This is a genomic window from Rhodococcus sp. PML026, assembly GCF_000963615.1.
GTDB lineage: Bacteria > Actinomycetota > Actinomycetes > Mycobacteriales > Mycobacteriaceae > Rhodococcoides > Rhodococcoides fascians.
In genome coordinates, this window is the sequence record NZ_KQ031367.1 from 1 (window position 1) to 230,686 (window position 230,686).

General features: G+C 63.9%; 204 protein-coding genes and 7 pseudogenes (1 of these 211 cut by a window edge). 137 read left to right on the forward strand and 74 right to left on the reverse strand.

Features of this window, described 5'->3' with window-relative positions; translation table 11 throughout:
* The 3 genes and pseudogenes from VF34_RS25155 to VF34_RS01510 all read left to right on the forward strand — a co-directional run.
* Positions 1 to 343: pseudogene (locus tag VF34_RS25155) on the forward strand (TniQ family protein); the annotation flags it as partial.
* Positions 344 to 550: 207 nt separating this feature from the next.
* Entirely contained in the window at positions 551 to 1,717 is a 1,167-nt protein-coding gene (locus VF34_RS01505; protein WP_027498272.1) for a site-specific integrase, read from the forward strand.
* Positions 1,718 to 2,085: 368 nt separating this feature from the next.
* Positions 2,086 to 2,829, forward strand: a complete 744-nt coding sequence (locus VF34_RS01510) for a recombinase (protein ID WP_228139277.1) — start codon at positions 2,086 to 2,088, stop codon at positions 2,827 to 2,829.
* Between the two features lie 135 nt (positions 2,830 to 2,964).
* On the opposite strand, the gene VF34_RS01515 is transcribed toward VF34_RS01510, so the two are convergent.
* The 3 genes from VF34_RS01515 to VF34_RS01525 all read right to left on the reverse strand — a co-directional run bounded on the left by VF34_RS01515 (position 2,965) and on the right by VF34_RS01525 (position 7,239).
* Positions 2,965 to 3,990, reverse strand: a complete 1,026-nt coding sequence (locus tag VF34_RS01515) for a helix-turn-helix domain-containing protein (protein WP_027498270.1) — start codon at positions 3,988 to 3,990, stop codon at positions 2,965 to 2,967.
* 219 nt (positions 3,991 to 4,209) lie between these two features.
* A complete protein-coding gene (locus VF34_RS01520; protein ID WP_045840684.1) occupies positions 4,210 to 4,872 on the reverse strand; it encodes a TetR family transcriptional regulator in 663 nt (220 codons plus the stop codon).
* 1,113 nt (positions 4,873 to 5,985) lie between these two features.
* Positions 5,986 to 7,239 carry a PucR family transcriptional regulator gene (locus VF34_RS01525; protein WP_032375589.1) on the reverse strand — a complete coding sequence of 418 codons (1,254 nt, stop codon included), beginning with the start codon at positions 7,237 to 7,239 and terminating at the stop codon, positions 5,986 to 5,988.
* Positions 7,240 to 7,669: 430 nt separating this feature from the next.
* On the opposite strand from VF34_RS01525, the gene VF34_RS01530 reads away from it, so the two are divergent.
* The 8 genes and pseudogenes from VF34_RS01530 to VF34_RS24460 all read left to right on the forward strand — a co-directional run bounded on the left by VF34_RS01530 (position 7,670) and on the right by VF34_RS24460 (position 17,370).
* Positions 7,670 to 9,421: an FAD-dependent oxidoreductase gene (locus tag VF34_RS01530; RefSeq protein WP_032375590.1), complete on the forward strand. Its 1,752-nt coding sequence runs from the start codon at positions 7,670 to 7,672 to the stop codon at positions 9,419 to 9,421.
* Between the two features lie 225 nt (positions 9,422 to 9,646).
* Positions 9,647 to 9,967, forward strand: a complete 321-nt coding sequence (locus VF34_RS01535; protein WP_027498266.1) for a 2Fe-2S iron-sulfur cluster-binding protein — start codon at positions 9,647 to 9,649, stop codon at positions 9,965 to 9,967.
* A gap of 24 nt (positions 9,968 to 9,991) precedes the next feature.
* Positions 9,992 to 11,380 carry a cytochrome P450 gene (locus VF34_RS01540; protein ID WP_027498265.1) on the forward strand — a complete coding sequence of 463 codons (1,389 nt, stop codon included), beginning with the start codon at positions 9,992 to 9,994 and terminating at the stop codon, positions 11,378 to 11,380.
* A complete protein-coding gene (locus VF34_RS01545; protein WP_027498264.1) occupies positions 11,377 to 12,585 on the forward strand; it encodes an NAD(P)/FAD-dependent oxidoreductase in 1,209 nt (402 codons plus the stop codon). Before VF34_RS01540 ends, VF34_RS01545 begins: the two co-directional genes overlap by 4 nt.
* A 69-nt stretch (positions 12,586 to 12,654) precedes the next feature.
* A complete protein-coding gene (locus tag VF34_RS01550) occupies positions 12,655 to 13,395 on the forward strand; it encodes a transglutaminase-like domain-containing protein (RefSeq protein ID WP_027498263.1) in 741 nt (246 codons plus the stop codon).
* A 394-nt stretch (positions 13,396 to 13,789) separates the two neighbouring features.
* The gene (locus VF34_RS01555; RefSeq protein WP_027498262.1) at positions 13,790 to 14,626 is read left to right on the forward strand and encodes an SDR family oxidoreductase; all 837 of its coding nucleotides are present in this window, start codon (positions 13,790 to 13,792) and stop codon (positions 14,624 to 14,626) included.
* A 46-nt stretch (positions 14,627 to 14,672) separates the two neighbouring features.
* On the forward strand, positions 14,673 to 15,737 hold the full coding sequence (locus VF34_RS01560; protein ID WP_027498261.1) for a BtrH N-terminal domain-containing protein: 1,065 nt from the start codon (positions 14,673 to 14,675) through the stop codon (positions 15,735 to 15,737).
* Positions 15,738 to 16,174: 437 nt separating this feature from the next.
* A pseudogene (locus VF34_RS24460) lies at positions 16,175 to 17,370 on the forward strand (IS110 family transposase).
* Positions 17,371 to 17,516: 146 nt separating this feature from the next.
* Here the strand turns inward: VF34_RS24460 and VF34_RS25805 are convergent.
* Positions 17,517 to 17,720 carry an integrase core domain-containing protein gene (locus tag VF34_RS25805; RefSeq protein ID WP_141214819.1) on the reverse strand — a complete coding sequence of 68 codons (204 nt, stop codon included), beginning with the start codon at positions 17,718 to 17,720 and terminating at the stop codon, positions 17,517 to 17,519.
* 387 nt (positions 17,721 to 18,107) lie between these two features.
* Here VF34_RS25805 and VF34_RS01580 point away from each other — a divergent pair, with 387 nt between their 5' ends.
* The 11 genes and pseudogenes from VF34_RS01580 (at position 18,108) to VF34_RS01630 (ending at position 27,992) form a co-directional block, all read left to right on the forward strand.
* A complete protein-coding gene (locus tag VF34_RS01580) occupies positions 18,108 to 18,815 on the forward strand; it encodes an MlaE family ABC transporter permease (RefSeq protein ID WP_228139276.1) in 708 nt (235 codons plus the stop codon).
* A gap of 10 nt (positions 18,816 to 18,825) precedes the next feature.
* Positions 18,826 to 19,689: an ABC transporter permease gene (locus tag VF34_RS01585; RefSeq protein WP_027498257.1), complete on the forward strand. Its 864-nt coding sequence runs from the start codon at positions 18,826 to 18,828 to the stop codon at positions 19,687 to 19,689.
* Positions 19,690 to 19,697: 8 nt separating this feature from the next.
* On the forward strand, positions 19,698 to 20,735 hold the full coding sequence (locus VF34_RS01590) for an MlaD family protein (protein WP_032375374.1): 1,038 nt from the start codon (positions 19,698 to 19,700) through the stop codon (positions 20,733 to 20,735).
* Complete coding sequence (locus tag VF34_RS01595; protein WP_027498255.1) at positions 20,732 to 21,739, forward strand: MlaD family protein; 1,008 nt, start codon at positions 20,732 to 20,734, stop codon at positions 21,737 to 21,739. Before VF34_RS01590 ends, VF34_RS01595 begins: the two co-directional genes overlap by 4 nt.
* Positions 21,736 to 22,731, forward strand: a complete 996-nt coding sequence (locus tag VF34_RS01600) for an MlaD family protein (RefSeq protein ID WP_027498254.1) — start codon at positions 21,736 to 21,738, stop codon at positions 22,729 to 22,731. The genes VF34_RS01595 and VF34_RS01600 overlap by 4 nt, the downstream gene beginning before the upstream one ends.
* Positions 22,725 to 23,774: an MlaD family protein gene (locus VF34_RS01605; RefSeq protein ID WP_027498253.1), complete on the forward strand. Its 1,050-nt coding sequence runs from the start codon at positions 22,725 to 22,727 to the stop codon at positions 23,772 to 23,774. Before VF34_RS01600 ends, VF34_RS01605 begins: the two co-directional genes overlap by 7 nt.
* The gene (locus tag VF34_RS01610) at positions 23,774 to 24,811 is read left to right on the forward strand and encodes an MlaD family protein (RefSeq protein WP_032375375.1); all 1,038 of its coding nucleotides are present in this window, start codon (positions 23,774 to 23,776) and stop codon (positions 24,809 to 24,811) included. Before VF34_RS01605 ends, VF34_RS01610 begins: the two co-directional genes overlap by 1 nt.
* A complete protein-coding gene (locus VF34_RS01615) occupies positions 24,808 to 25,767 on the forward strand; it encodes an MlaD family protein (RefSeq protein ID WP_027498251.1) in 960 nt (319 codons plus the stop codon). The genes VF34_RS01610 and VF34_RS01615 overlap by 4 nt, the downstream gene beginning before the upstream one ends.
* 48 nt (positions 25,768 to 25,815) lie before the next feature.
* Positions 25,816 to 26,511 (forward strand): hypothetical protein, encoded by a 696-nt coding sequence (locus VF34_RS01620; RefSeq protein WP_027498250.1) that lies wholly within the window; start codon positions 25,816 to 25,818, stop codon positions 26,509 to 26,511.
* Positions 26,495 to 26,662: a hypothetical protein gene (locus VF34_RS24830; protein WP_155288583.1), complete on the forward strand. Its 168-nt coding sequence runs from the start codon at positions 26,495 to 26,497 to the stop codon at positions 26,660 to 26,662. The genes VF34_RS01620 and VF34_RS24830 overlap by 17 nt, the downstream gene beginning before the upstream one ends.
* Before the next feature lie 49 nt (positions 26,663 to 26,711).
* Positions 26,712 to 27,992, forward strand: a pseudogene (locus tag VF34_RS01630) (IS3 family transposase).
* A gap of 221 nt (positions 27,993 to 28,213) precedes the next feature.
* Here VF34_RS01630 and VF34_RS24840 read toward each other — a convergent pair.
* The 3 genes and pseudogenes from VF34_RS24840 to VF34_RS25810 form a co-directional block, all read right to left on the reverse strand.
* Positions 28,214 to 28,568, reverse strand: a pseudogene (locus VF34_RS24840) (IS30 family transposase); the annotation flags it as partial.
* Between the two features lie 63 nt (positions 28,569 to 28,631).
* Entirely contained in the window at positions 28,632 to 30,407 is a 1,776-nt protein-coding gene (locus VF34_RS01635; protein WP_045840685.1) for an IS481 family transposase, read from the reverse strand.
* Between the two features lie 82 nt (positions 30,408 to 30,489).
* Positions 30,490 to 30,951 carry an IS30 family transposase gene (locus VF34_RS25810; RefSeq protein WP_027498247.1) on the reverse strand — a complete coding sequence of 154 codons (462 nt, stop codon included), beginning with the start codon at positions 30,949 to 30,951 and terminating at the stop codon, positions 30,490 to 30,492.
* Between the two features lie 722 nt (positions 30,952 to 31,673).
* Here VF34_RS25810 and VF34_RS25420 point away from each other — a divergent pair.
* Positions 31,674 to 31,823, forward strand: a pseudogene (locus VF34_RS25420) (IS3-like element ISMyma10 family transposase); the annotation flags it as partial.
* 215 nt (positions 31,824 to 32,038) lie between these two features.
* Here VF34_RS25420 and VF34_RS01650 read toward each other — a convergent pair.
* A complete protein-coding gene (locus tag VF34_RS01650) occupies positions 32,039 to 32,380 on the reverse strand; it encodes a DUF4873 domain-containing protein (protein ID WP_027498244.1) in 342 nt (113 codons plus the stop codon).
* A gap of 132 nt (positions 32,381 to 32,512) precedes the next feature.
* On the opposite strand from VF34_RS01650, the gene VF34_RS01655 reads away from it, so the two are divergent.
* The 5 genes from VF34_RS01655 (at position 32,513) to VF34_RS01675 (ending at position 38,043) form a co-directional block, all read left to right on the forward strand.
* Positions 32,513 to 33,481, forward strand: coding sequence for an AurF N-oxygenase family protein (locus VF34_RS01655; RefSeq protein WP_027498243.1), 969 nt, complete (start codon positions 32,513 to 32,515; stop codon positions 33,479 to 33,481).
* Between the two features lie 158 nt (positions 33,482 to 33,639).
* Positions 33,640 to 35,154 carry a flavin-containing monooxygenase gene (locus VF34_RS01660; RefSeq protein WP_027498242.1) on the forward strand — a complete coding sequence of 505 codons (1,515 nt, stop codon included), beginning with the start codon at positions 33,640 to 33,642 and terminating at the stop codon, positions 35,152 to 35,154.
* A gap of 39 nt (positions 35,155 to 35,193) precedes the next feature.
* Entirely contained in the window at positions 35,194 to 36,063 is an 870-nt protein-coding gene (locus tag VF34_RS01665; RefSeq protein ID WP_027498241.1) for an SDR family NAD(P)-dependent oxidoreductase, read from the forward strand.
* Entirely contained in the window at positions 36,060 to 37,130 is a 1,071-nt protein-coding gene (locus VF34_RS01670) for a ferredoxin--NADP reductase (RefSeq protein WP_027498240.1), read from the forward strand. Before VF34_RS01665 ends, VF34_RS01670 begins: the two co-directional genes overlap by 4 nt.
* Positions 37,120 to 38,043, forward strand: a complete 924-nt coding sequence (locus VF34_RS01675) for an alpha/beta fold hydrolase (protein WP_027498239.1) — start codon at positions 37,120 to 37,122, stop codon at positions 38,041 to 38,043. Before VF34_RS01670 ends, VF34_RS01675 begins: the two co-directional genes overlap by 11 nt.
* 30 nt (positions 38,044 to 38,073) lie before the next feature.
* Here VF34_RS01675 and VF34_RS25425 read toward each other — a convergent pair.
* Positions 38,074 to 38,440 (reverse strand): annotated as a pseudogene (locus tag VF34_RS25425) (AMP-binding protein); the annotation flags it as partial.
* Between the two features lie 106 nt (positions 38,441 to 38,546).
* Between VF34_RS25425 and VF34_RS01680 the strand changes: the two are divergent.
* Positions 38,547 to 39,299 carry a TetR/AcrR family transcriptional regulator gene (locus VF34_RS01680; RefSeq protein ID WP_027498238.1) on the forward strand — a complete coding sequence of 251 codons (753 nt, stop codon included), beginning with the start codon at positions 38,547 to 38,549 and terminating at the stop codon, positions 39,297 to 39,299.
* Between the two features lie 31 nt (positions 39,300 to 39,330).
* On the opposite strand, the pseudogene VF34_RS01685 reads toward VF34_RS01680, so the two are convergent.
* Positions 39,331 to 39,846 (reverse strand): annotated as a pseudogene (locus VF34_RS01685) (transposase); the annotation flags it as partial.
* Between the two features lie 572 nt (positions 39,847 to 40,418).
* Here VF34_RS01685 and VF34_RS01690 point away from each other — a divergent pair.
* Entirely contained in the window at positions 40,419 to 40,973 is a 555-nt protein-coding gene (locus VF34_RS01690; RefSeq protein WP_027498237.1) for a PaaI family thioesterase, read from the forward strand.
* A 16-nt stretch (positions 40,974 to 40,989) separates the two neighbouring features.
* Here the strand turns inward: VF34_RS01690 and VF34_RS01695 are convergent, their stop codons facing one another.
* Positions 40,990 to 42,465: an MFS transporter gene (locus VF34_RS01695; RefSeq protein ID WP_371827903.1), complete on the reverse strand. Its 1,476-nt coding sequence runs from the start codon at positions 42,463 to 42,465 to the stop codon at positions 40,990 to 40,992.
* Between the two features lie 204 nt (positions 42,466 to 42,669).
* On the opposite strand from VF34_RS01695, the gene VF34_RS01700 reads away from it, so the two are divergent.
* The 4 genes from VF34_RS01700 (at position 42,670) to VF34_RS01715 (ending at position 45,896) form a co-directional block, all read left to right on the forward strand.
* The gene (locus tag VF34_RS01700) at positions 42,670 to 43,374 is read left to right on the forward strand and encodes a TetR/AcrR family transcriptional regulator (RefSeq protein ID WP_027498235.1); all 705 of its coding nucleotides are present in this window, start codon (positions 42,670 to 42,672) and stop codon (positions 43,372 to 43,374) included.
* A gap of 344 nt (positions 43,375 to 43,718) precedes the next feature.
* Positions 43,719 to 44,957, forward strand: coding sequence for an SDR family oxidoreductase (locus VF34_RS01705; RefSeq protein WP_027498234.1), 1,239 nt, complete (start codon positions 43,719 to 43,721; stop codon positions 44,955 to 44,957).
* 1 nt (position 44,958) lies between these two features.
* On the forward strand, positions 44,959 to 45,156 hold the full coding sequence (locus tag VF34_RS01710; protein WP_027498233.1) for a hypothetical protein: 198 nt from the start codon (positions 44,959 to 44,961) through the stop codon (positions 45,154 to 45,156).
* 35 nt (positions 45,157 to 45,191) lie between these two features.
* Entirely contained in the window at positions 45,192 to 45,896 is a 705-nt protein-coding gene (locus VF34_RS01715) for a phosphatidylserine decarboxylase (protein WP_228139274.1), read from the forward strand.
* A gap of 86 nt (positions 45,897 to 45,982) precedes the next feature.
* Here VF34_RS01715 and VF34_RS25430 read toward each other — a convergent pair whose 3' ends face one another.
* Positions 45,983 to 46,540 (reverse strand): hypothetical protein, encoded by a 558-nt coding sequence (locus VF34_RS25430; RefSeq protein ID WP_228139273.1) that lies wholly within the window; start codon positions 46,538 to 46,540, stop codon positions 45,983 to 45,985.
* A 1-nt stretch (position 46,541) separates the two neighbouring features.
* On the opposite strand from VF34_RS25430, the gene VF34_RS25435 reads away from it, so the two are divergent.
* Both VF34_RS25435 and VF34_RS01730 read left to right on the forward strand, forming a co-directional pair.
* A complete protein-coding gene (locus VF34_RS25435; RefSeq protein ID WP_027498230.1) occupies positions 46,542 to 47,042 on the forward strand; it encodes a hypothetical protein in 501 nt (166 codons plus the stop codon).
* A complete protein-coding gene (locus VF34_RS01730; protein WP_045840686.1) occupies positions 47,043 to 49,262 on the forward strand; it encodes an MMPL family transporter in 2,220 nt (739 codons plus the stop codon).
* Here VF34_RS01730 and VF34_RS24175 read toward each other — a convergent pair.
* Together VF34_RS24175 and VF34_RS01740 are read right to left on the reverse strand one after the other, a co-directional pair.
* Positions 49,244 to 49,960 carry a hypothetical protein gene (locus tag VF34_RS24175; RefSeq protein WP_027498229.1) on the reverse strand — a complete coding sequence of 239 codons (717 nt, stop codon included), beginning with the start codon at positions 49,958 to 49,960 and terminating at the stop codon, positions 49,244 to 49,246. The two genes, VF34_RS01730 and VF34_RS24175, sit on opposite strands and share 19 nt — an antisense overlap.
* Complete coding sequence (locus VF34_RS01740) at positions 49,957 to 50,490, reverse strand: RNA polymerase sigma factor (protein WP_045840763.1); 534 nt, start codon at positions 50,488 to 50,490, stop codon at positions 49,957 to 49,959. Before VF34_RS01740 ends, VF34_RS24175 begins: the two co-directional genes overlap by 4 nt.
* 144 nt (positions 50,491 to 50,634) lie before the next feature.
* On the opposite strand from VF34_RS01740, the gene VF34_RS01745 reads away from it, so the two are divergent.
* From VF34_RS01745 to VF34_RS01820, 16 genes are all read left to right on the forward strand, one after another.
* The gene (locus tag VF34_RS01745) at positions 50,635 to 51,411 is read left to right on the forward strand and encodes a CHRD domain-containing protein (protein WP_027498227.1); all 777 of its coding nucleotides are present in this window, start codon (positions 50,635 to 50,637) and stop codon (positions 51,409 to 51,411) included.
* Positions 51,412 to 51,566: 155 nt separating this feature from the next.
* Complete coding sequence (locus VF34_RS01750) at positions 51,567 to 52,043, forward strand: class F sortase (protein WP_228139272.1); 477 nt, start codon at positions 51,567 to 51,569, stop codon at positions 52,041 to 52,043.
* Between the two features lie 328 nt (positions 52,044 to 52,371).
* Positions 52,372 to 52,953: a 50S ribosomal protein L10 gene (gene rplJ, locus VF34_RS01755; protein ID WP_008713855.1), complete on the forward strand. Its 582-nt coding sequence runs from the start codon at positions 52,372 to 52,374 to the stop codon at positions 52,951 to 52,953.
* Positions 52,954 to 53,043: 90 nt separating this feature from the next.
* Complete coding sequence (gene rplL, locus VF34_RS01760) at positions 53,044 to 53,430, forward strand: 50S ribosomal protein L7/L12 (protein WP_008713856.1); 387 nt, start codon at positions 53,044 to 53,046, stop codon at positions 53,428 to 53,430.
* A gap of 443 nt (positions 53,431 to 53,873) precedes the next feature.
* The gene (locus VF34_RS01765; RefSeq protein ID WP_094718929.1) at positions 53,874 to 55,049 is read left to right on the forward strand and encodes an ABC transporter ATP-binding protein; all 1,176 of its coding nucleotides are present in this window, start codon (positions 53,874 to 53,876) and stop codon (positions 55,047 to 55,049) included.
* Between the two features lie 5 nt (positions 55,050 to 55,054).
* Entirely contained in the window at positions 55,055 to 55,849 is a 795-nt protein-coding gene (locus VF34_RS01770; RefSeq protein ID WP_027498224.1) for an MlaE family ABC transporter permease, read from the forward strand.
* Positions 55,850 to 55,854: 5 nt separating this feature from the next.
* Complete coding sequence (locus VF34_RS01775) at positions 55,855 to 56,715, forward strand: MlaE family ABC transporter permease (protein WP_027498223.1); 861 nt, start codon at positions 55,855 to 55,857, stop codon at positions 56,713 to 56,715.
* The gene (locus VF34_RS01780; RefSeq protein ID WP_008713865.1) at positions 56,712 to 58,067 is read left to right on the forward strand and encodes an MCE family protein; all 1,356 of its coding nucleotides are present in this window, start codon (positions 56,712 to 56,714) and stop codon (positions 58,065 to 58,067) included. Before VF34_RS01775 ends, VF34_RS01780 begins: the two co-directional genes overlap by 4 nt.
* Positions 58,064 to 59,131: an MCE family protein gene (locus tag VF34_RS01785; protein WP_027498222.1), complete on the forward strand. Its 1,068-nt coding sequence runs from the start codon at positions 58,064 to 58,066 to the stop codon at positions 59,129 to 59,131. The genes VF34_RS01780 and VF34_RS01785 overlap by 4 nt, the downstream gene beginning before the upstream one ends.
* Positions 59,128 to 60,126: an MCE family protein gene (locus VF34_RS01790; protein ID WP_008713869.1), complete on the forward strand. Its 999-nt coding sequence runs from the start codon at positions 59,128 to 59,130 to the stop codon at positions 60,124 to 60,126. Before VF34_RS01785 ends, VF34_RS01790 begins: the two co-directional genes overlap by 4 nt.
* Entirely contained in the window at positions 60,126 to 61,409 is a 1,284-nt protein-coding gene (locus VF34_RS01795; RefSeq protein WP_027498221.1) for an MCE family protein, read from the forward strand. The genes VF34_RS01790 and VF34_RS01795 overlap by 1 nt, the downstream gene beginning before the upstream one ends.
* A gap of 29 nt (positions 61,410 to 61,438) precedes the next feature.
* A complete protein-coding gene (locus VF34_RS01800) occupies positions 61,439 to 62,707 on the forward strand; it encodes an MCE family protein (RefSeq protein ID WP_027498220.1) in 1,269 nt (422 codons plus the stop codon).
* Positions 62,704 to 63,951 carry an MCE family protein gene (locus VF34_RS01805; protein WP_027498219.1) on the forward strand — a complete coding sequence of 416 codons (1,248 nt, stop codon included), beginning with the start codon at positions 62,704 to 62,706 and terminating at the stop codon, positions 63,949 to 63,951. The genes VF34_RS01800 and VF34_RS01805 overlap by 4 nt, the downstream gene beginning before the upstream one ends.
* 84 nt (positions 63,952 to 64,035) lie before the next feature.
* Positions 64,036 to 64,785 carry a hypothetical protein gene (locus VF34_RS01810; RefSeq protein WP_027498218.1) on the forward strand — a complete coding sequence of 250 codons (750 nt, stop codon included), beginning with the start codon at positions 64,036 to 64,038 and terminating at the stop codon, positions 64,783 to 64,785.
* 58 nt (positions 64,786 to 64,843) lie between these two features.
* Entirely contained in the window at positions 64,844 to 65,773 is a 930-nt protein-coding gene (locus tag VF34_RS01815) for a hypothetical protein (protein ID WP_027498217.1), read from the forward strand.
* Positions 65,774 to 65,996: 223 nt separating this feature from the next.
* On the forward strand, positions 65,997 to 68,573 hold the full coding sequence (locus VF34_RS01820; RefSeq protein WP_027498216.1) for an aminotransferase class III-fold pyridoxal phosphate-dependent enzyme: 2,577 nt from the start codon (positions 65,997 to 65,999) through the stop codon (positions 68,571 to 68,573).
* Here the strand turns inward: VF34_RS01820 and VF34_RS01825 are convergent.
* Positions 68,567 to 70,738, reverse strand: coding sequence for an MMPL family transporter (locus VF34_RS01825; protein WP_027498215.1), 2,172 nt, complete (start codon positions 70,736 to 70,738; stop codon positions 68,567 to 68,569). The two genes, VF34_RS01820 and VF34_RS01825, sit on opposite strands and share 7 nt — an antisense overlap.
* 656 nt (positions 70,739 to 71,394) lie before the next feature.
* On the opposite strand from VF34_RS01825, the gene rpoB reads away from it, so the two are divergent.
* The 3 genes from rpoB to VF34_RS01840 all read left to right on the forward strand — a co-directional run bounded on the left by rpoB (position 71,395) and on the right by VF34_RS01840 (position 79,527).
* Positions 71,395 to 74,901 carry a DNA-directed RNA polymerase subunit beta gene (gene rpoB, locus VF34_RS01830; protein WP_045840688.1) on the forward strand — a complete coding sequence of 1,169 codons (3,507 nt, stop codon included), beginning with the start codon at positions 71,395 to 71,397 and terminating at the stop codon, positions 74,899 to 74,901.
* A 95-nt stretch (positions 74,902 to 74,996) separates the two neighbouring features.
* The gene (locus VF34_RS01835; protein WP_027498213.1) at positions 74,997 to 78,953 is read left to right on the forward strand and encodes a DNA-directed RNA polymerase subunit beta'; all 3,957 of its coding nucleotides are present in this window, start codon (positions 74,997 to 74,999) and stop codon (positions 78,951 to 78,953) included.
* A gap of 184 nt (positions 78,954 to 79,137) precedes the next feature.
* Positions 79,138 to 79,527: a VOC family protein gene (locus VF34_RS01840; protein WP_045840689.1), complete on the forward strand. Its 390-nt coding sequence runs from the start codon at positions 79,138 to 79,140 to the stop codon at positions 79,525 to 79,527.
* A gap of 17 nt (positions 79,528 to 79,544) precedes the next feature.
* Here VF34_RS01840 and VF34_RS01845 read toward each other — a convergent pair whose 3' ends face one another.
* Positions 79,545 to 80,930 (reverse strand): MFS transporter, encoded by a 1,386-nt coding sequence (locus tag VF34_RS01845; RefSeq protein ID WP_032375381.1) that lies wholly within the window; start codon positions 80,928 to 80,930, stop codon positions 79,545 to 79,547.
* 67 nt (positions 80,931 to 80,997) lie between these two features.
* Between VF34_RS01845 and soxR the strand changes: the two genes are divergently transcribed.
* The gene (soxR, locus tag VF34_RS01850; protein ID WP_174557295.1) at positions 80,998 to 81,435 is read left to right on the forward strand and encodes a redox-sensitive transcriptional activator SoxR; all 438 of its coding nucleotides are present in this window, start codon (positions 80,998 to 81,000) and stop codon (positions 81,433 to 81,435) included.
* Between the two features lie 38 nt (positions 81,436 to 81,473).
* Here the strand turns inward: soxR and VF34_RS01855 are convergent, their stop codons facing one another.
* Positions 81,474 to 81,836: a nuclear transport factor 2 family protein gene (locus VF34_RS01855; RefSeq protein ID WP_032375382.1), complete on the reverse strand. Its 363-nt coding sequence runs from the start codon at positions 81,834 to 81,836 to the stop codon at positions 81,474 to 81,476.
* A gap of 76 nt (positions 81,837 to 81,912) precedes the next feature.
* Between VF34_RS01855 and VF34_RS01860 the strand changes: the two genes are divergently transcribed.
* The gene (locus tag VF34_RS01860; RefSeq protein WP_032375383.1) at positions 81,913 to 82,407 is read left to right on the forward strand and encodes a MarR family winged helix-turn-helix transcriptional regulator; all 495 of its coding nucleotides are present in this window, start codon (positions 81,913 to 81,915) and stop codon (positions 82,405 to 82,407) included.
* 31 nt (positions 82,408 to 82,438) lie between these two features.
* On the opposite strand, the gene VF34_RS01865 is transcribed toward VF34_RS01860, so the two are convergent.
* Positions 82,439 to 82,861, reverse strand: a complete 423-nt coding sequence (locus VF34_RS01865; protein ID WP_032375384.1) for a VOC family protein — start codon at positions 82,859 to 82,861, stop codon at positions 82,439 to 82,441.
* Between the two features lie 120 nt (positions 82,862 to 82,981).
* Between VF34_RS01865 and VF34_RS01870 the strand changes: the two genes are divergently transcribed.
* Positions 82,982 to 84,637, forward strand: coding sequence for an alkaline phosphatase D family protein (locus VF34_RS01870; RefSeq protein WP_032375385.1), 1,656 nt, complete (start codon positions 82,982 to 82,984; stop codon positions 84,635 to 84,637).
* 17 nt (positions 84,638 to 84,654) lie between these two features.
* Here VF34_RS01870 and VF34_RS01875 read toward each other — a convergent pair whose 3' ends face one another.
* On the reverse strand, positions 84,655 to 85,221 hold the full coding sequence (locus VF34_RS01875; RefSeq protein WP_032375386.1) for a GNAT family N-acetyltransferase: 567 nt from the start codon (positions 85,219 to 85,221) through the stop codon (positions 84,655 to 84,657).
* 23 nt (positions 85,222 to 85,244) lie between these two features.
* On the reverse strand, positions 85,245 to 86,885 hold the full coding sequence (locus VF34_RS01880) for a GMC oxidoreductase (protein ID WP_032375387.1): 1,641 nt from the start codon (positions 86,883 to 86,885) through the stop codon (positions 85,245 to 85,247).
* Between the two features lie 136 nt (positions 86,886 to 87,021).
* Here VF34_RS01880 and VF34_RS01885 point away from each other — a divergent pair, with 136 nt between their 5' ends.
* Positions 87,022 to 87,972 carry an endonuclease/exonuclease/phosphatase family protein gene (locus VF34_RS01885; RefSeq protein ID WP_032375388.1) on the forward strand — a complete coding sequence of 317 codons (951 nt, stop codon included), beginning with the start codon at positions 87,022 to 87,024 and terminating at the stop codon, positions 87,970 to 87,972.
* On the opposite strand, the gene VF34_RS01890 is transcribed toward VF34_RS01885, so the two are convergent.
* Positions 87,969 to 88,343, reverse strand: coding sequence for a VOC family protein (locus VF34_RS01890; RefSeq protein WP_032375389.1), 375 nt, complete (start codon positions 88,341 to 88,343; stop codon positions 87,969 to 87,971). The genes VF34_RS01885 and VF34_RS01890 overlap by 4 nt on opposite strands.
* A gap of 64 nt (positions 88,344 to 88,407) precedes the next feature.
* On the opposite strand from VF34_RS01890, the gene VF34_RS01895 reads away from it, so the two are divergent.
* Positions 88,408 to 89,406, forward strand: a complete 999-nt coding sequence (locus tag VF34_RS01895) for an MsnO8 family LLM class oxidoreductase (protein ID WP_032375390.1) — start codon at positions 88,408 to 88,410, stop codon at positions 89,404 to 89,406.
* Here VF34_RS01895 and VF34_RS01900 read toward each other — a convergent pair.
* A complete protein-coding gene (locus tag VF34_RS01900; RefSeq protein ID WP_032375510.1) occupies positions 89,382 to 90,335 on the reverse strand; it encodes a LysR family transcriptional regulator in 954 nt (317 codons plus the stop codon). The two genes, VF34_RS01895 and VF34_RS01900, sit on opposite strands and share 25 nt — an antisense overlap.
* Positions 90,336 to 90,466: 131 nt before the next feature.
* Here VF34_RS01900 and VF34_RS01905 point away from each other — a divergent pair, with 131 nt between their 5' ends.
* The 4 genes from VF34_RS01905 (at position 90,467) to VF34_RS01920 (ending at position 94,902) form a co-directional block, all read left to right on the forward strand.
* Positions 90,467 to 91,804 (forward strand): NAD(P)/FAD-dependent oxidoreductase, encoded by a 1,338-nt coding sequence (locus VF34_RS01905; RefSeq protein WP_032375511.1) that lies wholly within the window; start codon positions 90,467 to 90,469, stop codon positions 91,802 to 91,804.
* A 137-nt stretch (positions 91,805 to 91,941) separates the two neighbouring features.
* Complete coding sequence (locus VF34_RS01910; protein WP_155289651.1) at positions 91,942 to 93,237, forward strand: hypothetical protein; 1,296 nt, start codon at positions 91,942 to 91,944, stop codon at positions 93,235 to 93,237.
* Positions 93,234 to 94,637 carry an outer membrane protein assembly factor BamB family protein gene (locus tag VF34_RS01915; protein WP_032375392.1) on the forward strand — a complete coding sequence of 468 codons (1,404 nt, stop codon included), beginning with the start codon at positions 93,234 to 93,236 and terminating at the stop codon, positions 94,635 to 94,637. Before VF34_RS01910 ends, VF34_RS01915 begins: the two co-directional genes overlap by 4 nt.
* A gap of 64 nt (positions 94,638 to 94,701) precedes the next feature.
* Positions 94,702 to 94,902, forward strand: a complete 201-nt coding sequence (locus VF34_RS01920) for a membrane protein (protein WP_027498199.1) — start codon at positions 94,702 to 94,704, stop codon at positions 94,900 to 94,902.
* Between the two features lie 6 nt (positions 94,903 to 94,908).
* Here the strand turns inward: VF34_RS01920 and VF34_RS01925 are convergent, their stop codons facing one another.
* Both VF34_RS01925 and VF34_RS01930 read right to left on the reverse strand, forming a co-directional pair.
* Positions 94,909 to 95,442, reverse strand: a complete 534-nt coding sequence (locus VF34_RS01925; RefSeq protein WP_032375512.1) for a SixA phosphatase family protein — start codon at positions 95,440 to 95,442, stop codon at positions 94,909 to 94,911.
* The gene (locus VF34_RS01930; protein ID WP_027498197.1) at positions 95,429 to 95,971 is read right to left on the reverse strand and encodes a GtrA family protein; all 543 of its coding nucleotides are present in this window, start codon (positions 95,969 to 95,971) and stop codon (positions 95,429 to 95,431) included. Before VF34_RS01930 ends, VF34_RS01925 begins: the two co-directional genes overlap by 14 nt.
* An 89-nt stretch (positions 95,972 to 96,060) precedes the next feature.
* Between VF34_RS01930 and VF34_RS01935 the strand changes: the two genes are divergently transcribed.
* A complete protein-coding gene (locus tag VF34_RS01935) occupies positions 96,061 to 97,239 on the forward strand; it encodes an MFS transporter (RefSeq protein WP_196249602.1) in 1,179 nt (392 codons plus the stop codon).
* 191 nt (positions 97,240 to 97,430) lie between these two features.
* Positions 97,431 to 98,378, forward strand: coding sequence for a CPBP family intramembrane glutamic endopeptidase (locus VF34_RS01940; protein WP_052063172.1), 948 nt, complete (start codon positions 97,431 to 97,433; stop codon positions 98,376 to 98,378).
* Here the strand turns inward: VF34_RS01940 and VF34_RS01945 are convergent.
* Positions 98,368 to 98,880 carry a GNAT family N-acetyltransferase gene (locus tag VF34_RS01945; protein ID WP_032375393.1) on the reverse strand — a complete coding sequence of 171 codons (513 nt, stop codon included), beginning with the start codon at positions 98,878 to 98,880 and terminating at the stop codon, positions 98,368 to 98,370. The two genes, VF34_RS01940 and VF34_RS01945, sit on opposite strands and share 11 nt — an antisense overlap.
* Before the next feature lie 332 nt (positions 98,881 to 99,212).
* On the opposite strand from VF34_RS01945, the gene VF34_RS24185 reads away from it, so the two are divergent.
* From VF34_RS24185 to VF34_RS01980, 7 genes are all read left to right on the forward strand, one after another.
* Positions 99,213 to 101,138, forward strand: a complete 1,926-nt coding sequence (locus tag VF34_RS24185) for an HNH endonuclease signature motif containing protein (protein WP_080733424.1) — start codon at positions 99,213 to 99,215, stop codon at positions 101,136 to 101,138.
* 158 nt (positions 101,139 to 101,296) lie between these two features.
* Positions 101,297 to 101,848, forward strand: coding sequence for a biotin transporter BioY (locus VF34_RS01955; RefSeq protein ID WP_371828234.1), 552 nt, complete (start codon positions 101,297 to 101,299; stop codon positions 101,846 to 101,848).
* Between the two features lie 5 nt (positions 101,849 to 101,853).
* Positions 101,854 to 102,978: an AMP-binding protein gene (locus VF34_RS01960; RefSeq protein ID WP_032375517.1), complete on the forward strand. Its 1,125-nt coding sequence runs from the start codon at positions 101,854 to 101,856 to the stop codon at positions 102,976 to 102,978.
* Entirely contained in the window at positions 102,975 to 104,096 is a 1,122-nt protein-coding gene (locus VF34_RS01965; RefSeq protein ID WP_045840691.1) for a thiolase family protein, read from the forward strand. The genes VF34_RS01960 and VF34_RS01965 overlap by 4 nt, the downstream gene beginning before the upstream one ends.
* Positions 104,093 to 104,773, forward strand: coding sequence for an energy-coupling factor ABC transporter ATP-binding protein (locus VF34_RS01970; RefSeq protein WP_027498187.1), 681 nt, complete (start codon positions 104,093 to 104,095; stop codon positions 104,771 to 104,773). The genes VF34_RS01965 and VF34_RS01970 overlap by 4 nt, the downstream gene beginning before the upstream one ends.
* On the forward strand, positions 104,770 to 105,417 hold the full coding sequence (locus tag VF34_RS01975; protein ID WP_045840692.1) for an energy-coupling factor transporter transmembrane component T family protein: 648 nt from the start codon (positions 104,770 to 104,772) through the stop codon (positions 105,415 to 105,417). The genes VF34_RS01970 and VF34_RS01975 overlap by 4 nt, the downstream gene beginning before the upstream one ends.
* Positions 105,308 to 106,870 carry an AMP-binding protein gene (locus tag VF34_RS01980; RefSeq protein ID WP_231578164.1) on the forward strand — a complete coding sequence of 521 codons (1,563 nt, stop codon included), beginning with the start codon at positions 105,308 to 105,310 and terminating at the stop codon, positions 106,868 to 106,870. The genes VF34_RS01975 and VF34_RS01980 overlap by 110 nt, the downstream gene beginning before the upstream one ends.
* On the opposite strand, the gene VF34_RS01985 is transcribed toward VF34_RS01980, so the two are convergent.
* The 5 genes from VF34_RS01985 to aroQ form a co-directional block, all read right to left on the reverse strand.
* Complete coding sequence (locus VF34_RS01985; protein ID WP_230073260.1) at positions 106,774 to 107,565, reverse strand: acyl-[acyl-carrier-protein] thioesterase; 792 nt, start codon at positions 107,563 to 107,565, stop codon at positions 106,774 to 106,776. The two genes, VF34_RS01980 and VF34_RS01985, sit on opposite strands and share 97 nt — an antisense overlap.
* 37 nt (positions 107,566 to 107,602) lie before the next feature.
* On the reverse strand, positions 107,603 to 109,096 hold the full coding sequence (locus VF34_RS01990) for a C40 family peptidase (protein ID WP_045840694.1): 1,494 nt from the start codon (positions 109,094 to 109,096) through the stop codon (positions 107,603 to 107,605).
* A gap of 119 nt (positions 109,097 to 109,215) precedes the next feature.
* Positions 109,216 to 109,800 (reverse strand): vitamin K epoxide reductase family protein, encoded by a 585-nt coding sequence (locus tag VF34_RS01995; protein ID WP_045840695.1) that lies wholly within the window; start codon positions 109,798 to 109,800, stop codon positions 109,216 to 109,218.
* Between the two features lie 20 nt (positions 109,801 to 109,820).
* On the reverse strand, positions 109,821 to 110,591 hold the full coding sequence (locus tag VF34_RS02000) for a DsbA family protein (protein ID WP_032390677.1): 771 nt from the start codon (positions 110,589 to 110,591) through the stop codon (positions 109,821 to 109,823).
* 79 nt (positions 110,592 to 110,670) lie between these two features.
* Positions 110,671 to 111,105 (reverse strand): type II 3-dehydroquinate dehydratase, encoded by a 435-nt coding sequence (aroQ, locus tag VF34_RS02005; RefSeq protein ID WP_045840697.1) that lies wholly within the window; start codon positions 111,103 to 111,105, stop codon positions 110,671 to 110,673.
* Between the two features lie 79 nt (positions 111,106 to 111,184).
* On the opposite strand from aroQ, the gene VF34_RS02010 reads away from it, so the two are divergent.
* The 3 genes from VF34_RS02010 to VF34_RS02020 all read left to right on the forward strand — a co-directional run bounded on the left by VF34_RS02010 (position 111,185) and on the right by VF34_RS02020 (position 115,021).
* Complete coding sequence (locus VF34_RS02010) at positions 111,185 to 112,486, forward strand: MFS transporter (protein ID WP_371828235.1); 1,302 nt, start codon at positions 111,185 to 111,187, stop codon at positions 112,484 to 112,486.
* 92 nt (positions 112,487 to 112,578) lie between these two features.
* Complete coding sequence (locus tag VF34_RS02015; protein WP_045840698.1) at positions 112,579 to 114,291, forward strand: MDR family MFS transporter; 1,713 nt, start codon at positions 112,579 to 112,581, stop codon at positions 114,289 to 114,291.
* Between the two features lie 4 nt (positions 114,292 to 114,295).
* A complete protein-coding gene (locus VF34_RS02020; RefSeq protein WP_052073669.1) occupies positions 114,296 to 115,021 on the forward strand; it encodes an alpha/beta fold hydrolase in 726 nt (241 codons plus the stop codon).
* A gap of 7 nt (positions 115,022 to 115,028) precedes the next feature.
* On the opposite strand, the gene VF34_RS02025 is transcribed toward VF34_RS02020, so the two are convergent.
* Complete coding sequence (locus tag VF34_RS02025; RefSeq protein WP_032365304.1) at positions 115,029 to 115,706, reverse strand: TetR/AcrR family transcriptional regulator C-terminal domain-containing protein; 678 nt, start codon at positions 115,704 to 115,706, stop codon at positions 115,029 to 115,031.
* Positions 115,707 to 116,112: 406 nt separating this feature from the next.
* Here VF34_RS02025 and VF34_RS25675 point away from each other — a divergent pair, with 406 nt between their 5' ends.
* Both VF34_RS25675 and VF34_RS02035 read left to right on the forward strand, forming a co-directional pair.
* Entirely contained in the window at positions 116,113 to 117,519 is a 1,407-nt protein-coding gene (locus VF34_RS25675) for an ice-binding family protein (protein ID WP_052718547.1), read from the forward strand.
* Positions 117,520 to 117,526: 7 nt separating this feature from the next.
* On the forward strand, positions 117,527 to 118,198 hold the full coding sequence (locus VF34_RS02035) for a class F sortase (protein WP_052718549.1): 672 nt from the start codon (positions 117,527 to 117,529) through the stop codon (positions 118,196 to 118,198).
* 241 nt (positions 118,199 to 118,439) lie between these two features.
* Here VF34_RS02035 and VF34_RS02040 read toward each other — a convergent pair whose 3' ends face one another.
* Both VF34_RS02040 and VF34_RS02045 read right to left on the reverse strand, forming a co-directional pair.
* The gene (locus VF34_RS02040; protein WP_027498173.1) at positions 118,440 to 118,838 is read right to left on the reverse strand and encodes an ASCH domain-containing protein; all 399 of its coding nucleotides are present in this window, start codon (positions 118,836 to 118,838) and stop codon (positions 118,440 to 118,442) included.
* A gap of 7 nt (positions 118,839 to 118,845) precedes the next feature.
* Positions 118,846 to 119,919 carry an endonuclease/exonuclease/phosphatase family protein gene (locus VF34_RS02045; RefSeq protein WP_045840699.1) on the reverse strand — a complete coding sequence of 358 codons (1,074 nt, stop codon included), beginning with the start codon at positions 119,917 to 119,919 and terminating at the stop codon, positions 118,846 to 118,848.
* A gap of 94 nt (positions 119,920 to 120,013) precedes the next feature.
* On the opposite strand from VF34_RS02045, the gene VF34_RS02050 reads away from it, so the two are divergent.
* The 17 genes from VF34_RS02050 to VF34_RS02130 all read left to right on the forward strand — a co-directional run bounded on the left by VF34_RS02050 (position 120,014) and on the right by VF34_RS02130 (position 141,134).
* A complete protein-coding gene (locus VF34_RS02050) occupies positions 120,014 to 120,826 on the forward strand; it encodes a TIGR03084 family metal-binding protein (RefSeq protein WP_032369698.1) in 813 nt (270 codons plus the stop codon).
* A complete protein-coding gene (locus VF34_RS02055; RefSeq protein ID WP_045840700.1) occupies positions 120,823 to 122,550 on the forward strand; it encodes an acyclic terpene utilization AtuA family protein in 1,728 nt (575 codons plus the stop codon). The genes VF34_RS02050 and VF34_RS02055 overlap by 4 nt, the downstream gene beginning before the upstream one ends.
* Positions 122,547 to 123,695: an acyl-CoA dehydrogenase family protein gene (locus VF34_RS02060; RefSeq protein WP_027498169.1), complete on the forward strand. Its 1,149-nt coding sequence runs from the start codon at positions 122,547 to 122,549 to the stop codon at positions 123,693 to 123,695. The genes VF34_RS02055 and VF34_RS02060 overlap by 4 nt, the downstream gene beginning before the upstream one ends.
* Positions 123,692 to 125,290 carry an acyl-CoA carboxylase subunit beta gene (locus tag VF34_RS02065; protein WP_045840701.1) on the forward strand — a complete coding sequence of 533 codons (1,599 nt, stop codon included), beginning with the start codon at positions 123,692 to 123,694 and terminating at the stop codon, positions 125,288 to 125,290. Before VF34_RS02060 ends, VF34_RS02065 begins: the two co-directional genes overlap by 4 nt.
* Positions 125,291 to 125,297: 7 nt before the next feature.
* Positions 125,298 to 127,274, forward strand: a complete 1,977-nt coding sequence (locus tag VF34_RS02070) for an acetyl/propionyl/methylcrotonyl-CoA carboxylase subunit alpha (protein WP_045840702.1) — start codon at positions 125,298 to 125,300, stop codon at positions 127,272 to 127,274.
* Positions 127,271 to 128,431 carry an acyl-CoA dehydrogenase family protein gene (locus VF34_RS02075; protein ID WP_027498166.1) on the forward strand — a complete coding sequence of 387 codons (1,161 nt, stop codon included), beginning with the start codon at positions 127,271 to 127,273 and terminating at the stop codon, positions 128,429 to 128,431. Before VF34_RS02070 ends, VF34_RS02075 begins: the two co-directional genes overlap by 4 nt.
* On the forward strand, positions 128,431 to 129,183 hold the full coding sequence (locus VF34_RS02080; RefSeq protein ID WP_045840703.1) for an enoyl-CoA hydratase family protein: 753 nt from the start codon (positions 128,431 to 128,433) through the stop codon (positions 129,181 to 129,183). The genes VF34_RS02075 and VF34_RS02080 overlap by 1 nt, the downstream gene beginning before the upstream one ends.
* 10 nt (positions 129,184 to 129,193) lie before the next feature.
* The gene (locus tag VF34_RS02085; RefSeq protein ID WP_045840768.1) at positions 129,194 to 129,817 is read left to right on the forward strand and encodes a TetR/AcrR family transcriptional regulator; all 624 of its coding nucleotides are present in this window, start codon (positions 129,194 to 129,196) and stop codon (positions 129,815 to 129,817) included.
* Between the two features lie 46 nt (positions 129,818 to 129,863).
* The gene (locus VF34_RS02090; protein ID WP_045840704.1) at positions 129,864 to 131,279 is read left to right on the forward strand and encodes a guanine deaminase; all 1,416 of its coding nucleotides are present in this window, start codon (positions 129,864 to 129,866) and stop codon (positions 131,277 to 131,279) included.
* Between the two features lie 72 nt (positions 131,280 to 131,351).
* The gene (locus tag VF34_RS02095; protein WP_045840705.1) at positions 131,352 to 131,870 is read left to right on the forward strand and encodes a DUF3558 domain-containing protein; all 519 of its coding nucleotides are present in this window, start codon (positions 131,352 to 131,354) and stop codon (positions 131,868 to 131,870) included.
* Positions 131,867 to 132,409, forward strand: a complete 543-nt coding sequence (locus VF34_RS02100) for a DUF3558 domain-containing protein (protein WP_027498161.1) — start codon at positions 131,867 to 131,869, stop codon at positions 132,407 to 132,409. The genes VF34_RS02095 and VF34_RS02100 overlap by 4 nt, the downstream gene beginning before the upstream one ends.
* A 276-nt stretch (positions 132,410 to 132,685) precedes the next feature.
* Positions 132,686 to 133,060, forward strand: a complete 375-nt coding sequence (gene rpsL, locus VF34_RS02105) for a 30S ribosomal protein S12 (RefSeq protein ID WP_027498160.1) — start codon at positions 132,686 to 132,688, stop codon at positions 133,058 to 133,060.
* Between the two features lies 1 nt (position 133,061).
* Positions 133,062 to 133,532: a 30S ribosomal protein S7 gene (rpsG, locus tag VF34_RS02110; protein WP_003941856.1), complete on the forward strand. Its 471-nt coding sequence runs from the start codon at positions 133,062 to 133,064 to the stop codon at positions 133,530 to 133,532.
* Between the two features lie 95 nt (positions 133,533 to 133,627).
* Positions 133,628 to 135,730, forward strand: a complete 2,103-nt coding sequence (fusA, locus tag VF34_RS02115) for an elongation factor G (RefSeq protein WP_027498159.1) — start codon at positions 133,628 to 133,630, stop codon at positions 135,728 to 135,730.
* Between the two features lie 102 nt (positions 135,731 to 135,832).
* Positions 135,833 to 137,023 carry an elongation factor Tu gene (gene tuf, locus VF34_RS02120; RefSeq protein ID WP_032365471.1) on the forward strand — a complete coding sequence of 397 codons (1,191 nt, stop codon included), beginning with the start codon at positions 135,833 to 135,835 and terminating at the stop codon, positions 137,021 to 137,023.
* A gap of 278 nt (positions 137,024 to 137,301) precedes the next feature.
* On the forward strand, positions 137,302 to 138,612 hold the full coding sequence (locus VF34_RS02125; RefSeq protein ID WP_231578165.1) for a 3' terminal RNA ribose 2'-O-methyltransferase Hen1: 1,311 nt from the start codon (positions 137,302 to 137,304) through the stop codon (positions 138,610 to 138,612).
* On the forward strand, positions 138,609 to 141,134 hold the full coding sequence (locus tag VF34_RS02130) for a polynucleotide kinase-phosphatase (RefSeq protein WP_045840707.1): 2,526 nt from the start codon (positions 138,609 to 138,611) through the stop codon (positions 141,132 to 141,134). The genes VF34_RS02125 and VF34_RS02130 overlap by 4 nt, the downstream gene beginning before the upstream one ends.
* A 70-nt stretch (positions 141,135 to 141,204) precedes the next feature.
* Here VF34_RS02130 and VF34_RS02135 read toward each other — a convergent pair whose 3' ends face one another.
* From VF34_RS02135 to VF34_RS02145, 3 genes are read right to left on the reverse strand one after another with little or no spacing between them, the layout of a single operon-like run.
* Positions 141,205 to 141,594, reverse strand: coding sequence for a hypothetical protein (locus VF34_RS02135; protein WP_045840708.1), 390 nt, complete (start codon positions 141,592 to 141,594; stop codon positions 141,205 to 141,207).
* 20 nt (positions 141,595 to 141,614) lie between these two features.
* On the reverse strand, positions 141,615 to 142,166 hold the full coding sequence (locus tag VF34_RS02140) for a hypothetical protein (RefSeq protein WP_045840709.1): 552 nt from the start codon (positions 142,164 to 142,166) through the stop codon (positions 141,615 to 141,617).
* Complete coding sequence (locus VF34_RS02145) at positions 142,166 to 143,104, reverse strand: DUF6286 domain-containing Asp23/Gls24 family envelope stress response protein (protein ID WP_045840710.1); 939 nt, start codon at positions 143,102 to 143,104, stop codon at positions 142,166 to 142,168. Before VF34_RS02145 ends, VF34_RS02140 begins: the two co-directional genes overlap by 1 nt.
* A gap of 136 nt (positions 143,105 to 143,240) precedes the next feature.
* Between VF34_RS02145 and ilvA the strand changes: the two genes are divergently transcribed.
* The 4 genes from ilvA (at position 143,241) to VF34_RS02165 (ending at position 149,425) form a co-directional block, all read left to right on the forward strand.
* Complete coding sequence (ilvA, locus tag VF34_RS02150) at positions 143,241 to 144,404, forward strand: threonine ammonia-lyase (RefSeq protein ID WP_231578169.1); 1,164 nt, start codon at positions 143,241 to 143,243, stop codon at positions 144,402 to 144,404.
* 74 nt (positions 144,405 to 144,478) lie between these two features.
* A complete protein-coding gene (locus VF34_RS02155; RefSeq protein ID WP_052718553.1) occupies positions 144,479 to 147,610 on the forward strand; it encodes an arabinosyltransferase domain-containing protein in 3,132 nt (1,043 codons plus the stop codon).
* 55 nt (positions 147,611 to 147,665) lie between these two features.
* Positions 147,666 to 148,634, forward strand: coding sequence for a daunorubicin resistance protein DrrA family ABC transporter ATP-binding protein (locus VF34_RS02160; protein WP_032381330.1), 969 nt, complete (start codon positions 147,666 to 147,668; stop codon positions 148,632 to 148,634).
* The gene (locus VF34_RS02165) at positions 148,631 to 149,425 is read left to right on the forward strand and encodes an ABC transporter permease (protein WP_027498151.1); all 795 of its coding nucleotides are present in this window, start codon (positions 148,631 to 148,633) and stop codon (positions 149,423 to 149,425) included. The genes VF34_RS02160 and VF34_RS02165 overlap by 4 nt, the downstream gene beginning before the upstream one ends.
* 68 nt (positions 149,426 to 149,493) lie before the next feature.
* On the opposite strand, the gene greA is transcribed toward VF34_RS02165, so the two are convergent.
* Both greA and VF34_RS02175 read right to left on the reverse strand, forming a co-directional pair.
* On the reverse strand, positions 149,494 to 149,988 hold the full coding sequence (gene greA / locus VF34_RS02170) for a transcription elongation factor GreA (RefSeq protein ID WP_027498150.1): 495 nt from the start codon (positions 149,986 to 149,988) through the stop codon (positions 149,494 to 149,496).
* Between the two features lie 223 nt (positions 149,989 to 150,211).
* Positions 150,212 to 150,652: a DUF4307 domain-containing protein gene (locus tag VF34_RS02175; RefSeq protein WP_027498149.1), complete on the reverse strand. Its 441-nt coding sequence runs from the start codon at positions 150,650 to 150,652 to the stop codon at positions 150,212 to 150,214.
* Between the two features lie 103 nt (positions 150,653 to 150,755).
* Between VF34_RS02175 and mca the strand changes: the two genes are divergently transcribed.
* Genes mca through VF34_RS02190 form a run of 3 tightly spaced genes read left to right on the forward strand, consistent with a single transcriptional unit; the run spans position 150,756 to position 153,927 of the window.
* Complete coding sequence (mca, locus tag VF34_RS02180; RefSeq protein WP_197077421.1) at positions 150,756 to 151,631, forward strand: mycothiol conjugate amidase Mca; 876 nt, start codon at positions 150,756 to 150,758, stop codon at positions 151,629 to 151,631.
* Positions 151,628 to 151,918, forward strand: a complete 291-nt coding sequence (locus VF34_RS02185; RefSeq protein ID WP_045840712.1) for a hypothetical protein — start codon at positions 151,628 to 151,630, stop codon at positions 151,916 to 151,918. The genes mca and VF34_RS02185 overlap by 4 nt, the downstream gene beginning before the upstream one ends.
* Complete coding sequence (locus VF34_RS02190; protein WP_045840713.1) at positions 151,918 to 153,927, forward strand: thioredoxin domain-containing protein; 2,010 nt, start codon at positions 151,918 to 151,920, stop codon at positions 153,925 to 153,927. Before VF34_RS02185 ends, VF34_RS02190 begins: the two co-directional genes overlap by 1 nt.
* A gap of 38 nt (positions 153,928 to 153,965) precedes the next feature.
* Here the strand turns inward: VF34_RS02190 and trhA are convergent, their stop codons facing one another.
* Positions 153,966 to 154,631 (reverse strand): PAQR family membrane homeostasis protein TrhA, encoded by a 666-nt coding sequence (gene trhA, locus VF34_RS02195; protein WP_045840714.1) that lies wholly within the window; start codon positions 154,629 to 154,631, stop codon positions 153,966 to 153,968.
* 133 nt (positions 154,632 to 154,764) lie between these two features.
* Here trhA and VF34_RS02200 point away from each other — a divergent pair, with 133 nt between their 5' ends.
* Entirely contained in the window at positions 154,765 to 155,547 is a 783-nt protein-coding gene (locus VF34_RS02200; RefSeq protein WP_027498144.1) for an isoprenyl transferase, read from the forward strand.
* An 83-nt stretch (positions 155,548 to 155,630) separates the two neighbouring features.
* On the opposite strand, the gene coaA is transcribed toward VF34_RS02200, so the two are convergent.
* On the reverse strand, positions 155,631 to 156,563 hold the full coding sequence (coaA, locus tag VF34_RS02205) for a type I pantothenate kinase (RefSeq protein WP_027498143.1): 933 nt from the start codon (positions 156,561 to 156,563) through the stop codon (positions 155,631 to 155,633).
* A gap of 126 nt (positions 156,564 to 156,689) precedes the next feature.
* Between coaA and VF34_RS02210 the strand changes: the two genes are divergently transcribed.
* The 3 genes from VF34_RS02210 to VF34_RS02220 all read left to right on the forward strand — a co-directional run bounded on the left by VF34_RS02210 (position 156,690) and on the right by VF34_RS02220 (position 160,988).
* Positions 156,690 to 157,886, forward strand: a complete 1,197-nt coding sequence (locus VF34_RS02210; RefSeq protein WP_045840715.1) for a hypothetical protein — start codon at positions 156,690 to 156,692, stop codon at positions 157,884 to 157,886.
* A 63-nt stretch (positions 157,887 to 157,949) separates the two neighbouring features.
* A complete protein-coding gene (gene glyA, locus VF34_RS02215) occupies positions 157,950 to 159,233 on the forward strand; it encodes a serine hydroxymethyltransferase (protein ID WP_027498141.1) in 1,284 nt (427 codons plus the stop codon).
* Positions 159,234 to 159,662: 429 nt separating this feature from the next.
* Positions 159,663 to 160,988: an RNA 5'-3' helicase PhoH2 gene (locus VF34_RS02220; protein ID WP_196249605.1), complete on the forward strand. Its 1,326-nt coding sequence runs from the start codon at positions 159,663 to 159,665 to the stop codon at positions 160,986 to 160,988.
* A 53-nt stretch (positions 160,989 to 161,041) separates the two neighbouring features.
* Here VF34_RS02220 and VF34_RS02225 read toward each other — a convergent pair whose 3' ends face one another.
* Positions 161,042 to 161,449, reverse strand: a complete 408-nt coding sequence (locus VF34_RS02225; RefSeq protein ID WP_032375424.1) for a limonene-1,2-epoxide hydrolase family protein — start codon at positions 161,447 to 161,449, stop codon at positions 161,042 to 161,044.
* A complete protein-coding gene (locus VF34_RS02230; protein WP_230595420.1) occupies positions 161,446 to 163,002 on the reverse strand; it encodes a serine hydrolase in 1,557 nt (518 codons plus the stop codon). Before VF34_RS02230 ends, VF34_RS02225 begins: the two co-directional genes overlap by 4 nt.
* Positions 163,003 to 163,166: 164 nt before the next feature.
* Here VF34_RS02230 and VF34_RS02235 point away from each other — a divergent pair, with 164 nt between their 5' ends.
* Complete coding sequence (locus tag VF34_RS02235) at positions 163,167 to 164,024, forward strand: acyl-ACP desaturase (protein ID WP_032365327.1); 858 nt, start codon at positions 163,167 to 163,169, stop codon at positions 164,022 to 164,024.
* A 153-nt stretch (positions 164,025 to 164,177) separates the two neighbouring features.
* Here the strand turns inward: VF34_RS02235 and VF34_RS02240 are convergent, their stop codons facing one another.
* Positions 164,178 to 165,581, reverse strand: coding sequence for a class II fumarate hydratase (locus VF34_RS02240; RefSeq protein WP_027498136.1), 1,404 nt, complete (start codon positions 165,579 to 165,581; stop codon positions 164,178 to 164,180).
* A 32-nt stretch (positions 165,582 to 165,613) separates the two neighbouring features.
* Entirely contained in the window at positions 165,614 to 166,654 is a 1,041-nt protein-coding gene (gene glpX, locus VF34_RS02245; RefSeq protein ID WP_027498135.1) for a class II fructose-bisphosphatase, read from the reverse strand.
* Positions 166,655 to 166,789: 135 nt separating this feature from the next.
* Here glpX and VF34_RS02250 point away from each other — a divergent pair, with 135 nt between their 5' ends.
* Positions 166,790 to 167,359: a DUF4245 domain-containing protein gene (locus VF34_RS02250; protein ID WP_027498134.1), complete on the forward strand. Its 570-nt coding sequence runs from the start codon at positions 166,790 to 166,792 to the stop codon at positions 167,357 to 167,359.
* Here VF34_RS02250 and VF34_RS02255 read toward each other — a convergent pair.
* The 3 genes from VF34_RS02255 to VF34_RS02265 are packed head-to-tail and all read right to left on the reverse strand — an operon-like array spanning position 167,356 to position 169,486.
* Positions 167,356 to 167,580 carry an exodeoxyribonuclease VII small subunit gene (locus tag VF34_RS02255; RefSeq protein WP_027498133.1) on the reverse strand — a complete coding sequence of 75 codons (225 nt, stop codon included), beginning with the start codon at positions 167,578 to 167,580 and terminating at the stop codon, positions 167,356 to 167,358. The two genes, VF34_RS02250 and VF34_RS02255, sit on opposite strands and share 4 nt — an antisense overlap.
* Positions 167,581 to 167,609: 29 nt before the next feature.
* Positions 167,610 to 168,872 carry an exodeoxyribonuclease VII large subunit gene (xseA, locus tag VF34_RS02260; RefSeq protein WP_027498132.1) on the reverse strand — a complete coding sequence of 421 codons (1,263 nt, stop codon included), beginning with the start codon at positions 168,870 to 168,872 and terminating at the stop codon, positions 167,610 to 167,612.
* Positions 168,869 to 169,486: a lipid droplet-associated protein gene (locus VF34_RS02265; RefSeq protein ID WP_032375425.1), complete on the reverse strand. Its 618-nt coding sequence runs from the start codon at positions 169,484 to 169,486 to the stop codon at positions 168,869 to 168,871. Before VF34_RS02265 ends, xseA begins: the two co-directional genes overlap by 4 nt.
* Positions 169,487 to 169,582: 96 nt before the next feature.
* On the opposite strand from VF34_RS02265, the gene VF34_RS02270 reads away from it, so the two are divergent.
* A complete protein-coding gene (locus VF34_RS02270) occupies positions 169,583 to 170,590 on the forward strand; it encodes a 4-hydroxy-3-methylbut-2-enyl diphosphate reductase (protein ID WP_032375426.1) in 1,008 nt (335 codons plus the stop codon).
* Between the two features lie 30 nt (positions 170,591 to 170,620).
* Here VF34_RS02270 and VF34_RS02275 read toward each other — a convergent pair whose 3' ends face one another.
* Both VF34_RS02275 and VF34_RS02280 read right to left on the reverse strand, forming a co-directional pair.
* On the reverse strand, positions 170,621 to 171,727 hold the full coding sequence (locus VF34_RS02275) for a DUF6542 domain-containing protein (RefSeq protein ID WP_027498129.1): 1,107 nt from the start codon (positions 171,725 to 171,727) through the stop codon (positions 170,621 to 170,623).
* A 20-nt stretch (positions 171,728 to 171,747) separates the two neighbouring features.
* Positions 171,748 to 172,914: a DNA recombination protein RmuC gene (locus tag VF34_RS02280; protein WP_032375526.1), complete on the reverse strand. Its 1,167-nt coding sequence runs from the start codon at positions 172,912 to 172,914 to the stop codon at positions 171,748 to 171,750.
* 123 nt (positions 172,915 to 173,037) lie between these two features.
* On the opposite strand from VF34_RS02280, the gene VF34_RS02285 reads away from it, so the two are divergent.
* Both VF34_RS02285 and VF34_RS02290 read left to right on the forward strand, forming a co-directional pair.
* Positions 173,038 to 174,228 carry an exonuclease SbcCD subunit D gene (locus tag VF34_RS02285; RefSeq protein ID WP_032375527.1) on the forward strand — a complete coding sequence of 397 codons (1,191 nt, stop codon included), beginning with the start codon at positions 173,038 to 173,040 and terminating at the stop codon, positions 174,226 to 174,228.
* Positions 174,225 to 177,245 carry an AAA family ATPase gene (locus VF34_RS02290; protein ID WP_032375427.1) on the forward strand — a complete coding sequence of 1,007 codons (3,021 nt, stop codon included), beginning with the start codon at positions 174,225 to 174,227 and terminating at the stop codon, positions 177,243 to 177,245. Before VF34_RS02285 ends, VF34_RS02290 begins: the two co-directional genes overlap by 4 nt.
* Before the next feature lie 6 nt (positions 177,246 to 177,251).
* Here VF34_RS02290 and VF34_RS02295 read toward each other — a convergent pair whose 3' ends face one another.
* From VF34_RS02295 to VF34_RS02310, 5 genes are all read right to left on the reverse strand, one after another.
* Positions 177,252 to 178,484: an AI-2E family transporter gene (locus tag VF34_RS02295; protein WP_032369674.1), complete on the reverse strand. Its 1,233-nt coding sequence runs from the start codon at positions 178,482 to 178,484 to the stop codon at positions 177,252 to 177,254.
* 70 nt (positions 178,485 to 178,554) lie between these two features.
* The gene (locus VF34_RS02300; RefSeq protein ID WP_196249611.1) at positions 178,555 to 179,049 is read right to left on the reverse strand and encodes a methylated-DNA--[protein]-cysteine S-methyltransferase; all 495 of its coding nucleotides are present in this window, start codon (positions 179,047 to 179,049) and stop codon (positions 178,555 to 178,557) included.
* The gene (locus VF34_RS02305; RefSeq protein ID WP_032375428.1) at positions 179,049 to 180,515 is read right to left on the reverse strand and encodes an AlkA N-terminal domain-containing protein; all 1,467 of its coding nucleotides are present in this window, start codon (positions 180,513 to 180,515) and stop codon (positions 179,049 to 179,051) included. The genes VF34_RS02300 and VF34_RS02305 overlap by 1 nt, the downstream gene beginning before the upstream one ends.
* 57 nt (positions 180,516 to 180,572) lie before the next feature.
* Entirely contained in the window at positions 180,573 to 180,743 is a 171-nt protein-coding gene (locus tag VF34_RS24480; RefSeq protein WP_072692145.1) for a YbdD/YjiX family protein, read from the reverse strand.
* A complete protein-coding gene (locus VF34_RS02310) occupies positions 180,744 to 183,017 on the reverse strand; it encodes a carbon starvation CstA family protein (protein WP_032375529.1) in 2,274 nt (757 codons plus the stop codon). It abuts the gene before it with no gap.
* A gap of 194 nt (positions 183,018 to 183,211) precedes the next feature.
* Here VF34_RS02310 and VF34_RS02315 point away from each other — a divergent pair, with 194 nt between their 5' ends.
* Entirely contained in the window at positions 183,212 to 183,514 is a 303-nt protein-coding gene (locus VF34_RS02315; protein WP_196249606.1) for a CD225/dispanin family protein, read from the forward strand.
* Positions 183,515 to 183,536: 22 nt separating this feature from the next.
* Here the strand turns inward: VF34_RS02315 and VF34_RS02320 are convergent, their stop codons facing one another.
* Positions 183,537 to 184,295 carry an SDR family NAD(P)-dependent oxidoreductase gene (locus VF34_RS02320; RefSeq protein WP_032375429.1) on the reverse strand — a complete coding sequence of 253 codons (759 nt, stop codon included), beginning with the start codon at positions 184,293 to 184,295 and terminating at the stop codon, positions 183,537 to 183,539.
* Between the two features lie 102 nt (positions 184,296 to 184,397).
* On the opposite strand from VF34_RS02320, the gene VF34_RS02325 reads away from it, so the two are divergent.
* Both VF34_RS02325 and ychF read left to right on the forward strand, forming a co-directional pair.
* Positions 184,398 to 185,234, forward strand: coding sequence for a helix-turn-helix transcriptional regulator (locus VF34_RS02325; RefSeq protein WP_032375531.1), 837 nt, complete (start codon positions 184,398 to 184,400; stop codon positions 185,232 to 185,234).
* Between the two features lie 85 nt (positions 185,235 to 185,319).
* Positions 185,320 to 186,399 (forward strand): redox-regulated ATPase YchF, encoded by a 1,080-nt coding sequence (ychF, locus tag VF34_RS02330; protein WP_027498119.1) that lies wholly within the window; start codon positions 185,320 to 185,322, stop codon positions 186,397 to 186,399.
* 734 nt (positions 186,400 to 187,133) lie between these two features.
* Here the strand turns inward: ychF and VF34_RS02335 are convergent.
* Positions 187,134 to 188,090: a GTP pyrophosphokinase gene (locus tag VF34_RS02335; RefSeq protein WP_032375430.1), complete on the reverse strand. Its 957-nt coding sequence runs from the start codon at positions 188,088 to 188,090 to the stop codon at positions 187,134 to 187,136.
* Entirely contained in the window at positions 188,087 to 189,118 is a 1,032-nt protein-coding gene (locus VF34_RS02340) for a nucleoid-associated protein (protein ID WP_080733428.1), read from the reverse strand. Before VF34_RS02340 ends, VF34_RS02335 begins: the two co-directional genes overlap by 4 nt.
* Positions 189,119 to 190,125: 1,007 nt before the next feature.
* Between VF34_RS02340 and VF34_RS02345 the strand changes: the two genes are divergently transcribed.
* Positions 190,126 to 190,401, forward strand: coding sequence for a hypothetical protein (locus tag VF34_RS02345; RefSeq protein ID WP_032375432.1), 276 nt, complete (start codon positions 190,126 to 190,128; stop codon positions 190,399 to 190,401).
* 655 nt (positions 190,402 to 191,056) lie between these two features.
* Positions 191,057 to 191,674: an O-methyltransferase gene (locus VF34_RS02350; protein ID WP_032375433.1), complete on the forward strand. Its 618-nt coding sequence runs from the start codon at positions 191,057 to 191,059 to the stop codon at positions 191,672 to 191,674.
* A 25-nt stretch (positions 191,675 to 191,699) separates the two neighbouring features.
* Here VF34_RS02350 and VF34_RS02355 read toward each other — a convergent pair whose 3' ends face one another.
* From VF34_RS02355 to VF34_RS02370, 4 genes are all read right to left on the reverse strand, one after another.
* Positions 191,700 to 192,707, reverse strand: a complete 1,008-nt coding sequence (locus VF34_RS02355; protein ID WP_045840717.1) for a polysaccharide pyruvyl transferase family protein — start codon at positions 192,705 to 192,707, stop codon at positions 191,700 to 191,702.
* The gene (locus VF34_RS02360; RefSeq protein WP_045840718.1) at positions 192,704 to 193,606 is read right to left on the reverse strand and encodes a glycosyltransferase family 2 protein; all 903 of its coding nucleotides are present in this window, start codon (positions 193,604 to 193,606) and stop codon (positions 192,704 to 192,706) included. Before VF34_RS02360 ends, VF34_RS02355 begins: the two co-directional genes overlap by 4 nt.
* A gap of 137 nt (positions 193,607 to 193,743) precedes the next feature.
* The gene (locus tag VF34_RS02365) at positions 193,744 to 194,913 is read right to left on the reverse strand and encodes a winged helix DNA-binding domain-containing protein (protein ID WP_045840719.1); all 1,170 of its coding nucleotides are present in this window, start codon (positions 194,911 to 194,913) and stop codon (positions 193,744 to 193,746) included.
* A gap of 4 nt (positions 194,914 to 194,917) precedes the next feature.
* The gene (locus VF34_RS02370) at positions 194,918 to 195,685 is read right to left on the reverse strand and encodes a metallophosphoesterase family protein (protein ID WP_045840720.1); all 768 of its coding nucleotides are present in this window, start codon (positions 195,683 to 195,685) and stop codon (positions 194,918 to 194,920) included.
* 170 nt (positions 195,686 to 195,855) lie between these two features.
* On the opposite strand from VF34_RS02370, the gene VF34_RS02375 reads away from it, so the two are divergent.
* A complete protein-coding gene (locus VF34_RS02375; protein ID WP_045840721.1) occupies positions 195,856 to 197,202 on the forward strand; it encodes an MFS transporter in 1,347 nt (448 codons plus the stop codon).
* Positions 197,203 to 197,252: 50 nt separating this feature from the next.
* Here VF34_RS02375 and VF34_RS02380 read toward each other — a convergent pair whose 3' ends face one another.
* Complete coding sequence (locus tag VF34_RS02380) at positions 197,253 to 197,813, reverse strand: DUF2716 domain-containing protein (protein ID WP_045840722.1); 561 nt, start codon at positions 197,811 to 197,813, stop codon at positions 197,253 to 197,255.
* Positions 197,814 to 197,848: 35 nt separating this feature from the next.
* Complete coding sequence (locus VF34_RS02385) at positions 197,849 to 199,222, reverse strand: FAD-binding oxidoreductase (protein WP_045840723.1); 1,374 nt, start codon at positions 199,220 to 199,222, stop codon at positions 197,849 to 197,851.
* Between the two features lie 71 nt (positions 199,223 to 199,293).
* On the opposite strand from VF34_RS02385, the gene VF34_RS02390 reads away from it, so the two are divergent.
* Positions 199,294 to 201,033: a helix-turn-helix domain-containing protein gene (locus VF34_RS02390; protein WP_045840773.1), complete on the forward strand. Its 1,740-nt coding sequence runs from the start codon at positions 199,294 to 199,296 to the stop codon at positions 201,031 to 201,033.
* A gap of 68 nt (positions 201,034 to 201,101) precedes the next feature.
* Here the strand turns inward: VF34_RS02390 and VF34_RS02395 are convergent, their stop codons facing one another.
* Positions 201,102 to 202,061 (reverse strand): SDR family NAD(P)-dependent oxidoreductase, encoded by a 960-nt coding sequence (locus VF34_RS02395; RefSeq protein WP_045840724.1) that lies wholly within the window; start codon positions 202,059 to 202,061, stop codon positions 201,102 to 201,104.
* A 71-nt stretch (positions 202,062 to 202,132) separates the two neighbouring features.
* Here VF34_RS02395 and VF34_RS02400 point away from each other — a divergent pair, with 71 nt between their 5' ends.
* From VF34_RS02400 to VF34_RS02410, 3 genes are all read left to right on the forward strand, one after another.
* The gene (locus tag VF34_RS02400; protein WP_045840725.1) at positions 202,133 to 204,046 is read left to right on the forward strand and encodes an alpha-amylase family protein; all 1,914 of its coding nucleotides are present in this window, start codon (positions 202,133 to 202,135) and stop codon (positions 204,044 to 204,046) included.
* 75 nt (positions 204,047 to 204,121) lie between these two features.
* Positions 204,122 to 205,075 (forward strand): alpha/beta hydrolase, encoded by a 954-nt coding sequence (locus VF34_RS02405; RefSeq protein WP_045840726.1) that lies wholly within the window; start codon positions 204,122 to 204,124, stop codon positions 205,073 to 205,075.
* 54 nt (positions 205,076 to 205,129) lie between these two features.
* Positions 205,130 to 205,489: a VOC family protein gene (locus VF34_RS02410; protein ID WP_027498102.1), complete on the forward strand. Its 360-nt coding sequence runs from the start codon at positions 205,130 to 205,132 to the stop codon at positions 205,487 to 205,489.
* 6 nt (positions 205,490 to 205,495) lie between these two features.
* Here VF34_RS02410 and VF34_RS02415 read toward each other — a convergent pair whose 3' ends face one another.
* The gene (locus VF34_RS02415) at positions 205,496 to 206,368 is read right to left on the reverse strand and encodes a PE-PPE domain-containing protein (RefSeq protein WP_045840727.1); all 873 of its coding nucleotides are present in this window, start codon (positions 206,366 to 206,368) and stop codon (positions 205,496 to 205,498) included.
* Between the two features lie 73 nt (positions 206,369 to 206,441).
* Complete coding sequence (locus VF34_RS02420) at positions 206,442 to 207,821, reverse strand: WS/DGAT domain-containing protein (RefSeq protein ID WP_052718557.1); 1,380 nt, start codon at positions 207,819 to 207,821, stop codon at positions 206,442 to 206,444.
* Positions 207,822 to 208,014: 193 nt separating this feature from the next.
* On the opposite strand from VF34_RS02420, the gene VF34_RS02425 reads away from it, so the two are divergent.
* On the forward strand, positions 208,015 to 209,388 hold the full coding sequence (locus tag VF34_RS02425) for a sialidase family protein (RefSeq protein WP_045840728.1): 1,374 nt from the start codon (positions 208,015 to 208,017) through the stop codon (positions 209,386 to 209,388).
* A 62-nt stretch (positions 209,389 to 209,450) separates the two neighbouring features.
* On the opposite strand, the gene VF34_RS02430 is transcribed toward VF34_RS02425, so the two are convergent.
* Positions 209,451 to 210,272: a hypothetical protein gene (locus VF34_RS02430; protein ID WP_045840729.1), complete on the reverse strand. Its 822-nt coding sequence runs from the start codon at positions 210,270 to 210,272 to the stop codon at positions 209,451 to 209,453.
* A gap of 123 nt (positions 210,273 to 210,395) precedes the next feature.
* Complete coding sequence (locus VF34_RS02435; RefSeq protein WP_032365486.1) at positions 210,396 to 210,974, reverse strand: TerD family protein; 579 nt, start codon at positions 210,972 to 210,974, stop codon at positions 210,396 to 210,398.
* A 226-nt stretch (positions 210,975 to 211,200) separates the two neighbouring features.
* Here VF34_RS02435 and VF34_RS02440 point away from each other — a divergent pair, with 226 nt between their 5' ends.
* Complete coding sequence (locus VF34_RS02440) at positions 211,201 to 211,950, forward strand: DUF1906 domain-containing protein (RefSeq protein ID WP_032369659.1); 750 nt, start codon at positions 211,201 to 211,203, stop codon at positions 211,948 to 211,950.
* A 105-nt stretch (positions 211,951 to 212,055) separates the two neighbouring features.
* Here VF34_RS02440 and VF34_RS02445 read toward each other — a convergent pair whose 3' ends face one another.
* Positions 212,056 to 212,916: an Rv1157c family protein gene (locus VF34_RS02445; RefSeq protein ID WP_045840775.1), complete on the reverse strand. Its 861-nt coding sequence runs from the start codon at positions 212,914 to 212,916 to the stop codon at positions 212,056 to 212,058.
* 301 nt (positions 212,917 to 213,217) lie between these two features.
* On the opposite strand from VF34_RS02445, the gene VF34_RS02450 reads away from it, so the two are divergent.
* Positions 213,218 to 214,435 (forward strand): mannosyltransferase, encoded by a 1,218-nt coding sequence (locus VF34_RS02450; protein WP_045840730.1) that lies wholly within the window; start codon positions 213,218 to 213,220, stop codon positions 214,433 to 214,435.
* Here VF34_RS02450 and VF34_RS02455 read toward each other — a convergent pair.
* Positions 214,380 to 214,661 (reverse strand): 4a-hydroxytetrahydrobiopterin dehydratase, encoded by a 282-nt coding sequence (locus tag VF34_RS02455; protein ID WP_045840731.1) that lies wholly within the window; start codon positions 214,659 to 214,661, stop codon positions 214,380 to 214,382. The two genes, VF34_RS02450 and VF34_RS02455, sit on opposite strands and share 56 nt — an antisense overlap.
* Before the next feature lie 14 nt (positions 214,662 to 214,675).
* On the opposite strand from VF34_RS02455, the gene VF34_RS02460 reads away from it, so the two are divergent.
* The 7 genes from VF34_RS02460 (at position 214,676) to VF34_RS02490 (ending at position 221,632) form a co-directional block, all read left to right on the forward strand.
* Positions 214,676 to 215,101, forward strand: a complete 426-nt coding sequence (locus tag VF34_RS02460; RefSeq protein WP_032375450.1) for a (deoxy)nucleoside triphosphate pyrophosphohydrolase — start codon at positions 214,676 to 214,678, stop codon at positions 215,099 to 215,101.
* A gap of 317 nt (positions 215,102 to 215,418) precedes the next feature.
* Positions 215,419 to 217,356: a translational GTPase TypA gene (gene typA / locus VF34_RS02470; RefSeq protein ID WP_032365354.1), complete on the forward strand. Its 1,938-nt coding sequence runs from the start codon at positions 215,419 to 215,421 to the stop codon at positions 217,354 to 217,356.
* Positions 217,357 to 217,459: 103 nt separating this feature from the next.
* Positions 217,460 to 219,226 carry an ABC transporter family substrate-binding protein gene (locus VF34_RS02475; RefSeq protein WP_045840732.1) on the forward strand — a complete coding sequence of 589 codons (1,767 nt, stop codon included), beginning with the start codon at positions 217,460 to 217,462 and terminating at the stop codon, positions 219,224 to 219,226.
* Positions 219,223 to 219,906: a haloacid dehalogenase type II gene (locus VF34_RS02480; RefSeq protein ID WP_052718559.1), complete on the forward strand. Its 684-nt coding sequence runs from the start codon at positions 219,223 to 219,225 to the stop codon at positions 219,904 to 219,906. The genes VF34_RS02475 and VF34_RS02480 overlap by 4 nt, the downstream gene beginning before the upstream one ends.
* A 107-nt stretch (positions 219,907 to 220,013) precedes the next feature.
* A complete protein-coding gene (mshB, locus tag VF34_RS02485) occupies positions 220,014 to 220,907 on the forward strand; it encodes an N-acetyl-1-D-myo-inositol-2-amino-2-deoxy-alpha-D-glucopyranoside deacetylase (RefSeq protein ID WP_045840777.1) in 894 nt (297 codons plus the stop codon).
* A gap of 27 nt (positions 220,908 to 220,934) precedes the next feature.
* Positions 220,935 to 221,093 (forward strand): hypothetical protein, encoded by a 159-nt coding sequence (locus VF34_RS25160; RefSeq protein WP_008714214.1) that lies wholly within the window; start codon positions 220,935 to 220,937, stop codon positions 221,091 to 221,093.
* Between the two features lie 86 nt (positions 221,094 to 221,179).
* On the forward strand, positions 221,180 to 221,632 hold the full coding sequence (locus tag VF34_RS02490; protein WP_032386296.1) for a hypothetical protein: 453 nt from the start codon (positions 221,180 to 221,182) through the stop codon (positions 221,630 to 221,632).
* On the opposite strand, the gene VF34_RS02495 is transcribed toward VF34_RS02490, so the two are convergent.
* From VF34_RS02495 to VF34_RS02505, 3 genes are read right to left on the reverse strand one after another with little or no spacing between them, the layout of a single operon-like run.
* Positions 221,559 to 222,260: a uracil-DNA glycosylase gene (locus VF34_RS02495; protein WP_045840733.1), complete on the reverse strand. Its 702-nt coding sequence runs from the start codon at positions 222,258 to 222,260 to the stop codon at positions 221,559 to 221,561. The two genes, VF34_RS02490 and VF34_RS02495, sit on opposite strands and share 74 nt — an antisense overlap.
* Positions 222,261 to 222,286: 26 nt before the next feature.
* Entirely contained in the window at positions 222,287 to 223,804 is a 1,518-nt protein-coding gene (locus tag VF34_RS02500; RefSeq protein WP_045840734.1) for a PH domain-containing protein, read from the reverse strand.
* Positions 223,801 to 224,280 carry a PH domain-containing protein gene (locus tag VF34_RS02505; RefSeq protein WP_045840735.1) on the reverse strand — a complete coding sequence of 160 codons (480 nt, stop codon included), beginning with the start codon at positions 224,278 to 224,280 and terminating at the stop codon, positions 223,801 to 223,803. Before VF34_RS02505 ends, VF34_RS02500 begins: the two co-directional genes overlap by 4 nt.
* 134 nt (positions 224,281 to 224,414) lie before the next feature.
* Here VF34_RS02505 and VF34_RS02510 point away from each other — a divergent pair, with 134 nt between their 5' ends.
* The 5 genes from VF34_RS02510 (at position 224,415) to VF34_RS02530 (ending at position 230,189) form a co-directional block, all read left to right on the forward strand.
* Positions 224,415 to 226,955 carry a bifunctional FO biosynthesis protein CofGH gene (locus VF34_RS02510; RefSeq protein ID WP_269431364.1) on the forward strand — a complete coding sequence of 847 codons (2,541 nt, stop codon included), beginning with the start codon at positions 224,415 to 224,417 and terminating at the stop codon, positions 226,953 to 226,955.
* 36 nt (positions 226,956 to 226,991) lie between these two features.
* Positions 226,992 to 227,747 (forward strand): hypothetical protein, encoded by a 756-nt coding sequence (locus VF34_RS02515; RefSeq protein ID WP_027498081.1) that lies wholly within the window; start codon positions 226,992 to 226,994, stop codon positions 227,745 to 227,747.
* 114 nt (positions 227,748 to 227,861) lie between these two features.
* Positions 227,862 to 228,185, forward strand: a complete 324-nt coding sequence (fdxA, locus tag VF34_RS02520; protein WP_027498080.1) for a ferredoxin — start codon at positions 227,862 to 227,864, stop codon at positions 228,183 to 228,185.
* Between the two features lie 4 nt (positions 228,186 to 228,189).
* Positions 228,190 to 229,293 (forward strand): succinyldiaminopimelate transaminase, encoded by a 1,104-nt coding sequence (dapC, locus tag VF34_RS02525; protein ID WP_032390522.1) that lies wholly within the window; start codon positions 228,190 to 228,192, stop codon positions 229,291 to 229,293.
* A gap of 278 nt (positions 229,294 to 229,571) precedes the next feature.
* Positions 229,572 to 230,189, forward strand: coding sequence for a LysE family translocator (locus VF34_RS02530; RefSeq protein WP_045840737.1), 618 nt, complete (start codon positions 229,572 to 229,574; stop codon positions 230,187 to 230,189).
* A 13-nt stretch (positions 230,190 to 230,202) separates the two neighbouring features.
* On the opposite strand, the gene VF34_RS02535 is transcribed toward VF34_RS02530, so the two are convergent.
* Complete coding sequence (locus VF34_RS02535) at positions 230,203 to 230,625, reverse strand: hypothetical protein (protein ID WP_032375457.1); 423 nt, start codon at positions 230,623 to 230,625, stop codon at positions 230,203 to 230,205.
* A 17-nt stretch (positions 230,626 to 230,642) separates the two neighbouring features.
* Between VF34_RS02535 and VF34_RS02540 the strand changes: the two genes are divergently transcribed.
* Positions 230,643 to 230,686, forward strand: the beginning of a protein-coding gene (locus VF34_RS02540) for an acyl-CoA synthetase (protein ID WP_197077417.1). The gene runs 1,357 nt beyond the window's last position; the window shows 44 of its 1,401 coding nt (coding positions 1–44); its start codon is at positions 230,643 to 230,645; the stop codon falls past the right edge of the window.

The following is a 230,686-nucleotide window of genomic DNA, read 5'->3' on the forward strand; positions in this document are numbered from 1 at the left end:
GAAAGTTCTCGAGGCTGCAGCGATCGGCATTGCGATGGTCGAGAGCGGTGAGATCGATGCCGGCGGTGCGCACGCATCTCTGCTGCGCCCACGACCCTACGAGCCGGTCGATCCCGGGACAGCTCCGACGCGCTCGTCTTATCCCGCACCCGAGGGCGATCTGTGGGCTGACGCGCACGCTGCGGCCGAGGCCGCCATCGCGGCGGCGCGCGTCGATCCTGCATCCGCCAGTTCGTTGTACAACTTCCTGCGCTGGGGGTGGTGCCGCACCGCGGCGGAGCTGGATGAGACGGTGCAACTGTTCCTCGACCACGGGATCCCGCTGCGCCATCCGCCGACGTAGTTCTCGCCCGATGGAGGGGGGTCGTCCGCGATGCACGCGCGGCGACAGCCGAGAAGCGCCGTTTTCGCGGCGGGGTCATAGTCACCAACGTTATTTGTGCGGTGACCGACGAGAATTTTCCTTCCCGCACCGTAGACCCGCAAACCGCCAGCTGAGCGTGGTTTCGAATCCAGAAATGTGTCGGAGCTGCCCGATACAGTCCACCCCATGACAGAACGCCAGCCAGCAGCCGGCTCGAACGCTGTCCCAGCTGTCGTGTCGGGTGGCGCTGCGGTGTTTCCGGACCTGACACCCGAGGTTGCCGCTCGGATCGAGCGGTCGATGGCTGCATCGCGGTCCGCCGGTACCCGCCGGGCTTACAGCTCGGCGTGGCGACGCTTCGAAACCTGGTGCATCGTCCTCGGGCACCAGGCTTTGCCGGCGCATCCCGCAACGGTGGCGGCGTACCTCGTCGGCGCCGCCGACACGCTCACCGTCGACGGGACGCGGGCGTATGCGCCGTCGACGTTCGACAAATGGATCGCGGCGGTCGCGGACCGCCACCGCGCTACTGGACACGACAACCCGTGCGGGCACGAGATGGTCCGCGCCACCCTCTCGGGTATCCGGCGGGATTACGCGTCTGCGGGGGAGCGGCCCCGCAGACCCCGTGCCCCGCTCCTCACCGCTGACATCACTACGATCGTCGACCACGCCCGACGCACTGCAGCGGGCTGGGCGTCGGAGGTCCTCGAACGCCGCGACACCGCGCTACTGCTGATGGGCTACACCGGCGCATTCCGCCGCAGCGAACTCGTAGCGCTCGAATGCCGCGATGTCCACCGCGACCGCCTCGATGGTGCGCATGTACGTATCCGGAAGTCGAAGACCGACCAGGACGGCACCGGAACCGTGAAAGCACTCCCGTTCACCGCCCGCCACGAGTCATGCCCGGTCTGCGCGTGGGTGCGATGGCTGCAGATCGTCGCAGCGTTCGACACCGGCGGCAGAGTTGCCGTCATCCGAATACTCTCCCGCGCAGTGGAATTCGACTCCCATATTTGTCGCGGCACCCTTCCTGTGGTCGAGAAACGGTCCCCTCTGTTTCGGTCCGTCCGCAAGAACGGCAACCTCTCCGACACAGCCCTGTCCGGAGCCGCGGTGCACGCGGCGATCCGCCGCCGCGCTACTCGAGCTGGATACGACCCCGTCACCGTCGCTCAGCTCGGCGGGCATTCCCTCCGTTCCGGCTTCGTCATGCAAGCCTTCCGCAACGGAGCTGACGCGCACGCCATCATGCGCCAAACCGGGCACACCACACCCGCAATGGTCGAAACATACGCTCACGAGAATGCGCCACTGATCGGCAACGCCGTCACCGAGCTCGGCTTATGACCAGGCACCCGACCGAGCCAGTGACCGGCGACGGGACGACCGGGGCAGATGCTGACCACGACGACCGCCCTTGTCCGATACGACCAGCGGACATCACGAACACGTCGATACCGAGGCGGGATCGGCACACGTGGTCACTGTTCGAGGACTGGTGCACCGCCCATGGCGAACCCTCACTGGCGGCCTCTCCGGAGTCGCTTGCTCGGTTTCTTCACGCGCACCCCGCCGCGCCGACGACCCAACGCCGTCGGATCGCGGTGATCGACATCGCTCATCATCGGCATCTATTACCTCCTCCGGGGTGTGCTGAGATCGTTCGGGCTGCGCTGGACGTGGCGCGTACGTCGCGCCTGCAAGAGGTGGCAGCCGTGATCGGCGGAATCATCGCGCGGCTTCCCGAATACGGTTGGCCGTCAGCGTTGTTCGCACGCAGAGACGTACTGATCCTCACGCTCGCTACGACAGGTCTGCCGTACACGCAGATCGCGGCCCTGCGGGCATGCGATGTCACCGCCGATGCCTGTCTCGACGCCCTTCGCGTCGAGGCAGGCCGCGGCGTCCGCACTGTCACTTCCCTCGCGCTGGCGGGGACGGGCATTTCTCCGCGCACGGTGTACCAGCGCTGGTGTGAGGTACTCGGCCATCGGACCCGGTATCCGAGCACCCGAATGCTCGCCGACGCTCTCGATGCCGTGGACGGCACCGGGCTCGGCGGATACGACCGGTATTTCGACCCGGCCGGGAAACAGCCGCTGTCGATTCCTATCGACCGGTGGGGCCACACCCCGTTGGCTGCGACCCCGCTGACCGCCCGTGCGGTCGCGGGCATCGTGCGAATGCACCTGGACGGACGGGCACCCACCCACCTGCAGCCCACTGCGCGGTCACAACATCCGGAGCAGATCGCGGCACCGGATCCAGTACCGCGGGTCCTGCTCGACCCCGGCTACTACGAACGCGGAACGCTTGCGCGTAGACACGCCCACGGTCTTCTCGACGGCGTGGACTCCGTCCTCGCCGATGTCGAAACCCGCGCGGACAGCCTGTTGGAAGCACTCGTCGACTTTCTCGAATCGGAGACCGCACGCGTACCGGCCGACACCGTCGAGTGACAAGTGGTTCGTACTCGGGTCTGCACACACTCTTCTTCTCACGGCAGGGAGGCGGTGACGTCTCCGAAATCTCCGAGACGAAGATCGACCAGGCCGCGAACGAACGATGCATCGATCTGACCCCGTCTGTGTGGTCTACGTCGAATCCGGGTCGTCCGAGAGTCGTGGGTTTCGGAAATCTCTCGGAGAGCGCCCGGTCCAGCGTTTGAAGGCATGAGAGAAGTTGGCGAGGTCGCTGTATCCGAGTTCAGAAGCGATCTCGCTGACCGAAACCGAGCGATCGAGGAGCCGTAGCATCGCGCGTTCGTACAGCAGCGATTGGCGCACCTTTCTGTAGGTGGTTCCTTCTTCGGCAAGCCGCCGTTTCAACGTGCTGCTGGACATCGACAATGCTTGTGCAACATCATGGTTGGTTCGCTGTCCGAGGTCCTTTTCCAACAGTTGCCTCACCTTCTCGGCGGATGACATGGACCCACTCCGATGGGCGAGTGTCCGCTGCAGATCAGCGATAGCGAGACGATATGCGAGAGGGTCCGAGAACCGACAAGCCTTGTTTAGTGTGTCCTCGGGTACGTGGACGAAGGAAATCGGAGCGTCGAAGAACCGGCGATTCGCCGGACCTTTGTCGTGGCTCACCTCGGTCGGCTCCGGCCAGCTCAGATGGAGTGTCACCGGCGATATGTCACCGGCGAGCATGTCCAGCAGTCGTAACAACGCCGACCCGCCGTAGGTGATGACCAAGCAGTCCAGTGCGGAATCGCCTGTGTGCGCAGTGAGCCCGACGATCAGACCGTAGTCGCCAGTGTGGAACTGCGATTTCAACGCCGTGGAGATCAATGGCAGGTATGTCAGGAGATCGACGATCTCGGCGACCGAACCAGCGCTGATCAAAGGTGAACTCAGGGGCCCGAACGATGTCAACTGGGCCTGCTCGGCAAACGCAAATCCGAGTCGAGTGGCCTGGGCGATATCGAGTTCGGGATAGACCTCCCGAAACCACCGTATCGGCGCCTGGACGTCATGCTGAATGAGCGTCGCTTCACTGGTTCCTTCGCGGTGCATGATCGCGCGAAGGCGCGCGGCGGCGTCAGGGTCGAGTGCGCGGCGTTCGAGCAGCTGCACGAACGCAAGCGGTGGCACGCCCTCATCGCTCAGCTTCACGGTGATTCCTTTGACCCGAATTCACAAGTTTATGACTCCACCGAACATAGCCGTCACCCGCGTTTGCGACGACACTTTCGTCAATCACGCCGGAAAACGAGGTGGTGGCAAGCTGGACGGATTCTTGTCCGGAAGTTCGTTTGTCTTGAGAATGGGAATATTGCGTGACACCGACGCTAGCGGCGCTACACCGACGCTAGCGGCGCTACACCGCTGTCGCTACGGTCGACCGAATCGAGTCGTCTTGCTCAACTCTGGATTGGCTTGAAAATCTTGGAACCCCTCGATGTACGGAGCGAGTAGGTCTGCGATATCGGTGGCGGTCTGGGCTGCGTCAGTCGGGGGCCGTGAGACATACGCCAAGGCCATCTGAACGATGGACGTGCTCAGGATATCGGCTTGGCGTTTCGGGGCTTGCACCCAGCATCGCTGAAATGTGGCAGAGAGGTGATCTGCGGCTCGCTCGACAAGCTGGGTGCTGTGAACAGTAATGAGCCGCAGGAGGTCTGCGGATGCGTCTTCTTCTCGTAGCGATCTGACCAATGGGTCACGTTCGGAGACGGCGAAAAACGCAGCCAAACCTCGGCCGAGCGCCAATCTGATATCACCAACGCAAGTGTAGAGTCCATCGTCCACCACACTGACCAGCTGATCGGTCAGTCGTATCGCGTAGCTCTCCGCCACACCGCGCCGGGACCCGAACTCGTTATAGATGGTCTGTCGAGACAAACCGGCTTCCTTCGCGACCTCGGACATGGTCACGGACTTCCAGCTCTGCCGCAGCAGGAGAGCGCTCAATGCGTCTAACGCGGTCGCACGAAGGAGAGTGCTTGCCGCTGTCCGGTAGCCACCATCAGGGCGCGCAGTGTGGACGGAACTCATGAATAGAAGTCTAGGCGCGTTCGGACATTGGTGGTGGGGGATGATGTCGCTGTCGCCAGCGCGTCGATGCTGCCAGAGATGCGACCAGTGGCGTTATCGGCGGGCGAACGAACCAGGCGCAGCGGTGAGCCGAACACCTACGAAGAACTCATCTGTTCTTTCGGTAGGTTTCCCGAGCGGCGTACAGCGAACGCAGAGCATGCAACTCGGCACAACTGCCGGCGTGTGGCGTCAGAAAAGCTCTCCATTGCAGAGGTCGGCTACGCACACCCCTCGTCTGCGTAGCTCGACCTACATCTGGCTGGTTTTCACGTCGCGAATATTTCGGCGTTCGATCAGACTCGCGCACCCATGGTAAGTCAACGAAATCCACGCGGGTGCCAACATGAACAGTAGGAGCGGTGTCAATGTGAAGAATACAAAATCCAGCACGATACCTCGATTCCCACTGCATTCATGGAGGCCTGAAGAAGCCGTCGTCGTGGTGTCGATCGTACTGGATCGGCACCGTTCTGTGATATGTCCAAGTTGGCCAAAGTCGCAAGGAGTCCTTGTTCTTTATGCACAACTCATCCTTCCCTCTTTGACACATGAGGAATGGCTATCGTACAACTAGGTCGTATCGAGTTCGCTCCCGTACTTAAAGGAATCAACCTTGAATCGAGCATTGGACCGTCTCGCAGTTCGTGGTCGGGTGCTGGTCACACCCTGCCAGGGGGAGCCCGAACTGTGGGACTACGAATCCGATCCACCCTACGAGACGGTTGCTCAGCGAGCTGCGCGTCATAAAACTGCAGCGGACTCTTGCATGAAATGTCATATACTGACCGACTGCGAGCAGTATCTTGCTACTGATCCTTCGCCAGTCGGAGTGTGGGCCGGTCGAATCTTGGAGACGTCCGAAGGATCTGTCGAATCAAATGCGGCGAACATTGCGACAAGTGAAGGAATCGAGGGCAAAGAAATGGATATCAATGACCGAATCAAGTCGCTTTCACCGAATGCGGCATTCGATATTCTGATAGCAACAATCGTGAATCAGCATGGCAATGGAGTCTGACGAACGTGGCGCTGGAAACCTGGAAGGTTTGAGCCGGGTCGCAGCCACCCTGCTCAAACCGTCAACCGTGCGTCTACTGAGCCGAGCGGTATGGGTAATTTGAGTACTGTGCTGGGTGTCCACCACGCGGCATCCAGCGCAATCCTGAGGTTCATGAGGATGCTGGCATCGTCCAGCTTGCAACCGCACTCTTTCGCTGCTTGTCGGATGCGGTATTTGACCGTGTTGCGATGGATCGTCATGTCGTGAGCGGTCGCGGTAACGCTACAGTTGTTTGCCAGGTAGACTCGCAAGGTCTCGCGGAGCCAGCGGTTCCGCGCACTGTCCAGAAGCAAGCCTCCGAGTGAGTCTTCCGCTAGATCCCTTAGGCTTTCCGGATCTTCGAGCAGAAGAGTGATGGCTGCAACTTCCTCGAAAGTTACCACCGGACTGATATCGACCTTGCCGTCCGAAACCACGCGGGCCGCGCGCTCTGCCTGCCTGGCTGTCTTCCGAAAACCATTTTCACCACTCTGCACGGTTCCAATTGCTGCTCGAATTCGGCCGTACTTCTGAAGAACGTCTGTAACGCTTTCAAGGCAAATCCTTCCGGCGTGAATTATCGGAAACCAAACCAGGGATCGGGCATCGCCTTTACTGTTGACTTGCGGTCGACCGATCGTACCGAGTCTGACGTTAACGGTATCTACGAGCTGGTGCCAGGACTTGCTCGGGAATGGTTCCCGGTCATTCGTCCAAAACTCAATGGCAATATGGTTTCCTGTGAGATTGTAATATGAATCGATTTTGTATGCGTCCAAAGGATCTGTGCATGATGGCGACATTGCGCGTTCGAGTTCCGTGTTTACAGAACTATTTTCTTCACGTATCTTCGATTTCTCCGCTTCGTATTCTGAACATGCGTCCTGACACACGCGGTCTATGAAGACGGCAGACCTGCTGACCAGATGCGCAAGTTGATTCGCGGCCAACGTGTGCGTAGCTCGCGAGAGCGAGAACAGGACATGCTCAAGAAATCTCGATTGGCCCAGGTGATAAGCGCGGGCGAGCGCCGTCAGCGGGACATGCGTGTGTGCGAGAACGCGAGCATGGCACAGGGCGGCATGCGGAGCTCGCAAGTTGTCGTGCTCAGTCCTGTCGGCCAGGAAGTCGATAGCCGCATTGATGTTGGCTTTCACGCTGGTGTGTAGAAGTCCGGTTGCGTCTGCATTGCCGTTCATTTCATGGATTGATGCACTTATGAATGAAGAGATATTCTCGGTCAACTCTGCCTTCCTGTCCTCCATCTCGTCCACAAGTGTTTCCATCAAATGAGTCGATACCATTTTAGTGTCATACCTACCCTGGTAGTTCAATTCTGGAGCGGCACGCCATTTCGGTGACGATCGCTGCGGATCTAGCTTGTCGATCTCGGGGCTTGCCCCGCCGCCTGTGCACCTCGGCTTCTCGTCAGAGCCCTCCTTGCTGGCTTCTGACGCACCGGCTCCTTTCGGTTCGGCTCGCCGGTGACGGAAGCGTCAGCGGCTTGTGGTTGATGAGCTGCATCACTAGTATCTGTACACGCAGGCTGCATCTGTCAATTAATTGGACAAAAAGCCATCGTCTGTATAGTAGTGTGCCTGTGTAGGCAGGCGGTCGGCTTTGGTCTCACCGTCGAGGGGGCGCACTCTTGCGCTGGGGTCCAGGCCCCTGGGGCGAGGAGCAGTTATCCGGTTTGAAGAACCAGAAGGAGACGCCATGGCGACGCCACCGAGCAGTTCAATCGATTACGACGTTCTGATCGTCGGTTCGGGCTTCGGCGGAAGTGTCACCGCGCTGAGGCTGGTGGAGAAGGGGTACCGCGTTGGGATCCTGGAAGCCGGGCAACGCTTCGAGGACAAGGACTTCGCGAAGAACAGTTGGGATCTCAAGCGTTTCCTGTGGGCACCGAAACTCGGTCTGTACGGCATCCAGCGCGTACACCTGCTGCGCGATTGCCTCATCCTCGCCGGTGCCGGAGTGGGCGGTGGATCGCTGAACTACGCGAACACCCTCTACAAGCCGCAGACACCGTTCTTCGAGGACAAGCAGTGGGCGCACATCACCGACTGGAGCAGTGAGCTCTCGCCGTTCTACGACCAGGCCACCCGCATGCTGGGCGTGGTGCGCAATCCGCACATGACCCCTGCCGACGAGGTGATGAAGTCGGTCGCCGAGGACATGGGCGTCGCCGACACTTTCATTCAGACACCGGTGGGCGTGTTTTTCGGTGACGAGCCCGGCAAGACCGTCCCGGACCCGTACTTCGGCGGCGCAGGCCCCGAGCGCACCGGTTGCATCGAATGTGGTGAGTGCATGACCGGTTGCCGCCACGGAGCCAAGAACACCCTGCTCAAGAACTACCTCGGTCTCGCCGAGCGCGCAGGAGCCGAGATCGTGCCGATGACGACGGTGTCCGGCCTGCGCCCCCGATCCGACGGCACCTGGGATGTCGACACCGAGCGCACCGGCGCTCGGCTCCGCAAGGGCAAGAAGACGTACAGCGCGGCAAATGTCGTTCTGGCAGCCGGTACCTGGGGCACCCAGAATCTGCTGCACAAGATGAAAGACACGGGCGCTCTGCCCAAGCTGTCGGACACACTCGGCGAACTGACGCGTACCAACTCCGAGTCGATCGTCGGAGCGACCAAATACGAGGTGGACCCGTCGATGAATCTCACGCGTGGCGTTGCCATCACGTCCTCGTTCCACCCCAGTCCCAACACCCACATCGAGCCGTGCCGCTACGGCAAGGGTTCGAACGCGATGGGCATGCTGCAGGCCCTGATGACCGACGGCGGAGGAAAGATTCCGCGTTGGCTCAAATTCGTGTTCGCGATGATCGCGCATCCGATTCAGTTCGTCCGCGTCGTCAATGTCCGGCACTGGAGCGAGCGCACCATCATCGCGCTGGTGATGCAGAACCTGGACAACTCGATCACCACGTTCACCAAGCGTGGGCCGTTCGGCCGCACGATCTCCAGCAGGCAGGGCCACGGGGAGCCGAATCCGACGTGGATCCCCGAAGGCAACGACGCCACCCGGCGGATCGCCAAGAAGATCGGCGGCCTCGCGGCCGGTACCTGGGGAGAGCTGTTCAACATTCCGCTCACCGCCCACTTCCTCGGCGGCTGCGCCATCGCCTCGGATTCGGCGCACGGCGTCATCGATCCGTACCACCGCGTCCACGGCTACCCGACGCTGAGCGTGGTGGACGGGGCGGCCGTGTCGGCAAACCTCGGGGTCAATCCGTCGCTGACCATCAGTGCGCAGGCCGAGCGGTCCGCCGCACTGTGGCCGAACAAGGGCGAGCTGGATCTTCGTCCGGCACAGGGGCTTCCGTATCAGCGGCTCGATCCCATCGCCCCCAACTCGCCCGTTGTTCCGGTGGACGCTCCGGGTGGACTGAGATTGCCTATCGTCGAGATCCGAAATGGCCATCTGGTCGCCGGTGAGACGGCTTCGCGGTGAAAGAAGTACTTGGTGAGCGCGCATTTCGAAACAGGAGCCCATCCGCTCGATGCCTTCGTGCGGAGCGCAGAGTTGTCGCACTCCACATCTGGAGTGGACTCAGGTCGGATCTCTGGGGCGAACCGTCTGACCCGAATTCACAAGTTTTTGACTCTACGTAACATGGCCGCCATTCACGTTTGCGGCGACACTGTTATCAATCGCGAAGAAAATTGAGGAGTTGACATGGCAGTTGTAACTTTCGTCGCCCACGATGGTGGGAAGCACGAGGCGGGCTTGGTCGAAGGTCGATCGTTGATGCAGATTGCAACCGACAATGCTGTGCCGGGGATCGATGGAGACTGTGGGGGCGAAACGGCCTGTGGCACCTGCCATGTGATCGTCGACCCGCAGTGGTCAGGAGAGGTGGGTCTGTCCGGTGCCAACGAGGAGGAGATGCTGGCTATGAACCCCGAGCGTGAACCCACGTCTCGGTTGTCGTGCCAGATGGTGGCCTCGGAAGCGTGGGATGGCCTGATCGTTCGAACACCTGAATTCCAATTGTGATGTGTGAAAGGCAGGCACGACAGCATGAAAGTTTCTGAGTCGATCACCGACAAGGTCCAGTCGACCATCCCTATAGGGCTGCAGATCCAGGGCGCTCATCTGTACGACAAGACCCGACGGTGGGTGACTGGCACGAATGGCAAGAAGATCTTCGTCGAAAGTCCCATTCCACCGGTCGAGGATGTCGAGCTCGCCGACATCGACCTCAGTAACCCCTTTCTTTACAGACAAGGGCGGTGGCAGTCGTACTTCGAGCGCGTGCGGAACGAGGCACCGGTTCATTACCAACCCAACAGTCCGTTCGGCCCGTTCTGGTCGGTCACGCGCCATGCCGATATCGTGGCCGTCGACAAGAACCACGCTGTGTTCTCGGCCGAACCGTTCATCGTCATCGGCGTCCCGCCCCGGTTTCTCGATATCGAGATGTTCATCGCGATGGACCCGCCACGCCACGACAAGCAGCGCGCTGCCGTCCAGGGGGTTGTCGCACCGAAGAACCTCCGGGAGATGGAGGGACTGATCCGATCGCGGGTACGGGAGGTATTGGACGACCTCCCCCTGAACGAGCCGTTCGACTGGGTGCAGAATGTCTCGATCGAGTTGACAGCTCGGATGCTCGCAACTCTTCTGGATTTCCCCTACGAACAACGCCGCAAACTCGTGTACTGGTCCGATTTGGCAACCTCGATGGAGCAAGCCAACGGTGGGCCCTCGGACAACGACGAGGTGTTCGAGGGCATGCGTGACATGGCCCGTGGCCTCAGCGCTCTCTGGCATGACAAAGCAGCCAGGAGGTCTGCAGGGGAAGAGTCCGGTTTCGATCTGATCACCATGTTGCAGAGCAACGAGGACACCAAGGATCTGATCGATCGTCCGATGGAATTTCTGGGCAACCTCGTCCTGCTGATCGTCGGTGGGAACGACACGACGCGTAACTCGATGAGCGGTGGCGTTCTTGCGTTGAACCAATTCCCCGACCAGTTCGAGAAATTGAAGGCCAATCCCGATTTGATCCCCAACATGAACTCGGAAATCATCCGATGGCAAACACCCTTGGCGTACATGCGCCGAATTGCCAAAGCCGACACCGTTCTGAACGGACAATTCATCCGCAAGGGTGACAAATTGGTGATGTGGTATGCCTCGGGTAACCGCGACGAACGCGTTTTCGAGAATCCTGATGATTTCATCATCGATCGTGCCAATGCGCGCAATCACATCGCGTTCGGATTCGGTGTACACCGGTGTATGGGCAATCGGCTGGCCGAAATGCAGCTGCGGATTCTGTGGGAGGAGTTGCTTCCCCGCTTCGAGAACATCGAGGTCGTCGGCGACCCCGAGTATGTTCAGTCGAATTTCGTGCGGGGCATCAGCAAGATGATGGTGCGCCTGACGCCTACTTCCAGCGCATGACATCGCAACGGGCGATCATCGTCGGCGCAAGCCATGCTGGGGCACAACTGGCAGCTAGTTTGCGCCAAGAAGGTTGGGCAGGCGAGATCGTCCTCATCGGTAACGAGTCTGCCGCTCCCTATCAACGCCCCCCGCTGTCGAAGGCATACCTGGCGGGCAAATGCGTACTCGACGATATCGCCATTCGCAGCACGGACTTCTACTCCAAGCAAGGTATTCAGCTCCTGAACGCGCAGGTGGAGGCCATCGTTCGGTCGGAAGGCAACGTCGTTCTCGACACCGGGGAGAAGCTGGCCTACGACAAGCTCGCGCTGTGCACGGGAGCCCGCCCTCGTCGGCTCACCGTTCCCGGGGCCGATCTCCACGGGGTCTACTACCTGCGCACCGCAGCGGACGTCGAGAGGATCCGTATGGCCACCGGCCCTGGCCGGCGGGTGGTGATCGTCGGAGGCGGCTACATCGGACTCGAGACAGCGGCATCGCTGCGCGCACTGGGCGTACAGGTCACAGTCCTCGAGGCAACTGGGCGTGTGCTCGAGCGGGTCACTGCTCCCGAGGTATCGACGTTCTTCGAGCGGATACATCGCGAGCAGGGAGTCGACATCAGAACGAACGCGATGGTCGAAGGCCTGTCCGGTGACCGTGAGGTTCGTGAAGTCAGTTTGGCCAGCGGGGAATCGATCCCCGCAGATCTGGTCATCGTCGGTGTCGGCGTCGAGCCGAACACCGACCTCGCCGCCGATGCGGGTCTTGTCATCGACAACGGCATCGTGATCGACGATCACACTCGGACCAACGACCCCGACATCATGGCGGCGGGGGACTGCGCGAGCCACGACATGGCCCGTTACGGCCGTCGACTACGGTTGGAGTCCGTCTCGAGCGCAGGAGAGCAGGCCAAAGTCGCGGCCTCGACCGCCTGCGGGAAGTCCAGAAAAATCGAAGCGTTGCCGTGGTTCTGGTCAGATCAGTATCATTTCAAGCTGCAGATCGCCGGCCTCAACACTGGATACGACGAAGTGGTTCTCAGTGGTGACCCCAGCCGCGACAGTGATTTCAGTTGCTTCTATCTCCAGGCCGGTGAGCTCATTGCCGCCGACTGCATAGGTCGCCCGCGCGAGTTCATGTACAGCAAACGGGTGATCGCCCAGCGACTCCCCGTCCAACGCGAAGACCTGATGCTCGGCGGACTCGCGCGCAACTGACCGATCCTTCGGTCGTTGTGCACACAACAGCAACCGGTTTGCTCAGAATAGGGAACATCAGCGATGACCATGACAGACCGCCCGCCCGGGGCACATACTACGCAGACACCACACGCGTACCTGGGAGCAACGGACTTCCTCGACATCGAGCACGAATCCGTGCGGGCGTTCACCGCCGCGGCAATCGGGGATGCGAGCAGCGACCGTGACAAGGCCAGACGCCTCTTTGCCGCCGTCCGCGACCGGATCTGGTACGACCCGTACACCGTGTCGGACGATCCGGCCCACTATCGGGCGAGCTTCGTCCTCGAGACTGGGCGCGCTTACTGCGTCCCGAAGGCGGTGCTGTTGACCGCAGTGTGCCGGGCGGCGGGTATCCCGGCACTGCTCGGCTTCGCCGACGTCCGAAATCACCTGCAGACCGAGACGTTGCGCGCGCTGATGGGCGGCACCGATCTGTTCGTCTACCACGGCTACAGTCGCCTCTACATCGAGGGCCGGTGGTTGAAGGCCACGCCGGCATTCAATGTCGAGTTGTGCGCTCGTTTCGGCGTGCCGCCAGTGGAATTCGACGGCGATCGCGATGCTCTCATGCATGCCTTCACCGCAGACGGAGCTCAGCACATGGAGTATGTCCGCGAGCGAGGAGTCTTCGACGACCTACCCTTGAACGCGATCTTGACGGTGCTTCGGCACGCCTACGGCCCCACGATCTTCACGGGCGCTCACCCACTCGATGATGTTTTCACCGGCCGCACCCGGCCGGACGAAACTCCCGGGGATCGAAACTCGCCGCGGGAGTCTCGATGAACACAAGCGGTGAGAACATACGCGCCGAACCCCGTATCGCGGCCGACTGCCGATCGGTCGGAGCTCTCTCCGCGAACAATCGCGATCGTGAACACTCGGACCGCCTCGGACACCTTCGAATCGGGTGAGCCGATACCTGCTGGCAGAGCTGTGCCACATGACTGTCTCGTCGCCGCGGCCGTGGTAAGGCCGACACCGGAAGTTGCACCGAACAGACGAGACCCGTTCTGCCGCTGGGGTTGCGGCTGCGGGCGATGAACGACCGATCCGAACGCCTCCCCGGGCACGAGACGACGCGCGATACCCATATCCCTCTCCCGTGTGCGCAGCCGCTACCGCGAGAGCGGGCCGACAGGCGTCTACCGACGTCTCTCATCTATGCAAGGAGCGCAGCATGACGAACAACGCACCTCACACCCCCGCCAGGACCGTGGCGATCACAGGTGGAGCTCGCGGCATCGGCTATCAGACAGCGAAGGAGTTGATTCGACGAGGCCACCGGGTCGCCATCGGCGACATCGACGAGGCACGTGCGAAGGAGGCCGCCGCCGAACTCGGGGTGAAGGTCGTCACCCGACTCGACGTCACCGAACCTGACTCGTTCACAACGTTTCTGGACCTGGTCGAACGTGAACTCGGACCCCTCGACATCCTGATCAACAACGCGGGCATCATGCCTACCGGCCACGCCCACGAAGAGGACGATGCAGTAACCCGGCGGCAAGTCGAGATCAACGTCCTGGGGGTCATCTTCGGGACCAAACTGGCTCTTCAGCGCATGCTGCCGCGCCGCACCGGACACATCATCAACACTGCGTCATTGGCCGGCGAGCTCGCGGTACCTGGTTTGGCGACCTACTGCGCTACCAAGTTCGCAGTCATCGGATTCACAGAGGCCGCACGACTGGAGTACCGCAAGTCAGGGGTTCGACTGTCCACAGTCCGCCCGACGTTCACCAACACCGAACTCGTCGCCGGAACCGCCGGCGCAAAGGGATTACGCAACGCCGAGCCGGAGGAGATCGCCCGCGCGACAGCAGATCTGATCGAGAATCCACGCCCCTTCGTCCGCGTCACCCGTCTCGCCGGCGCAATGGTCGCGGCGGTGAAATTCGTCCCCCGGCGTCTGGCGACCGGACTGGGTGCGGCCCTGAACACAGATTCGGTGTTCCTCGCGGACGTCGACATGGCTGCTCGCCGAACGTATCTCGACAGAATCCGGAACAGCTGAGCGTGCCGACAAGCGCGCTCGACCAACCACCCGAAAGGCAGCCACAGTGACCCACACGACTCTGATCGAGAACTATCCCCACCGGATGGGAGGGCACTGCGGGTCAGGTGCAATGCGAGACCTTCTCCAGTGGCACGGTCTGGGATGGGACGGACCACCCGACGAGGGGTTGGTGTTCGCACTGGGTGGTGATCTGGGTTTGTCCTACCTGCGATCGGACGACCTGGTCCCACCGATGTACCTGGTCGGCCGCGGTGCCGACTTCGAGATCGACTTACCGCGCAGGCTCGGCGGACAAGTCGAGGTTCTCACGACCGACGATCCCGCTGAGGGATGGTCATGGGTTCGCGACGACATCGATGCGGGACGACCCAGTCTGGTCTGGGCCGATATCGCTGAGCTGCCCTACCTACGGGTGAAACTGCAGATGAGTCGTCACGACATCGTGGTGATCGGCTACGACGAGATCGGGGGGACTGCCTCGGTCGTCGACAACGATCGGGCCGATGTGCAGGAGATCCCGCTCGACGCGCTCGCTCGGGCGCGATCTTCCACCTCGTTCCCGCAACCGACACGTCACTGCACGTACCGAATCACATGGCCGCAGACACTGCCGCCCGTGTCGACTGCCGCGGCCGCGGCCTTCGCCCGATCCGCCGCCAGCATGCGCGCCCCATCGACACCGGGAATAGCCGACCACGTACCAGCGGCCGGTGCCGAAGGATTGGCCGCGGTCGACCAGCTGGCAACCGACGTCAAGAGCTGGGTCGACCTTCCGCCCGATGACCTCGAGACGCTGCTGTTCAGTCTCGGTATCTTCATCGAAAAGGCCGGAACCGGAGGCGGGCTCTTTCGTCGGCTTCTCGCCGACGGCTGTACCGAGATTGCACGTCTGACCGGTGATCCCGCTACCGCAGACCTCGCGGTGGCCGCCGATCACTGCGCCCAGGCCTGGACCGAAACTGCCCGCGCCGGAACACAACGCGGTCTCGATGTGCGAACACGCGCAGCTGCGGTGGCCGTGTCGGCTGCCGAACTGCCTGCACTCGAGCTGATCCTGGTGGAGTCCCTGGAGTCTGCTTCACGCTCGCTGTCCGCCATCACGAGATGATGCCCATCGTCGTTCGACGGCGCGCGGTAGACGGTGCATCGCACTGTGCTGCAGCCGCTCGTGCCGGATCGCCGCAGGCGTGCGGAGGCACCGAACGACCGAAGAGTTGCCGGACGGAACGGTCGAACGCCTCTCGGTGGACGCTGCATCGATGCCGTGTCGTTGCTCGGCAACAGACCCTGATCCCTGCCCCGCGCCGACAACAATTCAGCCGCCAACGGAAGCCTTCGATGTTCGCGGTCACCGTTTTCGGCTCGACGGCCGCGTCGTGTGCGCTATCGGGCCAGGCCCGTTATCTTCTAGCTGATACTTGAAACCGAGGGCTACGGTAGCCAGACCCGGTATGACTTCTCGCCCCTGTCATCGATGATCCGGGGGGTGGGGGGGCTGTCGCCGGGTGTTGACGTCGGATCGGTGACCGGACGAAGGACTGCTTCATGGCCACGAGCTACGCCGTGTTTTGCGGCATCGACGTGGGAAAATCCGAACATCACGCCGTCGGTCTCGCCTTCGACGGAACCCGTCTGTACGGCAAAGCCCTACCCAATGACGAGGCCCGCCTGCGCACAGTGTTCGACCGCCTCGCCACGCGCGGGCCGCTGTTGATCGTCGTCGATCAGCCTAATACGATCGGCGACGCCCTGCCGGTCACCGTCTCCCGATCCTGCGAGCACCAGTTCGCGTCCCTACCGGGTCTGTCGATGCGCCGCATCGCAGATCTGTATCCAAGGCAAGCCAAAACTGATGCGCGGGCCTGCGTTCATCATCGCCGACACGGCCCGGACCATGCCCCACACGCTGCGACGAGTCGATACCGGTGATGACACACTCGCCGAGCTCGGTGTGCTGATCGGTTTTGATGACGATCTCGCCGGTGAAGCAACCCGCGTCAGCAACCGAATCCGCGGACTGCTGACCGGCATTCACCCCGCGCTCGAACGAGTCCTCGGACCGCGTGTGACACACCCGGCAGTGCTCGAGATCCTGTCCCGCTGCGGTAGCCCCGGCGGCATCCGCGCTGCTGGTAAGCGGAAACTGACCGCTTCGCCGCCAAAAACGCGCTCAGGATGGGGCAAGACTGGTTGCGGAGATCTACGCCGCACTCGAGGCTCAGACGGTAGTAGTGCCCGGGTCTGCGGCTGCCGAGACTGTTCTACCCAAACTGGCGGACTCGCTCAAAGAGACACTGCAGCAACGCAACACAGTTGGCTCGGACGTCGAGAGGATGCTCGGTGCCCACCCTCTTTCCTCGCTCCTGATCTCGATGCCAGGCGTCGGAGTCAGGACTGCCGCACGCATCCTTCTCGAAGTCGGTGACGGATCGGCATTCAAATCAGCAGGACACCTGGCCGCCTACGCCGGCATCGCACCCGTGACCCACCGATCCGGCACCTCGATCCGAGGTGAGCATTTAGCGTGATCAGGAAACCGCAAACTCAAACGCGCGTTGTTCCTTTCGGCCTTCGCCGCGCTGCACGACCCCACCAGTCGCGCCTACTACGACCGCAAGCGAGCCGAAGGCAGGAAACACAACGCCGCGCTCATCTGCCTCGCTCGACGCCGATGCGACGTCCTGTACGCCATGCTCAAGAACAAGACCCTGTACCAACCGCCCGCAGCTCACGCAGCTTGACAGAAACCATAGGGACACGTTATTGAGGCGTGAGGTTCACCCCAACGGTACCAACGGCAGCGGTTGTACCCGCGTTCGCCGACGATCACGGTCGGATGCCGTGCGTGGGGTTGATCTGCCGCGAGGATTTCCGACACTGGAGATGACTATTCTGAAGCCGCGTTTGCGGACTGCCCGTAACTGTAGTGGACAGCGTTCGGGGTTCGGTACCCGAGCGCCGAATGGCGGTGTTGTGAACTGTAGAAGCCGTCGATGTATCTGACGATGTCTTGTCGTGCTTTGCTTTTGGTGGAGTAGATCGTTCGGTAGACGCATTCGTTCTTGAAATCAGCGAAGAAACTTTCGGCCATACTGTTGCCCCACAACACCCCGCGAAGACCGCATCCGCGGAGAGCTCACGAGAGCCCGGTAAGCCCGGTAAGCCCGCGAGGTACATACGGCAAGTTCGGAGTGGAAGATCGCTCCCGGCTCGATCCGGGTCAAGGCTCTAAATCGAGATGGCTCCGTTCACTTGGGGACACGCCAACCTCTCAGGTGATTAATCCGACGGGGATTACCCGAAACCATGTACCAGGTACTGCACGTACCTGATACTGTGCGAACACCTTATCGCGACGAGCTGCGCAGACAGAAGAGGAGAGACCGGTATCTATACAGAAATTGCTGGTCGAGCGACAGCCAGTCTTGTGACCTTTGGAAATTCGATTGCCCTCGCCGGCCAGGCATTGCGGTGGGCCGTGCGCGATATTGTCACCGGACGGTTTCCGTTTCGGGAGTTTGTCACACAGACGTGGTTCGTCATCACCGTAACGACGTTGCCAGCGATCCTGGTCGCGATCCCGTTCGGCGTTATCGTCTCGGTGCAGGTCGGAAGTCTAACCCAGCAGGTCGGGGCCACATCTATCGCCGGAGCCGCCGGTGGACTCGGGATCATTCAGCAGGGGGCACCGATCGTCACCGCGCTCCTGCTCGGTGGTGCGGCAGGGTCGGCCATCGCCTCTGACCTTGGCGCACGCACCGTCCGTGAAGAAATCGATGCCATGGAGACGCTCGGACTAAATTCGACACGTCGACTCGTCGCACCTCGATTCGTCGCGGTTCTCATCGTCGCTCCGATGTTATGCATGCTCATCGTGTTTACCGGTCTCGTGGCCGGCTACATCCTTAGCGTCAACGTCCAGGGCATCACGCCGGGGAGCTACGTCGCATCGTTCGCATCGTTCGCATCATCGGCGGACATCCTTGTAGCGCTGATCAAGTCAGTGGTGTTCGGTCTCGTGGTCGTGACAATCGCGTGTCATCGGGGCCTGTCCACGAAAGGTGGCCCCAAAGGTGTGGCCACATCTGTCAACGCCACCGTGGTCCTAGGGGTAGTGGCGTGCTTCGTCATCAACGTGTTCATCACCCAACTGACCATCATGTTCGTCCCGCAGACCATCGGATGACGGAGAACACGTGACCGCAGTACCATCCACCCGTTATAGTTTTGTTACTCGTCCGATCGTGCGTGCTGTGACACCCCTCGCTGAGGTCCCCGCGCAGCTCGGGCACATTACAACATTCACCATCGACACCGTCGCCGGAATTCGGCACGTCGCAACCACCTATCGACGACAGACGTTTTTATTCATACAGGAGTTTGCCTGGGGACGAGGCGCTGTACTGGTCGGCGGGGGTACCGCGATCGTGCTTGTGATTCTCGGAATGGCTGTCGGGGCGTCCATCGGCATCCAGGGCTACGCCTCGCTAGACCTGGTCGGGATGGGGTCTCTTACGGGATTCATTTCGTCATACGCCAACACTCGAGAGTTGGCACCGATGATCGCCGCGATCGGTTTCGCAGCCCAGGCCGGCTGTCGCCTCACTGCGGAAATAGGTTCGATGCGTATCGCCGAAGAGATCGATGCGCTCGAGTCGATGGCGGTGCGGCCGATTCCGTACATCGTCAGCACGCGTGTGGTCGCGGCGATCACTACCATCATCCCCCTCTACATCGTAACGCTGATACTCAGTTTCGGCGCGGCCAAGCTGGTCGTCATCCTTTTACACGGCCAGTCGGGTGGCACCTATGACTTCTATTTCGATGCGTTCCTCAAACCGCAGGATTTGGCGTTCTCAGTAATCAAGGTCCTCGTTTTCGTGGTGTCGGTCGTCATCATCCACAGCTACCAGGGTTACTACGCCAGCGGCGGAGCAGAAGGCGTCGGCCGCGCGTCTGGTCGAGCGATCCGCAGCAGTCTCATCATCATCGTCGTGGAGGACATGATCTTAACCCTGTTGATGTGGGGTTTCGATTCGGGCGTCAAGATTTCGGGCTAGGAGTTCAAGTGGCTGTATTTCAAGATCCATCAGGACGCGCGCCCTCACTGGCGAACTTGACCCTGCGCGGGATCGGGGTTCTCGTCGTAGTGACGGTTGCCGGCTATCTTCTGGCGGGCAACGCGACCGGAAAATATGAAGACATCACGACAGTGACGATCACCACCGACGCGGTTGGTGACGGGTTGAAGGGCGGATCGGAGGTGAAGTATCGGGGCTTCACGGTGGGCAAGGTGTCCTCGGTGTCGGGGCGCGACCAAAGTGTAAATGTGAAAATCGAGCTCACCGGAGTGAACGACGACATCCGGTTGCGTCAGGGCATGGCCGTGAATTACACGTCCGCCAGCGCGCTGGGGCCGACGGCACTGGAGATTGTCGACCCCGGGCGGGGAGTCCTCATCCGTGATGGCGGCAGCGTCTATGTGAGCAAGCTGCAGTCCGAACACACTTCGGTATCGACCCTGATTCGAAAACTCTCGAAGCTGGTCGATGCTCTCGATCAGCCGGCGTTCAATTCTGTGGTGAAGTTTGTCGTCGATGATTCCCAAACGTTTGCCGATGCCGGCCAGCTCATGTTCCAGATCGCGCAGCTCACTCGGGACGTTCAACAGCGGCCAGTGGGCCAGGATTTGGCGATCGCGGCAGACCTGTCCCAGGGCGTTGCCGACTTCATGACGCCGTTCGTTCCGGGCATCCTCATAAACGTCGACGTCGCTGACTTCTTCGCCACCGACGAGGCCATCAATCAGGCCACAGGCAACCTCAACAGCACCGGCGAGGTTCTGTTCGGGGGACTGGGAGGACTGTTGAGCGAAAACTACCCGGCGTTGAGTTCGGTACTGGACGTCGGCCTCGATCTGGCGAGGCCGGTCGCCAGATCGGCATCGGGACTCGCGCAGACCATTTACACCATCCCGCAGATCCTGGACAGCATCGACAACGCCACGCCGCAAGTCGGCGAGCGAGTACAACTTCAGGTCGCCCTGGTAGTGCAGACGTCACCTGCGCTGCAGAGCGCGCTTGCAGCAGGAGGACCAAGAAGATGAAGCTCAAGTCGTTAATTCCCACCATCGTCAAGATCGTCGCGTTCGCCGCAGTCATCGGCGTTCTCACCTACGTGATCATCGCCATCCTCGAACCCAGCTCGGACGGAGCGAGTTCTGAACGGTCTGCGGTCTTCTCCGATGCATCTGGGCTCAAGCCTCGCGACGGTGTGCGTTTGGCGGGAGTAAAGGTCGGTTATGTGACGGCGATCGGCCTGAAAGGGCCCACCGCGGTCGTTCATTTCCAACTGAACAACGACGTCGCGATCACGTCGAGCACCACCGCCGCCGTGCGTTATCAGAATCTTCTCGGACAGCGATATGTCGAATTGATCGGTGCGGCACAGGGAAAGACACAGGGGGCGGCGCTCACACAGGTGGCACTCGACAAGACCGTTCCCTCATTTGATGTGTCCACCTTGTTCAACGGGTTCAAGCCGGTGTTCGACACGCTTAACGCCGACGAGATCAATGAACTGCAGTCCAACTTGTTGCGCGTTGCTCAAGGTGATGGGAGGGGTATATCGCCTGTTCTGGAGCAGGTCGCCAACATCACCGCCTACGGGGACCAGCGGTCTGAGATCATCACGAATATCGTGACGAGTCTCGGCCAGGTCTCCGACCAACTCGAAGGCCGCTCGGCGCAGCTGGTCGAACTCGTCGACCAGCTGGGATCGATCGTCGACGCCTTCAGCCGCGTGAGTGACCGGTTGCGGGAGTCGCTGGGCGAGGTCAACCGGTCCATGGAGAAAACTGTCATCGCCGGGGAGCAACTTGACTCAACGTACGACCAGAGTTTCGCGACGATCTATCAGCGTCTGGCGCGAGAACCCGGGGAGTTGGAGGGGCTGCTGAATGGCGCGGTACTGCTCAAGCCCCTTATGGACTCGCTGAACGCTTCGACGAATTCCACGCCGAGTGAGGCACGATGTTCGAAAGGCCTTCTGCCCCTGCCGGATACAGCCACGATTGCGCTTATGGGGCAACGATTGGTGGTGTGTAAGTGAGGTTGTTCAGTCGAAATCGACCGCATCACCAGTCCGAACGCAGACGCGACCTCATCGTCGCCGCTGTGGTGGTGGTGACCGTGGTGGTCGGTCTGGTAATCGCCGGGACCGTGTATATCGCACCGCCCGGCCAAAAGGTGTACTCGGCTCAACTGGTCAACACCGGAGGGCTGGAGTCGGGTGATCAGGTGCGTATAGCGGGGATAAGACAGGGAACGGTGTCGTCGGTGGACCTCGCGGGAACGTTTATCACAGTCGAATTTCGACTCGACGACTCAGTGCCAGTCCGTTCGGATGCCACCGCAGCGGTTCGCCTGATCACGCCGATCGGCGGGCGAGTTCTCGATCTGGACCCAGGGTCAGGACCGACCTCGCTGTCGGGGGCGATCCCCCTTGTTCAGACATCGAGTACTTACGACATTTCGGACACGCTCGAGACGACGACGCCGGTGTTCCGCGATGTAAAGGGCGTCGATCTCCGTCAGACTGCGTCGCTGCTGCAGAATGCGTTCTCCGACGGCAACACAAACATTCCCGACGCACTGAGGAACACCAGCAGTTTGATGGAACTCTTAGAGCGACAGTACGGTCAGCTCGACAAAGCGGTCGCTCTATCCGATGAATACGTCAACGCTTTCGCCGATCAAAAACAGGTGCTGGTCGACTTTCTCCGTCAACTCAGCTTCCTTGCCAGTACGCTGGGACCTGATATCGATAACGTCCGCGGCGGGTTCGACCTTCTCAGTCGTCTGTTCAAACTTCTCACGAGGCCGCTCGTGGCTTACAGCGATGGAATCGAACCGTCTGTCCAACAATACAAGACGCTCCTCGACAAGGTGTCGTCAGAGCTGCCAGGCTACTCCGATGCCCTGGCCCAGGTTGATCAGATCACTCAGCGCCTCGGCGTCCTCCTCCAGGCGCCGGTCGGTGCGTCGACTACCACAGAACCAGAGGTTCGTGTGTGCATTCCGAGTGGTGACGACAAATGTTGACTACATGGATCCGAAGACTGTTGCTCCTGATCGCCGTGGTGGTTGTGGTGGTCGCTAGTGTGGAAATAGGGGGGAGGGTGTCCGACGACACGCGCTCCCTGTGTGCCGAGTTCACCGACGCATCGGGCCTCTTCGAAGGCAACACAGTAGCCATGCTCGGCAAGAAGATAGGCAGCGTCGTCGGGGTGCACCAGAATAGTGATCAGTCCGGTGTAAGGATCGACATGCGGATCGACAAGAGCGTTCCGCTGCCCGCCGACGTCGGCGCGACTCTGGTGTCGACATCCATCGTGACCGAACGTCAAATCGAGTTCACCAAGCCGTACTCTGATGGAGCCCGATACGAGACGGATCAGTGCATTCCGTTGAGTAAGACGAGAACCCCGCTGGGAATCAGTCAGACGCTCGACTCGATCAGCAACTTGTCCGAGGACCTGGTCAAGGACAACGGCAGGAACACCGACGCGATCTTGCAGTCCCTCGAGCTCGTCTCCCGCAATCTAGAAGGAACGCAGGGTGACGTGGCCGGGATCATCAAGGACTCAGCCACGCTCATCGACGACCCGGCAAAGCGGGATATGCAGATTCGCAGCATCGTCGGGAACCTCGCCGCACTGACGGGGGTGGCAACCGAGAACGACAAAGAGGTGACCGCCCTCTTCGACAACTTCGTAGGTGCCATCGAGGTCATCATCGCGTTCGGCCAGACCTTCGGCTCGGCAGTCGAGTACGCGGGGACGTTCGTTCCGATCCTCTCGAGGTTCGCAACAGATTTCGGTCCCCCGATATTCGCGATCGGTGATGCTGCCGTTCCGCTCATCGCCGACATGGGAGAGCAGCCGGACATGGTGGTAGCGATCGCAGCCCGCACGGCAGACCTCATCGTGAAACACCCCGATGCCAAGTCAATTGTGCAGGCGTTCGCAGTGTCGCTGCCTTTGCGAAGCCTGGTCGGTGGCTGCGCCGCGCCGGTGGCAAACGGAGTCTGCGGGTCCAGCGATGTATCGAGGACGATCGCAGGGATGATGGGGGGAGGGGCCTGATGATCTCGGTCAATCGCGCATGCCTCGGACCCATGGTGGTCGCACTGATGGCAACGATAGTTTTCGTGACATCGTGTGGGATCAACGCCGACAATCCGCCGACGATAGCGACCTCCGACGCGGACGGTTACGACATCCAGATGGAGTTCACCAGCGCACTCAACTTGCCTGCCCTCGCAAAAGTTCTCTCGGGGGGAATCAGCGTCGGGTTCGTCGAAGATGTCACGTACGAGAACGGGCATGCGGTCGTGAAAGCTCGCATCGACAACACGACTCAGCTGCCGGGGGAATCGCGGGCTGAGCTGCGTCAGGACACTCTCCTTGGTGAGATCTACGTTGCCATCCTTCCCCCAGCCGAGCCGTCGACGGGTGCCTTGCTGCGGTCGGGTTCGGTGATCCCGTTGGCACGGACCGAGCCGGCAGCAAATGTCGAGGACGTCATGCGCGGGATGTCGAATGTCCTCGGGGGCGGTGAGCTCGACAAGATCCACACCGCGATCTCGACATTGAACACCACGTTCCCCAAGGACTTGCAGCAATTCGACGCCCTATACCAGACAACGCTGGAGACCGTCTCGGAGGTCTCCTCGAATACCGACAAACTCGACGTAGTGTTGAGGTCGGCGGATCAGACTCTGAAAGTGATCTTGGACGATCCGTCGGGAATCGACCGGATGCTGACCAAGGGCGGACGCAACTTTTCTGGCCTCGGCTACTCCCTGATCGAGGTCGCGTTACTCATCGCCAACTTGCGTGATTTCGCAGTGTCCGCGGGCAGGATCGTGGATCCGGAGTACTTACGGATAAAGGAGTCAGTGGCCGGGATCGCCCCGGTGATCGATTCGATCGCCAACTCCGACATCTACTCGAAGTCCGTCACGGAGCAGGCAACGAGCGTCATCCGCGACAAACTCATTCCATTCGTGCGGTCGCCCGACATTAACCTCTCGGACATCTCCATCGATGGTCGGGACCTAGCGCGGCGTGACGCCGAATCCTTCGTAACCGTGTTGAGATCAATCGGAATGATGCCGTGAACCGCAGCAGCACGCTCATATCGATACTGGCTCTCGCCGTCGTGTTCGTCGTAGGGCTCGGCTACCTCGTCGTCGGCGTGGCACACATCAACCCCACCCGCTCCGAGTACTCCTTAACCGCCATCATCGACAGCTCAGGCGGTCTGCTGGACACATCGCCGGTGATGGTGCGGGGGGTACCCGTCGGAAAGGTGTCCTCGATCAACGTCGCGGATTCGGCAATTAAGGTCGAGATGACGATTGATTCCGACCACAAGATCCCCCAGGACAGCGAGATGTCTATCCAGAATCTGTCGCTCGCGGGGGAACAGTACATCAACTTCGTGCCCGCGGGCACGGCAACCGGTGGGTACTTCGATAACGGAGACGTGGTGCCCGCGGACGCGGTGCACGTGTCGCAATCGGTTCCCCAGGTGTTGCCAAAGTTGGCTGCAGTGGCAGATGGGCTCGACCCGGAATCGATCGAGTCCATCAACAAGACCGTCGCCGAGGCCGTCGCCGGACGGCAGGACGACCTCGACACGATCGGCGACATGATGCACCGTGTAGTCGATTTCGTCGGCAAAGATGGGTCCGTCCGGGTGACCGCAGACAACGCCGAGTTCCTGCTCGGCCTCTTGGCCGATGCCGGGGACGTCCTCAGTACGGCATCTGTACGCACCCCTGACGCCGTGAACGGGCTGGCGCGGATTCAACGGGCGTTCATCAGGTTCACAACCACCTCGTACGACAAGTGGCCTCCCGTGTTGAAGCTTGTGGAAAAGCTCAACGGCTATATTCAGATCCTGCAGCCGGATCTGCTGACGATCACCCGGGCGGTGAAACCGGCGACCGAGAAAGTTGCCGACACATACGTCGACTTCGGGTCGATCGGCGACCTCCTCGGCCGGACTTTCCCGGCGTCGCGACCAGGTCGCGCCGAGGTCCCCGTCACCGTGTCGCCGCCACTACGGTGACGCCCCGTCCGCAAGCGACTGTCACCGTTATTACACAGAAGGTCCCACATGACAAATGACGACCGAACGAAACCGCACCCCGAGCCCACTGAAGTCGAGGACAGCGCGGCCGCAGCGACGCCGGATGGCGATCTACTGATGGACGAAAACGCCCCAGCCGCGTCCGCCGTAGCCACGGCTGGGGCTGGAGACAGCGACGTCGACCCCCCCTCGCCAGGTGGGCACCGCTGGTCAGCATCGCCGCGATCACGTGCCGTGGTGGTTTCGGCCGTGATCGTGGTGCTCGCTGTGCTGGCCGGCGTGTTCGCCTACCTCTACCTCGAGGCCGACGAAGCGAAGTCGGTATTGGAAAACGACGCCGCGCAACGGGCCGCCGCGGCGAAGGCCGCCTCGGATTACACGACCAGATCCCTGACCTACAGCTACCAGAACACCGACGCCTTTTTCGCGGCAGTCAAAGAGGACGCGGGTGAGGCTCTAGTCAAGCGGTACGACGAGGTTCGGCCGACGCTAACCCAGATTATCCAGCAGGCCCAGGTGCAGGCGTCGGGACGCGTTCTGGCCACCAGCGTCACCGGTGAAACCGGTGACGCCGACGGAGAATACACGGTGATGGTCTTCGCGAGCCAGAAGACGCAGAACGTGCAGAATCCACAACCGAGTGAACTGCCGACATTGTTGAAGGTGGTCGTGACGAAAACCGCCCAGGGCTGGCAGATTCAGGACTATGGCCCAGCTGAATGAGACGGCTGCTCCGCAGAAGGAGTTCCACGAAGAGCAAGATGCAGGACGGTACTCATTCTTCGACGCGGTCGCAGATGTCGGCGGGGTCGACGCCGGTGAGGAGTTGGGTGATCTCTTCGGGTGGCGGGTGCCCCCTCGATCGGGTCAGTGATCCGTCCCGGTGTTTCCGGAGGGTTCGTCTCAGGGAAAGATGAAACCTCATGGCAGCAGGATCGAAGCGGTACTCGGCGGAGTTGAAGAAGGATGCCGTCGACATGGTGGCTCGGTTGGTGGCGCAGGGCGATACCGAGTGGGCGGCGATGCGCAAGACCGCGGATTTGCTCGGTGTGGGCGCCGCTGAGACCGTTCGTCAGTGGGTTCGGAAGGTACCCGTCGACGGCCCGGGCAGCACTGTCGAGTTACGTGCCGACGCCGAGGTCATCAGGAAGTTGCGTCAGGAGAACGCCGAACTCAAACGGGCCAACGGGATACTCAAGGCGGCGTCAGCTTTTTTCGCGGCCGAAATCGACCGGCCACACCGATAATTGTGGACTTCATCGGCACTCACCAGGGAAACCGGGTGGGTGCCGATGGTCTTGTCTGGGGTGTCGACTCGATGTGCACGGTGCTCTCCGAGCACGGTATGCACATCGCCCCGTCCACGTACTACGACCATGTCACTCGGGTGCCGTGTGCCCGAATACTGTCCGATGCACATGTCATCGATGCCATTCACATGCTCCGGACGCGGCAACCGCTCGCACGGGTTCTCGGTTCGCGGAAGACCTGGATTATGTTGCGCAGCAGCGGTATCGAGGTAGCTCGATGTACCGTCGAACGACTAATGCGGGAAATGAGGTGGCACGGTGCGCTCAAAAAGAAAGCGGGTCCGCACCACCGTCGCCGATCCGACCCACCCGCGGGCCGAGGATCTGGTGAAGCGCCGGTTCACCGCGGTGGCACCGAACCGGCTGTGGGTCGCCGATTTCACCTAATGCCGCACGATGTCGGGGTGGGCGTTCACGGCGTTCGTCGTCGATGTGTTCGCCCGGAAGATCGTCGGGTGGAAGGTCGCATCGGAGATGACCACCAGCCTCGTCGACACCGCCATCACTAACGCGATTGATTCCCGAAAACGTTCTGGTGTAACTGCTTTGAGTAATCTGATCCACCACAGTGGCGCTGGATCCCAGTACACGGCGATCGCATTCGGGCAGCGTTTGGCGCAGGAGGGCATCGCGGCGTCGATCGGAACGGTCGGCGACAGTTACGACAATGCCCTTGCCGAATCGGTGAACGCCGACTACAAGAATGAGCTCGTCGACAACGGCCCTCGCTTCCCCGGTGCCGCGGAATTGTCGTTGGCCACCGCACAGTGGGTCGCGTTCTACAACCGCGAACGCCCCCACAGCTACTGCCACGACCTCACGCCCGACCACGCCGAGCAACTCCACTACGATCGCACGCGCACCCTCAATCCGGAGGAGGCACTCACGCAGTGAGCCCTCCGGAAATGCCGGGACGGATCACAGTTTGCGAGTGGTCGAACACCGACAGAATCGGGAATGTCGGGATTTTGCAGGCCTCCTCGCCGTGCCGACGGTCGAAGACACAGCGATGGTCACCACGGCGCTGAAGACGGCGTTGCGGCGACGAGATCACGGTGGACACCGCGTCGGCTCAGGGCTCATCCATCACAGCGATGCCGGCAGTCAGGGCGGATTTAACCTGTCGTCGCAACACAGTGCCGTGAAGCCGAGTTCATCTGCTCTGCAAGCACTTCCGCTGGGGTTCGCCACCCAAGTGTTTTGCGCGGGCGGTTGTTGAGTGCATCCGTCACGGCCTGAACGTCACTTCGACGGTATCGAGCGAGATCGGTTCCCTTCGGAAAGTATTGTCGCAACAATCCATTGGTGTTTTCGTTCGTTCCCTGCTGCCAGGGGCTGTACGGGTCGCAGAAGTACACACGGATCCCGGTTTCTGCGGTCAACTCCGCATGACGTGCAAGCTCCGCCGCGGTCCCAGGTCACCGATCTGCGCAGGTGCTCCGGCAGCGGTGTCATCGCAGCCTGGAGTGCATCGCAGACCGACTGACATGTATGGGCCCAGGACATCTTTGACCGATTGTCATCGACACATCGTTACCCGCTTCTGGGGCGGTGGGCGTTGAAGTTCCGAATGGGTTTGGTTGAGGTTCGCGCGTAGACGCCGAGCTCGGTGGTTCCGTCGAGGACCCGAAAGTAGTTGTCTTCGACCACGACAGTCACGATGGTTCCGGCATGGGTACGGCCGACCTTGAGCAGCTGACCGGTCACCATGACCCGGCCGTCTTTCGGGACGCGTCGCTGTACGGTCTGCGGTCCGGCCGGCGGCGGCGCGGGCAACGTTCCCGTAGCTTCCCGTGCGCCGGTCAGACCCGCGAGCTGGCTGGCATCGAGCGGGTTCGGCAGTGTCGCGAGCAGGACGTTGTCGACACTGGCGTGGATCAGCCCTGAGGCGATTCGCAGCGTCACTCGTGTTCCCGCTCTGTCGGCTCCGAGGTGAAGTCGGTGACCGGCGAGGATGACGGTTCCGTCTCGTCCTGCGGTTCGGTCGACCTCGATCGGTCTCGGTTTGGTGGGCAGGACTGCGGTGTCTACTGCCGCTGTTGCCGGAGATGGTCGGCCCTGGCGTGTGCCGCGCATGGCGAGGCGTTCGAGGTCGGTGTGGGTCAGTCGCGAGCGCACTGTCTTGATCACGGTGTCGTCGAGGATGACATGAATGCTGACCAGGTCGATCCACAGGGTGACGGTCCGTCCGGCGTGGTTGCTTCCGATCCACAATTGTTGCGCTCCAGCGACATTGGTCACGCCGCTCGGTGGTACCTGGGTGTCGAGCTCGATTGCACTGCTGCTTCTTTCACGGCCCACCGTTGTCAGGCTGGAGCTTGCAGCGGTGAGAGTTGATGACGAATCGGACTGGCCGTTGTCGGTTGTTCCGTCGTGATGCTCGTGGTGGGCTCGCGCACGGAACAAACTCGCGGGTGTTGCCATGTCCAGACTCTGGTGGGGCCGCAGGGTGTTGTAGGCGTGCACCCATTCGTCGAGGGCGGCTTGGGCAGCAGCGATGTCGGCGAATGCGCCTGCCTCATCGAGGAATTCACGACGAAGGGTTCTGTGGAATCGTTCGATCTTGCCAGTTGTGGTGGGTGAATGGCGTCGGGTCAGTCGTGCGGTGATCCCGAATTCTCGGCATGTTCGCTCGAACAGCACTTCGGCCGGCAGCGGCCGAGTGTGTTTACCGGTGAATTGTTTCCCGTTGTCGGTGAGTACCTCGAACGGCGAACCCCACTTGTGGATGGCAGCGATGAATGCTTCACATACTGCGTTCCCGGAGGGGTGCTCGAGGACGGTTGCGGTCACGATGAATCGTGAGTGGTCGTCGATTCCGGTCAGCATTTTGCACTCGCGTCCGCCGACGAGGAACATTCCGCCGACGAGGTCGAGCTGCCATAGGTGCATCGGCGCTTCGCGCTGCCAACGTTTGTAGACTCGTTTATGTTGTTGCTCTTGATGATTGACCAAGCCGTTGCGGACGAGCGTTCGGTGGACGGTCGCGCGAGATGGGGTTCGGTCTCCGATTTCTTTGCTTAGCTCGAAGCAGATGCGGCGTGCGCCCCACCGCCGGTGATGTCGTCGCATCTCGCAGATGAGGGCTTCGATGTCGGGCTGGATACGGTTCGGGCTCGCATGCGGTCGTCTCGACGAGTCGACAAGTCCGTCGATACCCGAGTTTTCGTATCGCTTGCGCCACGCTGTGACGGTCTGTCTGGAGACGCCGAATCGCTCGGCGACGTCGCTGACCGGTGAGCCGTCGTTGACCTCGGTAATTGCTCGGAAAGCGGACCTGGACAGTGAGTCGTTCGGCGATGTTGGCATCGGATTCGAGGGGCTGAGGGGAAGGCACACCCAACGATCACCAAAGCTGGTGAAGCGTCAGATATGTGCCGATGACGTTCCGTCAAAGATGTGTTGAACCTTTACACGTCACCGACTCCGATCCGTAACCGGACAACGCCGGCCTGTTCTTCACCGGGGGCGCATCCCAGTACCCATCCTTACGTGGCAGATGCAGCAACGTGGTGAATCTGCTGGTGCGTTCGACAAGCGTACCCACTGTGGACCTGCCCAGCCCGATGATCAGACCTCCTTCCCAATGCCCTGGCGTTTTGCGATCAGCGACTTCGTCTGGCCGCGAGCCGATGGTGACGTCATCGGTGATGAATCCGGTGCGGAGCTTCTTCGCTCGCGCCCTCGGCTCGCGCAATGCTCGTCCGGTGCGCAGGCACGCCACCAACTCTCTATCCTGCGCTCCACGTCCTTCGATGCAGAGGGATTGGTAGATCGCTTCGTGGGAAATGCGCATCGACTCGTCGTCCGGGAAGTCGATCGGCAGGCGGTTGGCGACCTGTGCCGGGCTCATGCGCTGGCCCATCGTCGGTCCGCTCTCCGTGCCTTGTTGCGTCCCTTCCACGATGCGAACGGGCCGACAACCTCACCGTTTTCGTCGCGGATCACGCCCGAGAGCACTTCCTGTACGTACTCTCGAAGAGGTTCGTGTTCAACGAGTTTGGCTACCTTGGGTCGCCTTGCCGCAAGATCGGCTTCCATTGCGCCACTGATGTGCGGTACTCGACCTTGCCGCCGCGGGTGGCAGCGTTGCGGCGGAGTTCTCGCGAGATCGTCGACGGTGATCGCCCCGATCTGGTCTGCGATATCTCGCATGCTCATACCGTTCGCGCGAAGCAGGGCAATCTCCTCACGTTCGTGAAGGTCAGATACCTCCCCGTGGGCGGGGCCAAGTCAATCGGCGGCATACCTCCAGCGTGACGGAACCACCGTGAACCCACCGGCCCCGACACGCCGCAAGCGGTGCCGCGTCTTCACTGGTCAACCCCAACGCGATCTGCGCCCAGAACTCGCGTTCGAGATCTCGGCGTACCGGCGGACGACCCGGAGATTTCATCACCGCCCGCCCAGTCAACGTCGCCGCCCATTCTGGTGGTCGTCCCATCGAAACACCCTCCATCCCTTGAGGTGTTGCGTCGACCGGTTGAACCTGGTCAGTACACGTCGATCGCGTTCGCGGGAACGCTTGCGCTCGAGGGGATCGCGGCACCGATCGGCAGCGTCGGGGATGTGTAAGACAATGCGTTGGCCGAGAGCACAATTGGGTTGTTCAAGACCGAGGGAGTATCGAAGAGAGGCCCGTTCCTGAACGGCCCGCTAAAGACCATCGACGATGTCGAGTTCGCCACGATGGGATGGGTCGACTGGTTCAACCAACGCCGCCTCCCACAGCACCCTCGACTACCTCACACCAGACGAATTCGAGAAGGCCTACCACAGTCAAGAATCGGCTCTCCGCCCGGAGATGTTGCAAGCGTAGGAGCGGCAAGAAACCCGGGACGGTTCACTGACACGGCGCGCCGTCTGGTGGCGTTGCTTCACCCGCCTGGGCGCTATCGGACTGGATGCTGGGGAACGACCCAGGGCGCAAAGCGGGTCGGTCAACCCTGATGTTCACTCTCTGCTATCGACTCAACTTCCTCGAGCGTGGTGGGGATGTGGTACGGCGGTCTGCTCGTGCCCGAGATGCGATAGCGGTCCCAGAAATCAGGGTCGCCCACGACGCACTCGGCGCGTCCCTCTGGTGTCGCAAAGACGGCAACCGTGCGCCTTCCCGAGAGGGCGGCGTGGAGCGCATCATTCTTGTCGATCCTTCCGTACCAGGTGTATAAGCCGTTGAGGGGCTGGAAATAGCCTTTGATCTTCACCCCGACAGCAATCTCCTTGCCACGGCACACCAAGGTGCCCTCGCCGGAGTAGTCGAGATCGTGGTCGTCAGACACGCAAGGCTCACTTTCTTCACATCAAACATTGACAAAAGAACGCATTGGCGCAGACACTATCAGTATCTGGTACCCGGAGTACGGGTATGAAGTCGAGACTCAGCTCGGCCCGGAACGCAACGGAGGTGTCACATGACCGTTCAAAATGTGGAGACCAAGCCCGACGTCTCAACGGAAGGCGCTGCGCGTGTCAGCGCCCGCAAGCCCGTCGACATGCAGAGATCTGCCGGCCGACTGCTGCGGGCGGCGGCCGAAAAATTCTATGACGCGGAGATCGACATCGATTGGGACTCACCCTGGGAGGAAGGAAAGTACTACCTGCCAGAGCATCGGGTCTCGCTCTACGGCACCAAGCTGTGGGAGAGAATGAGCGACGAGCAAAAGGCGGAACTCGGGCGCCACGAAATCGTCAGCATCCTCAGCTTCGGTATCTACGCGGAGAATCTGCTCAGCTCGGCGCTGCTCCGAACATCCGCCAAAGGCGCCCTGACAGATCAAAGGTCCCTCTACGCCCTTAACGAGATCGGCGACGAGGCACGTCACTCGACGATGTTCGCCCGACTGATCAACAAGACGGGCCTGGCACCGTACAAGTTGCCGAAGGGGTTCTTGAGCATCGCGAAGATCTTGCACTTTGTGCCTCTCGGCCCGTCCGTGTCCGGCGCGACTCTGCTCATCGAGGAGATCCTCGACCGCGCTCAGCGCGAGGCGATGAATGACCCGAAAATGCAGCCGCAGCTGCGCCAGCTCATGAAGATCCACGTTCTCGAAGAGGCCCGTCACATCACGTTCGCGCGGCTGGAAATGGTGGAAGGGATGCAGCGTCGCGGACGCATCTCGCGCGCCTGGCATAGAGGCACGTTGGCGGCCATTGCGAACTTTGCATACCCGTTGCTCATCAATCCGAAGGTATATCCCGATGTCGGAATCAGCCGTCTGCGCGGCCTGTGGGCGCAGCAGACGAGCCCGAACTATCGCGTCAACTTGCAGTTCATGTCCGAGCCGATGATCCGATTCTTCCACGAGGCCGGAATGATGGAGGGGAAGTTCACGATGGCGATGTGGCGCGCAACGCGCAGCCTGCCCGACGATCTGCGCTAACACGCCCGGCCCGGTCCGCGCGTCCCACAGCCCATTCCTCGACCCCACGACCGGATTCCTCGGTTCGTGGGCTTGGGCGGATGACATTCCCACACCTGCCACGCGTCACGGCGCGCCGTGCGGGTCCGTTTTCTGCATTCGATCAGGAGATTTTCACAATGCCGTCCTCCAACGCCAAGTCCGCCGCCACGGCGACAGACCCGGGAATAACCGAGCCCATCACTACCAAAGTTCTCATCATCGGCAGCGGCTTCTCTGGCCTCGGTATGGCCGTCCAGCTCCGCCGACGCGGGTACAGTGATTTCATCGTTCTAGAAAAGGCCGACTCCGTCGGTGGGACGTGGCGCGACAACACCTATCCGGGATGCGCGTGCGACGTACCGTCACTGATGTACTCCTACTCGTTCGAGAGTCGCGGTAGCTGGTCGAAGGTGTGGTCCTCGCAGCCCGAAATCGAGCAGTACCTGAAAGATATCTCCAACAAGCGTGGTGTCACTCAGAAGATCCACTTCGGGCAGAAGTTGGTCTCCGGATACTGGAGCGAGTCCGAATCTCGGTGGCACCTGCGTACCGAGTCGGGCCGGGAGTACGTCGCGCAGTACATCGTGTCCGGTGTCGGCGCTCTGCACATCCCGAATTTTCCGAATATCCCCGGAATCGACGAGTTCGCCGGTCAGGCGTTCCATTCGGCACAGTGGGACCACACGGTGGATCTCCAGGGCAAGCGGGTGGCCGTCATTGGCACCGGTGCCAGCGCGATTCAGTTCGTGCCGTTCGTGCAGAAGGACGCCGGCACACTCACGGTCTTCCAGCGAACCCCGGCTTGGGTACTTCCACGCAAGAACTTCGCGGTGCCGCCGGTACTTCGGACGCTGCTCAGCAAGATCCCCATTACTCGCCGCCTCGCTCGGTGGTCGGTCTACTGGGGCGCAGAGAGCCTGGCCTTCGGGCTCAACGGCCACTCCAACCTTATGCGACCAATCGAAAAGGTGGCGAAATGGAACATCGAGCGTTCTATCACCGACCCCGAGCTACGCCGGAAGCTGATGCCGTCCTACCGCATCGGATGCAAGCGCATCCTGGGATCGAACGACTACTACCCTGCGCTCGCCGCCCCCAACACGACAGTGATCAGCGATCGGATCGAAAAGATCACTGCCGATTCGATCGTCACCCCTGACGGCGTGTCACACCCTGTGGATGTGATCATTTACGCCACAGGGTTCCATGTCACGGACGGGTTCGATCAACTCGCGCTCAAGGGCGCTCGGGGCGAGGACTTGCCGTCGCACTGGCACCGGACGGGCATCAATACCCACCTCGGCATCACCACCGAGGGCTTCCCGAACCTGTTCTTCCTGCTCGGACCTAACACGGGTCTTGGGCACAACTCTGTCGTGTTCATGATCGAGCAGCAGATCAAGTACATCATGAAGGCCATCGACGCCGTCGACAGTCGAGGTGCGGAGCGTGTTGATGTGCGGGCCGAGGTTCAAGAACACTTCAACAAGAGCATCCAACACAAGCTCGCCAAGGGCGTGTGGACCAACGGCGGATGTACGAGTTGGTATCTGGACTCGCAAGGTGTCAACCGTACGGTGTGGCCCGGGTTCACCTGGCAGTACTGGCGAGCGACGAAAGACTTCGAGCCCGCCGAGTACGAGATCGCCTGACAATCCAACCGTAGGTCATCGAGAAGTGAGTATCCGACAGTGAGTAGTTCGACAGCAGGCAATTACGCGACCCAGGTCGCAGTCGTCACGGGAGCCGCCTCAGGGATCGGTCGGTCCCTTGCCCTCCAACTGGCCGAACGCGGGGCCAGCCTTGCCTTGTCCGACGTCGACGAAGTGCATCTCGAGGAGACGGCGGACATGTGCCGTACCGCGCATCGTGCGACCGTGGAGACCGCGGTGTTGGACGTGGCAGATCGTGCTGCGTTCCAGGTTTACGCAGAGAGCGTGCAGTCGTCTTTCGGGCGCGTCAACATGGTGTTCAACAATGCCGGCGTCGCCCTCGGCGCCGACGTTGTCGACATGTCCTGGGAGGATTTCGACTGGCTGATGGGCATCAACTTCGGTGGTGTCGTCAACGGGACCAAGGCGTTCCTGCCTTATCTGATCGCCTCTGGTGATGGTCATCTGGTAAACACCTCCAGCGTCTTCGGTCTGGTCGGGATCCCCAGTCAAAGCGCTTACAACGCCGCGAAGTTCGGTGTGCGTGGCTTCACCGAAGCGCTTCGGCAAGAGATGAAAATCAGTCGGCATCCGGTCACGGTGACATGCGTTCACCCCGGCGGCGTCAAGACTAATATCGTCAACAACGCTCGTGGTGTATCCGATATGGGGGCAGATACCGCCACCATTGCCTCGATGTTCAACAACATCGCCAGGACCACTCCGGAGAAAGCTGCGTGCGCCATCCTCAAGGGAATGGACAAGAAGAAGCCCCGAGTGCTGATCGGCGCAGACGCACGTGGCTTCGACTTTGTCGCACGCGTTGTCGGTCCGCGCTACCAGGACATCTCTGCGCCTGTCACACGCGCGGGCTACGCCTTGGCTCGTAAGCGGGGGATCATCAAATGACCCTCGAACAGGAGAATCGGCCGGGCACCACCGCGCGATCGCGAACGCTGACCGTGTCGGAGGTCGTGCAGGAGACCAAGGACTCCGTGAGCATCGCCTTCGAAGTGCCTGACGAGATCGTCGACGATTTCAAGCATCTACCCGGGCAGTTCATTACGTTGAAGATCCCGTCCGACCAGACGGGCCACGTCGCACGATGCTACTCGCTGAGCAGTTCGCCTCATGTCGATGACTTCCGCCTCGAGATCGGGGTGAAGCGCACCGCTGGGGGGTATGCGTCGAACTGGTTGTGTGACAACGTTTCCATCGGCATGGAGGTGACCGTCCTCACGCCATCGGGAAAGTTTACCGCTAAGAGCCTCGACGTCGACTTGCTCTTCTTCGCTGGCGGAAGCGGCATCACTCCGGTTCTGTCGCTGGTGCAGTCGGCTCTGGTGTCGGGCAGTGGGGAAGTTGTCCTGTTCTACGCAAACCGTGACTCCGATTCGATCATGTACAAGTGCCGGCTTGAGCAGATTAGATCTGAATTCGCCGAGCGGTTCACTTTGGTTGACTGGCTTGAGTCGGAGAACGGGATTCCCACATCAGAGGCTGTAGAAAAGATTATTCGTGAACACAAGGGATCGGCAATTTTCACCTGCGGGCCTTCCCCTTTCATGGATCTTGTGGAAAGCTCTGCCGCCGCATGCGGAGTGGATCATTCGGATGTACATCGAGAGGTATTCCAGTCGCTGACGGGTGACCCGTTCGACACCGCAACACTGCGTCGACTCAGTGACGACGAGGGTGTAGCTACGGCCACGGTTTACCTGAACGGAGAGTGCATCACCACGGAGTGGCCACGTAACACGCCTCTGCTCGATGTGCTGCTCTCGCGAGGGCACAATGCACCGTACTCGTGCCGAGAGGGCGCATGCAGCGCGTGTGTGTGCAAGCTCATCGATGGCGATGTCGAGATGGTGCAGAACAACATCCTCGTAGACGACGACATTGAGGACGGCGAGCGACTCGCGTGCCAGGCACTTCCGCTCACCGACGCTGTGACGGTGAGTTTCGATGACCTCTGACTCCTCGAAAGCTGGCCTATTGTCGCGGCGGTCGCGGGAGGTTCTCTCCAGTGACGGCACGAGGCTGTTTGTCGAGGAGTACGGGCTCGGTGATGATGCGCCGCTGCTGGTGTTCAGCCACGGGTGGGCTTGCCAAGGTCGGTTCTGGAGACCTCAGATCGAGCACTTCGCCACCACACACCGTGTGGTGGTGTATGACCAACGAGGGCATGGCTGGAGCGACCGGGGTCGCGCGCCCTTCTCTTCGTCGGTGCTCGGCGACGATCTCGAGGCTGTCTTGCGCGCTGTCGTCACGTCTAATCGTAAGGCATTGGTGACCGGTCATAGTATGGGCGGGATGTCCATCATGGGTTGGGCTGCCGAGCACCCGGAGTCGGTGCCCGTCTTATCCCGTGGTGCCGTCTTGGCGAGTACCGGCCCCTCGCAGTTGGTGAGTAAATCGACGCTAATTGGGTCGCCACGTCGATTCCGCGCCTCACTGGAGCGGGCATTCGCAGCCGGGCTCGCCACCGCGGGACCGGAGATGCTTGACACTCGCTTCAACCGACGGTTGGTGAAATACGGGACGATGGGTCCACACGCGCCAGCAGACGTTGTGGCTGAGTGTTCCGACATAGTACTGCGGTGCCCCCCTGCGGTTCGGGGAATGTGGGGCAGGGTCCTGGCCACCATCGATGTGAGCAAAGGAATCGACTCACTTACGGTTCCGACGACCGTGATCGTGGGCTCGGCCGACAAGTTGACACCCGCGGTTCATTCCATTGATCTCGCCGACCGACTGCAGCAGCGCCGCCGGTTGCATGAGTTCGTGGCGTTGCCACAGATCGGTCACATGATCAACATGGAGGCACCAAACTATTTCAACGAAGCAGCGGCCCGATTGGACGCAGCCACGGTAGGCGATGGCTTTTGAACCGTCGACCGGACACACATGAGCTCGTGAGACGGCCACGATCGTCGACAGGCCGCGCGTGTCCGAGTTGGGAGGGGTCCATCGAGGCGTACAGCATCGATGGCATCGCCACGGTGATCTTTTTTGCGTCGATGGTGCGCAGCACCTCGGCGGATAAAACTTCGGCAGCACCATCATCGGGCCGCCTTTCGTCAGGGTCGGCACGAAGAACGCGGCCCCAGCATGCGACAGCGGGGTGCACATCGAGAATTTGGGGAACCCGGCCATTCTCACTCCGGAGAGTTGAATCTGCGTCATCGTGAACATTGCCGAAGCCTCCGATGGCTCCCTTCGGCTTTCCGGTCGTGCCGCCGGTGTATGTGATCGACACGGTGCGATCCGGCGGACGATCGGCTGCTTGAGGGAGGGTGCCGAACCGCTGCGAGCGAACCGAGAGGTTTCAGCGAACGGCTCTCCAGCCCGACTCGCTTGAGAGGACCCTTCAGGGTATTGTTAACCCCATAATGTCATTCGTCCGCCGCGTTTCATTTACTCCATCTCAGGTGCAGCGTCGAGTGGCCGATGCCCGTAGCACCCGCTGGGATGAGCATAGAGTCGAGGTACGCGCGCAGCTGGTCGACGCGACCATACGGATCATCGAACAGTATGGTGCAGGCGTCAGCATGGACGACATCGCTGCGGAGGCCCGTGTATCTAAACCAAAGCTGTATCGCTACTTTGGCGACAAAGCGGGCTTGAACGCGGCGGTGGCGGCGAAACTCGGTGCGTTGATGTGGGATTCGGCGAAAGTCACTATTCTCGCCGACCAAGATTATCTTTCGGTTGACGACATGGTTCGCTCGTCCGTCCAGAGCTACGTCGCGCTCGTCGGGCAGTATCCCACTGTCGTCAGATTCCTTATGGCGAATCACTTGTTTCAGTACTCCGGATCGGGAAATGGCGGAGTTGCTGACGAACTGAGGTCGGTGATGGAGGTCGTCGCCGATCGGTTCACTGAAAGTCTTCAGCGTGTTCACGCAGATACTTCGGTCATTCCCTTGGCCGTGGCGTCCATTCTGGGTTCTGGTCTATCTGCGACTCAGTGGTGGATCGACAACGGTCGTGAGCAAGGGGTGGATGATACGTTCTTCGCCGCACACCTATCAGAGACGACGTGGGGAATCATCGACGGCGCGGCCGCAACCGTAGGCGTGGCCTTCTCACGCAGTCTGCCATTCAGCCATCCCGGTTTCGCGTCCCGCCACAAAATGGACTGAATCACCCTAGATATCCAATAATTCTAACTTGTCAAGCTGCGTCGGGTTGTTGCGCGGTGCGGTGTGCCCAAGCGGTGTGTTCGTCGTATTCGGTGCAGTGGCGTACGCACCCGTGCAGGAGCCCGACAAGTCTGTTGGCGAGTGCGCGGAGCGCTTGGTGGTGGAGGTCTCCGGTAGCACGGTGTTGTTCGTAGAACGCGCGAGCGGCCGGACTCTGGCTGAGGGCGCAGAACGCCCACCGGTCGATGGCATCGTAGAGCCGCCGGTTGCGGATATGTCGAGCCAGTACGGCCCGCTTCTTGCCCGACGCAACTGTCAGGGGTGACGTACCGGCGTAATTCTTGCGAGACTTGGCGTTGGTGTAGCGGTCGACGTCGTCGCTGAATTCACCGAGCCCCGGGCGGCGAGGATGACACCGATTCCTGGCAGGGAGAGGTAGATGGCGGCGTTGTGTGTCAGCGTCCGGGTGTGTTTCAAAATGGCGGGTCAGATCGGCTTCGAGGTCGCCGATCTGACGGTTCAACTCCGCGATCAACGCCAAGAGTGCGCCCGGCATCGCGCTCGACCTGCGCTGCGAACGCCTGCAACCACGAAAGGCGAACGCTACCGATCCCGTTTCTGCGCCCGCTGCGCACTCCGCGACGACCTCCATGCAATCTTGATATTCGATAACGAGGACATCGCGCTGGACGCGCTCCTTCAAGCGTTGGGCGCAACAAATCGACCTCAGAGCGCGGTCATCTTGATGCGAGGCGCGCGGGCCTCGCCTGCCGCCGCGGAGCGGCAGAGATTGGGGTCGTCGCAGCATTCGGCCGAGGCAGGTCGGGTGTGAGATAGTTGCATTCGCGAGATGCCCTTCGTGGTGGCTGGAATGTTCCCTAGACAAGAACTCAGTTACGGGCAGTCCGCAAACGCGGCCTCAGAATAGTCATCTCCAGGTCCGAAATCCTCGCGGCAGATCACTTCTCTCTTTAAAGCTATGTCGGCTTGGTCGATCCTTTAGTGCGGTTCACTTCTGACATAGTGCAGTTTATCTTTCGAAACTAACAGCGGTGCAGGCCGAGCGCACGAAGACGCGACAGACTCGGCACAATGTTTTCACGACAGAGAGGTCCGACCATGAAAAGAATTCCAGACGAGGTCAGCGGGTCGGCCGGCCCCGCTATCGAGAACTGGGCGCGCTCGTTCTGGAGCACGAGTTTCGATTCGCCTGATCTACCGCCCCACCACCCCGACTGTCTTGGTTGTGGGCCGCAGAACCCGCACGGCCATGCCCTGTCGGTCCAGCGTGACGAGAACGGCGTGGTGGCTCACCATGTGTTCGATCAACGTCATGTCGGGGCACCCGGGATAGCACACGGCGGCGCGGTGGCGACCGTTCTCGACGATCTGTTCGGCTTCCTGCTCTACACAGTGGGTGAGCTCGCCGTGACGCGGCGTCTCGAGCTCGACTACCTAGCGCCGGTTCTGCTCGGCACTCCATACGTATTGCGTGCTGCCGTTCGGTCTCGTGATGGGCGCAAACTGGATCTCACGGCCACGATGGACGATGCGCAGGGCCGCTCGGTAGCCACCGCTACTGCCCTGTTCGTGGTGGTCGAGGTCGAACACTTCATGCAGTCCCAAGCCCGAGCCCAACTCCGGGCCACAGACACGAATCACACCGAAGAATAGACACCCTGGCCGACCTTCACCGACGTCCGTCACCCGCGGTGGCTGTCGTACGGCTGCGTCTACCTGGCGCAAAGACGGCGAGGACGAGTGCCCCAGCGGCGGTCAGCGCCGCCAACGACAGCGTCGCCTGACCACTTCCGTGTACGAATGCGGCTCTGGCGAACTCGGCCAGCGGCTGACCAGCTGGTCCTGCGCGGTCGGCGACCTGCAACGCGGCGGCCAGAGAATCGGCCACCGGACCACGGGCAGGCTCGGGTAGCTGGGGCAGAGCCGGCTGAATGTGCTGAACGTAACCGGCCGCGAGCACGCTACCGGCTACCGCAATCCCAATCGCGGCACCGATTTCGCGAGCTGCGTCGTTGACCGCGGCAGCCACCCCGTGCTTGGCCTCAGGAGTGTCCGAGACGATGGCGAAAGTCGCAGGGGCGGTACACAACCCCAAACCCGCACTCATGATGAGCAAGGGCCACAGCAGGTCAGGGTAAGTTGCCGCGACGGTCAATCTGCTCACCATCACCAGTCCCGCCGCGATGGTGAGCAGACCTACAGTGGTCATCACCCGCAGGCCAACAATGTTCGACAGCCAGGGTGCAATCACCGAGATCACGATGAGCGGCACGACCATAGGGGTCAACGCCAACGCGGCGGTGAGCGGTCCATAACCGAGAATCAACTGCAGATACTGCACCAACAGCAAGAACACCCCGAAGGTCACCAGAAATTGGATACAGACCGACAGTGCGCCGGCACCGAAGCCACGGCGGGCGAACAACCGGACATCGAGTAGGGGTGCCGAGGAACGTAGTTCTACGACGACGAACACCACAACTGCGAACAAGCCCACCGCAGTGCTGATGGCGACGAGCGAATCCGACCAGCCACGGGCCGGAACCTCGATCACAGCGAAGACGATCGCCCCGACCGCGACAACTACGGTCACCGCGCCCACCCAATCGACCGGTGGATGCTCCTGCTGGCGGGACTCCGCGATACTGCATGCCAACCCGGCCAGAACCGCTCCGGCGACGGTCAACCCGACGAACACCGAGGTCCACGACCACTGTTCGAGCAGCACACCAGCCCCGAGGATGCCCAGGACCGCCCCGGATCCAGCAACCCCGGCCCACACACCTACAGCGCGGCCGCGATGCGCCGGTGGAAATCCCGCGGTCAGTATCGACAGCGTCGAGGGCATGACCAGCGCCGCACCCGCCCCAGCCAACGCGCGAGCAGCGATCAGCCACGCCGGGTCGGCGAGAAACAAGGGCAAGGCCGACGCGAAAGCGAACAACGCCAACCCCGCCACGAGCACCCCGCGGCGACCGTACCGGTCACCGATCGCACCGGCAGGCAGAACGAAGCACGCCAATACCAGCGTATAACCGTCGACTATCCAGGTCAGTTGAGCTTGCGTCGCCCCTGTCGCGACCGCGATCTGTGGCAACGCTGAATACAATGCCGCCATTGCGGCCACCACCAACGCGACCGCCATGCACGACACAATCAACATCCACCACTGGGCACCGCTCCATCGAGCGACGCTGGCAGAGTCGGATCTACGTTCGTTCAACGGCCAGCCTCCCAGTTAGAGACTGATCGTCTCGGTACGAGACTATTAGTATCATAACTTTGCGGGTGTGACAGAATGGTCAAGCGAGGACATGTTTTGTCAGTCAAAATGGAGCGGAGCCCGTTCATGGTCGACCCTCTCGTTGCAGCCGAGGGCCCGGCCGACCCCCGGCTGGCGCGCTCACGTAACCGGTTGCTCGAAGCGGCGGGCCAGCTGCTGTCCACCGGCGGTGTCGAGGCGGTCACCGTGGAGGCGGTCACCCGCATGTCGAAGGTTGCACGTGCCACTCTGTACCGCCACTTCGGAAGTACCACTGACCTGCTTGCTGCAACCTTCGAGCGACTACTACCCCCAGTCGACACCGATATCGATACCGGTCCGCTACGTGAACGTCTGATTTCGTTGCTCACCACCCAAGCCGACCTCATCGACCAAGCTCCGGTGCAGATGACCACGCTGGCCTGGCTGGCAATGGGACCCGTCAACAGCGGCGACGCCAGCCGGCGCGATCTCGATCCTGGCGCGGTGGTCTCGCTTCGGGCCCGTGTCATAGAGCAATACCGCAGGTCCCTGGATCAGATCCTGACGGCCCCTGACGCTCGCGCTGTACTCGGCGAGATCGACACCACCTTCGCCCTCATTCAGCTCCTCGGACCGATAGTGTTCGCTCGCCTCACAGGACTGCGCCACATCCACGCCGACGACTGCATCCAAATCGTCGACAACTTTCTCGCCGCCCATGCCGCAAGTGTCCGATCGAGCACTTCGCGCGACCACAGCCGTCCACGGCCGGCCGCGACGCTAGACCCGCAGCTCACCGACGGCCAATAAAACTTGATGCGAAATTTCACCATCAATGCGCTATCCAGTCAGGGATCGCAGCGCTCACTGGATACGGCCGGACGTGTGCTCGAGAACTCGGAGTTGCACTGCAGTGCACTTCTGACATCGTGCAGCCGTCTTCTGAAACTGACACGAGGAACGCGAATCGGTCGTAATCTGCTCCAATAATCCGCCCGTTCGACTGTGTTCTGTTGGGAACCCTCTCAACAAAAGTTGAGCAACGCTATGGGGCGTACCAGACTTTCCCGGTCACCCGATCTCGAGCCCTCGAAATTGCTACGTTCTGCCGGTCCGAAGTGACATGGGACACCGATCGTTGCAGGGGAGCGAGAATGCACGTAGAAGCACTGTTCGGAGATGGTTCGTTGCGTCCGGTCTGGCCGCACGCGGATGCACTGATCACCAGCGAATGCACGGGGCTTCGCTTCGCCGGCAAGTACGCCGACGTCGTCGCTCTGAGCAACGGTGATCCGACCGCGTTGCGGCCGTTCGTCGACGAGGACACCCGACGCCGGGTGGCGAGCATGGCACCGCCGCGCACCGACACGGCGCTGGTGTTCGGAGCCAACGGATTCCTCGGCGCGCACCTGATCGGCCGACTCACTCGTGATTCCGCCGTCGAGGTCGTCTATGCGATGGTGCGCCCCACCGAGGAGGAGACGGCGTTCGAGCGCCTGCAGCGCACCTTCGACCAGTACGAGATCGAGGTCGACGCCGACAAGATTCGCATCGTCGAGGGCACTCCCACGACGTTCCGGTTCGGCCTCGACAAGGCCGCCTACTACGACCTGGCTGCCGGAGTGGGGCAGATCTTCAACTGCGCCAGCTCCACCGATTACACCGAGAGCTATGCCGAACTGCGCGACGACTGGTTCGTCAGCGTGCTGCGGATCCTGGAATTCAGCATCACCTCCGCCCGTAAGCACCTGACGTACGTGGGCAGCATCGGTGCCCACCTCTATCAGAAGCCCGAGGACTTCCGTCGTCCCGACTCGTGGTGGTACTCCGGATACGCGCAGATGAAGTGGGTCAACGCAACTCTGCTCGGATGGCTGTCGATGTCGGACACCTACTCCGTCACTCTGTGCGAGGCTCCGTACATCCTCGGCAGCACGGAGCTCGGCCGAGATCCCGGTCGCGTGTACAGCTTCTGGCGCATCATCGAACTGGCGATCGCAGCCGGTGCCATCTGGGACGGCCCGGGCATGAACTACGTCCCGGTCGACGTGATGTGCGACGTCATGGCGAGCAACTCGTTGCGCAGTCATCCTCTGACGAGGCTGTTGCCGAGCAATCCCACCGGATACGGGCACGACCTCTACGCCGAGCTGCTCGGGCTCGATCTGGTGAGCTGGGAGGAGTTCAAGGAGCGTGTCAGCGTGCGTATCTCTCCTCGTTTCGCCGAGACGATGCTGGCCGACAACATCGACCAGCTCATGCGCCTGGTGCACAAGCCCGAGGCGATACTCCCACTCGACCACGACATCTCGTGGTGCGACCACCGCCGACTGTTCGAGCTCTATTTCGAGAAAGCACAGCTCAAGACGCTCACGCCCGCCGCCGTCAACTGACGTGGCAGACGGATTCGAGCCCACCTCGGTGCGCCTACGGGACGTACCCATCGGCCGCGAGGTGACCAACGGCGTTCTCTCGCTCGGCTTCTACGTGGTGTGTGGGCTGATCGGACTGCTGCCCGGCCCGGTGCGGAACTGGGCAGCGGATGCCTTCGTGACCTGGTCGGAGAGCGTCGACGAACAGCGGCACAGCTGATGTCGTGGTGTCGGTGGGCCCTCGGCCTCGCTGCGGTGCCGGCGGCTCTCTTCGCGTTGTTCGTGTACTGGCGGACCCGGTTCTTCTTCCGCGATCCGCACCGCGAACCGCCGGCCGATCCGCGGGCGGTGCTCGCTCCGGCGGACGGGTTCGTCACGTACGTCAAGCGTGTGGAGGCGGGCAGTGCCGCGTTCGCCGTCAAGAAGGGGCGGACGATCGTCCTCGACGAGATCGCTGGGGTCGCCTCGACCGACAGCGGCTACCTGATCGGGATCTACATGTCCGAATACTCGGTGCACCGCAACCGAATTCCGGTATCGGGCACCATCGGTATGCGTCGTCATCGGTCCGCGGCACCGTTCAACAAGTCGATGGCCAGAGTCGGTGCGAACCTGTTGACCCGGCGCACTCCCTACGACGAGGGCTGCGACTACCTGCTCACCAACGAGCGGCTCACCATCTCGATCGAGCACGAGTCCGGTGCCGTGGTGACGGTGACGCAGATTGCCGATCTCTGGGTCGATCGCATCGTCGCGCACGTCGCCGTCGGTGACACCGTCGAGCGCGGCGAGCAGTACGGAATGATCCGCTTCGGTTCTCAGTGCGACGTGTTCGTGCCCGACGCACTCGTCGACGAGATCACTGTCCGGCCAGGCAATTACGTGTTCGCCGGCGAGACGACGGTGGTGCGTTCACCGATCCTCGTCGACGGCAGACAACCGAGCGAAGAGGAACGATGATCACGATCGAAGAGGTCGACGGCAAAGCCGGTTGGCGTGAATTCGAGTCCGTCTCGGACCTGGTCTACCAGGGCGATCCGTACCGCCTACCCGACGAGTCGATGGACCTGGGCCGAATTCTCATCGCACCGCCGCCCTCGGTTGCCGCCACCCGCGTCACGAAAGCATTTCTGGCTCGCGAGAACGGGATTGCCGTCGGTCGCGTCGTGGCCATCCACGATCTGTCGTTCACCGAGTACACGGGGGAGCCGATCGGCTTCTTCGGCTTCTACGAGGCGGTCGACGATCACGACGTCGCCGAAGCGCTGCTCGACGCTGCGGCGCACTGGCTTTCGGCGCGCGGACTCGCGACGATTTCCGGGCCCTTCGGTCCGTCGATGTTCTACAGCGCAGGCATCGTCGTCGACGAGGTCCCGGCGCTGCCCCTGGTGGGGATGCCGCACAATCCGCTCTACTACGCGGCCCACTTCGAGAAGTGGGGTCTGATGGCGGTCAAGGACTTCTACAGTTACCTTTTCGACGACCCGTGCATCATCTACAACGACCCCAAATACGCGCGGCACATGCAGATCTTCGAGAAGATCAAGGCGCGATCCGAGGTGACGTTCCGGTCGATGAAATACCGGACGTTGCGACGCGCGCATCGTGCGGGATCTCTACAACAAGACGTTCGTGAACTTCTGGGGCTTCTCGCCGCTGTCCTACACGGAACTGTTCGAGTTGCTGAAGATGATGCTTCCGGTCATCGATCGTCGGCTCACCCTGCTGGCCGAACTCGACGGCAAGCCCGTCGGCTTTCTGATGGGAATCCCGGACGTCAATCAGGCCGCCGCGAAGGCGTCGCACCTGAAGTCGCGCTGGGCACGAGACCTGGTGACGCTGTGGCACGTCAAGCGTCCGGGTCGCACGGAGGTCATCGACGGAGTGCGGGTGGACATGCTGTTCGTCGATCCGGATTGCCCCGATCGAGCCGTGTCCTCTCTGCTGATCATGGAGATGTCGGTGCGTATGCGCGATCTCGGGTTCACGCGCGTCGAAGCGGCTCCCGTGCTCGACGACAGTCCGTGGATGAAGGGCTCGGTCCTGTCCCGGACGAAACTCGCTCCGCACCGCACGTACCGCATCTTCAGCCGGGAGTTGACGTAGATGACCGACACGATCTCGCGAATCGACCCGCAGGTGAGCTGCGGAAACATCGGCGACCGGTGGGGTCGACTGGTCGCGCGGCGACGCTGGGTGGTGCTGGCGATCTGGACGCTGCTGGCGGTGGGATCCGCGATTCTGTACCCAGCGCTGCAGAACTCCCTGGTGGGGGCCAACTTCTCCGTTCCCGGAACCGAATCCAGCCGCGCCGACCAACTGGTCGAGCAGCATTTCGCGTCCTTCGGCTCGGAACAGCTCGTCGTCACGTTCACCTCGGATTCGGTGGACAGCCGGAACCCGGCCTTTCGCGCACGGGTGGCCGAGGTCGCCTCGTCACTGAGGCAGTCACCGGACGTACTGCGTGTCGTCGACCCCTACGAGAGCGCAGGATTCGTCCCGACGATCTCCGACGACGGGACCTCGGCGCTCGCATTCGTCGGCATCGGCGGAGAGGCCAGCGATCGGATCGCAGTGGCCGAACGCGTGCAGGAGATGATCGGCGGTGCGTCCGGTGATGGCGTCGAGGTGGCGGTGACGGGCTACTCGCCGATGACCGTCGATCTCACCCGCGTCGAATCCGAGGACGCCGTGCGGGCCGAGAGCATCGGTCTGCCCATCGCTTTCGTGGTGCTGGTTCTGGCGCTGGGTTCCGTGGTCGCGGGCATCGTGCCGCTGGTCACCACCGGAATCGGAGTGCTGGCGGCGTTCGGCATGTTCGCGTTGCTGTCCAACGTGATGACCTTCGATGTTCTCGTCACCACGGTGGCGGCGATGTTCGGTCTGGGTCTGGGAATCGACTACGTACTCTTCATCGTCAGTCGGTTCCGGGAGGAGATCGGGCGGGCCGGACCCGGTGAAGATTCGGACAGGACCGAGCGCGCGGTGGGGGCGGCCATGGGCACCGCCGGACACATCATCGTCATCTCCGGTCTGGTCGTGTTGATCGCACTCGGAGCCCTCGCGATCGTCGATGTCCCTGCGGTGCAGAGCATCTCGTTGGTCGTCGCGCTCACCATCGCCACCGTCGTCGTGGTCGCGTGGACCCTGCTGCCGGCACTTCTCGCGGTGCTGGGAACGCGCATCGGGGCCTGGTCGCTGCCGCGACGATTCCAACCTCCCTCGGTCGACGAGCACGACGCCGCAGTTCCCACGTGGTGGTCGCGGTGGGCGCAGCACGTCATCGAGCGCCCCTGGCGTTACACGGTCGCATCCGCCGCCGTCCTCATCGTCTGCCTGGTTCCCATCGGTTCGATCTCGTACGGGGTCGATCTCGGTGCCGAGGCGCTGAGCGCGGAACCGTCCGGACGAGCCAACACGGTCCTGACCGAGAAGTTCGCGCCCGGCACCATCTCGCCCATCACCATCGTGTTCACCGGCGAGGACGACAGTCCATTGGGACCGCAGCAGATCGCCACGGTCGACGCGTTCGCGAACTCCGTGCGCGGAGACGATCGCGTCGCCTACGCGTTGGCGCAACCCGAGGGCGGCCGGTCGTTGCTGATCGTGGTCCCGTCGGTCCCGATCGACTCGACGGAGGCCGCCGACCTCGTCGAAACCCTGCGTTCTCAGGCAGTTCTCGCCGGTGACGTGGACGGCACCAGCGTGTCCGTGGGCGGTACCACCGCGCTGGTGGTCGACGCATCCGAGGAGATCTCCGGCAAGTTCGTCTGGGTCGTCGCCGCGGTACTGGCCTTTTCTCTCTGTTACTTGGCCGTCGTGTTTCGCAGCGTGGTGATCCCGCTCAAGGCCGTCGCCATGAACCTGCTGGTCACCGGGGCAGCGCTGGGTGCCACCGTCGCCGTCTTCCAATGGGGTTGGGGTTCGAGCATTCTCGGCTTCGAGAGCCCGGGTTACATCCAGGTGTATCTACCGGTGACGGTGTTCGCCGTGGTCTTCGGTCTGTCGATGGACTACGAGGTGTTCCTCATCGGCCGTATGCGAGAAGTGTTCGTGCGGGAAGCGAGCAACGACGTCGCCGTCGTCGACGGCATCGAACACACCGCCAGGCCGATCACCGCCGCCGCCGCAATCATGATCGCCGTGTTCGCCAGCTTCCTCACCGCAGACGTGCTCGAGCTCAAACAGTTCGGCTTCGCTCTTGCCATCGCGGTGCTGTTCGACGCCGTGCTGGTGCGCATGATGCTGGTGCCGGCGATGATGAAGCTCTTCGGCGAGCGCAACTGGTGGCCCGGTACGCGGAATCGTCAGGTGGTCGGCAACTGAGCCGACGCCAGCAGCGAGCCGTCCGCGCCGCGGATCTCGATCTCGGTGACGTCGCCGCGAAGTACCGCCGCGTTCATGCGGCATTCGATGGTGACGTCGCTACCGAGAAACGTGCCGGACGGGAGTTCGGTGCCCCACCGATCGACGAGGACGACCTCGTACGGGCCTCGATCGGACACGCCGTCCATGTCGAGGAACGTCTCGGTGCCCCACGTGTGCGCAACGAGGCCGCCCTCGATGTCCACGCTCGGCATGCTCGTGGTGAAAGCGACCTGCTCGTAGGCACCCAGGGTTCCCGGAGGTCCGGTGATCGCGGCCGGTGGATCCTCGGGTTGCGGTCGAGAGGCGTCGATACCGAGCACGACGCCGCTGCCGACGACCAGCCCCGCGATCGCGGCGGCGGCCGCCAGGCCGGCCGATCTGCGCGGTCCACGTGTCCGCTGGGGTGGCCACGCAGAGCCGGGTGACGTACCCAGAACTCGGGCGCGGAGGTCGGGTGACGTCGATGCTTCGAGCCACGGTTCGGTCGGACCGCGACGACCGAGAGTCCCGGTCAGCGCGCGCAGTTCGGCGATGTCCCTGTCGACGGTGGGATCGGATGCTGCGAGCTCGCGTAGCTCGGCGGCCTCGGTGTCGTCGAGGTCGTCGCCGACGGCAGCGGCGATCAGTTCGGCTCGGCGATCGTCTCGGGCGTTCATGCTTCCTCCTGTCCGTCGAGATGGTCTCGCAGCGCCCTCAGTGCGTAGAAGGCGCGAGTGCGCAATGTTCGTACGGCAACGCCCGTCGACTCGGACAGTTCCGCATAGGTGGTTCCCGCCAGGTGCACCGCAACGACGACCTGCCGATGATCGGGAGAGAGAAGGGCGAGCGCGGCGATGATGCGCAGTCGCTCGTCCACGTCGGGACTGGTGTCACGCGAGATCGCGACCGATCGTCGGTCGAGGTCCTCGATCCTTTCCGACGCCGGCTTCGGCATTCTGCTCAGAGACCGTTGGACGTCGACGATCACATTGCGCTCGATGGCGAACAGCCAGGTACGCAGCGCTCCTCGGCTGGGCTCGAATCGGGACCGGGCCCGCCATGCGCGAAGGAACGTCTCCTGGACGCAGTCCTCGGCAAGCGCTCGGTCGCGCAGTGCGTTGACGGCGAAACCGAGCATGGCCGACGCATGCTCGTCGTACGCGGCAGCGACGTCGAAGTGCAGTTCGATCACGCTCCCGATGCTCATGACAGTGACTACGTCGACGGACCCCCGGACGTTCATATCCGAGACTGGAGTATTTCTTTACCGAATTTTGAACATCGTGGCATCGACCGTCGTACACCTCTGCACGGGCTCGCCTGCCCGATACTCCCACGGAAGGCCCACGAGATGACCAGACGCTCGATCACCCGCCCGACCATGTCCGTCCGCGGCACCGCCACCGCAGTCGTCGGCGGCACGGCCGCTGCACTGATGCTGTTCACCGCGGCCCCGGCCGGTGCCGATACCCCCGTTGCCGAACCGGACTCGTTCACCAGCGCGTTCACCGCGATGGCAACTCCCGACCAGGTGGTGAACGGCGACGGTGTCGCCACTCCGGGCCAGCCGGGCGCGACGGGCACGTTCACGCTGCGCATCAATTCCGATCTCGACATCGTCTGCTACGACATCGCGCTCGACGGCGTCACCGGCGATTACATGAGCCCGGCCAAGACCGCCACGCACATTCACGAGGCGGCGGCGGGTGCTGCGGGACCTCCGCGTCTGGCGTTCCCGAACCCGACGCCGATCGGTGACGGCCCACGTTCGAGCACCGGCTGCATGCAGGGACCGTTCACCACCGGCCTGACGCCGGCCGGTGCCGACGCCGACAGTGGAACCGGATTCACGCTGGACCAGATCGAAGCAAATCCGGCGGGCTTCGCGGCCGACACCCACACCGTCGACTTCGTGGCCGGAGCGGTACGCGGACAGCTGACGCAGATTCCGGTCGGCTCCGTCGCCACCGGAGGTGGCGGTTCGGCTCTGGCCGCGGCGTCCGATTCGGCCTCCAGTAATGCGGTGCCCGTCGTCGGCGCGGTTGCCCTCGGCGCAGTAGTCCTGGGTGCAACGGCGATCGCGGGAGTGACGTTGGTTGCTCGCCGCAGCGGAACGGCACGCAGCTGAGATCTCGGCTCCTGGTTGCTGTTACGGCAGTGGTGGTGGTGACGGGCTGTACGTCCGCACCGCCGCCATCTGCCGCACCATCACCACCTGCCGCACCAACACCTACCTCGGTACCACCTGCCGCACCAGCGACCGAGTCCTCGACCGCTGGAGATTTGCCGGGACCGGGCCCGACGGCGGATTTCGCGGCGCAGGCACCGACCCGGCTCAGCGTCGAGGCCATCGACCTCGACGAGCCGTTGATCGGCCTGGGTCTCACCGAGAACGGCGAGATGGAGGTGCCGAGCGACTACGACGACGTCGGGTGGTTCACCGGCGGCGGCAGACCGGGCGTGATCGGTAGTCCTACCGTGCTGGCCGGGCACGTGGATTCCACGACCGGTCCCGCAGTGTTCGATCGGTTGTCGGAGCTTCGACCGGGAGATGTCGTGACGGTGGGGGACGGGACGGGTGGTCGAGTCGACTACCGCATCGATCGGGTCGGCGACTACGGCAAAGTGGAGTTCCCGACGGTGCAGGTCTTCGGGGCGGTGCCCACCGACGAGATCAGGCTGATCACGTGCTCGGGCGACTTCGACGCCTCGGTGGGCAGTTACGAGCGCAACCTCGTCGTCTACGGAGTGCGGCAATAGCCCAGCGTTTTGGAGTTGACGCGGAGTATGTTGTAACCTGAACAACGGTTCGGATCACGAGTGCTCGCACTCCGGTCCAGACCGCCCAATCAAGTTCTACCCAAGACCGTTGGTCACCGCCATCTCGAAGGATTCACTTCCGGGAGTTGCGCGGTTGAAGGTCCGAGATCGTGTCGGACGGCCCACGCAGGAGAACGAGGTAGGGAACCTGTCTGCAGTCCTCGCGACTGCCTGCTCGTTCACGCCCCGTGTGCTTCTTGCGCCGGGGCGTTCGTCGTTTTCCGGCCCTCTCGCGATCGACACAACTTCCCACGAGAGGAGGCGAAGTATGGCAAAGCCCGAAAAGGTCTCAGCAGTATCGGAGATCACCGAACAGTTCAAGGGTTCGACGGCTGCCGTCGTCACGGAATACCGTGGCCTGTCGGTGTCCGGTCTGACTCAGCTCCGGCGTGCGCTCGGCGAAGGTGCCACGTACTCCGTCGCCAAGAACACCCTGGTCAAGCGCGCAGCGGCCGAGGCAGGTATTACCGGCCTCGACGAGTTGTTCGTCGGACCGACCGCCATTGCATTCATCAAGGGCGAGCCGGTCGACGCAGCGAAGGCCATCAAGGCCTTCGCGAAGGACAACAAGGCCTTGATCGTCAAGGGCGGCTACATGGACGGCGCAACGCTGTCCGTGGAAGAGATCAACAAGATCGCAGACCTCGAGTCGCGCGAAATCCTGTTGGCCAAGCTCGCCGGCGCCATGAAGGGCAACTTGTCGAAGGCTGCAGGCCTGTTCAACGCTCCCGCATCGCAGTTCGCGCGTCTGGCGTTCGCGTTGCAGGAGAAGAAGGCTGCCGGCGCACCCGCCGCAGCCGAGGCACCTGCAGAAACAGAAGCACCGGCGGAAGCTCCCGCCGAAAGCTGATCCGCTGGTATTGGCGTACAGCTCAGCTCCACACCATCAACACCATGCCGCGGATCAGCGGTTAGGTACTTACAGGAAGGACCCGCCACCATGGCGAAGCTCAGCACCGAAGAATTGCTCGACCAGTTCAAGGAGCTCACTCTCCTCGAGCTCAGCGAGTTCGTGAAGGCATTCGAGGAGACCTTCGAGGTCACCGCAGCTGCCCCCGTCGCCGTTGCTGCTGCAGGCGGCGGCGCAGCCCCCGCCGAGGCTGCTGAAGAGCAGGACGAGTTCGACGTCGTCCTCGAGTCGGCCGGCGACAAGAAGATCCAGGTCATCAAGGTCGTCCGTGAGGTCGTTTCCGGCCTGGGCCTGAAGGAAGCCAAGGATCTCGTCGAGAGCGCTCCGAAGGCAATTCTGGAGAAGGTTGCCAAGGACGCAGCCGACGCCGCCAAGGAGAAGCTGGAAGCTGCCGGCGCGAAGATCTCCGTCAAGTAGGACCGCTTCGTTGCAGTCGTGCTTCGTGCTCTGAACGCACGAGCGCAAGAAGGGCCGTTCCCACCTCGGTGGGGACGGCCCTTCTTCTGTTCTCGGACACCGCACGGGGTGCACTGTTGTGATCGATCACGGACTCCTGCAAATCGCGTGACACCGGCCTTGTGCCCCTGTTTACTCGGTTTCGCCGAAGTCCAAAGCATTCCGAAGGGTTTCGGCGGTCATTGTTTGTGGCGTGTCACAGCTTTGTGACGCAGGGACTTGTCACAGTTCTGGCGAGTCGCCGACCGTGTCGCGTGAGATGAGCCACACTGATGCAAGCTCTACAGCCTGACTCGGGGAAGTTCTTACTGGGCGGTAAGCTCCCGTGTCGGTGCGGACACGTGCATGGGATACAGTGACACAACCCACATCCGGGTCGATGTGTACGAATTGTGGAGGTCAGCGTGGGAGTCGAGGTTTCGGTCGAGGGATTGACCAAGTCTTTCGGGGTACAGAAGATCTGGCAGGACGTGACGTTGACCCTGCCGAAGGGTGAGGTCAGTGCGCTCCTCGGTCCTTCCGGTACCGGCAAGTCGGTCTTCCTGAAGTCCTTGATCGGCCTCCTGCGTCCCGAACAGGGCAAGATATTCATCGACGGAACCGACATCCTGCAGTGCTCCTCCCGTGAGCTCTACGAGATCAGGAAGCTCTTCGGGGTGCTGTTCCAGGACGGCGCACTGTTCGGCTCGATGAACCTCTACGACAATGTCGCGTTCCCGCTCCGCGAGCACACGAAGAAGTCCGAGTCCGACATCCGCAAGATCGTCATGGAGAAGTTGGAACTGACGGGTCTGCTCGGTGCCGAGGACAAGCTGCCCGGCGAGATCTCCGGCGGTATGCGTAAGCGCGCCGGTCTCGCCCGCGCTCTGGTTCTCGATCCCGAGATCATCCTGGTCGACGAGCCGGACTCCGGCCTCGATCCCGTTCGCACTACGTACATCTCGCAGACCCTGATCGACATCAACGCCGAGATCGACGCCACGATCCTGATCGTGTCGCACAACATCAACCTCGCTCGGACGGTGCCCGACAACATCGGCATGCTCTTCCGTCGCCAGCTGGTCATGTTCGGCCCCCGCGAGGTGCTCCTGACGAGCGACGAGCCGGTAGTCAAGCAGTTCCTCAACGGAACGATGATCGGTCCGATCGGCATGTCGGAGGAGAAGGACGAGGCGCAGATGGCGCAGGAGCAGGCCATGGTCGACGCCGGCCACCACGCCGGCGGCGTCGACGACGTCGAAGGCATCGTGCCGCAGATGAAGGCCACTCCCGGAACTCCGGTGCGCGAAGCCGTCGGGCGTAGGCAGGAGCGCGTCCGCCAGATCATGCACACCCTGCCGCACAATGCCCAGGTTGCGATCCAGGAAAGCCTCGACACCACCGACCCGGGTCAGCGTTACCCCGCGTATGCAGACCAGCAGCAGGGTTACGACCAGCAGGGATACGACCACCAGGGTTACGACCACCAGGGTTACGACCACCAGGGTTACGACCAGCAGGGTTACGACCAGCAGAGTTACAGCGGGCAAGGTCATGATCAGCAGGGCTACCAAGCTCCAACACAAGGTCGGGGTCAATAGCAGACATGGGGGGATCGAAGAAGTCCACGTTCGCTCCGGCGAGCGCCGCTCTGACACAAGCCGGCAATATCGTCGAACTGTTCGTCGAGGTGGTTCGCAACACCTTCCGTAGGCCGTTCCAGTTCCGCGAGTTCATCGAGCAGGCCTGGTTCATCGCCAGCGTCACGATTCTGCCGACGGCGCTCGTCGCCATTCCGTTCGGCGCGGTCGTGGCGCTGCAGACCGGATCGCTCATCAAGCAGCTCGGTGCCGAGTCGTTCACGGGTGCGGCCAGCGTGCTCGCGGTCATCCAGCAGGGCAGTCCGATCGTGACCGCACTGCTGGTGGCCGGCGCTGCCGGTTCTGCTGTGACTGCAGACCTCGGCTCGCGCACCATCCGCGAGGAGATCGACGCCATGCGAGTGCTGGGTATCGACCCGGTACATCGTCTCGTCGTTCCCCGAGTGCTCGCGATGATCCTCGTCGCACTTTTGCTCAACGGCCTGGTCTCGGTCGTCGGCATCGCCGGCGGTTACTTCTTCAACGTGATCCTTCAGGGCGGCACCCCCGGTGCATATCTGGCGTCGTTCTCGTTTTTGGCCCAGCTGCCGGATCTGTATGTCGCCGAGGCGAAAGCAGCAATCTTCGGACTCATCGCGGGCATCATCGCCTCCTACAAGGGCCTCAATCCCAACCCCGGACCCAAGGGCGTCGGCGAGGCAGTGAACCAGACGGTTGTCATCACGTTCCTGCTGCTCTTCTTCGCCAACCTCATCCTGACCCTGGTCTATCTCCAGGTCGTCCCAGCGAAGGGAGCGTAACCGCGATGACGATCGCAAGAGGTCGCGGTGACCGCACGCTGATGCGCGTCAAGCGCGTCGGCAACGCCCCGCTCAACGTGCTCGACCGCGCAGGCGAGCAAATGTCGTTCTACCTGCGGGCCATCGGGTGGATTCCCAAGACCGCAGTGCATTACAAGAAGGAGGTGCTCCGCCTGCTGGCGGAGGTCACCTTCGGCAGCGGTGCGCTCGCCGTCATCGGTGGGACCATCGGCGTGATCGTGATGATGTCCGGCTTCACCGGCATCGTCGTCGGTCTACAGGGCTATGCAGCCCTCGAACAGCTCGGTAGCTCCGTGCTCACCGGATTCCTGTCCGCGTACGTCAACACCCGTGAGATCGCGCCGATTGTCGCAGGACTGGCACTCTCGGCCACCGTCGGCTGTGGTTTCACCGCCCAGCTCGGTGCCATGCGAATCTCCGAGGAGATCGACGCGCTCGAGGTGATGGCCGTACCCAGCGTGCCGTTCCTCGTGACCACCCGCATGATCGCAGGCTTCGTGGCCGTCATCCCGCTGTACATCGTCGGGCTGTTGGCGTCGTACGTCGCATCCCGAGGGATCAGCACCATTTTCAACGGGCAGTCCACGGGGTCCTACGACCACTACTTCAACCTCTTCCTACCTCCGGAAGACGTGTTGTATTCGTTCTTGAAGGTGCTGATATTCGCCTTCGTCCTGATCATGATCCACTGCTATTACGGCTACCACGCCTCTGGCGGACCTGCCGGTGTCGGCGTCGCAGTGGGCCGTGCCGTTCGTACCGCGATCGTCACGATCGCCGTACTGGACTTCTTCTTGAGCCTCGCCATCTGGGGCACGACCACCACAGTGAGGGTTGCGGGATGATCGACTCGCCGTCGCGACTGAAGCGAGTACTCCTCGGTTTGGCGTTCTTCCTGGTGCTCATCCTGTTCCTGGGGTGGAGCATCACGTCCTACAACAAGACGTTCAAAGATGTGGTGAAAGTCAGCCTCGAAACCGACTCGGTCGGCAACGCGCTGCCGATGAACGCGGATGTCAAGGTGCGCGGAATGATCGTCGGCGAGGTGCGCTCGGCGTCCACCGTCGACGGCGTCGTGACCTCGCAGCTCGCCATCGATCCGGACAAGGCACCGCTGATTCCGTCGAACGTGACGGCACGGTTGCTTCCCAAGACACTGTTCGGTGAGCGCTACGTCTCGTTGATCGTGCCCGAGAACGATGCGGCGTCGCCGATCTCCGAGGGCACGGTCCTCAAACAGGACACCAGCGGAAACGCCATCGAGGTCGGGCAGTTGCTCGACGGCTTGCTTCCACTGCTGCAGGCGATTCCGCCACAGGATCTGGCGAACACCCTCGGGTCGTTGGCGCAGGGCCTCAGCGGGCGCGGTGAGCAACTGGGCCAGACCATCGACAACCTGACGAACATCGTGTCGGGTCTGAACACGGAGTTGCCGAACATCCAGCAGACGTTGGTCGGGCTGGCCGACTTCTCGCAGACCTACGCAGACGCGGCACCGGACTTGGTCTCGGCGCTGGACAACTTGCGGACGACGGGCAACACCGTGGTCGAGCGGCAGTCCAGCCTCGACACGCTGTACGGCTCCCTGACCTCGGCGTCGTACACCACTGCGGACTTTCTACAGACCAACTCCGAGAACCTGATCGGATTGGCCGCGAACTCTCGGGAAGCGCTCGAGCTGCTGGCCGAGTTCTCCCCGACGTTCGGCTGCACGTTCACTTATTTCGCCGAAGGTGCCAGGCGCGGAAAAGTCGTACTCGGTGAGGGCGACGAGTACCCCGGCATCAACGTCTCCGCACCGTTCGTCAACCCGAAGGGTCGTTACTTGCCGAACCAGGACGAGCCGCGCTTGTTCGACGATCGCGGAGCCACCTGTTTCGAGCCCGCGGCGCCGGGGGAGTTCTTCCCGCAGTATCCGGGAGGCTCGATCAACGACGGTTCCTACCAGGTGCCGACCCGGAACCCGGGCCCGCAGGTGATCGAAGGACAGGGACCACCGAAGTCTGCCCAGAGTTCCATCGTTCCCGCCGTCTCCGCATCCGCGCAGCCGGCGAGCTACGAGGGCTCCGACTTCGAGCGCGACACTCTGGCCGTGATCTACGGACAGGCGAGTGGTGTTGCACCGGACAGTATTCCGTCGTGGGCGGCCGCTATCGGCGCACCGGCACTGAGAGGAGTGGAGGTGACCGTGCCATGAGAGGCCTTCTCGCGCCGATCATCAAGTTGGTCGTGTTCGCCGTGATTACGATCATTGCTACGGCCACCCTTGCCTTCACCATCGCCAATTCCAGCGGCGGCGGCGGCACCAAGTTCTCGGCTGTGTTCACGGACGTCACGTCTCTCAACGAGGGCGACGAGATTCGTATCGCGGGCGTTCGTGTCGGCCAGGTCGACAAGATCGAGATCGCCAACGAGCGCGAAGCCAAGGTGGACTTCACTCTGAGCAGTCGTGATTGGCTCCCGGCCAGTTCGACGGCGACCATCCGATTCCGGAACCTGGTGGGCCAGCGCTACATCGCCATCGAGCAGGGTTCGGGAGATCAGGGTCGGAAGATCACCGACGGTGCCACCATTCCGTTGGAGCGGACCAAGCCTGCGGTGAACCTGACCACGCTCTTCGACGGCTTCCGCCCGCTGTTCACCACGCTCAGCTCCGATGACGTCAACAAGCTGTCGTACCAGATCATTCAGGTGTTCCAGGGGGAGTCGGGCACCATCAACGAACTGGTCACCAATACGGCGACCCTGACCAACACCGTCGCCGACAAGGATCAGGTCATCGGGCAGGTCATCACCAATCTGAACAACGTGTTGGAGACGGTGAACCAGAACGACGGGCAGCTCGACAGCCTGATCGTCAACACGCAGCAGCTCGTCTCGGGCCTGTCGGCCGACCGTGGTGTCGTCGGCTCCGCCGTGACGTCGCTCGCCGGCCTGACCAACGCGACCGCCGACCTGCTCGAGCCGACCAGGCCGTCGATCCAGGGTTCGGTGACTGCGTTGAACACGTTGGCCGAGACAGTCAACCGACGAAGCGACGACGTGGACACGGTCCTCGGAATTCTGCCCGTCAAACTCGAGAAGCTCATTCGCACGGCCCAGCAGGGATCCTGGTTCACCTTCTATCTGTGCGGTATCGACATCGTCGCCGGACCGGGTAGTTCGCCGAATCTGAATCTGCCGACCGGGCTGCCGACCGTCAACCAGCCGCTGTACACGAACTCCGCAGCGCGTTGCAAAGCTGGGGGGATCAAGCAATGAAATCTCGTCGTAGTCCGGCCACCATCGGTGCGCTAGGTATCGCAATCATCCTGCTCGCCACGATGTCGGTCTTCTTTCTCGACCGGCTCCCGATCATCGGTGCGGGTTCGGTGTACACCGCCGAGTTCAGCGAGGCAGCAGGGCTCAAGCCGCCCAACGAGGTCCGTATCGCGGGCGTGAAGGTCGGCAAGGTCACCGATGTGCGTCTCGACGGCGACCGGGTGCTCGTGGACTTCACGGTCAAGGACGCCTGGGTCGGCAACGAGTCGCGAGCGGCCATCGCCATCAAGACTGTGCTGGGGCAGAAATATCTGGCGCTCGACCCGAGCGGTCCGGAGACGTTGAGCCCCAAGGACCCGATTCCGCTCGAGCGCACCACGTCCCCGTACGACGTGATCGACGCGTTCTCCGCTGCGGCCTCGACCATCAGCGACATCGACACCGATCAGCTGGCGACGAGCATGCGGACCCTGTCCGAGGCGTTCTCCGAGACGCCTGCGAACATCCGTGCCTCGCTCGACGGTGTGACTCGGTTATCGCAGACCGTGGCCAGCCGTGACGAGGAACTGAAGAAGCTGTTCGAGGCCACCGGCGAGACCTCGAAGGTGCTGGCCGACCGCAACGAGCAGTTCAACCAACTGATCACCGACGCGGGCCCGCTTCTCGAAGAGCTCAACAATCGGCAGCAGGCCATCTCGCAGCTGCTCACCGGCACTCAGCGAGTGTCGCAAGAGCTGACCGGCCTGGTTCGCGACAACGAGGCCACCATCAACCCGATGTTGCAGCAGCTCAACGGCACCATCGAGATCCTGCAGCGCAACAACGACAACCTCGACCGTGCGCTGAAGCTGTACGAACCGTTCATTCGGCTGTACACGAATCTGACCGGCAACGGCCGGTGGATAGACATCACGCTGGCAAACCTCACACCGCCCGGAGTTCCGTTGATACCTGGTTACCGCCAGCCCTCGCTCGATACGTTGGCGGGGAACTGATGACAGACACGCAGACAGCACCGAGAAGCAAGAACAAGCTCGCGCTGATCGCCGTCGTCGTGACCGTGGCGCTCGTCCTCGCGGTCGCCGGCTGGTGGCTGTTCACCAGGGCCGGAACGACCAAGATCACCGCCTACTTCGACAAGTCGATCGGCATCTATTCCGGCTCGGAGGTGCGCGTGCTTGGCGTCAAGGTCGGTACGGTCGACTCCGTGACGCCGCAAGGCGAAGACGTGGAGGTCGTCCTCCGCGTCGACCGTGGGGTCGACATTCCTGTGGACGCAAAGGCCGTGCAGGTCACCCCGTCGCTCGTCGCCGACCGCTACGTCCAGGTTTCACCCGCCTACACCGGCGGCGACACCATGGCCGACGGCGCGACGATCGGTCGCGATCGCACCGCAACACCCGTCGAGGTCGACGAGCTGTACAAGTCCATCGACGACCTGTCCACCGCCCTCGGTCCGGACGGCGCGAACAAGGACGGCGCTCTCACAGATCTGGTCAACACCGGTGCAGCCAACCTCGACGGCAACGGTGAAGCGTTGGGCAACAGCATCACCCAGCTCTCGGCCGCCGGTCGAACGTTGAGTGACTCGCGCACCGACGTGTTCGACACGATCAAGAACCTGCAGACGTTCGTCAGCGCCTTGGCCGTCAACGATCAGCAGGTACGCAACTTCAACACCCAGTTGGCCGACCTGACCGGTTTCCTGTCGGGGCAGCGAGAGGACCTCGGAGCTGCACTCCAACAGCTGTCGGTCTCGCTCGGCGACGTGGCGACGTTCGTCGCGGACAACCGGACCCAACTGACCGATGCCGCGAACGGTCTCACGGTTCCGACGCAGACACTCGCCGACAACCGCGAGCAGCTGGTGCAAACGCTCACGTTGCTGCCGCTGGCCATCAGCAACCTGGTAAACGCCTACGACGCCGAGTCGGGAACGCTCGCCACGCGCGCCAATCTCCAGAACGAGACCCAGGATCCGCTCGGCACCCTGTGTCAGCTCATCGATCTCGGAAAGCTGGTTCCCGGTGATCCGCGCTTCGAAGCACTCGGTGCGCAGATTCAGCCGATCATCGATCAGTGCTCCAACATCACCACGATGATCCAGGCCCCGATCAAAGACCAGAACCGGATCGTGCTGCCGTTCGGCGTTCTCACCAACGACATCGAGCAGAACGTGTCCGTGCCGGGCACCGTGCCTGGCGTCGTCTCGCCCAGGCTCGGAAACAGCTCGATGCCCGGACTGGAGCAGTCGTACATCGGAGGTGGGGGACAGTGAGAGCCTCTGTGAATCGGAATCGAGCTCGAGTGAAGCGTTCTTTGGTGGTCGGAGCCGGTGCGTGCGTGGTGGCGCTGTCGGCCGGAGCATGCTCGTCGGCCGGCATCTACGCGATACCGCTGCCCGGCGGTGCCGACGTCGGTGAGAACCCGTTGAACCTGACGGTGCAGTTCGACGACGTACTGGACCTCGTCCCGCAGTCGACCGTGAAGGTCGACGGCGTCTCGGTCGGCCGCGTCGACTCGATAACGGTCCCGAACGACGGCTGGACCGCCGACGTCAACGTCATCTTGAATTCCGACGTCGACCTTCCGGCCAACGCGATCGCATCGGTGCAACAGACCAACCTGTTGGGCGAGAAGTTCGTGCAGCTCTCGGCACCTCCTGGCGACGAGGAAGCAGCGCGTCTTCAGGACGGGGCCACGATCCCGCTCGATCGCACCCGCCATGCCACCGATATCGAACAGGTACTCGGTGCGCTCTCGCTGCTGCTCAACGGCGGCGGTGTCGGGCAGCTCTCGCCGATCGTCAAGGAACTGAGCACGGCGTTCGACGGTCGCGAAGGCAGAACCAAAGAGCTTCTGCAGCAAGCGAACACCCTCATCGACGGCCTCAACCAGCAGCGTGACGACATCACCCGCGCCATCGACGGGCTGGACACTCTCAGCGGCCGCGTCAACACGCAGACCGACAAGATCGACGCAGTGCTGAAGGATTTGCCGATCGCCACCGAGGTTCTCGAGCAGCAGCGCCCGCAGCTGACCGAGATGCTCGGAGCGCTCGACCGTCTCGGAGCCGTCGGCACCGACGTGATCGACCGTTCCAAGGACGATCTCATCGCGGACCTGCGGGCACTACGCCCCACGCTCCAGGCCCTGGCCGATTCGGCGGACGACGTGGTGAGCTCGCTCGCGGTGATCCCCACCCTGCCGTTCGCGGACGGCACCGAGAAAATCATCGAGGGCAACTCGGCGAACCTGTTCCTTTCGCTCGACCTGTCGATCGGAACTGCGTTGCGCAACTTCGGCGTCGGGGAGGGCGATCCGGTCTACATCCAGCCCAAGTACGGCAACACGCTGCCCGTCGTCGACCCGTCGAATCCGTACTACAACGGCAACGGACCGCGCCCGGGTTGGCCGACGATCTCGCTGCTGCCGTTGCCGCCGATCATCCCGTCACCGGTTCCCGGTCCGGGTGCACCTGCGAACGAGCAGGCAGCGGCGGCCGCCGCGCCCGCACCGGCCGATCCGTTCGCACCGTTGAACGATCTGCTCGAGCGATTCGGAGTTGGACAGTGAGATCGAGACTGGTTCGCATTCAATTGGTCCTCTTCGTCGTGGTCGCCGTACTGGGGTCGGTCTATGTCGGTGCCAAGTACGTGCGACTTGACAACATGCTCGGCTTCGGGCAGTACCAGGTCGATCTGAACCTCGCCGATTCCGGTGGCATCTTCTCCAACGCCGAGGTCACCTACCGAGGTGTCCCGGTGGGAACCGTCGGAGATCTGGAACTGACGGAAGACGGGATCCGAGTCGCGCTCATGCTCGACGACGGCGGCCCGGACATCCCTGCCGACACCAAGGCCGTCGTGGCCAACAGGTCGGCCATCGGTGAGCAGTACGTCGACCTGCAACCCGAGACCGACCAGGGCCCGTTCCTGGTCGACGGTTCGCAGATCGCGGAGGCCGACACCACCACACCCGTGCCGGTGGAACAGGTTCTCGCCAACACGAACACGCTGGTTCGGTCGGTACCGCTGGATACGTTGACGCGAGTCGTCAACGAGCTCGGTGTGGCGTTCGACGGAAAGGGCACGGATCTTGCGTCTCTCGTCGATTCGCTCGGGAACATCTCGGAGGCAGGCAACGAGGCGCTGCCGCAGACGCTCGCGCTGGTGCGCGACGCGGTGCCGGTGCTGAACACGCAGTCCGAGCAGTCGGATCTGATTCGGCAGTTCAGCACCAGCTTGGATGAGGTGACGGCTCAGTTGAAGTCCAGCGATCCGGACATCCGTCGCCTGATCGACACCGGCACAGCGGCGGGCGATCAGCTCGGTGGTCTCATCACCGATGCCGGTCCGGCTCTGACGACCGATATCAACAACCTGGCACTTGTTGCTGCGCAGGCCGAACCCCGGTACTTCGCGCTTCGTCCGTTCCTGACGTTCCTGCCTGCCCTCGGTGCCGGCATCTCCACCATCGTCCCGGACGACGGCACGATCCATCAGGGCCTGTTGCTCGAGACCAACAACCCGCCCCCGTGCACGGTGGGCTACGAGGGCAGCCAGGCGATCCTCGACGAGGAGAAGCGCAAGAACCCGAACTTCGATCCGACTCGGGAGAATTACCCGCTGAACCTCGACGCGAACTGCGCCACACCTCAGGGCAGCGTGACGGGCGTTCGTAGTGCGAACCGCATCGTGTTCGCCGATCCGGATGTGCCGCAGCCGTGGGACCTCAAGCCCAAGGTCGATCCCGAGAAGTTGAACCTCAACCCGATCGCCACCCAGTTGGCACCGCTGATCGGCGTCACGCCGAAGTAGTGAAATCGGAGAAACTGCTGCTCAGCACTATCGTCGGGCCGAGAGCGGTTCGGCCAGATATTACCGAGTAGTAGGGTGGAAAGTGTGAACTCGAGCACCGAAGCCCCGGAGTCCCCAGCGACTCCGGGGCAGAACAAGACAGCGAAGATTCTGCTTGCGGTCGTGACCGTGATCGCCGTGGTTGCGCTCGCAGCGGCAGTGTTCTTCGGTTACGGCTGGGGCAAGGCGTTGTTCAGCCAGAAGCCCATGGCGGACACCCGCGACGCGGCTCTCACCGGCGCTCAGCAAGCGGCCGTCAACCTCAACACGGTCGACGCGGCCACCATCGATCAGTCGTTCGACAACATGAAGTCGTCCATCACCGGCGACCTGATGCTCAACGACCTCGAGCAGACGCGGTCGGGCATTACCGACCAGGTTCGTCAGTCCGGTGCCAAGAGTGAGGCAGAGGTTCTGCACGCAGCGATCACCGAGCTCAGTACCGACGAGAACACCGCCGAGGCGCTCGTTGTCATCGCGACGACGACCACCTGGCCCGATCGCGTCGAGCGGAGCAAGCTGACGATGCGATTGGCCATGGAAGAGATCGACGGGGTGTGGAAGACCAACAAGGTCGACCCGATCGGTTCACGGATCTCGCTGGACAACCCGAACACCAACCCCGTCATCCCGACGGAGCCTGGTGCTACCGACCCGAATGCGGCAGACCCCAATGCTGCAGATCCGAATGCGGCAGACCCCAATGCTGCAGATCCGAATGCGGCAGACCCGAATGCGGGCACCCCCAGCGCGGAAGCAACGCCGGCTCCACAGCCGGATTCCGGCGGTAACTGACGTTGCCCGGCAGTGTCGTTTCCGTCTGTAGTGCAGTGAGTTTCGAAGGAGTTCTGTAGTGCCTCCCCAGCGTCGCAAGATCGTTCCACCCACGACCACCAGCAAAGTCCGTCGCAAGGTCGCCGGAGCCGGGAAGTCGGCAGCGCCCGACGCGGATTCGAGCGCCGTGAAGGGTTCGGATGCAACCGACAGCGCTGCGCCCACCACTCCTGCGCCCACCACACCCGCGCCCACCACACCGGCATCGAGCACGCCTGTCGCCGACGAGTCCTCCGCTGCGAAACCCTCGCTCGAGAAGTCCGGTACCGGCAAGGCAGGCAGCGGTAAGACCGCTGTCGACGAGGCCGCAACCGACAAGCCCGCCGTCGACGACACCGCAACCGACACGCCGGCCGCAGGCGAGACCGCAACCGGCAAGGCCGACTCGGAGCCTGCTCTCATCGAGTCCGGAGCGTCCGACGCGAATTCTGCGGATACCACGCAAAGCAGGTCGATGTCGGGAATCGGCTACAAGCACGTGTTTGTCGTCGCGGCCGTTGCCGTGGTGCTCGGTGCCTTCGCTGCTGTGGCGTCGTTCAAGCCATTCGCAACGATTGACAATGCAGCCTGGGTGGATTCTGCAGCCACTCAGGAAGTCACCTCTGCCGCGACCGATGCGCTTCAGACTCTCTACACGTACAAGGCCGAGACGATCGATGCCGATTTCGATGCCGCCCGTGCGGTCCTCAATCAGTCGATGCTCGACGAGTTCAACTCCACCGCCGACACCACCAAATCTGCTGTGGTGCAGACGATGACAGGAACCGAGGCCATGGTGACCGACATCGGCGTCTCGCGGTTGGAGGACGGCAGTGCCGAGCTGATCGCCAATGTGAACATCAGCGCCACACAGAACGGCGTTGCTTCGGGTAGTGCCGAGGGCCCGTTGACGGTCAACATGGAAAAGGTCGACGGCACCTGGAAGCTGTCGGCAATCGACGACCAGTAGTACCGGGATTCGCTGGCCCCGCTTTTCGGATCGGCCCCGTTCGACGCAGTAACGCTGCGCGGATGGGGCTTTTTCGTGCGTTCGTCGCTCATCTGTCGCCGGTGCACGACGGGATTAATATCGCGATTGCGTCCTGGCTTGTGACGAGCCCTGGTTGTTCGGGACAACCATTTCGACGCTCGACAGCCAGGGATGGATCCGATGAATACGGAGCATGCTGGTCATGACTGACACAACTATCGAATTGTCCGTGCTGGAATCGAGGTCCGGTCGGTCGGGCTTCGCCGAGAACGTCAATCCCGAACTGTACCGATTGTTGTCGGCCCTGAATTTGGATCGCGAGTACGTGCGCGGCGACGGAACAGTCCTGTTCGACGCCTCCGGCCGGCGCTATCTGGACTTCGCGGGGGCGTACGGCGCACTGCCGTTCGGGCACGGACCTACGCCGATCTGGCAGGCGATCAATGATGTTCGGTGCAGTGGGGAGCCAATTTTCGTGCAGCCCTCGGTATTGACGGCGGCAGGGGAACTGGCGGATCGGTTGGGGCGCATCGCACCTCACGGGTTGACGCGAACGACGTTCGTCAACAGCGGTACCGAGGCTACGGAGGTGGCGCTCAAGATCGCGCGGTCGCATACCGGACGGTTGGGCGTGTTGACCACCGGGAACAGTTTCCATGGCAAGACGCTCGGAGCACTGTCTGCGACCGGAAGCGTCAAGTATCAGGCCGGGTTCGGCGCACCGGTCGAGGGTTTCGATCACATCGAGTTCGGTGATTCGGGCGCGCTCGACGCGGCCCTGTCGGCAGCGCCGGGCCATTACGCGGTGTTCCTGGTGGAGCCGATTCAGGGTGAAGGCGGAGTGGTGTGTCCGCCCGACGGTTATCTGCGGCGAGTGCGGGAGATCTGTGATCGGCACGGAGTGCTGATGGCGCTCGACGAGGTGCAGACGGGACTCGGCCGGACCGGCCGGATGTTCGCGTCGGAACACGAGGGGGTGGTGCCCGACATTCTGACCGTCGCGAAAGCGCTCGGTGGCGGGATCGTGCCGGTGGGTGCGGTGTTGTGTGCACCGAAGTTGGTAGACGAGAGCTTTGCGCTGCGCCACACGTCGACGTTTGCGGGCAACGCGTTGGCGGCTCGGGTGGGCATCGCGGTGATCGACGAGTTGACCCGGGACGACGGCGCAGTGGTGACGAACGCTGCCGTGCTCGGCCGGCAATTGTCGAAGGATCTGAATGCGTTGGCCGAGAAGTATCCGTCCGTGGTCACCGGTGTTCGTGGTCGCGGGCTCCTGCTCGGCATCGAGCTCACCGCCGACGTGAACTTCGTGGGACGTCAGTCGCTACTGGGTTCGATTGCGCAGCAACACAACCTGACGGCGGTCATCTGTTCGTACCTGCTCGACGTCGAGGGAATCCGGGTGGCTCCGACTCTGTTCGGTAACAGGGTGATTCGGATCGAACCGCCGTTGACTGTGTCGGCGGTGCAGTGCTCGCGGCTGATTGCAGCACTCGACCGTGCGCTGGGTTACGCGGCGATGGGGGACATGGACGGATTGTTCGGGCACCTTCTGGGCCGTCCGACCGTCGGTACCCCACCGTCGCTCGCTGCGCTCCGCCCGGGCCGCATCCCCGATATCGCCGTTCGTCGCACCGATCGGCGGTTCGCGTTCATCGCGCACCCCTTGAATCTGGAGTTCTTCGCCGCCTTCGACCCGGCGCTCGACGTCTTCCATCATGGCGAGCGACAGGATCTGCTCGAGAGGTTCGCTGCGTCGACATCCGAGCTCGACCCTGCGTCGTTCGTCATCGGCAGTGGCCGGGTCGTCGGGGGAGGGGACGCCAAGGCACACGGCGACCTGATCGGGTTGCCCTACACCTCGGAACAATTGCTGCACTTGCCGACCGAGCAGGCGCTGCGCGTGGTGGGCGGCGCCGTCGAACTCGCGATCTCGCGCGGTGCGACGGTCGTCGGGTTGGGCGGCTATTCGTCGGTCATCACCGGTAATGGATTGGGCCTCGGCGCGAGGTCGCGTCCGATCACCACCGGCAACACGTTCACCGCCGCAGCGAGTCTGCGGGCTGTTCGACGCGTGTGCCGGGAACGCGGAATCGACGTAGCGCAGGCCCGAGTGACGATTCTCGGTGCTGCCGGGGCCATCGGTCGGACCATCGGCAAGCAGTTGGCCGGCGAGGTCGGCAGTATCGCCCTGGTCGGTCGGCGGGGTGAGAGCACGGTCGTCGCGCCGAAGTTGTGGGCGGCCGCGCAGGAGATGGTGGCGAGTGCGACGGGCGGGTCCGGCACGGGGAATCTTGCCGTTGCTGCACACGAGATGAACGGCGACATGGATGATCTGATCAAGTCGCGGCACCTCGAGTTCTTCACCGATCCCGTTGCTGCGGTGCAGGATTCGTTGATCGTTATCGCAGCCACATCGGCGCCGCATGCGTTGATCGATCCGACGGACCTGATGGAGGGTGCCATCGTCTGCGATGTTGCGCAGCCGCCGAACATCGGCCGAGACGTGCGCGGTGAGCGGCCGGACGTGACGGTGTTCGACGGCGGCATCGTCAGGGTGCCGTCGGGTTCGGATTTCGGGTTGACCTACGGGTTGGCTCCGGGTCTGACGTATGCCTGCATGGCGGAGACGATGTTGATCGCCCTGTCGGGTGAGTTCGACCTCCGCAGCATCGGCACCACTCTCGACGGTGACAGCGTCGAACGATTGGGTGAGCTGGCCGACGTCCATGGGTTCGCGCTCGCCGAGGCCACTCGGTGGCGCGAAGGTAGTCAGTAGTCGGCGGGGGCCGGGGTTCCCGGGAGTTCGGGAACCCCGGCCCCGTCCCGCCCAGTCCCAGTCGGTCGTGTCGGGGTGGGATGCAACCACCAGTTCGCGTTTCCCATCAGCGCGACGAGGGCGGGCACGAGCATCATCCGCACGATGGTGGCGTCGATGACGAGACCGACGATGATGCCGATACCCACCAGTCGCATCATCGACAGTTCGGACAACGAGAAGAACGCGGTGACGGTGATGAGCAGCAGCGCTGCGGCCGTCACGATGCGTCCGGTGTGAGCGGCCCCGAGGCGGACTGCCTCTCTGGTGCCGGCTCCGTTGTCGTGGGCCTCCACGATGCGTGAAAGCAGAAAGATCTCGTAGTCGGTGGACAGGCCGAACACCACCGCCATGACGAGGATGCTCATCGTGGACTGTAGAGGGCCGGCAGTGACGCCGATCGGCCCGGCACCGTAGCCGTCGTGAAAGATCCAGGTGAGCACACCGAAAGTGGCCGCCAGGCTGACCATCGCCATGGCAATTGCCTTGAGGCTGAGCACGATCGAACGAAAGGCCAGTGTCGTCATCGTGAATGTGGCCAGCACCATGATGGCCAGCATCCAGGGAATGGTGGAGTAGATCGCGTCGATGCCGTCCTCGCTCTGCGCGGTGCTGCCGCCTACGCCGAGCGTCGTCCCGGCAGGAGCGGGGATCGATCGAATCGCATCCAGTGTCGCGAGTGCAGCGGGGGTGCGATCGGCCGAGTTCATGATGGCATCGACCACGGTCAGATTGTCGGTGCTGCCACTGGGAAACGCGGCCGTGACTCCGTCCACGCGGCCGACTGCAGCGGTGACTTCGGAGACCGCGGCAGGGCTCGGCGGTTGGTCGGTGACCGATTCGACGACGACGGTGACGCTGCTGTTGGCGAGGGTGAATTCGGTGATCAGCTTCTGCGTGGCGATCCGGGCGGGTGAGTCCGCCGGCAGACCCGTGTGGTCGAGGTCGCCCAGAGCTACTCCGGAGATGGGTGCGCAGAGGACGGCCAGCACGCCGATGATGGCAACGGCCACGAGGACGGGCCTGCGCATCACGCGGTCTGCGACTGTGCCCCAGAACCTCTGCGCCCGTGCCTCGCCGCGGTCGATCGCACCAGTGCGCCAGCTCAGCGAATCGATGCGGGGGCCGAGGAGGGCGAGTGCGGCGGGCAACGCGGTCAGCGAGATCACGGCGGCGACGGCCACCGCTGCCATGCCGCCGATGCCCAGTGAGCGAATCATTGCCTGCGGGAAGATGAGCATGCCGATGAATGCACAGATCAGCAGCAGTGCCGAGAACGCCACGGTTCGGCCGGCGGTGGACATCGTGCAGCGTACCGCATCCACCGTTCCGTGCCCGTTGCGCAGCTCCTCGCGAAACCGCGTGATCACGAACAGGCTGTAGTCGACGGCCATTCCGAGTCCGACGAGGGATGCAATGTTGGTCGCGAACACCGACACCTCGGAGACGCTGTTCACCGCTCGCAGCACGGCCAGGGAGGCCAGCACGCTCAGTCCGCCGATCACCAGCGGAGTTCCTGCGGCGACGAGTCCGCCGAACACGATCAGGAGCAGGACCAGCAGAATCGGGAAGGTGATGATCTCGGCTCGCACCAGATCTGCCCGCGCTTGCTCGTTGTACGCGTCGAAGACGGCCGAGAATCCACCGAGCTGCACGTCCGCGCCATCGATCGTCAACTTCTCACGCAGGTCCTGGTAGGACTTGACGCGCCGATCCTCGTCGCCGGTCAGAGTCAGCACCGCGAGGGCAGAGTTGCCGTCCGACGATCGAAGTCCGGGAGCAAAGGCGTCGGGCACCGTCCAGTAGGTGACGGGGTCGCGGGCCAGTACACCCGCGTCGATTCCGGCCAGGCTTGCCGCCACCGCGTCCCTGATCCCGTCGACCGTCCGCCCGTCCGTCGGGGTGTAGATCACCGCGATGTCCGGAACGTCGCGACCGAACCGGGATTCGACGAGTGCGTCGATTTTCGCCGACTCGCTCCCGGGATCGCTGTAGCCACCGATGCTGAGTTCGTCGACGACGCCCAGGCCCCAGGTTCCGGCGAGCAGGACGGTTGCCACCACGGCAGCGAGGACCCAGCGCGCACGGGCGATGACGAACTCGACGACGGGCGAACCCCTGCTCACGCGGGGCTGCCGAGGGCTCGACACCTGCATGCAGCGCCGATTTTTACCACCGTGACCATGTTGTCCCCCCGCGAGACGTGATGTGAGTGCTCCGTGAATCTGTCTGTGGCACAGAGGAAGATCTGTCACACAGCACGTCCGATGACAGAACGACGCCGCCCCCGGTTGCGACAGAAGAAATACAATCAGAAGCAGCGGCCGATTGCCATAGCGGCAGCGGATTCCCGCGGACCTCTTGACGAAGGAAGGCGCAGGGGTCACTCTTGTCGTGAAGGAGCACCCCCGTGGTGACCGACCGTTGCCGGTCGTCAGCCACAGTCTTCTGTCACCGTTGCTGTTCGTTCGGGCCTCGGCGAGGAAGGCCGACACGCTGCTGCCGACTCGGCGCGCGAACGGACCTCGGGTGCTACTTTTGATGCCCCCGTTGCGCTGTGCGCACATTTGGGGTACCTTTGGACGTTGCGCTGGCTGCCTCCTGTCCACCTCTCGATCGCTGTTACCCGAAAGCACGTTTTCGGGCCGCTGTGATGGGGATTCGGTCTGGTTGCGACCAGCCGAAATTCGCCCCACATATAGCAAACAGATACAGCGGCGGTCGCCATGTCGTGTCAGCTGACAGGTCCTGTCAGTCGACGGAACGGCGCGACCCGCGTGAGGTGCTGGAAGGACGCATCTTGGCAGTCTCTAGCCAGACCAAGGCAGTTGTCGGAACACCGGGAGCCCCGAGGAGGGTTTCGTTCGCGAACATTCGCGAGCCGTTGGAGGTACCCGGTCTCCTCGATGTACAGACGGATTCGTTCGAATGGCTGGTAGGTGCGCAGTGTTGGCGCGACCGTGCCGCCGCCCGCGGAGACAGTGGTGTCTCCGGCGGACTCGAGGACATCCTGACCGAGCTCTCTCCGATCGAGGACTTCTCGGGCTCGATGTCGCTTTCCTTCTCCGACCCACGATTCGACGAGGTCAAGGCCTCGACCGATGAGTGCAAGGACAAGGACATGACGTACGCAGCTCCGCTGTTCGTCACCGCCGAGTTCATCAACAACAACACCGGCGAGATCAAGAGCCAGACGGTCTTCATGGGTGATTTCCCGATGATGACCGACAAGGGCACCTTCATCATCAACGGCACCGAGCGTGTCGTCGTCTCGCAGCTGGTGCGTTCTCCGGGCGTCTACTTCGATCACTCGATCGACAAGACCACCGAGAAGGACCTGCACAGCGTCAAGGTCATCCCCGGCCGCGGTGCTTGGCTCGAGTTCGACGTCGACAAGCGCGACACCGTCGGTGTGCGTATCGACCGCAAGCGTCGCCAACCCGTCACGGTGCTGCTGAAGGCTCTCGGCTGGTCCACCGAGCAGATCACGGAGCGCTTCGGCTTCTCCGAGATCCTCATGGCCACGCTGGAGAAGGACAACACCGCCGGTACCGACGAGGCTCTCCTCGACATCTACCGCAAGCTGCGTCCGGGCGAGCCGCCGACCAAGGAGTCGGCGCAGACCCTGCTGGAGAACCTGTTCTTCAAGGACAAGCGCTACGACCTCGCTCGCGTGGGTCGCTACAAGATCAACAAGAAGCTCGGCCTCAACTCGGGCCAGCCCATCGTGGCGTCGACCCTCACCGAGGAAGACATCGTTGCGACCATCGAGTACCTGGTGCGTCTGCACGCAGGTGAGACCTCGATGACCGCACCCGAGGGCGTCGAGGTTCCCGTCGAGGTCGACGACATCGACCACTTCGGCAACCGTCGTCTGCGTACCGTCGGTGAGCTCATCCAGAACCAGATCCGCGTGGGCCTGTCCCGCATGGAGCGCGTCGTGCGCGAACGTATGACGACTCAGGACGTCGAGGCGATCACGCCGCAGACCCTGATCAACATTCGTCCCGTCGTCGCTGCGATCAAGGAGTTCTTCGGAACCTCCCAGCTCTCGCAGTTCATGGACCAGAACAACCCGCTGTCGGGTCTGACGCACAAGCGTCGCCTGTCGGCACTGGGACCCGGCGGTCTCTCTCGTGAGCGCGCCGGCCTCGAGGTCCGCGACGTGCACCCCTCGCACTACGGCCGCATGTGCCCCATCGAGACCCCGGAAGGCCCGAACATCGGCCTGATCGGATCGCTGTCGGTGTACGCACGCGTCAACCCGTTCGGCTTCATCGAGACCCCGTACCGCAAGGTCGTCGACGGCAAGGTGACCGACGATGTCGATTACCTAACCGCCGACGAGGAAGATCGCCACACGCTCGCGCAGGCGAACTCTCCGGTCGACGATTCGGGTCACTTCATCGAGGACAAGATTCTCGTCCGTCGTAAGGGTGGAGAGGTCGAGTTCGTCTCGTCCGACGACATCGACTACATGGACGTCTCGCCTCGCCAGATGGTGTCCGTCGCCACCGCGATGATTCCGTTCCTCGAGCACGACGATGCAAACCGTGCCCTGATGGGTGCGAACATGCAGCGTCAGGCTGTCCCGCTGGTTCGCAGCGAGGCTCCGATCGTCGGTACCGGTATGGAGTTGCGTGCCGCTGTCGACGCCGGTGACGTCGTCATCACCGAGAAGACCGGTGTCGTCGAAGAGGTCTCCGCCGACTACGTCACGGTCATGGCCGACGACGGATCACGCAAGACCTACCGGATGCGTAAGTTCGCGCGTTCCAACCAGGGCACGTGCGCCAACCAGCGTCCGATCGTGGACGAGGGACAGCGCGTCGAGTCCGGCCAGGTCCTCGCCGACGGCCCCTGCACCGAGAACGGTGAGATGGCACTCGGCAAGAACCTGCTGCTGGCGATCATGCCGTGGGAGGGCCACAACTACGAGGACGCGATCATCCTGTCGCAGCGCCTCGTGGAAGAGGACGTTCTCACCTCGATTCACATCGAGGAGCACGAGATCGACGCTCGCGACACCAAGCTCGGTGCCGAAGAGATCACTCGCGACATCCCGAACGTCTCCGACGAGGTCCTCGCAGACCTCGACGAGCGCGGCATCATCCGTATCGGTGCCGAGGTTCGTGACGGCGACGTGCTGGTCGGAAAGGTCACGCCGAAGGGCGAGACCGAGCTGACCCCCGAGGAGCGCCTGCTGCGCGCCATCTTCGGTGAGAAGGCTCGCGAAGTTCGCGACACCTCGCTCAAGGTTCCGCACGGCGAGAACGGAAAGGTCATCGGCATCCGCGTCTTCTCGCGCGACGACGACGACGATCTGCCTCCCGGCGTCAACGAGCTGGTCCGCGTCTACGTGGCTCAGAAGCGCAAGATCCAGGACGGCGACAAGCTCGCCGGCCGTCACGGCAACAAGGGCGTCATCGGCAAGATCCTCCCGCAGGAGGACATGCCGTTCCTGCCCGACGGCACCCCGATCGACATCATCCTCAACACCCACGGTGTTCCGCGTCGTATGAACATCGGTCAGGTCCTCGAAACCCACCTGGGTTGGATCGGCAAGACCGGTTGGAACGTGCAGATCGCCGCGGACGGCAGCAAGCCCGATTGGGCCGAGCGTCTGCCCGAGGAGATGCTGGCGGCTCCGGCCGACAGCAACATCGCCACCCCGGTGTTCGACGGTGCCAAGGAGAATCAGCTCGCCGGCCTGCTGGAGAGCACAATTCCCAACCGCGACGGCGAGCAGATGGTCGGATCCGACGGAAAGGCCACGTTGTTCGACGGCCGCTCCGGCGAGCCGTTCCCGTACCCGGTGTCGGTGGGCTACATGTACATCATCAAGCTGCACCACTTGGTCGACGACAAGATCCACGCTCGTTCGACCGGGCCGTACTCGATGATCACGCAGCAGCCCCTCGGTGGTAAGGCCCAGTTCGGTGGACAGCGCTTCGGTGAGATGGAGTGCTGGGCCATGCAGGCCTACGGTGCCGCGTACACGCTGCAGGAGCTTCTCACCATCAAGTCGGACGACGTTGTCGGCCGCGTGAAGGTGTACGAGGCGATCGTCAAGGGCGAGAACATTCCCGAGCCCGGTATCCCCGAGTCCTTCAAGGTGCTCCTCAAAGAGCTCCAGTCGCTGTGCCTCAACGTGGAGGTGCTGTCCTCGGACGGCGCTGCCATCACGATGGCCGACGGTGACGACGAAGACCTCGAGCGTGCCGCAGCCAACCTGGGAATCAACCTCTCCCGCAACGAAGCTGCCACGGTCGACGACCTCGCTCAGTAGTTCCGTGGTCTCCGGGCCTGCGTCACTGCAGGCCCGGAGGCGTTTCTCTCATTTGCTCTTCCAGCACAACACCCATAACGGGGAAAGGAAGTTACGTGCTCGACGTCAACTTCTTCGATGAACTTCGCATTGGCCTTGCCACTGCGGACGACATCCGTCAGTGGTCCTACGGCGAGGTCAAGAAGCCGGAGACCATCAACTACCGCACGCTCAAGCCCGAGAAGGACGGCCTCTTCTGCGAGAAGATCTTCGGCCCCACTCGGGACTGGGAGTGCTACTGCGGCAAGTACAAGCGCGTCCGCTTCAAGGGCATCATCTGTGAGCGCTGTGGCGTCGAGGTCACTCGCGCCAAGGTTCGTCGTGAGCGCATGGGCCACATCGAACTGGCCGCTCCGGTCACGCACATCTGGTACTTCAAGGGTGTGCCGTCGCGTCTGGGCTACCTGCTCGACCTGGCTCCGAAGGATCTCGAGAAGATCATCTACTTCGCTGCCTACGTCATCACCACGGTCGACGACGAGCTCCGTCACAACGAGCTCTCGACGCTCGAGGCCGAGATGGAGGTCGAGAAGAAGGCCGTCGCAGATCAGCGCGACGCCGATCTCGAGGCTCGTGCGCAGAAGCTCGAAGCCGACATCGCAGAGCTCGAAGCCGAGGGTGCCAAGTCCGACGTGCGTCGCAAGGTCAAGGACGGCGGCGAGCGCGAGATGCGTCAGCTCCGTGACCGCGCGCAGCGTGAGCTCGATCGTCTCGAAGAGATCTGGACCACGTTCACCAAGCTCGCTCCCAAGCAGCTCATCGTCGACGAGCTCATCTACCGCGAGCTCATCGACCGGTACGGCGAGTACTTCACCGGTGCCATGGGTGCCGAGTCCATCCAGAAGCTCATGCAGACCTTCGACATCGACGCCGAGGCGGAATCTCTTCGCGAGACCATCCGTAGTGGCAAGGGTCAGAAGAAACTGCGCGCGCTCAAGCGTCTGAAGGTCGTCGCTGCGTTCCAGGCCGGCCGTAACTCGCCGATGGGCATGGTTCTCGACGCTGTCCCGGTCATCCCACCGGAGCTTCGTCCGATGGTGCAGCTCGACGGTGGCCGTTTCGCGACGTCCGACCTCAACGACCTGTACCGCCGCGTCATCAACCGCAACAACCGCCTCAAGCGTCTGATCGATCTCGGTGCTCCCGAGATCATCGTCAACAACGAGAAGCGGATGCTGCAGGAGTCGGTCGACGCCCTGTTCGACAACGGCCGTCGTGGACGTCCGGTCACCGGACCGGGTAACCGCCCGCTGAAGTCGCTCTCCGACTTGCTCAAGGGCAAGCAGGGACGATTCCGTCAGAACCTCCTCGGCAAGCGCGTCGACTACTCGGGCCGTTCGGTCATCGTCGTCGGCCCGCAGCTCAAGCTGCACCAGTGCGGTCTGCCCAAGCTGATGGCTCTCGAGCTGTTCAAGCCGTTCGTGATGAAGCGTCTGGTGGATCTGAACCACGCGCAGAACATCAAGTCGGCCAAGCGCATGGTCGAGCGTCAGCGTCCGCAGGTGTGGGACGTTCTCGAAGAGGTCATCGCCGAGCACCCCGTGCTGCTGAACCGTGCACCCACCCTGCACCGGTTGGGCATCCAGGCGTTCGAGCCGCAGCTCGTCGAGGGCAAGGCCATCCAGCTGCACCCGCTCGTGTGTGAGGCGTTCAACGCCGACTTCGACGGTGACCAGATGGCTGTCCACCTCCCGCTGTCCGCCGAGGCTCAGGCCGAGGCACGCGTGCTGATGCTGTCGTCGAACAACATCCTCTCGCCGGCATCCGGCCGTCCTCTCGCCATGCCGCGTCTGGACATGGTGACGGGTCTGTACCACCTGACACGTCTCGATGCCGGTGCTGTCGGCGAGCGCGTCGACGCGTCGACCGATCAGGCCGAGTTCGGGGCGTACTCCTCCCCGGCCGAGGCTCAGATGGCCGTCGATCGTGGATCGCTGACCGTGCAGTCGCAGATTCGGGTTCGTCTCACCACGCAGCGCCCGCCGCGTGACATCGAGAACGAGCTGTTCCCCGAGGGCTGGAACCGCGGCGATGCATGGACCGCGGAGACGACTCTGGGACGCGTGCTCTTCAACGAGCTGCTTCCGGCGGACTACCCGTTCGTCAACGAGCAGATGCCGAAGAAGCGTCAGTCGACCATCATCAACGATCTCGCCGAGCGTTACCCGATGATCGTCGTCGCACAGACCGTCGACAAGCTCAAGGACGCAGGCTTCTACTGGGCCACGCGTTCGGGTGTGACCATCTCGATCTCCGACGTCCTCGTGCCGCCGGAGAAGCCGCAGATCATGGAGACCTTCGAGGCTCAGGCCGATCAGATCGAGAAGAAGTACCAGCGTGGCGCACTCGACAAGGTCGAGCGCAACTCCGCACTGGTCAAGATCTGGCAGGACGCGACCGAGCAGGTCGGTAAGGCCATGGAGGCCCACTTCCCCGACGACAACCCGATCCCGATGATCGTGAAGTCCGGCGCAGCCGGAAACATGACTCAGGTTCGCTCGCTCGCCGGCATGAAGGGCTTGGTGACGAACCCGAAGGGTGAGTTCATCCCGCGTCCGATCAAGTCTTCCTTCAAGGAAGGCCTGACGGTCCTCGAGTACTTCATCAACACGCACGGTGCTCGTAAGGGTCTGGCCGACACGGCGCTTCGTACCGCCGACTCGGGCTACCTGACGCGTCGTCTGGTCGACGTCTCGCAGGACGTCATCGTTCGGGAAACCGACTGTGGCACCGAGCGCGGCATCGTCACGACGATCGCCGAGAAGACCGCCGACGGCAAGATGATCCGCGACGCTCACGTCGAGACCAGCACGTACGCCCGCACGTTGGCGAACGATGCTGTAGACGAGAACGGGACGGTCATCGTCGCTCGTGGACACGATCTCGGTGACCCGGCCATCGACGCGCTGCTCGCTGCGGGCATCACGTCGGTCAAGGTTCGCTCGGTGCTCACCTGCACCACCGGCACCGGCGTCTGCGCCACCTGCTATGGCCGTTCGATGGCCACCGGCAAGCTGGTCGACATCGGTGAGGCCGTCGGTATCGTTGCCGCACAGTCCATCGGTGAGCCCGGAACCCAGCTGACCATGCGTACCTTCCACCAGGGTGGTGTCGCCGGAGATGACATCACCGGTGGTCTGCCTCGCGTGCAGGAGCTGTTCGAGGCACGTGTTCCGAAGGGCAAGGCTCCGATCGCGGACGTGTCGGGACGCATCCAGCTCGAGGACGGCGATCGTTTCTACAAGATCACCATCGTCCCGGACGACGGCGGCGAAGAGGTTGTCTACGACAAGCTCTCCAAGCGTCAGCGTCTGCGCGTCTTCAAGCACGACGACGGCACCGAGCGCCTCTTGGCGGACGGTGACCACGTCGAGGTCGGCCAGCAGCTCATGGAAGGTGCTGCCGATCCGCACGAGGTTCTGCGTGTGATGGGTCCTCGCCAGGTTCAGATCCACTTGGTCAACGAGGTCCAGGAGGTGTACCGGTCGCAGGGTGTGTCGATTCACGACAAGCACATCGAGACGATCGTGCGCCAGATGCTCCGTCGCGTGACGATCATCGACAGCGGCTCCACCGAATTCCTGCCCGGTTCACTCACCGAGCGCAGCGAATTCGAGTCGAGCAACCGTCGCGTCGTCTCCGAGGGCGGCGAGCCCGCAGCCGGACGTCCGGTCCTGATGGGTATCACCAAGGCGTCGCTGGCCACCGACTCGTGGCTGTCGGCAGCGTCCTTCCAGGAGACCACTCGTGTGCTCACCGATGCGGCGATCAACTGCCGTAGCGACAAGCTCATAGGTCTCAAGGAGAACGTCATCATCGGTAAGCTCATCCCGGCTGGTACCGGCATCAACCGGTACCGGAACATCACGGTGCAGCCGACCGAAGAGGCGCGTGCCGCGGCATACGCGGTGCCGTCGTACGACGATCAGTACTACAGCCCGGACGGCTTCGGCCAGGGAACCGGCGCTGCAGTGCCGCTCGACGACTACGGTTTCTCCAACGAATACCGCTAGAGCGACTTCGTCGCACGTGCATAGAAATTCGTAGCCCGCTACGCACGAATTTCCGCTCACGACGACAGAGCCCGCAGACAAAGCCCCGCATCGACTTCGGTCGGTGCGGGGCTTTGTTGTATCCGGTAGTGAGGTTGTATCCGGGCAGCGGTGAGTTTTCCGCGGCACTCGGGTCGGTACCGGTATGACCGAGCAAACACCCAGCACCATCGTGAACATCGGCGTGGCCATGTTCACCGTCGCCGATCAGGACGCAGCCCTCGATTTCTACTCCCGCGTTCTCGGGTTCGAGATTCGCGGTGATCTGCGCTTCGGTCCCGAGAGTGAATACCGGTGGTTGGAAGTGGCCCCGCCGGGTTCGACGGCGCGGCTCGCCCTCAACCCGCCGATGGGAGGTACGCCCGGTGGCGGGTCCATCGGTGTCGAGACAGCTGACGTCGCGGCCGAGCACAAGCGGCTCAGCGCTCTCGGCGGCGTCGATCTCGACGACTTCATGGAAGAGGTGGACGGCGTGCCGCCGATGTTCGCCTTGCGAGATCCCGACGGCAATTCGATCTGGGTCGTCCAGACCTGATCCGGGCAGCCGACGACCTACGCGCGCTGCGATCGCGCCGCCGCTGCAACACTGACGAATGCCGGCGCCGCAAAGGTGAACAGCAGCAACTGCGCCGATCGCAGCGTCGACGGTTCCCCGAGGTTCACCAGGACACCCGCCAGAGCTGCTCCGAAGGCGTTGGCGATCAGCTGAACAGTGTTGATGGCGGCTGAGGCTCGTGCGCCTTCGCCGGGTTCGGCAACGGAGGTCATGGCACCGACGGCCAAGTGTGGCCACGCGATTCCGATTCCGACGCCCGCGACGAGCAGACCCACTACCCACGTGGTGATGGAACCGGGACCTGCTTGGTCGGCGAGACACGTTGCCACGATGCACAATCCGGCGGCGACGAGGATCGGGCCTGCGATGACGATGCGTCGCACGACGCGTGGAGCGGTGGCCGATGCGCTCGGTATCTCGCCGAGGGTCCACCCGAGCGCCAGTGCGGCTCCGAGGAATCCGGCGGCCAGCGGTGCCAATCCGGCGAGACGTTGGCCGAACAGTGGGATGAAGGTCTCCACCGTGGACGCGACGGCGAGGACGACGATGGTCAGGTATATCCATTTCAGCGCGGACGCGCCGAAGGTCGACGGGGGGAGTACGCCGTGCGCTGCGCGACGGTCGGCGGCCACGAAGGCGATCAGCAGCAGTACTCCTCCCAGGACCATTGCCGCGGTGATCGCGAGGTTGGAGACCACGCCGGCGATGCTCACCAGCAAGGCAGCCGTGGTGAGCAGGGTCAGCGACAGTGTCGGTACCGGGCTGGGTTCGGTGGCCTCAGCGGTGTGGGCGGGCAGTGCTCGCGGGACGAGGGCAGCCATGGCCAGAGCTGCGAGAACGAGCACACCGAAGGCCATTCGCCAGGCTCCGAATTGCGCGAAGATGCCGCCGACGGCCGGTCCGGCGAACGTTCCCACACCCCACATGGCCGAGACCAGAGCCGCACCTCGCGTCCAGAGATGTTGCGGCAGTGCGGCATTGATGACGGCGTAGCCGAGTCCGGCCAGTAGGCCACCTCCTGCGCCCTGAATTGTGCGCCCCACCAGTAAGAGTTCCATCGTGGGGCTGACGGCACACACGACGGTGCCGAGAGCGAAGACCGTCAGGCCGATCAGGTAGGCACCGCGAGGTCCGCGGGCGGCCAGAACTTTGCTGACCAGCATCGACGAGATGACGGACGCAACTAGGAAAACCGTTGCAGTCCAGGCGTAGTAGCGCTGGCCGCCGATCTCGTCGATGGCCGTGGGGAGCAGGCTGGTCGTCAGGTAGACGTTCGTGGCGTACAGCGCGACGCCGCCGGCGAGAACGGTAGCGGTGCCGAGGTAGCGAGCGCCGAGCAGCTGTCGCCAGGTTCCGGTCGTGGATTGGGTGGGGGAGTGCATGGTGTTTAAGGCTAGGATCTCAAGTGCGCTTGAGATCAACTCGTCGTGTCGGCTGGGAGGCAGCATGATCCGTATCAGTGACGAACTGTTGTCTATCGGGGAGGTCGCGGCCAGAACCGGTGCCGCAGTGTCTGCGGTCCGGTACTACGAGACTCTCGGGCTCGTGCCCGCCGAGCGGACGGCGGGCAACGTCCGAAAGTTTCCCCGTCACGCGATTCGGCGGATCTCGCTGATTCAGGTGGCGGTGCGGTTCGGAATACCGCTTGCCGAGGTGGCCGAGGTCTTTGCGTCCCTACCGTCGGGGCGCACCCCGAACAAGCGCGACTGGGCCAAGATTTCGGTTGCATGGAACCAGCGGTTGGAGGATCGGAAGCAGTCGATTGCGCGGATGCAGGAGCAACTCACCGGCTGCATCGGCTGCGGATGTCTCTCCCTCAACAAATGCAGTCTGCTCAATCCAGGCGACGAGCTGGGCAAGGCGGGCCCCGGGGCGCGGCTCATCTGACGCGTACGTCGGCGGTGTCGAGTCTTGTGGGTGGCCGGCTATGGCTGGTCGATGAACGTGTACAGCTCGGTGATCAGGTTGTCCTTCACGACGACGAAGTCCTGGCCCGAGACTACGGCGGGGGCGTCGGGCGGCGACAGTGCCCAGGAGATTCGGGCGACGTCACCCAGGGCGGTGGGCTCGGCAGTGACGGCGAATGTCAGACCCTCGGAGGGCCCGACCAGCGCTCGAATAGCCTCGATGACCGGCTCTCTCCCGGTGGCGGTGTTCTCGGCGTCGTAGAACACCGCGTCCGGGTGATACATGGACTCGATGAGTTCGCGTCGTTTCGCGTCGTCGTTCGTGTTGAATACCTCGACGACGTTGCGGCGTGCCAGCTCTGCGGGAGTGCTGCGATCCATGGTGTGCCCCTAGGGTTGGTGGTCGGGGTTCGGTGCGCCGGTGCCCCCGGACCCAGCATCGCAGAAAGTACGTGACATGTCACCTAGTAACCCCGAAAGCACTCCGTGGTTGACGCCCATCGAGGAATCGGCGTGGCGCGCCTACATGGGTTTGTCGCTGCAGATGACGTTCGAGATGAACCGGCAGCTGACCGAAGAGCACGGTCTGTCCCTGGCCGACTATTCGGTGCTGGTCGCACTGGCGGACAGTCCCGACGGTCGTCGCCGGGTGACCGAACTGGCCGCCGAGATCGGCTGGGAGCGCAGCAGGGCCTCCCATCACCTCGCGCGGATGTCCACGCGAGGGCTCACCGATCGCGCTGTCTCGACTACCGACGGACGGGCCACGGATGCAGTCCTCACCGAGGCAGGCAGGGCCGCTCTGGACGCATCGGCGGCGGGTCACGTCGACGTAGTTCGGCGATTGTTCTTCGACGGGCTCGCACCCGAGGACATCGCCACTCTCGAACCGCTTCTCACTCGTCTGCGAGACCACTTGCGAGCCAACGGGACACTGCCGCGGCCGCAGTGAGACACCTCCACCTCGGATGACGACCGGGCGTTCATCCGTGGTGACACACGGCCTCGAGGTCGATGCCGTTGAGGTCCCGCACGAAGGATCCGTAGTAGGTCGCGTGGTATTCCGGCTGTAGTCCTGGAGGCCGGAGTTCGGTCGCGCCCGCCGACAGTGCTGCCGCGTGGAATGCGTCGACTGTGGTGCGGTCCGGTGCGCTGAACGCGAGATGGGTGTGGGGGCCGATCGCCGACCCCGGCGCGTTGACGATCCAGAAGAAGGGCTTCACCTGCGCCCAGCCGAATGCGACCATGGCGAGTTGGTTCGCTTCGGGTGTGTGCGGCACGCGCATGATCTCGGTGATGCCGAGCGGTGCCAGAGCGGCACCGTAGAACTCGGCACTGGCGGCGAGGTCGGCGACGCCGATATTGAGGTGGTCGATCTGGGATCCTGTGCGGTCGATGTTCGTCATGCCCTGACGATTCCCGAGATCGCGGACGGTTACGGTCCTGAATCGAATGGATCTACCGTGTTCATTTCTGCGTCGAATCGATGACGGATGTAGTTTGCCCGGGCACGAGAGTCTCGGGCAATGGTGAACCGAGGTAACGACGTCAGGATCGGTCGCGACATTTCTCTGCGGGCCGGACCCACACGTCGACAGTTTCTGACGTGGAGTGCGTTGGTGGGGGCGCTGGCCTTCACGCCCGAGCTTGCGGGGACATCCGCGACTGCAGGTGCGCAGTCCGTGATCACCCCTGACTATCCCTTCCGTCTCGGTGTTGCTTCCGGCGATCCGTTGCCCGATTCGGTGGTGCTGTGGACCAGACTCGCCACCGATCCGTTCGCCCCGCTGGGCGGCATGACGCCCGGCGTGGTGCCGGTCCAGTGGCAGATCGCTGCCGATGAAAAGTTCGGTCGTATCGCAGCGCAGGGTATCGAGCTGGCAACCGAATTCGACGGTTGGTCCGTTCACGTCGATGTGCGCGGGCTCGAGCCGGCGCGCGAATATTTCTACCGTTTCCTGGTCGGCCCACATGCGAGTCCCGTCGGTCGCACCAAAACTGCACCCGCACTTGGGCAGCCGCTGAGCACGCTCGATTTCGCGTGGGCTTCGTGTCAGAAGTGGGAGGACGGGTTCTTCGGCGCGTACCAGGACCTGGCGGCCTCGAATCTCGATGTGGTGTTCTTTCTGGGCGACTACATCTACGAGTACGCGATCAAGAACGAGGGTGCGCGGGCGGGCGAGCCGCGCACCGAGTCGGCGGCCCGAGAAACCATGGTGCTGGCCGATTATCGCGATAGGTACGCCCTGTACAAGGCAGACGAGAATCTGGCGGCGGCACATGCGTCGGCACCGTTCGTCTCGACGTTCGACGACCACGAGGTGGACAACAACTGGGCCTCGCAGATCAGCCAGGACGCCCAGGAGTGGAGCCCGCGGAACGACCCAAGCCAGAACGACGATCCACGAGAGTTCCTGCTACGCAGGGCCGATGCGTTCAAGGCGTGGTGGGAGAATACTCCGGTGCGCGCGAACCTGCGGCCCGTCGGCCCGGACATGAAGGTCTATCGCCGGTTCTCGTTCGGTGATCTGGTGGACTTCTCGGTGCTCGACACCCGGCAGTACCGCAGCGATCAGGCTCATGGAGACGGTGAGCACGCGCAGGACGCCGAGACGGCGGATCCGGCGCGCACCATCACCGGTGCGGCACAGGAACAATGGATCCTCGACGGATTCGCGTCGCCGTCGAGGTGGAACTTCCTGGCGCATCAGACCGTCATGTCCGATCTCGCGCAGGGGCAGGGCAACGACCGCAAGGTCGGCATGGATCCGTGGAGCGGCTATGAAGCGTCCCGGCATCGAATTCTCGACGGAGCCAGGGATCGTGGCACGAAGAACGTGGCGTCGATCGTCGGCGACATCCACCGGACGATTGTCTCGGAGTTGCGACGCGACTACCAGGATCAGGTCTCGCCGTTACAGGGAGTCGAGATCGCCACCACGTCCATCGCGTCGGGCAAGGACGGTGCCGACATCGACAAGACCGGTGCTGCGATCGCCGACGGTTCACCCCACGTCAAGTACGGAAATGCCCGTCGGGGCTACCTGCGCAGCACCCTGACACCCACCGAATGGCGTTCGGAGGTAAGGGTTCTCGATGCCGTGTCGACGCCGGGTAAGCCGGTTCGCACGGCCATGACGGTCATCGTTCCCGAGGGGCGGCCGGAGATTCAGCTGGGGTAGCGCCTGGTGCCGCAGGCTCATCCCGTGCCGAATGTTCGGATCATGGACCACACCTCGGGCCCCTCACTCGGTGTGGCGTGGCTCGAAACACGGAACCCGGCCCGCTCGTACAGGCGCACGTTGCGCAGATCCGATGTGTCCAAGGCCAACCCGGAGGCACCACGTTGCTGTGCTTCCTCGACGGCCTTCTCGAGCAGTAGTCCGCCGATCCCGTGCCCTTGCCGATGCGGTTGCACGCCGAGCGTTTCCAGTTTCCATGACCCCGGTGCTGCGTCGCTGGAGGACAGTCGGTCGATCCGATCTCCGTGTAGCTCGATGATCCGCGCGATGGATTCGTCACCGGGCGGAGGGGCATCTGCGGGCAGTAGAGCCGCGACCCCGGCGTAGTCGGCGGTGAGCAATACGATTCCGTGTCGATGCGCATGTTGTAGGTACAGCTGCTGGAGTTCCTGCAGCGTGGCCAGGTAGTCCTCGGCCGGGATCACCCATCGCGTCCATGGGTAGTCGGCAAATGCGTCGCGCAGTGTGTCGGCCGCTGTTGTCAGATCGTGGTTTTCGGCGAGTCGGGTGGCGGGATGGTACATGGGTAAACCTCTGGAAAGACGGCTCAGCGCCCGTCGGCGATGATCTGTGCGACGTTGCGTTCGGCGAGTGCGGTGATGGTCAGTGACGGGTTGGCGGCACCGGTGCTGCCCGGGATCAGGGCACCGTCGACGACGTAGAGCCCGGGGTGGCCCTTGACTCGACCGTAATCGTCGGTGGCGTCGCCGAGTACTGCGCCGCCGAGGGGGTGGGCAGTGAAGGTGTCGTCGACATCGCGGGTGAACGGTTCGGCGGCGACGATGGTGCCGCCGGCCTGCGCCATTCGATTCTGCACGGCGCGTAGGGCTTCGACGGTGTCGCGGCTGCCACCCTTGGGCCAGTTGAGGGTCAATCTGTTTGCGGCGGAATCGAATCCGAAGTTTCCGCGCAACGGGTCGATGGTCATACCGAGTGAGCCGAGGAAGCCCATGTTCAAGGGAACGCCTGGGGTGTACCAGTTCTCGACGGTCAGGGGCAGTCCGGAGTCGTCGACGATGCGGGATGCGCAGGGCGCAGCCTGAGGGCCGGCAGACATCGGTCCGAGGGACCTCGTCATCGAGGCGTCGCCGTTGGTGCCCCAGCCGGTGCCGACGAATTCGTTGAGGTTCGACAATGCGCCGGTGGTGCGTGCGCGCATCAACAGTTCGGTGGTACCGATGGATCCGGCCCCGAGGACGAGGGTGTCGCACGTGAGTGTCCGGGTCTCGACGATGTTGCCGAACGGGTCGAGGCGTTCGATGTCGACGCGGTAGCGGCCGCCGGATTCGCTGCCGATCGCTGCGACGCGGTGGCTGTGGCACACCGTCGCGTTACCGGTGGCTTCGGCTTGGGGGATGTAGTTCTGGGTCAGGTCGTGCTTGGCACCGTTGGAGTTACCGAAAGTGCTTTCCCCGACGGTCGCGGACGGCCGGGAGCGGCCGGCGATCTCGTCGCGCACGACGTTCCAGTTCCAGTTGCCGTCGACTGCTTCGGGGCGGAAGCCTGCACGGCGGGCGTGATCGTCCCAGGTTCGTGAGTGAGCGAAGTTGGGGCTGTTGTAGACGTCCTCGGGCATCGCCGACGGCCGGAGCATGGAAAGGGCCTTGGGATACCAGGTGGCTGCCATCTCGTCGTAGTTCAGGCGTCCGCCGAACGAGAGGTCGAAGAATTTCTTGTTCGGTGCGATGGTGACGCCGGTGTACACCACGGAGCCGCCGCCGACGGCTGCGCCGCGCCAGACCGAGAGGTTCTCGTAGCGGGTGGTGTCGAGGACGCCGCCGAAGAGGTCGACCGGTCCGACGGGGAGACCGGTGATGTTGGTGAACGAGTTCTGCTGCCACAGTCCGCGGCCGTCGGCCGTCATGTCCGCCGTGAAGATTTCGCGCCAGGGGTCGCGCGGCCAGCGCAGTCCGCGCTCGAGGACGGTCACCGCGGTGCCGGCCTGGGCCATGCGTAGGGCGGCGGCGCTCGCTCCGAAGCCGGAACCGATGACGATGACGGGCGAGTGGTCCGGTGGCCGGGGAGGGTCGGCGAAGAGTTCGGGTACCAGCGACCGGATGCGGTCTGCTCCGATCGGCAGAGCGCCGGCGACGGGGGATCCGGCCAGTCCGGTCGAACTCAGGACCGGGGCTGCAGCGGCACCGAGCATTCCGGCAGCGGCCAACCGCAACAGTTGCCTTCTATTCACGGCAGTACTTCCCCCTCGGACACCTAGCGGACACCGCTCCCGATTCTGTCGTGTTTGCGACAAGAAAGCCAACGGTCCGGTCGTATTTCGGGACGGCTCCCAGCTCGGCCTCAGGTTTGCCTGCCACACTCCGCTCATGGTGTCGGCATCGGTGGCTGTATTACTGCTCGTCGTGGCGGTTATCGGGGTCGTCGCGCACCTGGTCGACGGACGTGCGCAGCCGATGGCGGTCGCTGCGGCTTTGGCACATGTCCTCATGCTCGCGGCCGTCCCCGGAACTGTGTTGGCTGGTGTGGCCTTCGGTGGGTGGGGGCTGACGGCAGGATCGGCGGTCTCTGCCGCGGCGGTCGCGACCCAGTTCCGGCTCGGCTACCGCCGCGTCGCCCGGAGGCCGAGCGAGTCGGACCTGACGGTGTTGCACGCCAACATCTGGCTGGGCCAGGCCGATCCGGATGCGTTGATCGCGCTCATCGAACACCATCGGCCGGATGTGCTCACTCTCGTCGAGCTGACGCCCGAGGCAGATGCGAGTCTTCGACCCAGGCTGTCCGAGCTGTTACCGCACGCCCACGTCAGCGCCGGACCCGGAGGCAACGGAACCGGCATCTACAGCCGATTTCCTCTCGCCGACGAGCAGCGGCACGACGGCTTCGTGACCGAACTGCTGTCGGCTCGGGTGCAGATGCCGGGTCGGCCGCTGGTGTTCGCGGTGCATCCTGTTCCGCCGTGGCCGCGGGAGCCGTCCGAATGGGTACGTGAGCTCGGGCTGCTTCGGCAGCTGTTGGCCAAGATCCCGGCCGACGACGGACCTGTCGTGGTGGCCGGGGACTTCAATGCAACGCAGGACCACCGGCGCTACCGCGATCTGCAGGACGGCCGATTCGTCGACGCCGCGGTGGCCACGGGAGCCGGCATGCTCAGGACGTATCCGGCGCACACCTGGCACCCGCCGGTCATTGCCATCGACCATGTTCTGGTGGCAGACATGGGAGTTCGTTCGGTCGAGGCCGTGACCGTCCCCGGCTCCGACCACCGCGGCATCCTGGCGCGATTGGCTTTCTTACCGAACCAGGGCTTTCCGAACTAGGGCTGGGCCGGCAACTGCTGCAGCGACCACTTGTTGCCGTCGGGGTCCGCGAAGTACACGAATGTTCCCCAGCCCTCGTCCTTCGGCTGCTCGACGGTCAGGCCCACCGCGGTGAGGTGGTCGTAAGCCTCCTGGGCACTGTCGACGACCATCAGAATGCCTGCGCCGGCACCGGGTTCGGCGTCGGTGATGCCCTCGCCGATGGCGATGGAGCACGCCGACCCCGGAGGGGTGAGTTGGACGTACCGAATGCCTTCCCACGGGCGTGCGTCGTGGTCGGCATCGAACCCGATCGAGGTGTAGAACTCCTTGGCGCGGTCGACGTCGGTGACAGGGACGGTGATGAGTTCGATCTTCATGGTGAGAGTCATGAAGCAATGATGAGCCCCATTGCGGACATATTCGGTCCGCGATGAGCAGGTCGTTCCGAGAAATATGCCCGACGCATCGCCGGTTGCAGCAGATGTGTTCTTCTCACTGCTCGACCGATCCCGCACGAGGGCAGGCGTCGACGACGCCGCAGCGCTCCGTCACACCGTCGAACGCGGTATGCACGCCGAAAAGCTCGGGCTGCACCGGTTCTGGGTGGCCGAGCATCATGCGGTACCCGGCATCGCTTCGGGCGCGCCTGCTGTTCTCGCAGCGGCGGTGGCGTCGCAGACCTCGCACATTCGCGTCGGATCCGGCGGGGTGATGCTGCCCAACCATCAACCGCTGATCGTGGCCGAGCAGTTTCTGATGCTGGAGTCGCTGTTTCCGGGTCGGGTAGACCTGGGCGTCGGGCGGTCGCTCGGGTTCACCGAGCCGGTGCGCGCTGCCCTGCGTCGAGACCGTGACGCCCCGGATACGTTCGAGGCCGACATCGCCGAACTGCGGTCGTATCTGGACGGGTCCGGTCCTGTGACCGCGCGGCCGGCAACCGCGCCGCCGCCGATGTTCGTGCTCGCGACCGGTGCCGGTCTCGAGGTCGCCGCCCGCGCCGGGCTACCGGTGGTCGTCGGTGGTCCGGTATTGCGCGGGGACGACCCACTGGCGCTGTATCGCAAACACTTTCGGCCGAGTTCGCAACTGTCGGATCCGTACGTGATCGTCTCGCTCGATGTGACGATCGCCGCGGACGCGGCAGACGCGCGCCGTCTCGCACTCCCGGAGGCATGGGCGATGGCGCGATCGCGGCGTGAGGGCGAATTTCCGGCGCTCGAACCCGCCTTGTCGATCGACGAAACGCGGTGGACGCCGCGCACCCGAGATCGGATCGAATCCTCGTTGGATGCAACCATCCTCGGCACGGCCGAGCAGGTCCGGCCCCGGCTCGACGAGCTGATCGAGCGCACCGGCGCGGACGAGATCATGGCCTCCACGTCGACGTTCGACCGGGCCGAACTGTTCGCGGCGGACGCCGCTTTCGCTCAGCTCTCCGGAGCTGTTTCTTGAACCGGCGCTGTTTCTTGAACCGGAGCTGTGGGCTGAACCGGAGCTGTGGGCTGGGCCGGTGCCGTATCTGCCAGCGCGGCAACCAGATCGCGTTGAATGTCGGTGGCCGGCACGGTCGCGTCGACCACTGCCGAGACGGGTAGTCGCAGCCGACGGTCGGCCTCGGTGCGAAAGACGAGGCCGGTTTTGGGTGTGCTCTCGGCCGTGCTGGCGTAGAGGATCGACCAACATTGCGGGTGGTTGAGCAGTTCGGCGCTCGCGGTGTGATCGGACGCCACCGGCGGACCGAAGGTCAGTGGAAGCACACTGCGTTTCATCTCGCGTTCGATGACGCGGTGCAACAGGATCTGCTCGCTTCGTTTGGGTAGCAGCAGTGGGTATTCGGCGAGCTGGCTCAGGCTCGGGTTGGGTTCCCCGGCCAGGGGATGGCCCTCTGCGAGGACGACGACGAGGTCCTCGGTCCACAGTTCGGTGACGTGCAGACCGGAGCGTTCGACGCTGCCGCGGATCAGTGCCACCTGGCAGTCACCCGACGTCACCGCTTCGATCTGTTCTGCGAATCGTTTGAGAACGAAGTCGATCTCGGCGTCGGGATGGCGTTCGCGTACCGCGACGATTGCCGAGATGGCGTTCGCGGCGAACGTCATGTTTCCGGTGAGGCGGAGTTGGTTTCGACGCCTGGTCGTCAGCGCCAACGCTGCCTGTTCGAGCTCCACCATGTGGCGGGCGATGGACACCAATTGTGCTCCGACGACTGTCAATCGGACTGTGCGTGAGGTGCGCTCGAACAGCGGCTCACCGATCTCGCGTTCGAGCTTGGAGATCTGCAGACTGATCGCCGACTGCGAGACGTAGCACCGCTCGGCGGCACGGGAGAAGTTGAGTTCTTCCCCGACCGCGAGGAAGTACTTCAGTTGCCGCAGCTCCACGGCTACCTCCATTCATGAGTTCTGCTCATGGATGCTATTTCAACTTTCGCGTTGATAGCGCAGGAACGGCGGAGTTTCATGGAGGTAGTTCTTCGATCTACAAGAAATGTGTGCTCGGAAAGGGAAGTGCTGTGAAAACGTACGACGTCGTCATCGTGGGTTCGGGATTCGGAGCGTTGGCCGCGGCCAAGGCTCTGGGCAAGGCCGGTGTGACGTTCTCTCTGATCTCCAGCACCACCGAGCACCTGTTCCAGCCGCTCCTCTACCAGGCAGCAACCGGGATGATCTCGACGGGCGAGATCGCCCCGCCGATCCGGCGCATTCTCGCGCAGTACGACTCGGCCGATGTGCGTCTGGGCCGAGTGGTCGACGTCGATCCCGAGAGCCATCAGGTCACCTACGTCGGTGGCGGCGAACGCCACACCATCGGTTTCGGTCGCCTGATCGTCGCCACCGGAGCCACTCAGGCGTACTTCGGCCGAGACGAGTTCAAGGACCGTACCTTCGCGCTCAAGACCGTCGACGACGCGATCGCCCTGCGTGAGCAGATTCTGAGCTGCTACGAAAAGGCGCACCAGACCACCGATTTCGACGTACGCAAGGAACTGCTCAGCTTCGTGGTCGTCGGTGCAGGCGCGACCGGCGTCGAACTGGCCGGCCAGATCCGGGATCTCGCGCACCGGTACTTCGCCGGCTCGTTCCCCGATATCGGACCCGACGACGTCACGGTCACCCTCGTCGACGGTGTGAAAGAAGTACTCCCCGCTTTCGGCGGCAAGCTCAGTGCCTATGCCCGCACCAAGCTGGAGAAGTCGGGCGTCGACGTCGTCACCGGTGCCATGGTGACCGATATCGCCGACGACGTTGTGACCGTGCAGGACGTCGACACGAAGACCTCGCGCACCTACCCGGCCAAGACCGTGATCTGGTCGGCCGGCGTTCAGGCCAGTGAGCTGGCGGCGACGATCGCCGAGCGCACCGGGTGCGAGACCGATCGGGCCGGTCGGTTGCTCGTGCACGACGACCTCACCGTCGGTACCGCGAAGGACATCTACGCGATCGGCGACGTGACCTCGCTGCACAAGCTGCCGGGACAGTCGCCGGTCGCGATGCAGCAGGGCCGCCACGTAGCCAAGACGATCATCGGAAAGGTCGACGCGGGAACGCCGTTCAAGTATGTCGACAAGGGCAGCATGTCGATCGTGGGCCGATTCAGTGCGGTGGCTCGACTGTTCGGCAAGGTCGACATGTCCGGACCGATCGCGTGGTTGATGTGGCTCGCGGTGCACCTGATGTACCTGGTGGGCTTCCGCAACCGCTACGTTGCAGTGGTCTCGTGGATGACGTCGTACATCGGCGACAAGCGACCGCACTTCCAGTACACCGACAAATCCGGGTCGATGCTCGAACTTGCCGACGAGACATCGGACAGCGAGACATCTGACGACGAGGAACGTTCGGCGGCTTAGGGTTCGGATAGGGCTAGCTGCTCACCAGCCCGTTGCGGTAGGCCCAGATCACCACGTGCACTCGGACGTACGACGCGGTGGTCCACAGAAAGCCTTAGCACTGCCCCCACACCAGGCAGGCGGCTAGGCTCACCGGCGTGATCGTCCTCCGGGCCCTAGGGCGTCAACCCAAGATGTTCTGGGTCTTCGTCTCGGTTGCAGTCATCGCACTGGGAGTGATCGTGGCGGGCCTCCGTGCGCCGATTGCCGGGGACATCGACATCCCCGAGACCCCAGGATCGACCGACGCTCTTGGAGAGTCTTTTTCCCCGAGGGATTCGTCGGCGACGATCCCTGGATGCGACGTGGTCGAGGCCCCGGACGGGCGAGCCGTTGCGTTCTATCAGGCCTTGGAAGAGTCCTACGACAATCCCTGTTACCCGTGGTTCTCCGGGCGGAAGGCAACCGCCCTGTCCGACGCTCTAGCGGCGGCGCTACCGGCGGGCACGGATATCGAGTTTCCATCGGCCGGAACGAGTGCGTTCGGCACGGAGTCGGCGCTTCGTTTCGGTCCCGTTCAAGGGCCGTCCTCCGACAGCTCGGTGGATGACCCATCGTTGTTTGCGGGCAGCAAGGCAGCAGGATTGCTCATTCGACACGGCCGGGGCGTCGACATCACCGTCACCATCTCGAAGCAGACATACGGCGTGCCGCCCTGCGTCGGTGGCAGTCTGGACAGCAGACAGGTGCTGGGAGACGGCACGGTGATCGACGTGTCGGAGTCCATCAGCGAAGGTTCCGGGAGGACTTCGGTCATCAGGTCGGTGTCTGCGTATGCGCCCGACGGGACGAACCTGCAGATTCAGGCGACTCAATTCGTGTCCGCGGATGAGGCGCTGTCGATGGACGACCTGGTGTCGATGGCGTCGAGGAGCGATCTTCGCATCGACGCACCGATACCGCGCGGAACCCGGTCGGAACCGCCCCCGTGCGGCACGCGGGCAGGGGTGCAGGATGGGCCGCCGGTGACCGCGGCAGATGCAGACCGCCTCGGTCGTGCCCTGGACCATGCTCGTATCCGCGCTCTGCGGGCCGTCGTTGCATTCGACCAGCCGATGACGTCGATGCGGCGCGTGGCCTTCTCGGTCGATACGTTGTGCACGACCGGCACGATCGTCAGCCCCGACTCGAGAGGTGTTGTGAACGTGTCGATCACAGGTGGGCAGCCACTTCCGAAGATCGCCGACAAGTACGACCCGGATGTCGATCGGTCGGTCGATACGGTTCGCCTGCCGGACGGATCCATCTCCGAGCGAACGAAGCGCGGTGGCAGGACCGTGACTGTCACGCGGCCGTCGGGCACTCGCGTTCGTATCTCGTCGACGTCGGCGGGCGAACTCGTCACCGTTGCCAACCTGGAGTCCATCGCGACTGCACCGGGGCTGGACTTGTGAGCGTCCGGTGGCCCGTGTGGCTGGCGGGCACCGCCGCAGTCGTAAGTATCGTTGCTGCCCTGATCGTCGTGCAGGAGAACGCTCCGCCGACGGTAGCGACGGCTCCGGAATCTGCGGACCCGACGCCCTCGGTGGTTCCGCTTCCGCCGGAGGTCAAGTGGTCGAGGTCGGCCGAGGAGGTCTACGGTCGAAAGTTCGCCCAATTTCGTGATCCTGGTGCGGGGAACCAAGGCTATTCCAGTGCAGCAGCTTTCATCGATGCCGGTGACGTGTACATCACGGCAATTGGGCTGCCCGATCCCTCCAATGGCAATTTCGATGCTCCGGCTATCGTGGGGCTCGACGCGTCGGACGGATCCACCGTATGGCGACGTGACGACGTTCGAGTGGACGCGTGCGCCGACCGACTTTTGCTCGGAAATCTGATCTGCGTCTCGGGCGTCGACTCGGTCGAGCTGGATTCGACAATCGTTCTGATCGACGCCACGACCGGTGAAGGCCGTTCCATCCGAACGCCGCAGCATGTGCTCGCGGTCGGGACCGACGGTGCGTCGGTCTACACAGTCAATTCCACCGTGACACCGCAGGGTTACGAGGGCACGCCGCAGCTGCGGAAGGGCTCGGTGGACGATCTCGACCGCGACTGGATCAGCGAGTTGCCCGGCGTCGCCATCTACGCGGCTTCACGGGGGACGGCCATCACTGTCGACGGGACCTACGGACTGGGCCGGTTCGGTTCGACGGCAATAGGATTCGACTCCGTCACCGGGGTCATCACCTGGTATCGGGGGTACCCCGACAGGTGTGTGCAACAGCCGTACCGGATACAACCTGCACTGGTGATCATGACCGAGGCGGTGTGCTCGCAGTCCGAATCGTTCACCGGCACTGCGGCAGTGGCGTCCAACGGCCGTATCGTTGCCAGATCACCGACGCCGATCTATCCCTATCCTGAGATCGACGCCCCAGCCGACCTCTCGTTACCGATGATCGTCGGTGACACCGCATTCGAGCGAACGACTGGAGCGTTCGCTTGGTCGAGCCCACTGTTGGCCTCCACCAACGGAGTAGCGGTCGTCGGTGATGTTGTCATCGTGCGTGCACCTGGAACCGCCCATGTGACGGCCCTCGATCTGAGAACCGGGTCCGTCCGGTGGGAGGACGACCCCGGCGACTACTATCCGATCACCGCATCCATCGACGGTCTCGCTTATTTCTCGGTAGGCGGTGTCGTACAGTCCATCGCTCTGAACGATGGTTCGACCCGTCGGCGTACAGAGATCGAGCCGACACCGGACCCCTACGCATCGAATCGTCACCTGGGATCGCGGGTGACGCAGTCCGGCGATCGGCTGGTCTATTCGTCCACAGCAACGCTTGCTGTCCTCGACCGTAGGTAGCCCGCTGCGGGTGCACCTACAGTGGAAGTACGCATATACGGCATACGAAACCCGGGAGTCGACGATGGCAGGCAAGAAGATCGACAGAGTCCATGCACAGTCCGCGCTGGAAACGGTTCGCGAGAATCCCGGTATTGCATTGATTGCCGCCGCACCTGCATTGGTGGTGCTCGCGGTGGTGTGGTGGCTTCTCGGATTTCCCGCCGCGCTGATTCTGCTGATCGCCGCAGGCGGTGCCGGCTACCTGTATCTCCGGAACCGTTAGTCGGGTCTACGCGCCGTCGGAATCGGCGCGGGGGATGCAGAATTCGGTGATCGTGGCGGTACTCGCTGCCAGCTCGGCCCAGCTGCATTCGGTGGTCAGCACAGCGATCGCCGAGGTGGGGAAGCGGTGTCGCACGTCGCGGGCCACGTCGGTGTCGTCGTCGACGGCCAGTTCGAGTGCCGTCCACGGAATTCCGGGCTCGTGCCCGACGACCAACAGTGTCGAGACGGTCACGTCGTCGAAGTAGGTGTCCGCCAGTTTGATTTCGTCGATGATTTCGTCGGCCGAACCACCGTAGATGTCTCGCTCGAAGCGGGTGGGTGCATCGCCGAGGCCGGTGGCGGCCAAGGTCTCGCGAGTCCGCAGAGCCGTCGAGCACAACACGGCGTCGACGGAGCCGACGTGCTCGGTGATCCAGGCTCCCGCCAGTCCTGCTTCCCGTTGGCCGCGTGGAGCCAGTGGCCGCTCGTGGTCGGGCACGCCGTCGGGGTAGCCGGATTTTCCGTGCCGCATCAGCACGAGAGTCCTAGTGGTCGCCATGCCGTCCACCGTAAACGGTCAGGGCAACCTCGTCGGGAACGACGTTCACCGGCTCGGGGAAAACGAACTTCCGCATTGCCCACCACCGGAAGGCGGTGGCGAGCAGGGTGCCGACAATGGAGCCACTGACGAAGTCCGCAATGTTCTCGGTGATGAAAGACACGTTGGGAGCGCGCAGATCCAGCACGTAACTCGACACCCAGAGCGGCAATTGGTTGATGGCCAGACCGGTCCCGGCGACGGCGAAGAACAGCGCTGCTTCGTGATGGCGACGTCGTCCGCCGCGGGCAGTGAACGACCATTCCCGGTTGAGAACGTACGACACGATCGTCGCGATCAGCACGGCCAGAACATTGGCTGTCACCGGCTTGTCCTGCAGGATCGTCCACTTCAAGCCGAAGAACAGCACGACGGTGACGACGAAGGTGATTGCTCCGACGATGAGGAACTTCAGAGCCTCGGCGTGCTTGACGAGGGGCGCGAGCCAACGCTCGGGAACGTGGTCGGTGAGGCGGTCGGACACATGCATCCCATCGACGTTACCTCGAGTAACGGGTTGGGTAGTCCCATCAACGATAGGCTCGCGGCACTATGGGGCGCCCGAAAACCAGTGCTCGCTTGTCCGTTCTGATCGTATTCTTCGTCAACGGCGCGGTGTTCGCCAACTGGGCACCCCGCATTCCCGAGATCCAGAACTCGTTGTCCATCGATGTTGCCACGCTGGGTCTCGCCCTCGCCGGGGTCGGTGTCGGCGGGCTTGCCGCAGCACCCGTTGCCGCCGTGCTGGTTCACCGATTCGGCAGTCGGTGGGCTGTTCTCGCGTCGGGACTCTTGTTGTGCGGTGCGTTCGTGCTCCCCGCTGTGGCGGTGTCGTGGTGGACGCTGCTGGCAGCTCTGGTCCTGCTCGGCGGGGCCGACGCGGTGATGGACATTTCCATGAACGCCCAGGGAGTTCTCGTCGAGGAGCGCGCCGGTCGGTCTCTGCTCAGTGGCTTTCATGCCGCGTGGAGCGTCGGGGCTGTGGTGGGCGGAGTGACGGGTTCTGCGGCCGCGGGTGCTCGCCTTCCGGTCGCAGTGCACTTCGCCTGCGTCGCGGTAGTGCTGGTTCTTGCGCTCGCGGCGGTCGGCCGGGGTCTGTTGGGTCCGGACACACGGCTGGACGAGTCCGCCGACGGCCCAACTCCTCAGCCGGCCGTCGGCCGTCCGATTGCGGCGCTGGCCATGCTCGGCGCGGTGGTTCTGCTGGCCGGCCTGATGGAGGATTTCCCGCAGTCCTGGAGCGCGGTGTACATGACGGCCGAGCAGGGTGCCGGTCCTGGTGCTGCCGGTCTGGCGTTCGTCGCGTTCTCGGTGGCCATGTTGGTGGGACGCCTGGTGGGTGACCGGATCGTCGATCGGTTCGGACCGTCGTCGGTACTGACGGGTGGCGCAGCGCTGGTTGCGGTCGCATTTGCGGGCATCGCGGGGCTGTCGGTCCTCGCCGTCGACGTGCCTGTATTGGTCATCGCTGCATTCGCGGTCGCCGGCCTGGGTTCGAGTCCGCTGTTTCCCATCGTGTTCAGCCTGGCCGGACGGCTTCCCGGCGTCTCGTCGGCTGCGGCGATCTCGACCGTCTCGCTGATCTCGCGTGCCGGATTTCTGCTGGCACCGTTGGTGGTCGGGCGGGTCGTCGAGGCATCGGGCTTCGGGTCGGTATTGGCCGCGATCGCTGCCGCGGGCGCCGTCGTCGCGGTGATCGGGTGGCTCTACGGCCGCAAATTTCCCGTGGACTCGGCTCAGGACTGCGGCTCCAGATAAGAGCGCAACAACCGACGTACCTCGTCGGCCGTGAGTTGCTCGGGATACGTCACCGTGAGTGCGCGGTACTGAATTCTGGCCTCGTGCGTGATAGACAAGTCCGGAGTTTACGGTCTCGGTGGTGTGAGAGGCCCGTTGGCAATAGCGAGACGCAGGGCAGTATGCGGCGATGAGTGAATGGTGGTGACTTGATGGCGACCGATGCCGACTCGGGTCTCCGTGACGAATCACGCAGGCGGGCGCTGTCTGTCACCGGTACGGCTGCTCTGGCGCTCGCTCTGGTGGTCGGGTGGGTCGTCGTGTATTTCATCGGCTTGGTGGGTGCGCTGTGGCGTTTTCGTGAGCCGCATGCGCCGGCACCGATCCTCACGATGCACGATCAGTGGACCGATCTCGCGGTCGGCGCCCTGCAGGTCGTTGTGGGGGCGATCGCGATCGGCGCGGTGTATCTCGCACGGCGACGGACTTTGCCGGCGGTGCTGCCTCTGCGGCATGGCTCCGCGCGCGAGGCTGCGTTGACGTGGTGTGCTGCGATCGGCGCGGCGTCGGCGATAGTGCTCGTATTGTCGCGACTGAATATCGTTCGGTTCGGGTTCTCTATCCCTGCCTCTGTCGAATCGGATTGGCTTGCAGCCGTTTCGGCGCTCGCTGTCGGTCTGAGGGAAGAGCCGATTCTGGTGGCTCTTCCGGTTCTGCTGTTGGTGGGCAGGATGCCGATCTGGGCGATCATGGGGTTGTCGGCAACGTTGCGGGGCTTCCTGTACCTGTATTTCGGCGGCGGCGGATTCCTGTGGGCAGCCATATGGGGCGCTGCGGCGGTGTGGGTGTATTACCGATATCGGCGATTGTGGGTGCTGATCCTCATTCATGGATTCGTGATGAACATCCAGGTCTTCGACCGGGTGATTCCGTCCGACAATTCGGCGACGGTGCTGCAGTGGATCAATATTCTGATCCTGTTCGCGGCCCTGCTGTGGTGGATCACGCCCCGCGCCCTCGATGCGTTTCTGCCGAACACGGTGGCTGTCCGTTCCAACGATCGGCCTGTCGAGACGGCGCCTGTGGTGACCGACGTCGTGCTGAATCCCGAGAACGTGAACCCCGACCGATCCAGAAACGAACCACCCGTCAAACCCTGACCATGCGCGCCTCGTGGCATTCCCACGTCGGGTCGAAGCGGGCTTCGCCGTCCAGCTCGAACCCGTTCTTGCGATAGAAGGCAATCGCGCGCTCGTTGGCCACGGCCACCCACAGATACGCAGCGGGAGTGTCCTCACCTAGTGCGTCGTTCATCAACGCCAGTGCAATGCCGGTGCCGTGGTGTTCGGGAAGAACGTTCAACGACCACAATTCCCTGTGTGCAGGCGGATTTTCGTCGCGCGGGGGTCCTCCGGTCGCGAAGCCGACAATGCGTGAGTCGCCAACGTCGACTGCACATCGGGTGCGAACTCCACGCGCCGACGACTCGTCGCGATGGGCGATGATCTGCTGCCACCGTTCGATGCGGTGCGCGGGCCTCATCGCATCCAACTTCGCACCGTTGATCATTCCCGCATACGTTGCCTTCCAGATCGCAACGTGTGCTGTACCGATCTGCTGCTCGTCGCCGGGCCGGATGTCACGAATCGAGTAGCTGCGCATGGTGCCGTTATACCGGCCCGAACTCGGTGACCGAATCGAATTTTCTTGTCGGACCCCTCTCGTACTATCGAATACATGTTCGATACCGGGGGGGTGGGGAGCGGTGGAGACGCCGTCGGTCGATGACTGTATTGCGGGGTTTCTCGATGTCATCGCGCTCAGCCGTGTCCAGGAGAATCTTGCCCGGGCGGGGACCGTCCTGGCGTACTGCGACGTGCTCGAAATGCGGTTGGAGGCTGCCGAATCCGACGGTGGGGACCCTGGCGAGACCGTTCGCGGCGCTTTGTGCGACTTGGCCGTGACGATGACCGGCACGTCGCGATGCGTCGGTGATGCACGATGTCGCCGAGCGTTTACATCGAATGCCGTTGACGGCCTTGCGTTTCGTGACCGGCAGCTTCGACTGGTCGACGGTAGTCACCATAACCTCGGTGTTGCATCGCGCCAGTGACGAGACCATCTCGACAGTCGAATACGAGGTCTGCGCCGCAGGGGGCCGAATGCGTCCGCAGGCCTTGCGGAACCGAATCTGGCGGTTGTGGATGAGGGCCGATCCGGACGGCGCTGCGCAGGCTCGCGAGACCGCGAAGTCGGAGGAAGTCGGAGTGCGGATCGACCGCACCGGTCCCGGCGGTATTTCGTCGCTCATCGCAAAAATCACGCATCTCGAGGCGGCCGAAGCGGATGCGCTCATCGTCGAGATTGTGGGGACTGTCTGCAAGGACGATCCGCGGTCGACGCGGATGCTGCGGGCGGCGGGACTGATGGCGTTGCTACACGGCGAACATTCGCTGGCCTGTCAGTGCGATCTGGGCGACGACTGCCCGGTTGCGGGTGGCACCGATGATCTCCCTCCTCGGCGCGGGCATCTCCTTCAGATCGTGGTGGCGGTGGAGACGCTGCTGGGACTGTCCTCGGATCCCGCGTCCTTGGCGGACGGGACGCCCATCGATCCGGAGGTGGCGCGCATCGTCGCCACCGACGCGAAATGGCAGGCCATGCTGACCGAGTTGGTCGACATGCTCAAACCCGAGGGAAACAGTTCCGACGACGGCGACGACGGCGACGACGGCGACGACGGTGACGACGGCGACGACGGTGAGGGCGACGAGGGCGAGGGCGACGACGAGGGCGACGACGGCCCTGAGGGCGGTAACCCGAAAGGTGGAGGACCGTCTGGCAGAGGGCCGGATGACGGTGACCCGAACGACGTGAATCCTGATGGCAATTCCGGCCCTGACGGCGATTCCGGTCCCGACGGCCATGGCGGTTCCGAGGGCGATGGCGGTTCCGACGGCGATGCCGGTCCTGACGACGATGCCGGTCCTGACGACGATGCGGGTCCAGGCACCGGCGACCAGGACGACCGTCGCAGAGAAGAACCGGACAGCGGTGGATACTCGCACCGCGGTAAGTACAGCGGTCGAGACCCGGGTAGCGGTCAGGACCCAGGCTTGCGGTTGTCGACCGGTTCGTTGCTACGTCGAGTGGTGGTCATCGGGCGCGTGCGCGCTGCCGGCGAGCTTCCGTCGATACGCGGGGCAGGTGACTGCGCGAATTCACCCGCAGCCCCTGTGCTGGGGGAGGAGTCTGTCCGCGATGGGCTGGTCGCGCGGTGGCTCGCATGGATTGCCGAGAAGCCCGAACGTGCTCGGGGCATCTTTCCCGACGGCCACGGCGGGGAGCGCAGTCCGTCTCAGGCTGCGGTGACCTATCGACCCAGTGCCCGCGTCGCTGCTGTCGTTCGGGCGGCGTATCGCACGTGCACGTTCCCCCGTTGCGACGTGCCGTCGGCGCGGTGCCAGATCGATCATCTGGTGCCGTTCGATCAGGACGATCCGCGGCGGGGAGGTTGGACCATCGTGACCAATCTTCAACCGGTGTGCGTGTTCCATCATCAGGCGAAGACCTCGAAAACGTGGTCGGCGGCGATGGTGGCCGGAGGGGTGATTCTGTGGTCGAACTCGCTCGGGCTGCGCTCGATCACGTTGCCGGACTTCTCGATCGGATCGCACGCGGGTCGCAGCCGACGTCGGAAGCGGTCTTCAGGGAAGGTGACGTCCCTGTCCGAACCGACCCGATGGGAACTCGACTACAGCGGATCCGCACCCCCGACGCTCGCGGACTTCCGTGCTGCCTCGACGGACATGGCGAGGAAGCGGCTCGCCGAGAAGAGGCGGGCCTATCTCGAACATTGCCGCGTTGTACACGCACGCATAAGACAGGACTGGAGTCGATACGATCCCGCGCCCTTCTGACGCCGGGACTGCCGGTGCCCGATAGGTGGTCAGGGCCACGCACCTGCTACCTTGAACGCCGTTCAAGTATCTGGGGCAGGTGACCGCCCCTTCCTCGAGGAGCCACCGTGTCAGGTATCGACAGCAGTACTCGCCCGCCGAGCCGTAAGGTCGGTCGAATGAACGTCTCCGCCCGCGACATGGCGCAGATCGCGGTGTTCGCGGCGCTCATCGCCGCGCTCGGACTGCCGGGATCGATCACGGTGGGCTTCTCCGGAGTCCCGATCACCCTGCAGACCCTCGGCATCATCCTGGCCGGCGCAGTTCTGGGACCACGCAAGGGCACGGCCGCAGTACTCGTGTTCCTCGCCCTGACAATGATCGGCCTGCCGCTGTTGGCGGGCGGACGCACCGGCCTCGCGGCGATGGCCGGCCCCACCGTCGGATACCTGATCGGCTGGATTCCCGCAGCGCTGATCATCGGTTGGCTCACCGCCCGCATCCTGCCGAAGTACTCGATCGTGCTCGGACTGCTGATCAACGCAGTCGGCGGGATCCTCGTCATCTACATCTTCGGCACCATCGGATTGCTGCTCCGCACCGACGTCGGGCTCTGGGCCGCGATCACCACCAACGGCCCGTTCCTGCCCGGCGACATAGCGAAGGTCGTCGTCGCCACGGTCGTGGCCAAGAGCGTGCACCGCGCCTACCCGGGACTGATCAAGGCGTGATTCCGATGCTGGGAGGTCGAGGCCAGGACACCGCCATCGTCTGGCGCGGTCGCAGTCTCACCTACGCCGAACTCGACGCCGCCGTCGAGCAGTGGCCTCACCTCCCGGCACACGCCCAATCACACGACGCATCAGCACTGGATCTGCCGGACGCATTGGTCTGCGTTCTCGCGGCGGCTCGGCAGGGGAGCGCCGTGCATGTCGAGGACCCGGCCGCCAGGCCCGAACGCAGCGGCGACCCCGATCCCGACGCCTTCCTGCTGGTTGCAACCTCCGGTTCCACCGGCAGGCCCAAGCCGCTCGCGCGGACCGCGGCGTCGTGGGTCGACAGCTTCGCCGAGTTCACCGACATCACCGGCATCCGTCCCACCGATTCGGTAGCGATCACCGGACCCCCGCACGCCACGATGCATCTGTTCGCGGCACTTCATGCGCTGTGGCTCGGTGCCTGTGTCACCGACGACCGTGCGCGGGCCACGGTGGTACATGCGGTCCCCGCTGTGTTGCGGGACGTCGCTCCGCGGATGCCGCACCTTCGGATTGCGGTCGTTGCTGGAACGATGCTGGACTCCGTTGCAGCTCAGTCTGTTCCGGACAGCGTGAGACTGGTCGAATATTATGGGGCCGCCGAGTTGTCCTTGATCGCAGCGAGGGTCGTGGGTGAGCAGCCGACGCTGGCGCTGCTTCGCGACGTCGAGGTGCGCACCGACGACGGTTACCTGTTCGTGCGGTCCCCCTACGCCGCCTCGAGTGCACGTGATTGGTTCGCCGTCGGCGACCTGGCCGACGTGCGTGGCCGGGAACTCGTCGTCCACGGGCGCGGAGATGCGGCGATCAACGTCGGCGGCACCACCGTGATCGCCGAGGACGTCGAGCGAATTCTGGTCTCGATCGACGGCGTCCTCGCCGCCGCGGCGATCGGCACTCCGCACTCCGTTCTCGGCGAAACAGTCTCTGCCGTGATCGAACTCGACGGTTCACGCGATCTGGACGTGGTGCGCGCCGATGCCCGAGCGATCATGACCAAAGAGGCACTACCGAGGCGGTGGACGGTGGTACAGCAGTTGCCCCGCACCGCCAGCGGAAAAATCGCACGCGGGGCACTGCTAGCTAGAGGGGCACTGGCATGACGCCCACACCCGTTGTTGTCGCGGGTAAACGCACCGCGATCGGTATCGCAGGGCATGGGTTCGCCGATGTCACGGCACCGAACTTGGCCGTAGCGGTTCTTAAAGCTGTTGCCGCAGATATCGATCCGCTCGGTGTTCCGATCGACGACGTGATTCTCGGCAACTGCCTCGGCCCGGGCGGTGACGTCGCCCGAGTGGCGGCGTTGGGTGCCGGGCTCGGGTTCGCTGTCCCCGGGGTCACCGTCGATCGCCAGTGTGGATCCGGGTTGGACGCGTTGGCCCAGGCCGCGTCGCGCATCCGGAGCGGCGAGGAGACAATGATTCTGGCCGGGGGAGTCGAATCTGCGAGTACCAGCCCGTGGCGGTTCTGGCCGCCCGTCGGCGACGCGGAGCCGGTCCGCTACACTCGAGCGCCGTTCGCGCCCGACGGGTTCGACGACCCGGACATGGGTGTAGCGGCGGATGATCTCGCGCGGCGTCGTGGGATCGGTCGCGAACGCCAGGATGCCTATGCCGCACGGTCTTTCGCCCGAGCGGCAGCGTACGACTTCTCCGCGGAAATCGTGGCTGTGAACGACATGGCTACCGACGAGCGCATTCGGCCCAACATGACGGCGCAGCGCCTGAGCAGGCTGCGCCCCACGTTCAGCACGGACGGGACCGTGACCGCCGGTAATTCGTGTGGAATCTCCGACGGCGCAGCCGTTCTGGCGGTCACCAGCCTCGAGCGAGCCGCAGGCATGCCGGCGCTGCGCATTGTCGGCAGCGCTGTTGCCGGGTCCGATCCTGCCCTTCCCGGGCTCGGACCGGTACCCGCGATCGACAAACTGCTCGCCCGCACCGGGGTGGCGCTGAGCGACATCGAAACAGTCGAGATCACCGAGGCCTTCGCGTCGGTCGTGCTTGCCGTCGCGGACGAGCTCGGCATCGACGAGGACCGCATCTGCCCGGACGGTGGTGCCATCGCAATGGGGCATCCGTGGGGAGCGTCGGGCGCAATATTGTTGGTGCGGTTGCTCTCTCGTATGCTGCAGCCCGGAGGCCCTGCGCTGGGGCTGGCGGCCTGCGCTATCGGCGGCGGGCAGGGAATAGCAATGCTGGTGGAGAGAGTGTCATGAGTACGGTCGCCTTCGAGAACATCTCTCACGCCTTCGGCGAGCGGCAGGTGTTGCGCGGCATCGATCTCGAATTCGACGAACGCCGTATCGGCATCATCGGGTCCAATGGATCGGGAAAATCCACGCTGGCCCGCATGATCAACGGGTTGATCAAGCCCGATACCGGCCGGGTCACGGTCGACGGAATCGACGCGGCCAAGAAGGGCGCGCAGGTCCGCAAGAAGGTCGGCTTCGTCTTCACCGATCCCGACTCTCAGATCGTCATGCCCACCGTCGCTGAGGATCTCGCGTTCTCGCTACGGAGGTCCGGGCTCAGCAAGACCGAGGTGGCCGAGCGTGTCGACGAGATGCTCGTCCGGTTTCGACTCGATCGGCACCGCGACCACCCTGCTCACCTGCTGTCCGGTGGACAGAAGCAGTTGCTGGCCATCGGGGCCGTCCTCATCCGGCGGCCGGAGGTGATCGTCGCGGACGAGCCGACGACGTTGCTCGATCTGCGTAACGGCCGCGTCGTCGCAGACGCCTTGAATTCGATGGACCAGCAGGTCATCGTCGTGACTCATCAGCTGGCGTTGCTGGACGGCTTCGAGCGCGTCATCGTCATCGACGACGGCCGCATCGCGTTCGACGGCACCCCGGCCGCCGCAGTCCCGGCCTACCGCGAGTTGATCGGATGATCGGTCTCTACCGCCCCGGTGATTCGTTGCTGCATCGGATGAGTCCGGGATCGAAACTGCTGGCGCTGATCGTTGCCATCCTGGCGACGGTGATTTTCGCACGCACACCCCTCGAGGTCGGCGTGGTTGCCGTGGTGGTCGCAGTACTGTTCGCGGTCGCCCGCATCCCTGTGAAAGTCGCTCTGGCGCAACTACGTCCGGTGCTGTGGATGCTGCTGATCATAGGGGTGTTCCAGGTGATCATCACCACCTGGCAACGCGCAGTGGTGGTCTGCGGAGTGCTGATCGTCTCCGTCGCGTTGGCCGCATTGGTCACGCTGACCACCCGGGTCACCGACATGCTCGATACCGTCACCCGAGCCCTCGGTCCCGTCCGCCGCTTCGGCGTCGACCCGGATCGAATCGGTTTGCTTCTCGCCCTTGCCATTCGCTGCATACCGTTGTTGGCGTCGATCGTGCAGGAAGTGTCGCAGGCCCGAAAAGCCCGCGGCCTGCAGTGGTCGATGACGGCCCTGGCCACACCGGTGTTGGTGCGTGCGCTCCGTACCGCCGATGCGATGGGCGACGCTCTGGTGGCGCGCGGTGTTGACGACGACGGTGTGGACGACGACGGTGTGGATGACGACGGTGCAGATGACGAGTGATCCTCTCACCGCGCGGATAGCGCAGCACTGCGATCGGGCGGACATCGCGATCGTCGACGCGACCGGTCGGATCACGTACCGGGATCTGTGGCGTCGAATGGAACGTGCGGCCGCTTCGATGGCCGGGATGCATCGAATCGCGGTGTTGCCGACGTCGGACATCGACTCGCTGATCGTCGTCGCGGCCGCGATGCATGCCGGCGTGAGTGTCGTTCTGCTGCATCGGCATCTGCTACCCGGCGAATTCGTCGACGCGATGTCGGTCACTGCACCGTCGCTCATCGTGGCGCATCCGCGTCAGCACGCACGATTGCACAGGTGGGGTGCCGACGCGGTGCTGGCACCCGAGCAGCTCGCCGGCGACCGTGTTGCGCGCGTCGATCCGCCGGCACGCAGCGCCGAACTGCTCGTGGGCATCACCTCCGGAACCACCGGCCCACCGAAATTGTTCGTTCGTGATCAGGCGTCCTGGGCGGCCACGCTCGACCGTTCCGATTCTCTGTTCGATCTCGGTCCGGGCGACAGAGTGTCTGCATCGGGAACTCTCGATCACACGCACTTTCTCTACGGTGCGTTGCACGGGCTTACTCGCGGCGCAACGGTGGACCTGCGCACGGCGGCGGCCGCTCTCGAATATGCTCCGACACACCTGTATTCGGTACCGACGATCGCCTGGGACATCGCGCGGTCGAACGTGCAGTACCCCAGCGTCCGCGAGGTGCTGTCGTCTGCGGCGAGATGGCCGCAGTCGGGTCGGGCGGCACTTGCCACGGTGCTACCGAACGCGACCATGACGCACTTCTACGGCGCGTCGGAACTGAGCTTCGTCTCGTACGACCGTCGAACGTCCGAGGGCGCGGGGATCGAGGGGGCGGAGATCGAGGGGGCGCTGTTCGACGGCGTCGAGGTGGAGACCAGGGGAGAACTGCTGCACGTGCGCAGCGACATGCTGTTCGACGGCTATCTGAGTCGGGTGGGTGAGCACACCACCCTGACGGACGGACCGATCGACGGGTGGATGACGGTCGGTGATCGCGGCGGCGTCGACCAGGGCCGGCTGACCTTGCTCGGCCGCGGCAGCGAGACGATCGTTCGAGCCGGCCTGACGGTCGAGTTGCCCCCGATCGAGGCGGCGCTGTTGTCGGTCCCCGGTGTTCTCGATGCTGGAGTTCTGGGCTTGCCCGATGATCGAGCGGGGGAGATACCGGTCGCCGGAGTGGTTGTAGCACAGGATGTTTCACCGACGGTGGCGCAGATACGGCGGCACCTGTGTTCGTTGCTACCCGACCCGAGTCTGCCCGTCGTCATCGCGATCGTCGACGGTTTGCCGCGTACCCCGCGCGGCAAGCTCGATCGTCAGGCCTTGGGTGCGACCTTGGCGACGGTCCGGACCGTCGGTTCGCCCGAGGCTCCGGTGACGACGAACCAGACGGTCAGCGCTCCGCCGTCGTAGCGGTGACGCAGCGTCACGCGTTCGTTCGCCAGTACCGGCGTGAGGTATTCGATGACGGCGCGGTGGGGCGCTGCGGCCAGGTGCGGCAAGTCCACCAGCAGTTCTTCGACCGCGTGCCAGTACGCCGCGTTGTTGAGGTGATTGAAGGGGTCGATATCGGTTGCGCGCAGGGGGAATTCGGTGTCGCTCTGGGATTGCGACGGTACCGGTTCGGTCAGCCACGCCTTCCAGCGCAAGCGGTGCTGATCGGTGGTCTTGGCCAGCATCTCCAGTGCCCCGTCGCTGATGCGCGTCGGCATGCCGGTGTCCTTGCTGATGTTGATCCAGAAGCCCTCGGTCTCGATGCGACCGCCCTTGGGGGTCGTCACCGCCACCCGCATGTTGGACCAGCGCGTCGACATCGAGGAACACCAGCGCCGCAGGTGCACGCGGTCGGGAAAGTGGATGGGCTCGAAGACGTCGATGACGGTGCGTCGCACGATCCACATCGGGTCGGTCTTACCCAGAGGGGTGGCGTCGAGATTGTCGGTGCCGATGTCCTGGAGGTAGCGCGCGACACCGTCGAACCGCAGTCGGTTGTTGGGGTCGATGTCGCCGGTACGTACTGGCCAGCTCGTCTCGAAGCCTTCACCGGGCGGCGGCTCGGGTGCCAGTTCGTCGTCGAAGCCGGCTGGTTCCACGCGTGCATTGGTCACGTCCGCACTGTACGCGGGTGGACCCACGTGATACCCGTCAGAGGATGTGGCGAGCTCGCATCCCGTCGAACACCGGTGCCACCCGCACCACGTCACCGGTGGTGGGCGCATGCACCATCTGCCCGTTGCCCATGTAGATCGCCACATGTCCCGGGCCCGCCGCGCCCCAGTTGCCGAACAGTAGATCGCCCGGCTGGGCGAGGGCCATCGGCACCTCGGTGCCCACGTTCCACTGCGTCTCCGACGTACGCGGCAGGGTGACCTTTCCGCCCGAGGCCTTGAACAGTGCGTAGGACGTCAGGCCCGAGCAGTCGAATCCGCCGCCGGACGGTCCGTTGATGTTTCCGCCGCCCCACACGTACGGCAGGCCCAGGTAATCCATCGCCAATTGCACTGCCCGCCCGCCCATTCCGGTGAGATCGAGCCCGGCGAACGGAGTGAGGATGGCAGCGAACTGGGCCTCGGTGGCCCGGATGCGCGCTACGTAGGGCTTGGTCTGAGTCTCGTAATCGACTGACCCCGAAGGCATTCCGCCCGAGCGCAACACTGCACCCGCTCCGGCGTTGTATCCGGCGAGGGTCAGGTCCGTCGTGTCGCCCGAGACCTTGCCGTCGCGCTTCCAGCCGTCGACCTGTCCGTAGATGTCGCACAGCATCGTTCCCGACGCCATGACCGAGTCGCCGATGCTGTTGACGTCGACCACGCCGTTGCCGTCGTAGTCCTTGCCGTAGGTTGCCCACGTTCCCGGCATGAACTGGCCGGGTCCCTGTGCGCCGGTGCTCGATACCGGAGCTGTTGGACCGTATCGAAATCCGTTCTCGGCGGCATAGAGTGCGGCAATCGTTGTGGCCTTGACGCCGCCGCAGATGTTGCCTGCCTTCTGCAACCACGGAACGAACGCGGTGATCGCTCCCACCGCGCCCAAACCGATCGGACCGACATTGATGCCGGTGAACGTGACGGGTAGACCGGGAAAGAGTGCTCGCCGAATGGCTTCGGCCGACGCCATGAACGCCGTCTGGGTCGCGATGTCGGCGGCGGTGTACGTGCGGCCGGCGAATTGCAGAGCGCCGGTGGCGAGCCCGGCGACGGCGCTGGATGCCGCATTCGACGAAAAAACACTGAAGGGTAGCGGGGCGCTCGGCGTGATCGCCGCCGGTGTGAGACCCGCAGCCATTCCCACTGCGGGCGAGGCTGCTGTGGGCGTCACTGCTGTGGGCGCTTCCGGCGTCTCGATCTCGGCAACCGTGGGCATGTCCGGAAGCATCGGTTCGACGGCGGTGTGCAGTCCCTCGGCGGCGTCGTTCAGGGTTCGGTCTGCGACGTCGGCGGCGGGTTCGGGCATGGTGCCCATCAGGTCTGCCCATTGATCGGACATCGTTTTGCCCTGGTCCTCGGCAGCGGCAGCGACCGCGGCTGCCTGATCCTTCACCGCCTGATTCTGCAGTGGAGCTGGGGCGTCCGTTCCGGCGACTGCGCCTGCGGCAGACACGATGACGGCAACGATGACTGCGAAGGGATCGCCTGCCATGCTTCGACTCCTGTTACTCGATCGTTCTTCCCCGAGCCAGGAGCTGTGATCAGACTCACCCGGGTGCTGCAACCATCATGCACGGTGCAGCCGATCGACTCATGAGTTTTGCGAAACTGTCAGAGCAACGAGGCCCAGTAGTCCGAGAACCGGATTCCGATGAGCGCGACGACGATTGCGTACCACACGGCGAGCAGCGTCCACCGCCATTCGAGGAAAAGACGGCCGACTGTGCCCGGGCGTTCGTCCGGATTACTGGAGCCGGTACTGATCAGCCGGCTCAGCGCCAGTACGAACAGTGGCATCGTCACCGCCCACACCACCATGCAGTACGGGCACAGGGCACCGATCTCGTAGAGACTCTCGAAGATCAGCCAGTGCACGAATACCTCGCCGAGCAGCAGACCGGCACTGAGTCCGAGCCAGAACCAGTGCGGGAGTTCGACGCGGCCGAGCCACAGCACACCGGCGACGAGGGCGACGGAGAACGCCACGATTCCGAGGATCGGATTGGGGAATCCGAACAGCGCGGCTTGCTTCGTGACCATCACCGACCCGCACGAGAGGACCGGATTCAGGCTGCACGACGGAACATAGGACGCGTCTTCGAGGAGCTTGAATCGTTCGATCGTCAGGGTCAGTGCGGCGAGGAGCCCCAGTGCGCTGAAGAGTGTGAAGACTGCAGCGCCGGCGCGAGTTCTCATGGTCGGTTACCGGTTGCTGCTCAGTTTCCGGCTGCCGCGGCGGCAGCGAGGATGTTCTCGGGTGTCGGGGTGGCGACGTCGGTGCCGTTGACGCGGACGCTCGGCGTTCCGTTGATGCCCTCGCCGATGACGGTCTGAGTCTGGGTGGTGACCCAGTCCGTGTAACTGCCGTCGGTGATGCACGACGCGGTGGTGGGGGAGTCGGCACCGGCTGCGGCGGCGATCTCGACGAGCTTGTCGTCGGGCAGACCGTTGCCGTTCTCGGCGGGCTGCTCGGCGAACATCGAGTTGTGCCAGTTCATCCAACTGTCCCGATCGTTCTCGGCGACGCAGATCGACGCACTCGCAGCACGGGTGGAGTACATCGTGCCGTTCGAGAAGCGATCGAGAATGGAGATGGGACGGTAATCGACGGCGACGTTGCCTGCGTCGGCCAGCTGCTGCAGAGTCGATCCGCTGACCGACTCGAATGCCTTGCAGGCCGGGCACTGGAAGTCCTCGACGACGCTGACGACAGTGGTGGCATCGGGGTTGCCGAAACGAATGGCACCGTTCGCGGTGAGCGACGTGGGCGTCAGCTGCGGGCCCGATGTGGAACTCGCGTCGGGAGATGCCTCACCCGACGTCGAATCCTTGTTGACGATGAACAGAGCAATGGCTGCAACGAGTGCGATGAGAACTACCGCGACGACGATCTGGATCAACGTTCGACGATTCTTGTCGCCGTTCTGCATTGCCCGGATGTCCTTGGACGCTCTGCCGTCTCTCGATGCCTTGTTGCTGGTGTTCACGGCGACCAGTTTATGCAGGACAACCTGAGTGTCAGATGAGAGCAAGGTCGAACAAGTGCAGTATCAGATAAGAGCAGTATCAAATAAGAGCTGCGAGTCGTTCGATTGCGAATCGGTATCCGTCGATGCCGAGTCCGGCGATGACTCCGCTGGCGATCGGTGAGACGTAGGAGTGGTGCCGGAACTCCTCGCGGGCGTGCACGTTGGAGATGTGCACCTCGATGATCGGGACCTCGGGGATGACGAGTGCGTCACGCAGCGCCACCGACGTGTGGGTCAGTCCGCCGGGGTTGATGACGATGCCCGACGCCACCCCGCGTGCCTCGTGGATCCAGTCGATCAACTGTCCCTCGTGGTTGGACTGCTCTGCTTTCACGTCGAGTCCGTGTGTGGCGGCGGTCTTCTCGCACAGGGCGACGACGTCGGCGAGGGTGGCGCTGCCGTACACCTCGGGCTGGCGGGTGCCGAGCATGTTCAGGTTCGGACCGTTGAGCACCAGCACTTGCTTGGCCATGACGTCACTCGCTTTCCTGCTCTACGAACTACCGGGTCCGATCATTCCACAGCGTGGTTGACACAATTGCCCCGTGAGCATTGGGAAGACGGTGAGTACGGGGAGAACCGTATGGGTGGTGTGGGGCATCGGCGTCTTCGCGTATGTCATCGGGGTGCTGCATCGGACGGCCTTCGGGGTCGCCGGGCTGAGCGCAGCGGACCGGTTCTCGATCTCCCCGTCTCTGTTGTCCTCGTTCGTGGTGCTGCAGGTGGTCGTGTACGCGGCGATGCAGATTCCGGCCGGAGTGCTGCTGGATCGGATCGGTTCGCGCAAGATGATCGCTGCCGGTGCGCTGATCATGGCGTCGGCGCAGATCACATTGGCGCTCACCGAATCGCTGCCGGTCGCGGTGGCGGCACGTGCATTCGTGGGCATCGGCGACGCGCTGACGTTCATCTCGGTCCTGCGTCTGGTGCCGCGTTGGTTCTCGCCGCGGCGGGTGCCGATCGTGTCCCAGTTGACCGGGCTGCTGGGTCAGCTCGGGCAGGTGCTCTCGGCCGTGCCGTTTCTGATTCTGTTGAACGGGCCGGGGTGGACTTTCGCTTTCGGTAGCGCGGCGGCACTGGGTTTGCTCGCACTCGTCCTCTCGCTCGCTCTGATTCGAGATCGTCCCGACGACAGCACTGCTCCGGAACCGGAGCCGACGTCGTTGCGGCAGACGCTGGACTCCATCGGCGAGGTGTGGCGACGACCGGGAACCCGGCTCGGATTCTTCTCGCACATGGGGACCCAGTTCTCGATCACCACGTTCGCCCTGTTGTGGGGTGTGCCGTACATGACCACCGCTCAGGGATTGTCGGCGTCGACGGCCGGAGCGCTGCTGACGTTGTCGGTGCTGTCGGCGGTGGCGTCGGGCATCGTGCTCGGTTTGCTCACCGGGCGCTACCCGATGCGTCGGTCCTGGCTGGTGCTGGCGATCATGGTCAGCAACGCCACGATGTGGGCCATCGTTCTGTCGCTGCCCGGACCTGCGCCGCTGTGGCTGCTCGTTCTGCTCGTCGTGGTGATTTCCGTGGGTGGGCCCGGGTCGGTGATCGGATTCGACCTCGCCCGCACGTTCAATCCGAGTGCCAATCTGGGGACGGCTCAGGGGATGGTCAACATCGGCGGCTTCCTGGCATCGCTGTTGGTCATCGCGGCGATCGGGTGGATCCTCGACGCCATGGGCGGTTACGACTTCGACAGTTTCCGGGTCGCGATGCTGGTGCAGTTTCCCGTGTGGATCATCGCGATCATCGGGGTGCTGGCGACGCGGCGCAAGACGCGCAAGGTGCTCGCGGCCGACGGCATCCACCCGCACACGATGCGCGAGGTCCGAGACCGGATGCGCCGCAAATAAACCTTTGCTTAGTCGGCTTTCTACGAGCATGCTGGTGGTCCGAATATCGTTGTAGGACACAAGCAAACGTTACGTAAAGGTGAAACAAAGAGATGGTAAGCGAGCCTGAAGCGACCGCCGAGCGTGAAGCGAGTGCGGTGAGTGGCGAGTACTCGCACCGCGAGATCATGACCATTCTGTCGGGCCTGATGATGGGTATGTTCCTGGCGGCTCTCGATCAGACCATCGTGTCCACGTCGGTACGTACCATCGCCGACGACCTGAACGGGTTCTCCGTTCTCGCCTGGGTGACAACGGCATATCTGATCACGTCCACTGTCTCGACCCCGCTGTACGGCAAGCTCTCCGATCTCTACGGGCGCAAGCCGTTCTTCATGACGGCCATCTCGATCTTCGTCGTCGGGTCCATGCTGTGCGGCATCGCGACATCGATGTACGAGCTCGCAGCTTTCCGGGCCGTGCAGGGGTTGGGCGCAGGTGGCCTGATGTCGATGGCGTTGGCGATCATCGGCGACATCGTGCCCCCGCGGGAGAGGGCCAAGTATCAGGGTTACTTCCTGGCGGTGTTCGGTACGTCCAGTGTGCTCGGGCCGGTCATCGGCGGTCTGCTGGCCGGGCAGTCGTCCATTCTCGGCATCACCGGCTGGCGCTGGGTCTTCTACATCAACGTTCCGCTCGGCATCATCGCGCTCGTCGTCGTCTGGCGGGTGCTGAACCTGCCGGTCTACCGCCGCGAGGCCCGCGTCGACTGGTGGGGCGCAGTGCTTCTCAGCGTCGGGCTCGTGCCGCTGCTGATCATCGCCGAGCAGGGCCGCGTCTGGGGATGGAGTTCGCCGCGGGCACTGCTGTGCTTCGGGATCGGCATCGTGGGCGTCATCGCGTTCGTTCTCGCCGAGATCAAGATGGGCGACGACGCCCTGATCCCCATGCGGTTCTTCCGAAACCCGTTGTTCTCGTTGTGTATTGCCGTCAGTGTCATCGCAGGCGCAGCCATGTTCGGCGGCATCTCGCTGCTGCCGCAGTACCTGCAGGTGGTCAAGGGTTCCTCGCCGACTCTCGCCGGTTATCAGACCTTGCCGCTCGTCGGCGCTTTGATGATCGCGTCCATCGTGTCGGGTTCGATCATCTCGAAGACGGGGCGGTACAAGATCTTTCCGATCGTCGGCACTGCGCTGATGGCGATCGCCATGTTCACGTTCCACTACGTGCACGCCGACACTCCGTTGTGGCAGACGATGGTCGTGATGGGTGTGTTCGGTCTGGGTCTCGGTTCGATGATGCAGCCGCTCACGTTGGCCATCCAGAATGCGATGCCGCCCAAGGACATGGGCGTCTCCACCTCGGCGGCAACGTTCTTCCGTCAGATCGGTGCGACGGTCGGCGTGGCGGTGTTCCTGTCGATGCTGTTCACGCAGCTGACGCCCAAGACCGGCGATGCGTTGGTCGCCGCGAGTTCGACGCCCGCGTTCCAGCAGGCCGTGCAGAGCGCGGCCACCAGTGCCGATCCGTTGGAGTCCGGGTTCGCGAAGGCCATCGCCTCAGGTGATGCATCCGTTGCCGGTAGTGCCTTGCAGGACAGTTCGTTCATCCAGAAGCTCGATCCCGCGCTCGCCGAGCCGTTCCGCATCGGCTTCTCCGACGCGATGGACTACGTGTTCCTGGCCGTGTCGATCCTGATGCTCCTCGGATTCGTCCTGGTGCTCTTCCTCAAGGAGGTGCCGCTGCGCACGATGTCGGGTCTGGCGGCAGCTCAGCAGGAACGCGACGAAGAGCGAGCGAACGACGTGGGCACGGGTCTACATTGATGGCGTGAATTCGGAGAACTGGGTTCGGCTCGGCTCGGTGGACACCTGGTACGCCGAGGTGGGCGACGGGGAACCGCTGGTCCTTCTCCATCCTGGGGGCGCTGATGCGCGAGCGCTGGATGTCACCGTCGCCGGGTTGTCCTCGGCGTTTCGGGTATTCACCCCCGAACGTCGAGGGCATGGCCGCACCCCGGATGTTTCCGGGCCTGGTCTCTCCTCCGAGTTGACGTTCTCGGACATGGTCGACGACACCATTGCGTTCATCGAGCAGGTCGTCGGGCGACGGACGCGGTTGGCCGGGTGCAGCGACGGCGGTGTCGTAGCGCTACTGGTCGCACTGCAACGCCCGGATCTGGTGGATCGTCTCGCCTGCGTCGCGAGTGTCTTTCATCGCGACGGTTGGGGCGGCGGGCTGTCCGGACTCGGCGACGCCGACCGTAGCGATTTCGTACGCCGGCTCGACGATATGCACAGTGCAGATCCCGCACTGACTGCGAGCGATCTCGCCGCGTTGTCGGTGCGCACTCTGGTGATGATCGGTGACGACGACGAGGTGAGCATCGAGCATGCTGCCGAGTTCTACCGCAGTATGCCGGTCGCCGAGCTGGCAATTGTCCCGGGTACCTCGCATGGTGTGTTGGTCGAGAAGCCCGCGTTGTCCAATGCGATATTGCTGGACTTTTTCACCCGGGATGCAGTGCAGACGTTCGCGCCCATTCGCCGAGCCTGATCCGTGGTCACGGTGTGTGACGCAGGCCGTCGAACAGGGCCTTCAATCCGCGATCGAGCTCGCGGGCACCGTCGTATGCGGTGATGAGTGGCGGCAGTACGGACATGATCGGGAAGTCCTCGATCGGGAGTCTGCGCAACGCGAGGCTGAGTCTGTCGACGGTCTCGTCCGGGTTGTCCGTCGTCTCCTGCGTTTCACTGAGCACGTGACCGCGGAGCATCGACATCAGCAACCGGTAGGCCGAGAGCGCCTCGGGGACAGTAAATCCCGCGGTGGCAAACAGGCTCAATATGCCTTCGAGTGACATCAGGGACCTGGTGGTGCCCAGGCCCAGCGGAGTGGACCGGGGCCGAGTCGCCAGCAAAACGGCCGCGCGCGGGTGTGCCAAGGCGAGTTCGCGATAGTGCCGGCCGAAGATCGTCAGCTGACGTCGCCAATCGGTGTCCGATCCGTCCACCGACACGAGGTCTCCGAGAATCGAATCGGCAACGGCGTCGAGTAGTGCTTCCTTGGTGGCGACGTACCGGTACACGGTCATGGGGTCGCGATCGATCGAGACAGCCAGGCTGCGGATGGTCAGGCTGTCGAGTCCGGTGTCGTCGATGATGGCGAGGGCGGCCGACACGACGAATTCGTGGTCGATTCTGTCCCTAGAGTTGTGGCTACTGCGATCCGAGGGGGTCATCACATTGCTCCGCCGATGTCGGTATTCGAGTAAGCGGCACGCCGATCGGCTTTCGGTCGACAAACAATCTTATTGTTCACCAACGCTTTTCGCTTGACCCCAGACCTTACACATGGTGTGCTGTAGTTCTACACCGTAGAGATACGGGGAAACTCGCTGTTGCGGAGTGGGCCACGAGCCTCCGCGCCCCCTCTACTCATGTCGCGCAGTTGAACAGCCAGCCGGCGACGCCACCGATCTACGGATTCCGCGAGACCTCGACGCCCCTGGTGAATTCCAGTGACCATCGTCGACCGTCGCGTGACATCTTAAATTCTGTCGAATCTCGTCGGGGGAATCGATATTCATAACGCGTTGTGCGGCAACAAGCCTCGCACGCACCTCCTCGAGCAGATCGGTACACACCATGTACTCTCCGCAACATCGTCCTGCGCCGTCCACATCCAGACGCAAGGGCTCGGCGTTGATTCCCCTCGTCGGTACCGTCGCACTGGCCACCAGCGCGCTCATGCTGGTCAACGCCTCTTCGGCCGACGCTCAATCACCAGCTGTCGTCGTCCCCACCGTCGGTCTCGGTGCCGCAGATCCGTACGCAATTCTTGCCGGCTCCACCGTGACCGATGCGGGTGGATCTGTGATCAACGGCTCCGTGGGTGTGAGCCCAGGGGACGGGAACCCTTCGAGCGTCAGCGGCCTGCTGCAAGGCCAAATTACCAACGGCGTGATCGATGACAAGAACGAACGGGCCTTGAATGCGAAAGCTGCTCTGCAGGTTGCATATACCAACGCTGCCAACAGGTCTGGTCCCGAACTGGTTCCAGTCGAGCTCGGGGGCACCACACGGTATGCCGGCCTGTACAAGGGCGACACGCTCGGACTGACCGGATCTCTGCCTCTGACGCTCGATGCGCAAGGCAATTCCGCTGCGGTCTTCATCTTCCAAGCCGGATCCACTCTCATCACGGGGTCGAACAGCAGTGTGTCGCTGATCAACGGGGCCAGTCCGTGCAACGTGTTCTGGCAGGTGGGAAGCTCGGCCACTCTCGGCACCGGCACCGATTTCGTCGGCACGGTCATGGCGCAGGCGTCGATCACCGCGACGACGGATGCCGATGTGCGGGGACGACTCCTGGCACTGACCGGCGCAGTCACCCTCGACTCGAACACGATCAGCAACGCAGAGTGTGGGATCACCGAACCGCCGGTCACGACCACGAACCCTCCGGTCACGACCACGACGCCTCCGGTCACGACGACCACACCGCCGGCGCCTACGACAACGACACCGGCACCTACGACAACGACGACCGCCCCGGGTGGCGGCGGCGGTACGCCGGGTGATGGTGGCGGAACGCCGCCGATCGTCATCGAAGTACCCCCGATTCCGGGTCTGCCGCCGATCCCCGGCATCACGCTTCCGCCGATTCCGGGTATCCCGAACGTGCCGGACAACCCGAACACGCCGGATCAGCCGAACACTCCGGACCAGCCGCGCACTCCCGATCAGCCGAACACCCCGGACCAGCCTCGGACTCCGGACCAGCCGCGCACTCCGGACCAGCCCAACACCCCGGACCAGCCGCGCACTCCGGATCAGCCGCGCACTCCCGATCAGCCGGGCGGCCCTGATCAGCCGGGTACATACAACCCCGGTGGCCAGATCACCCAGATTCCCAACGGTGGAGTCGAAACGGGCGATGGCAGCACCAGCGTGCGGCCGAGCGCGGCGTCGATGACGTCGATGTGGGCTGTGCTGTTGGTACTCGCTGCAGGCGGGGTCTCCGCCTTGGCGCTCAGCCGTCGTCGACGCTGAGTAACACGTGACCACTGAGATCGATACTGCTGCAGAAGTTTCCCGCACTGTGACCCGTCACCGGGTTGCAGTGCGGGCTGCGGCAGCAGCCTGCCTGATGGTGGTGGCCCTCGTGTCGGGGTGTACGACACCCGTCGATGAACCCGCTCCGACTCGAACGTCAGCGGCGACATCGGCTGACGTTGTTGCTCAACCCAATTCGATCCCTGCCCAGGGCGGTGGTTCGGCCGAGGATGTTGCGTCTCCGCCCGAACGTATCGAGATCGACGCGATCGGTGTCGATTCCGATGTGATGGACCTCGGGTTGAATCCCGATGGAGCAATGGAAGTCCCGCCGGGCGGTTTTCCCGCAGGCTGGTACACCGGATCGCCGGTCCCCGGTCAGCTGGGACCGTCCATCGTTGCCGGCCACGTGGATTGGGCCGGTAGTCCAGGTGTCTTCTACCGACTCCGCGAACTGGAGCAGGGAGACGATGTGTCCGTCACTGCCGAGGATGGAAGTACGGTCCGGTTCGTCGTCAGCGCTGTGGAGCAGTATCCGAAGGATGCTTTCCCCACCCAGAAGGTGTACGGCGATCTCGACCACCCAGGGTTGCGTCTGATCACATGCGGTGGCCAATTCGATTCGGATGTCGCCAGTTACGAGGACAACATCGTCGTCTACGCGGATCGGGTCTGACGCGCTACCTTCCTAGCCCGGCTCGAGTTCGAGGTCGATGAATCTACCTGCTGTTCCGCGCCTTGGGGTCTGCGGTAGACGGTCGGTAGGTGGCCGCAATCGGCGAGCTGCGTTGTTGCAGGCACGGTGACGGCAGTGGTGCCGGCATTGGAGACCCAGAATTCGACGCCATCAGCAAGGATGACCGGAGTCCACAGGCCCATGGTCTTCAGGCTGTGGTAATAGCGGCACAGGCAGACCTTCATGTCAGCTCGAATCGCTCCAGCACCACCTGAGTGTCGTCGTTCACCGTGAAATTCGGATCACCCAGCTCCTCGCGGACTTCGACGGACTGCCAGAATCTTTCGTGTCCGGCACGCCACTGCGCCACATCGGCGTATCCCTCACCCTCGTCGAGCGCATGCTGCAGCGGAACATCGCTCAGCGCAACGACATCGACGGCCGTGGTCTCGATGACCCCGACCACGGCACCCGCCGAATTCACCACCGCACCGCGTTCGCCGACCCTCGGCAGCTCCTCGTCGGTGTACTGAGCCAACAGGCTTGCCGTGCTGGTCTTCGCGCCGGACAGCACGGCCGCAACCAGCGTGTCCCGTAGTGGGCCCGGGTAGGCGAACTCGACAATCGGCAGATCGGTCACTCACGCATCATATTTCGAGGTCTACCCACACCAGTCTGTGGTCCGACGGGTGCTCGGCCTGATCGGGCCAATACACCTGCGAGTCGCGCACGGTCATATCGTCCGACGGCAGCACGTAGTCCACCCGAAGGTCACCCGGCGTCGGATCAGCGAAATCGGCTGTGTCCGTGCCATGTCCATCGGACGTGGGTGCCGGATCTCGAACCCGCGGAAGATCCAGAACCTGTGCGATGGCACCGGCCACGGAGTCGCCGTCGACCGGATCGCTGTTCTGGTCGCCCATCATCACGAACGACGCTCCCTCGTCGAGTCCGCCTCGCACGCCGTTGTCGTCGTAGAGGTAGTCGGCACCGGAAATGTAATCGGCGCTCAACCGGATCTCGTCGTGATTGCGCTTACCGTTACGGTCCTCGGGTCCGTCGAAGGATGGGGGAGTGGGATGCGAGGCCAACACGTGCAGCGTCTTCCCGTTCACGTCGACGGGCACGTCCCAATGAGACTTGCTGGACAGTCGAAGCGCGTCTGCGTTCTCTCCGTAATAGTCGCGCGGTAACAGCGAGTTCGGCATGTCCTTCCACAGAAAGTTCTGGAACGTGCGTACCGAACCGGTGTCGATCGGGAACTTCGAGTACACCACCATGCCGTACTGACCGGGAAACTGTCCGAATCCCCAGGCGTCACCGGGGCCACCGAGTGCGCCGTCCCCGTCCAGGTCGAGTCCCGAGTCGACGCCGGTGTTCACCGGAGCAGTGAAGAAGAACGGGTACTGCCCGTCGAGGTAGTTCTCGTTGAAGAGGGTGGGGCCATCGGACCCCGAATAGTCGAACTCGTTGACCAGCAAGACATCCGGTGAGTTCGCGGAGATCACGTCGGCTACTGCGCGAGCCTGGGCGTTCTCCGCGCTCAGGTCGGTGACCAACTGTCCGGCCGCGGACCGATTGAGACTGGCGTTGAACGTCGCCACCCGGATGCTCGACGGTTCGTCGGGGGTCGGGTCTGCAGTAGACGGGTCCGTGGTGGAGCAGCCGGCAGTCATGAAGGCGAGGGTAACGGCGACGGCCACAAGTCTCGACGTTTTCACGTTTCCGACCGTAGAGACGGCAAGCGAACGTAAGGTTACGAATTAAAAAGCAAGCGTGCTTGCTTTTTTCTCGTGCCTTTGTGAAGCTGGTCCCATGGCAGACCTCGACTCACTCGTCGGCGATCTCCGTGCCGAGGGTGACGACCTCGACGCGCTGGTGGCCGAGTTGGCACCCGAACGCTGGGCGGCACCTACTCCGGCGGCGGGCTGGACGATCGCACATCAGATCGCGCACCTGTCGTGGACGGATCACGTCGCGGAGCGAACCACATCCGCAGCGTCCGGTGATACCGCGGCCGAGGAGGAGTTCGCCCGCACGCTGAAAAAGGCCTGGGAGAACCCCACCGGGTTCGTCGACGACGCCGCCGAGGAGGAAGCGGGCAATCCGGAACTGTTGAGCAGCTGGCGAACCCGCCGCCACGCCATGACGGACGCGCTGAAGCAGGTCCCGTCGGGGGTCAAGATCCAGTGGTTCGGGCCGCCCATGAGTGCCGCGTCCATGGCCACCGCCCGTCTTATGGAGACGTGGGCCCACGGACAGGATGTCGCCGATGCGCTGGGCGTCACTCGCGTGCCGACCGACCGAATCCGCGGAGTCGCACACATCGGCGTCCGGACACGAGATTTCGCTTACGCCGTCAACGAGCAGACTCCGCCGGCGGAACCGTTCGGAGTCGAGCTCACCGCACCCTCGGGCGAAGTGTGGACGTGGGGTCCCGACGACGCAGAACAGCGTGTCACCGGATCTGCACTCGACTTCTGCCTTCTCGTCACTCAGCGCGCACACCGCGACGACCTGGACGTTCGAGCCGACGGGGCCGATGCCGCACACTGGCTCACCATCGCCCAAGCCTTCGCAGGCCCTCCCGGACAGGGACGAGACAAGGCAGGACGCGAGAAAGCATGACCGTACGTATAGGCAACTGCTCCGGTTTCTACGGAGATCGACTGTCCGCGATGCGGGAGATGCTCGAAGGAGGAGACCTCGACTACCTCACCGGTGACTACCTCGCCGAGCTCACCATGCTCATCCTCGGACGCGACCGAATGAAGGACGCGACCCGTGGCTACGCCAAAACCTTTCTGCGGCAGGCCGAGGACTGCCTCGGACTGGCACTCGACAAGGGCGTGAAGATCGTCGCCAATGCCGGCGGACTCAATCCGCGCGGACTGGTCGAGGCGTTGGAGAAGCTCGATTCCGGCGCGAAGATTGCCTACGTGGACGGCGACGACCTCCTCGGCAGGGCAGGCGAACTCGGCCTCGGCAGCCCGCTGACGGCAAACGCATACCTCGGTGCATGGGGAATCGTGGAATGCCTGAACTCCGGTGCCGACGTCGTGGTGACCGGTCGCGTCACCGACGCCAGTGTCATCGTCGGCCCGGCTGCCGCTCACTTCGGCTGGTCGACAACCGATTACGACGCATTGGCCGGCGCGGTCATCGCGGGCCACGTCATCGAGTGCGGTACTCAAGCGACCGGCGGTAACTACTCGTTCTTCACCGAGATCGCCGACATGTCCCGTCCCGGGTTCCCCATCGCCGAGATCGAAGCCGACGGATCCTCCGTCATCACCAAGCACGAGGGCGCCGGCGGTGCCGTCAGCGTCGGTACCGTCACCGCGCAACTGCTGTACGAGATCACCGGGGGCCGATACGCGAACCCCGACGTCACCGCGCGCATCGACACGGCGGTCCTGGCGCAGGAGTCCAGTAACCGAGTATCGATCAGCGGGGTCACCGGAGAAGCGCCGCCGCCCACCTACAAGGTCTCGCTCAACGCACTCGGCGGCTTCCGCAACGAATTCACGATGGTCTTGACCGGCCTGGACATCGAGGCCAAAGCCGAACTGGCGCAACGGCAGTTCGAGTCGTGGTTGCCCGCCCGACCGACCGAGTTGGACTGGACTCTGGTGCGTACCGACAAGCCCGACGCCGAGACCGAGGAAACCGCAAGCGCGTTGCTGCGCTGCGTCGCCCGCGACAGTAACCCCGACGCGGTGGGACGCCAGTTCTCGGCTGTGGCGGTCGAACTCGCACTTGCCAGCTACCCGGGCTTCTCGGTCACCGCACCGCCCGGAAACGGAGCCCCGTACGGGGTGTTCACCGCAGGTTTCGTCGACGCACACGACGTACCGCATACGGCCCACCTGGCCGACGGCACCGAACGCAGGATTGCACCCTCGGCGCAGACGCGAGTCCTGGAATCGCTGGTCGAACCGAAGCTGCCGGCACCGCGAGCCGCCGAGGACACCATCCGACTACCACTCGGTACCATCGCCGCCGCCCGCAGCGGAGACAAAGGTGGGAGCGCCAACGTCGGAGTGTGGGTGCGCACCGACGACGAATTCGCCTGGCTCGTCCACGCATTGACGGTCGAGACCCTGAAGAAGATGTTGCCCGAGGCCGAAAAACTCACTGTCACTCGGCATGTACTTCCCAACCTGCGGGCGGTGAACTTCGTCATCGACGGCATTCTCGGCCAGGGCGTTGCATCGCAGGCCAGATTCGATCCACAGGCCAAGGGACTCGGTGAGTGGCTGCGGTCGCGGCACATCGACATCCCCGAAACACTCGTGTTCACAGGAGTGGAGCCTGCGGAACGACCCGACAAGAAGGCAGCACTCATATGAGCATCTGGACTACCCCGGAGCGTCAGCAGCTTCGCAAGACCGTTCGCAGTTTCGTCGAACAGGACATCGCGCCGCACATGAATCGGTGGGAGACCGAGGGCGAGATTCCGCGTGAGCTGCACAAGAAGGCGGCCGCTCTCGGTTTGCTCGGCGCAGGGTTTCCCGAGGACGTCGGCGGCGACGGCGGTGATCTCGCGGACGCGGTGCTGATCTGTGAGGAGATGCACCAGGCCGGCGCGTCGGGCGGACTGTTCGCTTCTCTGTTCACCTGTGGAATTGCGTTGCCGCACTTGGTTGCCGCGAGAGATCCTGAGCAAATCGACAAGTGGGTACGGCCGACGCTGGCGGGGGAGAAGATCGGCTCGCTCGCGATCACCGAGCCGGGTGGCGGCTCCGACGTGGGTCATCTGCGGACCAAGGCGGTCAGAGACGGCGACCATTACGTCGTCAACGGGTCGAAGACCTACATCACCTCGGGGTGCCGTGCGGACTTCGTCGTCACCGCGGTCCGGACGGGAGGCGAGGGTGCAGCCGGAGTGTCGCTCCTCGTCGTCGAAAGGGGCACACCGGGCTTCGAGGTCACCAGCAAGCTGGACAAGATGGGCTGGCGCGCCTCCGATACCGCCGAACTCTCCTTCGTCGACGCACGGGTTCCGGTGGCCAACCTGGTCGGTGCCGAGAACAGTGGCTTCGTCCAGATCGCGCAGGCATTTCTCACCGAGCGTATCGCTCTCGCCGCTCAGGCCTACGCCAGCGCGCAGCGGTGCCTCGATCTGACGCTGCAGTGGGTTCGAGACCGGGAGACCTTCGGAAAGCCGCTCATCGCACGGCAATCCGTACAGAACACCGTCACCGAGATGGCGCGCAAGATCGACATCGCTCGCGTGTACACCCGCTCCCTCGTCGAGCGGTCCATGCAGGAGGACGGTGACTTCATCGCCGAGGTCTGCTTCGCCAAGAACACCGCCGTCGAGTCCGGGGAGTGGGTGGCCAATCAAGCCGTCCAACTCTTCGGCGGACTCGGGTACATGCGCGAGAGCGAGGTCGAACGGCAATACCGCGACATGCGCATCCTCGGTATCGGCGGCGGAACCACCGAGATTCTCACCGGCCTTGCCGCAAAACGATTGGGGTACCAGGCATGAGCGTGCTGAAGTCCACTCTCGACACCGCATCGGAGCAGTACACCGGTGCCACCGAAGCCATGCACACCAAACTGGCCGAGATCGACGCCGAACACGACAAGGCGTTGCTCGGTGGCGGTCAGAAGTACGTCAATCGACACAAGAAGCGTGGCAAGCTGCTCGCCCGTGAGCGCATCGAATTGTTGATCGACGAGGATTCCGCGTTCCTCGAACTGTGCCCACTTGCGGCGTGGGGCAGCGACTTTCCCGTCGGTGCCAGCACCGTCATGGGTATCGGTGTCGTGTGCGGGGTCGAATGTCTCATCGTGGCCAACGATCCCACGGTCCGCGGCGGGTCCAGCAACCCGTGGACCCTGAAGAAGGGGTTCCGCGGCAACGACATCGCCACCCAGAACCGACTGCCGGTGATCTCTCTCGTCGAGTCGGGCGGTGCCGACCTGCCCACGCAGAAAGAGGTGTTCATCCCCGGTGGGCGCATGTTCCGCGATCTGACGCAGCTCTCGGCGGCCGGTATTCCGACCATCGCCCTGGTGTTCGGCAACTCGACTGCGGGCGGTGCCTACGTTCCCGGCATGTCCGATCACGTCGTCATGATCAAGGAACGATCCAAGGTGTTCCTGGCCGGACCGCCCCTGGTGAAGATGGCCACCGGTGAGGATTCGGACGACGAGTCGCTCGGCGGAGCCGAGATGCACGCCCGAAAGTCGGGTCTCGCAGACTACTTCGCCGTCGACGAGCAGGACGCCATCCGTATCGGACGCAGCATCGTCTCCCGGTTGAACTGGAAGAAGAAGGGGCCCGAGCCACGCACCGAGGTCATCGAGCCACTCGCCGATCCCGAGGATCTGCTCGGCATCGTCCCCACCGATCTGAAGATCCCATTCGATCCCCGCGAGGTCATCGCCCGCATCGTCGACGGTTCCGACTTCGACGAGTTCAAGCCGATGTACGGCGGCTCGCTCGTCACCGGTTGGGCAGAGTTGCACGGCTACCCGATCGGCATCCTCGCCAACGCACGCGGCGTGCTGTTCAGCGAGGAATCGCAGAAGGCGACGCAGTTCATTCAGCTCGCCAACCGGTCGAACACGCCACTGCTGTTCCTGCACAACACCACCGGCTACATGGTCGGCAAGGAATACGAGGAAGGCGGCATGATCAAGCACGGATCGATGATGATCAACGCCGTCTCCAACTCGAAGGTGCCGCACATCTCGATCCTGCTCGGGGCGTCCTACGGAGCCGGCCATTACGGCATGTGCGGCCGCGCCTTCGATCCTCGCTTCCTCTTCGCCTGGCCGTCCAGCAAATCCGCCGTCATGGGTGGCGCACAGCTGGCCGGCGTCATCTCCATCGTCGGACGCGCCGCCGCAGAAGCTCGCGGTCAAGCGTTCGACGCGGAGGCCGATGCCGGACTGCGCGCGATGATCGAGAATCAGATCGAAGCCGAATCGTTGCCGATGTTCCTGTCCGGACGCCTCTACGACGACGGCGTCATCGATCCCCGTGACACCCGCACGGTAGTGGGAATGTGCCTGTCGGCCATCGCCTCTGCCCCGATCGAAGGCACCGCGAACTTCGGTGTCTTCCGGATGTGATGCCCGCATGCTGAACAAAGTCCTCGTGGCCAATCGCGGCGAAATCGCCCGACGCGTCTTCACCACCTGCCGCGCGGAGGGCATCGATACCGTCGCGGTCTTCTCCGACGCCGACGCGGCATCTCCCCATGTGCGTGAGGCGGACTCCGCTGTGCGTCTGCCTGGGCAGAGCCCGTCCGAGACCTACTTGCGCGGAGAATTGATCATCGCCGCCGCGGTGCAGGCCGGAGCCGACGCGGTCCATCCGGGATACGGATTCCTCTCCGAGAACGCCGAATTCGCCCGGCAAGTTCTCGACGCCGGGTTGACCTGGATCGGACCGCCCGTCAAGGCCATCGAATCGATGGGCTCGAAGGTCGAGTCCAAGAAGATGATGGCCGACGCCGGAGTGCCGGTGTTGACTCGACTCGATCCCGAGTCGGTCACCGAGAACGAGCTACCGGTACTGATCAAGGCCTCCGCGGGCGGCGGCGGTCGGGGGATGCGCATCGTCCGCAGTCTCGATGCACTGCAGTCGGAGCTCGAGGCAGCCGGACGAGAAGCCCTCTCGGCCTTCGGCGATGGAACGGTGTTCATCGAGCGGTACATCGAAACCGGGCGGCACATCGAAGTTCAGGTCATGGCCGATCGATTCGGCACGGTGTGGACGGTGGGCGAGCGTGAATGCTCGATCCAACGCAGGCACCAGAAGGTCGTCGAGGAAGCTCCGTCGCCGCTCGTCGAACGCATCGACGGCATGCGCGAGAAGCTTTTCGAAGCAGCCACACTGGCATCCGAGGCCATCGGCTACGAGGGTGCAGGGACCGTCGAATTCCTCGCCGACGAAAAGGGAAATTTCTTCTTCCTCGAGATGAACACCCGCCTGCAGGTGGAGCATCCGGTCACCGAATGCACGACGGGTCTGGATCTCGTTGCGCTGCAGATCCAGGTTGCGGCGGGGGAGCGGCTACCGGCCGAACAGCCCACGACACGGGGACACTCGATCGAGGTTCGGCTGTACGCCGAGGATCCGGCTCAGGACTGGCAGCCGCAGAGCGGTGCCGTGCACCGATTGGAAATCCCTGGTGCGCAGTTCGAGGTGTCGGACAAAGCTGGATACATCAGAGTCGATTCCGGCGTCGAGACGGGCAGTGTGGTGGGAACGCAGTACGACCCCATGCTCGCCAAGGTGATCTCCTTCGCCCCGACGCGGGACCGAGCGGCGACTCTGTTGGCGAAAGCACTGCAGAACGCCACCATTCACGGCCTGAAGACCAATCGCGATCTGCTGGTCAACATTCTGCGCCATCCGGCGTTCCTGGCGGGCGACACCGATACAGCCTTCTTCGACACGCACGGCCTCGATGTCCTGGCTCAGCCGTTTGCGCAGGGCCGGGCCGAGGAACTGTCGGCGCTCGCGGCTGCCTTGGCCGACGCGGCGAGCAACGTCTCGCGAGCTCGGGTGAACCGGGGTCTACCCGGCGGCTGGCGCAATCTCCGGTCGCAACCGCAGCGCAAGACGTACAACGACATCACCGTCGAATACTCGATCGGACGCAGCGGACTCACCTCCTCGGTGGAGGGTGTCGAACTGGTGGAGCACACACCGACCTCGGTGACGCTCGACGACAACGGTATTCGTCGTATCTTCGCAGTGAGCACCTACGGGTCCGACGTGTTCGTGGATTCTTCCCTGGGCCCCGTTCGATTGGCTCGGGCACCGAGGTTCACCGACCCCACCGACGAGGTGGCGGCCGGATCACTGCTCGCGCCGATGCCGGGCAGCGTCATCAGAATTGCTGCTGCGCAGGGAGATACCGTCACCGCGGGCCAGCCCATTCTGTGGCTGGAGGCGATGAAGATGGAGCACACCGTGACTGCACCCGCCGATGGTGTGCTCACCGAACTGAACGTGCAGCAGGGTCAGCAAGTCGAGGTAGGACAGGTCTTGGCAGTAGTCACCGACACGCCAGTCGTCACCGATAGCGGAGTGGAGCAACCATGAGTTTCATCGAAACCGAAGAGCAGAAGGGTCTGCGCAACGCAGTCTCGTCACTGGGCAAGCGCTACAACTACATCGATTACGTGCTGCCCAAGGCGCGTAAAGGTGAGCCACTGACCGAACTGTGGAACGAGGCGGGCAAGCTCGGCTTCCTCGGGGTCAATCTGCCCGAGGAATACGGCGGCGGAGGCGCAGGCATCTACGAACTTGCGCTCGTGCAGGAGGAGTTGGCTGCGCACGGTGCCGGTCTACTGCTCGTCGTCGTCAGTCCGGCCATCTGCGGCACCATCATCGGCAAGTACGGCACGCCGGACCAGAAGCAGGAGTGGCTCACCGCCCTTGCCGACGGTTCCAAGATCATGGTGTTCGGCATCACCGAGCCCGACGCCGGATCCAACTCGCACCAGATCACCACCACGGCGCGTCGCGACGGTGACGAATGGATCTTGAAGGGCAACAAGATCTATATCTCGGGCGTGGATCAGGCCGACGCCGTATTGATCGTTGCCAGAACGGAAGACAGCAAGACCGGCAAGCTCAAGCCTGCCCTGTTCATCGTGCCCACCGACGCTCCGGGACTGCAGAAGACGCAGATGCAGATGGACATCGTCGAGCCCGATCATCAGTTCGTGCTGTTCCTCGACGACGTCCGGTTGCCTGCCGAGGCACTCGTCGGTGAGGCCGACGCTGCCCTGATGCAGTTGTTCGCCGGACTGAACCCCGAGCGCATTCTCGGTGCTGCGATGGCTGTCGGTATGGGTCGATACGCTCTGGACGCGGCGGTCAAATACGCCAACGAGCGGACGGTCTGGAAGACGCCGATCGGCGCTCACCAGGGCTTGGCGCACCCGTTGGCGCAGTGCAAGATCGAGCTGGAGTTGGCGAAATTGATGATGCAGAAGGCCGCGGTGCTCTACGACTCCGGCGACGATTTCGGTGCCGCCGAGGCCGCGAACATGGCGAAATACGCTGCTGCCGAGGCCAGTATCAAGGCACTCGATCAGGCGATCCAAACCCACGGTGGTGCCGGGTTGAGCAGTGAATACGGATTGGCTGCGATGCTCGGAGCCGCCCGTATCGCCCGCGTTGCTCCGGTGAGCCGGGAGATGATCCTGAACTTCGTGAGCCAGCACTCGCTCGGCCTGCCGAGAAGCTACTGATGGCCGTTCTCGTCGAGTCGGGCAAGGACACAGCGTATTTGACGTTGGATTCGCCGCAGAACCGAAACGCGCTGTCGTCGGTGTTGGTCGAGGAGCTGACAGCGGGCCTCATCGCTGCGGCGCACGACGACGACATCAGAACGATCGTGCTCGGTCACACCGGCACGACGTTCTGTGCGGGAGCCGATCTCCGGGAAGCCGGGGCGTCCCCGGAGCTTCGGACTCGGCAGATGCTGGATCTGATGCGGCTGATCATCGACACCCCGAAACCCGTCGTCGTACAGATCGACGGTCATGTGCGGGCAGGCGGGATGGGGCTCGTGGCGGCCTGCGACGTCGCCATTGCCGGACCGGAAAGCTCGTTCGCGCTGACCGAGGTTCGCCTCGGACTGGCGGCGTCGGTCATCTCCGTCGCCGTGCTGCCGCGATTGACCTCCCGGGCGGCGAGTCGATACTTCCTCACCGGGGAAACATTCGACGGTGCCACGGCCCAGGAGATCGGTCTGGTCACCGTGGCCGACGCCGTTCCCGCGGCCGCGGTGGCCGACTACATGATCATGTTCAGGAAGTGCTCGCCGCAGGGCTTGGCCGAGTCCAAACATCTCACCACCGCCGCGATCCGGCGCGAGATCGACGAGCGTGGAACGGCCGTCGCCGAGCAATCGGCCAGGTTGTTTGCATCGGAGGAGGCCCGAGAGGGGATGATGTCCTTTCTGGAGAAGAGGCCGCCGTCCTGGGCTGCCGAAGGTTAGGGAGATGGTGATGTCGCGCGAACCCAAGCAGGATCGCAGCAGGGTGACGCGTCAGCGACTGCTCGAGGCGACGATCGACTCGCTCGCCGAGCAGGGCTGGAGCGCAACGACGGTCGGGGTCGTCGCCGAGCGCGCCGGCGTCTCTCGCGGTGCCACCCAACACCATTTCCCGACGCGTGAGGACCTCATCACCGGGGCACTCGAGTACATGTTCGACACCCGGATGGACCATGCTCGCCGCGAGGCACAGGAGATTCCGCCCGGACCCGGCCGAACGAAACTGGTGGTGGAACGGCTCGTCGAGTACTACACCGGACCGATGTTCAAAGCGGCACTGCAGGTCTGGACAGCCGCGTCGGCCGACCCCGAGCTACGCGATCGGATCGTTCCTCTCGAAGAGCGATTCGGTCGTCGAGCACACACGATGGCTGTCGAGAACCTCGGAGTCGACGACAACGATCCCGTCACCCACCGTCTGGTCCAGGCGACGCTCGACCTGGCGCGTGGGCTCGGTCTCGCGGACGTCCTGACCGACGACGCGCGTCGCCGCGTCGAAATCGTGCGAGCCTGGGCCGATGTGCTCGACGCCTCGCTGAACGCACGACTGTCCGCCGCAGGAGCGGTAGCGCACTAGACGCGCACGATCTGCAGTTCCGATCCACCTGTGCTTGAGTCGGCTCGTGACTTCCGATTCCGCACGCGTCCACCGTGGCCATATCTTTCACATCGCGGGCTCGCCCACGGTGCTCGAGGCCGCAACCGCGTTGGTGTCCATTCCCGACGGTGCCCTCGTGGTCGGCGGTGACGGCAGGATCGAGTACTGCGGCGAGTTCGATTCTCTACCAACGCACTACGCCCATTCGGATGTGTTCGATCATCGGCCCGGCTTCCTACTGCCTGGATTCGTCGACACGCACGTCCACTTCCCACAGACCTATGCCGGCGATTCCTACGGCGGCGGGCAGTTGCTCGAATGGCTGAACACGTGCATCTTTCCGTCCGAGTCGCGCTTCGCCGATCCGGAGTTCGCGGCGGCCGCTGCGCGCGACTTCTGCGCAGCACGCATTCGCGCCGGGACGACGCAGGCCATGGTGTTCGGGTCGGCATTCCCGCACGCACAGGATTCTTTGTTCTCCGAGACGCTCGAGCACGGACTGCGCATCGTCAGTGGCCGCGGGATCCAGACCACCGGCCCCGCGTCGGCGCACGCACTGATCACCGGCGAGGACGAGGCCATCAGGCTGGTGTCGGAAGAAATCGAGAAATGGCACGCCGCCGACACCGGCGACGTCGACACCGCCATGCTGCACGTCGCCGTCGTGCCGCGGTTCTCGCTGTCGGTGACCACGGACACGCTGAGGAACCTCGGCGAGCTCTACGACTCGGTGCGGGCACGTGGCGTCTACTTCCACACGCACCTCAACGAGAACAACCGACCGGGCACCGGCGAGATCGACGCCACGAAGGGTGCGCACCAGGTCGAGAGTTACCTGGACACCTACGACGGCAAGTTCCTGCCGGGCTCGCAGGTAGGTGGCACGAGCCTGCTCGGTCGACGGTCGATCCTTGCGCACGCGGTGCACTGCGAGGACGCGGAACTGACGAGGTTGGCCGAGACGGGTACGTCCATCGCGCACTGTCCCACCTCGCAGCAGTTCCTGGGCTCGGGCACGATGCCGTGGAAGAGAACCGTCGCCGCCGGGGTCACCATCGCCATCGGGTCCGATTTCGGTGGCGGTGACGAGTGGCTACTGCCGCAGGTACTCGCCGACGCGTTCAAGGTGCACATCTCCGAACCGGGAGACGCAGGCCTGTCGTTGCATCCGGCCGAACTGTTGTTCACCGGAACGCTCGCCGGGGCACGTGCTCTCGACATGGAGGAGCGCATCGGCAACTTCGACGTGGGGAAAGAGGCGGACTTCGTCGTCGTCGATCCCGACGCGTGGCCGCAGCTGGCCGCAGCCGTCGACCACGGCGTGCGGGCCGAGGACCCCGAGCTGGCCCGCGACCAGACCCTGTTCGCCCTGCTGATGGCCATGCGAGAGCCGGCCATCGTGGGTGTGTACGTCCAAGGACGCGCTGTGCACGGCACATGACCGCTGCCCTGTTCGGTTGGTAGGTTCGGTGCGACGCGAACTGCAGCATCGGACCAGCACGCGAAGGACGGCATGAAGCGAGTGACACTGGTGATCACCGCGGTCGCCGCACTGATCGCAGGTTGCGGTGGCTCGGATACCGACGCCGCCGACACCGCGCCCGAGCCGTCGACGAGCAAGGCCGCGTACGAGCCCGGCCCGTTCTTCGGCGAATGCGGATCGATCAGCGACGCCGAGGTGCAGGCCGCGTTCGGTGCCGGACCGTTTGCCCAAGTCACCCGCAACTCCGTCGGCTGCCAGTGGGAAACCGTGGCCATCAGCGGACCGAGTGTCAGCTTCTCCTGGTATCGCGGCAGTCCGATCGGCCGCGAACGCGCCGGTTCCGAACTGATCGGCCGTCCGGCCAAGGACATCGCCGTCGACGGCAACCCCGGATTCGAAGCCGAGCAGGGCCCGTTGTGCGAGATCGGTGTGCAATTCGGCGACGACTTCTTCCATTGGTCGGTCACCTACTCCGAGCAGATTCCGGCGCGCCCGCCGTGCGACGTCGGGAACGAACTGGCGAAGCTGACCGTGGAGCGTAAGCAATGAAATCTCGAGCAAGTACTTCGAGACGGGTTTTCGCCGCCGCAGCGACCCTGCTGCTCGCAGCCGGTTGCTCTCAGTCGGTCGAGGGCACGCCGCGGCCGGCGAGCTTCGCCGGATCGGGCAACCAAGAATTCACCAAGTTGTTGACCGAGTGCGATGCCGTCTCCGACGACCAGATCGCCGATGCCACCGGAGCCGACGAGATCGCTCGCGGCTTCTTCGGAGCGATCTGCCGATGGGATCTGATCGGTTCCGCGGGCATCGTGAAGGTGACGTTCAACTGGTTCGAGTCCGGCACCCTGGCCGCCGAGCGGGCGGCCGACGAGAAGATGACGTACACCGTCAGCGACACAACAGTCCAGGGCCGCAAGGCAATACAGGCTCAACGCCCGAACGACCCGGACTCGTGCGGAGTGTCGGCCGGAGCGGACCAGGCGGGCATCTTCGGGTGGTGGGTGCAGTACCGTCCGGGCGTCGCACACCCCGATCCCTGCCAGGCCGCAGCGAAGCTGGCAGACCTCACACTCAACCTGAGCAGATAGGTTGCGTATCAGAGCGAAGGGTGTTTTGACCCGAGGCCGCGCCGCCGGGTATCGTTATGGGTCGTGTCCGGCCTGGCCGGACCGTTTGTGTGCCTATGCGAGGTACAGCCGTGCGCACGTTCGTCTCGAGAGCGCGCAACCGGCTGGACGTGTGGGGGTATGCGACACACCCGACCGCGGGGTGCAAGAGACCCGCGGAGACGTCATGGGTGAGGAGCAGTGTTCTCTTGCTCCAACTGCTAGATCCCTGTTTATCGACACGAAGAAAGCCGGTTTATGCCAACGATCAACCAGCTGGTCCGTAAGGGTCGCACCGACAAGGTCGCGAAACTGAAGACCGCTGCCCTCAAGGGCAGTCCCCAGCGCCGTGGTGTGTGCACTCGCGTGTACACCACCACCCCCAAGAAGCCGAACTCCGCTCTCCGTAAGGTCGCGCGCGTTCGCCTGACCACCTCGGTAGAGGTCACCGCGTACATCCCCGGTGAGGGCCACAACCTGCAGGAGCACTCGATGGTGCTCGTTCGCGGCGGTCGTGTGAAGGACCTCCCGGGTGTGCGTTACAAGATCATCCGCGGCTCGCTCGACACCCAGGGTGTCAAGAACCGCAAGCAGGCTCGCAGCCGCTACGGAGCCAAGAAGGAGAAGAGCTGATATGCCACGCAAGGGCCCAGCACCCAAGCGGCCGCTGATCAACGACCCGGTCTACGGATCGCCGTTGGTCACGCAGCTCGTCAACAAGATCCTTCTCGACGGCAAGAAGTCGACCGCAGAGCGCATCGTCTACCAGGCGCTCGAGCAGGCTCGCGAGAAGACCGGCACCGACCCCGTCGTCACGCTCAAGCGTGCACTCGACAACGTCAAGCCGGCCCTCGAGGTTCGCAGCCGACGCGTCGGCGGTGCCACCTACCAGGTGCCCGTCGAGGTTCGTCCCGGCCGCTCCACCACGCTGGCACTGCGCTGGCTGGTCACGTTCTCGCGCGCTCGTCGCGAGAAGACCATGGTCGAGCGTCTGGCGAACGAGTTGCTCGACGCCAGCAACGGCCTCGGTGCCGCTGTGAAGCGCCGCGAAGACACTCACAAGATGGCCGAAGCCAACAAGGCGTTCGCCCACTACCGCTGGTGATCTCCTCGCTCGGGCGGTATTCGGAACTTTCCGATGCCGCCGGAGCGTTGATCAGCTCAGGCAATACCTCTTCCAACACCAAGGCGGGTTAACTCGTGGCACAGGACGTGCTGACCGACCTCAACAAGGTCCGCAACATCGGCATCATGGCCCACATCGATGCCGGCAAGACCACCACTACCGAACGCATCCTCTTCTACACCGGTATCTCCTACAAGATCGGTGAAGTTCACGATGGCGCAGCCACCATGGACTGGATGGAGCAGGAGCAGGAGCGTGGCATCACGATCACCTCTGCTGCCACGACGTGCTTCTGGAACGACAACCAGATCAACATCATCGACACCCCCGGTCACGTCGACTTCACCGTCGAGGTGGAGCGCTCGCTCCGCGTCCTCGACGGCGCTGTCGCAGTGTTCGACGGCAAAGAAGGTGTCGAGCCGCAGTCCGAGCAGGTGTGGCGTCAGGCCGACAAGTACGACGTGCCGCGTATCTGCTTCGTCAACAAGATGGACAAGCTCGGCGCGGACTTCTACTACACCGTGCAGACCATCATCGATCGTCTCGGTGCCAAGCCGCTGGTCATCCAGCTGCCCATCGGTGCAGAGAACGAGTTCGAGGGCGTCATCGACCTCGTGCAGATGAAGGCTCTCGTGTGGAGTGGCGAGACCAAGCTCGGCGAGAAGTACGAGATCCAGGAGATCCCGGAAAACCTCAAGGAGCGCGCAGACGAGTACCGCACGCAGCTGCTCGAGACCGTGGCCGAGTCCGACGAAGCGCTTCTGGAGAAGCACTTCGGCGGCGAAGAGCTCACGATCGACGAGATCAAGGGCGCCATCCGCAAGATGACGGTCAACAGCGAGCTGTACCCGATCCTGTGTGGATCCGCGTTCAAGAACAAGGGCGTTCAGCCCATGCTCGACGCGGTCATCGACTACCTCCCGTCTCCCCTCGACGTTGCCGAGACCATCGGACACGCCGTCGGCGACGAGGAGAAGGAGATCACTCGCAAGCCGTCCGCAGACGAGCCGTTCGCGGCTCTCGCGTTCAAGATCGCGACGCACCCCTTCTTCGGCAAGCTGACCTACGTCCGGGTGTACTCGGGCAAGGTCGACTCCGGCGCTCAGGTCATCAACTCGACCAAGGGCAAGAAGGAGCGTCTGGGCAAGCTGTTCCAGATGCACTCCAACAAGGAGAACGCGATCGCGACCGCGTCTGCCGGTCACATCTACGCCGTCATCGGCCTCAAGGACACCACGACGGGTGACACGCTCTGCGATCCGCAGAACCAGATCATCCTCGAGTCCATGAGCTTCCCGGACCCGGTCATCCAGGTCTCGATCGAGCCCAAGACCAAGTCCGACCAGGAGAAGCTGGGAACAGCCATCCAGAAGCTCGCCGAAGAGGACCCCACGTTCTCGGTGAAGCTGGACGAGGACACCGGCCAGACCGTCATCGGCGGCATGGGCGAGCTCCACCTCGACATCCTCGTCGACCGTATGCGTCGCGAGTTCAAGGTCGAGGCCAACGTCGGCAAGCCGCAGGTTGCGTACCGCGAGACCATCCGCAAGACGGTCGAGAAGCACGACTACACGCACAAGAAGCAGACCGGTGGCTCCGGCCAGTTCGCGAAGGTCATCATCAAGCTCGAGCCTTTCGAGGGCGAAGACGGCGCGACGTACGAGTTCGAGAACAAGGTCAGCGGTGGTCGTGTGCCCAGGGAGTACATCCCCTCGGTCGACGCCGGTGCACAGGACGCCATGCAGTACGGTGTTCTCGCCGGATACCCCCTGGTCAACGTCAAGGTCACACTGCTCGACGGTGCGTACCACGACGTCGACTCGTCGGAAATGGCCTTCAAGGTCGCCGGCTCACAAGCGTTCAAGGAAGCCGCCCGCAAGGCCAGCCCCGTCATCCTCGAACCCGTCATGGCCGTCGAGGTCATCACGCCCGAGGATTACATGGGTGAGGTCATCGGCGACCTGAACTCCCGCCGTGGTCAGATCCAGGCCATGGAGGAACGCAGCGGTGCCCGTATCGTCAAGGCACTGGTTCCGCTGTCGGAGATGTTCGGCTACATCGGAGACCTTCGGTCGAAGACGCAGGGCCGCGCTAACTACTCCATGGTCTTCGATTCGTACGCAGAAGTTCCCGCGAACGTAGCGAAGGAAATCATCGCGAAGGTCAACGGAGAGTAATTCTCTTCGTTTGCTGGACCACGCTCGACCTGTAATAAGTAACAACACATACGCGTGCGTGCCCCGTCGGGGCCCGCACAGATCAGTCCAGGAGGACACACAGTGGCGAAGGCGAAGTTCGATCGGACGAAGCCGCACGTCAACATCGGCACCATCGGTCACGTTGACCACGGTAAGACGACGCTGACGGCTGCAATCACCAAGGTTCTGCACGACAAGTTCCCGGACCTGAACGAGGCCTCGGCTTTCGATCAGATCGACAAGGCTCCGGAGGAGAAGGCTCGTGGTATCACGATCAACATCTCCCACGTCGAGTACCAGACCGACAAGCGCCACTACGCGCACGTCGATGCACCGGGTCACGCCGACTACATCAAGAACATGATCACCGGCGCGGCACAGATGGACGGCGCAATCCTGGTCGTGGCAGCTACCGATGGCCCGATGCCGCAGACCCGCGAGCACGTGCTCCTGGCCCGCCAGGTCGGCGTGCCGTACATCCTGGTCGCACTGAACAAGGCCGACATGGTCGACGACGACGAGATCATCGAGCTCGTCGAGATGGAGGTCCGCGAGCTCCTCGCTTCGCAGGAGTTCGACGAGGACGCACCGGTCATCAAGGTCTCCGCACTCAAGGCACTCGAGGGTGACGAGAAGTGGGGCGAGTCGGTTCTGGAGCTCATGCAGGCCGTCGACGACTCGGTTCCGGACCCCGTCCGTGAGACCGACAAGCCGTTCCTCATGCCCGTCGAGGACGTCTTCACCATTACCGGCCGTGGCACCGTGGTCACCGGACGTATCGAGCGCGGCTCGGTCAACGTCAACGAAGAGGTCGAGATCGTCGGCATCCGCCCCGGCTCGACCAAGACCACCGTCACCGGAATCGAAATGTTCCGCAAGCTGCTCGACTCGGGCCAGGCAGGCGACAACGTCGGCCTCCTCGTTCGTGGCATCAAGCGCGAAGACGTCGAGCGTGGACAGGTCATCATCAAGCCCGGCACCACGACTCCCCACACGGAGTTCGAGGGCAACGCCTACATCCTCTCGAAGGACGAGGGCGGCCGCCACACGCCGTTCTTCAACAACTACCGCCCGCAGTTCTACTTCCGTACCACGGACGTTACGGGCGTTGTGACCCTCCCCGAGGGCACCGAGATGGTCATGCCCGGTGACAACACCGAGATGTCCGTCACGCTGATCCAGCCGGTCGCCATGGACGTCGGCCTGCGTTTCGCAATCCGTGAGGGCGGTCGTACCGTCGGAGCCGGTCGCGTCACGAAGATCATCAAGTGATCTAGCTTCACCCAGCTCTACTAAAGCGGCACCCACCTTCTGGTGGGTGCCGCTTTTGCGTGTGCACGCGACCTCCTCAATGTGCGGCCTCCCTTGTGTGGCCCTCCCGTTGGACGGCCCTCCCGTTGGACGGCCCTCCCGTCGGGATCAATGTGGGTTTCAGTCGCTCAGACTGCAACAAAGTCGCATTGATCCGGCGGGTAGAGGGGAGTACACGACCGAAAAATGGGACGCATCGGACGCGGCTGTCCCGTAACGTCGCTGCGGTGCTACTGACCGTGACTGCAAATGCCACAACCGATTTCCCGGACGCCTCCGATATCGGGTATTTGTTGCACAAGCACCCCGATCGCGTCCAGACCCGCAACCTGCCGATGGGTGAGACCACGGTGTTGTATCCCGAGGTCTCGGCGGCGCGGACAACCCTCGCAGTACTGCTCGACGCCACAGACGGCAAGAGTCCGGCTGCATCAGGGCTTGCTGTGGCGTTGTCTCGCCTGTTCAAGCAGACGCTGGCAGGCGTCTGTACCACAAGACCCGAATTGGTCTCTGCAGCAATCGATTTGATCGTCACGATGCCGGCCGCGCCGTCGCGCGGTGCGACTGATCTTGCGCCTCGACTGTTCGGTCCCCTCGGATGGAATGTCGAGGCCACCCCGATCCCACTGGATTCGACGCAGCCGAACTGGGGCGACTCCGAATACGTGGATCTGGTACTCACCGGCACCTTTGCTCTGTCGGCTGCGCTGCGGCACCTGTACGTGCTGCTGCCAGTGCTCGACGACACCAAGCACTATTGGGTCGGTGAGGACGAGGCGGACAAACTCGTTCGGGCAGCAGGGGATTGGCTCGGTGATCACCCGGAGTCGTCGTTGATCGCCTCCCGGTATCTGGCGCACCGTCGGGAGCTCGTCGAGTCCGCACTGGATCGTCTGGTCCCGGATGCCCCCGGAGAGGTTGTCATCCCACGGGATCCGACGTTGGCCGAGCAACGACTACATGCGGTGCTGGCTGCTCTCGACGCTGCCGGTGCGAAGTCGGTCATCGACATGGGGTGCGGCGAGGGTCGCCTGTTGAGTGAGTTGCTTGCGCACAACACAATCGAGCGGATACTCGGTGCCGACGTGAGTGATCGTGCGCTGGCGAAGGCGCAGCGCAGGCTCCGGCTCGACGAGATGTCGGATCGGCAGCGTGGACGCATCGAACTGCTCCAGTCGTCGGCGACCTATCGCGACGTGCGGTTGCAGGGATTCGACGCGATGGTGCTCATGGAGGTCATCGAGCACATCGACCTCGAACGCCTTCCGGCGTTGGTGCGCTCGGTCTTTCGAGAGGCCCGTCCGAGGACGGTGCTCGTCACCACGCCGAACTCGGAATACAACGTGCTGTACCCGGGCCTCGACGCCGGGGCCTTTCGGCACGTCGATCACCGATTCGAGTTCACCCGTGCCCAATTCGAGCAGTGGGCAACGTCGGTGGCGGACGCACACGCCTACACCGTTCGCTTCGACCGCATCGGACCCGTCGACGACGTGCTCGGCAGCCCTACCCAGATCGCGCTATTCACCAGAGAGGAGCAGTCCCAGTGAGTACCTACGAGATTCCGGACCTGTCCCTCGTCGTCCTCGTCGGCATCAGTGGATCGGGGAAGTCCTCCTTCGCTGCAGACCGGTTCGGCCCGTACGAAACCGTGTCGAGTGATGCCTGTCGAGGGATGGTCAGCAACGACCCCAACCTGCAGAGCGCCACGAAGGACGCGTTCGCGCTCCTGGAATTTCTCGTCGCAACCAGGCTGCGGGCCGGTCTGCTCACCGTCGTCGACGCCACCAACGTGCAACCGGCGGCTCGCAAGGCCCTGATCGCCTTGGCTCGTGAGCACGATGTCCTGCCGGTTGCCGTGGTGCTCGACGTGCCGGAACCGGTCTGCGCACAGCGCAACGCGGACCGCAGCGACAGGACGTTCGGCCGAGACGTGCTGCGCCGCCAGCAGTCCCAGTTGCAGCGCTCGATGCGAGGGCTGTCCAAAGAAGGCTTTCGCTCGGTTCATGTCCTCGACGGTGTCGACGCGGTGGCGTCGGCGACGTTCGTTCGTACCCCGCTGCGTAGCGACCGCCGGGAGCTTTCCGGGCCTTTCGATGTGATCGGCGACATTCACGGATGTCTGTCGGAGCTCGAAAGCCTGCTCACGACTTTGGGTTACACGCTCGAGCGCGACGCAGACGGTAGGGCAGTCGGTGCAACGCCGCCGGAGGGTCGAACGGCGGTGTTCGTCGGGGACTACGTCGACCGTGGGCCGGATTCGGTCGGTGTGCTGCGGCTCGTGATGGGGATGGTGGCAAACGGCGCAGCACTGGCAGTTCCGGGCAATCACGAGAACAAGCTCGTCAAGGCGCTGCGAGGTCGGAAAGTCACTGCCTCACACGGTTTGGCCGAGACACTCGAGCAGCTCGACGGCGAGACCGACGAGTTCCGCCGCGAGGTGCTCGAATTCTGTGATGGTCTCGTCGCACACCTGGTGCTCGACGGCGGAAGACTCGTCGTTTCGCACGCGGGGTTGATCGAGAAGTACCACAACCGCGCGTCGGGCCGAGTGCGCAGCTTCGCCCTGTACGGCGACACCACCGGCGAGACCGACGAATTCGGGCTGCCGGTGAGGTATCCGTGGGCTCAGGACTATCGCGGGTCGGCGACTGTGCTGTACGGACACACTCCGGTGCCGGAGGTGCAGTGGGAGAACAACACTGCGTGTCTAGACACGGGGTGTGTCTTCGGCGGCAAGTTGACGGCACTGCGGTATCCGGAGCGGGAGGTTGTCTCGGTGCCGGCGGAGCAGGTCTGGTACGAGCCGACCCGGCCGCTGGGTGGGTTCGTTCGGGAGTCGTCCTCGCTGGATCTGTCGGACGTCATCGGACCGACCGGAGTGGAGACTGCGCTGCGTGGGCGTGTGTCGATTCGGCCGGAGAATGCCGCGGGCGCATTGGAAGTGATGAGCCGGTTCGCCTTGGCTCCGCAGTGGCTGCACTACCTTCCGCCGACCATGGCACCAAGTCGTACCTCGGAGCGAGAGGGTTATCTCGAGTACCCGACGGAGGCATTCGACGCGTATCGGGCGCTCGGTGCGTCGACGGTGATCTGCGAGGAGAAGCACATGGGTTCGCGGGTGGTCGTCGTGGTGTGTCGCGATGCCGACACCGCTCGGGCGAGGTTCGACGCTCCCGACGGTGTCCTCGGCACCGCGTACACGCGGACCGGTCGGCCGGTGTTCGACGAGACCGTGACCGGGGTGCTGATCGCTGGGGTGGCCGACGCTCTGGAGGGGGCCGGCGTGTGGGACGAATTGTCCTCGCACTGGCTGGTTCTCGACTGCGAACTGATGCCGTGGTCCGCCAAGGCGGAGGGCCTGATCAAGTCCGAGTATGCGGCACCTGCGGCCGTGTCCCGGGCGAATCTCGAGGCCGAGGAGTCGGTGCTCGCTCGGGCGGCCTCGCGCGGCCTGGCCGTGTCCGAACTGCAGGAACGGAACGTGATTCGGCAGCGCAACCTCGCCGAGTTCACTGCTGCGTATCGGCGGTACAGCTGGCCGACGGATGGACTGGCAGGCGTCAGTCTCGCCCCGTTCCAGCTGTTGGCCTCCGACGCCGGCACGTATGCGGACCGCCCGCACGAATGGCACCTTGCACTGGCCGATCGACTGGTGGCCACTGCGCCGAAGCTGTTCACGACGACGCGTCGGATCGAGGTCGATCTGTCGTCGTCGGATTCGGTTGCGGCAGGGGTGACATGGTGGGAGGAGTTGACGGCACAGGGCGGTGAGGGAATGGTCGTCAAACCGGCGGCCAACATGCCGCGCGGAAAGATGCAGCCCGGCATGAAGGTTCGTGGCCGGGAGTACCTACGGCTGATCTACGGTGCGGATTACACCGACCCGAATCGACTCACTGCACTGCGTAACCGAAACGTGGGACACAAGCAGTCGATGGCTCTGCGCGAATATGCGTTGGGAATGGAGGCACTGGACCGATCGGTGCGTGGTGAACCGTTGTATCGCATCCACCAGGCCGTGTTCGCGGTACTCGCACTGGAATCGGAGCCGGTTGACCCGCGGTTGTAGGTGCCTGCGACAGTGGTGTGGATATGCGCCATCTGGGGCACATATCCACACCACTGCGGCGAAGCCGCACTCAGGCCCGCGGCGACGAGAACGGAGTGATTCCAGCACCGATGGGTGCTGCGATTGCCGCACTCACCGCTATGGATGCCCAGAAGGTGGTCGAGTCCAGCATCAGACCGCCGGCGAGTCCGCAGACCGCAACCACGATGCCGCATCCGATCAGCAGTGCTGATCCGACAGCGGCGTGGAGCAGGCCGGTTCGATCGGGGGTGCGACGGGCGTTGAGCCAGATCATCGTCCCGGTCGTCGCGAACACCAGGGGGACGTAGAAGTAGAGGGAACTGTCACCGAGTTTCGATGCGAACGCGGCAATCACCAGTACCGCTCCGAATGCCACCGGGACAGAGAGGGGCATTCCGCCGGACCATCGCTCGAATCTGCTACGCGTCGATGCCGTCATGGATCCACCGTAACGTGACGTCAGGTCCGTTTGTCGATGTGCAGTTGGACGCGTGTCGCCACATTCGCGGCGCCCAGAGACCGTGCCACGAACGCAGCGCGAGACTCGGCTTCGGCAATGAAGCCGACTACGTCGAAATCGGCTGCCGCATAGACCGATACGGTGATGGTGGGCATACCTCGGTCGTCGATGGCAGTTCCCCTGGCCCGTCTGACACCAGGGAACTGCGCCAACTCCGCCGCCACGCCCGACGCGATCGCACTCAGGTCCACATGCGCCGAGAAGTGTGGCTCCTCGATAACGCTCGCCGTTCCGGTCGTGCGTGGTGAGAAGTTGCCGATCAACAACACCAGCGCCGCGACGACGGCCACCGCGACGACGATTGCCAGAGTCGGTACCCACCAACCCTGCTGCGGCAGTTCGGCAATACGAGCACGCTCGAAGCGAGAGAGCGTCTCCCGTGCCCACGGAACGTCGTAGTGCCACGCAAGTGCGAAGCCGCCACCGGCGAGGAGAGTGGCTCCCGCGATGACGGCAACGAGTCGATCCACCCCTGCGACAAAGGTTTTCACTACGACACCCGTGTCGGTTGCGACACCGAGTGCTGCACCGTCAGACGCCGCCCACCCGCGGCCACGGACAGTACCGGACCGAGGGCAGCGCGCACGGCAGCGTCGGCACTGTCCGGAGAAACAGCTCGATCTCGCTGCACCCGGACCTCGATCTTCCTGCGTGTGACGACGGTGTGCGCGTCCACGACTCCGCGGGTGGACTGCGCTGCAGCACTGCACAATCGAGCGATGTCGGTCGGTGTGGCCCAGACGGTGGGCGCCGGACCGCCCAATCCCGAATGAGTTCTCGTCCGAGGTTTGACGCCCGCAAAGACGAAGAGTGCACCGACGACGATCGATCCGACGGCGGGCGCGATCATCCACCCCTGCCAGTGCAGTTGCGAAACCCAGTGCACGGCATCGGCAATCCATGGACTGCCGACGATGTGTCCTTGAGCGATGAAGAATTCGCGACCGGCCACGAACGCCACTGCGAGGAGGGCGAACCCGAACACCAGCGCCACCGGCATCGCCGCGGGACCGGCCGTGGGTGGTCGAGGTGAAACCACCGCAGCAGCAACCTCATCAGCAGCAACGCCGTTCGCGGGCCCGCGCGCCGAACGGTCCAGCGCGGTATCCGACACCAGCACGTTCACCCGATGCACGTGCACACCGGTCATCGTCGCCAGTGCGGCCTCGACGGTGCGGTGAACCGACTCGGTCACGTCGGTGATCTGCGAGGGCCAGCGCACTCCGATGTAGAGGTTGACCGAGACGGTGTCCTCTCCGAGGGTGACGTCGGCTCGGGGAAGTTCGCGGCCGGTCAAACGCGACATGCCGCCGGTGGTGCGGGTGACCCGAGGGTCCTTCGATGCCGCCGCGATGGCCGTTCTCGACAGCGCACGGTGTTTGATCTCCAGACTTCCGCGCGACTCGTCGTGGGCACTGTGGTGTTGCACTCCACAACTGTAGTGACGCGGTGCACCTCGGCCGGATCGGCGGCGCAATTCTTCCTGGCATACTGCGGTTGTGTCGGAAATCGTTCGGGTGACCACGTCGGATATTGCCTCGGCCGAGGCGTTGCTGGAGCCGGTCATGCGCCGGACGCCGGTGGTCGCGTCACGGATTCTGTCCGACCTGACCGGTCACGAGGTGCGCCTCAAATGCGAGAACCTGCAGCGCACCGGATCGTTCAAGCCGCGCGGGGCGTACAACCGCATCGCCAGGCTCGACGCCGACCAGCGAGCCCGAGGCGTGGTGGCGGCCAGCGCAGGCAACCACGCTCAAGGTGTCGCGTGGGCCGCGTCGCAGGTGGGGATCACCTCGACGGTGTTCATGCCGGTCGGAGTGTCGCTGCCCAAACTCGTCGCCACCAAGGCGTACGGCGCGACGGTTCATCTGGTGGGTAATACCGTCGACGAGGCTCTGACGTCGGCACGGGAATTCGCCGACCGTACCGGTGCCACGCTCATCCACCCGTTCGACCACCTCGATATCGTCGCCGGGCAGGCGACGCTCGGAACCGAACTGCTGCAGCAGATGCCGGATGTCGGCACCATCGTGATCCCCACCGGCGGCGGGGGACTGTTGGCGGGGGTCGCTGCTGCGGTGAAGCTGACGAAACCGGAAGTCAGGGTTATCGGCGTGCAGGCCGAGGGCGCGGCTGCGTGGCCGGCGTCGTTGAGGGCGGGCCACCCGATCGCGCTGACGTCGATGTCGACGATGGCCGACGGCATCGCCGTCGGTCTCCCCGGGTCGGTGCCGTTCGATCATGTGCAGGGCTGGGTCGACGACGTCGTGACCGTCAGTGAGGACGCGCTGTCGCGCGCCTTGGTGCTGTGTATCGAGCGAGCGAAGCTCATCGTCGAACCGGCGGGTGCCGCTGCGGTGGCAGCGCTCATGACGCACTCGGCCGAGGAATTGGGTCTGACGGGGTCGGTGTGCGCGGTGCTGTCGGGCGGAAACATCGATCCACTGCTACTCACTCATGTCATCACCCACGGGCTTCGGGCCGGTGGACGTTATCTGGCCGTGCGGGTGACGATTTCGGACAAGCCGGGCGGACTCACCGGCGTCCTGGGGGTCGTGCGCGACGCCGGTGCGAGTGTCGTCGACGTCGTGCATTCCCGCACCGGGGGACGTCTGGGTCTCGAGGAAGTCGACGTCATGTTGACCGTCGAGACACGCGGACCCGATCACCGCGGCACGGTTCTCGACGCCCTGGGCGCAGCGGGATATACGGTGCAGGTCGAGAACTGACGGCCGGGTTCACACAGGTCGCACTGGTACCTTGATCAGCGACCTGGACCAGGACATCGGTGGGAGAAGTTTGCATGGCACGGCTCGTCGCGATCGTTTCCGCACTGGTGGGAATCCTGCTGACGATCTCGATACCGCTGTTGCCGATCGAACAACAACAGTCGTCGTTGACCTGGCCGCAGAGCGAGACCGTCGGCAATGTCGAGGCTCCGCTCGTCGGCTACACCCCGATCAGCGTGGACGCGACCGTTCCGTGTGCTGCCGCGGCTGATCTTTCCGACGGCGGCCTGTTGCTGTCCACCTCGCCCAAGGGATCGCCCGACGCCTATCGCTACGGTCTCGTCGCCGAGGTGACCGGCGGCGAGGCGTCGCAACTGAAGGTGACGTTGCGCGATTCGGTCCTGCTCGAGAAGCCGGTCGCGGAACTGAGCCCATCGACTGCGGGCGACTGCTCGTTGACGATCACCTCGAACGGCACCGCGACAACGGTCGGACTGACCGGTGACGACACCGTCTCCCGCGAGGGCGACGTGCGGCCCCAGCTGGTCGGAGTGTTCAGCGATCTGCAGGGCAACGTTCCCGGTCTGCAGCTGCAGGCCGAGCTGGACAGTAGGTTCTCGTCCACGCCCAGCGCGCTCAAGTGGTTCGCGATGATCGTCGGAGTGCTCGCCACGGGAATCTCGCTGGTGGCACTGCACCGCCTCGATCTGTCCGACGGGCGTCGCGCCCGACGGTTCCTGCCGCGTCGCTGGTGGAGCTTCGGGCCGGCCGACGCGGTGGTGATCGGGACGCTGCTGGTGTGGCACGTCATCGGCGCGAACACCTCCGACGACGGCTATCAACTGGGCATGGCACGCACGGCCGATCACGCCGGGTACATGGCCAACTACTTCCGTTACTTCGGGGTGCCCGAAACACCGTTCGGCACACCGTTGTACGACATGTTCACCCTCCTCTCGCACGTGTCGACGGCCAGTGTGTGGATGCGGATCCCGACGTTGATCTGCGGCGTCGTCGTCTGGCTCGTCCTCAGTCGTGAGGTGATCCCGCGGTTCGGTGCCGCTGCCCGCGCGTCGAAAACTGCGTTGTGGACCGGCGGGCTGGTGATGCTGGCGTTCTGGTTGCCGTACAACAACGGTCTGCGCCCGGAGCCGTTCGTGGCTCTGGGCGTGTTGTTGACGTGGTGTTCGGTGGAGCGGTCCATCGCGACACGGCGACTGCTGCCTGCGGCAGCGGCGATTCTGATCGCCGCGTTGACGGTCACGTGCGCACCGTCGGGCTTCATCTGTTTCGCGCCACTGATTGCCGGTGCCCGGCCGGTGATTCAGATCGTCGTCGCCCGCGCCCGCGCGTTCGGCACCACTACACTCGGCGCGGCAACACTGCTCGCCCCGCTGGTGGCGTCGGGCACGGTGGTACTCGTCTTCGCGTTCGGAAATCAGACCGTGGCCGGCATGCTCGAGATGCAGCGGGTGCACACTGCGGCCGGGCCGAGCCAGGCGTGGTTCGAGGAGTACCTGCGCTACCAGTGGCTGATGAACATGGACATCGACGGCTCGCTGGCGCGCCGCTTCGGGGTGTTCGTCATGGTCGTCTCGCTGATCGCGGTGGTGATTGCGATGCTGCGCAAGGGCGGCAAGATTCCCGGCACCGCCACCGGGCCCGCTCGACGCATCGTCGGCATCACCGTCGGGGCCATGGCGTTGATGATGATCACCCCCACCAAGTGGACGCATCACTTCGGCGTGTTCGCCGGGCTCGCGGCCTCGGTTGCGGTGCTCGCGGCCGTGGCAACCGGCGCAGCGGTGCTCCGTTCGCGGCGCAACCGGTTGCTGTTCGCGGCGGCCGTGTCGTTCCTGACGGCGGTCGCCTTCACCGGAACCAACGGCTACTGGTACGTCTCGGCGTGGGGAGTTCCGTTCTGGGACAAGCCGATTCTCGTGGCCGGGCTCGGCATCTCGACGATGTTCCTCGGCCTGACGGTATTGCTGTTGCTCGCCGGTGTGTGGTTCCATCTGCGTGCGCCGTACGTCCGCGCCGACAAGCCGATGGCGCGATGGTGGTCGGTGCCGCCGATCGCCGTGGCCGCAGGTCTGATGGTGCTGCTGGCCGTGGCATCGATGGCCAAGGGCGCGGTGGCTCAGTGGCCGTCGTACTCGGTCGCGAAATCGAACCTGTCGGCGCTGGCCGGCAACACGTGTGGACTTGCGAACGACGTGCTGCTCGAGACGAACCCCAATGCCGATGTGCTGCAACCGGTCAGCGGCGACGCCTTCGCTGCTCTCGGGGCCGAGAACGACGGTTTCACCCCGGACGGGGTTGCGCGGGACCTCACCGCAGACAAGGAATCCTCGGCGTCGGGCACCTCGAACACCGTCGACACCGAGGATCAGCAACAGCCGACGTCGACCACCGGAGCCGGAACCGGGGGCAGTGCACTGCCGTACGGCCTCGACCCTGCGACCGTGCCGGTACTGGGATCGTTCGGATCGGACACTCCCGCCACCCTGACCACCGGCTGGTACGCGCTGCCCGCCGATCCCGGTCAGCTCGTCTCCATTGCCGCGGCCGGACGCATCCGCTCGGTGAACTCCGACGGCATCGTCACCTACGGCCAGAACCTCGAACTCGAGTACGGAGTGGACGGCCGGGCGCAGGGGCGGGTGACGCCCATCGACATCGGCCCGACGCCGTCGTGGCGCAACCTGCGGGTGCCGATGGACCTGATTCCCGCCGGCAGCAACATGATTCGTTTGGTACTGAGTGACACCGACCGCGACCCCGACCAGTGGCTCGCGGTCACCCCGCCGCGGGTGCCGCGTACCCAGACGTTGAACGAGGTCGTCGGGCGCGAGAATCCGGTGCTGCTGGACTGGGAGGTGGGCTTCAACTTTCCGTGTCAGCATCCGTTCGATCACCGACTCGGGGTTGCCGAAGTTCCGCAGTACCGGGTGTTGCCGGACCGCAGCGGTGCCGTCATCACCAACGCATGGCAGGACCATTTCGGCGGCGGCCCGCTCGGATGGATCGATGTCGTTGCCTCGGCCCGCACCATCCCGTCGTACCTGGACGGGGACTGGGATCGCGACTGGGGATCGATCGAGCAGTACACACCGTACGACCGATCGGCTGAGCCGGCGAAGATCACAGCCACCGAGATCCAGCGTTCCGGCCTGTGGACGCCCGGTCCCATCAAAACCGGTTAATCTCTACGCGTTCGGAAGTCCTTATACCGACAGTAGAAGAAACGGGGAGAGGGCCATGGCGAACGCTATAGAAGTAGAGAACCTGGTACTTCGGTACGGGAAGAACGTCGCGCTCGACGGGATCGATTTCACGGTTCCCGAGGGCACGGTGCTCGGTGTGCTCGGCCCCAACGGTGCGGGCAAGACGACGGCGGTGCGGATCCTGGCCACTCTGCTGCAGGCAACGTCCGGTTCGGCGCGGGTGTTCGGGCTCGATGTGGCGAAGCAAGCCAACGAGGTTCGGGGGACGATCGGCCTGACGGGCCAGTTCGCAGCCGTGGACGAGTATCTGACCGGGTACGAAAATTTGGAGATGGTCGGCAGACTGTTCGGGCTGCGCAAGGCCGAAGCGAGGAAACGCGCCGACGAGCTGCTGAGCAGATTCGACCTCGAATATGCACGCGACCGCACCGCCAAGCAGTACTCCGGAGGTATGCGTCGCCGACTCGACATCGCGGCCAGTCTGATCGGCAGGCCACGGGTGGTGTTCCTCGACGAACCCACCACCGGTCTCGACCCCCGCAGCCGAATCACGATGTGGGAGTTCATCGCAGATCTCGTCCGTGACGGAACGACGATCCTGTTGACGACGCAGTACCTCGAGGAGGCGGACCGGCTCGCCGATTCGATCATCGTGCTCAACAAGGGCAAGATCATCGCGCGCGGCACCGCCGACGAGCTGAAGGCCCAAACGGGCGGCGAGCGAATCGAATTCGTACTCACGGACCGATCTCAGGCCGATCGCGCCAAGGAGATCCTGACCCCGATCGGCGTCGAGCCGCCCACCCTGGACGAACAGGTGGGACGGATCGTCATGCCGGTCAACGGTGGATCGAAGGATCTGTCCACGGCGTTGAGTCATCTGGAAGCTGCGGGAATCGGGGTGGTCGACGTCGGTCTGCGACGGCCGAACCTCGACGATGTGTTCCTGTCTCTGACCGGTCAGACCACCGGCGAGCCCGAGGCTGCGGAGGAAGAGAAATGAGCAACGTTCTCCTGGATTCGGCGATCATCACCAAGCGAAACCTGATCAAGCTCAAGCGAGTTCCCGATCTGCTGTTCTTCGCAACGCTGTCACCGATCATGTTCGTGCTGTTGTTCGCCTATGTCTTCGGCAGTGCCATCGACGTACCCGGCATCGATTACAAGAGCTTCCTGATGGGCGGCATCTTCGTCCAGACGATGATCTTCGGTGCGTCCATCACCGGATCCTCACTGGCCGAGGATCTGCAGAAGGGCGTCATGGACCGCTTCCGGTCGCTGCCGATGGCGCGATCTGCCGTCGTCATCGGGCGGACGGCCGCCGACGTCGGCAACAACGTCGTCACCATCACGATCATGTCCATCACCGGACTCATCGTGGGCTGGCGCATCACGTCGTCGTTCTTCGACGCTCTGCTCGGTTACGTGCTGTTGCTGTTGTTCGCGTACTCGATTTCGTGGGTGATGGCGCTGGTAGGACTGATCGTGCGCTCCCCGGAGATCTTCAACAACGCGTCGTTCATCGTGATCTTCCCGCTTACGTTCATCGCCAACACTTTCGTGCCGATCGACAACTTCCCGAGCGTGCTCAAGACCATCGCGGAATGGAACCCCATCTCGTCGGTGACCCTGGCCGTGCGTGAGCAGTTCGGCAATACCAATCCGATGGCCCCACCGCCCGAGGTGTGGCCGTTGCAGAACCCGGTCCTGTACACGTTGATCTGGGTCGTGGTGATGCTCGTGGTGTTCGTGCCGCTGTCGGTCCGCAAGTACCAGAAGACGATGACTGCCTGAGATCGTCCGAAACGACAACACCCCCGGCCGCTGAGCGACCGGGGGTGTTGTTCGAGAAGAGGCTCGAATCAGGTGTGGTACGGCTCTGCGCTGACCAGCGTGACCTTCATGGTCTTGCCGTTGGGCAGGGTGTACTCGCGGGTGTCGCCGACCTTCGCGTCGATGAGCGATCCACCCAGCGGAGACGCGGGGGAGTACACCTCGAGCTTGCTGTCGCGGGCACCCTCTTCGCGGGTGGCGATCAGGAAGGTCTCGGTGTCGGACTCGTCGCCGTCGTAGTAGACCTTGACGACGGATCCGGGCAGAGCCACGCCCGACTGGGTGGGTGCCTCGCCGACCTTCGCGTTGTTGAGCAGTTCCTGCAGCTGACGAATGCGTGCTTCCTGCTGGCCCTGCTCCTCGCGCGCAGCGTGGTAGCCGCCGTTCTCCTTCAGATCGCCCTCTTCGCGACGCTCGTTGATCTCGGCGGCGATGACGGGGCGATTGGAAATGAGCTGGTCGAGTTCGCTCTTGAGCCTGTCGTGTGATTCCTGGGTAAGCCAGGTCACCTGGGTCTCGGTCATCTCGATCACTCCCTCGTAGTCGGAATCTCGAGTTCGATTCCGGTTTCTAGGCGGTAGGGCACGCAACGAAGAGGGGACTCCAATGGATGGATCCCCTTGGTCGGCCCGCATCCTGGAGCCGTCGACATCGTTGACGCAGGTAACCCTGCCCGCAATGCAGCAATACACGGCACCTGTGCGGCAGCCGTGTACGACCCGAGCTTACCACGAACAGGCTCTTCGCCTATCGGGCTCGTAAATACTCGGGAACATCGAGGCTGCAGCCGTACACGTCTCCGACGGCGGGTGGGGACGACGTCGTCACGTCGGTGGTGAGCTCCACCGTGGTCGAGGAGGACTCCGGTGGGATGTACACCTCGCGCCGTCCGGTCTCGGAACCGTCGCGAGAACGAGCGCGGACGATGCACACCGCCGGCTGCTCCGGGTTCTCCCGGGTGACGCTGAATCGGATCGACATCGTGCTCTCGTCGACGATGTCGAACGAAAGCTGGCTGCCTTCGACGGGCTTGACCGAGAATTTCGTGTACGCGTAGTAGGCCACGCCGAGCCCGACCAGCAGGACCAGTGCCACCAGTGCGATCTTCGTCGCACGTTTCGGAGCTCGCCGAATGCCGCTCGGACCGGAACCCGACGGGTATCTACCTGCGGGAAGTGCGTTGGTCATGTCAGCTCTCGGAGTGAAATCGGGGGTGCCGCTGGGGGCATGTCGGCGTCAGGTGGAACTATAGGGCAGGCAAGAACAAGGCGAATCCGAGGTGAGGAAGAACGTGTCCGGACTGCGGCTCATGGCAGTGCATGCCCATCCCGACGACGAGTCCAGCAAAGGTGCTGCGACCACGGCCCGCTATGCGGCCGAAGGGCACGACGTTCTGGTCGTCACGCTCACCGGCGGCGAGCGAGGGGACATCCTCAATCCGGCGATGGACATTCCGGGCGTCCACCAACGGATCAGGGAGGTCCGACGCGAGGAGATGGCCGAGGCCGCGCGCATCCTCGGGGTACAGCAGACGTGGCTCGGATTCGAGGACTCGGGACTCCCCGAGGGCGATCCGCTGCCGCCGCTGCCCGAGGGCTGCTTCGCGCTGGTGCCGTTGGAGGTGTCCACCGAGGCGTTGGTGAAGGTGGTTCGAGACTTCAAGCCCCACGTCATCACCACCTACGACGAACGCGGCGGCTACCCGCATCCCGATCACATCCGGTGCCACGAGGTCTCGATGGCCGCGTGGGAAGCCGCGGGCGATCCCGAGCGTTTCCCCGATGCGGGTGAGCCGTGGACTCCGCTCAAGCTCTACTACTCGCACGGTTTCCTGCGTAAGCGCATGCAGCTCTTCCACGACTGGTTCATCGATCGCGGCGAGGAAAGCCCGTTCGTCGAGTGGCTGAAGCGGTGGGACGGTCAGCGCGACGAGATCATGGAGCGCATCACCACGCAGGTCGACGTGGGCACCTGGTTCGAGCAGCGCGACGACGCACTGCGAGCCCATGCGACGCAGATCGATCCCAACGGAGCGTTCTTCGCGGTGCCCGTGGACGTCCAACGCAAGTTGTGGCCCACCGAGGAGTTCGAGCTCGCCCGCACCCGCGTGACCACGTCACTGCCCGAGACCGATCTGTTCGCGGGAATAGAAGAGACCGAACAATGATCGTGTCGATCCTCGCCCAGCAGCCCACGGGGCCCGAGTTCGGCAAGTCGTCGCCGATCGGTCTGGTGATCCTCGTGGCGTTGCTGGTCGGAACGGCGCTGCTGATCTGGTCCATGAACAAGAAGATCAAGCGTCTGCCCGCGACGTTCGAGAAAGAAGATCCCACGCTGGATCAGGCGCTCGACGAGGGCACCGATCGTGGGGGCATCACGCCGAGCCCACAACCGGACACCAGCCGTCCGAAACCCGCTGTCTCCGACGAACCAGCTGTCTCCGACGAACCCTGATGCTCGACGCGAACACGCTGGGCGAATCCACCAGTCCGTATCTGCGTCAGCACGCCGACAATCCGGTGCACTGGCAGCAGTGGGGACCGCAGGCACTGCAGTCCGCGCGTGATCGCGACGTCCCGATCCTGTTGTCCATCGGGTACTCGGCGTGCCACTGGTGTCATGTCATGGCACACGAATCGTTCGAGGACGAGGCCACCGCGGCCCTGATGAACGAGCATTTCGTGTGCATCAAGGTCGATCGGGAAGAGCGCCCCGACCTCGATGCGGTCTACATGAACGCCACTGTCGCGATGACCGGTCAGGGCGGTTGGCCCATGACCTGTTTCCTCACACCCGAGACCGAACCGTTCTACTGCGGGACGTACTACCCACCGGCCCCACGCCAGGGGATGCCCTCCTTCGAACAACTACTGACCGCAATCGCCGACACCTGGTCCACCCGGCGACAGGAGGTGTTCGACGCGTCCGCGGCCATCGTCACCGAGCTGCGCAAACAGAGCTCCGGAATTCCGGCCGGCGGACGACCGATGGACGCCGATTTTCTGGCCGCGTCCGTCGCGGCGGTCTGCGCCGACGAGGACACCACCTACGGCGGCTTCGGCCGGGCACCGAAATTTCCACCGGGTGCACTGCTGGAGGGTCTGCTCCGGCACTACGAGCGCACCGGCAACGGTGAGGTACTCGACGTGGTTCGACGTACCGCGGCGGCAATGGCGCGCGGAGGCATGTACGACCAACTCGCCGGCGGCTTCGCGCGGTATTCGGTCGACGCAGAATGGATCGTCCCGCACTTCGAGAAGATGCTCTACGACAATGCGCTGCTGCTGCGGTTCTACGCGCACGCCGCCCGGGTCGACGATGATCCGCTGGTGCGTCGGGTGGCGTCGGATACCGCACGATTCATGCTCGGTGAATTGCGCACGGCCAACGGCTGTTTCGCGTCGGCGCTCGATGCCGACACCGAAGGAGTCGAGGGTCTGACCTACGTGTGGACGCCCGAGCAGCTGGTCGACACCCTCGGTTTCGAAGACGGTGTATGGGCTGCGGGCCTGTTCGCGGTGAATTCCGCCGGCACGTTCGAGGCCGGTATGTCCGTGCTGCAACTGCCCGCCGAGCCCGAGGACTACGACCGGTTCGCCCGCATCCGGAACGCGTTGTCGGCGGCACGAGCGTCGCGGCCGCAACCCGGTCGAGACGACAAGGTGGTCACCGCGTGGAACGCACTGGCCATCACCGCGTTGGCCGAGGCCGGAACCGGCGCGAACGAACCGACCTGGGTCGACGCCGCCGTCGAATGCGGCGAGCAACTGTTCGCCACTCACGTCGAATCGGGACGTGTCCGGCGGGCGTCCCTCGGTAGCGCAGTGGGTGAGGCCACCGGAGTGCTCGAGGACTACGCCTGCCTCGCCGTGGCCGCTGCCACGCTGTTCCAGGCCACCGGCGACGCCGTCTGGACCCGGCGGATGACGACGATCCTCGACGCTGCGATCGAACACTTCGCCGATCCCGACGACGCCGGCAGCTGGTTCGACACCGCTGACGATGCCGAGACCCTGGTGACCCGGCCGCGGGATCCGATCGACGGTGCGACTCCGTCGGGAGCGTCGACCATGGCCGAGGCGCTGCTCACCGCGGCCGCCCTCGTCGATCACGAATCGTCCGCACGGTACGCCGAACTGGCCGCTGCTTCGCTCGCACGAGCAGCGGCCATCCTCGAACGCGCCCCGAGGTCGGGTGGTCACTGGCTGGCCGTGGCCGAGGCGTCGGTGCGCGGCCCGATTCAGATCGCCGTGTCGCTCGCACCGGGCGGTGAGTTGCTCGCCGCCGCGCGGTCGCTGGCACCTGGAGGTTCCGTGGTGGTCGCAGGATCGGCCGACTCGTCTGCGCTGCTGACGGGCCGACCGCCCGTCGACGGGCAGGAAACGGCGTACGTGTGTCGCGGATTCGTCTGCGACCGGCCTGTGACGTCGGTCGAGGATCTGGCGGCCGCACTGCGGAAGTGACGTCGCCGACGCGGTGTTCCGAGCCTTCCGACGCGTCGTCAGAACAGGACGAGCCACACTGCCACGAGGTGGCAGATTGCCGCCAACACCGTTGCTGCGTGGAAGAATTCGTGATGGCCGAATGTCGTGGGCCACGGATTCGGCCACTTGGTGGCGTAGAGGATCGCCCCGACGCTGTAGAAGATGCCGCCGACCAATAGCAACAGGAACGGTGCGAAGCCGACGTGCTCGATCAGGGTGGGAGCGACCGGCACGATCGCCCAGCCGAGCACGAGATACAGCGGTACCCCGACCCAGCGGGGAGCGGTGGGCCACAGCATCTTCAGAGCCACCCCGCAGACCGCTCCGATCCACACGACGATCAACAGAGTTCGTCCCGTCGCGGCCGGCAGACCCAGTACGGCGAACGGGGTGTAGCTACCGGCGATGAACAGGAAGATCATGGAGTGGTCGGCGCGTTTCATCCAGATCTGCGACGCGGTGGTCTTCCAGTGCACGCGGTGATAGGTGGCGCTGACGCCGAACACCCCGCACACGGTGATCGAATAGATACCCGTCGCGAGGCCTGCGCTGACCGACACCAGGCTGAACGCCATGGTGACGAGGGTGATCGCGCACACCACCGCGACGCCGAAGGCGTACAGGTGAATCCAGCCACGCATGCGTGGTTTGACGGGTATCTCGTCCAGTCCGAACATCGTCATGAAAGGTGACCTCCCGTTCCGCCGTAGTGAACCTACGCAACCGTAGGTTCGGACGCTACTGTACCGGCCGCCCGCTCGAAGACGTCGGCGTAAGGTGATCCTCCGTGGTGATGAGAGCAGCGGTGACGAAGTAGTGGTGATCATTCCGCAGAAGGTGCGCGGCGTTCTCTACAACGTGTACGAGCGGCGTTTGTTGAGTCAGCTCGAGGGGGTGCAGCACCCGCGGCACGTCGCGGTGATGTGTGACGGCAACCGGCGGTGGGCACGGGAGAACGGGTTCACCGACGTCGCGCACGGCCACCGCATGGGGGCGCTCAAGATCGCCGAGATGCTCGGCTGGTGCGACGCTGCCGGAATCGAGATGGCCACCATCTATCTGCTCTCGACCGAGAACCTCCGACGGGATGCCGACGAACTCGATTCGCTGCTCGACATCATCACCGACGTCGTCGAGGAGATCTGCGGACCCGAGATGAACTGGGGCGTCAAACTCGTCGGCACTCTCGATCTGCTGCCTGCATCGACCTCACGTCGGCTCAAAGAGGCGGCTGCGCGCACCGAGGGCCGAACCGGAACGCACGTCAATGTCGCCGTCGGATACGGCGGCCGCCAGGAGATCGCCGACGCCGTGCAGTCGCTGGTCACCGAGAAGATCGCCGAAGGCATCACCGGGGACGAGTTGGTGGCCTCCATCAACGTCGACGGTATCGACAGTCACCTGTACACCTCGGGTCAACCCGATCCCGATCTCGTCATCCGCACCTCGGGAGAGCAACGCCTGTCCGGTTTCCTGCTGTGGCAGAGCGCATATTCGGAGATCTGGTTCACCGAGGCCTATTGGCCGGAATTTCGTCGCGTCGACTTCTTGCGCGCACTCCGCGACTTCGCCGCACGGCACCGCCGGTTCGGTATCTGACGTGCACGGCTGGACCGTCTGGTCATTCCGCAGGCTCCACTCCAGCTCGTAGCCTGCTACGAACTTCCACTCACGACCTGGACCTACAACTTTCGCAGGCGCAGCCGGTTGATCGCATGGTCGTTGTCCTTGCGCAGCACCATCGTTGCTCGCGGACGAGTCGGAAGAATGTTCTCCACCAGGTTCGGCAAGTTGATCGAATGCCACAGATCCTCGGCCGCGATCTGCGCGTGATCGTCGGACAGTCCTGCATAGTGATGGAAATGCGAGGACGGGTCGGTGAACGAGGTCTTGCGTAGCGCCAGGAATCGTTTGACGTACCAGCTCTCGATGTCCTCGATCCGAGCGTCGACGTAGATCGAGAAGTCGAACAGATCCGAGACCATCAGCCGAGGTCCGGTCTGGAGTACGTTGAGCCCCTCCACGATCAGGATGTCGGGCTGGCGAACCATGTGGTACTGGCCTTTGACAATGTCGTACGACACGTGCGAATAGACCGGCGCGCCCACCTCTTCGGTTCCGGACTTGACCTCGGTGACGAACCTGAGCAGCTTGCGTCGGTCGTAACTTTCGGGAAAGCCCTTGCGGTGCAGGATCCCTCGGCGCATGAGCTCGGCCGTCGGATACAGGAAACCGTCCGTGGTGACGAGGTCCACGCGGGGATGGTGATCCCACCGGGCCAGGAGTGCTTGCAGCACACGGGCAGTGGTGGATTTACCGACCGCGACGCTGCCCGCTACGCCGATGACGAACGGAACCTGTCGATCGGGATGTTTCTCACCGAGGAACGTGGCCGTTGCCGCGAACAACCGCTGGCGCGCGGCCACCTGGAGATGAATCAGCCGGGCCAGCGGCAGATAGACCTCGGCCACCTCGTCCAGATCGATCTGCTCACCGAGGCCGCGCAGACCGACCAGTTCTTCCTCGGTGAGTACCAGCGGTGTGGATTGACGCAGCGTGCGCCACTGCACACGGTCGAACTCGACGTACGGACTGGACTCGCTCACGCACGCCACCTGAGCATCGGAGCTGCTGAGGATTCGGCGGTGCTCCTGTCGGGCGCGAGTCGCATGGTTCCAGATTGTGCTCGGTGCCTGTCCACCGCGCACGGGCGGGGTCGTTCGCCGTACTAGGGTTCGGATATGGATGCTGCTTCCCTGGTTCGCGAATACCTGTTGCTGGGCCTGAGTTTCGACCGACTCGAAGACGGTTTCGTCGACGCGTACACCGGTGATCCCGAACTGCGTCGAATCACCGAGAACGCCCCGGCGCCGGAGCCGCGTGAGCTCGTCCGTCGAGCGCAGACACTGCGCGCCGAGCTCGGCAACGTCGAACTGACAGCGGAACGCCGAACGTTTCTCGACGTCCACCTGCGGGCGTTGGAATGCTCCGCGCGCAAGTTCGCAGGCGAGAACATCGGCTTCGTCGACGAGGTCCACGCCTACTTCGACGTTCGAATCGCACCGGGGGATCAGGACCAGTACCTGCAGGCGCATCGCAAGATGGACGAGGTGCTCCCCGGACCCGGCTCGCTGAGCGAACGGTTGATCGCCCACCGCCGCGCCGACGTCATTCCAGCGGATCGACTGCAGGACTGCGTCGAGGCGTTCTCGTCCGCATTGCGCGACCGCGTCCGCGCCGAATACTCGTTGCCCGAGAACGAGAAGGTGACGTACGAGGTAGTCGGCGACAAGCCGTGGTCCGGCTTCAACTACTACCTCGGCAACTTCCAGTCCACCGTCGCGATCAACTCCGACATCGAACAGCAGATGGCCAACCTGCCCCACCTGATCGCGCACGAGTCCTACCCCGGCCACCACACCGAGCACTGCCGCAAGGAGACGGGGCTCGTCGGCGCAGGACAGCTCGAGCAGATGTTGTTCGTGGTCAACACTCCGCAGTGCCTGATGGCCGAGGGGCTCGCCGACCACGCTCTCGGGGCGATCGTCGGCGAAGGCTGGGGCGCGTGGGCGCAGGAAATCTACGCCGACCTCGGACTGCGATTCGACGGCGACAAGGCCGAGCGACTCTCGGCGGCGTCGAGCCAACTGCTGGGAGTTCGCCAGGACGCCGCGCTGTTGCTGCACGATCAGCACAAGAGCGAGGACGATGTGGCCGCCTACCTGGAGCGATGGTCACTTGCCTCGCCGCAGCGCGCACGGCACAGTCTGCGCTTTCTGTCCTCGCCGCTGTGGCGGGCGTACATCAGTACCTACGTCGAGGGCTACAAGCTTCTCGCCGGCTGGTTGGACCAGGGTGAGACCGCCAGTGAGCGGGCACAGCTGTTCGGCAGACTGCTCGACGAGCCACTGACACCGGGCGCAGTACGCGTCTCGTAAACTGGCCCAGGTCCGTTGTTTATTGATGCCCCCTTACTCTGCTGTCCCTTGGAGACTCCTGTTATGACTGACGTCAACAACCTGTCACTGGCCGAGCTCGATCCCGAGGTCGCCGCGGCGATGGCAGGTGAACTGGGACGTCAGCGCGACACCCTCGAGATGATCGCCTCGGAGAACTTCGTGCCCCGCGCGGTTCTGCAGGCCCAGGGCAGCGTCCTGACCAACAAGTACGCCGAGGGATACCCCGGACGCCGCTACTACGGCGGCTGCGAGCACGTCGACATCGTCGAGGACCTCGCCCGCAATCGCGCCAAGGAACTCTTCGGTGCCGAGTTCGCCAACGTGCAGCCGCACGCCGGTGCGCAGGCCAACGCCGCGGTACTGATGGCACTGATCAACCCGGGCGACAAGATCATGGGACTCGACCTGGCCCACGGCGGCCACCTCACCCACGGCATGAAGCTCAACTTCTCGGGCAAGCTCTACGAGGTCGAGTCCTACGGGGTGTCGAAAGAAGATCACCGCATCGACATGGACGAGGTGCGCAAGCAGGCCATCGCCGCCAAGCCCCAGGTGCTGATCGCCGGCTGGTCGGCCTACCCGCGCCACCAGGACTTCGCTGCGTTCCGTTCCATCGCCGACGAAGTGGGCGCACTGCTCTGGGTCGACATGGCGCACTTCGCCGGACTCGTCGCCGCAGGCGTGCACCCCTCACCCGTGCCTTACGCAGACGTCGTGTCCTCGACGGTGCACAAGACCCTCGGCGGACCGCGCTCCGGCATCATCCTCGCCAAGAAGGAATGGGCCAAGAAGCTCAACTCCGCCGTGTTCCCCGGCCAGCAGGGTGGGCCGCTGATGCACGCCATCGCCGCGAAGGCCGTCGCCTTCAAGATCGCTGCGACGCCGGAGTTCAAGGAACGCCAGGAGCGGACCCTTCTCGGCGCGTCGCTGCTCGCCGAGCGTCTCACCGGTGCCGACGTCGCCGACAAGGGCGTCTCCGTCCTCACCGGCGGCACCGACGTGCATCTGGTACTCGTCGACCTGCGCAACTCCGAGCTCGACGGCCAGCAGGCAGAAGACCTGCTGCACGAGGTCGGCATCACCGTCAACCGCAACGCCGTGCCCTTCGACCCGCGCCCGCCCATGGTCACCTCCGGCCTGCGCATCGGTACCGGCGCACTCGCCACCCGCGGATTCGGCGAAGCCGAGTTCACCGAGGTCGCCGACATCATCGCAACCGCCCTGGCCACGGGTCAGGCCACCGACGCCCTGAAAGAACGCGTCGTGAAACTGGCACAGAGCAAGCCGTTGTACGAGGGCCTCGAAGACTGGGGATTGCTGGGCTGACCCTGGCTTTCCTGCCCACCCCGGTCGCGTCAATGGACCATTGCAGCGTTCGGACGTCTGCAGTGGTTCATTCACGCTGACCCCCGGTCGGATCAATGTGGCTATCAGTCGATCTGAGTGCAACAAAGCCACATTGATCCGACGGGGGAGGGCGGTCTCGGCACCGAACGTCCCGCCGACCTGGGGCGAATCGGCCGTAACGCGTTGTTCACCGACACGCCAGACTTCCAGCGAGCCGATACCGGATTTCGGCGGTACCGTCGGCAGTAACAGGCAGCGGGGAAGCTGCCTGTGCGGGAGGTTCTGATACGTGACTGAGCTAGTGAGCGCGAGAGGGCCGGTACCCGGTCCTCGTGTCACCTGACACATCGGACCCGACCGGCCGAGCGACAGAGTTTGCGCGGTGCCGCGCAAACGTAGGAGCCCCACGTGACCACTTCACGCTCCGTTTCCGCCCCTCTTCGGACATTCGTGCTCGATACCTCGGTCCTGCTGTCGGATCCGTGGGCAGTCATCCGGTTCGCCGAGCACAATGTGGTACTTCCGTTGATCGTGATCAGCGAGTTGGAGGGCAAACGCCACCATCACGAACTGGGATGGTTCGCGCGGGAATCCTTGCGCATGCTCGACGACCTCCGCGTAGAATTCGGCCGACTCGATCAGCCGGTCCCCATCGGAACGTCCGGCGGCACACTGCAAGTCGAGCTCAATCACACCGATCCGTCGGTGCTACCCGTCGGGTTCCGTACCGACTCCAACGATTCTCGAATCCTCGCTTGCGCCCTGAATCTGGCGGCCGAGGGCAAAGATGTGGTGTTGGTCAGCAAAGATATCCCGCTGCGCGTCAAGGCCGGTGCTGTCGGGCTTCCCGCCGACGAGTACCACGCTCACGACGTCGTGCCGTCCGGTTGGACCGGTATGACGGAGCTCGAGGTGCCCTCCGATGCCGTGGACACCCTGTTCAACGACGGTGTCATCGATCTCGTCGAGGCCCGAGACTTGCCGTGTCACACCGGCGTTCGACTGCTTGCCGGACGGCAGAGTGCACTGGGGCGCGTCACGCCCGACAAGCAGATCCAACTCGTGCGTGGTGAGCGTGAGGCGTTCGGCCTGCACGGCCGTTCGGCGGAACAGCGAGTCGCACTCGATCTTCTGCTCGATGAGAGCATCGGCATCGTCTCGCTCGGTGGAAAGGCAGGCACCGGCAAGTCCGCTCTGGCGCTGACGGCTGGTCTCGAGGCCGTCCTCGAACGTCGCTCACACCGGAAAGTTGTTGTCTTCCGGCCTCTTTACGCCGTCGGTGGGCAGGAACTCGGCTACCTCCCCGGCAGTGAGAGTGAGAAGATGGGCCCGTGGGGCCAGGCTGTCTTCGACACCCTCGAAGGGCTCGCCAGCCCGGAGGTCATGGAGGAAGTCATCGCCCGCGGAATGCTGGAAGTGTTGCCGCTGACGCACATTCGCGGTCGCTCGCTCCACGATTCGTTCGTCATCGTCGACGAGGCACAGTCACTCGAGCGCAATGTGCTGCTCACGGTCCTGTCACGACTGGGGTCGGGCTCACGCGTCGTGCTCACTCACGACGTCGCGCAACGAGACAACCTCCGGGTCGGACGACACGACGGCGTCGCTGCCGTCATCGAAAAGCTCAAGGGGCACCCGCTTTTCGCGCACATCACCCTCACTCGCAGTGAGCGTTCACCGATCGCTGCACTGGTGACCGAAATGCTCGAGGAATTCGGTCCGTCAGGGGCCTGACGCCCCTCGTGAGTGGAACTTCGTAGCCTGCTACGAAGTTCCACTCACATGGGTCACCGGCCCACCGCAGCCCTGAGCGCTCCTCGCGCAACACCTTTCATGAAATCGACGTTGTCGAAATAGTCGCGCCACACAGCTATTTTGCCGTCGCGCAGCTCGAATGTTCCGCACACCCAGAACTCGACACGAAGCCGACGCCAGATCAGGACGTCGGTGCGCTCGGTGAGCACGACATCTCCGTCGGCCGCGATGTTGTGCACGACGACGTCGAAACCGTAACCCGGCTTGGCCAGCAGCGTCAGAAATCTGCCTACGTTGGAGATTCCGCGCACCTTGGGAAGCCCGACGTTGTGCCACACGATCTTCTCGTCGAGAAGCGCCAGCGCGCGATCGGTCTCGCGAAGCCTCAACGCGTCGAACAGGTTTTGCACGCTGTCGGTTGCTTGTCGGGTGTCAGTCACTTGGTGAACCGTCCTAATCCATCGCCGTCGAAGAACTCGAGTGTGACCGTGTTCCCCTCGAATGTCGCCTGAGAAATCGTTCCGTCCGGTGCGTTCTCACCGGTCGGCTCGAACGCGAAGGTATCACCGTCCCAGTGCGACAACTCGTAGGAAGTCGAGTTCGGTCCGAGGGTCAACACCAGCCTCCCGTCGACCTCCGCGACGGTCGCCGGCCCCCAGTAGGCGTTCTGGTACACCCCGGTGTACGACGTGAGCGGTTGTGGCGCAGCGGCATTCGTCGGAGCGGTCTTCCCCGCGAGGTCGCCCTCCGGCTCGCTCATACCGGCGAAGGCATTCTTGTACAGCGTTCGCCAGTCCTCGCGTACCTCGCCGAACTGCACGAGGTCGGCGAACTCGGCCGTGACCGTTTCTGCGATGCCGAGTGGCGCGGCGTTGGTCAGTACGACGATGGCGACGTCGAGCGACGGGATCCAGAGAAAGTTCGTGCCCGCCCCGAGTGCGAACGCTCCGGAATGGCTGACGGTCGTGCGGCCGGCTGCACTGGTGGAGACGTTGAATCCGTATCCGTAGTAGCCCGCGCGCGAATCCGCCGTCGTCGACGGGCTCGAGACGATCTGCGCGCTGATGGCAGGAAGGAGGGCGTCGGGATCGACGATCTGCTTCCCGTCGTGGGTGCCGTCGGCGATGAGCATCGTCAGCCACCTGGCGAGATCGTTCACCGAGGAGCTGACGCCACCGGCCGGCGTCTGCGGATCGGGTTCGCGTTGGTATCGGGCCTGATACTCGCCGTCCACGAGGACGTGAGGTACCGCTCGGTCGGCGCGGCCGATGTAGTCGGAGAACGACGAGCTTGTCGAGGTCATGCCGAGCGGACCGTAGATCGTGTCCTCGCTGAGGGTGTCCCAGTCCTTGCCCGACGCGGCAGCGACGGCCTCGGCCGCGGCTGTGATCCCGAAGTTGGTGTAGTGATACGTGGAACGGAACGGATCGAGGGGCACCTCCCGAAGGCGCTCGAGGATCTGTCTCCGGTCGTAGCCGAGGTCTTCGAGTAGATCGCCCTCGTGCTCTGGGAGTCCGCTTCGATGCGCGTAGAAGTCGCCGACCGTGATGTTCTGAGTCACCCACGGATCGTCCAGCGCAAACCACGGCAGCTCGGAGACCACCGGCGTCGACCAGTCGATGACACCCGCTCCCACCTGTGACGCGACCACCGTCGCACCCACCGACTTGGACAGCGAGGCCAGCTGGAACACGGTGTCGCCGTCGATCGGGTCGTCCTTCCCCATTTCGCGAACGCCGAAGCCTTTCGAGTAGACGACGTCCGAACCGTGCACGACGGCAACGGCCATACCCGGAATGTTCGACGACGCCATCAGTTCGTCGGCGATACCGTCGAGCTTGCCGACCGCATCGTCGACGCGACCGGCCGGAACGTCGACGCCGGCAACCTGGCCGGGCGACAAATCCTCGGTCGGCACCGGCTCGGACGCCGGTGGACTGTCTGCGGTGGGTGCGTCTTCGGAGCACCCTGCCAACAGAACCAGAGAGCACACGACAGCAAGTACAGAAAATTTCGACCCGACCGCATCATGAGGAGTCCTCACGTCGATGATTGGATGCACCTGAGGATAGACCCGCAACGACCTGGCGTTAGGAGAATTCACAGAGGTCAGGGGCGCGACGTCGGACGCTCGGCGGCAGGCGCTACGGTTACCGCATGTCTACGAACCTGTCCGACGGTGATCTGCTGGTCCGTTTGGAGCCCGCGGTCGAAGAGAATCTACGACGCCATATCGAGGCAGCGAGTGATTGGCACCCCCATGAGCTCGCGCCGTTCGACGACGGCAAGAACTTCGCGTTCCTCGGCGGCGAGGATTGGTCGCCCGAGCAGTCGCACCTGAGCGACGTCGAAATTCTGTCCGCCACGGTGGGCGTGTTGGTGGCCGACAACCTCCCCGCCTACCACCGGGAACTGGCCCACGCCCTCACCGGCCTCGGTGCCTGGTGGAAGTGGACGGGCCGCTGGACGTCGGAAGAGAACCGACAGTCGATCGTGCTGCGCAACTTCCTGGTGCTCACCCGCGCTGTCGATCCGGTCGCCCTCGAGCGAGTCCGGATGGAACACATGACCCTCGGATTCGACGCGCCCAGCCAGCGGCTGCTCGACATCCTGGCGCACTTCGCCATCGAAGAAGCTGCCGCCGCCCTGCGTAACCGCAACACCATCGCTTTGGGCAAGGATCCGGTGCTGGCCACCATCCTCGGCAAGATTGCCGACGACGACGAGCTGCAGTCGGCATTCTTCGCCAGCATCCTCGACGAGGCATTCGCTGTCGTACCCGATCAGGCTGCGCGCGCAGTGGCCGACCGTATCAACGGCTTCAAGATCCCCGAGATCGAGCTTCCGGACCGCGGCAGCAGCATCGCCGCCCTCGCCGAAGCCGGGATCTACGATGCCGACCAGGAACGCGACAAGGTGTTCAAGCCGTTGCTCGCAGGCTGGAAGATCTTCGACCGCACCGATCTGGGTGAGGACGGCCTGAAGGCACGCGAAGAACTCGCGCACCTGGCCTGAGGTTTCGGCCCCTTTCGAAAGCGACCCGCCCCCGGTCGGATCAATGCGACTTTGTTGCAGTCTGAGTGACTGAAACCCACATTGATCCAACCGGGGGCGGGCGCGTTCAAGGGTGCAGCGGGTCCTGCGGGTCCTGCGGGTAGAGCAGCGAAACTAGTCCTTGACCTTCGCCATGGCCAGGACGTCGAGGCGCTTGTCCAGTTCTGCTTCGCTGAGCTTGTCGCCGATCAGTCCGCGGTCGATGACGGTCTGACGGATCGTCTTCTTTTCCTTCAGCGCCTGCTTGGCGACTGCGGCCGCTTCTTCGTAGCCGATTGCGGAGTTCAGCGGCGTCACGATGGACGGCGAGGACTCGGCGAGGGTCTTGAGGTGCTCGACGTTGGCTTCGAGGCCGACGACGCACTTGTCGGCGAACAGCACCGAGACGTTGGCGAGCAATTTGAAGGATTCGAGAACGTTGCGGGCCATCATCGGGATGTAGACGTTGAGCTCGAAGGCACCCGATGCGCCGCCGAAGGCCACTGCCGCGTCGTTACCGATGACCTGCGCGGCGACCTGCGTGACAGCCTCGGGCAGAACGGGATTCACCTTGCCGGGCATGATCGAGCTGCCGGGCTGCAGGTCGGGGAGTGCGATCTCGCCGAGTCCGGTGAGCGGTCCCGATCCCATCCAGCGAATGTCGTTGGCGATCTTGGTCAGTGACACTGCGATGGTGCGCAGTGCACCGGATGCCTCGACCAGTCCGTCGCGAGCGGCCTGCGCCTCGAACGAATCCTTGGCGGCGGTGAGGGCGTCGATGCCCGTCGACTTCACCAGAGCAGCAACGACTTTCGGGCCGAAGCCGTCGGGTGCGTTGAGGCCGGTGCCGACGGCGGTGCCGCCGATGGGCAGTTCACCCAGACGCGGCAGGGTGGCTTCGACGCGCTCGATGCCGGCCTCGATCTGCCGGGCGTAGCCGCCGAATTCCTGACCGAGAGTGACGGGGACGGCATCCATCAGGTGGGTGCGTCCGGACTTCACGACGTGCTTCCACTCGGTGGCCTTGGTCACCAGAGCCTCGTGCAGGTGCCGCAGCGCGGGCACCAGGGAGGTGACGGCTGCTTCGGTGGCGGCAACGTGCGTGGCCGTCGGGAACGTGTCGTTGGAGGACTGCGACATGTTCACGTGGTCGTTGGGGTGCACCTCGACGCCGTTGGCCTTGGCGATCGACGCGATGACCTCGTTGGCGTTCATGTTGGAGCTGGTGCCCGAGCCGGTCTGGAAGACGTCGATCGGGAACTGATCGTCGTGCTTGCCCTCGGCGATTTCGTTGGCTGCCGCGATGATCGCGTCGGCCAATGCGCCGTCGAGCAGACCGAGATCCTTGTTGACCTGTGCGCAGGCTGCCTTGAGCAGGCCCATCGCGCGGATCTGGGTGCGCTCGAGCGGGCGGCCCGAGATGGGGAAGTTCTCCACCGCACGCTGCGTCTGGGCGCGCCAGAGCGCGTCGATGGGGACGCGAACCTCTCCCATGGTGTCGTGTTCGATCCGGAACTGCTGTTCGTCTGTCTGCGTCATGAGCCTTACTTTGCCAGTCGTGGTTTCGGGGATCAGAAGGACGGTGCCTGGCCGGATTCGTCGGCGTCGAAGTCCACCGAGGAGTACTCGCGCAGCTTCTCGAGGCGGTGGTAGGCGTCGATCATGCGCACGGTGCCGGACTTGGAGCGCATGACGATGGACTGGGTGTGGGCTCCGCCGCCCGCGTAGCGGACGCCGCGCAGCAGGTCGCCGTCGGTGACGCCGGTGGCGGTGAAGAAGACGTTCTCACCCGAGACGAGGTCCTTGGTGTCGAGGACGCGATCGAGGTCGTGGCCGGCGTCGATGGCCTTCTGCTTCTCGGTGTCGTCCGTGGGTGCCAGACGGCCCAGGATCGCGCCGTCCATGCAGCGCATCGCGGCGGCCGCGATGATGCCCTCGGGCGTTCCGCCGGTGCCGATGAGCATGTCGGTGCCGGAGTCGGGACGAGCGGCGGCGATGGCACCGGCGACGTCACCGTCGGAGATCAACCGGATGCGTGATCCGGCGTCGCGCACCTGCTGGATCAGTTCGGCATGCCGGGGGCGATCGAGGATGCACACCGTCACGTCGGAGGCTGAACCCTTCTTGATCTTGGCGATGCGGGCGATGTTCTCGGCGACGGGGACGGTGATGTCGATGACGTCGGCGTAATCGGGTCCGACGGCGATCTTCTCCATGTAGAACACGGCCGAGGGGTCGAACATCGCGCCGCGTTCGGCGACGGCGAGTACCGAGATGGCGTTGGGCATGCCCTTGGCCATCAGGGTGGTTCCGTCGACGGGGTCGACGGCGAAGTCCACCTCGGGTCCGTTTCCGTTGCCGACCTGCTCGCCGTTGTAGAGCATCGGCGCTTCGTCCTTCTCGCCTTCGCCGATGACGACGACGCCGCGCATGGAGACCGAGCTGACCAACTGACGCATCGCGTCGACGGCTGCTCCGTCGCCACCTTCCTTGTCGCCCCGACCGACCCAGCGACCCGAGGCGAGCGCACCGGCCTCGGTGACGCGGACGAGTTCGAGTGCGAGGTTGCGATCTGGCGCCATGGCGCGAGTGGACTCGGTGCTGGCCGTCATCGGTTTGTAGCCTCCTGGTTGGTGGGGTGTTACCCAGGCAGGATTATCTCACTTCTGTGATGCCCGCGGTGGGGTCGGGTCGACTGTGAGGTACGCGCCGACCGAGCACTGCCGCACAGAGGGGATACTGGAGATGTGGCAAACAGCAAACCTCGGATTCTCAACAACAACCGCGACATGGTCTGGTCGCTGATTCCGCTGGTCATTGCGTGTTTGTTGATCGCAGGCGTGGCCAGTCAGTGCTCGTTGAGCCCGGGTGGACCCAAGCAGGGACCCATTCCCAACTTCGACGTGAACTCGGCACTGCAGTACGACGCGGCCGAAATAGGGTTCCCGGTGCGCAATCCGGTCGTTCCCGAGGAATGGACGCCCAATTCGGGGAGCCGCGCGACCATTTCCGGTGACAGTGGTGGAGCGGCGTCGACTGTCGGATACATCACCGGATCGGGTGCGTACCTGCAGTTGACTCAGACGGCCGCGTCCGAGGAACTGGTGGTGCCGTTCGTGGCCGGGGAGACGGTGTACGCGTCGGGCGCGCAGAACGTCTCGGGTCGAGACTGGGTCGTGTACGGCGAGGAAGGCTCGCGCACCTACTGGGTCTCGGACTTCGGTGACGTGCGAATCCTGTTGGGCGGCACGGCGAACACCGAGGAATTCACCACTCTCGCGGCTGCGGTCGAGGCCACCGAACCGCTCGCGCCCTAGCTGTCGTTCTCGGTGCTCGCCAGCGCGGTCTCGATGCGCTTGCGTGCGCCCGCCAGTTGTTCTTCGCAGCGCGTCGCCAATTGTTCGCCGCGCTCCCACAGAGCGAGGGATGCGTCGAGATCGAGCCCGCCCTGCTCGAGGATCTTCACCACTCCGACCAGCTCGTCGCGGGCTTCCTCGTAGCCCAGTTCGGACACCGGCTTGTCTTCGTTCTCGCTCATCGAATCTCCCTCTGTCTTTTCACTCGGCGTCATTTCACTCGGCCCATTACTGCGGCGGTGACGGCACCGTCGGCCACCCGCACCCTGATCTGTGTACCCGGCGGCGCGTCCTCGACCGAACGCAGTACCTCGGGATCGGCACCCGGCACCACCCGCTGTACGACGGCATAGCCCCGGGCAAGTGTGGCAGCAGGCCCCAGCGTCGACAGCCTCGCCCGCAGATGTTCGACGAGCGTGTCCTGGGTGGTCAGCTCGCGCTGCACGTCGCGTCGAGCTGCATCGGCGAGTCGCCGAACTTCCTCGCGACGCTGTTCGAGGGCCGCCAACGGATCGGCCAACACGGGTCGATGCCGCAGCATCTCCAGCCCACGCGCCTCCCGTTCCACCCAATTGCGCAGCGCTGCAGCGCTTCTGGCCTTCAATTCGGCGACCAACGCTTGTTCGGCGACGGCGTCGGGCACCACGAGCTTGGCGGCATCGGTGGGGGTGGCGGCGCGCAGGTCGGCGACGTGATCGCTGAGGGGACTGTCGGGTTCGTGTCCGATGGCGCTGACGATCGGCGTCGTCGCCCGTGAGATGGCTCGGCACAGTGCCTCGTCGGAGAACGGCAACAGATCCTCGACGCTACCGCCGCCGCGGGCGAGGACGATGACGTCGACGCGCGGGTCGTCGTTCAGATCCTTCAACGCGTCCAGGATTGCCGGCACCGCTTGTGGACCCTGGACCGGAGTGTTCCGTACCTCGAATCGCACTGCAGGCCAACGCCTCTGCGCGACGGTGAGGACGTCCTTCTCGGCTGCGCTGGCGCGAGCGGTGATGAGCCCGATGGTGCCGGGCAGGAACGGCAGCGGACGCTTGAGTCGCGGGTCGAACAGTCCTTCGGCCGCCAGCAGAGCCCGGAGCCGTTCGATGCGGGCCAGTAGTTCGCCGACACCCACAGCGCGAATATCGGTGGCGCGCAGCGAAATGGTGCCACGGCCGGTGAAGAACGACAGCTTGCCGTAGAGGATGACGCGCGCGCCCTCGGTCAACGGAACGGGCGAACGATCCAGCAGCTGCGGCGAGCAGGTCACCGACAACGACATGTCCGCCGACGGATCACGCAGAGTCAGAAATGCCGTGCGCGTGCCGGGGCGGGCGTTGATCTGCGTCAGCTGACCCTCGACCCAGATGCTGCCGAGTTTGTCGATCCACCCGGCGACTTTCATCGCGACGGTGCGCACCGGCCATGGTTGTTCGGCGGTGCTCGCACCGGATGGGGCGGGGCCGGACTGAGTGGGGGGAGTGCTCACTTCGCCTTGGCGGTGGTGATTCGGTTGGCGAGCATGGTCTGGAACGGTGCGCGAGCCGACGTCGCGTTCTCGTACTCGAGCAGGGTTTCCAGATCCTCGATGGACAGCGTGCGCAGCCGTGCGCGCAACTGAGCCAGGGCAAGAGTGTCGAAGTCGATCATCTCGACGATCTCGGGCTTCGTCGCAGCTGCTGCGGGCTTCGCCGACGTGTCCTGCACCGGTTCGTCCAGCGGAGGCGTCGAGTACAGGGCAAATCGTCCGTTCGCGGCGATGGGCTCGGCCACCGGTGCGTCGGGAACATCGACGTCATCGGTGACTGCTGCGGAGTCGAACCTCGACGTGGCCGGGAACGCGTCGTCGTCGTCCTCGTCGAAACTCGCCCACGACGGCTGCTCCTCGCGCGGAGTTCCGATCACCGGCAGAGCCGAAATGACCAGATCGCCCTTGATGGCGAGGGCTGTCACCTGCTGCTGAAGCCGCATGCCGCGCGCCAACGCCTCGCTGACGACGGTCATCGGCAACATCAACGCGGAACCGGGAAGCTTGCGGGCCTCTTCCACGACGGTCACGGCGACGCCTGCAGCCACCCGCGCCGCAAAGGGGAGTCGAGTCATGCACACCAGACTGCCCGAAGTCGTCGTCTTTGGGTAGCCGACAGGCCAGGGCCTGCGGAATGACCCGGTTGCTGCGATACACGTATCCTGGGAGGTATGTCTTCGGCCGTTCCTTTGAATCTTGGTATCGCACACTCCGCCGGCTCGCACACGACCGCGCATGCCGGGGGTAAGCGAGTGCTTCTCGCCGAGCCGCGCGGCTACTGCGCGGGCGTGGATCGCGCCGTCGAGACCGTCGAGAAGGCACTCGAACAGCACGGTGCGCCGGTGTACGTGCGCAAGGAGATCGTGCACAACAAGCACGTGGTCGAGACGCTGTCCGATCGCGGTGCGGTGTTCGTCGAGGAGACCGACGAGGTGCCCGAGGGTTCGCTGCTGGTGTTCTCGGCGCACGGTGTCTCGCCTGCGGTGCACACGTCTGCCGCCGAGCGGAACCTGCGGACGATCGACGCGACCTGCCCGCTGGTGACCAAGGTGCACCAGGAAGCCAAGCGGTTCGCCCGAGACGACTACGACATTCTGCTCATCGGCCACGAGGGCCACGAGGAGGTCGAGGGCACCGCAGGTGAGGCACCCGAGCACATCCAGCTCGTGGACGGCCCGGAGTCGGTGGACAGCGTCACGGTGCGCGACGAGAACAAGGTGATCTGGCTTTCGCAGACCACGCTGAGCGTCGACGAGACCATGTTGACGGTCGCGAAGCTGCGTGAACGGTTCCCGACCTTGCAGGATCCGCCGAGCGACGACATCTGCTACGCCACGCAGAACCGTCAGGTTGCGGTGAAGGCGATGGCACCGGAGTGCGATCTGGTGATCGTCGTCGGCTCGAAGAACTCGTCGAACTCGGTGCGCCTGGTCGAGGTCGCCCTCGGTGCCGGCGCACGGGCCAGCTACCTGGTGGACTACGCAAAAGAGATCGATCTGGCGTGGCTCGACGGCGTCGAGACCATCGGCATCACGTCGGGAGCGTCCGTGCCGGAGATCCTGGTTCAGGGCGTCATCGACCTGTTCGCCGAGCACGGATACGCGGACGTGCAGCCCGTCACCACCGCGAACGAGACCCTGGTCTTTTCCTTGCCCCGCGAGCTGCGCCCCGCACGCTGACCGGTCCATGACCGGCCGGTACCGGTGGGGTCAGTCGTCGGCGTGGCGGTCGCGGTACCGAACCTGCGGCACCGGATGCGGAGGAATGTCGTCACGGCGCACGTTCGGCGGCGCGTCGTTCACAACCGGTTCGACTGTGTGCCGAGCGCTGCTGGAGTACGGATCGACGGCGTCCCGCGGCGGCTGAACCCGAGGTGAACGCTCCCGGCGAGGTTCCGTCGAATACGGTGCCTCGGACGGCTGGGGCCGCGACGGGCGCGCTACGCCGGGTGGGGGCGTGCGATCCTGCGGGTACTGGGCGTGGGAGCGGGAGGGCCTCTGGTACTCGGGCTGCGGACTCGCCTGACGTGCGTATCCGGGCGTCGCCCCGGGGGTTGTTGCCGACCGTCGTGGCGCGGCACCGGAGTCGGTTGCGGCGCGAGAGGTTCCTCGGCGGCCCACGTACGGCTCGGGCACGATATCGGTGGCCTCGACCGCGGACACGTCGTCACGGTCCGCCGCAGCTCGACGGCTACGTGCGCGCGACGGACGGTCTTCCTGCGCTCGCCGCTGTGCCCGGGTGAGTGTGTCGTCCTCGGAGGTCGGGCTCCGGCGAGCGGAGTCGCCGGCCTTGGTGCTTCGACGAGGGGCGTCTTCCGACTTCGTGCGACGCCGAGCAGTGTCGGCGGTCTTCGTGCTGCGTCGAACTGCGGGCGCGTGCGTGTTCTGCCGCTTCAGCACGATGCGTACGGCACCGAGGCCGACGGCCACGAGGGTGCCGAGCAGCATTAACGGAAACCGGTTGACCAGCGGAATCGCCACGTTCAGGATGATGTCCTTGAGGCTGGTGCCCGCGTTGTCGGTGAAGTACTGGTACGACAGCGGCACTGCCACGAACAGAATCAACGGGGCTTGGACCATCGCGGTGAACAGTCCGCGGTAGCGGACCAGCAATACCGCCGCGATGCAGCCGAGGATGTAGAGGAACGCGAACGCACCGGTCAGCTCGGTTCCACGCGCGGCGTCGATGAGAAATCCGAGAAAGGTCAGCCCCGCGGCGATCGCAACGGCACCCCACGCTGGTACGCCGGGCAGGGTCGCGAGGATGGATCGGTGATCCAGCGGTACCCCGGATCGGGCACGTTGGGAGGTAGACACCCCTCGAGGTTAGCCGTAGTTCAGCCGACTGCATCGCTGACATGACCGAAGTCGTGCCGGTAGCGGGACGAATCGGACAGCTTGGGACGCTCGTCCACGCGTGCGATCTCCACCGGTTCGGCGTCGAACAGCTCGAGCTCGTGCAGCTTGCGTGCGGTGACACCCACCCTGCTGTCGACCGACCCGACCGTGGAGTTGAAGGACTCCACGGCCTTGCCGAGGTGGGCTCCGAGCTTGTCGAGATGTGTCGAGACGATTCCGATGCGGCCGTACAGTTCGCGGCCCAGCTGGTGGATCCGCGCCGCGTCCTCGGCGATCGACTCCTGCTTCCAGGTGTACGCGACGGTGCGCAGCAGAGCGACCAGAGTGGTCGGGGTGGCAAGAATCACGTTCCGGCCGAAGGCGTACTCCAGCAGGCTCGTATCGGACGTCAACGCGGCGTCGAGAAACGGGTCGCCGGGAACGAACAGGACGACGAACTCCGGCGTCGGCTCGAACGCCTCCCAGTAGGCCTTGTCGGCCAGTTGATCGATGTGGGTGCGCAACTGCTTGGCGTGGCGGCGCAGATGCTTGTCGCGAGCACCGGGTTCTTCGTCCTGCGCGGCGTCGAGGTAGGCCGCGAAGGGCACCTTGGCGTCGACGACGATCTGCCGATCGCCGGCGAGGCGAACGATCATGTCGGGTCGAAAGCCGTCCTTGCTCACCTGAGTGTCGAAGTCGCAGTGCTTGACCATTCCGGCGAGTTCGACGACCCGTTCGAGCTGGATCTCGCCCCACCGACCTCGGATCTGCGGCGCGCGCAGTGCGGTGACCAGTTGTCCGGTCTGCATGGAGAGCTGCATCGACGCGCGATGCATTCCGGTGACCTGTTCCGACAGGCCCGCGTACGCCCTGATGCGGTGGTGCTCGACTTCTCGCACGTGCTCGGCCAGAGCATCGACGGCGTCGTGCAGTGGCTCCACCAGATGGGACACCTGCTGGCCGATGACCGTCGAATTGCGCCGCGCGGAATCCTCGTTCACCGCGCTCAGCGACTGGCGCAGCAGCGCCTCGTTCTGGCGTAGAGCCGCCAGCTGGGCCTCCGCTCGTACGGCCCGATCACCCACCCGAGAGGCATGCAACAGCCACCCCACCACGCCGCCGATGGCGAGGGCGACGAGCAGGCCGAGCGCGGTGAGAATGTTCATGGTGCCGATGATGCAGCACGCCACCGACAAGTTCGGGCGAGACGAGCTGTGGGTCGATGCTCACGCCCGACAGGCCGACGAGCCTCGAATAGTTTGTCGGTGGTTGCCGATAGCGTCGTCGACATGAGAATCCTGCACACCTCGGACTGGCACATAGGTCGCACCTTTCATGGTGTCGACCTGTTGGCCGATCAGGGCGCAGTGCTCGAGTCCATCGCGGAACTGGTTGCCGCACAGTCGATCGACGTGGTCGTCGTCCCGGGTGACATCTACGACCGCGCCGTGCCGAGCGCAGATGCCGTAGTGGTCTGCAATCGCGGACTCGAAGCGATCAGAGCCGCCGGAGCCGTCATCGTCGCGACGTCGGGTAACCACGATTCACCCGCTCGGTTGGGTGCCGGAGCTGCGTTCGCCTCGGCAGGCGGACTGCATCTGATGACCAAGGTCGGCAGCGTCGCGACCCCGGTGGTCGTCGACGACGAGCACGGATCGGTTGCGTTCTACGGCATTCCGTACCTCGAGCCCGAGACCACCCGAGTCGAACTCGACGTTCCGGCGGCACGGACGCATGCCGAGGTGCTCGATGCTGCCATGGACCTGGTGCGCGCCGACCTCGCAGCGAGAGGCGAAGCAGGGCAACATGTTCGGTCCGTCGTCCTCGCGCATGCGTTCATCGTCGGCGGCGAAGCGACAGGTTCGGAGCGATCGATTTCGTCCGGGGGAATAGAAACCGCACCGGCATCGGCATTCGACGGAGTCGACTACGTGGCCCTGGGTCATCTGCATTCTCCGCAGACACTCACCGAGCGGGTCCGGTACTCCGGCTCCCCGTTGCCGTACTCGTTCGGCGAACGCTCGCACCGTAAGGCCGTGTGGATTCTCGAACTCGACGCCGACGGGCTCGGCAGCGTCGATCGAGTGGACTTGCCGGTGGTTCGCGGTCTCGCCCGCATCGAGGGCACGGTCGAGGAATTGACCACTCACGCAGCCTTTTCCGAATACGAGGACCACTACGTCTCGGCAGTGCTGACCGACGAGGTACGTCCCGTTGATGCAATGCGGTTGCTGCAACAGCGTTTTCGGCACGCGATCCATCTCGAGTGGCGTCGACCCGAAGACGACGGGGGGCTTCGGTATCGCGATCGTGTCCGCGGCCGCAGCGACCTCGAGATCGCGACGTCGTTCCTGACGGACATGCGTAGCGCGCCCACCGCAGCCGAGTCCGCACTCTTCGAGCGCGCACTTGCTTCCGTGCAGCGCGAGGCCGAATCCACGCGCACACCGGCGAGCACCGTCGACCGCGGCGCTGCATGAGGCTGCACTCACTCGAGATCACCGCCTTCGGCCCCTTCGCGGGAACGGAGACGGTCGATTTCGACGCGCTGGGGGCCGACGGGTTGTTTCTGTTGCACGGCCAGACCGGAGCCGGGAAGACGACAGTGCTCGACGCCGTTGCCTTTGCGCTCTACGGCACCGTTCCCGGAGCACGGCGGGAGGGCAAGAGGCTGCTGTCCGACCACGCCGCGACAGGTGCCGTCCCGCAGGTGACCCTCGAAGCAACGCTCGGTGGGCGACGAATCAGGATCGTGCGCAGTCCGGAGTTTCTGCGCCCCAAGCTCAGGACTGCCGGCACCACCAAGCAGCACGCCAAGGCGAGTCTCACCTGGCTCGATGGGCGTGGGCAGAACCTGACGCGGCTCAACGAGATCGGCGACGCGGTCAACGGGTTGCTCGGAATGAGTGCCGATCAGTTCTTTCAAGTGGTGTTGTTGCCGCAGGGCGAGTTCGCGAAGTTTCTGCGAGCAGACAGCGACGAGCGCGGAAACCTACTCGAAAGACTCTTCGACACAGGCAGATTCGGCGACGTGGAGGAATGGTTCGCTGAGCGGCGTCGAGAATTGGCCGCCGGTCTTGCCGACGCCGACCAGGCCATCGACATCATGCTGGGCAGAGTGTCCCAGGCCGCGGGCGTACCCGAGCCGTCCACCGATGCCGCCGCGCCCGGTGAGCAGGCCCAGGATCCCCTCGAATGGGCGGCACGAGTTCTGGACGGTGCACGGCAGAACAGAACTCTCGCCCAGGGTCGTGCGGTGCTGGTCGACGCGGCAGCCGGGCGTGCGTCCGCCGCGCTGGCCGAGGCCACCAGCGCCCTGGACCTGCAGCGCCGACGCGCCATCGCCGAAGAGCAACTCGCGCAGTACCGGGACGGCGAAGCCGCCCGAGCAGCGCGACGCGCGGAACTGGCCGATTCTGCTGCTGCGGGTCCCATCGCCGACGCCGTCGCCGATCTGCGCCTTGCCGCCACCACCGCAGATGCGGCCACCACAGCGCTGACCGCCGCGGAACAGGCACTGCCGACGTCCGCAGAGGGCAGGCGCTTCCACGACGCACTGCAGTGGCCGCCGGTGCAGAACGATCCGGCCGACGAGCGAGCAGTGGTTGCCGAGTTCGTGCGAGCATGGACCACCGATGTCGCACGGCTGCAGTCGCTGCTCGGAACAGCCCGTGAGGCCGACCGGCTGGACGCCGAGCTCGCAGAACAGCGCAGACAGCGTGCCGAGACCGTTGCTGCCATCGAACGCACGACGACGAAACAGGCGACACTTCCCGAGACCCTCGCCGCTGTGGAAGCGCGGGTGGCCCGCGCAGCCGCGGCCGCTGCCGAGCTTCCGGGACTGGACGAGCGGTGCGCCCGCGCTCAGGCGGCCGCTGAGTCTGCCCTCGAATTGGTGCGGACCCGAGCCGTTCTCGTCGAGGCAGAACGCGTCAGGGACCGTGCCGCAACCGCGCGCAACAGCGCCTGGGAACATTTGCTCGAGCTGCGCGAACGCCGCATCGACGGCATGGCCGCAGAGCTGGCGGCCCGCCTCGAGTCCGGTGCGCCCTGTGTCGTCTGCGGGTCGGCCGAGCATCCGAATCCGGCGGCTGCCGCCACGTCGACGGTCACGAAAGCGCAGGAGGACAAGGCCGCTGTCGCGGAGCGAAAGTGTGCTGCCGAGCTGGAACGGTCGATCGCGGCCGTCGCCGACGCCAGTCGTGCGGTCGATCTGCTGCACGACCGGACGGGCGGAGCCTCCGCCGCGGAGCTTGCTCACACCCTCGATGCGGCGACGACTGCCGTCCGAGACGCCCGAGCGAGGGCCGCCGACCTCGATCCAGCGACGACCGAGCTGCGCCGGCTGCGCGCCGAGTCGGATGCGCTGGCGGTCACGCTGCAGGATCTCGTCGCCAGGCGCAGCGCGCTCGACGAACGCATCGCGGCCACCGAGCGATCGGTGGCGCAGATGCGAGCGTCGGTGGCCGAGGAAATTGCCGAAGGCACATCGTTGACCGAGCGAATTGCCGAGTGCGAGAGACTGATCGACGGTGCCCGCCGACTGCAGGAAGCGCGAATCGCCTGGCTCGACGCCAGCGAGCAGCACGCCGCGCTGCGCGGCGAACTGGATCGACGGGTATCGGCATCGAACTTCGATTCCGCCGATGCAGCAGCAGATGCCGTTCTCACCGAAGACCGCGTCGAGCAGATCGAGACCGAACTTCGTCTCGCGGAGGAGCGTCGGGCACACGCCGAACACGTGCTGCTCGAACCCGGCATCGTCGCCCAGAGCGGGCAACCGCCGATCGACCTGGATCCGCTGCGTGCCCGGTTCGCCGATTTGGACGGCGAGGCGAAGATTGCCGCGGGGGAGGTGGCCGAGTGTCGCCGACGCGCGGACGAGCTCGAGCGGTTGGTCGCCGAACTGTTCGTGGCGGCTGCGGCCATCGCGCCGCAACGCGCCGAGTTCGACGAGCTCGCCAACTTGGCGGATGTGGTCGCCGGGCGTGGGCAGAATGCACGCAAGATGTCGCTGCGGTCCTACGTGCTCGCGTCCCGTCTCGAGGACGTCGCCGAGTCGGCATCGGCACGCTTGCGTCGGATGTCCTCGGGTCGATACGAATTCGTGCACTCCGACGAGGCCGGCGTTCGCGGAAAGCGGGGTGGGCTCGGTCTCGACATCCGCGACGACTACACCGGTGTTGTGCGTTCGGCCAAGACGCTCTCGGGCGGCGAGGCGTTTCTGGCGTCGCTCTCGCTCGCGCTGGGTCTCGCCGATGTCGTGGCCGCCGAATCCGGCGGGGTCGTTCTCGACACCATGTTCATCGACGAGGGGTTCGGCACGCTGGATGCGGACACGCTGGAATCGGTGATGGCCGTGCTCGACGAATTACGTGCGGGCGGCCGCGTCGTCGGAGTCGTCAGTCACGTCGACGAAATGCGTCAGCGCATTCCGAGCCGCCTCTACGTCAAGCGTGGACGCGCGGGCTCGACACTGCAGGTCGTTGCGTCCTGATCGGAGCTACTTCTTCTCCGTCGTAGCCTTCTCGTCCTCGTCCTCGTCCTCATCTTCGAGGCCGGCCTGTTCGTCGGTCAGTCCCTCGGGTGCGGGGATCTGATCCTCGAGCTCGTCCTGATCGGGCTCGTTCGATCGCTCGTCGATCTGTTCGGAGACGTAGCGAATCAGCACAGCAGCCACCGCCGCGGCGGGCACTGCGAGGAACGCGCCGATGATCCCGAACAGCGAGCTACCTCCGGTGACGGCGAGCAGCACGATCGCTGGATGCAGATTCATGCTGCGGCTCTGCAGGATCGGCTGCAGCACGTTGCCTTCGAGCTGCTGCACCGCGAGGATGATCGCGAGCACGATCAACGCGGTCGTCAGACCGTTGGCTACCAATGCGACGAGCACAGCGAGAGCGCCCGCGACGAACGCACCGACGATGGGGATGAAGCCACCGAGGAACGTCAGGGTGGCGAGCACCAATGCCAGCGGGACACCGAGGATCACCAATCCGAGCCCGATGAAGAACGCGTCGATGAAGCTGACGATGGCCTGGGTCCGGATGAAACCGCCCAGCGTCACCCACATGCGGGAGAGGACTTCGCCGAGATGGCGTCCCGCGCGGCCGCCGGAGAATCCGTGCAGCCACGGCAGGAACTTCGGGCCGTCCTTGACGAAGAAGAACGACAGCACGAGCACCAGGGCAAGGGTCACGAGGATGGAACCGGCTGCCGAGACGCCGCTGAACACGCCGGTCGCGATGACGTCGCCGCTGTCTTGCAGCCGCGAGACGATTGCCGATACCGCATTGTCGATCTGGTCGTCGCCGATGTTGAGCGGAGGTCCCTTGAGCCAGTCCTGCACCTGACCGATGCCGCCCGACGCCTGATCGACCAACTCGGGAGCCTGCTCGGCCACCGACGGAATGATCAGAGTGATGACCCCGCCGATCACGACGAAGAACACCACGAGCGACACGGACGATGCCAACGCAGGCGGAAAACCAAGGCGCATCATCAATTTCGCAGGTGGCCACAGAACCGTGGCCACGATCACCGCGAGTAGAACCGGTAGCAGAATCACCCAGAGATGACCGATCAGCCAACCGAACACCCACGCGCCGGCCGCGATGGAGATCAGGATGAGCGACCATTTCGCCAGCCAGAGGCCACCGGTTCCGATGAGGTCCCCGCGATCTCGTCCGGACTTCGCGGGCTTCGCAGTACTGCCGGGAACTGCCGATTCGGTCACGGTGGGTCCTCACATTCGGCGGGTGGCGGTTCGTGAAGAACCTTAACGTCCCACTCCGACGCGGTGTCGGTCAGAGCGCCTCGTGGGCCAACAGCCACTTCTTCGTCGGCAGTCCCCAACGGAATCCACCGAGCGCACCGCCGATCCGAACCACTCGGTGGCACGGTACGAACAGGGCGGCGGCATTGCGCGCGCACGCCGACGCGGCACCGCGAATCGCCGTCGGCCGTCCGGACAATTCCGCGAACGCGGAGTACGTCACCGGCGCTCCGGGTTCGACAGTGCGCAGCACGTCCCAGGCGTGCATCAGGAATTCGCCCGATCGTTGTGCGACGTCGATGTCGTCGATGCGGTCGACGTCGCCGCGGTGGTAGGAGTCGACAGCTGCGGTGACGGCACCGAGGTCGGCCGCCGAGCGGACATCGGTGGGTCGCAACGTCGGATGGATCAACACTCGGAGTTGCTCGACATCGGCGGTCCAGCCCGACGCCAGCACGCGCTGATCGGCGTCGACGATCGTGGTGAACGGACCGATAGGGGTGTCCTGCGTTGCGGAGGTGGCCATCATGCCTGCCTTCTTTCCAGTGCGGTGATCCACAGGTGCATCGAGACGTACGAACGCCACGGTGCCCAGCGTTGGGAGTTCTTCAAAGAAATGTCCAGCGCCTGCGCGCCTTGGCGGACAACGAGATCGGTGTCGAGCAGAACGTCGGGGTCGCCCAGCATTCGCATGACGACATAGCGGGCCGTCCACGGCCCGATTCCCTTCAGCGCGAGCAGTTCTCGTTCCAGATCGGGACCCTCCCGCGCGGGGTGCAATGTCACCGTTCCCGACGCGATGGCGTCGGCGACGCGGATGACGGTCTGGACCCGAGCCGCCGGGCCGGTGAGGACCTCGTGGCCGCGTTCGGCGATGACGGCAGCGTCGGGGAACAGCCGTCCGACGCCTCCGTCGCCGAAATCCAGTGGTGCCCCGAGCGCGTCGACGAGCCTGGCGGTGTGGGTCGCCGCAGCCTTCAGCGAGATCTGTTGCCCGATGACGGTGCGCAGCAACATCTCCGCCCCGTCGACGACCCCGAGTGCCCTGATACCCGGATGGGCGTCGACGCTCGGCGCGAGCTGGGGGTCGACGCGTAGGGCCTCGTCGACGGCAAGTGGATCGGCGTCGAGATCGAGCAGGTGTCGGATCCTGGCCACGGCGGGAGCGAGATCGCGCATGTCCTGCAAAGTCAGTGCGGCGCTGACGAATCCGTCCATGATGCGCAGTGCCACCAGTCCGGCAGCGTGCGGTAACTGCAGTGAACGCACGTATTCGCCGTCGTCGGAAAACGATTCGATGCCCTCGACCACATGGCCTCGCAGGAACCACTCGACCCAGCCGCGGTCCAGCGGCGCGCGGTAGGGCAGTCGCAACGTGACGGTGCCACCCGCAGTAGGTACGGCCGAGCGGTGCGCTTCTCGCCGCAGGGTCGTCGGATCGACGGCGAAGACCTCTTTGACGGTGTCGTTGAACTGGCGGACGCTCGAGAAGCCGGCGGCGAAGGCGATGTCGGCCATCGACATGTCCGTGGTCTGGATCAACGTGCGGGCGGTATGCGCGCGATGGGCGCGAGCCAACGCGAGCGGCCCGGCACCCACTTCTGCCGTCAGAACGCGAGTCAGTTGGCGGCTCGAGTAGCCGAGGGTGCTGGCGAGGCCGTCCACGCCCCCGCGCTCGACGGCTCCGTCGGAGATCAGCCGCATCGCACGAGAACTGAGATCCGAGTGGATGTTCCATCGTGGGGAACCGGGAGTGGCGTCGGGCTGGCAACGTCGGCAGGCGCGGTAGCCGGATTGTTGGGCCGCTGCTGCCGTGGCCAAAAACGAGACGTTGCCGGGCTTGGGGGTGCGCGCCGGGCAGGAAGGTCGACAGTAGATGCCGGTGGTGGAGACGGCGGTGAAGAACTGGCCGTCGAACCGTGCGTCACGCGAGGAGACCGCGCGATAACACCGATCGAAGTCCAGTTCTTGCACCTGCCGTTCGCTGCTCATGCTCCTACTGTGTCAGCGCGATCCCGCCAGTGCTAGCGGAAATCGGACAGCACCGTGTCAGCAGCATCGAGCCCCTGGGTTTCGGTCCGCTTCCGCGTGCCGGTCCTTCCAGTACTGCCGCACGGTCGGTGGCTCCTGGCCCGGGTGGTGCCGGGCCAGATGCGCGACGTAGCGGTCGTAATCGTGATCACCCATCACCGAGGTGATCCACCACCACAGCCCGCGCATCTAGTGGGCCGACCCGGGGCGTCGGACGGTGCCCGCATCGATCAGTTCGTCCCACTCGGCCTGGATCTGCTTCTCGGCGGGGGTGAGGACGAATCCGGCAGGACCGAAGATCTTCGATGGCACCTCCGGCTCCTCGTTGTCCGGCAGATCAGCTCCGCGAACGGCTCTGACGCACACGATGACTCCGGCGATGACGACGACCAGGACGAGTACCGCGAAGATGATCGAGAGGGTGCCCTGGATGAACGTGTTGCGAATGACCGCGTCGATGGCCTCGGGGGTCTTCGCGCTGCCGAAGCTGCTCAGGCCCTGCTCCTTTGCGTCACGGAACTGCGAATGCTGCGTCCAGTAACCGATGGCCGGGGTGGAGGAGAAGATCTTCTGGTACGAGGCCGTCATCGTGACGATGAGGTCCCAGGCGAGCGGAATGCCGGGGATCCAGGCCCATTTGTAGAGACCTCGTTTGACGACGATCACCATGACCACCGTCAGGGCGATGGCGGCGAGCAACTGATTGGCAATACCGAACAGCGGGAACAGGGTGTTGATGCCGCCGAGCGGGTCGGTGACTCCCATGAGAAGGATTGCGCCCCAGGCTGCGACGACGATCAGCGAGCAGATCCATGCTCCGGGACGCCACGACGGGTCCTTGAACTTCTTGGCCGAGGCTCCGGGCAGGTTGCCGATGCTGTCGGAGAGCATGAAGCGTGCGACGCGGGTGCCGGCATCGACCGTGGTGAGGATGAACAGTGCCTCGAACATGATCGCGAAGTGGTACCAGAACGACTTGAGCGATTCTCCGCCGAACACCTGGTGCAGAACCTCGGACATACCGAACGCCAGCGTCGGAGCGCCGCCGGTACGGGAGATGATCGACTCCTCGCCCACATCGGCTGCGGCCTGGCTCAATTCGCCGGCCGAGATGTCTCCGCCGCTCAATCCCAAACCGTTGACGTACTCCGCCGCGGTCTCGGGAGTACCGCCGGTCAGCGTCGCCGGTGCGTTCAGCGCGAAGTAGATGTGCTGATCGAGAACGCAGGCGGTGATCAGCGCCATGATGGCGACGAACGACTCGGTGAGCATGCCGCCGTAGCCGATCATGCGCATCTGCTTTTCCTTCTCGAGCAACTTCGGCGTGGTGCCGGAGGAGATCAGAGCGTGGAAGCCGGACAGTGCACCGCAGGCGATGGTGATGAACAAGAACGGGAACAGCGATCCAGCGAATGCCGGTCCATTGCCCTCGGTGGCGAAGCTCGTCATGGCGGGCATCTGAATCTCGGGGCGCGCAATGAGAATGCCGACGGCCAGCAGCGCGATGGTGCCGACCTTCATGAACGTCGACAGGTAATCGCGCGGGGCGAGCAGCAGCCACACCGGCAGGATGCAGGCCAGCAGACCGTAGCCGATGAGCAGCCAGGCGACCGTCACCTTGGAGAGCGTGAACCAGTCTGTGCCCCATTCGGTTTCGGCAACCCAGCCGCCGGCGACGATGGCGAGCAGAAGCAGTACGACACCGATGAGCGAGACCTCGGTGACGTTGCCCGGTCGCAGGAATCGCAGGTACACACCCATGAACAGGGCGATGGGGATGGTCAGCGCGATGGAGAACACGCCCCACGGACTTTCCGCGAGCGCGTTGACGACGACGAGAGCAAGAACCGCGATCAGGATGATCATGATGACGAACACCGCGATCAGCGCGGCGGTTCCGCCGACTACTCCGAGTTCGTCACGGGCCATCTGGCCGAGGCTGCGGCCGTTGCGGCGCGTCGAGATCCACAGCACCAGGAAATCCTGGACGGCCCCGGCGAACACGACGCCGATGATGATCCACATGGTGCCGGGCAGGTAGCCCATCTGGGCAGCCAGAACCGGTCCGACGAGGGGGCCCGCTCCGGCGATTGCGGCGAAGTGATGGCCGAACAGCACCCGACGGTCCGTCGGCATGTAGTCCTTGCCGTTCTCCAAGATCTCGGCGGGCGTGGCTCGGTCGTCGCGAGGAAAGACGATCTTGCGTTCGATCAGTCTGGCGTAGAAGCGAAACGCGAAGATGTAGGTACACACCGCGGCGATGACGAACCAGACTGCGTTGGGATTCTCGCCACGGACGATGGCGATGATCGTCCAGGCGACGCCGCCGAGCAGGCCGATCACGACGAGCATCAGACGCTTGATCGGCGTCATGGGATGGGAATCGACGACTCCGACAGGTGGTAGGTCGGGGTCTGTCTTCAGCAATTCGACGTGTGGATCGTCGGCCGCTTTCAGTGACATGTGTGGGGTCTCCATGGTCGCAGGTGTGACTGCGATCACCCTATGCGTGACGCACTTGCACGTCCTCGAATCGACACTTCGCGGTGCGCCCGGCGGTCACTCGTGTGCGCCGAGTGGCGGCGGCCTGGAACCGGATGGTCCTGGGCTGCGTCGTACCGGGTGTCATCACTTCATTCATTCGGGGGGAACACCACATGTCGGGACCGTACGAGCAAACTCATCAGCAGACCTTTCCCGCGGCGCAGCCCTTCGCGCCCGCGCTGCCCGCATCGAACGCAGGGTGGGCAGTGGTGGCAGTCATCTTCTTCTGGCCACTGGCCATCCCCGCGTTCAATCACGCGCTCAAGGTCCATCCTCTGTGGTCGATGGGTGATGTCCAGGGCGCGCAGTACTCGTCGCAGCGCGCGGCGTTCTTCGGCAAGCTGTCCCTCATCATCTTCGGCGTCTTCATCGTTCTCTACCTGGCGTTCATCGGCTTGGTCGTCTCCAACATGTGATGCGTCGACGGCGGTGTGCTGCTCACCCGCGGGTGACCGAGATACCGCCGTCGACGTAGAGCGTGGTTCCGTGCACCATCGCGGCATCGTCCGAGACCAGGAACAGCACACCGTCGGCGATGTTCTGCGGCGACAGCACTGTGCCTGCCGGGGTTCCGGCCGTCATGGCGTCGAGTACCTGGCGTGCATCCTCGTTGCCCGGAGTCAGAGTGGCTCCGGGCGCGAGGGCGTTCACTCGCACACCGCGTGGGCCGAACTCGGCGGCCCAACTGCGAGTGAGCTGCTCGTCGGCGGCTTTGGTGGCGGAGTACATGGCAGCGAAAGGACTGCCCATCGTGGCCATCCACGACCCGATGTTCACGATGACTCCGCTGCCGCGCTCGGCCATGGCCGGTGCGAGCTCACCGACGAGCACGTGCGGTGCTCGGACGTTGACGGCGAGCATGGCGTCGGGAAGATCGGCTGTCGCGGTGGCCGGATAGATACCGGCGTTGTTGACGAGAATGTCGACGCGGCCGCCGAGGGCGTCGGTAGTGCGGGCGGCGAACTCACGAAGTTCGTTGTAGCTGCCCGACAGATCGACGTCGACGAATGCCGCTGTGCCGTCGGCTTCCGAGATGCGGTCGGCCAAGGCTTTGCCGCGCTCGGCGTCGCGGCCGCTGACGACCACCGATGCCCCCTGGGCGGCGAGGGTGAGCGCGATGGCAGCACCGATCCCACTGGTCGATCCGGTGACGACGGCGGTGCGTCCATGGAGTTGTGTGGAACTGGAAGATGTCATGACGCCATGTCTACGGTCGCGGAATCGAGCGGACCAGGCGTCGTTCGACCTAGGTCTGTCATGACCAGGTTGGCGATCGCTCGCGTGGCTACTGTGGATTTCGTGAACAACGACAGGTCGGCGCTGAGCGCATTTCTGCGTGATCGACGCGACCGCATCACTCCCGCCGAGGCGGGAGTGCCGATCTATCCCGGTGCGCGACGGGTCCCGGGCCTGCGGCGCGAAGAGCTCGCAGCGCTGGCCGGAGTGAGCCCGGATTACTACAGCAAGCTCGAACAGGGTCGGCAGGCCAACGTCTCACCCGAGGTGCTGCGGGCAATTGCTCGGGCGTTGAAACTCGACCAGGTGGAGTCCGCGCATCTGCTCGATCTCGCATCTCCGGCTGTGCCGGTCGGCAGCGCCCCGGAGCGACCGGATCCGGGATTGCTGCAGGTGATGCGGGCGCTCGATCACGTGCCGGTGCTATTGCTCGGGCGCTCGGGAACCATCTTGGCCAGCAATGCGCTGGTTCGTGCGGTGTTGAGTCTGCAGTCGTCCGCCGGGGATTCGCTGTTCCTCTATCTGTTTCGCAATCCCATCGCGCGCGAGCGAATCGTCAATTGGTCGCAGTTCGCGGCGGCCTCGGTTGCCGCGCTGCGCAGAGAGCTTGCCCGACGGCCAGGGGATTCGGAGTTGACTGCGCTGATCGACGAATTGCTTTCGACCGAGCCTTGTTTCGAGCAATGGTGGAGCGATCACGAGGTCGCCGAATTCGCGGGTGCAACCAAGATCATCCAGCACCCGGCGGCGGGCACCCTGCAATTCGGGATCGAGTTTCTGATATCACCGAGCGCGCCGAACCAGAGTCTGATCGTCTATACCGTCGAGGAAGAATCGAGCACCGCGAAAGTCCTGCCGATCCTGGCGAGCTGGGACCCGAATTCGGCGATCACCACGTGACCGGCATGGCCGATCACGCCGTCGAGTAGGCGCTGGCCGGGCACTGTCCGAGCTGGTCGTGTCGTCAAAGTAGACTCCATAGACCGTGAGCCTCACCCTCGGAATCGTCGGACTGCCCAACGTCGGCAAGTCCACCCTCTTCAATGCACTGACCAACAACGATGTGCTGGCCGCGAACTATCCGTTCGCGACTATCGAGCCCAACGTCGGCGTGGTCGCGCTGCCGGATCCCCGGCTCGAGAAGCTGGCCGAGGTGTTCGGTTCGGAGAAGCTCGTGCCCGCGCTGGTGTCGTTCGTCGACATCGCCGGCATCGTCAAGGGTGCGTCCGAGGGCGCAGGCCTGGGCAACAAGTTCCTCGCCAACATCCGTGAGGCCGACGCCATCTGTCAGGTCGTTCGCGTCTTCGCCGACGACGACGTGGTGCACGTCGACGGTCGCGTCGACCCGACCGCAGACATCGAGGTCATCGAGACCGAACTCGCGATCGCCGATCTGCAGACCCTCGAGAAGGCGATCCCGCGCCTCGAGAAAGAGGTGCGGATCAAGAAGGACCGCAAGCCGGCGCTCGACGCGGCTCTGGCCGCGCAGGCTGTGCTGAACGACGGCAAGACGCTGTTCTCGGCGAAGGCCAAGCTGGACTTCGAGTTGTTGGGTGAATTCCAGCTGCTCACAACCAAGCCGTTCTTGTACGTGTTCAACGCCGACGAGTCGGTGCTGACCGACGACGCGAAGATCGGCGAGCTCGCCCGCCTCGTCGCGCCCGCCGACGCGGTGTTCCTCGACGCGAAGATCGAGTCGGAATTGCTCGAACTCGACAAGGAGTCGGCAGCCGAGCTGCTCGAATCCGTCGGTCAGACCGAGCCCGGTCTCGACGCGTTGGCCCGCGCAGGCTTCCACACCCTGGGCTTGCAGACCTACCTCACCGCAGGCCCGAAAGAGGCTCGCGCGTGGACAATTCACCAGGGCGACACCGCGCCCCAGGCCGCAGGCGTCATTCACACCGACTTCGAGCGCGGCTTCATCAAGGCCGAAATCGTGTCCTTCGACGACCTCGTCGCCGCAGGTTCGATGGCCTCGGCCAAGGCTGCGGGCAAGGTGCGCATCGAGGGTAAGGACTACGTCATGTCCGACGGCGATGTGGTGGAGTTCCGCTTCAACGTCTGAAAACTTAGCTGACACGCGTCTCAAGCCCCTTCGGTCCGCAGTGGGTCCGCCGTGGGCTTCGCGGAGCAGCTTGTCCGCTGCGCTCGGAGAACTAGCGCCACAACAAGTCAAGAAGTTCATCGACGCGGTCGAGGCAGATCCGGCGTTGCTGAGCGGCGGGGTTCTGGCCGCGTTAGGGAGGCTGTTCGGGCTAGAATCGTGTTCAGCCTTTTCCCGTTTCGGTTGAGAAGCGAAGTCACCGATGATGGTCGTCGCCGCGGACAAGCGTGCCGAGCACCCGGCACGTACGGGGGGCGAGGTGCACGATCAGGTTGGTGCTCAGCGGTATCGCTTCCAAGAACCCCACGCCCAGCCCTTGTTCGTCGCGACCGCGTAGGAATTCGCGTAGGTACCGACAGGCTGCGCAGAGGGGAGCTTCGGGCCGCACGACGGGCGGCGAAAGCACAGTTTCGATGCCGCTAGGAGAGCGGCCGCCAGAGCTGTGTACGGGTCATCACGGGGCCAGTAAAGCACATCGTGTCGGATCTGCGGAGTTAGATTTCGCCCTTGTCCGGCAAGCTACGCGTTCTACCCGAATCAGCATCGATCGTACGAGCCCGACCTTTGGATCCGGGCTGGACACGAACGGTGCCGATGTAGCTACGCGCCACCCAAGCGTTCATTAAATTGGGGCTCGACCAGAGTGCTTCAATTAGTAGCAACTCATACAAACGGTCAGATATTCTACGCTCATCTTAGGTACCCCAGATAGCTTTTAAAGCGTCATATTCGTACATCGGCAACGTCTCGGGCCATTCCTCCTCGAACAGCATTGACGCGCTATCGAGACGCTCGAAGATTAAAATTGACTCAGGCTGATGTATCAGCAGTGAGGGGGCCTCCTTGACGGTCTCATACCGGGTGTAAATTCGTTGGAGCTTGTCCTTGTGTTTGGAAACAAAAACCGACAACCGCTCCACGTAGGCCGGCAGGTCAGCGCTGTCGGGTAAGGCTGCGCCGAGTTCGATCAAAACAAATCGGCTCAGCGAGCGGTCGAATTCGCTGGCGCTGAACATGAAGAAGTGACGCACGCACGCGTCGATCAGGGGCTCGACCGCGTATCCCGGAGCCGCGACTATCTGGCTCATTCGGCGGTTCACCTCCTCATCGAAAATCTCCATCAACGCCGCGAGTCGGTGCAGCGCCCGCTTTGTGTCGCTGTCGGGCTCGTGACTCGGTTTGTACACAAGCTTGTGATCCATCTCGGACCACAGGTTTTGAGCAGCAGTTCTAACTTGAATCTCGCACGCCATACCGACAGAGTCGGAGCTCAAGCCCTTCACCTGCAGGTGAAGGCCCAGGTAGCCGATCTTCCGTTGCTCCCACAGTTCCTGAGTCTTGTCTTGCCGCTCGACCACCTCGAGGGCCGGGTGCTCCGCCACAACCGTCTCGATCCGCGCGATGTCAGCAATATTCTCCACGGTCACACGTACCCCGACCTTGTCGGTTACATCTGTCCATGGGTCTGGGTAGCTCTTCCGAAGACACTTGCCGACGAAGCTTGCCGGGTCTTTGACACGCGCCGACACCTTGCAGGAGACACTCAGCTTATTCGTAGCGGAGCGGATTGCGTCGGCGATCGAATCACCGAAGGCTGTCAGAACTGGCGTGTCGGCAATCAGACGATCTCTCGCCTCCGCAATCGTGGTCATCCTCGACTGCTCAACTTTTTAAGGGTATCCACTACCCTTATCTCGGTTCGTCCGCCATCTGCGTTCTCCACAGTCACGAGGTCTTGCGCCTGTTCCGGTACGCTAACTTTAACGCCGCCATCTGTTTCATATTGAACCTTCCGAAGACGCGATTTTATGTCATCGATGTTCTTGATGAAGTTATCTTGCACCCCAGCTGTTGTAAGTGCAGACACAAAGGCATCCCTGTCTGGCAGATCCAGATTGTTCCTTGCGAAATCTTTCAGACTGACCTGGTGTGAGTTGTTGTTCAGTTCCGCAACCAGGGCGATTTCGTACCTGGCCCGCTTCTCGCCGTCCTGTATCTTCTCGTTCAAGAACTTTTCTGATTCTGTATGGAAGATTCTGGTTGCCACCCGAGGGTCTTCATGCAGAGTGCATTGTAGAAATGTCTCGAGGAAGAAATCGGCAATTTCCGATCCTCTCGATTGGGGGTCGCTAGCCCAACCCTCCAGTGTTTCATCCGCGTCCTTTAGCGGAAAAAAGACTGCGACTTTAAAAACTCGCGTCTTTCCCGTCAGGAATAGATCTCTAAGATACTCGACGTTGTATGTTGTTTTTCCTTCAACGTCAGCCGATACCGCTCGCGCTCCTTCCTCCTTTTCGAGTTTCAAAATCGCGATGAATTTGTCGTTCGCATGCGCGCCGCCCATGGTCACCAGCAAACCGGCGGACATCGAACCGGACTGTGAGGCGACTAGATGGTTCGCTAGTTTCTTGGAAAGCTCAACGAGTGAAGGATCCTCCTCGACGAGATAGTTTCGGATTTGACCAGGTATGTTGCGGGAGTTGTCGCTGTCTATCTGGTGCCTTGAACGCGCGAAGCTCTCGCTCACCTTCCGCTCAAAGAACCTCGCAACGTCCACGTCATACGGAGAGATTGCTTCACTCAGGGTTGGAGCAGCCTTGGTGGACCCGGCGGTGAAAACCTTCGGGATCTGGTGTATCACCCATTCGTCGACGGTGACGTCACCGGTATCTAGACTCAAGGCAAATACTCCTCACACGCGCGAAAGTGTTCCGTAAGTATGTATACGCCACACACGCACATCTGCGGTGCATTCCCAACTCGCCGACGCATATGTCGCCCTCGGCGTGGCGGCTCCTAAGCACATTTGCCTGGGTCGCGAGGGGGAAATGCTCTTTCGTCGGCCTGTTTGTGCTGGTCACGGTACCGCAGAAGGCGTAACGCTTGCGGCAGTGTCGCGGGTGTGTGAGCTAAGCGTGCGCAGCTGGCAACGGACAACCAACTGTTCAGTCTCCGGTGAAGGCGAGGTGCCAGATAGGCGCTGGGACGTCAGCGCGTCCGGTGTCGGCGGTGCGAGTTCGACAACCGGTGAAGAAGGAGTCCACGGCCCGAACTGATGCTCGTATATGGGTGCAATGAGCCAACGCATTGTGGAGTGGAAATTTGCAACAGAGCGACGCTGTCAAGGTCATTCAATTCGTTGCAACAGAGTTTTCCCGAAACATTGCAGAAGCAGCGCGTCTCAGAGTTGCAGGTCCGGTCGAGCCTCGCTTCGATTCGGTTGGGACGAGAACTCGATGCCGAGAGAATCCCGGGTCGACCGCGCCGAGATCCTGACGAGTCGATCTTCACGACATCCCGCGCCGTCAATCCCCGCGCGGAGCGCCTCCGATCGGATGGTCGACGATGTATTTCACCTACCGCGTGATCGTCGCGGTGCTCGGTCTGGGTCTGATCCTGGTCCACTTGCTACCCTCGCCTCCGCCGCGACCTCGTCCGGTGCTGCAGTGGTGAACCGGCGTAACGAGGTCGCGTCTGCGATCGACGAACTCGTCATCTCGATGGTTGTCACACTCACTGTCGGCATCGCAGCGACCCTCGTCACGGCTGGAGGGTCAGATCTGGTCGCAGCGGGGGTCACCGCTGCGCGGATCGCGTCGACAGGCAGACGAATCTACAACGTGATCGGCGCGCTGGAATCGGATGTCGTTGTGACGACCTCGGCGATGACCGAGATCAGGGCTGACAGTGCGGCTGGCAGAGACGACAGAGAAGCCGCTTGCGACGTTCGAGATCAACGAAGACGGCACGGTCAAGACGTCTCCGGTCTTCCCGAAGTGGAAGCAGGACGCCTGGGAGCGGTACATCGCGAACGGCGTCGACCTGACGATGGAGGATTGGAGCAGGAAGTACGACCAGCTGATGGAGAACGTCGGGAACGGCTCCGAGTGGGACCTCCAGGTGGGAGATCTGCTCGGGTGCAGCGAGGAGAACGGCGACGCTGGGCGTCCACCGAGATCCTAAGGGCGTCTGCGAGGGACTCTGGGGAAGTTCGGCTTCGATGCGCCGATCCCAGTGCCACGTCGATTCCTCGACGGCCAAGGTTAACGCTGCGGACTCGTGAACCAAACCTCTCGGTATGAGTAAACCCGGAGCCAACGCCATCTCAGCCCAGATGCCCCAAAGCTGTAGGTGCCAATGCCAGGCAGGGAGACCGGATCCCTGTTCGCAGGCATGGCCCGGGTCTCATCGCTTACGGTGCGATAGTTTATAAGTCAACAGCAGCGGATCATCTGTCACCGCTCGAAGGGTATTCGCCACTGTCTGGTACTTCCGGTTCCGAAGGTCGACCCTCTTCGGTCCTTGGGTCGGAATTGTTGCTGGCGCGAAGCATTGCAGAAGATCGTTCGCGAATTGCCCACATACCCGCTGCCACCAAGATTGTCAGTCCGAACAGGCCCGCTCCAATCTCGCCATCGACCACGTTTCTTCCCGTAGAAGCGACTCTCGCGTCGTCTACCAAATCTATGACACCCGAGTTGTGGCGCGAATGATCGCAATTGCTCATCGCAGGAACGTCTGTCGGTGATCATCGCGGCATGTTCTGCGAGTGGGCGTCGTTGTCTGCGCCGCCCAACGATGTTGACTAAGCTCCGAATCAGAGGATAGGAGAACGTAGATGGGTCTGCAGGAACTCGAGGCGTTGGTTCACCGAACGGCCACTGCTGGGGAACCTTTCGAGCGTGGAGCCGACGAGTCGGAACTCGGATACCTGTCCGCACTGGCCGCGAGGCCCGGCACGAAGTCGATCTGCGAGGTCGGGTTCAATGCCGGCTTCTCGAGCTGGGCGTTTCTCGAAGCCTCCCCCGACGTGACCGTCGTATCCTTCGATCTGGCCGCGTATGCCTACAGCGACGCCGCGAAAGCCCATGTCGACAAACACTTCCCGGGCCGACACACTTTGATCCAGGGAGATTCCCACACGACCATCAAGGCTTATGCCGAGCAACACCCGGACGCGCGCTTCGATGTCATCTTCATCGACGGTGACCATTCTGTGGAAGGTGCCCGCGCAGACCTCGACGATCTTCGTGCGCTCGCCACCCCGGAATCGGTTGTCATCATGGACGACATCACGCCGTGGCTCTGGTTCGGCGAAGGTCCGACGCAGGCCTGGCAAGAGGCCGTCGACGCGGGTCGGATCCTGCACACCAACTACTTTCGCGACGGCGAACCCGTCGACGCGGTGACTCCTCCCGCCGCGCGTGCCTGGGCCGAGGGCCGATACCCCTTCTGAAAACGGACGGGGTGTCGACCAGCGTTCATCGTCGACTGTCGGACACGGCCTGCCGAACCATGTCGGCGGCGGCGTCGGGTGTCGCTGCGAACTGAACGTTGTCGAACCGGTGCAGGTAGGCGTCGTAGATGCCGGATACTTTCCTGTTCGCGTTGTCCATCGCCACGACGCGCTTGCCCATCATCGCGGCCAATACGGCCGCATGCAGCCGATCGGTGAGCACGACGGGTGCGAGATTCAGAATGCGCTGCGCCACAAGGAGGTTGAGCTTCGCTGTCTGCTCGTACGAGCGAACGAGAGCGGGGTACAGCAGGCGATTCGCTTGGGGGAAGTTGTATGCGATTCGGGTCGGCAGCGTCACCACCGTCGAGATCGCCAGATCCCTTCCGTGCAGACCCCAGTCGTACTGGACGGACGACGCGTCGACGTTCACCGAAGCATGACCGAGGCTTTCGGAATCGTCGCGCACGAGTTTCACGACGTCCACTGCAGAGCCTTCGGCGCTGTGTGCGATCTCGGCACCGAAAGCCATGTCCGGACAGTATTCGACGCGGTTGTTCGGGAAATGGGCGAGCGCCAGCTCGTACGAACGCTGTTCACGCAGCATGAGGGTGAGGTCCGGGTGCTGTGCGTAGAGGGCCGCGGTCCTGTGCATGGCGTCGGCGTCGGAGTAGTCGATGCTTTGGGGGAGGCACACGATCTTGTTGCGAGGAAACCGCGCAACGATTGCTTCACGAAATTTCTGGTCCATCGGCCAGCGGTCACCGAAATTTCCTCCGCCCTGCAGAAACAGGGTCCCATCACCGACTCGTTGTTCGAGCAGATCGTGGTTGTGGGTGAACGGATCGGACACGTAGTCGACGTGCACGTCCAACCGCTTCAGGTACTCGACCTCACCGGCGTAGATGAGCGAGTCACCGGCATTGAAGTGATTCGGAAAGTCCAAGTGAGCCACCCGATCTCCGGGTTTGGCATGCTGCCGCATGACGGCCATGGTCTCTTCGCGTATCGCGTCGACTATCTCGTATGTCATCGGGGACTCCGTCGCAGGCCGCGGCCGAGCGCGGCCACCCGAATTCGGAGTGCGCCGTAGTGTATTCCGATGTAGTGGGCCCACAGACCGCTGGGCATCGGTCGTAGTACCTTCGGCAACCACGGATTGCGAATTGTCGCGAGATACAAGATTGCCGCAGTGTGCGCGGGAATCCGGGCAAGTGACGACGGATGAGGGCAGCCCGCAGCACGGTGCTTGGTCGACAGTTGGTACGACGTGCGTCCGTACGCGCGGCCTTGCAAGAACGATCGACGAACCGTAGTTCTGATGCGGTAGGCGACCGACGCATCCGCGGCATGTCCGAGAGTGAATCCTGCTTGCTGAAGCCTCCACGAGTAGTCGACGTCTTCGGCACCGCCCACGAGGTCTTCGTCGAAGCCTCCGACCTCGTCGAAGACTCGCCTCCACAGCGCGAAATTGCTTCCCGGGGCATACGGCAGGTAGGCGGTGGGAAACAGGGTGCCGTTCGGCGGGTTGTCTCGCCACGCCGTCACCTCGGGCGGATTGAGGGAATCGTGTTCGATTGCGCCGCCCACGGCGTCGTAGCTGTCGAGTGCGCGCACCATGGCAGTCAGCCACGTCGGAGAAGCGACGTCGTCGTGGTCGACGAAGGCGATGATGTCGCCCCGCGCGGCTTCCACGCCGACGTTGCGGGCGTAGGAGACGCCACGCTTCGCGGAGGCGTCGACGATGCGCATCGACAGAGGTAGAGGCAATTCTTCGAGATGTGAGCGGAGGCCGTCGGTCGAGCCGTTGTCGCTGACGATGAGCTCGACATCGCCTGTGTAGTCCTGCGCAGCGAGCGCGTGGAGCTGCTCGTTCAGTTCGGGCAAACCGTTGTACACGGGGAGGACGATGGAAACCAGACTGATACGCACGTTGTGACCCTACAACGAAATCCGGGTGCTGTTTGGTTAGGCATCCCAACCGTAGGAGTGGGGATCACACAACTCGAAGGGTTGTGTGGCACCGCCATTTACACACACAGTCCGACTGTCACCTCGGACCGATGTGGCTACGACTTTCCGCGCAGTCTCTTCTCCAACGGCGTCGGAAACGACGGGACCACCGCGGTACCGTCGAGCAGGGCGGTGATCCGATCGGCCTCTGCTGCAACCTCTTTCGATACCGCAGACCCGACGTCCTCGAGTACTTCCGTGACCACCGAACCGGTGGAATCCACGGCCCATCCGCCGACGATGCGTCCCTCCCACCAGATGGTCGGACCGATATTTCCGAAGGTATCGAACAGCGGGGCCTTGTGTTCGCCGAGATACCAGTGTCGGTGCTTCCACCCCATCGGTGTGGGATCCAAGGCGGGAAGCAGCATCGCCCGAGATGGGTAATCCTGGAACACTGTGTCGGTCAACATGATTCCATCACCCTCGGCCAGTTCGACGGCCACGGTGTCGAGTTCGGCGACCGCTCCACGGGTCTGCGTCTTGTTCCATCCCGTCCACCATTGCAGGTCGTCCAAGGTCGCCGGTCCGAACACGTCGAGCCAGCGCCGGGCCGCATCGGCTCGGGCGGAGGGCTCGTCCAACTCGGGAATCCCGTTGGGCCACCACTGATCGATCGGTGCCCAGGCATGTCGGCGCGACGTCCACGCGCCGCGCGGCTCGACCCGCACCAGCTTTCCCTCCGCGGCCATCATCACCAACACTTCGGAGGTCACATAGCGTTTGACGTCGTACACCTTGTCCGTGGTCGGCAGCAGAGCGGTCTTCAGTCCAGGGACTGCTGCGGACAGCTCCGCCCCGGTCGCCGTACCCATCGAGCGTAAAACGGCATCGGTCTCGGCTTCGGTTGCCGCCAGCCAGGATTCGACGTCGTCGATCACCGGTTCGGTCGGCAGCGTCGACACCTGCTTGATCAACCGGGTTCGCATCGTGCGGGCAACTCCGAGGCTGGCGGCAGCGTGGATCATCGGAACGTCGTCGTGCGCGACGACGAACATCGTGCGACGCATCGCCATCAAGCGAACCAAGCTACGACGTTCGTACATCGCGTCACGAACGTCCGACAATCCCAGCGAGCGGGCGCGTGCCAGCACGGAGAGATACACCGTAGCCGGATCGGTGGCATGCAGTGCGAGCAACGACGACACCACGGATTCGGCACTCGGGGTGTCGGACAAGTGCTGCGCGACGAGCCGCTGTCGCCGCTGGACGTCGGTGATCTTCACGGGCTCAGTGTGACTGCTCGCGGGGAGCGGGACCGACGAAACCGGTGAGAAGCGCGTCGGCGATATCGGTCATTCCGTGCGCGCGGGCATCGTCGGCGGCTCCGCCGTGGTCGTACTCGACGCGCTCGAACGACACCGTCCAGCTGCCTGTGTCGTGATCGTCGAGCACCGCGTATCGGGCGTGCGGAGACCCCGATTCCATGACGTGGGGGTAAGGCTGATCGTCGTCGTATGCGGGTGCGCCGACGCTACCCGGATTCACGACGAGCGTGCCGCTGGGGAGAGTCCACTGGCGCTGCAGATGGGTGTGGCCGCAGGCGATGACAGATCGATCCGTGAAACCTGCTGCCCTTTCGATGATTTCGACCTCGGTTGCCTCGCGAGAGCCGTGAGGGTCCACCGAGTGCAGGAAGTACTGCTGATCATCGGTGGGTGTTCCGTGTACTGCGAGGATTCCGTTACCCAGCTCCAGCGAGAACGGGAGCGAACCCAGCCAACGTCGATGCTCGTCGTCGAGTTGATCGTGGGCATGCCGATCCCAACTGCCCATGGAATCGGGCTCCTGCTCGAGGAGGTAGCGATCGTGATTGCCGGCGATGGTGGAGAAACCCAGTGCCATCAATCGATCCGCAGTTCGGCGCGGATGCAGTCCGCCGGAGAGCAGATCGCCGAGGTTCACCACGGAGTCGACGCATTGCTGTTCGATGTCTTCGAGGACGGCGTCGAGCGCCGCGATGTTGCCGTGAATATCGGCAATGAGAGCTACTCGCACAAGCACAGGATCGCAGCGTGGGCATTCGACTGCAACACGGCAACCCTCGTCGAGCGTTGGAGACTTCGCCCTCGGATCTCCGTCTTCGATGGGTGATTTCTCCATAGACCCTTGCCTGATGGGTCCCTAGTGTGGTCCAAGTCACTTCCGTTCGATGGAAAGCCGAGCCCATGCCTGCAGTCACGACGAAGCCCGAGATCGAAACCAGGGTGGTCAAGAAGGTCGCTCGACGCATCATTCCGTTCCTCGGGGTGGCCTACTTCGTCAACTATCTCGATCGCACCAACATCGGTCTCGCCAAGCTGACCATGAGCGACGAGCTGGGGCTCACCGAGACGATGTTCGGATTGGCGTCCGGGCTGTTCTTCATCGGCTACCTGCTGTTCGAGGTGCCGAGCAACCTGGCCCTGCACAAGTTCGGCGCACGCCGCTGGATTGCACGCATCATGGTCTCGTGGGGAATCGTGGCCGCCGCCATGGCATTCGTGCCGACGGCAGGGTGGCTGTACGGGCTCCGCATCGTTCTCGGCATCGCCGAAGCGGGCTTCTTCCCCGGTGTCCTGCTGTACATGACGATGTGGTTCCCGCGGGCCTATCGAGTTCGGCTGATGGGCCTGTTCATGTTGGCTCTGCCGGTCTCCTCGGCGCTGGGTGCGCCTCTGTCCAGTGCGATCATTCAATACATGGACGGGCTGTTCGGACTCTCCGGTTGGCGCGTGATGTTCTTGTTCGAGGGCCTGCCGGCAATCGTTCTCGGTGTGATCACCTGGTTCTACCTGACCGATCGGCCGTCGCAGGCCACATGGCTGGACGACGACGAGAAGAATTGGCTGACAGCGGAATTGGAGTCCGAGGGGTCGTCGAAGAGCGCGCACATCACCGGCTCGGTCAAGCGGGCTCTCACCGACGCACGAGTGTGGATGCTCGGGCTGGTGTACTTCGGGATCACCTACGGCCTGTACTCGCTGAGCTTCTTCCTGCCCAGCATCGTCGCCGGTTTCAAGAAGACGTTCGATACCGATTTCTCTCTCGTGACAACCGGGCTGATCGTCGCGGTTCCGTTCGCCGTGGGTGCTCTCGCCATGGTGTTGTGGAGCAGACATTCGGATCGTACCGGCGAGCGCACCTGGCATGTCGCGATCCCCACGTTGATCGGCGCGGTCTCCATACCTGTTGCGCTGTACATGGATTCGCCGTTCACCACGATGATCGCGGTGACGGTCAACGCAGTCGGAGTGTTCTGCGCGCTGCCGGTGTTCTGGTACCTGCCCAGTGCATTCCTCACCGGGGCAGGCGCGGCCGCGGGCATCGCGATCATCAATTCGGTGGGCAACCTGTCCGGCTTCGGCGCGCCGTACGTGACGGGCTGGCTACTCGACGCAACCGGGAACGCGCGCGCCGGACTGTGGGTCGTAGGCGGCGTCATGATGGTGGCCGTCGGGTTGGTGCTGGCGCTGCACCGTCGCACGGTGGACGACAGCACCAGCAGTGATATGGGGGCACCGGTCTCGCACTGACGACCGAGGGGATCCGGGACGGCAACTCGTCTCGACGCCGAGCGAATCGGCTATCGATCCGCGACCCGTCGCCCGTCGACCCGGATCGTGGGGAGCCACGTCGCCAAGGTGCGCCCGAGCGTGGCGACCATGCGCGGTCCGAAGACACACAAGGTGCGTTCCCACGGGTGACCGAAGGTCCCCTCGGTGAATTCGTCGCGGGCGAAGATGTAGTAGTCGCCGTCCGGGTAGACGGGTACCCGCCACTCGGCGTTCTCGGCCGCATCGGCGTGCGCTTGGGCATCGAAGCTGTAGCAGGGGTGTTGCCAGTCCAGGACCACAAACGTGGGGTCATCCGCAAATTCGGTGACGAAGCAGCGCAGGGCTTCCGCATTGACTGCGTCGACTCTCGCAGACCATGAGGCCATCGTGCGTACGGTGTCTGCGTCGAGGTCGAATGTCATCGACGGGGCAGGCTCAGCAATGGCCGGCCACGAGTCAGGTTTGGTCCCGGGCCGAAACCCGAACTTGTTGTCGAACAGCGACCAATGCTCCGGTGTCACGCTTCGGTCGAGTTCGGTCCACCCGACGGGCAACGCAGAGCCGAAGTCCATGGTCAGCTTGCTAGTCATAGGTCCATCGTCCCAGGGCTTGGGAGGCTGCGATCTCAGGACGCGAATACCTTGCCCGGGTTCAGGATTCCATGCGGATCGAGTGCTTTTTTCACTGCGCGGTGCATGTCCAGCACAACTGGGTCCAACTCCTGCGCCAATCCGTCCATCTTGAGCAGTCCCACGCCGTGTTCGCCGGTGACGGTTCCTCCGAGTTCCAGTGCAGCGTCGATGATCTCGGCGAAGGCGGCCTGAGCGCGCTCGCGCGCCGGGATGTCGTCGTGCGGAGTGATGAGCAACGGATGCAGGTTTCCGTCGCCCGCATGGGCGATGTTGGCGATCGTCGTCTCGTATCGCAGGCCGATCTGTTCGATACGCGACAGCATCTCGGGCACATGCTTCTTCGGCACACAGACGTCCTCGGTCAACACCGGTCCGAGTCGTTCCATCGCGGGGTACGCCAACCTCCGAGCGGAGAACAGGGCGTCGGCCTCCTCCTGATCGGTCGATACCGCAGACCACGTGGCTCCGGCCTCGTCGAAGCACGTCAGCATTTTCTCGGCCTGCTGGTCTCCGATGAGTCCGGGATCGTCGATCCGCCCGAGCAACACCACATTTGCCTCGACGGACAACCCCATGTTCTTCCAGGCGTCCACGGCGATGAGGCACTGCTTGTCGATCAGCTCGAGCGCGGACGGCGTCAATCCTGCGGCGGCGACTGCGGCCACGGCACGACCGGCGTCGACGATGCTGTCGAAGTAGCCGGCGACGGTGCGTTGTGGATTCTGCAGTGGGCGCAACTTGACGGTGATCTCGGTGATGATTCCGAGTGTTCCTTCGGATCCGACCATCAGACCCGCAAAATCGTATCCAGCAACGCCTTTCGCGGTCTTACGCCCGAGTCGTACCAATTCTCCGGTACCGGTGACGATCTGCATTCCCATGACGTAGTCGCGGGTGACGCCGTATTTGACGCAGCACAGCCCACCGGCGTTGGTGGCGACGTTTCCGCCGATCGTCGACCACGGCGCACTGGCCGGATCCGGCGGATACCACAGGCCCTCCTCTGCGACGGCTGCTCTGAGGTGATCGTTGACGACTCCGGGTTCGACGACGGCATAACGCTCGAGTACGTCGATCTCCTTGATGGTGTCCATCCCGTCGAGCGCGAGCACGACGCAGCCTTCGGTGGCGTTGGCTCCGCCGGACAAGCCGGTGCCCGCCCCGCGAGTGACGATCGGCGTTCCGTGGGCGAGACAGGCTCGTACAACGGTCTGCACCTCCTCGGCGGTACGAGGACGCACGACGGCAACGGGCAGCGAATACGGGGCCCACTCCGCCTCGTCGTGCTGGTAGGAGGCGATGACGTCCGGGTCGACCACGATGCGATCAGTGGGCAAGGCCTCGGACAGTTGTTCGACGAGCGTCATGTTCTCGACTCTAGCTGTGAGCTGGGTCTCGGCCAATGTAGGTTCTCTCTATGTCCGCGGAGAAGTCATGGATGGAACTTCTGCTCGACGACGCGTCGATCGATCGTCTCGAGGAGCACCGGAAGGCATTTCCAGGTGCCGAAGCGCACGCAGCTCTGCGGCTACGCGCCCTGCTGGATCAGCGACGTCAACGCAGCACGGAGTTGGCGGCACTCAACGACATCGCCGTGCGATTGACGACGGTGCGAGACAACCGTGCTCTTCTCCAAGAGGTCGTCGATCAGGCACGCAGGCTTCTCGGCGTGGACCTCGCCTACATGGGGTCCGTACAGGGAGACGAGTTCGTCATCGATGTCACCAGCGGAGCCCTGACTCCCCGGCTCGTCGGCCTTCGGCTCGAACAGGATGCAGGGCTGGTCGGACTCATCGTGCGCAGTGCGTCGCCGTCGTGGACCCCCGACTACCAGAGCGAGCCGGCGTTCCAGCACATCACCGGTGCGGACAGCGCGGCCCGCTCGGAGAACATGCGCGGTCTGCTCGGCGTGCCGTTGCGGGTGGGCGATCGAGTGATCGGCGCACTGTTTGCATGCAAGCGCCAGGAACGCGACTTCGCAGACAGTGAGATCGCCCTGCTCTCGGCGCTGGCCGCGCACGCGGCCATCGCCATCGAGAACGTACGGACCATCGACCGGCTCGAGACGCTGAATGCCGAATTATCAAACCGCACAGCCGAACTCGAACAGACACTGCAGTGGGACCGAACGTTGACCCAGGTGGTCCTGCGCGGCGGCGGCGTACGGACACTGGTGCGCGAGATTGCTGTATTGACCGAGCGTCCGGCGTACTTCGTTCCGGATGCCGCTGCGGTTCCCGCGGCACTGGCGGTCCACTCGGCGGAGGTCGACGAACTGCTACGCATGTGTGGCGACGGCAAGAACACCGTGTCGACGCCGTCGATGACGGCTCATCGGGTGGCAGCAGCCGGTCAATTCCTCGGCGCGCTGATCTCGATCGGAACGGACGATGCCAGGACGCGTCTGCTGCTCGATCGAGCCGCGCCTGCAGTGGCCCTGTCACTCGCCGAGGAGCGGGCCGCCGCCGATTCCGCGCGGCGCGCCCAGGATGCGTTTCTGGTGGACCTGCTCTCGCACCCGGCGTCCACTCCGGATGCCGAACGGCGACAACTCCATTTGGCCGGACTTGCCCCCGACACGTCTTACTGTGTAGCCGTCGCGCAGGGTGCGTCGAGGACGAAGCTCGGCCGATTTCCGGCAGGAGCTGTTGTCGCGGAGCAAGGTTCGAGCCTGATCGTGGTGGTGCCCGCGCACGATTCGGCGACGGTCACCCCGATGTTCTTCGCCGGTGCCACCGTCGGAATCTCCGAGCCGAGCATCGGGCCCGAGGCGCTGGCAAAGGGCTATCGGGAAGCTCGGCAGACCGTCGACGTGTTGGTCACCCTCGGCCGCGAGGGGGAAGCATGTTCGGCGCGGGGGCTGGGAATCTATCGAATTCTGCTCAGCCACTTGGCGCGTGAACATCTCGACGAACTCACGCAGGAAAAGTTGGGTCCGCTGTTGGCCGAGCAGAACAAGCGCGGGGTTCCGCTGATGGAGACACTCTCGACGTATCTGGCGCGTGGACGCCATCATTCGGCAACCGCGTCGGCTCTCGGGGTGCATGTCAACACGCTCTATCAACGACTCGACGCGATCGACCGCCTGATCGGAACGCACTGGCGCGACCCGGACAATGCTCTCGATCTTCAGGTCCTGATGCGGCTGCGCAGATCGGCCGACCTGCTGGGTCTGTGACGTCGACCGGGCTCTTCGGATCGGGGCCAGGCTGGGTGCAAGCGGCTAGAGCCCGGGCTGAGAAGGGATCAGATCTCGATTCCCGTTGCCTCGACCACATTCGCCCACAATGCATCTCGCACCCGCGCGGAATCTCCGCGCCAGGAGGGATAGTGCGTCGGCCGCGGCGCTCGGTCGTGCCAGAATGTGCCGGTGCTGGTCAACGCGGGATCGGCGGCCACGAGCCAGACGATGGTGTCGGCACCGTCGTCGGCGCTGCGCAGAATGGGCTTCATCACCGAATCGAATAGTGGCATGGAGCCGGTGACGCCCGGCGTGGACGCCCAGCCCGGGTGCATGCTGTGCACCACCGGATCGTCCTCGAGCGAAAAGCGTTCGGCCAGTTGCTCGGCCACCACCACCTGCATTCGTTTCGTTCGGGCGTACGCCGTCATGCCGGAGTACTTGCCGTTCTCGTACTCGAAGTCCGGGTTCTGAAGGGGCACCGCGTACATGCCGCCGCTCGATACGAACACCACCCGCGATCCGGCGTCGAACAATTCTCTCAGTCCCACCGTCAGTGCGGCCGGTCCGAGAACATGGGTGGCGAAAGCGGATTCGTGTCCCTGTGCCGACAACCGCCGCTCGTCCGGCATCACCCCGGCGCAATGTACGAGCGCGTGCACCGCTGTCAGTTCGGACGCCAATGCCGCGATCAGGGCCGCCACCGAATCGAGATCGCTGATATCGCACTCACGCACCACGAGCGAGGCGTCGGGCACTTCGGTTCGGATCGCAGCAGCGGCGGCGTCGAGTCGCTCGGCCGATCGTCCGACCAGGTGCACCCGCGCTCCGAGGCGGGCGAGCTGCTTCGCGGTAGCTGCTCCCAACCCCGAGGATGCGCCGGTCACCACCATGTCGATGGGGGAGGCGAACGGTAACGGATCGGCGGCCCAGAATCGCCGACGCACCGTGGCACCGATTCGGGAGTAGCCGGGAACGACGGCTCTGTCGAGAATCGTGTCCACCGTGCGGCTCAGCAATGACATGCTGCGGCAGTACCCCAGGGAGTCGGGATGTATGCGCGTCGGCAGCGACTGCTCGATGCCATGATGAGTCCATGGCGCACACCACGGTCTCAGACGTCACCCGCGACATCCTCGCCGAACTGCCCGCCCATCGACGCGAGACGTTCGAGCTCCGCCTCGAACAGTGGTTTCCCGATCTGCACGACGCCGTCACGGCTGTCTACCCCGAGCCGGATGCAGTGGCTGCCACGCTCGTGGAGATCGCCGCCCGTGCGTACGCGGAGCGGTCCGAGGATCTGCACAGACTCGATCAGCGTCGACTGCTCGAACCCGATTGGTTTCAGCAGCCGGACATGTTCGGCTACGCCTGCTATGTGGACCGTTACGGCGAGACGCTGCGCGGAGTCGGTGAACGACTGGATCACCTGACCGATCTGGGTGTCACCTACCTGCATCTGATGCCGCTGCTTCGACCGCGGCCGGGCGACAACGACGGCGGCTACGCAGTGATGGACTATCGCGCGGTGCGAGAAGATCTGGGCACCAACGAGGATCTGCGTACTCTCGCCGAGACTCTGCGTGGACGTGGTATCAGCATGGTGGTCGACCTGGTCCTCAATCACGTTGCTCGCGAACATGAATGGGCTGTCGAGGCGCGAGCCGGTGATCCGAAGTACCGCGACTACTTCTTGATCTACCCCGATCGGACGACCCCGGATTCCTACGAGCGCACCCTCCCCGAGGTATTTCCGGACTTCGCGCCGGGCAGCTTCACGTTCGACGACGAACTCGGCGAGTGGGTGTGGACCACGTTCAACGAGTGGCAGTGGGATCTGAACTGGTCCAATCCGGCTGTGCTGCAGGAGTTCGCGAGCATCGTGCTGCACCTGGCCAACCTCGGGGTGGAAGTGCTCCGCCTCGATGCGATCGCATTTCTGTGGAAGCGGCTCGGCACCAATTGCCAGAACCAGCCCGAAGTGCATGCGATCACCCAGGCTCTCCGAGCGACCGCTCGCCTTGCCGCTCCGGCAACGCTCTTCAAGGCCGAAGCAATCGTCGGCCCACGCGATCTGTTGCCGTATCTGGGGCAGGGCAGACACACCGGGCGAGTATCGGACATCGCGTACCACAACTCGCTGATGGTGCAGGTCTGGTCGATGTTGGCCACGGGCAGTACGGCTTTGGCGCGTCATGCCCTGGCGTCGTTACCGCCCACGCCACCGAGTGGCACCTGGGTGACCTACGTGCGATGCCACGACGACATCGGCTGGGCCATCGACGACGGTGACGCGGCGTCGCTCGGACTGTCGGGTGCAGGCCATCGGCATTTTCTGGCCGACTGGTACTCCGGCGAGTTCGACGGTTCCTGGGCCGAAGGGCTTGTGTTCCAGTACAATCCGGACACCGGGGATCGCCGGATCAGTGGAACCGCAGCCGCGCTCACCGGTCTGGGCCCGGCCCGCCTGGATCCCGACGGCGCGTTCGGGCGAATCTTTCTGTCGCACGCCATCATTGCCGGATGGGTCGGCATTCCCGTCGTGTGGAGCGGTGACGAGCTCGGCTCCCCGGGAGACCCGAACTGGGCAGACGAACCGGCTCATGCCGAGGACAACAGGTGGGTGCATCGACCCCGCGTCACCGACGCCGACCGCGCCGGCCGATTTCAGCAGGGGAGCGACGCCCAACGAGTGTTCGACGGCATCGCTCGCATCGCGAAGGTGCGCTCCGGTCTACCGATGTTGCACGCCGAGGCGCCGGTCGACGTCCAGACCGAATCCGACGACGGCCTGCTCGTGGTGCGCAGACGTCATCCCAGCGGCACCCTGGTGGGGCTGTACAACGTCACTTCTCAGCACCGCCCGTTCCCCCATGCGCAGTTGATCGAGCTCGGCATCCCGGCCCCCACCGAGGTGCTCTCGCAGCACGACCTGGCGGTCGACGACAACGGATCGGTATGGCTGCCGCCGTACGCGGCCTGGTGGATCGTCGACAGCCCGTCGCGCTAGAGGACGCATTACCGTGACCGAGCTGTTACCCTCCCCGGGACGGTGGGGCTGGATACGAACAAGGGGACAATCTCGATGCGCGGTCGGTTACGAAGTACGGTGCTCGCTCTGGTAGCGGTCATGGTCGCCACGATGGCAACGGTGCTGATGGGGACCGGTGTGGCGAAAGCCGACTCCGAGCTGGTCTACGTCTACTCGCCGTCGATGGACAAGAACATCCCGATCAAGGTGCTCCGAGCTGCCGGTGGCGGTCCTGCACCCACGCTGTATCTGCTCGACGGACTGCGTGCGCCCGAGGACAACAGCGGTTGGCTCATCGAAACAGACGTCGAAAGCTTCTTCGCCGACAAGCACGTCAACGTGGTCATTCCGTTCGGCGGCGGCGGAACCTTCTACTCGGACTGGCAGCGCGACGACCCCAAGCTCGGACGGGTGAAGTGGGAAACGTTCCTCACCCAGGAATTGCCGCCCTTCATGGCCGATCGTTTCGGTAGCGACAACGTCAACAACGCCGTGGCCGGCCTGTCGATGAGCGGCACCTCGGCATTGAACCTGGCGGCTCACCGGCCGGACTTCTACAAGGCGGTGGCGTCGTTCAGTGGCTACCCGACGGCCAGCAGCCCCGGATTCGCTCAGGGCATCTCGGTCGCCGTCGGCGAGATGGGCGGCAACGCGCGCAACATGTGGGGCACCTGGCCGTCGGCAGACTGGATCCGCAACGATCCGTCGCTCAATGTCGGCGCGTTGCGCAACACGGCAGTCTTCGTCTCTTCGGGTAGCGGCTCACCGGCGACGGACCCGGTGTTCAACCCGGCCAGCAGCCGCTTCGACCCCGTCAAGTTCGCGCAGATGGTGCCGCTCGAAACCGTCGCAGGCATGAGCAGCCGAGCATTCGTTCCGTTGTTGCAGGCCGCAGGTGGTCGACCCAACGTCAAGATCACCGGCACCGGCGTGCACTGGTGGAACCACTGGCAGCAGCATCTGCACGAGGCGTGGTTCGAGACCATTGCCCCGGCAGTCGGCGGTTGATCGACAGCGAGTAATCGATAGTCCGACCCGGGTGATTCTCGCTACGATTCCGACATGAATGCACCCGTCATCGCCGTGGACTACACGGTTCTCGACTGTCCCGATCCGGCAGCGCTCGCCCGGTTCTACAGCACGATCCTCGGCTGGGAACCGGTGCGCGACGACGGAGACTGGGTGGTCGTCCACGGTCCGGGCGAACTGCGGTTGGCCTTCCAGAAGGCCCCCGACTTCACCCCGGTCGACTGGCCGAACGACGGCATCAAGATTCACCTCGATTTCGTCGTCGATGAGATGGAACAGGCCCGCGACTTCGTCGTCGATGCCGGAGCGACATTGATCGACGACGCGCACGAGTCGTTCTGGGTGTACCGAGACCCGGTCGGCCACATCTTCTGTCTCTGCAAGCGAGACTGATCTGCGTTACGCGACCTGCGCGGCCGGCAGAGCTCGGCGGAGCCGATGATCCTCTTGCTCGCCGAGCCAGCGGGCGAGAACCTGGCATCCGGTGAGGCCGTCTGCGTACGGCTCCGACGCGTAGGCGATGTGCCGACCGCCACCCGAGTTGGTCCACACCCATCGTCTCCAGCCGAGCGACGTGGGCAGGTACCCGGACACCTCGGTGGCCGCGGTGCGGAGGCGTCGAACATCCTTCGCCCACTGGGCCGGTCGTAGGCGAGTACGGGTCGCGTTCTGAAAGCTGTTGCTGCGCATGAGTAGCCAGAGCTCGCGCAACCAGGTCTTAGGCGTGCGGAACGACATCCAGCGCGTCAGGTCGGCGATGTCGCGAACGAGGCTGTCGTCGCTGGCGTTGCAGATCATGTCCGACGCGAGAGCTATCCAGTGGGTGGGAATCGACTCCGGCAGAGCCGGCCCGGTTCCGGCAACCCCGCGGCCGGTGCAGCCGGGCACCGCACCGGTCGGCTGCTGGGGATCCGAGACCAGACCGGCCGCGACGATGCGGCTGCCGTCGACGATTCCGTCCTGAACGAGGCCCAGTACTTCGCGAACGACCGTGGCTCCCTGCGAATATCCGATCAGAGCGAGAGGCCCAGTGGTGTTCTCGATCGCTCGGCGCAGGCGACGAACTCCGAGTTCGGTGCTGTGCCGGTAGCTCAGTCCCCCGGACGCCACCGGCCCGTACGACGCCGGGTAGCCCACCCAGCGGCCGACGAAGCGATCGTCGAGTGCGCCGACGACACACGACAGGAGACCGGTGACGCGGGTCCGATGGTCGGCCGGACGCGATTCGCCGGTGCCACCGACCGCGAGTACGGTTACCTGCTCCTGGTTCATGGTTACCGAGTGTGGCCGACGAACCTGAGCCGAACGCCCGACAAATGCTGAGAACTGTCTGGCATTGACTCGTTCAACTCAGCGCGGCACGTACGTCGTCGAGGCCATCGCGCAGAAGTATCTCGTAGCGATCCGGATCCGGTACGGCCGCTCGGTTGGACGTCACGCTGATCGCGACGGTGTCGCCGATACCGTGCACGCCGTGCGTGAGGCTCATGGCAGGGGAGAGGGCAGGGAACCCTGCCGTGAATCGAACGGGCCCGCCGCCGAGCGTGAGGTCCGCTGTACCGCGCGAAACACTGGATACGACCGTGTTGCCCGTGACGGTCGGCGGCACCGCAGTCGGATCGAACTGTGCGACTCCCCACGCCGCCAGGAATGCCGGGACATGGCGTTCTGTCTCGTTCTGAGATGCGCGGGCTGTCAACGACACCGGGTGACCTGCTCGCGCTCTGCGCTCGGCCAGGTCTGCGGCCACGAGTCGGCTGCGAGTCCGCAGGTCCGGTTCAGCGGGAAACAAGCCGACGCCGACGTTGCCGAAGTTGTTGCGTGCGCCCACTGCAGCCGTCCGTGCGACGGTGACCTCGGCTGCGAGATCGGCCGAAGCATCGTCCGAATCGCCGAGGAACCGTTGGAGTGCAACGGAAATGGCGGTCAGGGCAGTGACGGTGATCGAGGTGTCGGCGAACTGGAGAGCCGACTTGGGCAGCACGATCGTTCGCAGATCCGTCCGGTCCGTAGGCGCAACGTCGAGAGTCGTCAACGCGCGAGAACGCGCAGGAGGAGGGACCGAACCGGACGCGGTGTGTTCCTCCAATCGCAGTGCGTCGCGTCGCGCCCGAATGCCGGCGCGAGCCATGCGCACTACTCGCACAGGCAGAGTCAGAGCGGCGACGGCAGCGGTCAGGGGTGCGGGTGGCGCAGTCGGTGTAACGGGCCGAGAGGGCACGGGTTGTGTCCCGAACAGCTCGCGAGCAGTTCGGGCGGCCAGTGTCCCGTCCGCGGCTGCGTGCGACAGTTGCAGAACAGCAACAAGACTCGGCCCGTCACACGCAGGAGCACCCGATACGTTCGGGTACAGGTGCAGATGCCAGACCGTGTGTCGCGGGTCGACCTGACGCTCGAACGACGACGCGACGGCGTCGAGACATTCCTGCCACGTCCGGGGTTCGGGGTGAACGCTGATCGTGTCCGTGCCGGGGGCCATCGCAGTCCAGTGCGGACGCTCGAGACCGAACGGAACCTCTGTAATTCGAAGACCGAGCACCGCGATACCCGCGCTGCGAATGCGCAGCCGCCGCACCGTGGACTCCAGTGGTTCGCGCGCTCCCTCGAAGCAATACAGCAGAAACTGGTCACTGGGGACCTTCGACGCCATCCAGTACGCCTGCGCATCGACCGGGTGGAGACGCGCAGAGCCCGACAACAGAGGTTCGGCGATCGCACAGGGCACACCAGAAGCTTAGGGCGTGCATCGCCGGTCGACGGTCTCGAAACAGACCGGTTTCGTTCTGTGAGCTGTCACGACGTTCGGCCCAGGACTTCTGCATCGGCCTCGGCGTTTTCGGCGTGAATCGACGCTAGCCTGATCCAATGCACCACCGCGCCCCGATATCACGACGCCCGCGCCGCCGCGGGCGGGTGTCGTGACACCGCGGGTCGCGTCGGGATATCGAGCAGGGCTTCGCTTTTCGACCAACGCGGCAGCATCGGCCGACTACGCCACCGATATCTCCTACACCGAATACGGGTCGTCCGCCTGCACCCTCGGAACAGCCGCGGACAACACCGTCTTTCTCGCCCCGGCATATACCGTCGACGGCGTCGGAGTTCTGCAGTCCTCCGATTTCGGACAATCCTGGCGAGCATCGGTGCCGGACGGCACGGTGAACACCGGCCGCCGAGCGCATATGTACTTCGACGATGCCGACGACCGGCTGTTTCTCACCGCCGGTCGCGTCGACTCGACACCGACGCGCATGTTTCGATCGGGCTTCGACCTCGGAATCAGCGACGACCGAGGTCGAACGTGGCGCTTCCGGAGGGTGGCATCCAAGGCCAGGACAGGTGCCAAGGTATTCGCCGGACCTCGGGTGTCCGCACCGGACGCGTCGTCTCCGTCCTCTGCTCGCGTGACGTACCTGTCCGCTCCTACGCCGTTCGCCCTCCGCGTGCGACCTTTGATCAACGCCACCCGCCAGGTGATCTGGCGTTCGTACGACGGCGGGACCAAATGGGAGGTAGCCGGCGGGTTCGACATCGACCCGAAAAACATTCCGGGACTTCCCGGTACGGATTACGTCGCATTCGGCACCGGTGTCGTCGGCCCGGACGGCACGGTCTACATCGGCGGCCGATACGGCCGTCGTTTCGCGGTGGCGGTCAGCCGCGACGAGGGTTTGACCTGGGATGTCCGCATAGTCCCCGGATCGGCGCTCGCCAAATATCACAACCCGTTGCACCTTCTGCTGCTCGCTTCCCGATACCTACTGCCGGAGTCGGTCGCCGTCGACTGCGACGGCACCCTGTACGCCCTGTGGCCGGACCGGGACGGATTGCTGCACGCTTCGTGGTCTTCCGACGGCGCGAACAGCTGGTCGAGACCCGTCGTGGTGTCCGCTCCTGGAGTGCGAGGTGCGCGGTTCGGTGCGATCACCGCCACCGGATCGGGGCGCGTCGGAATTTCGTACTACGGGCGTGAGGCCGGCCGCGCGTTCCACGGCTTCATCGCGCAGAGTCGCGACTTCCGCACTGCAGGACCGGTTTTCGTCGGTGGAAAGTACAACGAACCCGATGCTCCGCTGTTTCCGTACGGGTTCCGTCGAGGTTTCCCCGGCTCCGTTTTCAGGCGATCTCTCGACGAGATGGTGCGGGTCCGGTTCGCGCCCAACGGAGATCTCGTGACCGGAGCGGTCATGCAGATGCGCGGGCGGAACCGCTTGCGTCCCTGGGCCGCACGCGCACGGCGCACCGAGATGCAGGCGGTTCTGGGTCGGCTCGGCCGCATCGATCGCTCCTGATGCAGCGAAAAGCCGTGCAGCGCAGAGCTACACGGCTTTTCGATCGTTCGATTGGACCTGAGTCAGGCGACGTTCACCAGGCCGACCGTCGGGAAGAAGAAGCAACTCTTGTCCGAGCCGTCGATTGCCTTGTGGTTGACGGTGCCGAACACCGCGGCCAGAACGGTTCCCGATCCGGTTTGCACGGGGACAGCGCGTGCACCGGCAGCGGGCAACGCATTGAGTGCGTTGACCACGAGGGGCCGGGCCATGTCCTTCAACTCCGCCGGGATTCCCGAGTTGTCGAGGATCGACTGGGCCATGGTGGTGACCAGGCCGCCGAAGTCGGCGAAGCCGCCCTGCAGGGTGTTGACGTTGAACCACGCCATCTGCATGCCGGACTTGTCGGCCGAGTCGTTGACGATGCCGGCCGGAACGAATGCGAACATCGTCTCGCCCTTGTCGACGGCATTGAGATCGGGAATCTGCAAGGACGGCACACCTGGGATTGTGGGGATGGCGGGTGCCTTCAGTTGCGGCCACGGTCCGCCGGCGCCACCGGCGACGCCCGGCACGATTCCGAGCGGCGCGCCCGGTGTGGCGGCGCAGTTGATCGCAGCGGTCGGGTAGAAGAACGGCGTGATGCCGAAGTCGGTGAGAGCCTTGTTGGCCGCGTCGAGGGCCGCGAAGGGGTCTGTGGAGGTGTTCTCGGCGACCGGGGTACGCGAGTCGGCGATGGCAGTCGCTGCGGCGAGCGAAGCACCGTCTTGCCCCTGCAATGCGGCGATCGCCCGGGCGAGCGGATCGGCGGGAGCCGGATCCGCTGCCGCAGTGGCGGGAACGGCGAGCAATGCCGCGCAGGAGAGCGCGAGCGCGCCCGCCAGACGGCTGAGGCGACGAGACATGTGTGACTCCTGTGACTTATGTGGCTGATGTTGCGTGTGCGCTGATATCACCACACATCATCTTGGCGTCACAAGCTCAGCTGTAGACCGTTGTGCAATCGAGACGGACTCGCGCACCCTGCGTCAGCCGACGTCGATGCCGAAATCGCGCACGATGCCCTCCAGGCCGGACGCGTAGCCCTGACCGATTGCGCGAAACTTCCATTCGGCACCGCGGCGGTACAACTCGCCGAAGACCATCGCAGTCTCGGTCGACGCGTCCTCGCTCAGATCGAAGCGCGCGAGTTCGCGGCCGTCGGACTTGTCGACGACACGAATGAAGGCGTTGACGACCTGACCGAAGTTCTGTCCCAACGCGTCCGCGTTGTGAATCGACACCGGGAATGCAATGGAATCCACCTCGGGTGTCAGCGCTGCAAGGTCCACGTCGATGCTCTCGTCGTCTCCTTCGCCCTCGCCGGTGCGGTTGTCTCCGGTGTGCTCGATCGCGCCGTCGGGGGAGCGCAGGTTGTTGTAGAAGACGAAGTAGTTGTCGTTGAGCGCCTTCTTGTCGGTACCGAGGCCGATCGCGCTCGCGTCGAGGTCGAAGTCTCCGCCGGTGGTGGAGCGAACGTCCCAGCCCAGACCGACGGTGACCGCGGTCAAGTTCGGTGCTTCCTTCGTCAGCGAGACATTTCCGCCCTTGGCGAGTGTTACGCCCATGTCCAACCACTCCTTCACGCTGTCGTTCGTGCTTCGTCCTCCCCACCCTATTCATGACTGCGGGCGCGGTGCTCGAGTTGCATGTGTGAACGACGAGCCACGCGGGTGGGGTGTGAGCAGTGGGGCTGGCGGTGCACATGTGTTTGTGATGGGATACGACAAAACATCGGAAAATAGCAGTGACGGCGCGTTTCGTTACGTAGGCGCGCCGTGGCAATCGAACGGCATGGGAGATTTTGTGCAGGTTTCGCGACGTGAACTGTTCAAGTACGCCGCGGCCGGCTCCGCAGCCGCCGTCGGCCTGGCCGCGTGGGGTTCGGCCACCGCTCATGCCGACGCGGGGCTGGGAACGCTCGTCGACTACGCGGGAGGCGTGCCGTCGGCGTCGGCCATCAAGAGCGCAGGCCATCTCGGAGCTGTCCGCTACGTCTCGGATCGGCGTCCCGACGCGACCTGGATGGTCGGCAAGCCGATGACCGCGTCGGAGGCGCAGTCCCTCACCGAGGCCGGCCTTGAGGTGGTCTCCAACTACCAGTTCGGTAAGGGGGCCACCGCGGATTGGCGAGGCGGGTACGTTGCGGGCGTCAAGCATGCGAAACGTGGACTCGAGCTCCATCTGGCGGCCGGTGGCCCGTCCGATCGGCCGATCTACGCATCGATCGACGACAACCCGACAGCCGTCGAGTTCGCCACCCTCATCGCGCCGTACATCCTGGGCTGGCAGTCGGTGATCGGAGCGGAGAACACCGGTATCTACGCGAATTCTCCGACCATCGAATTGGCGTCCGTCGCAGGACTGGGCCAGTGGTATTGGCAGCACAATTGGGGGACCCCGAAGGGGTTCGTACATCCCGAAGCGCACATTCACCAGATTCGTATCGACAAGGACACGGTGGGTGGAGTGAAAGTGGATATCAACAATGTCTTGAAGTCCGATTACGGCCAGTGGTCGAAATCCGGTGCCGACATCGTCTGAATACCATCCGTGTAATTCGGTGGTCTTTTTTCCGGCCGATAAGCACGAAAACAATTCGCCCCCGGCTTCGAGGAAGCCGGGGGCGAATTGCTGTGGTCTCGTGAGCTACGGAACGTAGACCGTGCCGATCGTCGGCAGGAAGTTGCAGCTGCGCGGCGGCGCTGCGGCGTCTTCCTTGGACTGAGTGGTGATCGATCCGGACACCACGGACAGCACGCGACCGGGGCCGGTGTCGGCGATGGCCGACAACGTCGCGGGGCCGTCGGCGTTGATCTTGGCTGCGCCGGTCAGGTCCTGGGTTCCCGATCGGCGGTTGTCGATGTTGAGCCACGTCACGGTGAGCGGAGCGGACTGCTGCGCGGCGAGAGGCGCGGTGCCGAGGGCGGTGAAGACGAAACCGGCCTGGCCTGCAGCCGGTCCGGGGGGCGGCAACGTGGCCGGTCCGGGAACGGCCAAGGCGGTTCCGACGGAATCTGCGGTGTCGGAGATGCAGCCCTTGCCCAGGGTCGGGTACAGGAACTGTGCGATGACGGGGCCGTCGGAGGGCAGCTCGGGCCCGCCGCCGCCGGATCCGTCCAGGAAGGTGATGACCGATTCCAGCAGCGACTTGACCTGGTCCGGAAGCTGCGCGGTTTCGAGAAGTGCGCGAGCCTGGCCGAGGAGATCTGCTGCGGGAGCGGCACCCACATCGGCCGGTCCTGCAGCTGCACCGACGATGGCAGGCGCGAAGGACGCGAGTGCCTCGATGTCGGAGAGGTTGGGTAGGGGTTCACCGGGAGCGGGCAGGAACTGGGCGATCAGCGCTGCGGGATCGGCCGGAGCAGCCGGCAGATCTGCCGGAGCCATGGGCACCAGAGGCTGAGCGGATGCGCTGGTCGGCACAACGAGTGCGGCGGCTGCGGCCACAGCCAGAGCTGTGACGACGCGACGCGTTCCGCGAGTACGAAGCACGGTGATATTCCCCATTCTGATCATGACGCAGGTCCACGGCGACAGCCGGTGCCCGAGGGGTCACTCTATGTAGAGCGATCCCGGATGTACAGCCGTAGTAGGTCCAGTCCTCCCCGGCTGAACTCTATCGAGGATTCTATGGGCCACGCGCTGCGAATTCTCCGCAGAATCGAACAATAGCGTGTTACACGAGTGACCAGTGTGAAAGGTGATGTAAATGTTACGAGCGGATCGGCACGGTTAGGGTGGGTATCGATCGCCCTATAAGCTCGGCTGTCGATAAACGGCATCGATACCGAACGGAACCACACGCACCGTGAACCGACTTGTTCGGCTGGCCCCCGTTCTGCTGGCAGTTTCGGTGATCAGCCGATTCGTCTGGGCGTTCGTCACTCCCAACGGTATGAACCTCGTCGACCTGCACGTCTACGTCGAAGGCTCCGCCGCGCTGCTCGGCGACAACCTGTACGACTACACGTACTCGGTGCAGACCCCGGACTTCCCACTGCCGTTCACGTACCCACCGTTCGCCGCCCTCGTGTTCTTCCCGCTGCACTATCTGCCGTTCACGGTGGTCGGCATCGTCTGGCAGGCCGCGACGATGATCGCGCTGTTCGCAGTGGTCCGGCTGGCCCTGTCGATGGTTCTCGGCGACGACCGGGCCGCCGAGAACCGCTGGGTGAGAATCGCCATGTTGTGGACCGCGCTGGGGCTGTGGTCCGAACCCGTACGCACCACCCTCGACTACGGCCAGGTCAATGTGTTCCTGGTACTGCTGGCGCTACTCGCGGTACGCAGCTCGCGCTGGTGGGTGGCGGGCGGACTCGTGGGCTTCGCCGCGGGCATCAAGCTGACCCCGGCCATCACGGGCCTGTACTTCCTCGCCACTCGGCGGTGGAAAGCTGCAGCATTCTCGGCGGTGGCATTCGCACTCAGTGTCGCGGTCAGCTACGCGGTGCTGGGGCGTCAGGCGGCCACGTACTTCACCACGTTGCTCGGCGATGCCGACCGCATCGGACCCGTCGGCTCGGTCTGGAATCAGTCTCTGCGTGGAGCTCTGAGCCGGATCGTGGGCGAGGACGTCGGCCAGGGACCGCTGTGGATCGCCGCCGCAGTGATCGCCGTGGTCCTCGCAGTGCTGGCATGGCGAGCACTCGATCGCCGCGACTACCTGGGGACCCTGGTCATCGTCCAACTCCTGGGCCTGTTGGTGTCGCCTATCTCGTGGTCGCATCACTGGATCTGGGTGATTCCGATGGTGATCTGGCTGCTGCACGGGCCGTTGCGCGATATCGCCGGAGCCAAGATCGTTGCCGGCTACTGGCTGGTGACGGTCACTGTGGGGGTGCCCTGGTTGCTGAGCTTCTTCCAGGAATCGATCTGGACCATTCCCCGTCCTGGGCTCGAGGCCTGGGCCGGAGCCGTCGACGTGATCGGATCTGCCTTGTTCCTCGGCTGGGTCGCCTATGCGGGACGCATCAATTCGCAATCAGTGCATCGATCCGACGCGCCAGATCCACGTCCTTCTGCGTGAGACCGCCGGCGCTGTGCGTAGACAGCGTGAACGTGAGCGTCCGCCACCTGATGTCGATGTCGGGGTGATGGTCCGCTTCCTCCGCGGCGTCGGCCACGCGGTTCACCACCTCGATCGCGGCGGGAAACGACGTCAGCTCGACGGTGTGGGTCAGAGATTTCTCCGTCACCGTCCAGTGGGTGAGCTGTGCGTCCTCGATATCGCGGTCGGTCAGCAATTCGGTCATAGAAAGATGGTGGCATGTCCGGTACCCCTACCGCTGTGGTTGTCGCGGCCGCGTTGATCGACGACGGTCGTCTGCTGCTCGCGCAACGAACTCGTCCGCCGGAGTTGGCCGGTCGGTGGGAGCTTCCCGGCGGCAAGGTCGAGCCGGGGGAGTCCGAGGACGTCGCCCTGGCGCGCGAACTGCGCGAGGAACTGGGGGTCGAGTGTTCGATCGGTGCCGCGCTCAGCGGAGACGTCGAGCTTTCCGGTGGCATGGTGTTGCGGGCCTACCGAGCCTCGATCGTCTCGGGAACCCCTGCGCCGCTGGAGCATTCGGCTCTACGGTGGGTCGATGCCGCGACGCTGCCGACGGTGGATCTGGTCGATGCGGACCGACTCTGGCTGCCGGACCTACAGGAAATTCTGCTCACTTCGCCCGAGCGGTCTTCAGACCTTTCTTGAGGTCTTTCTTGGTCGCGCCCGCGGATTCCAACTTCTTCATTCGCATGATCACGACGGGGCATTTGATGCAACGAACTTTCTTGCGGCAGCATTTTTTCTTGGGCTTCATCCCCGAGACATCTGCGGCCTTTATCTTGCCCATGGGCACCAAGACTAATGGGTGGCGCAGGTCACAGACCTGAGGGTGGCGCGGGGCACTGCCGGACTACGGGTAAACTCGATCAGTCGCGAGAACCTCGCGGTGCAGCGCGCTTCTCTAGCGACATAAGCCCGCTAGCGAACAAGAGCCCGCATTCGACTCCAGGAGAATTTTTCGCGTGAGCGCCCCAAGCAGTGCAGACAACATCGACAGCACCACTACTTTTCGCAACGTCGCCATCGTTGCACACGTCGACCATGGCAAGACCACCCTGGTCGACGCCATGCTTCGGCAGTCCGGCGCGTTCGAGGAACGTGCCGAAGCGATCGACCGCGTCATGGACTCGGGTGACCTCGAAAAAGAAAAAGGCATCACGATCCTGGCCAAGAACACGGCCGTTCACAAGCGCAATGCCGACGGCACCATCACCGTCATCAACGTGATCGACACCCCCGGCCACGCCGACTTCGGCGGAGAGGTCGAGCGCGGCCTGTCCATGGTCGACGGCGTCGTGCTCCTCGTCGACGCTTCCGAGGGCCCGCTGCCGCAGACCCGTTTCGTGCTGCGCAAGGCGCTCGCCGCGTCGTTGCCGGTGATCCTGGTCGTCAACAAGACCGACCGTCCCGACGCGCGTATCGAAGAGGTCGTCTCGGAGAGCCACGATCTGCTGCTCGACCTCGCGTCCGATCTCGACGACGAAGCGTCCGAGGCAGCCGAGCTCGCCCTCGACCTCCCCGTTCTCTACGCCTCCGGCCGTGAGGGCAAGGCCTCGAAGGTCCAGCCCCAGAACGGACACGCTCCCGACGCCGAGAACCTCGACGAGCTGTTCGAGGTTCTGCTCAGCTACGTCCCCGCGCCCAAGGGCAACGTCGACGCGCCGCTGCAGGCACACGTCACCAACCTCGACGCGTCGGCCTTCCTCGGCCGCCTCGCCCTGGTTCGTATCCACAACGGCCAGCTCTCCAAGGGCCAGACTGTCAGCTGGATGCGTGAGGTCGACGGCGAGCCCGTCGTCCAGAAGGCCAAGATCACCGAGCTGCTCAACACCATCGGCGTCGAGCGCGTTCCCGGCGAGAAGGGTGTCGCAGGAGACATCGTCGCCGTCGCGGGCTTCCCGGACATCATGATCGGCGACACCCTCGCCGATCTGGAGAACCCGGTCGCTCTGCCTCGCATCACCGTCGACCAGCCGGCCATCTCGGTCACCATCGGCACCAACACGAGCCCGCTCGTCGGACGCGTCAGCGGCCACAAGCTCACCTCGCGCATGGTCAAGAGCCGCCTCGACCAGGAGCTCATCGGTAACGTCTCGCTCAAGGTCCTCGACATCGGTCGCCCCGATGCCTGGGAGGTCCAGGGTCGTGGAGAGCTCGCGCTCGCCATCCTCGTCGAGCAGATGCGTCGTGAAGGCTTCGAGCTCACCGTCGGCAAGCCCCAGGTGGTCACCCAGCAGGTCGACGGCAAGCTGCACGAGCCCTTCGAAGAGCTGATGGTCGACACACCGGAGGAATACCTCGGTGCAGTGACGCAGCTGCTCGCCGCACGCAAGGGCAAGATGGTCCAGATGACGAACCACGGCGCAGGCTGGGTTCGCATGGAATTCATCGTTCCCTCGCGTGGCCTGATCGGTTTCCGCACCGAGTTCCTCACGGACACTCGCGGCACCGGCATCGCGAACGCCGTCTTCCACGGTTACGCGCCGTGGGCCGGCGAGATCCGCGCCCGCCACACCGGCTCGCTCGTCTCGGACCGTCACGGCACCGTGACCCCGTTCGCGATGATCCAGCTGGCCGACCGCGGCACGTTCTTCGTCGAGCCGGGCGCAGACACGTACGAGGGCATGGTCGTGGGCATCAACCCGCGTCAGGAAGACCTCGACATCAACGTCACCCGCGAGAAGAAGCTGACCAACATGCGTCAGTCCTCCGCCGACGTCATGGAGACCCTGGCCAAGCCGAAGAAGCTGGACCTGGAAATGGCCATGGAGTTCTGTGCAGGCGACGAGTGCGTCGAGGTGACCCCCGAGGTCGTCCGCGTCCGCAAGGTGCACCTCGATTCCAACGAGCGCGCCCGTGAGCGTTCGCGCAGCAAGACGCGCGACAAGGCTGCTCTGTAAGACAGATCCTGTACGGCAGAAGCGACGTGTCACCATCGTGGGACGTCGCTTCTGCCGTACCTGTAGCCGATCACGAAGGAGATCCTCGTTGCGTAACGTACTGATGCCGGTGGTTCTGGCCTCCGCCACTGCCCTGGTACTCACCGCATGCACCGCGGATCCACCGCCACCGATCGAGAGCGTCGAAACTCCGGTCACCACGACGACCGTGCCGTCGAAGACCGGCGACCCCGTTGTCGTGGCGATCGACGACGTGGGCATCGGGTTCAACCCACACCTGCTGGCCGACCAGTCGCCCGCCACCGCCGCGGTCAGTTCGCTCGTGCTGCCCAGCCCGTTCCGTCCCACCCTGAACCCCGACACCGGCGTGACCACGTGGGAGCCGGACCTGTCACTGTTGATCTCCGCCGAAGTGACGTCTCAGTCTCCGTTCACCATCCGGTACCAGCTACGCAACGAGGCCCAGTGGTCCGACAGCGCACCGATTGCGGCCGAGGACTTCCGGTACCTCTGGCAGCAGATGATCACGCAGCCGGGCGTCGTCGATCCGGCCGGCTACGCACTGATCAGCGATGTTGCTTCTTCGGGCGGCGGCAAGACCGTCGACGTCACCCTCGAGTCGCCGTATCCGGCGTGGCAGCGATTGTTCGCCGACCTCGTGCCCTCCCACCTGCTCAAGGATTCGCCCGGCGGCTTCGAGGGTGGTCTCACCGACAACGTGCCGGTCTCCGGTTCGCGGTTCAACATCAAGACCGTCGACCAGGGCCGGGACGAGATTCTGCTGGAACGCAACGATCGCTTCTGGGACCAACCCGCATCGCCCGACCAGATCCTCATTCGGCGCGGAGGCACCCCCGCGCAGTTGGCCGATTCGTTGCGGTCGAGTGACGCTCAGATCGCACAGGTTCGGGGTGGGTCTGCGACGCGCGCGCAACTCTCGGCAATTCCCGGGGTCCGCACCGACACGATCCACCAATCACGAGTGTTGTCGATGACCGTGAACGGCCGGGCACCGAACATGTCGGAGTCGCTTGTGCGGCAGGGGATCATGGGTCTGCTGGACCCGAACCTGCTGGCCACGGTCGGGGCCGGCGGAGGGGCGACGGATCGCCGAGCCGCGGCCCAGTTGTCGTCGCCGTCGGACCCCGGTTACACCGCGACCGCACCCGCCCCGATCGGCAGAACCGCGGCCCTCGACCTGCTTCGCCGCGCCGGCTTCGTTCCGACACCCGACGCGATCGTGACCTCGACGCCGAGCGCGAGCGCATCCACGACCTCTGCTGCGCCGCCGACCACCAGCGCGCCGGCTCCCGGAGTGCCCCGACTCGCAGACGCCGGCGGTACCGCGCTGCGATTCGTCATCGGTGCCGTCGAGAACGACGACATCGCACTGGCCGTGGCCGGCACCGCCGCGGACGAGCTCGTCAGTGCGGGTATCGACGCGACCGTCACTCCGCTGCCCGCGGACGAGTTGTACTCGACGGCGCTGACCGACGGCGGCGTCGACGCCGTGGTCGGGTGGACCAGTGCGGGCGTGGACCCGGCAACGGCCCTGGCCTCGCGCTTCGGCTGTGTTGTCGAGCCGGCTCCGGGGAGCAGCGGCAGCGTGGACGCCCCGCGCAATCTGTCCGGTCTGTGTGTTCCGGAATTGCAGCCGACGATCGACCGCGCCCTGATAACCGGCGTCGACGCGACGATCATTGCCGAGGAGATCGAGCCCAAGCTGTGGTCTCTGGCGTCGACGCTGCCGATCATGCAGGACCAGTCCGTGGTGGCTGCGGTGCCGGGTATCACCGGCGTCTCGCTGACCGGGCCGGTGGAGGTCGGCATCTTCGCCGATGCCGCGAAGTGGATCCGGACGGTCCGGTGAACACCGTGCGCTTGCCTCGGGTGATCATCTTCGACGTGAACGAGACCCTGTCCGACATGGCTCCCATGGCGGCGCGATTCGCCGACGTCGGAGCGCCCGAGCACCTGTTCCCGACGTGGTTCGCAGGAGTGCTGCGGGACGGGTTCGCGCTCGCGGTCGCAGGTACCGCTCGGCCGTTCGCCGAGGTCGGTTCCGGTGTGCTCGAGGCGTTGCTGTCCGATGCCGCGATCGATCGCCAGTTGGACGATGCAGTGGACCACATCATGGCCGGTTTCGCCGAGCTCGATGTACATCCCGATGTGGTAGACGGAGTGAATGCTCTTGCAGCGCAAGGCATTCGGATGATCACCCTCAGTAACGGGTCCGCGTCGCTCGCGCAGTCTCTGCTCGAACGAGCCGGCGTGCGGAGTGCTTTCGAGTTGCTGCTCTCGGTCGAGGACGCCGGACGGTGGAAGCCGCACGCCGATGCCTACTGCTACGCGTTGGAGCAGTGCGGTATCGAACCCGGCGACGCGATGCTGGTGGCCGTGCACCCCTGGGATATCGACGGTGCGCACCGGGCAGGCCTGTCGACGGCGTGGCTCGATCGCGAGAACCGTCCTTATCCCGACCATTTCGTGCCTGCCGATGTGACAGCGCAGTCGTTACCGGACGTGGCTCGAATGCTCGGCGAGCGATGAACGGCTGCCCGACCCAGAAGACCCAGACAAACGATGACACAGCGAGTAGCGAGCGACGAGGCATGACGGAACAGGTTGTGACAGAGCAGGTTGTGACAGAACAAGCGATGACTCAGCCGCAGCGGTTGCTGCTGGTCCATGCGCACCCGGACGACGAGAGCATCACCACCGGCGGGACCATCGCCCATTACGTGCGCGCGGGCGTCGACGTCACCGTGCTGACGTGCTCGCTCGGTGAAGAGGGTGAAGTGATCGGCGATACGTGGGCCGATCTCGTGGTCGACCGAGCCGATCAGCTCGGTGGCTACCGAATTCTGGAACTGCATCGCGCACTCGCGGCGTTGGGCTGCAACCCGCCCCGCTTCCTCGGTGGTGCCGGCCGCTGGCGAGATTCTGGAATGGCCGGAACCCCGGCTGCTCTCAAACCGCGCGCATTCGTCAACGCAGACCGGCAGGAGGCTCTCGGGGCGCTCGTGTCGGTCATGCGCGAACTCAGGCCTCAGGTCGTCGTCGGTTACGACCCCGAGGGTGGCTACGGACACCCCGATCATCAGCAGGTCCACTCCCTGGTGACCGAGGCGGTCGAGGTCTGTGGAACGGACGCCCATCCCGCGGCCGGAGCTCCGTGGGAGGTGGCGAAGTTCTACTGGACCGTCACCGGCCGCGAACAACTGCACGCGGGACTCCGGGCGATCGCCGATATACCCGAGGGGTGGCGCATGCCCCTCGACGGTGAGTTGCCGAGTGTGGCCGAGGACATGATCACCACCAGCATCGATGTCCGCGGTGTGCTCGACGCGAAGACCGACGCGTTGCGTGCGCACGCAACTCAGGTGACGGTTGCGCCCTCGGGTGCCGAGTACGCACTCTCCAACGACATCGTTCAGCCGATCCTGCTCGACGAGCAGTACGTACTCGTGCGGGGCGTGCTCGGCTCCGACGGGGCGGGCAGGGAGAACGACTTGTTCGCGGGCGTACTAGGCTGTGTTCCGAATCACTGATCTCATGACAACAGGGGCGGAACACACATGTACAACTGGGTAGTGCAGGACGCAATCGTCGCGTTCGTCGATTCTCTCAAGCCGCAGTTCGGCGCACAGGCAGATCTGTACCAGTACGTTCTGGGTCAGATCGCCATGGGTGCGAGCAACTTGCTCACCTCGCTGGGCTATCCGCCGGTTTCCTGAGTGCCGGTGCCCGGTTTTTCGAATGCGATGCCCGGTTTTCGAATGCGGTGCACTGAAACGACCCGGGCCAAGGCAGTATTGGGCGCATGATCTCGAAGGCCGCATCCAATACTGTCGCCCTGGTGTCGTGGGCGACGGTCGCAGTACTGGTGTTCGACGGCTTCCTGTCCGGAATCCTGTCGGTCTTCTTTCTCCCGACCTACGTGGGGTCGGTGCAGTTTCCCATCAGCGCGTTGCTCGGGGGCATCGCGAACGTCGCTCTGGTTCTGGCCGCGCGTAAGGTCGCCGAACGGCCGATCTGGGTGGCGTCGCCGCTGATCGGATGGTTCGTCGCAGTAGTGCTGTGCATGTTCGGCGGCCCCGGCAACGATGTTCTGCTGCTGGCCGACTGGCGCACGATGCTGCTCATCGTGGCCGGTGCCGGGCCGGCCGGTGTGCTGCTGTTCATGTTCCGAATGAAAGCCATCACAGCAAGCGTGCGTGCCGACCCGCATTCCGGAGCACGTCCTCGATCATCGTCGGAGTCAGCAGTCCGGTGAACGTGTTTCGCTGACTGACGTGGTAGCTGGCGAACACGGTGATCGAGCCCAGATCGAGCTGCACGCCGTGACCGAATTTCGGTGCAGGCCTGGGTATTTTCCACCCGTTCGCGGCGAGAATCGGTAGCAGCGACTGCCACCCGAACGCCCCGAGCACGAGAATCGACTTCAGTCGCGGACGCAGCAAGCGCAATTCGTCGTCGAGCCAGGGGCGACACCGATCGCGCTCGGCGGGAGTCGGCTTGTTCTGCGGCGGAGCGCAGTGCACGGGGGCTGCGATACGAACTCCGTTGAGCGTCAGCCCGTCGCCGATGTGCGTCGCGGTCGGTTGGCTGGCGAGCCCGACGGCATGCATGGCTCGGTACAGCACGTCTCCGCTGCGGTCCCCGGTGAACATCCGTCCGGTGCGATTGCCGCCGTGGGCGGCCGGGGCGAGCCCGACGATCAACATCGACGCATCGGCCGGGCCGAAACTGGGAACGGCTCGCCCCCAATACGTTTCGTTGGCGAACGCGGCGCGCTTCTCGGCAGCGACCTGTTCGCGCCACCGCACCAGCCGTGGGCAGGCGCGACACTGGGACACCGCCAGGTCGAGCTGCGCGATGGTCTGCGGGCGCTCCTTCTTCATCGGCTCCTTCTTTACCGGCTGCGTCTTTACGTGCTGCGTCGAAGCCAGACGTCCCCGGCACCCGGTGTGACGGCGTCGATCATGGCCCACGCGTTCTCGATGGGTATGTCGACCACCTCGTAGCGTCCGACGCCCGCCGGTGTCGCTGCCACGACGGTGGCCACGCCGGCGCGACGTTGGAAGAACGTCTGCCGCACCGTCCAACCGATGATGCCGCCGGCTTCGAGGCTGTGCCGGGTGCGGTCGAGCGATCCGTGCTGGGTGATCAGCCAGCCGGGCAGGACGGCGTGCCCGAGGCCGCGGTAGCGGTCGTGAGCGAGTCCGACGGCGGCCACGAACAGCACGGCCACGGCGATCCACGCGAGGATCGGGATCGGTGCGCCGAGAGACTGCGCAATTCCCAGTCCGGCCGCGACGACGAGCAGCGGTAGAACCGCCCGGGTGAAGCGGCGTCGCCGCGCGGCAGGTCCGTGCTGCAGAAGCGGGCGGTCGGCATTGCCGTGCATGCCTGCATCGCCGAGCACCGTGGTCATCATGCGCAGCGCCTCGGCCCGCGGAGCCTGGGGAAGCAGTAGCGACGATTCCTTCTTCTCGGCGCTCACTCCGGTCATGATGGCGTCGAGTCGGGCCCCGCCGACCGACCTCAGTAGTAGAGGCAGCGACAGAGAAGTGCCGCGCAGTCTCTTGCGGTCGAGGGTCGACTGACGGGTGCGGAGCAGCCCGTGGCTGACGTGCAACGTGCGACCCTGGTCGGTGACGGTCAGGTTGCCGTAGGTGATCAGGTAGCGAACGCAGGCGAAGATGCTGGACACCACGAGGAGCACAATCAGTGCGAGGACGACGAACAGGGCGATGCCGAACCGTTGCGCCGATTCGACGCTGTTCGAGACCACCGACGTCTCCGCCAATGTCTGTCCGATGCCGTACTGGAACAGCACGCCCACTGCCGCGGCGATGGTGACGATGCCGGTGATGGAGAACGGCGCGAACCGCACCCACGAGAACTGCCAGTGTGCAATCTCGACCCCGGGATCGGCTGCGGCAACGGGCATTCCGTCGCTCGGCGTCGTTCGGCCCGACACTCGCTGCAGCAGTTCGCCGCGAAGCTCCGGCACCAGTGACGTGTCGAGTGCGTTGAGCTCGAAGGCCTCGCCTTTGCCCGCCTGCTGTCCGGTCCCGATGCGGAGAATGGACAGTCCGAGCACCCGGTGCAGTACGTTCGCTTCCACGTCGACCGACCGAATCCTGTTGCGCGGGATAGACAGTACTTTCTTCTGCAGTACGCCGGTGCGCAGTTGTACGTGCACCGGCCCGATCCGGTAGCTGGTGGTGAACCAGCGCGCAATCGCGAACACGACGACGACCGCGAGGATGCCCAGACTCCAGTAGTGATTACCGCTCTGACTGCCGACGAAGAACGAGATCAGCAGTACCGGCAGGATCTTGATGCCCTCGTTCACCGGATGCACCAACAACATTCGCTTGTCCAGGCGCAACCACGGCTGCTCCTCTTCGACTGCCAGCAACTCCGCCTGATCGGTCATGTGGCATCTCCGACGGTGCGGCCGGCGATATCGGTCAGTCGCGTGACGGTCTCGTCCGCAACGGCCTGATCGAGTGCGGTGATCTTCACCGCGCCCGCCGACGATGCCGTCGTCACGGTGACCGTCGCCAACCCGAGCAGACGATCGAGTGGTCCACGCTCGGTGTCGACGGTCTGCACCCGCGAGATGGGGGCGATGCGTCGTTCTTGGCTGAGCCAACCGGTGCGGGTGTACACGGCGGTGTCGCTGATCTCCCAGCGGTGCACGCGGTAGCGCCACTGCGGCACGATCGCGAGGTGCAGTGCGGTCAGCACGACCGATGCGACGAGGACGGTGACGTGCAGCCACGACGTCCGGTTCGAGTCGACGAAAAACCAGACGATCTGAGCGATGAACACCGGTAGCCACAGCAGTCCGGCGCTCAGTGTCCAGAGCAGACGCGCACGGGGAGAAGGCTGCCACTGTGGGTCTGTCATCGTTGTCACGGTACAAACCTAGCGCTGCCCCGTCGTGCGCGTTGTGCGCCCTTCCAGGTACGCAAAACGCGCACAAGGGCCGCAGGCCCACCCGCGGGTGGCACGTGCGTACCAAGAAGGCGCATGATCGACTGGTGACTTCGCAGCCTGATACCGCTCCAGCCGCCTCCGCCATGCGTCGCGTTCTGCGTCGCGCCCGCGACGGGGTGTCTCTCAACGTCGACGAAGCCACGGTGTTGCTGCACGCTCGCGGTGACGATCTGACCGATCTGATGGCGTCGGCATCCCGGGTTCGCGATGCCGGGTTGGAGTCGGCGGGCCGTCCGAAGACGGTGTCGTATTCGCGCAAGGTGTTCGTGCCCATCACGCGGTTGTGCCGCGACAAGTGCCACTACTGCACGTTCGTCACGGTGCCGGGCAAGCTCAATGCGGCCGGGCACGGGATGTTCATGGATCCCGACGAGATCATCGACGTCGCCCGCAAGGGGGCCGAGTTGGGCTGCAAGGAGGCGCTGTTCACGCTCGGCGACAGGCCGGAGGAGCGGTGGCCCGAGGCCAAGGCGTGGCTGGACTCACGCGGCTACGACTCGACTCTGGACTACGTGCGCGCGATGTCGATCCGGGTGCTCGAGGAGACCGGCCTGCTGCCGCATCTCAATCCCGGAGTGATGTCATGGCAGGAACTCTCGCGCCTCAAGCCGGTGGCCCCCTCGATGGGCATGATGCTCGAGACCACCTCGCGTCGGCTGTTCGAGGAGAAGGGGCAGGCGCATTACGGCAGTCCCGACAAGGATCCCGAGGTTCGGCTGCGCACGCTGACCGACGCGGGCCGGCTCAACATTCCCTTCACGACGGGCATCCTCGTCGGTATCGGTGAGACGTTGCGGGACAGGGCCGAGTCCATCATGGCAATTCGTAAGGTGCACAAGTCTTTCGGTCATGTGCAAGAGATCATCGTGCAGAACTTCCTGGCCAAGTCCGATACCGCGATGCGGTCGGTGCCCGACGCCGGTCTCGAAGAATTCCTGGCGACCATCGCGGTGACGCGCATGGTGGTCGGTCCGTCGATGCGAATTCAGGCCCCGCCGAACCTCGTCGCAGCGGAGGAGACCGCCGCGTTGCTCGGCGCAGGCGTCGACGATTGGGGCGGTGTCTCGCCGCTGACTCCCGACCACGTCAATCCCGAGCGGCCCTGGCCGAACCTCGACACTCTCGCCGAGTTGTCGGCGGCCGCCGGTTACACGCTCGTGGAACGTACTGCCGCGCAGCCGCAGTACGTGTTGGCCGGTGCACCGTGGATCGACCCGCGAATCTCGGCACACGTGCGGGCAGTGGCCGACCCGGAGACCGGGATGGCACGCGAGGGCGTCAACCCGACCGGTCTGCCGTGGCAGGAGCCGGACGAGGAATGGGAGTCTTCGGGACGGGTGGATCTGAACACCGAGATCGACACCCAGGGCCGCAACACCGAGACGCGCTCGGATCTGGCGAATGCGTTCGGCGACTGGGATTCCATTCGTGAGCAGGTGCGCGATCTGGCCGGTCTCGAACGAGTCGACCGCGACCTGGTGTCGGCATTGACAGCAGCGGAGAAGGACCCGGCCGGTCTGTCGGACGAGCAGTACCTCGCACTGGCGACGGCCGAAGGCCCCGGCATGGACGCCGTTGCCGCGCTCGCCGACGATCTGCGTAAGCAGGTCAACGGGGACACCGTCACCTACGTGGTGAACCGGAACATCAACTTCACCAACATCTGCTACACCGGATGCCGTTTCTGCGCGTTCGCGCAGCGCAAGGGCGACGCCGACGCGTTCACGCTGTCCACCGCCGAAGTCGCCGACCGTGCGTGGGAAGCGCACGTCGTCGGGGCCACCGAGGTGTGCATGCAGGGCGGCATCGACCCCGAACTGCCGGTGACGGGATACGCCGATCTGGTCCGTGCGGTCAAGGCGAAAGTGCCGTCGATGCACGTGCACGCGTTCTCGCCGATGGAGATCGTCAACGGGGCCTCACGCGGCGGCCAGTCGATCCGCGAGTGGCTCACCGAGCTGCGGGCCGCCGGCTTGGATTCGATCCCGGGTACTGCTGCAGAGATCCTCGACGACGAGGTGCGGTGGGTGCTCACCAAGGGCAAGCTCCCCGCAGCCGAATGGATCGAAGTGATCACCACCGCGCACGAGGTGGGGCTGCGATCGAGCTCGACGATGATGTACGGGCACGTCGACAATCCCTCGCACTGGGTCGGGCACCTGAACGTACTCAAGAAGATCCAGGACAAGACCGGCGGGTTCACCGAGTTCGTGCCGCTGCCGTTCGTGCACCAGTCGTCGCCGCTGTATCTGGCGGGTGCCTCGCGGCCCGGCCCGACCAATCGGGACAACCGCGCGGTGCATGCTCTGGCCAGGATCATGCTGCACGGCCGTATCGACAACATTCAGACGTCATGGGTGAAATTGGGAATCACGGGTACACAGGCGATGCTGAACGGGGGCGCGAACGATCTGGGCGGGACCCTGATGGAAGAGACGATCTCGCGGATGGCGGGTTCGCAGAACGGTTCGGAGAAGACCGTCGCGGAACTGCACGAGATCGCCGACGGCATCGGACGACCGGTTCGTCAGCGCACCACCACGTACGGCCCGGCACCGGCGGTGTCGGTCGCCGGCCTGATCTGACCTTCAGGTCTTTACCCGAAACGGAGTTTGCCCGACATGGACGACCGTCGAGTCGCCGCGGTACTGAGCAGTGCCGTCGCCATCATTCATCCCGTGCTCGACATCCTGGCTACGCGTGACCCGATCGGACTGAAGGGACGGACGTTCCGCGAGTCCTCCGCGGACGATTCGACCCTCGACAACGTCATCGACTTCCTGGCCAAGGCGTTCGACACCACCGACTTCCCGGGCACCGCCGGCTGGGAGAAGCTCGACAGCGATGCTCGTTCGCAGTGGTGGGTCAATCGCATCGGAGCTCTCAACACTGTCGCGGTGGCCTTCCCCGGCGTCTTCGGCATCCTGGTCAACCGTCTGCCGATCCAGGATCTGCTCGGGTTCGCCAACCAGGCGATGGTGCTCGTCGCCGTGGCTCGCGAATCCGGAGTGACCGACCGCGAGACGCATGTGGCGCTGCTCGGGTCGGTGCTGTGCAAGCGTGATCTGACGTCCTTGGCCGACAGTGCTCCTGCGAAGAAGGAAGAATCGCCGAAATCCGGACCGTTCGCACTGCTGCGCGGAATGTGGCAGATCGCCAACGTGCTGCGCGACGTGGCAGGCGAGTTGGAGAAGCGCCCGCATCCACGCGGGTTCTATCGGGTACTCGGAGCCATCCCGCTCGTCGGTGGCGTCGCCGGATATCTCGGTGAGCGGGGCGCACTGTCGCGCGCTGCCAAGCAGGGACGCAAGTGGCTCGCCGCCCACAAGACGGCGTCGGCTTCGGTGGCCCAGCCCGCGAAGCAGCTCCGGCGATAGCAGGCCGGAGCAGGTGAGGTCACCCTGGTCGGATTGTCCCAGGTTCGGACCGCGATACTAGGATGCTGAGGGCGCGAGAGCGCCCACGATCTATACAAGGAGGGGAGAGCAGCAGTGACCTACTCGATTGCAGAACCGTGCGTAGATGTACTGGACAAAGCGTGCATCGAAGAGTGCCCGGTGGATTGCATCTACGAGGGTAACCGAATGCTGTACATCCACCCCGACGAATGCGTCGACTGCGGAGCCTGCGAACCCGTGTGCCCCGTCGAGGCCATCTTCTACGAAGACGACGTGCCCGAGCAGTGGAGTGCATACGTCAGCGCCAACGTCGATTTCTTCGACGATCTCGGATCTCCGGGTGGCGCAGCGAAACTCGGCAAGACCGACTACGACCCGCCGTTCATCAAGGCTCTGCCTCCCATGGGCGAGAACTGACGCCTTGGCACGCAGAGCGGTGGCAGCGACGCTGCCCGACTTTCCGTGGGACTCGCTGACCGCTGCCAAGGAGAAGGCGTCGGCGCACCCGGACGGCATCGTGAATCTGTCGGTCGGCACGCCCGTCGACCCGGTCGCCGAGGTGATTCGGGTCGCGTTGAACTCGGTGGCCGACGAGCCCGGTTACCCGACGACCGTCGGTACCGCCGCGCTGCGGGAGGCTGCGGTGGCGTCGCTCGAACGTCGCTATTCGATCACCGGTATCTCGACCGACGCGGTGCTTCCGGCCATCGGTACCAAGGAAATGATCGCCTGGTTGCCGAGTCTGCTGGGTCTGGGTGCCGATGATCTTGTCGTCATCCCCGAATTGGCGTATCCCACATACGAAGTGGGTGCGCTGCTCGCCGGCGCGCGAATTCTTCGTGCAGACGGACTGAATCGTCTCGGCCCCGAACGCGCCTCGCTGATCTTCGTCAACTCGCCGTCGAACCCGACGGGGAAGGTGCTCGGAGTCGAGCACTTGCGCAAGGTCGTCGAGTGGGCCCGCGAGCGCGACGCCATCGTCGTCTCCGACGAGTGCTACCTGGGGCTGACCTGGGAAGCCGACGCAGTCTCGGTGCTCGACCCGCGCGTCTGCGACGGCGATCACACCAATCTGCTTGCTGTGCACTCACTTTCGAAGACCTCGAATCTGGCCAGCTACCGCGCCGGTTTCGTCACCGGCGACGCTTCCCTCATCGCCGAGTTGCTCGAGGTTCGCAAGCACGCAGGCATGATGGTGCCGCTGCCCATTCAGGCCGCCATGACCGCGGCCCTGGCCGACGACGAGCACGAAAACATCCAGCGAGAGCGATACCGCGCCCGTCGAACGACTTTGAAGTCTGCCGTCGAGGCAGCCGGATTCCGCGTCGACCACTCGGAGGCCGGGTTGTACCTGTGGGCCACCCGCGACGAGCCATGCCGCGACACCGTCGACTGGCTCGCCGAACGCGGCATCCTCGCCGCACCGGGAGAGTTCTACGGACCGAACGGTGGCAAACACGTCCGCATCGCACTGACTGCGACGGACGAGCGCATCGAGGCTGCGGCTACTCGCCTGCGCGGTTAGCCGAGCTTCGTGGTGCGCTGAGTGTTTCAGTGCGCTGAGTGTTGTAGTGCGCTGAGCGTCCACTATTTCCCTCCGCTGACGGGATCCCGGTTCTCGATGTGAATTGTGGACACTCACCTCAGTTGGCTTCGGCCCCGCTGACGCCGCGGAAGGGTGTGGGCTCGAGGTGCGCTGTGTGTCCACTATGTCCCTCCGCTGACGGGATCCCGCTTCTCGATACGAATAGTGGACACTGAGCTCAGTTGGCCCCCGCTCGGATCGGGTGTTCTCATGTACTCATGACCCTCAGCCTGCTGCTCAGCTTCGCCGGTGTGTGCTTTCTGCTGGCGATTCTGCCCGGGCCGGATTCGTTTCTGGTGCTCCGCTACAGCATCGGCGGCCTCAAGCCAGGCGTCGCTGCAGCGATGGGTGTCGCGATCGGCGGACTGTTCTGGGCCGTGCTGGTGGCCGTCGGGTTGGCGGCGATCGTCGAGCAATCCGCGACGGCATACCGCGTCGTCAAAGTTCTCGGTGGGTTGTACCTGCTGTATCTGGGCGTGAAGGCTTTCCGGGCGCGACGTAAGAACAAGTTGGACGGCGAGCCGCTCCTGCCTGTCGCTGCGTCCGCGTGGTCGGCGTTCGGTGCCGGAGTTCTCTCGTGCGCGCTCAACCCGAAGGTCGGACTGTTCTACCTCGCGGTGGTACCGCAGTTCCTCACCGTCGTCACGTTCACCGGTGCCATGACGCTCGGTCTGGTCGAGGTGATTGTCGCTGCCGTGGTGATGGGAGTGTTCTCCGTTCTCGCCTCACGCGCTGTGACGCTGCTGCGTAAACCGGCCGTGACCGACTGGCTGGACCGCATCAGCGCTGGATTCCTCGTCGCCCTCGGAATCGGAACGGTGGCGTCTTCGGCCTAGTTGCGGTGGACCGTCAGTCGAGACCCGGCTCGCCGACGTCCCATCCGCCGCGCCTGATGCGCAGGATGTAGACCAATTCGTTGCTGCCGAAGGCTTCGACGGTGGTGAACCGCTTCGGTTCGGCGTTGACCTCGGGGTTGCGCGCGTGCGCCTCCTCGTAGAGCTGAGTCGCTCGGAGGTCGGCCAACTCCACTCGCGTCCAGAAATCGTCGGACTGCACCGAGTAGACCAGTCGCGGCGCTCCGTCACTGACGTGCGCGAGGTCGATGTCCTCGTCGTCGGAGTCCTCGTCCTCGAGGTCCAGGTCGAGGTCGTCCTCGGAATCGACGTCCTGTTCGGCGTCGGTCCCGATCAGATAGACACCCGCCTGCAGGTCACCGGCGGCGACCGTCATGTACTCGGCGTAGTCGCCGGTGTCGATTCCGTCCACGTCCATGTCTGTACGGTAGCCATGTGCTGCTTCGTTCACTGAACCCACTCGCCGTTGCGCGGGGAGA

Bases quoted from the DNA above. Each gene is read 5' to 3' on its own strand.
- VF34_RS01820 (WP_027498216.1), top strand. From the start codon at position 65,997: ATGACTGACACAACTATCGAATTGTCCGTGCTGGAATCGAGGTCCGGT.
- mshB (WP_045840777.1), top strand. From the start codon at position 220,014: ATGACTCAGCCGCAGCGGTTGCTGCTGGTCCATGCGCACCCGGACGAC.
- VF34_RS01530 (WP_032375590.1), top strand. From the start codon at position 7,670: ATGGCGACGCCACCGAGCAGTTCAATCGATTACGACGTTCTGATCGTC.
- VF34_RS02085 (WP_045840768.1), top strand. From the start codon at position 129,194: ATGTCGCGCGAACCCAAGCAGGATCGCAGCAGGGTGACGCGTCAGCGA.
- VF34_RS02070 (WP_045840702.1), top strand. From the start codon at position 125,298: ATGCTGAACAAAGTCCTCGTGGCCAATCGCGGCGAAATCGCCCGACGC.
- rpsG (WP_003941856.1), top strand. From the start codon at position 133,062: ATGCCACGCAAGGGCCCAGCACCCAAGCGGCCGCTGATCAACGACCCG.
- VF34_RS02305 (WP_032375428.1), bottom strand. From the start codon at position 180,515: ATGAGCAGCGAACGGCAGGTGCAAGAACTGGACTTCGATCGGTGTTAT.
- VF34_RS01925 (WP_032375512.1), bottom strand. From the start codon at position 95,442: ATGGCGACCACTAGGACTCTCGTGCTGATGCGGCACGGAAAATCCGGC.
- VF34_RS02240 (WP_027498136.1), bottom strand. From the start codon at position 165,581: ATGACGCAGACAGACGAACAGCAGTTCCGGATCGAACACGACACCATG.
- VF34_RS24830 (WP_155288583.1), top strand. From the start codon at position 26,495: ATGGCCCAGCTGAATGAGACGGCTGCTCCGCAGAAGGAGTTCCACGAA.
- VF34_RS02265 (WP_032375425.1), bottom strand. From the start codon at position 169,486: ATGACTCGACTCCCCTTTGCGGCGCGGGTGGCTGCAGGCGTCGCCGTG.
- VF34_RS01620 (WP_027498250.1), top strand. From the start codon at position 25,816: ATGACAAATGACGACCGAACGAAACCGCACCCCGAGCCCACTGAAGTC.
- VF34_RS02310 (WP_032375529.1), bottom strand. From the start codon at position 183,017: ATGTCACTGAAAGCGGCCGACGATCCACACGTCGAATTGCTGAAGACA.
- VF34_RS01505 (WP_027498272.1), top strand. From the start codon at position 551: ATGACAGAACGCCAGCCAGCAGCCGGCTCGAACGCTGTCCCAGCTGTC.
- VF34_RS01655 (WP_027498243.1), top strand. From the start codon at position 32,513: ATGACCGTTCAAAATGTGGAGACCAAGCCCGACGTCTCAACGGAAGGC.
- VF34_RS01675 (WP_027498239.1), top strand. From the start codon at position 37,120: ATGACCTCTGACTCCTCGAAAGCTGGCCTATTGTCGCGGCGGTCGCGG.
- VF34_RS02415 (WP_045840727.1), bottom strand. From the start codon at position 206,368: ATGAACCAGGAGCAGGTAACCGTACTCGCGGTCGGTGGCACCGGCGAA.
- VF34_RS01690 (WP_027498237.1), top strand. From the start codon at position 40,419: ATGAAAAGAATTCCAGACGAGGTCAGCGGGTCGGCCGGCCCCGCTATC.
- VF34_RS02065 (WP_045840701.1), top strand. From the start codon at position 123,692: ATGAGCGTGCTGAAGTCCACTCTCGACACCGCATCGGAGCAGTACACC.
- VF34_RS01770 (WP_027498224.1), top strand. From the start codon at position 55,055: ATGGGGGGATCGAAGAAGTCCACGTTCGCTCCGGCGAGCGCCGCTCTG.
- VF34_RS02515 (WP_027498081.1), top strand. From the start codon at position 226,992: ATGGACGACCGTCGAGTCGCCGCGGTACTGAGCAGTGCCGTCGCCATC.
- VF34_RS01860 (WP_032375383.1), top strand. From the start codon at position 81,913: ATGTCACCTAGTAACCCCGAAAGCACTCCGTGGTTGACGCCCATCGAG.
- VF34_RS02320 (WP_032375429.1), bottom strand. From the start codon at position 184,295: ATGACATCTTCCAGTTCCACACAACTCCATGGACGCACCGCCGTCGTC.
- VF34_RS02095 (WP_045840705.1), top strand. From the start codon at position 131,352: ATGAAGCGAGTGACACTGGTGATCACCGCGGTCGCCGCACTGATCGCA.
- VF34_RS01990 (WP_045840694.1), bottom strand. From the start codon at position 109,096: ATGGCAGGCGATCCCTTCGCAGTCATCGTTGCCGTCATCGTGTCTGCC.
- VF34_RS01775 (WP_027498223.1), top strand. From the start codon at position 55,855: ATGACGATCGCAAGAGGTCGCGGTGACCGCACGCTGATGCGCGTCAAG.
- VF34_RS02435 (WP_032365486.1), bottom strand. From the start codon at position 210,974: ATGGGCGTAACACTCGCCAAGGGCGGAAATGTCTCGCTGACGAAGGAA.
- VF34_RS01680 (WP_027498238.1), top strand. From the start codon at position 38,547: ATGTCATTCGTCCGCCGCGTTTCATTTACTCCATCTCAGGTGCAGCGT.
- VF34_RS02025 (WP_032365304.1), bottom strand. From the start codon at position 115,706: ATGACCCCCTCGGATCGCAGTAGCCACAACTCTAGGGACAGAATCGAC.
- VF34_RS02495 (WP_045840733.1), bottom strand. From the start codon at position 222,260: ATGAAGAAGGAGCGCCCGCAGACCATCGCGCAGCTCGACCTGGCGGTG.
- VF34_RS02505 (WP_045840735.1), bottom strand. From the start codon at position 224,280: ATGACAGACCCACAGTGGCAGCCTTCTCCCCGTGCGCGTCTGCTCTGG.
- VF34_RS25675 (WP_052718547.1), top strand. From the start codon at position 116,113: ATGTACTCTCCGCAACATCGTCCTGCGCCGTCCACATCCAGACGCAAG.
- greA (WP_027498150.1), bottom strand. From the start codon at position 149,988: ATGACCGAGACCCAGGTGACCTGGCTTACCCAGGAATCACACGACAGG.
- VF34_RS25805 (WP_141214819.1), bottom strand. From the start codon at position 17,720: ATGGCCGAAAGTTTCTTCGCTGATTTCAAGAACGAATGCGTCTACCGA.
- VF34_RS01695 (WP_371827903.1), bottom strand. From the start codon at position 42,465: ATGGCGGTCGCGTTGGTGGTGGCCGCAATGGCGGCATTGTATTCAGCG.
- VF34_RS01540 (WP_027498265.1), top strand. From the start codon at position 9,992: ATGAAAGTTTCTGAGTCGATCACCGACAAGGTCCAGTCGACCATCCCT.
- VF34_RS02355 (WP_045840717.1), bottom strand. From the start codon at position 192,707: ATGACATACGAGATAGTCGACGCGATACGCGAAGAGACCATGGCCGTC.
- VF34_RS02210 (WP_045840715.1), top strand. From the start codon at position 156,690: ATGGATGCTGCTTCCCTGGTTCGCGAATACCTGTTGCTGGGCCTGAGT.
- ilvA (WP_231578169.1), top strand. From the start codon at position 143,241: ATGCGCCGGACGCCGGTGGTCGCGTCACGGATTCTGTCCGACCTGACC.
- rplJ (WP_008713855.1), top strand. From the start codon at position 52,372: ATGGCAAAGCCCGAAAAGGTCTCAGCAGTATCGGAGATCACCGAACAG.
- VF34_RS01975 (WP_045840692.1), top strand. From the start codon at position 104,770: ATGATCGGTCTCTACCGCCCCGGTGATTCGTTGCTGCATCGGATGAGT.
- VF34_RS01875 (WP_032375386.1), bottom strand. From the start codon at position 85,221: ATGTACCATCCCGCCACCCGACTCGCCGAAAACCACGATCTGACAACA.
- VF34_RS01995 (WP_045840695.1), bottom strand. From the start codon at position 109,800: ATGAGAACTCGCGCCGGCGCTGCAGTCTTCACACTCTTCAGCGCACTG.
- VF34_RS01855 (WP_032375382.1), bottom strand. From the start codon at position 81,836: ATGGATCGCAGCACTCCCGCAGAGCTGGCACGCCGCAACGTCGTCGAG.
- glyA (WP_027498141.1), top strand. From the start codon at position 157,950: ATGACTGACGTCAACAACCTGTCACTGGCCGAGCTCGATCCCGAGGTC.
- trhA (WP_045840714.1), bottom strand. From the start codon at position 154,631: ATGACGATGTTCGGACTGGACGAGATACCCGTCAAACCACGCATGCGT.
- VF34_RS24185 (WP_080733424.1), top strand. From the start codon at position 99,213: ATGCACGATGTCGCCGAGCGTTTACATCGAATGCCGTTGACGGCCTTG.
- VF34_RS02165 (WP_027498151.1), top strand. From the start codon at position 148,631: ATGAGCAACGTTCTCCTGGATTCGGCGATCATCACCAAGCGAAACCTG.
- VF34_RS01870 (WP_032375385.1), top strand. From the start codon at position 82,982: ATGGTGAACCGAGGTAACGACGTCAGGATCGGTCGCGACATTTCTCTG.
- VF34_RS02080 (WP_045840703.1), top strand. From the start codon at position 128,431: ATGGCCGTTCTCGTCGAGTCGGGCAAGGACACAGCGTATTTGACGTTG.
- VF34_RS01525 (WP_032375589.1), bottom strand. From the start codon at position 7,239: ATGGAAACACTTGTGGACGAGATGGAGGACAGGAAGGCAGAGTTGACC.
- VF34_RS02060 (WP_027498169.1), top strand. From the start codon at position 122,547: ATGAGCATCTGGACTACCCCGGAGCGTCAGCAGCTTCGCAAGACCGTT.
- VF34_RS02255 (WP_027498133.1), bottom strand. From the start codon at position 167,580: ATGAGCGAGAACGAAGACAAGCCGGTGTCCGAACTGGGCTACGAGGAA.
- VF34_RS25430 (WP_228139273.1), bottom strand. From the start codon at position 46,540: ATGCGCGCGTCGCAACGTCCGGTATTTCATCGACCGGAACGTCACCTC.
- VF34_RS01545 (WP_027498264.1), top strand. From the start codon at position 11,377: ATGACATCGCAACGGGCGATCATCGTCGGCGCAAGCCATGCTGGGGCA.
- VF34_RS01555 (WP_027498262.1), top strand. From the start codon at position 13,790: ATGACGAACAACGCACCTCACACCCCCGCCAGGACCGTGGCGATCACA.
- VF34_RS02175 (WP_027498149.1), bottom strand. From the start codon at position 150,652: ATGACCAACGCACTTCCCGCAGGTAGATACCCGTCGGGTTCCGGTCCG.
- VF34_RS02190 (WP_045840713.1), top strand. From the start codon at position 151,918: ATGCTCGACGCGAACACGCTGGGCGAATCCACCAGTCCGTATCTGCGT.
- VF34_RS02235 (WP_032365327.1), top strand. From the start codon at position 163,167: ATGTCTACGAACCTGTCCGACGGTGATCTGCTGGTCCGTTTGGAGCCC.
- VF34_RS01785 (WP_027498222.1), top strand. From the start codon at position 58,064: ATGAGAGGCCTTCTCGCGCCGATCATCAAGTTGGTCGTGTTCGCCGTG.
- VF34_RS02395 (WP_045840724.1), bottom strand. From the start codon at position 202,061: ATGTCATTGCTGAGCCGCACGGTGGACACGATTCTCGACAGAGCCGTC.
- VF34_RS01595 (WP_027498255.1), top strand. From the start codon at position 20,732: ATGAAGCTCAAGTCGTTAATTCCCACCATCGTCAAGATCGTCGCGTTC.
- rpsL (WP_027498160.1), top strand. From the start codon at position 132,686: ATGCCAACGATCAACCAGCTGGTCCGTAAGGGTCGCACCGACAAGGTC.
- VF34_RS02050 (WP_032369698.1), top strand. From the start codon at position 120,014: ATGGCAGACCTCGACTCACTCGTCGGCGATCTCCGTGCCGAGGGTGAC.
- VF34_RS01740 (WP_045840763.1), bottom strand. From the start codon at position 50,490: ATGAGCATCGGGAGCGTGATCGAACTGCACTTCGACGTCGCTGCCGCG.
- VF34_RS02400 (WP_045840725.1), top strand. From the start codon at position 202,133: ATGGCGCACACCACGGTCTCAGACGTCACCCGCGACATCCTCGCCGAA.
- VF34_RS02445 (WP_045840775.1), bottom strand. From the start codon at position 212,916: ATGGGGAATATCACCGTGCTTCGTACTCGCGGAACGCGTCGCGTCGTC.
- VF34_RS02475 (WP_045840732.1), top strand. From the start codon at position 217,460: ATGCCGGTGGTTCTGGCCTCCGCCACTGCCCTGGTACTCACCGCATGC.
- VF34_RS01520 (WP_045840684.1), bottom strand. From the start codon at position 4,872: ATGAGTTCCGTCCACACTGCGCGCCCTGATGGTGGCTACCGGACAGCG.
- VF34_RS01700 (WP_027498235.1), top strand. From the start codon at position 42,670: ATGGTCGACCCTCTCGTTGCAGCCGAGGGCCCGGCCGACCCCCGGCTG.
- VF34_RS01635 (WP_045840685.1), bottom strand. From the start codon at position 30,407: ATGCCAACATCGCCGAACGACTCACTGTCCAGGTCCGCTTTCCGAGCA.
- VF34_RS02160 (WP_032381330.1), top strand. From the start codon at position 147,666: ATGGCGAACGCTATAGAAGTAGAGAACCTGGTACTTCGGTACGGGAAG.
- VF34_RS01840 (WP_045840689.1), top strand. From the start codon at position 79,138: ATGACCGAGCAAACACCCAGCACCATCGTGAACATCGGCGTGGCCATG.
- VF34_RS02490 (WP_032386296.1), top strand. From the start codon at position 221,180: ATGATCTCGAAGGCCGCATCCAATACTGTCGCCCTGGTGTCGTGGGCG.
- VF34_RS01885 (WP_032375388.1), top strand. From the start codon at position 87,022: ATGGTGTCGGCATCGGTGGCTGTATTACTGCTCGTCGTGGCGGTTATC.
- VF34_RS01610 (WP_032375375.1), top strand. From the start codon at position 23,774: ATGATCTCGGTCAATCGCGCATGCCTCGGACCCATGGTGGTCGCACTG.
- VF34_RS02155 (WP_052718553.1), top strand. From the start codon at position 144,479: ATGGCACGGCTCGTCGCGATCGTTTCCGCACTGGTGGGAATCCTGCTG.
- VF34_RS25160 (WP_008714214.1), top strand. From the start codon at position 220,935: ATGTACAACTGGGTAGTGCAGGACGCAATCGTCGCGTTCGTCGATTCT.
- VF34_RS02185 (WP_045840712.1), top strand. From the start codon at position 151,628: ATGATCGTGTCGATCCTCGCCCAGCAGCCCACGGGGCCCGAGTTCGGC.
- VF34_RS02440 (WP_032369659.1), top strand. From the start codon at position 211,201: ATGGGAGATTTTGTGCAGGTTTCGCGACGTGAACTGTTCAAGTACGCC.
- VF34_RS01605 (WP_027498253.1), top strand. From the start codon at position 22,725: ATGTTGACTACATGGATCCGAAGACTGTTGCTCCTGATCGCCGTGGTG.
- VF34_RS01920 (WP_027498199.1), top strand. From the start codon at position 94,702: ATGGCAGGCAAGAAGATCGACAGAGTCCATGCACAGTCCGCGCTGGAA.
- VF34_RS02535 (WP_032375457.1), bottom strand. From the start codon at position 230,625: ATGGACGTGGACGGAATCGACACCGGCGACTACGCCGAGTACATGACG.
- VF34_RS02285 (WP_032375527.1), top strand. From the start codon at position 173,038: ATGAGAATCCTGCACACCTCGGACTGGCACATAGGTCGCACCTTTCAT.
- VF34_RS01795 (WP_027498221.1), top strand. From the start codon at position 60,126: ATGACAGACACGCAGACAGCACCGAGAAGCAAGAACAAGCTCGCGCTG.
- VF34_RS02375 (WP_045840721.1), top strand. From the start codon at position 195,856: ATGCCTGCAGTCACGACGAAGCCCGAGATCGAAACCAGGGTGGTCAAG.
- VF34_RS24480 (WP_072692145.1), bottom strand. From the start codon at position 180,743: ATGCGCGGGCTGTGGTGGTGGATCACCTCGGTGATGGGTGATCACGAT.
- VF34_RS02410 (WP_027498102.1), top strand. From the start codon at position 205,130: ATGAATGCACCCGTCATCGCCGTGGACTACACGGTTCTCGACTGTCCC.
- VF34_RS01790 (WP_008713869.1), top strand. From the start codon at position 59,128: ATGAAATCTCGTCGTAGTCCGGCCACCATCGGTGCGCTAGGTATCGCA.
- VF34_RS01960 (WP_032375517.1), top strand. From the start codon at position 101,854: ATGCTGGGAGGTCGAGGCCAGGACACCGCCATCGTCTGGCGCGGTCGC.
- VF34_RS01670 (WP_027498240.1), top strand. From the start codon at position 36,060: ATGACCCTCGAACAGGAGAATCGGCCGGGCACCACCGCGCGATCGCGA.
- VF34_RS02385 (WP_045840723.1), bottom strand. From the start codon at position 199,222: ATGACGCTCGTCGAACAACTGTCCGAGGCCTTGCCCACTGATCGCATC.
- VF34_RS02460 (WP_032375450.1), top strand. From the start codon at position 214,676: ATGTCCGGTACCCCTACCGCTGTGGTTGTCGCGGCCGCGTTGATCGAC.
- VF34_RS02100 (WP_027498161.1), top strand. From the start codon at position 131,867: ATGAAATCTCGAGCAAGTACTTCGAGACGGGTTTTCGCCGCCGCAGCG.
- VF34_RS02290 (WP_032375427.1), top strand. From the start codon at position 174,225: ATGAGGCTGCACTCACTCGAGATCACCGCCTTCGGCCCCTTCGCGGGA.
- VF34_RS02390 (WP_045840773.1), top strand. From the start codon at position 199,294: ATGGAACTTCTGCTCGACGACGCGTCGATCGATCGTCTCGAGGAGCAC.
- VF34_RS01945 (WP_032375393.1), bottom strand. From the start codon at position 98,880: ATGCGCAGCTACTCGATTCGTGACATCCGGCCCGGCGACGAGCAGCAG.
- VF34_RS01745 (WP_027498227.1), top strand. From the start codon at position 50,635: ATGACCAGACGCTCGATCACCCGCCCGACCATGTCCGTCCGCGGCACC.
- VF34_RS02280 (WP_032375526.1), bottom strand. From the start codon at position 172,914: ATGAACATTCTCACCGCGCTCGGCCTGCTCGTCGCCCTCGCCATCGGC.
- VF34_RS01845 (WP_032375381.1), bottom strand. From the start codon at position 80,930: ATGCACTCCCCCACCCAATCCACGACCGGAACCTGGCGACAGCTGCTC.
- VF34_RS02405 (WP_045840726.1), top strand. From the start codon at position 204,122: ATGCGCGGTCGGTTACGAAGTACGGTGCTCGCTCTGGTAGCGGTCATG.
- VF34_RS01660 (WP_027498242.1), top strand. From the start codon at position 33,640: ATGCCGTCCTCCAACGCCAAGTCCGCCGCCACGGCGACAGACCCGGGA.
- VF34_RS01705 (WP_027498234.1), top strand. From the start codon at position 43,719: ATGCACGTAGAAGCACTGTTCGGAGATGGTTCGTTGCGTCCGGTCTGG.
- VF34_RS02335 (WP_032375430.1), bottom strand. From the start codon at position 188,090: ATGACCACGATTGCGGAGGCGAGAGATCGTCTGATTGCCGACACGCCA.
- VF34_RS02270 (WP_032375426.1), top strand. From the start codon at position 169,583: ATGTCTTCGGCCGTTCCTTTGAATCTTGGTATCGCACACTCCGCCGGC.
- VF34_RS01940 (WP_052063172.1), top strand. From the start codon at position 97,431: ATGGCGACCGATGCCGACTCGGGTCTCCGTGACGAATCACGCAGGCGG.
- VF34_RS02315 (WP_196249606.1), top strand. From the start codon at position 183,212: ATGTCGGGACCGTACGAGCAAACTCATCAGCAGACCTTTCCCGCGGCG.
- VF34_RS02430 (WP_045840729.1), bottom strand. From the start codon at position 210,272: ATGTCTCGTCGCCTCAGCCGTCTGGCGGGCGCGCTCGCGCTCTCCTGC.
- VF34_RS24175 (WP_027498229.1), bottom strand. From the start codon at position 49,960: ATGAACGCCCGAGACGATCGCCGAGCCGAACTGATCGCCGCTGCCGTC.
- VF34_RS01535 (WP_027498266.1), top strand. From the start codon at position 9,647: ATGGCAGTTGTAACTTTCGTCGCCCACGATGGTGGGAAGCACGAGGCG.
- VF34_RS02500 (WP_045840734.1), bottom strand. From the start codon at position 223,804: ATGACCGATCAGGCGGAGTTGCTGGCAGTCGAAGAGGAGCAGCCGTGG.
- VF34_RS02075 (WP_027498166.1), top strand. From the start codon at position 127,271: ATGAGTTTCATCGAAACCGAAGAGCAGAAGGGTCTGCGCAACGCAGTC.
- VF34_RS01865 (WP_032375384.1), bottom strand. From the start codon at position 82,861: ATGACGAACATCGACCGCACAGGATCCCAGATCGACCACCTCAATATC.
- VF34_RS02350 (WP_032375433.1), top strand. From the start codon at position 191,057: ATGGGTCTGCAGGAACTCGAGGCGTTGGTTCACCGAACGGCCACTGCT.
- VF34_RS01895 (WP_032375390.1), top strand. From the start codon at position 88,408: ATGCCCGACGCATCGCCGGTTGCAGCAGATGTGTTCTTCTCACTGCTC.
- VF34_RS01890 (WP_032375389.1), bottom strand. From the start codon at position 88,343: ATGACTCTCACCATGAAGATCGAACTCATCACCGTCCCTGTCACCGAC.
- VF34_RS01730 (WP_045840686.1), top strand. From the start codon at position 47,043: ATGACCGACACGATCTCGCGAATCGACCCGCAGGTGAGCTGCGGAAAC.
- VF34_RS01965 (WP_045840691.1), top strand. From the start codon at position 102,975: ATGACGCCCACACCCGTTGTTGTCGCGGGTAAACGCACCGCGATCGGT.
- VF34_RS01970 (WP_027498187.1), top strand. From the start codon at position 104,093: ATGAGTACGGTCGCCTTCGAGAACATCTCTCACGCCTTCGGCGAGCGG.
- VF34_RS02455 (WP_045840731.1), bottom strand. From the start codon at position 214,661: ATGACCGAATTGCTGACCGACCGCGATATCGAGGACGCACAGCTCACC.
- VF34_RS01780 (WP_008713865.1), top strand. From the start codon at position 56,712: ATGATCGACTCGCCGTCGCGACTGAAGCGAGTACTCCTCGGTTTGGCG.
- VF34_RS02530 (WP_045840737.1), top strand. From the start codon at position 229,572: ATGACCCTCAGCCTGCTGCTCAGCTTCGCCGGTGTGTGCTTTCTGCTG.
- VF34_RS02015 (WP_045840698.1), top strand. From the start codon at position 112,579: ATGGTAAGCGAGCCTGAAGCGACCGCCGAGCGTGAAGCGAGTGCGGTG.
- VF34_RS01550 (WP_027498263.1), top strand. From the start codon at position 12,655: ATGACAGACCGCCCGCCCGGGGCACATACTACGCAGACACCACACGCG.
- aroQ (WP_045840697.1), bottom strand. From the start codon at position 111,105: ATGGCCAAGCAAGTGCTGGTGCTCAACGGTCCGAACCTGAACATGCTC.
- VF34_RS02300 (WP_196249611.1), bottom strand. From the start codon at position 179,049: ATGGCCACCTCCGCAACGCAGGACACCCCTATCGGTCCGTTCACCACG.
- glpX (WP_027498135.1), bottom strand. From the start codon at position 166,654: ATGACGGCCAGCACCGAGTCCACTCGCGCCATGGCGCCAGATCGCAAC.
- VF34_RS02380 (WP_045840722.1), bottom strand. From the start codon at position 197,813: ATGACTAGCAAGCTGACCATGGACTTCGGCTCTGCGTTGCCCGTCGGG.
- VF34_RS01930 (WP_027498197.1), bottom strand. From the start codon at position 95,971: ATGCATGTGTCCGACCGCCTCACCGACCACGTTCCCGAGCGTTGGCTC.
- rplL (WP_008713856.1), top strand. From the start codon at position 53,044: ATGGCGAAGCTCAGCACCGAAGAATTGCTCGACCAGTTCAAGGAGCTC.
- VF34_RS02055 (WP_045840700.1), top strand. From the start codon at position 120,823: ATGACCGTACGTATAGGCAACTGCTCCGGTTTCTACGGAGATCGACTG.
- VF34_RS25810 (WP_027498247.1), bottom strand. From the start codon at position 30,951: ATGAGCCCGGCACAGGTCGCCAACCGCCTGCCGATCGACTTCCCGGAC.
- VF34_RS01955 (WP_371828234.1), top strand. From the start codon at position 101,297: ATGAACGTCTCCGCCCGCGACATGGCGCAGATCGCGGTGTTCGCGGCG.
- VF34_RS02135 (WP_045840708.1), bottom strand. From the start codon at position 141,594: ATGACGGCATCGACGCGTAGCAGATTCGAGCGATGGTCCGGCGGAATG.